The organism is Pseudomonas sp. NFX1 (genome assembly GCF_051123555.1).
GTDB classification, from domain to species: domain Bacteria; phylum Pseudomonadota; class Gammaproteobacteria; order Pseudomonadales; family Pseudomonadaceae; genus Aquipseudomonas; species Aquipseudomonas capeferrum.
Window position 1 is genome coordinate 2399148 of the sequence record NZ_CP169366.1, and the last position, 215910, is coordinate 2615057.

General features: G+C 60.6%; 250 protein-coding genes, 3 tRNA genes and 12 pseudogenes (2 of these 265 running past the window's edge). 119 read left to right on the forward strand and 146 right to left on the reverse strand.

The genetic code is table 11. The annotated features are described in order from the left end of the window. Nucleotides 1–196: the beginning of an MFS transporter gene (locus DJ563_RS10370; RefSeq protein ID WP_434519441.1), read on the reverse strand. Its footprint begins 1109 nt before the window's first position; only the first 196 of its 1305 coding nucleotides appear in the window; the start codon lies at nucleotides 194–196; its stop codon lies beyond the left edge, outside the window. 167 nt (nucleotides 197–363) lie between these two features. On the opposite strand from DJ563_RS10370, the gene DJ563_RS10375 reads away from it, so the two are divergent. Continuing rightward, on the forward strand, nucleotides 364–1284 hold the full coding sequence (locus tag DJ563_RS10375) for a LysR family transcriptional regulator (protein WP_186659734.1): 921 nt from the start codon (nucleotides 364–366) through the stop codon (nucleotides 1282–1284). 57 nt (nucleotides 1285–1341) lie between these two features. On the opposite strand, the gene DJ563_RS10380 is transcribed toward DJ563_RS10375, so the two are convergent. Together DJ563_RS10380 and DJ563_RS10385 are read right to left on the reverse strand one after the other, a co-directional pair. Beyond that, nucleotides 1342–1623: a type II toxin-antitoxin system RelE family toxin gene (locus DJ563_RS10380; RefSeq protein WP_274098693.1), complete on the reverse strand. Its 282-nt coding sequence runs from the start codon at nucleotides 1621–1623 to the stop codon at nucleotides 1342–1344. Further along, nucleotides 1613–1858 (reverse strand): type II toxin-antitoxin system Phd/YefM family antitoxin, encoded by a 246-nt coding sequence (locus DJ563_RS10385; RefSeq protein WP_274098692.1) that lies wholly within the window; start codon nucleotides 1856–1858, stop codon nucleotides 1613–1615. The genes DJ563_RS10380 and DJ563_RS10385 overlap by 11 nt, the downstream gene beginning before the upstream one ends. A 170-nt stretch (nucleotides 1859–2028) precedes the next feature. On the opposite strand from DJ563_RS10385, the gene DJ563_RS10390 reads away from it, so the two are divergent. Beyond that, on the forward strand, nucleotides 2029–2571 hold the full coding sequence (locus tag DJ563_RS10390; RefSeq protein WP_274098700.1) for a WYL domain-containing protein: 543 nt from the start codon (nucleotides 2029–2031) through the stop codon (nucleotides 2569–2571). Nucleotides 2572–2584: 13 nt separating this feature from the next. Here the strand turns inward: DJ563_RS10390 and DJ563_RS10395 are convergent, their stop codons facing one another. After that, nucleotides 2585–3319 carry a hypothetical protein gene (locus tag DJ563_RS10395; RefSeq protein WP_274098691.1) on the reverse strand — a complete coding sequence of 245 codons (735 nt, stop codon included), beginning with the start codon at nucleotides 3317–3319 and terminating at the stop codon, nucleotides 2585–2587. 201 nt (nucleotides 3320–3520) lie between these two features. Between DJ563_RS10395 and DJ563_RS10400 the strand changes: the two genes are divergently transcribed. After that, nucleotides 3521–4144: a glutathione S-transferase family protein gene (locus DJ563_RS10400; protein WP_434519442.1), complete on the forward strand. Its 624-nt coding sequence runs from the start codon at nucleotides 3521–3523 to the stop codon at nucleotides 4142–4144. 56 nt (nucleotides 4145–4200) lie between these two features. Here DJ563_RS10400 and DJ563_RS10405 read toward each other — a convergent pair whose 3' ends face one another. Beyond that, nucleotides 4201–4965 (reverse strand): hypothetical protein, encoded by a 765-nt coding sequence (locus tag DJ563_RS10405; RefSeq protein WP_274098689.1) that lies wholly within the window; start codon nucleotides 4963–4965, stop codon nucleotides 4201–4203. 187 nt (nucleotides 4966–5152) lie between these two features. Further along, the gene (locus DJ563_RS10410) at nucleotides 5153–6328 is read right to left on the reverse strand and encodes an MFS transporter (RefSeq protein ID WP_434519443.1); all 1176 of its coding nucleotides are present in this window, start codon (nucleotides 6326–6328) and stop codon (nucleotides 5153–5155) included. A gap of 94 nt (nucleotides 6329–6422) precedes the next feature. Here DJ563_RS10410 and DJ563_RS10415 point away from each other — a divergent pair, with 94 nt between their 5' ends. The 5 genes from DJ563_RS10415 to DJ563_RS10435 all read left to right on the forward strand — a co-directional run bounded on the left by DJ563_RS10415 (nucleotide 6423) and on the right by DJ563_RS10435 (nucleotide 12456). Beyond that, nucleotides 6423–7352 (forward strand): LysR family transcriptional regulator, encoded by a 930-nt coding sequence (locus DJ563_RS10415; protein WP_274098687.1) that lies wholly within the window; start codon nucleotides 6423–6425, stop codon nucleotides 7350–7352. A 115-nt stretch (nucleotides 7353–7467) separates the two neighbouring features. After that, nucleotides 7468–8199 (forward strand): AraC family transcriptional regulator, encoded by a 732-nt coding sequence (locus tag DJ563_RS10420; protein ID WP_033697094.1) that lies wholly within the window; start codon nucleotides 7468–7470, stop codon nucleotides 8197–8199. A gap of 246 nt (nucleotides 8200–8445) precedes the next feature. Continuing rightward, nucleotides 8446–9801 carry an efflux transporter outer membrane subunit gene (locus DJ563_RS10425; RefSeq protein ID WP_274098699.1) on the forward strand — a complete coding sequence of 452 codons (1356 nt, stop codon included), beginning with the start codon at nucleotides 8446–8448 and terminating at the stop codon, nucleotides 9799–9801. Beyond that, a complete protein-coding gene (locus tag DJ563_RS10430) occupies nucleotides 9798–10952 on the forward strand; it encodes an HlyD family secretion protein (RefSeq protein ID WP_434519444.1) in 1155 nt (384 codons plus the stop codon). The genes DJ563_RS10425 and DJ563_RS10430 overlap by 4 nt, the downstream gene beginning before the upstream one ends. Beyond that, nucleotides 10942–12456, forward strand: coding sequence for a DHA2 family efflux MFS transporter permease subunit (locus tag DJ563_RS10435; RefSeq protein WP_434519445.1), 1515 nt, complete (start codon nucleotides 10942–10944; stop codon nucleotides 12454–12456). Before DJ563_RS10430 ends, DJ563_RS10435 begins: the two co-directional genes overlap by 11 nt. A gap of 61 nt (nucleotides 12457–12517) precedes the next feature. Here DJ563_RS10435 and adhP read toward each other — a convergent pair whose 3' ends face one another. The 7 genes from adhP to DJ563_RS10470 form a co-directional block, all read right to left on the reverse strand. Then, nucleotides 12518–13528, reverse strand: coding sequence for an alcohol dehydrogenase AdhP (gene adhP / locus DJ563_RS10440; protein ID WP_033697090.1), 1011 nt, complete (start codon nucleotides 13526–13528; stop codon nucleotides 12518–12520). Between the two features lie 470 nt (nucleotides 13529–13998). Then, nucleotides 13999–15000 carry a hypothetical protein gene (locus DJ563_RS10445; RefSeq protein WP_434519446.1) on the reverse strand — a complete coding sequence of 334 codons (1002 nt, stop codon included), beginning with the start codon at nucleotides 14998–15000 and terminating at the stop codon, nucleotides 13999–14001. A gap of 3 nt (nucleotides 15001–15003) precedes the next feature. Next, entirely contained in the window at nucleotides 15004–16485 is a 1482-nt protein-coding gene (locus DJ563_RS10450; protein WP_434519447.1) for a GIY-YIG nuclease family protein, read from the reverse strand. Nucleotides 16486–16616: 131 nt separating this feature from the next. Continuing rightward, nucleotides 16617–16946 carry a hypothetical protein gene (locus DJ563_RS10455; protein ID WP_033697085.1) on the reverse strand — a complete coding sequence of 110 codons (330 nt, stop codon included), beginning with the start codon at nucleotides 16944–16946 and terminating at the stop codon, nucleotides 16617–16619. 85 nt (nucleotides 16947–17031) lie between these two features. After that, on the reverse strand, nucleotides 17032–18702 hold the full coding sequence (locus DJ563_RS10460) for a hypothetical protein (protein WP_033697082.1): 1671 nt from the start codon (nucleotides 18700–18702) through the stop codon (nucleotides 17032–17034). Between the two features lie 275 nt (nucleotides 18703–18977). Next, a complete protein-coding gene (locus tag DJ563_RS10465) occupies nucleotides 18978–20465 on the reverse strand; it encodes a hypothetical protein (RefSeq protein ID WP_434519448.1) in 1488 nt (495 codons plus the stop codon). Between the two features lie 52 nt (nucleotides 20466–20517). Further along, nucleotides 20518–21396 (reverse strand): helix-turn-helix transcriptional regulator, encoded by an 879-nt coding sequence (locus tag DJ563_RS10470; protein ID WP_274098680.1) that lies wholly within the window; start codon nucleotides 21394–21396, stop codon nucleotides 20518–20520. A gap of 358 nt (nucleotides 21397–21754) precedes the next feature. Between DJ563_RS10470 and DJ563_RS10475 the strand changes: the two genes are divergently transcribed. Both DJ563_RS10475 and DJ563_RS10480 read left to right on the forward strand, forming a co-directional pair. Then, nucleotides 21755–22000, forward strand: a complete 246-nt coding sequence (locus DJ563_RS10475) for a hypothetical protein (RefSeq protein ID WP_274098679.1) — start codon at nucleotides 21755–21757, stop codon at nucleotides 21998–22000. Between the two features lie 60 nt (nucleotides 22001–22060). Next, nucleotides 22061–23068, forward strand: a complete 1008-nt coding sequence (locus DJ563_RS10480) for a 5'-nucleotidase (RefSeq protein WP_274098678.1) — start codon at nucleotides 22061–22063, stop codon at nucleotides 23066–23068. Here DJ563_RS10480 and DJ563_RS10485 read toward each other — a convergent pair. Genes DJ563_RS10485 through DJ563_RS10495 form a run of 3 tightly spaced genes read right to left on the reverse strand, consistent with a single transcriptional unit; the run spans nucleotide 23055 to nucleotide 28818 of the window. Next, nucleotides 23055–24098 carry a hypothetical protein gene (locus DJ563_RS10485; RefSeq protein WP_434519449.1) on the reverse strand — a complete coding sequence of 348 codons (1044 nt, stop codon included), beginning with the start codon at nucleotides 24096–24098 and terminating at the stop codon, nucleotides 23055–23057. The two genes, DJ563_RS10480 and DJ563_RS10485, sit on opposite strands and share 14 nt — an antisense overlap. Nucleotides 24099–24120: 22 nt before the next feature. Then, nucleotides 24121–25284 (reverse strand): hypothetical protein, encoded by a 1164-nt coding sequence (locus DJ563_RS10490; RefSeq protein ID WP_434519450.1) that lies wholly within the window; start codon nucleotides 25282–25284, stop codon nucleotides 24121–24123. 18 nt (nucleotides 25285–25302) lie between these two features. Then, nucleotides 25303–28818, reverse strand: a complete 3516-nt coding sequence (locus DJ563_RS10495; protein WP_434519451.1) for a hypothetical protein — start codon at nucleotides 28816–28818, stop codon at nucleotides 25303–25305. A gap of 241 nt (nucleotides 28819–29059) precedes the next feature. Between DJ563_RS10495 and DJ563_RS10500 the strand changes: the two genes are divergently transcribed. After that, nucleotides 29060–29518 (forward strand): GNAT family N-acetyltransferase, encoded by a 459-nt coding sequence (locus tag DJ563_RS10500; RefSeq protein ID WP_434519452.1) that lies wholly within the window; start codon nucleotides 29060–29062, stop codon nucleotides 29516–29518. Between the two features lie 540 nt (nucleotides 29519–30058). Here DJ563_RS10500 and DJ563_RS10505 read toward each other — a convergent pair. Beyond that, nucleotides 30059–30532, reverse strand: coding sequence for an anti-virulence regulator CigR family protein (locus DJ563_RS10505; protein WP_274099469.1), 474 nt, complete (start codon nucleotides 30530–30532; stop codon nucleotides 30059–30061). Between the two features lie 110 nt (nucleotides 30533–30642). Here DJ563_RS10505 and DJ563_RS10510 point away from each other — a divergent pair, with 110 nt between their 5' ends. Next, complete coding sequence (locus tag DJ563_RS10510) at nucleotides 30643–31206, forward strand: DUF1003 domain-containing protein (RefSeq protein WP_434519453.1); 564 nt, start codon at nucleotides 30643–30645, stop codon at nucleotides 31204–31206. Nucleotides 31207–31286: 80 nt separating this feature from the next. Here DJ563_RS10510 and DJ563_RS10515 read toward each other — a convergent pair whose 3' ends face one another. The 4 genes from DJ563_RS10515 to DJ563_RS10530 all read right to left on the reverse strand — a co-directional run bounded on the left by DJ563_RS10515 (nucleotide 31287) and on the right by DJ563_RS10530 (nucleotide 34102). Further along, nucleotides 31287–32360 carry an aldo/keto reductase gene (locus tag DJ563_RS10515; RefSeq protein ID WP_434519454.1) on the reverse strand — a complete coding sequence of 358 codons (1074 nt, stop codon included), beginning with the start codon at nucleotides 32358–32360 and terminating at the stop codon, nucleotides 31287–31289. A gap of 60 nt (nucleotides 32361–32420) precedes the next feature. Continuing rightward, on the reverse strand, nucleotides 32421–32648 hold the full coding sequence (locus tag DJ563_RS10520) for a hypothetical protein (protein WP_186659777.1): 228 nt from the start codon (nucleotides 32646–32648) through the stop codon (nucleotides 32421–32423). 41 nt (nucleotides 32649–32689) lie between these two features. Continuing rightward, nucleotides 32690–33019, reverse strand: a complete 330-nt coding sequence (locus DJ563_RS10525) for a hypothetical protein (protein WP_434519455.1) — start codon at nucleotides 33017–33019, stop codon at nucleotides 32690–32692. 366 nt (nucleotides 33020–33385) lie between these two features. Further along, entirely contained in the window at nucleotides 33386–34102 is a 717-nt protein-coding gene (locus DJ563_RS10530; protein ID WP_434519456.1) for a hypothetical protein, read from the reverse strand. 154 nt (nucleotides 34103–34256) lie between these two features. On the opposite strand from DJ563_RS10530, the gene DJ563_RS10535 reads away from it, so the two are divergent. The 3 genes and pseudogenes from DJ563_RS10535 (at nucleotide 34257) to DJ563_RS10545 (ending at nucleotide 36889) form a co-directional block, all read left to right on the forward strand. Further along, complete coding sequence (locus tag DJ563_RS10535) at nucleotides 34257–34433, forward strand: hypothetical protein (protein ID WP_434519457.1); 177 nt, start codon at nucleotides 34257–34259, stop codon at nucleotides 34431–34433. 7 nt (nucleotides 34434–34440) lie between these two features. After that, nucleotides 34441–34575, forward strand: a pseudogene (locus tag DJ563_RS10540) (DUF3077 domain-containing protein); the annotation flags it as partial. A gap of 268 nt (nucleotides 34576–34843) precedes the next feature. Further along, the gene (locus DJ563_RS10545; RefSeq protein WP_434519458.1) at nucleotides 34844–36889 is read left to right on the forward strand and encodes a TonB-dependent receptor domain-containing protein; all 2046 of its coding nucleotides are present in this window, start codon (nucleotides 34844–34846) and stop codon (nucleotides 36887–36889) included. Nucleotides 36890–36961: 72 nt separating this feature from the next. Here the strand turns inward: DJ563_RS10545 and DJ563_RS10550 are convergent, their stop codons facing one another. Beyond that, nucleotides 36962–39139, reverse strand: coding sequence for a methyl-accepting chemotaxis protein (locus DJ563_RS10550; protein WP_434519459.1), 2178 nt, complete (start codon nucleotides 39137–39139; stop codon nucleotides 36962–36964). A 448-nt stretch (nucleotides 39140–39587) separates the two neighbouring features. On the opposite strand from DJ563_RS10550, the gene DJ563_RS10555 reads away from it, so the two are divergent. The 3 genes from DJ563_RS10555 to DJ563_RS10565 all read left to right on the forward strand — a co-directional run bounded on the left by DJ563_RS10555 (nucleotide 39588) and on the right by DJ563_RS10565 (nucleotide 41246). Further along, on the forward strand, nucleotides 39588–40412 hold the full coding sequence (locus DJ563_RS10555; protein WP_434519460.1) for an AraC family transcriptional regulator: 825 nt from the start codon (nucleotides 39588–39590) through the stop codon (nucleotides 40410–40412). A 72-nt stretch (nucleotides 40413–40484) separates the two neighbouring features. Then, nucleotides 40485–40871: a cupin domain-containing protein gene (locus tag DJ563_RS10560; protein ID WP_434519461.1), complete on the forward strand. Its 387-nt coding sequence runs from the start codon at nucleotides 40485–40487 to the stop codon at nucleotides 40869–40871. A 138-nt stretch (nucleotides 40872–41009) separates the two neighbouring features. Then, nucleotides 41010–41246, forward strand: coding sequence for a hypothetical protein (locus tag DJ563_RS10565; protein WP_274099457.1), 237 nt, complete (start codon nucleotides 41010–41012; stop codon nucleotides 41244–41246). 138 nt (nucleotides 41247–41384) lie between these two features. On the opposite strand, the gene catA is transcribed toward DJ563_RS10565, so the two are convergent. Further along, entirely contained in the window at nucleotides 41385–42044 is a 660-nt protein-coding gene (catA, locus tag DJ563_RS10570) for a type A chloramphenicol O-acetyltransferase (RefSeq protein WP_434519462.1), read from the reverse strand. Nucleotides 42045–42177: 133 nt separating this feature from the next. Here catA and DJ563_RS10575 point away from each other — a divergent pair. After that, nucleotides 42178–42484: pseudogene (locus tag DJ563_RS10575) on the forward strand (tyrosine-type recombinase/integrase); the annotation flags it as partial. A gap of 291 nt (nucleotides 42485–42775) precedes the next feature. Here the strand turns inward: DJ563_RS10575 and DJ563_RS10580 are convergent. The 4 genes and pseudogenes from DJ563_RS10580 to DJ563_RS10595 all read right to left on the reverse strand — a co-directional run bounded on the left by DJ563_RS10580 (nucleotide 42776) and on the right by DJ563_RS10595 (nucleotide 43990). Next, complete coding sequence (locus DJ563_RS10580) at nucleotides 42776–43078, reverse strand: hypothetical protein (protein ID WP_064492736.1); 303 nt, start codon at nucleotides 43076–43078, stop codon at nucleotides 42776–42778. Beyond that, nucleotides 43075–43367: pseudogene (locus tag DJ563_RS10585) on the reverse strand (hypothetical protein). The gene DJ563_RS10580 and the pseudogene DJ563_RS10585 overlap by 4 nt, the downstream one beginning before the upstream one ends. Before the next feature lie 73 nt (nucleotides 43368–43440). Further along, the gene (locus DJ563_RS10590) at nucleotides 43441–43665 is read right to left on the reverse strand and encodes a hypothetical protein (RefSeq protein WP_434519463.1); all 225 of its coding nucleotides are present in this window, start codon (nucleotides 43663–43665) and stop codon (nucleotides 43441–43443) included. Between the two features lie 91 nt (nucleotides 43666–43756). Continuing rightward, complete coding sequence (locus tag DJ563_RS10595) at nucleotides 43757–43990, reverse strand: PLDc N-terminal domain-containing protein (protein WP_064492737.1); 234 nt, start codon at nucleotides 43988–43990, stop codon at nucleotides 43757–43759. Between the two features lie 180 nt (nucleotides 43991–44170). On the opposite strand from DJ563_RS10595, the gene DJ563_RS10600 reads away from it, so the two are divergent. The 3 genes from DJ563_RS10600 to DJ563_RS10610 all read left to right on the forward strand — a co-directional run bounded on the left by DJ563_RS10600 (nucleotide 44171) and on the right by DJ563_RS10610 (nucleotide 45645). Beyond that, entirely contained in the window at nucleotides 44171–44674 is a 504-nt protein-coding gene (locus tag DJ563_RS10600) for a CinA family protein (RefSeq protein ID WP_434519716.1), read from the forward strand. A gap of 65 nt (nucleotides 44675–44739) precedes the next feature. Then, nucleotides 44740–45192 (forward strand): hypothetical protein, encoded by a 453-nt coding sequence (locus tag DJ563_RS10605; protein ID WP_434519717.1) that lies wholly within the window; start codon nucleotides 44740–44742, stop codon nucleotides 45190–45192. Between the two features lie 9 nt (nucleotides 45193–45201). Then, the gene (locus tag DJ563_RS10610; protein ID WP_064492739.1) at nucleotides 45202–45645 is read left to right on the forward strand and encodes a DUF421 domain-containing protein; all 444 of its coding nucleotides are present in this window, start codon (nucleotides 45202–45204) and stop codon (nucleotides 45643–45645) included. Here DJ563_RS10610 and DJ563_RS10615 read toward each other — a convergent pair. The 3 genes from DJ563_RS10615 to DJ563_RS10625 all read right to left on the reverse strand — a co-directional run bounded on the left by DJ563_RS10615 (nucleotide 45629) and on the right by DJ563_RS10625 (nucleotide 47454). Continuing rightward, on the reverse strand, nucleotides 45629–46696 hold the full coding sequence (locus tag DJ563_RS10615; RefSeq protein WP_064492740.1) for a peptidase M42: 1068 nt from the start codon (nucleotides 46694–46696) through the stop codon (nucleotides 45629–45631). The two genes, DJ563_RS10610 and DJ563_RS10615, sit on opposite strands and share 17 nt — an antisense overlap. 68 nt (nucleotides 46697–46764) lie before the next feature. Beyond that, on the reverse strand, nucleotides 46765–47061 hold the full coding sequence (locus DJ563_RS10620) for a DUF6555 family protein (RefSeq protein ID WP_064492741.1): 297 nt from the start codon (nucleotides 47059–47061) through the stop codon (nucleotides 46765–46767). Between the two features lie 168 nt (nucleotides 47062–47229). Beyond that, a complete protein-coding gene (locus DJ563_RS10625; protein ID WP_064492742.1) occupies nucleotides 47230–47454 on the reverse strand; it encodes a hypothetical protein in 225 nt (74 codons plus the stop codon). A 124-nt stretch (nucleotides 47455–47578) separates the two neighbouring features. On the opposite strand from DJ563_RS10625, the pseudogene DJ563_RS10630 reads away from it, so the two are divergent. Next, nucleotides 47579–47692: pseudogene (locus tag DJ563_RS10630) on the forward strand (cytochrome o ubiquinol oxidase subunit IV); the annotation flags it as partial. Nucleotides 47693–47777: 85 nt separating this feature from the next. After that, nucleotides 47778–48902 carry a mechanosensitive ion channel family protein gene (locus DJ563_RS10635; protein WP_434519464.1) on the forward strand — a complete coding sequence of 375 codons (1125 nt, stop codon included), beginning with the start codon at nucleotides 47778–47780 and terminating at the stop codon, nucleotides 48900–48902. Between the two features lie 131 nt (nucleotides 48903–49033). Here DJ563_RS10635 and DJ563_RS10640 read toward each other — a convergent pair whose 3' ends face one another. After that, a complete protein-coding gene (locus DJ563_RS10640; RefSeq protein ID WP_434519465.1) occupies nucleotides 49034–51601 on the reverse strand; it encodes a bifunctional diguanylate cyclase/phosphodiesterase in 2568 nt (855 codons plus the stop codon). A gap of 400 nt (nucleotides 51602–52001) precedes the next feature. Between DJ563_RS10640 and DJ563_RS10645 the strand changes: the two genes are divergently transcribed. Beyond that, complete coding sequence (locus tag DJ563_RS10645; protein ID WP_434519466.1) at nucleotides 52002–53333, forward strand: SDR family oxidoreductase; 1332 nt, start codon at nucleotides 52002–52004, stop codon at nucleotides 53331–53333. Nucleotides 53334–53394: 61 nt separating this feature from the next. Next, entirely contained in the window at nucleotides 53395–54198 is an 804-nt protein-coding gene (locus DJ563_RS10650; RefSeq protein ID WP_172286880.1) for an OBAP family protein, read from the forward strand. Nucleotides 54199–54204: 6 nt separating this feature from the next. Here DJ563_RS10650 and DJ563_RS10655 read toward each other — a convergent pair whose 3' ends face one another. Continuing rightward, complete coding sequence (locus DJ563_RS10655) at nucleotides 54205–54591, reverse strand: NUDIX domain-containing protein (protein WP_172286879.1); 387 nt, start codon at nucleotides 54589–54591, stop codon at nucleotides 54205–54207. 267 nt (nucleotides 54592–54858) lie between these two features. Here DJ563_RS10655 and DJ563_RS10660 point away from each other — a divergent pair. Beyond that, nucleotides 54859–55047: pseudogene (locus DJ563_RS10660) on the forward strand (general stress protein); the annotation flags it as partial. A gap of 307 nt (nucleotides 55048–55354) precedes the next feature. Here the strand turns inward: DJ563_RS10660 and DJ563_RS10665 are convergent. After that, the gene (locus tag DJ563_RS10665; RefSeq protein ID WP_172286878.1) at nucleotides 55355–55735 is read right to left on the reverse strand and encodes a termination factor Rho; all 381 of its coding nucleotides are present in this window, start codon (nucleotides 55733–55735) and stop codon (nucleotides 55355–55357) included. 290 nt (nucleotides 55736–56025) lie between these two features. On the opposite strand from DJ563_RS10665, the gene DJ563_RS10670 reads away from it, so the two are divergent. Beyond that, nucleotides 56026–56358: a hypothetical protein gene (locus tag DJ563_RS10670; RefSeq protein WP_172288889.1), complete on the forward strand. Its 333-nt coding sequence runs from the start codon at nucleotides 56026–56028 to the stop codon at nucleotides 56356–56358. Nucleotides 56359–56444: 86 nt separating this feature from the next. Next, nucleotides 56445–60548: a CheR family methyltransferase gene (locus DJ563_RS10675; RefSeq protein WP_434519467.1), complete on the forward strand. Its 4104-nt coding sequence runs from the start codon at nucleotides 56445–56447 to the stop codon at nucleotides 60546–60548. 73 nt (nucleotides 60549–60621) lie between these two features. On the opposite strand, the gene DJ563_RS10680 is transcribed toward DJ563_RS10675, so the two are convergent. After that, a complete protein-coding gene (locus DJ563_RS10680) occupies nucleotides 60622–61014 on the reverse strand; it encodes a DUF1652 domain-containing protein (protein ID WP_434519468.1) in 393 nt (130 codons plus the stop codon). A 767-nt stretch (nucleotides 61015–61781) separates the two neighbouring features. Between DJ563_RS10680 and DJ563_RS10685 the strand changes: the two are divergent. Beyond that, nucleotides 61782–62136, forward strand: a pseudogene (locus DJ563_RS10685) (termination factor Rho). 42 nt (nucleotides 62137–62178) lie between these two features. Here DJ563_RS10685 and DJ563_RS10690 read toward each other — a convergent pair. Continuing rightward, entirely contained in the window at nucleotides 62179–62703 is a 525-nt protein-coding gene (locus tag DJ563_RS10690; RefSeq protein ID WP_434519469.1) for a cupin domain-containing protein, read from the reverse strand. Between DJ563_RS10690 and DJ563_RS10695 the strand changes: the two are divergent. Next, nucleotides 62693–63080: pseudogene (locus tag DJ563_RS10695) on the forward strand (thiamine pyrophosphate-binding protein); the annotation flags it as partial. The gene DJ563_RS10690 and the pseudogene DJ563_RS10695 sit on opposite strands and share 11 nt — an antisense overlap. Before the next feature lie 283 nt (nucleotides 63081–63363). Here the strand turns inward: DJ563_RS10695 and DJ563_RS10700 are convergent. Further along, nucleotides 63364–63635: pseudogene (locus DJ563_RS10700) on the reverse strand (hypothetical protein); the annotation flags it as partial. A 318-nt stretch (nucleotides 63636–63953) separates the two neighbouring features. Between DJ563_RS10700 and DJ563_RS10705 the strand changes: the two are divergent. Then, a complete protein-coding gene (locus DJ563_RS10705) occupies nucleotides 63954–64178 on the forward strand; it encodes a general stress protein (protein ID WP_434519470.1) in 225 nt (74 codons plus the stop codon). A 583-nt stretch (nucleotides 64179–64761) separates the two neighbouring features. Then, nucleotides 64762–64914, forward strand: a complete 153-nt coding sequence (locus DJ563_RS10710; RefSeq protein WP_275966772.1) for a YHYH domain-containing protein — start codon at nucleotides 64762–64764, stop codon at nucleotides 64912–64914. 300 nt (nucleotides 64915–65214) lie between these two features. Here DJ563_RS10710 and DJ563_RS10715 read toward each other — a convergent pair whose 3' ends face one another. The 3 genes from DJ563_RS10715 to DJ563_RS10725 are packed head-to-tail and all read right to left on the reverse strand — an operon-like array spanning nucleotide 65215 to nucleotide 66451. Then, entirely contained in the window at nucleotides 65215–65667 is a 453-nt protein-coding gene (locus DJ563_RS10715) for a TraX family protein (protein WP_434519471.1), read from the reverse strand. After that, nucleotides 65664–66104: a YqaA family protein gene (locus DJ563_RS10720; RefSeq protein ID WP_172228019.1), complete on the reverse strand. Its 441-nt coding sequence runs from the start codon at nucleotides 66102–66104 to the stop codon at nucleotides 65664–65666. Before DJ563_RS10720 ends, DJ563_RS10715 begins: the two co-directional genes overlap by 4 nt. A gap of 29 nt (nucleotides 66105–66133) precedes the next feature. Continuing rightward, nucleotides 66134–66451, reverse strand: coding sequence for a metal-sensing transcriptional repressor (locus tag DJ563_RS10725; protein WP_434519472.1), 318 nt, complete (start codon nucleotides 66449–66451; stop codon nucleotides 66134–66136). 511 nt (nucleotides 66452–66962) lie between these two features. Between DJ563_RS10725 and DJ563_RS10730 the strand changes: the two genes are divergently transcribed. Together DJ563_RS10730 and DJ563_RS10735 are read left to right on the forward strand one after the other, a co-directional pair. Beyond that, a complete protein-coding gene (locus DJ563_RS10730) occupies nucleotides 66963–67700 on the forward strand; it encodes a HupE/UreJ family protein (protein ID WP_410936736.1) in 738 nt (245 codons plus the stop codon). A gap of 11 nt (nucleotides 67701–67711) precedes the next feature. Further along, nucleotides 67712–68368, forward strand: a complete 657-nt coding sequence (locus DJ563_RS10735; protein WP_434519473.1) for a hypothetical protein — start codon at nucleotides 67712–67714, stop codon at nucleotides 68366–68368. Nucleotides 68369–68600: 232 nt separating this feature from the next. Here DJ563_RS10735 and DJ563_RS10740 read toward each other — a convergent pair whose 3' ends face one another. Then, nucleotides 68601–69572: a zinc ABC transporter substrate-binding protein gene (locus DJ563_RS10740; protein WP_434519474.1), complete on the reverse strand. Its 972-nt coding sequence runs from the start codon at nucleotides 69570–69572 to the stop codon at nucleotides 68601–68603. Nucleotides 69573–69624: 52 nt separating this feature from the next. After that, nucleotides 69625–70929: an MFS transporter gene (locus DJ563_RS10745; RefSeq protein ID WP_434519475.1), complete on the reverse strand. Its 1305-nt coding sequence runs from the start codon at nucleotides 70927–70929 to the stop codon at nucleotides 69625–69627. A 156-nt stretch (nucleotides 70930–71085) separates the two neighbouring features. On the opposite strand from DJ563_RS10745, the gene DJ563_RS10750 reads away from it, so the two are divergent. Both DJ563_RS10750 and chrA read left to right on the forward strand, forming a co-directional pair. Beyond that, entirely contained in the window at nucleotides 71086–72027 is a 942-nt protein-coding gene (locus DJ563_RS10750) for a chromate resistance protein ChrB domain-containing protein (protein WP_434519476.1), read from the forward strand. Continuing rightward, the gene (gene chrA, locus DJ563_RS10755) at nucleotides 72020–73381 is read left to right on the forward strand and encodes a chromate efflux transporter (protein ID WP_434519477.1); all 1362 of its coding nucleotides are present in this window, start codon (nucleotides 72020–72022) and stop codon (nucleotides 73379–73381) included. The genes DJ563_RS10750 and chrA overlap by 8 nt, the downstream gene beginning before the upstream one ends. Before the next feature lie 97 nt (nucleotides 73382–73478). On the opposite strand, the gene DJ563_RS10760 is transcribed toward chrA, so the two are convergent. Further along, nucleotides 73479–74084, reverse strand: coding sequence for a DUF2076 domain-containing protein (locus DJ563_RS10760; protein WP_434519478.1), 606 nt, complete (start codon nucleotides 74082–74084; stop codon nucleotides 73479–73481). A 121-nt stretch (nucleotides 74085–74205) separates the two neighbouring features. On the opposite strand from DJ563_RS10760, the gene DJ563_RS10765 reads away from it, so the two are divergent. Then, nucleotides 74206–74559, forward strand: coding sequence for a hypothetical protein (locus tag DJ563_RS10765; RefSeq protein ID WP_172229079.1), 354 nt, complete (start codon nucleotides 74206–74208; stop codon nucleotides 74557–74559). Nucleotides 74560–74607: 48 nt separating this feature from the next. Here DJ563_RS10765 and DJ563_RS10770 read toward each other — a convergent pair. Next, nucleotides 74608–74739, reverse strand: a pseudogene (locus DJ563_RS10770) (transposase); the annotation flags it as partial. Nucleotides 74740–74859: 120 nt separating this feature from the next. Next, nucleotides 74860–75239 (reverse strand): annotated as a pseudogene (locus tag DJ563_RS10775) (IS66 family transposase); the annotation flags it as partial. 60 nt (nucleotides 75240–75299) lie between these two features. On the opposite strand from DJ563_RS10775, the gene DJ563_RS10780 reads away from it, so the two are divergent. Then, a complete protein-coding gene (locus tag DJ563_RS10780; protein ID WP_434519479.1) occupies nucleotides 75300–75659 on the forward strand; it encodes a hypothetical protein in 360 nt (119 codons plus the stop codon). Here DJ563_RS10780 and DJ563_RS10785 read toward each other — a convergent pair. Beyond that, the gene (locus DJ563_RS10785) at nucleotides 75651–75866 is read right to left on the reverse strand and encodes a hypothetical protein (protein ID WP_086975761.1); all 216 of its coding nucleotides are present in this window, start codon (nucleotides 75864–75866) and stop codon (nucleotides 75651–75653) included. The two genes, DJ563_RS10780 and DJ563_RS10785, sit on opposite strands and share 9 nt — an antisense overlap. Nucleotides 75867–75892: 26 nt before the next feature. Next, nucleotides 75893–76198, reverse strand: coding sequence for a hypothetical protein (locus tag DJ563_RS10790; RefSeq protein WP_405124557.1), 306 nt, complete (start codon nucleotides 76196–76198; stop codon nucleotides 75893–75895). Between the two features lie 479 nt (nucleotides 76199–76677). On the opposite strand from DJ563_RS10790, the gene DJ563_RS10795 reads away from it, so the two are divergent. After that, nucleotides 76678–76860: a hypothetical protein gene (locus tag DJ563_RS10795; protein WP_434519480.1), complete on the forward strand. Its 183-nt coding sequence runs from the start codon at nucleotides 76678–76680 to the stop codon at nucleotides 76858–76860. A 510-nt stretch (nucleotides 76861–77370) separates the two neighbouring features. Here the strand turns inward: DJ563_RS10795 and DJ563_RS10800 are convergent. The 4 genes from DJ563_RS10800 to DJ563_RS10815 form a co-directional block, all read right to left on the reverse strand. Then, nucleotides 77371–77673, reverse strand: a complete 303-nt coding sequence (locus DJ563_RS10800; RefSeq protein WP_434519481.1) for a hypothetical protein — start codon at nucleotides 77671–77673, stop codon at nucleotides 77371–77373. Next, nucleotides 77670–77963: a hypothetical protein gene (locus DJ563_RS10805; RefSeq protein WP_434519482.1), complete on the reverse strand. Its 294-nt coding sequence runs from the start codon at nucleotides 77961–77963 to the stop codon at nucleotides 77670–77672. The genes DJ563_RS10800 and DJ563_RS10805 overlap by 4 nt, the downstream gene beginning before the upstream one ends. Before the next feature lie 73 nt (nucleotides 77964–78036). Then, entirely contained in the window at nucleotides 78037–78261 is a 225-nt protein-coding gene (locus DJ563_RS10810) for a hypothetical protein (RefSeq protein WP_186661293.1), read from the reverse strand. Nucleotides 78262–78352: 91 nt separating this feature from the next. Then, on the reverse strand, nucleotides 78353–78586 hold the full coding sequence (locus tag DJ563_RS10815) for a PLDc N-terminal domain-containing protein (RefSeq protein ID WP_064492737.1): 234 nt from the start codon (nucleotides 78584–78586) through the stop codon (nucleotides 78353–78355). A 180-nt stretch (nucleotides 78587–78766) separates the two neighbouring features. Here DJ563_RS10815 and DJ563_RS10820 point away from each other — a divergent pair, with 180 nt between their 5' ends. The 3 genes from DJ563_RS10820 (at nucleotide 78767) to DJ563_RS10830 (ending at nucleotide 80241) form a co-directional block, all read left to right on the forward strand. After that, on the forward strand, nucleotides 78767–79270 hold the full coding sequence (locus DJ563_RS10820) for a CinA family protein (protein WP_258714915.1): 504 nt from the start codon (nucleotides 78767–78769) through the stop codon (nucleotides 79268–79270). A 65-nt stretch (nucleotides 79271–79335) separates the two neighbouring features. Continuing rightward, nucleotides 79336–79788: a hypothetical protein gene (locus DJ563_RS10825; protein ID WP_186655241.1), complete on the forward strand. Its 453-nt coding sequence runs from the start codon at nucleotides 79336–79338 to the stop codon at nucleotides 79786–79788. 9 nt (nucleotides 79789–79797) lie between these two features. Continuing rightward, nucleotides 79798–80241 (forward strand): DUF421 domain-containing protein, encoded by a 444-nt coding sequence (locus DJ563_RS10830; protein ID WP_186654692.1) that lies wholly within the window; start codon nucleotides 79798–79800, stop codon nucleotides 80239–80241. 263 nt (nucleotides 80242–80504) lie between these two features. Here DJ563_RS10830 and DJ563_RS10835 read toward each other — a convergent pair whose 3' ends face one another. From DJ563_RS10835 to DJ563_RS10905, 15 genes are all read right to left on the reverse strand, one after another. After that, complete coding sequence (locus tag DJ563_RS10835) at nucleotides 80505–80918, reverse strand: response regulator (protein ID WP_186654704.1); 414 nt, start codon at nucleotides 80916–80918, stop codon at nucleotides 80505–80507. 134 nt (nucleotides 80919–81052) lie between these two features. Then, nucleotides 81053–81337 (reverse strand): DUF6555 family protein, encoded by a 285-nt coding sequence (locus tag DJ563_RS10840; RefSeq protein WP_186654706.1) that lies wholly within the window; start codon nucleotides 81335–81337, stop codon nucleotides 81053–81055. Nucleotides 81338–81454: 117 nt separating this feature from the next. After that, nucleotides 81455–81946: a DUF2514 domain-containing protein gene (locus DJ563_RS10845; protein WP_186654708.1), complete on the reverse strand. Its 492-nt coding sequence runs from the start codon at nucleotides 81944–81946 to the stop codon at nucleotides 81455–81457. Further along, nucleotides 81943–82389 (reverse strand): structural protein P5, encoded by a 447-nt coding sequence (locus tag DJ563_RS10850; protein ID WP_434519483.1) that lies wholly within the window; start codon nucleotides 82387–82389, stop codon nucleotides 81943–81945. Before DJ563_RS10850 ends, DJ563_RS10845 begins: the two co-directional genes overlap by 4 nt. Nucleotides 82390–82444: 55 nt before the next feature. Continuing rightward, the gene (locus DJ563_RS10855) at nucleotides 82445–82675 is read right to left on the reverse strand and encodes a hypothetical protein (protein ID WP_434519484.1); all 231 of its coding nucleotides are present in this window, start codon (nucleotides 82673–82675) and stop codon (nucleotides 82445–82447) included. 58 nt (nucleotides 82676–82733) lie between these two features. Further along, entirely contained in the window at nucleotides 82734–83189 is a 456-nt protein-coding gene (locus DJ563_RS10860; protein WP_434519485.1) for a hypothetical protein, read from the reverse strand. A gap of 11 nt (nucleotides 83190–83200) precedes the next feature. After that, on the reverse strand, nucleotides 83201–84250 hold the full coding sequence (locus tag DJ563_RS10865; RefSeq protein WP_434519486.1) for a hypothetical protein: 1050 nt from the start codon (nucleotides 84248–84250) through the stop codon (nucleotides 83201–83203). Continuing rightward, the gene (gene gpJ / locus DJ563_RS10870; protein ID WP_434519487.1) at nucleotides 84250–89913 is read right to left on the reverse strand and encodes a TipJ family phage tail tip protein; all 5664 of its coding nucleotides are present in this window, start codon (nucleotides 89911–89913) and stop codon (nucleotides 84250–84252) included. The genes DJ563_RS10865 and gpJ overlap by 1 nt, the downstream gene beginning before the upstream one ends. A 55-nt stretch (nucleotides 89914–89968) precedes the next feature. Then, on the reverse strand, nucleotides 89969–90556 hold the full coding sequence (locus tag DJ563_RS10875; protein WP_434519488.1) for a tail assembly protein: 588 nt from the start codon (nucleotides 90554–90556) through the stop codon (nucleotides 89969–89971). A gap of 51 nt (nucleotides 90557–90607) precedes the next feature. Next, on the reverse strand, nucleotides 90608–90952 hold the full coding sequence (locus DJ563_RS10880; RefSeq protein ID WP_434519489.1) for a hypothetical protein: 345 nt from the start codon (nucleotides 90950–90952) through the stop codon (nucleotides 90608–90610). Between the two features lie 27 nt (nucleotides 90953–90979). Next, nucleotides 90980–91333: a superinfection immunity protein gene (locus DJ563_RS10885; RefSeq protein WP_434519490.1), complete on the reverse strand. Its 354-nt coding sequence runs from the start codon at nucleotides 91331–91333 to the stop codon at nucleotides 90980–90982. Between the two features lie 372 nt (nucleotides 91334–91705). Continuing rightward, entirely contained in the window at nucleotides 91706–92164 is a 459-nt protein-coding gene (locus DJ563_RS10890) for a hypothetical protein (RefSeq protein WP_434519491.1), read from the reverse strand. Further along, nucleotides 92157–92732, reverse strand: a complete 576-nt coding sequence (locus DJ563_RS10895; protein ID WP_434519492.1) for a hypothetical protein — start codon at nucleotides 92730–92732, stop codon at nucleotides 92157–92159. Before DJ563_RS10895 ends, DJ563_RS10890 begins: the two co-directional genes overlap by 8 nt. Then, the gene (locus DJ563_RS10900; protein WP_434519493.1) at nucleotides 92729–93616 is read right to left on the reverse strand and encodes an ORF6N domain-containing protein; all 888 of its coding nucleotides are present in this window, start codon (nucleotides 93614–93616) and stop codon (nucleotides 92729–92731) included. Before DJ563_RS10900 ends, DJ563_RS10895 begins: the two co-directional genes overlap by 4 nt. A gap of 74 nt (nucleotides 93617–93690) precedes the next feature. Continuing rightward, complete coding sequence (locus DJ563_RS10905; RefSeq protein ID WP_238211115.1) at nucleotides 93691–93846, reverse strand: Arc family DNA-binding protein; 156 nt, start codon at nucleotides 93844–93846, stop codon at nucleotides 93691–93693. A gap of 117 nt (nucleotides 93847–93963) precedes the next feature. Here DJ563_RS10905 and DJ563_RS10910 point away from each other — a divergent pair, with 117 nt between their 5' ends. Next, nucleotides 93964–94392 (forward strand): Arc family DNA-binding protein, encoded by a 429-nt coding sequence (locus DJ563_RS10910; protein ID WP_434519494.1) that lies wholly within the window; start codon nucleotides 93964–93966, stop codon nucleotides 94390–94392. Nucleotides 94393–94567: 175 nt separating this feature from the next. Further along, the gene (locus DJ563_RS10915; RefSeq protein ID WP_434519495.1) at nucleotides 94568–95077 is read left to right on the forward strand and encodes a hypothetical protein; all 510 of its coding nucleotides are present in this window, start codon (nucleotides 94568–94570) and stop codon (nucleotides 95075–95077) included. A 52-nt stretch (nucleotides 95078–95129) separates the two neighbouring features. Here the strand turns inward: DJ563_RS10915 and DJ563_RS10920 are convergent, their stop codons facing one another. Next, on the reverse strand, nucleotides 95130–95762 hold the full coding sequence (locus DJ563_RS10920) for a hypothetical protein (RefSeq protein ID WP_434519496.1): 633 nt from the start codon (nucleotides 95760–95762) through the stop codon (nucleotides 95130–95132). Between the two features lie 175 nt (nucleotides 95763–95937). Between DJ563_RS10920 and DJ563_RS10925 the strand changes: the two genes are divergently transcribed. Both DJ563_RS10925 and DJ563_RS10930 read left to right on the forward strand, forming a co-directional pair. Beyond that, nucleotides 95938–96357 (forward strand): hypothetical protein, encoded by a 420-nt coding sequence (locus tag DJ563_RS10925; protein WP_434519497.1) that lies wholly within the window; start codon nucleotides 95938–95940, stop codon nucleotides 96355–96357. A 65-nt stretch (nucleotides 96358–96422) separates the two neighbouring features. Then, nucleotides 96423–96608: a hypothetical protein gene (locus tag DJ563_RS10930; protein ID WP_274097703.1), complete on the forward strand. Its 186-nt coding sequence runs from the start codon at nucleotides 96423–96425 to the stop codon at nucleotides 96606–96608. Here the strand turns inward: DJ563_RS10930 and DJ563_RS10935 are convergent. From DJ563_RS10935 to DJ563_RS11035, 21 genes and pseudogenes are all read right to left on the reverse strand, one after another. Continuing rightward, nucleotides 96605–96772: a hypothetical protein gene (locus DJ563_RS10935; protein ID WP_274097704.1), complete on the reverse strand. Its 168-nt coding sequence runs from the start codon at nucleotides 96770–96772 to the stop codon at nucleotides 96605–96607. The genes DJ563_RS10930 and DJ563_RS10935 overlap by 4 nt on opposite strands. A 27-nt stretch (nucleotides 96773–96799) precedes the next feature. Continuing rightward, nucleotides 96800–97555: a C40 family peptidase gene (locus DJ563_RS10940; protein ID WP_434519498.1), complete on the reverse strand. Its 756-nt coding sequence runs from the start codon at nucleotides 97553–97555 to the stop codon at nucleotides 96800–96802. Between the two features lie 2 nt (nucleotides 97556–97557). After that, complete coding sequence (locus DJ563_RS10945) at nucleotides 97558–98307, reverse strand: phage minor tail protein L (RefSeq protein ID WP_434519499.1); 750 nt, start codon at nucleotides 98305–98307, stop codon at nucleotides 97558–97560. 9 nt (nucleotides 98308–98316) lie between these two features. Then, nucleotides 98317–98655: a phage tail protein gene (locus DJ563_RS10950; protein WP_434519500.1), complete on the reverse strand. Its 339-nt coding sequence runs from the start codon at nucleotides 98653–98655 to the stop codon at nucleotides 98317–98319. After that, a complete protein-coding gene (locus DJ563_RS10955; protein ID WP_434519501.1) occupies nucleotides 98655–102137 on the reverse strand; it encodes a phage tail tape measure protein in 3483 nt (1160 codons plus the stop codon). The genes DJ563_RS10950 and DJ563_RS10955 overlap by 1 nt, the downstream gene beginning before the upstream one ends. A gap of 3 nt (nucleotides 102138–102140) precedes the next feature. Further along, nucleotides 102141–102527 (reverse strand): DUF1799 domain-containing protein, encoded by a 387-nt coding sequence (locus DJ563_RS10960; RefSeq protein WP_434519718.1) that lies wholly within the window; start codon nucleotides 102525–102527, stop codon nucleotides 102141–102143. Continuing rightward, nucleotides 102455–102838, reverse strand: a complete 384-nt coding sequence (locus DJ563_RS10965; protein WP_434519502.1) for a phage tail assembly chaperone — start codon at nucleotides 102836–102838, stop codon at nucleotides 102455–102457. Before DJ563_RS10965 ends, DJ563_RS10960 begins: the two co-directional genes overlap by 73 nt. A gap of 9 nt (nucleotides 102839–102847) precedes the next feature. Then, entirely contained in the window at nucleotides 102848–103507 is a 660-nt protein-coding gene (locus tag DJ563_RS10970) for a phage tail protein (protein ID WP_186663756.1), read from the reverse strand. Between the two features lie 39 nt (nucleotides 103508–103546). Further along, nucleotides 103547–103975: a phage tail terminator-like protein gene (locus DJ563_RS10975; protein ID WP_434519503.1), complete on the reverse strand. Its 429-nt coding sequence runs from the start codon at nucleotides 103973–103975 to the stop codon at nucleotides 103547–103549. Beyond that, a complete protein-coding gene (locus tag DJ563_RS10980; RefSeq protein WP_434519504.1) occupies nucleotides 103972–104646 on the reverse strand; it encodes a hypothetical protein in 675 nt (224 codons plus the stop codon). The genes DJ563_RS10975 and DJ563_RS10980 overlap by 4 nt, the downstream gene beginning before the upstream one ends. 1 nt (nucleotide 104647) lies before the next feature. Continuing rightward, complete coding sequence (locus DJ563_RS10985; protein WP_238211082.1) at nucleotides 104648–105040, reverse strand: hypothetical protein; 393 nt, start codon at nucleotides 105038–105040, stop codon at nucleotides 104648–104650. Between the two features lie 2 nt (nucleotides 105041–105042). After that, nucleotides 105043–105435, reverse strand: coding sequence for a protein singed (locus DJ563_RS10990; RefSeq protein WP_238211081.1), 393 nt, complete (start codon nucleotides 105433–105435; stop codon nucleotides 105043–105045). Nucleotides 105436–105474: 39 nt separating this feature from the next. Next, entirely contained in the window at nucleotides 105475–106071 is a 597-nt protein-coding gene (locus DJ563_RS10995; protein ID WP_434519505.1) for a hypothetical protein, read from the reverse strand. 48 nt (nucleotides 106072–106119) lie between these two features. Then, the gene (locus tag DJ563_RS11000; RefSeq protein WP_186663763.1) at nucleotides 106120–107064 is read right to left on the reverse strand and encodes a major capsid protein; all 945 of its coding nucleotides are present in this window, start codon (nucleotides 107062–107064) and stop codon (nucleotides 106120–106122) included. 10 nt (nucleotides 107065–107074) lie between these two features. Next, the gene (locus tag DJ563_RS11005; protein WP_186663764.1) at nucleotides 107075–107794 is read right to left on the reverse strand and encodes a hypothetical protein; all 720 of its coding nucleotides are present in this window, start codon (nucleotides 107792–107794) and stop codon (nucleotides 107075–107077) included. Nucleotides 107795–107965: 171 nt separating this feature from the next. After that, nucleotides 107966–108142 carry a hypothetical protein gene (locus tag DJ563_RS11010; RefSeq protein WP_156056733.1) on the reverse strand — a complete coding sequence of 59 codons (177 nt, stop codon included), beginning with the start codon at nucleotides 108140–108142 and terminating at the stop codon, nucleotides 107966–107968. A gap of 539 nt (nucleotides 108143–108681) precedes the next feature. Beyond that, nucleotides 108682–109713, reverse strand: a pseudogene (locus DJ563_RS11015) (phage head morphogenesis protein); the annotation flags it as partial. Further along, nucleotides 109703–111127, reverse strand: a complete 1425-nt coding sequence (locus DJ563_RS11020) for a DUF4055 domain-containing protein (protein ID WP_434519506.1) — start codon at nucleotides 111125–111127, stop codon at nucleotides 109703–109705. The pseudogene DJ563_RS11015 and the gene DJ563_RS11020, both read right to left, overlap by 11 nt. 8 nt (nucleotides 111128–111135) lie before the next feature. Beyond that, the gene (locus DJ563_RS11025) at nucleotides 111136–112437 is read right to left on the reverse strand and encodes a terminase large subunit domain-containing protein (RefSeq protein ID WP_186663766.1); all 1302 of its coding nucleotides are present in this window, start codon (nucleotides 112435–112437) and stop codon (nucleotides 111136–111138) included. Further along, the gene (locus DJ563_RS11030; protein WP_274097647.1) at nucleotides 112409–112885 is read right to left on the reverse strand and encodes a DUF2280 domain-containing protein; all 477 of its coding nucleotides are present in this window, start codon (nucleotides 112883–112885) and stop codon (nucleotides 112409–112411) included. The genes DJ563_RS11025 and DJ563_RS11030 overlap by 29 nt, the downstream gene beginning before the upstream one ends. 31 nt (nucleotides 112886–112916) lie before the next feature. After that, nucleotides 112917–113525: a putative metallopeptidase gene (locus DJ563_RS11035; RefSeq protein ID WP_274097648.1), complete on the reverse strand. Its 609-nt coding sequence runs from the start codon at nucleotides 113523–113525 to the stop codon at nucleotides 112917–112919. 72 nt (nucleotides 113526–113597) lie between these two features. On the opposite strand from DJ563_RS11035, the gene DJ563_RS11040 reads away from it, so the two are divergent. After that, complete coding sequence (locus tag DJ563_RS11040; RefSeq protein ID WP_186663769.1) at nucleotides 113598–114083, forward strand: GNAT family N-acetyltransferase; 486 nt, start codon at nucleotides 113598–113600, stop codon at nucleotides 114081–114083. 238 nt (nucleotides 114084–114321) lie between these two features. Here the strand turns inward: DJ563_RS11040 and DJ563_RS11045 are convergent, their stop codons facing one another. From DJ563_RS11045 to DJ563_RS11060, 4 genes are all read right to left on the reverse strand, one after another. Beyond that, nucleotides 114322–114792 carry a lysozyme inhibitor LprI family protein gene (locus DJ563_RS11045; RefSeq protein WP_434519507.1) on the reverse strand — a complete coding sequence of 157 codons (471 nt, stop codon included), beginning with the start codon at nucleotides 114790–114792 and terminating at the stop codon, nucleotides 114322–114324. A 40-nt stretch (nucleotides 114793–114832) separates the two neighbouring features. Beyond that, nucleotides 114833–115237, reverse strand: coding sequence for a lysozyme inhibitor LprI family protein (locus DJ563_RS11050; RefSeq protein WP_274151519.1), 405 nt, complete (start codon nucleotides 115235–115237; stop codon nucleotides 114833–114835). Nucleotides 115238–115428: 191 nt separating this feature from the next. After that, nucleotides 115429–115776, reverse strand: coding sequence for a hypothetical protein (locus DJ563_RS11055; protein ID WP_434519508.1), 348 nt, complete (start codon nucleotides 115774–115776; stop codon nucleotides 115429–115431). Then, nucleotides 115773–116102, reverse strand: a complete 330-nt coding sequence (locus tag DJ563_RS11060; protein WP_274151523.1) for an MFS transporter — start codon at nucleotides 116100–116102, stop codon at nucleotides 115773–115775. The genes DJ563_RS11055 and DJ563_RS11060 overlap by 4 nt, the downstream gene beginning before the upstream one ends. Nucleotides 116103–116200: 98 nt before the next feature. Here DJ563_RS11060 and DJ563_RS11065 point away from each other — a divergent pair, with 98 nt between their 5' ends. Both DJ563_RS11065 and DJ563_RS11070 read left to right on the forward strand, forming a co-directional pair. Continuing rightward, nucleotides 116201–116383, forward strand: a complete 183-nt coding sequence (locus tag DJ563_RS11065; RefSeq protein ID WP_186663778.1) for a type II toxin-antitoxin system HicA family toxin — start codon at nucleotides 116201–116203, stop codon at nucleotides 116381–116383. 79 nt (nucleotides 116384–116462) lie between these two features. Continuing rightward, complete coding sequence (locus DJ563_RS11070) at nucleotides 116463–116888, forward strand: type II toxin-antitoxin system HicB family antitoxin (protein ID WP_434519509.1); 426 nt, start codon at nucleotides 116463–116465, stop codon at nucleotides 116886–116888. A gap of 112 nt (nucleotides 116889–117000) precedes the next feature. Here the strand turns inward: DJ563_RS11070 and DJ563_RS11075 are convergent, their stop codons facing one another. The 16 genes from DJ563_RS11075 to DJ563_RS11150 form a co-directional block, all read right to left on the reverse strand. Then, the gene (locus tag DJ563_RS11075) at nucleotides 117001–118170 is read right to left on the reverse strand and encodes a hypothetical protein (protein ID WP_434519510.1); all 1170 of its coding nucleotides are present in this window, start codon (nucleotides 118168–118170) and stop codon (nucleotides 117001–117003) included. A gap of 17 nt (nucleotides 118171–118187) precedes the next feature. Further along, nucleotides 118188–118364, reverse strand: coding sequence for a Com family DNA-binding transcriptional regulator (locus DJ563_RS11080; protein WP_434519511.1), 177 nt, complete (start codon nucleotides 118362–118364; stop codon nucleotides 118188–118190). 304 nt (nucleotides 118365–118668) lie between these two features. Next, a complete protein-coding gene (locus tag DJ563_RS11085) occupies nucleotides 118669–119259 on the reverse strand; it encodes a hypothetical protein (protein WP_428632839.1) in 591 nt (196 codons plus the stop codon). Then, nucleotides 119250–119378 (reverse strand): hypothetical protein, encoded by a 129-nt coding sequence (locus tag DJ563_RS11090; protein ID WP_434519512.1) that lies wholly within the window; start codon nucleotides 119376–119378, stop codon nucleotides 119250–119252. Before DJ563_RS11090 ends, DJ563_RS11085 begins: the two co-directional genes overlap by 10 nt. After that, nucleotides 119375–119971, reverse strand: a complete 597-nt coding sequence (locus tag DJ563_RS11095) for a recombination protein NinG (protein ID WP_434519513.1) — start codon at nucleotides 119969–119971, stop codon at nucleotides 119375–119377. The genes DJ563_RS11090 and DJ563_RS11095 overlap by 4 nt, the downstream gene beginning before the upstream one ends. After that, entirely contained in the window at nucleotides 119962–120246 is a 285-nt protein-coding gene (locus DJ563_RS11100; protein ID WP_434519514.1) for a hypothetical protein, read from the reverse strand. Before DJ563_RS11100 ends, DJ563_RS11095 begins: the two co-directional genes overlap by 10 nt. Next, nucleotides 120246–120662 carry a recombination protein NinB gene (locus tag DJ563_RS11105; protein ID WP_434519515.1) on the reverse strand — a complete coding sequence of 139 codons (417 nt, stop codon included), beginning with the start codon at nucleotides 120660–120662 and terminating at the stop codon, nucleotides 120246–120248. The genes DJ563_RS11100 and DJ563_RS11105 overlap by 1 nt, the downstream gene beginning before the upstream one ends. Next, nucleotides 120659–120949, reverse strand: coding sequence for a hypothetical protein (locus DJ563_RS11110; RefSeq protein ID WP_434519516.1), 291 nt, complete (start codon nucleotides 120947–120949; stop codon nucleotides 120659–120661). The genes DJ563_RS11105 and DJ563_RS11110 overlap by 4 nt, the downstream gene beginning before the upstream one ends. Further along, entirely contained in the window at nucleotides 120946–121239 is a 294-nt protein-coding gene (locus tag DJ563_RS11115) for a hypothetical protein (RefSeq protein WP_434519517.1), read from the reverse strand. The genes DJ563_RS11110 and DJ563_RS11115 overlap by 4 nt, the downstream gene beginning before the upstream one ends. Further along, complete coding sequence (locus DJ563_RS11120; RefSeq protein WP_434519518.1) at nucleotides 121239–121433, reverse strand: hypothetical protein; 195 nt, start codon at nucleotides 121431–121433, stop codon at nucleotides 121239–121241. The genes DJ563_RS11115 and DJ563_RS11120 overlap by 1 nt, the downstream gene beginning before the upstream one ends. After that, entirely contained in the window at nucleotides 121433–122158 is a 726-nt protein-coding gene (locus DJ563_RS11125) for a replication protein P (RefSeq protein WP_434519519.1), read from the reverse strand. Before DJ563_RS11125 ends, DJ563_RS11120 begins: the two co-directional genes overlap by 1 nt. After that, a complete protein-coding gene (locus DJ563_RS11130; RefSeq protein ID WP_434519520.1) occupies nucleotides 122155–122907 on the reverse strand; it encodes a DnaT-like ssDNA-binding domain-containing protein in 753 nt (250 codons plus the stop codon). The genes DJ563_RS11125 and DJ563_RS11130 overlap by 4 nt, the downstream gene beginning before the upstream one ends. After that, nucleotides 122907–123656 carry a GIY-YIG nuclease family protein gene (locus tag DJ563_RS11135; RefSeq protein WP_434519521.1) on the reverse strand — a complete coding sequence of 250 codons (750 nt, stop codon included), beginning with the start codon at nucleotides 123654–123656 and terminating at the stop codon, nucleotides 122907–122909. The genes DJ563_RS11130 and DJ563_RS11135 overlap by 1 nt, the downstream gene beginning before the upstream one ends. Nucleotides 123657–123827: 171 nt before the next feature. Continuing rightward, nucleotides 123828–124007: a hypothetical protein gene (locus DJ563_RS11140; protein WP_434519522.1), complete on the reverse strand. Its 180-nt coding sequence runs from the start codon at nucleotides 124005–124007 to the stop codon at nucleotides 123828–123830. Nucleotides 124008–124026: 19 nt separating this feature from the next. Next, nucleotides 124027–124221, reverse strand: coding sequence for a hypothetical protein (locus DJ563_RS11145; RefSeq protein ID WP_085598710.1), 195 nt, complete (start codon nucleotides 124219–124221; stop codon nucleotides 124027–124029). 31 nt (nucleotides 124222–124252) lie between these two features. Further along, a complete protein-coding gene (locus tag DJ563_RS11150; protein ID WP_434519523.1) occupies nucleotides 124253–124489 on the reverse strand; it encodes a hypothetical protein in 237 nt (78 codons plus the stop codon). 113 nt (nucleotides 124490–124602) lie between these two features. On the opposite strand from DJ563_RS11150, the gene DJ563_RS11155 reads away from it, so the two are divergent. From DJ563_RS11155 to DJ563_RS11170, 4 genes are all read left to right on the forward strand, one after another. Beyond that, nucleotides 124603–125445, forward strand: coding sequence for a S24 family peptidase (locus DJ563_RS11155; protein ID WP_434519524.1), 843 nt, complete (start codon nucleotides 124603–124605; stop codon nucleotides 125443–125445). 89 nt (nucleotides 125446–125534) lie between these two features. Further along, entirely contained in the window at nucleotides 125535–126605 is a 1071-nt protein-coding gene (locus DJ563_RS11160) for an ATP-binding protein (RefSeq protein ID WP_252824922.1), read from the forward strand. A 2-nt stretch (nucleotides 126606–126607) separates the two neighbouring features. After that, nucleotides 126608–126922 (forward strand): STAS-like domain-containing protein, encoded by a 315-nt coding sequence (locus DJ563_RS11165; protein ID WP_434519525.1) that lies wholly within the window; start codon nucleotides 126608–126610, stop codon nucleotides 126920–126922. After that, nucleotides 126909–127385: a hypothetical protein gene (locus tag DJ563_RS11170; RefSeq protein ID WP_252824924.1), complete on the forward strand. Its 477-nt coding sequence runs from the start codon at nucleotides 126909–126911 to the stop codon at nucleotides 127383–127385. The genes DJ563_RS11165 and DJ563_RS11170 overlap by 14 nt, the downstream gene beginning before the upstream one ends. Before the next feature lie 56 nt (nucleotides 127386–127441). Here the strand turns inward: DJ563_RS11170 and DJ563_RS11175 are convergent, their stop codons facing one another. After that, nucleotides 127442–127765, reverse strand: a complete 324-nt coding sequence (locus DJ563_RS11175; RefSeq protein ID WP_434519526.1) for a DUF1654 domain-containing protein — start codon at nucleotides 127763–127765, stop codon at nucleotides 127442–127444. 634 nt (nucleotides 127766–128399) lie between these two features. Here DJ563_RS11175 and DJ563_RS11180 point away from each other — a divergent pair. From DJ563_RS11180 to DJ563_RS11235, 12 genes and pseudogenes are all read left to right on the forward strand, one after another. Continuing rightward, entirely contained in the window at nucleotides 128400–129074 is a 675-nt protein-coding gene (locus DJ563_RS11180) for a polysaccharide lyase family 7 protein (RefSeq protein ID WP_434519527.1), read from the forward strand. 426 nt (nucleotides 129075–129500) lie between these two features. Beyond that, nucleotides 129501–129914: a hypothetical protein gene (locus DJ563_RS11185; protein ID WP_070095204.1), complete on the forward strand. Its 414-nt coding sequence runs from the start codon at nucleotides 129501–129503 to the stop codon at nucleotides 129912–129914. A 21-nt stretch (nucleotides 129915–129935) separates the two neighbouring features. Further along, entirely contained in the window at nucleotides 129936–130352 is a 417-nt protein-coding gene (locus DJ563_RS11190; RefSeq protein ID WP_434519528.1) for a hypothetical protein, read from the forward strand. Then, the gene (locus DJ563_RS11195) at nucleotides 130349–130543 is read left to right on the forward strand and encodes a hypothetical protein (protein WP_104882759.1); all 195 of its coding nucleotides are present in this window, start codon (nucleotides 130349–130351) and stop codon (nucleotides 130541–130543) included. The genes DJ563_RS11190 and DJ563_RS11195 overlap by 4 nt, the downstream gene beginning before the upstream one ends. Continuing rightward, nucleotides 130540–130761, forward strand: coding sequence for a hypothetical protein (locus DJ563_RS11200; RefSeq protein ID WP_434519529.1), 222 nt, complete (start codon nucleotides 130540–130542; stop codon nucleotides 130759–130761). Before DJ563_RS11195 ends, DJ563_RS11200 begins: the two co-directional genes overlap by 4 nt. Nucleotides 130762–131071: 310 nt before the next feature. Then, nucleotides 131072–132202 (forward strand): hypothetical protein, encoded by a 1131-nt coding sequence (locus DJ563_RS11205; protein ID WP_434519530.1) that lies wholly within the window; start codon nucleotides 131072–131074, stop codon nucleotides 132200–132202. Between the two features lie 10 nt (nucleotides 132203–132212). Continuing rightward, the gene (locus DJ563_RS11210) at nucleotides 132213–132974 is read left to right on the forward strand and encodes an ERF family protein (RefSeq protein WP_434519531.1); all 762 of its coding nucleotides are present in this window, start codon (nucleotides 132213–132215) and stop codon (nucleotides 132972–132974) included. Then, nucleotides 132971–133738, forward strand: a complete 768-nt coding sequence (locus DJ563_RS11215; RefSeq protein WP_434519532.1) for a lambda exonuclease family protein — start codon at nucleotides 132971–132973, stop codon at nucleotides 133736–133738. The genes DJ563_RS11210 and DJ563_RS11215 overlap by 4 nt, the downstream gene beginning before the upstream one ends. Further along, on the forward strand, nucleotides 133735–134241 hold the full coding sequence (locus tag DJ563_RS11220; RefSeq protein ID WP_434519533.1) for a single-stranded DNA-binding protein: 507 nt from the start codon (nucleotides 133735–133737) through the stop codon (nucleotides 134239–134241). The genes DJ563_RS11215 and DJ563_RS11220 overlap by 4 nt, the downstream gene beginning before the upstream one ends. A gap of 2 nt (nucleotides 134242–134243) precedes the next feature. Next, nucleotides 134244–134432, forward strand: a complete 189-nt coding sequence (locus DJ563_RS11225; protein WP_434519534.1) for a hypothetical protein — start codon at nucleotides 134244–134246, stop codon at nucleotides 134430–134432. An 81-nt stretch (nucleotides 134433–134513) separates the two neighbouring features. Further along, nucleotides 134514–134879: a DUF7740 domain-containing protein gene (locus tag DJ563_RS11230; protein ID WP_434519535.1), complete on the forward strand. Its 366-nt coding sequence runs from the start codon at nucleotides 134514–134516 to the stop codon at nucleotides 134877–134879. Continuing rightward, nucleotides 134854–135362, forward strand: a pseudogene (locus DJ563_RS11235) (hypothetical protein). Before DJ563_RS11230 ends, DJ563_RS11235 begins: the two are co-directional and overlap by 26 nt. A gap of 131 nt (nucleotides 135363–135493) precedes the next feature. Here DJ563_RS11235 and DJ563_RS11240 read toward each other — a convergent pair. Further along, nucleotides 135494–136003, reverse strand: coding sequence for a hypothetical protein (locus DJ563_RS11240; RefSeq protein WP_434519536.1), 510 nt, complete (start codon nucleotides 136001–136003; stop codon nucleotides 135494–135496). A 128-nt stretch (nucleotides 136004–136131) separates the two neighbouring features. On the opposite strand from DJ563_RS11240, the gene DJ563_RS11245 reads away from it, so the two are divergent. Further along, a complete protein-coding gene (locus DJ563_RS11245) occupies nucleotides 136132–137670 on the forward strand; it encodes a DNA cytosine methyltransferase (protein WP_434519537.1) in 1539 nt (512 codons plus the stop codon). 299 nt (nucleotides 137671–137969) lie between these two features. Further along, on the forward strand, nucleotides 137970–139013 hold the full coding sequence (locus tag DJ563_RS11250; RefSeq protein ID WP_434519538.1) for a hypothetical protein: 1044 nt from the start codon (nucleotides 137970–137972) through the stop codon (nucleotides 139011–139013). A gap of 44 nt (nucleotides 139014–139057) precedes the next feature. Here DJ563_RS11250 and DJ563_RS11255 read toward each other — a convergent pair whose 3' ends face one another. Then, the gene (locus DJ563_RS11255; RefSeq protein WP_434519539.1) at nucleotides 139058–139357 is read right to left on the reverse strand and encodes a hypothetical protein; all 300 of its coding nucleotides are present in this window, start codon (nucleotides 139355–139357) and stop codon (nucleotides 139058–139060) included. Between the two features lie 173 nt (nucleotides 139358–139530). Here DJ563_RS11255 and DJ563_RS11260 point away from each other — a divergent pair, with 173 nt between their 5' ends. Genes DJ563_RS11260 through DJ563_RS11295 form a run of 8 tightly spaced genes read left to right on the forward strand, consistent with a single transcriptional unit; the run spans nucleotide 139531 to nucleotide 143157 of the window. Continuing rightward, on the forward strand, nucleotides 139531–139953 hold the full coding sequence (locus tag DJ563_RS11260; protein ID WP_434519540.1) for a hypothetical protein: 423 nt from the start codon (nucleotides 139531–139533) through the stop codon (nucleotides 139951–139953). Then, entirely contained in the window at nucleotides 139953–140225 is a 273-nt protein-coding gene (locus DJ563_RS11265; RefSeq protein WP_434519541.1) for a hypothetical protein, read from the forward strand. The genes DJ563_RS11260 and DJ563_RS11265 overlap by 1 nt, the downstream gene beginning before the upstream one ends. Beyond that, nucleotides 140222–140464 (forward strand): hypothetical protein, encoded by a 243-nt coding sequence (locus DJ563_RS11270; RefSeq protein WP_047583051.1) that lies wholly within the window; start codon nucleotides 140222–140224, stop codon nucleotides 140462–140464. The genes DJ563_RS11265 and DJ563_RS11270 overlap by 4 nt, the downstream gene beginning before the upstream one ends. Continuing rightward, complete coding sequence (locus DJ563_RS11275; protein WP_434519542.1) at nucleotides 140461–140847, forward strand: DUF2591 domain-containing protein; 387 nt, start codon at nucleotides 140461–140463, stop codon at nucleotides 140845–140847. Before DJ563_RS11270 ends, DJ563_RS11275 begins: the two co-directional genes overlap by 4 nt. Before the next feature lie 43 nt (nucleotides 140848–140890). Further along, a complete protein-coding gene (locus DJ563_RS11280) occupies nucleotides 140891–141121 on the forward strand; it encodes a hypothetical protein (RefSeq protein WP_019471584.1) in 231 nt (76 codons plus the stop codon). A gap of 56 nt (nucleotides 141122–141177) precedes the next feature. Then, nucleotides 141178–141669 (forward strand): HNH endonuclease, encoded by a 492-nt coding sequence (locus tag DJ563_RS11285; RefSeq protein ID WP_434519543.1) that lies wholly within the window; start codon nucleotides 141178–141180, stop codon nucleotides 141667–141669. 37 nt (nucleotides 141670–141706) lie between these two features. After that, nucleotides 141707–142108, forward strand: coding sequence for a hypothetical protein (locus DJ563_RS11290; protein WP_238347530.1), 402 nt, complete (start codon nucleotides 141707–141709; stop codon nucleotides 142106–142108). Further along, nucleotides 142030–143157 (forward strand): tyrosine-type recombinase/integrase, encoded by a 1128-nt coding sequence (locus DJ563_RS11295; protein ID WP_434519719.1) that lies wholly within the window; start codon nucleotides 142030–142032, stop codon nucleotides 143155–143157. Before DJ563_RS11290 ends, DJ563_RS11295 begins: the two co-directional genes overlap by 79 nt. 69 nt (nucleotides 143158–143226) lie before the next feature. Here DJ563_RS11295 and DJ563_RS11300 read toward each other — a convergent pair. The 9 genes from DJ563_RS11300 to thrS form a co-directional block, all read right to left on the reverse strand. Then, a tRNA-Pro gene (locus tag DJ563_RS11300) sits at nucleotides 143227–143303 on the reverse strand. A 99-nt stretch (nucleotides 143304–143402) separates the two neighbouring features. Beyond that, nucleotides 143403–143759, reverse strand: coding sequence for a MerR family transcriptional regulator (locus DJ563_RS11305; protein ID WP_008100384.1), 357 nt, complete (start codon nucleotides 143757–143759; stop codon nucleotides 143403–143405). Then, entirely contained in the window at nucleotides 143740–144042 is a 303-nt protein-coding gene (ihfA, locus tag DJ563_RS11310) for an integration host factor subunit alpha (protein ID WP_003250679.1), read from the reverse strand. Before ihfA ends, DJ563_RS11305 begins: the two co-directional genes overlap by 20 nt. A 4-nt stretch (nucleotides 144043–144046) precedes the next feature. Further along, a complete protein-coding gene (gene pheT, locus DJ563_RS11315) occupies nucleotides 144047–146428 on the reverse strand; it encodes a phenylalanine--tRNA ligase subunit beta (RefSeq protein WP_434519544.1) in 2382 nt (793 codons plus the stop codon). Nucleotides 146429–146461: 33 nt separating this feature from the next. Further along, nucleotides 146462–147478 carry a phenylalanine--tRNA ligase subunit alpha gene (gene pheS, locus DJ563_RS11320; protein ID WP_047581971.1) on the reverse strand — a complete coding sequence of 339 codons (1017 nt, stop codon included), beginning with the start codon at nucleotides 147476–147478 and terminating at the stop codon, nucleotides 146462–146464. 109 nt (nucleotides 147479–147587) lie between these two features. Continuing rightward, complete coding sequence (rplT, locus tag DJ563_RS11325; RefSeq protein WP_009394046.1) at nucleotides 147588–147944, reverse strand: 50S ribosomal protein L20; 357 nt, start codon at nucleotides 147942–147944, stop codon at nucleotides 147588–147590. Between the two features lie 28 nt (nucleotides 147945–147972). Next, complete coding sequence (rpmI, locus tag DJ563_RS11330; RefSeq protein ID WP_028696462.1) at nucleotides 147973–148167, reverse strand: 50S ribosomal protein L35; 195 nt, start codon at nucleotides 148165–148167, stop codon at nucleotides 147973–147975. Between the two features lie 60 nt (nucleotides 148168–148227). After that, nucleotides 148228–148779: a translation initiation factor IF-3 gene (gene infC, locus DJ563_RS11335; RefSeq protein WP_177326478.1), complete on the reverse strand. Its 552-nt coding sequence runs from the start codon at nucleotides 148777–148779 to the stop codon at nucleotides 148228–148230. Then, complete coding sequence (thrS, locus tag DJ563_RS11340; RefSeq protein ID WP_033696945.1) at nucleotides 148779–150701, reverse strand: threonine--tRNA ligase; 1923 nt, start codon at nucleotides 150699–150701, stop codon at nucleotides 148779–148781. The genes infC and thrS overlap by 1 nt, the downstream gene beginning before the upstream one ends. Nucleotides 150702–151037: 336 nt before the next feature. On the opposite strand from thrS, the gene DJ563_RS11345 reads away from it, so the two are divergent. Further along, nucleotides 151038–151340 (forward strand): hypothetical protein, encoded by a 303-nt coding sequence (locus DJ563_RS11345; protein WP_033696944.1) that lies wholly within the window; start codon nucleotides 151038–151040, stop codon nucleotides 151338–151340. Between the two features lie 162 nt (nucleotides 151341–151502). Further along, nucleotides 151503–151715: a cold-shock protein gene (locus DJ563_RS11350; RefSeq protein ID WP_003179963.1), complete on the forward strand. Its 213-nt coding sequence runs from the start codon at nucleotides 151503–151505 to the stop codon at nucleotides 151713–151715. A gap of 61 nt (nucleotides 151716–151776) precedes the next feature. Here DJ563_RS11350 and DJ563_RS11355 read toward each other — a convergent pair whose 3' ends face one another. Further along, nucleotides 151777–152094 (reverse strand): I78 family peptidase inhibitor, encoded by a 318-nt coding sequence (locus DJ563_RS11355; protein WP_033696942.1) that lies wholly within the window; start codon nucleotides 152092–152094, stop codon nucleotides 151777–151779. 288 nt (nucleotides 152095–152382) lie between these two features. Here DJ563_RS11355 and DJ563_RS11360 point away from each other — a divergent pair, with 288 nt between their 5' ends. After that, entirely contained in the window at nucleotides 152383–152595 is a 213-nt protein-coding gene (locus DJ563_RS11360; RefSeq protein WP_033696941.1) for a hypothetical protein, read from the forward strand. Here the strand turns inward: DJ563_RS11360 and DJ563_RS11365 are convergent. Genes DJ563_RS11365 through DJ563_RS11395 form a run of 7 tightly spaced genes read right to left on the reverse strand, consistent with a single transcriptional unit; the run spans nucleotide 152567 to nucleotide 159494 of the window. Further along, entirely contained in the window at nucleotides 152567–153574 is a 1008-nt protein-coding gene (locus DJ563_RS11365; protein WP_274099161.1) for a nucleoside hydrolase, read from the reverse strand. The genes DJ563_RS11360 and DJ563_RS11365 overlap by 29 nt on opposite strands. A gap of 56 nt (nucleotides 153575–153630) precedes the next feature. Then, on the reverse strand, nucleotides 153631–154029 hold the full coding sequence (rbsD, locus tag DJ563_RS11370; protein ID WP_434519545.1) for a D-ribose pyranase: 399 nt from the start codon (nucleotides 154027–154029) through the stop codon (nucleotides 153631–153633). Further along, nucleotides 154026–154934 (reverse strand): ribokinase, encoded by a 909-nt coding sequence (rbsK, locus tag DJ563_RS11375; RefSeq protein ID WP_274099160.1) that lies wholly within the window; start codon nucleotides 154932–154934, stop codon nucleotides 154026–154028. The genes rbsD and rbsK overlap by 4 nt, the downstream gene beginning before the upstream one ends. A gap of 9 nt (nucleotides 154935–154943) precedes the next feature. Beyond that, entirely contained in the window at nucleotides 154944–155966 is a 1023-nt protein-coding gene (locus DJ563_RS11380; protein ID WP_274099159.1) for a LacI family DNA-binding transcriptional regulator, read from the reverse strand. Nucleotides 155967–155970: 4 nt separating this feature from the next. After that, entirely contained in the window at nucleotides 155971–156966 is a 996-nt protein-coding gene (locus DJ563_RS11385) for an ABC transporter permease (RefSeq protein WP_274099158.1), read from the reverse strand. Continuing rightward, nucleotides 156963–158516: a sugar ABC transporter ATP-binding protein gene (locus DJ563_RS11390; RefSeq protein ID WP_274099157.1), complete on the reverse strand. Its 1554-nt coding sequence runs from the start codon at nucleotides 158514–158516 to the stop codon at nucleotides 156963–156965. The genes DJ563_RS11385 and DJ563_RS11390 overlap by 4 nt, the downstream gene beginning before the upstream one ends. 21 nt (nucleotides 158517–158537) lie before the next feature. Next, a complete protein-coding gene (locus tag DJ563_RS11395) occupies nucleotides 158538–159494 on the reverse strand; it encodes a sugar ABC transporter substrate-binding protein (protein WP_274099156.1) in 957 nt (318 codons plus the stop codon). A gap of 403 nt (nucleotides 159495–159897) precedes the next feature. On the opposite strand from DJ563_RS11395, the gene DJ563_RS11400 reads away from it, so the two are divergent. Next, nucleotides 159898–160986, forward strand: a complete 1089-nt coding sequence (locus tag DJ563_RS11400) for an asparaginase (RefSeq protein WP_434519546.1) — start codon at nucleotides 159898–159900, stop codon at nucleotides 160984–160986. 57 nt (nucleotides 160987–161043) lie between these two features. On the opposite strand, the gene hpaR (DJ563_RS11405) is transcribed toward DJ563_RS11400, so the two are convergent. Further along, nucleotides 161044–161466, reverse strand: a complete 423-nt coding sequence (gene hpaR / locus DJ563_RS11405; protein WP_033696931.1) for a homoprotocatechuate degradation operon regulator HpaR — start codon at nucleotides 161464–161466, stop codon at nucleotides 161044–161046. A 175-nt stretch (nucleotides 161467–161641) separates the two neighbouring features. Next, on the reverse strand, nucleotides 161642–162547 hold the full coding sequence (gene hpaA / locus DJ563_RS11410; RefSeq protein ID WP_186659824.1) for a 4-hydroxyphenylacetate catabolism regulatory protein HpaA: 906 nt from the start codon (nucleotides 162545–162547) through the stop codon (nucleotides 161642–161644). A 172-nt stretch (nucleotides 162548–162719) separates the two neighbouring features. Between hpaA and DJ563_RS11415 the strand changes: the two genes are divergently transcribed. The 8 genes from DJ563_RS11415 to hpaI all read left to right on the forward strand — a co-directional run bounded on the left by DJ563_RS11415 (nucleotide 162720) and on the right by hpaI (nucleotide 170076). Beyond that, entirely contained in the window at nucleotides 162720–163379 is a 660-nt protein-coding gene (locus DJ563_RS11415) for a fumarylacetoacetate hydrolase family protein (RefSeq protein WP_274099154.1), read from the forward strand. Nucleotides 163380–163390: 11 nt separating this feature from the next. After that, complete coding sequence (locus tag DJ563_RS11420; RefSeq protein WP_033696925.1) at nucleotides 163391–164164, forward strand: fumarylacetoacetate hydrolase family protein; 774 nt, start codon at nucleotides 163391–163393, stop codon at nucleotides 164162–164164. Then, complete coding sequence (hpaE, locus tag DJ563_RS11425; RefSeq protein ID WP_434519547.1) at nucleotides 164161–165621, forward strand: 5-carboxymethyl-2-hydroxymuconate semialdehyde dehydrogenase; 1461 nt, start codon at nucleotides 164161–164163, stop codon at nucleotides 165619–165621. Before DJ563_RS11420 ends, hpaE begins: the two co-directional genes overlap by 4 nt. Before the next feature lie 69 nt (nucleotides 165622–165690). Continuing rightward, nucleotides 165691–166614 carry a 3,4-dihydroxyphenylacetate 2,3-dioxygenase gene (gene hpaD, locus DJ563_RS11430; protein ID WP_033696920.1) on the forward strand — a complete coding sequence of 308 codons (924 nt, stop codon included), beginning with the start codon at nucleotides 165691–165693 and terminating at the stop codon, nucleotides 166612–166614. Between the two features lie 59 nt (nucleotides 166615–166673). Continuing rightward, complete coding sequence (locus tag DJ563_RS11435; protein WP_274099152.1) at nucleotides 166674–167084, forward strand: 5-carboxymethyl-2-hydroxymuconate isomerase; 411 nt, start codon at nucleotides 166674–166676, stop codon at nucleotides 167082–167084. Nucleotides 167085–167133: 49 nt separating this feature from the next. Continuing rightward, nucleotides 167134–168441 (forward strand): MFS transporter, encoded by a 1308-nt coding sequence (locus tag DJ563_RS11440; RefSeq protein WP_274099151.1) that lies wholly within the window; start codon nucleotides 167134–167136, stop codon nucleotides 168439–168441. Nucleotides 168442–168458: 17 nt separating this feature from the next. After that, nucleotides 168459–169262, forward strand: a complete 804-nt coding sequence (hpaH, locus tag DJ563_RS11445) for a 2-oxo-hept-4-ene-1,7-dioate hydratase (RefSeq protein WP_274099150.1) — start codon at nucleotides 168459–168461, stop codon at nucleotides 169260–169262. A 10-nt stretch (nucleotides 169263–169272) separates the two neighbouring features. Next, nucleotides 169273–170076 carry a 4-hydroxy-2-oxoheptanedioate aldolase gene (hpaI, locus tag DJ563_RS11450; RefSeq protein ID WP_434519548.1) on the forward strand — a complete coding sequence of 268 codons (804 nt, stop codon included), beginning with the start codon at nucleotides 169273–169275 and terminating at the stop codon, nucleotides 170074–170076. A gap of 131 nt (nucleotides 170077–170207) precedes the next feature. Here the strand turns inward: hpaI and DJ563_RS11455 are convergent, their stop codons facing one another. The 3 genes from DJ563_RS11455 to hpaR (DJ563_RS11465) all read right to left on the reverse strand — a co-directional run bounded on the left by DJ563_RS11455 (nucleotide 170208) and on the right by hpaR (DJ563_RS11465) (nucleotide 173021). Next, nucleotides 170208–171152, reverse strand: coding sequence for a p-hydroxyphenylacetate 3-hydroxylase reductase component (locus tag DJ563_RS11455; protein WP_434519549.1), 945 nt, complete (start codon nucleotides 171150–171152; stop codon nucleotides 170208–170210). 74 nt (nucleotides 171153–171226) lie between these two features. Further along, nucleotides 171227–172396, reverse strand: coding sequence for a p-hydroxyphenylacetate 3-hydroxylase oxygenase component (locus DJ563_RS11460; RefSeq protein WP_274100106.1), 1170 nt, complete (start codon nucleotides 172394–172396; stop codon nucleotides 171227–171229). A 202-nt stretch (nucleotides 172397–172598) separates the two neighbouring features. After that, a complete protein-coding gene (gene hpaR / locus DJ563_RS11465; protein WP_186659845.1) occupies nucleotides 172599–173021 on the reverse strand; it encodes a homoprotocatechuate degradation operon regulator HpaR in 423 nt (140 codons plus the stop codon). Between the two features lie 231 nt (nucleotides 173022–173252). Here hpaR (DJ563_RS11465) and DJ563_RS11470 point away from each other — a divergent pair, with 231 nt between their 5' ends. Then, the gene (locus DJ563_RS11470) at nucleotides 173253–174551 is read left to right on the forward strand and encodes an NAD(P)/FAD-dependent oxidoreductase (protein WP_047581948.1); all 1299 of its coding nucleotides are present in this window, start codon (nucleotides 173253–173255) and stop codon (nucleotides 174549–174551) included. Nucleotides 174552–174631: 80 nt separating this feature from the next. Here DJ563_RS11470 and feaR read toward each other — a convergent pair whose 3' ends face one another. From feaR to DJ563_RS11485, 3 genes are all read right to left on the reverse strand, one after another. Then, on the reverse strand, nucleotides 174632–175576 hold the full coding sequence (gene feaR / locus DJ563_RS11475) for a transcriptional regulator FeaR (protein WP_434519550.1): 945 nt from the start codon (nucleotides 175574–175576) through the stop codon (nucleotides 174632–174634). A 114-nt stretch (nucleotides 175577–175690) separates the two neighbouring features. Beyond that, nucleotides 175691–176275, reverse strand: coding sequence for a DUF3156 family protein (locus tag DJ563_RS11480; RefSeq protein ID WP_434519551.1), 585 nt, complete (start codon nucleotides 176273–176275; stop codon nucleotides 175691–175693). Further along, a complete protein-coding gene (locus DJ563_RS11485) occupies nucleotides 176256–177752 on the reverse strand; it encodes an APC family permease (RefSeq protein WP_434519552.1) in 1497 nt (498 codons plus the stop codon). The genes DJ563_RS11480 and DJ563_RS11485 overlap by 20 nt, the downstream gene beginning before the upstream one ends. A gap of 275 nt (nucleotides 177753–178027) precedes the next feature. Between DJ563_RS11485 and DJ563_RS11490 the strand changes: the two genes are divergently transcribed. From DJ563_RS11490 to DJ563_RS11510, 5 genes are all read left to right on the forward strand, one after another. Then, a complete protein-coding gene (locus DJ563_RS11490; RefSeq protein WP_434519553.1) occupies nucleotides 178028–179515 on the forward strand; it encodes an aldehyde dehydrogenase family protein in 1488 nt (495 codons plus the stop codon). 187 nt (nucleotides 179516–179702) lie between these two features. Continuing rightward, nucleotides 179703–181013, forward strand: a complete 1311-nt coding sequence (locus tag DJ563_RS11495) for an alginate export family protein (protein WP_258714624.1) — start codon at nucleotides 179703–179705, stop codon at nucleotides 181011–181013. 185 nt (nucleotides 181014–181198) lie between these two features. Then, entirely contained in the window at nucleotides 181199–182338 is a 1140-nt protein-coding gene (locus tag DJ563_RS11500; RefSeq protein ID WP_033696889.1) for a tyramine oxidase subunit B, read from the forward strand. Between the two features lie 26 nt (nucleotides 182339–182364). Further along, the gene (locus tag DJ563_RS11505; RefSeq protein ID WP_156310101.1) at nucleotides 182365–182787 is read left to right on the forward strand and encodes a RidA family protein; all 423 of its coding nucleotides are present in this window, start codon (nucleotides 182365–182367) and stop codon (nucleotides 182785–182787) included. A 53-nt stretch (nucleotides 182788–182840) separates the two neighbouring features. Beyond that, on the forward strand, nucleotides 182841–184136 hold the full coding sequence (locus tag DJ563_RS11510; RefSeq protein ID WP_434519554.1) for an NAD(P)/FAD-dependent oxidoreductase: 1296 nt from the start codon (nucleotides 182841–182843) through the stop codon (nucleotides 184134–184136). A gap of 4 nt (nucleotides 184137–184140) precedes the next feature. On the opposite strand, the gene DJ563_RS11515 is transcribed toward DJ563_RS11510, so the two are convergent. Both DJ563_RS11515 and DJ563_RS11520 read right to left on the reverse strand, forming a co-directional pair. Beyond that, on the reverse strand, nucleotides 184141–184911 hold the full coding sequence (locus DJ563_RS11515; RefSeq protein WP_434519555.1) for an SDR family NAD(P)-dependent oxidoreductase: 771 nt from the start codon (nucleotides 184909–184911) through the stop codon (nucleotides 184141–184143). A 74-nt stretch (nucleotides 184912–184985) separates the two neighbouring features. Continuing rightward, on the reverse strand, nucleotides 184986–185753 hold the full coding sequence (locus DJ563_RS11520) for a transporter substrate-binding domain-containing protein (protein WP_434519556.1): 768 nt from the start codon (nucleotides 185751–185753) through the stop codon (nucleotides 184986–184988). A 391-nt stretch (nucleotides 185754–186144) separates the two neighbouring features. Between DJ563_RS11520 and DJ563_RS11525 the strand changes: the two genes are divergently transcribed. The 9 genes from DJ563_RS11525 (at nucleotide 186145) to DJ563_RS11565 (ending at nucleotide 194816) form a co-directional block, all read left to right on the forward strand. Beyond that, nucleotides 186145–186972, forward strand: a complete 828-nt coding sequence (locus DJ563_RS11525; protein ID WP_434519557.1) for an amino acid ABC transporter ATP-binding protein — start codon at nucleotides 186145–186147, stop codon at nucleotides 186970–186972. 10 nt (nucleotides 186973–186982) lie between these two features. Next, complete coding sequence (locus tag DJ563_RS11530; RefSeq protein ID WP_434519558.1) at nucleotides 186983–187654, forward strand: amino acid ABC transporter permease; 672 nt, start codon at nucleotides 186983–186985, stop codon at nucleotides 187652–187654. Between the two features lie 10 nt (nucleotides 187655–187664). Beyond that, nucleotides 187665–188330 carry an amino acid ABC transporter permease gene (locus DJ563_RS11535; RefSeq protein WP_434519559.1) on the forward strand — a complete coding sequence of 222 codons (666 nt, stop codon included), beginning with the start codon at nucleotides 187665–187667 and terminating at the stop codon, nucleotides 188328–188330. Between the two features lie 36 nt (nucleotides 188331–188366). After that, nucleotides 188367–189242 (forward strand): dihydrodipicolinate synthase family protein, encoded by an 876-nt coding sequence (locus DJ563_RS11540; protein ID WP_434519560.1) that lies wholly within the window; start codon nucleotides 188367–188369, stop codon nucleotides 189240–189242. 90 nt (nucleotides 189243–189332) lie between these two features. After that, nucleotides 189333–190613, forward strand: coding sequence for an NAD(P)/FAD-dependent oxidoreductase (locus DJ563_RS11545; RefSeq protein ID WP_434519561.1), 1281 nt, complete (start codon nucleotides 189333–189335; stop codon nucleotides 190611–190613). Further along, entirely contained in the window at nucleotides 190610–192091 is a 1482-nt protein-coding gene (locus DJ563_RS11550) for an aldehyde dehydrogenase family protein (protein WP_434519562.1), read from the forward strand. The genes DJ563_RS11545 and DJ563_RS11550 overlap by 4 nt, the downstream gene beginning before the upstream one ends. A 9-nt stretch (nucleotides 192092–192100) precedes the next feature. After that, a complete protein-coding gene (locus DJ563_RS11555; protein ID WP_434519563.1) occupies nucleotides 192101–193126 on the forward strand; it encodes a proline racemase family protein in 1026 nt (341 codons plus the stop codon). Between the two features lie 57 nt (nucleotides 193127–193183). Next, nucleotides 193184–193945 carry a GntR family transcriptional regulator gene (locus tag DJ563_RS11560; RefSeq protein ID WP_434519564.1) on the forward strand — a complete coding sequence of 254 codons (762 nt, stop codon included), beginning with the start codon at nucleotides 193184–193186 and terminating at the stop codon, nucleotides 193943–193945. Nucleotides 193946–194060: 115 nt separating this feature from the next. After that, nucleotides 194061–194816: an SDR family NAD(P)-dependent oxidoreductase gene (locus tag DJ563_RS11565; protein WP_434519565.1), complete on the forward strand. Its 756-nt coding sequence runs from the start codon at nucleotides 194061–194063 to the stop codon at nucleotides 194814–194816. 59 nt (nucleotides 194817–194875) lie between these two features. Here the strand turns inward: DJ563_RS11565 and DJ563_RS11570 are convergent, their stop codons facing one another. Further along, nucleotides 194876–196999, reverse strand: coding sequence for a TonB-dependent receptor family protein (locus DJ563_RS11570; protein ID WP_434519566.1), 2124 nt, complete (start codon nucleotides 196997–196999; stop codon nucleotides 194876–194878). 219 nt (nucleotides 197000–197218) lie between these two features. Between DJ563_RS11570 and DJ563_RS11575 the strand changes: the two genes are divergently transcribed. Together DJ563_RS11575 and DJ563_RS11580 are read left to right on the forward strand one after the other, a co-directional pair. Continuing rightward, the gene (locus DJ563_RS11575) at nucleotides 197219–197461 is read left to right on the forward strand and encodes a DUF1654 domain-containing protein (protein WP_033696884.1); all 243 of its coding nucleotides are present in this window, start codon (nucleotides 197219–197221) and stop codon (nucleotides 197459–197461) included. Nucleotides 197462–197467: 6 nt separating this feature from the next. Continuing rightward, nucleotides 197468–198160, forward strand: coding sequence for an endonuclease (locus DJ563_RS11580; protein ID WP_033696883.1), 693 nt, complete (start codon nucleotides 197468–197470; stop codon nucleotides 198158–198160). Between the two features lie 3 nt (nucleotides 198161–198163). Here the strand turns inward: DJ563_RS11580 and DJ563_RS11585 are convergent, their stop codons facing one another. Together DJ563_RS11585 and DJ563_RS11590 are read right to left on the reverse strand one after the other, a co-directional pair. Next, nucleotides 198164–198589 carry a GTP pyrophosphokinase gene (locus tag DJ563_RS11585; protein ID WP_274099203.1) on the reverse strand — a complete coding sequence of 142 codons (426 nt, stop codon included), beginning with the start codon at nucleotides 198587–198589 and terminating at the stop codon, nucleotides 198164–198166. A gap of 115 nt (nucleotides 198590–198704) precedes the next feature. Further along, complete coding sequence (locus tag DJ563_RS11590; protein ID WP_186659864.1) at nucleotides 198705–199274, reverse strand: SPOR domain-containing protein; 570 nt, start codon at nucleotides 199272–199274, stop codon at nucleotides 198705–198707. A 341-nt stretch (nucleotides 199275–199615) separates the two neighbouring features. Between DJ563_RS11590 and DJ563_RS11595 the strand changes: the two genes are divergently transcribed. The 5 genes from DJ563_RS11595 to DJ563_RS11615 are packed head-to-tail and all read left to right on the forward strand — an operon-like array spanning nucleotide 199616 to nucleotide 204123. Then, on the forward strand, nucleotides 199616–200134 hold the full coding sequence (locus DJ563_RS11595; RefSeq protein WP_274099202.1) for a TRAP transporter small permease: 519 nt from the start codon (nucleotides 199616–199618) through the stop codon (nucleotides 200132–200134). Beyond that, complete coding sequence (locus DJ563_RS11600) at nucleotides 200134–201417, forward strand: TRAP transporter large permease subunit (protein ID WP_339467197.1); 1284 nt, start codon at nucleotides 200134–200136, stop codon at nucleotides 201415–201417. The genes DJ563_RS11595 and DJ563_RS11600 overlap by 1 nt, the downstream gene beginning before the upstream one ends. 29 nt (nucleotides 201418–201446) lie before the next feature. Further along, entirely contained in the window at nucleotides 201447–202442 is a 996-nt protein-coding gene (locus tag DJ563_RS11605) for a TRAP transporter substrate-binding protein (protein ID WP_033696877.1), read from the forward strand. Between the two features lie 51 nt (nucleotides 202443–202493). After that, nucleotides 202494–203297 (forward strand): carbon-nitrogen hydrolase family protein, encoded by an 804-nt coding sequence (locus tag DJ563_RS11610; RefSeq protein WP_033696876.1) that lies wholly within the window; start codon nucleotides 202494–202496, stop codon nucleotides 203295–203297. A 25-nt stretch (nucleotides 203298–203322) separates the two neighbouring features. Next, nucleotides 203323–204123, forward strand: a complete 801-nt coding sequence (locus DJ563_RS11615; RefSeq protein WP_434519567.1) for an HpcH/HpaI aldolase family protein — start codon at nucleotides 203323–203325, stop codon at nucleotides 204121–204123. A gap of 51 nt (nucleotides 204124–204174) precedes the next feature. Here DJ563_RS11615 and DJ563_RS11620 read toward each other — a convergent pair whose 3' ends face one another. After that, nucleotides 204175–205074 carry a LysR family transcriptional regulator gene (locus DJ563_RS11620; RefSeq protein ID WP_186659873.1) on the reverse strand — a complete coding sequence of 300 codons (900 nt, stop codon included), beginning with the start codon at nucleotides 205072–205074 and terminating at the stop codon, nucleotides 204175–204177. A gap of 112 nt (nucleotides 205075–205186) precedes the next feature. Between DJ563_RS11620 and DJ563_RS11625 the strand changes: the two genes are divergently transcribed. Genes DJ563_RS11625 through DJ563_RS11640 form a run of 4 tightly spaced genes read left to right on the forward strand, consistent with a single transcriptional unit; the run spans nucleotide 205187 to nucleotide 208862 of the window. Further along, nucleotides 205187–205855: an RraA family protein gene (locus DJ563_RS11625; RefSeq protein WP_186663828.1), complete on the forward strand. Its 669-nt coding sequence runs from the start codon at nucleotides 205187–205189 to the stop codon at nucleotides 205853–205855. A 48-nt stretch (nucleotides 205856–205903) separates the two neighbouring features. Then, nucleotides 205904–206953: a TRAP transporter substrate-binding protein gene (locus DJ563_RS11630; protein ID WP_274099199.1), complete on the forward strand. Its 1050-nt coding sequence runs from the start codon at nucleotides 205904–205906 to the stop codon at nucleotides 206951–206953. A gap of 26 nt (nucleotides 206954–206979) precedes the next feature. Beyond that, nucleotides 206980–207588 carry a TRAP transporter small permease subunit gene (locus DJ563_RS11635; protein WP_434519568.1) on the forward strand — a complete coding sequence of 203 codons (609 nt, stop codon included), beginning with the start codon at nucleotides 206980–206982 and terminating at the stop codon, nucleotides 207586–207588. Further along, nucleotides 207582–208862, forward strand: a complete 1281-nt coding sequence (locus DJ563_RS11640; RefSeq protein WP_434519569.1) for a TRAP transporter large permease — start codon at nucleotides 207582–207584, stop codon at nucleotides 208860–208862. Before DJ563_RS11635 ends, DJ563_RS11640 begins: the two co-directional genes overlap by 7 nt. A 46-nt stretch (nucleotides 208863–208908) precedes the next feature. Here DJ563_RS11640 and DJ563_RS11645 read toward each other — a convergent pair. Further along, nucleotides 208909–208985: transfer RNA gene (locus tag DJ563_RS11645), tRNA-Val, on the reverse strand. 183 nt (nucleotides 208986–209168) lie between these two features. Continuing rightward, nucleotides 209169–209245 (reverse strand) — tRNA-Val (locus DJ563_RS11650). A 201-nt stretch (nucleotides 209246–209446) separates the two neighbouring features. Between DJ563_RS11650 and DJ563_RS11655 the strand changes: the two genes are divergently transcribed. Next, nucleotides 209447–210730: an NAD(P)/FAD-dependent oxidoreductase gene (locus tag DJ563_RS11655; protein ID WP_033696870.1), complete on the forward strand. Its 1284-nt coding sequence runs from the start codon at nucleotides 209447–209449 to the stop codon at nucleotides 210728–210730. A gap of 50 nt (nucleotides 210731–210780) precedes the next feature. Here the strand turns inward: DJ563_RS11655 and DJ563_RS11660 are convergent, their stop codons facing one another. Continuing rightward, the gene (locus tag DJ563_RS11660; RefSeq protein WP_434519570.1) at nucleotides 210781–211467 is read right to left on the reverse strand and encodes a peptidase C39 family protein; all 687 of its coding nucleotides are present in this window, start codon (nucleotides 211465–211467) and stop codon (nucleotides 210781–210783) included. Between the two features lie 223 nt (nucleotides 211468–211690). On the opposite strand from DJ563_RS11660, the gene DJ563_RS11665 reads away from it, so the two are divergent. Next, nucleotides 211691–211870 (forward strand): hypothetical protein, encoded by a 180-nt coding sequence (locus tag DJ563_RS11665; protein WP_274099196.1) that lies wholly within the window; start codon nucleotides 211691–211693, stop codon nucleotides 211868–211870. Nucleotides 211871–211947: 77 nt separating this feature from the next. On the opposite strand, the gene DJ563_RS11670 is transcribed toward DJ563_RS11665, so the two are convergent. Both DJ563_RS11670 and DJ563_RS11675 read right to left on the reverse strand, forming a co-directional pair. Then, on the reverse strand, nucleotides 211948–212700 hold the full coding sequence (locus tag DJ563_RS11670) for a TerC family protein (protein ID WP_033696865.1): 753 nt from the start codon (nucleotides 212698–212700) through the stop codon (nucleotides 211948–211950). A 28-nt stretch (nucleotides 212701–212728) separates the two neighbouring features. Continuing rightward, entirely contained in the window at nucleotides 212729–212968 is a 240-nt protein-coding gene (locus DJ563_RS11675) for a hypothetical protein (protein ID WP_033696863.1), read from the reverse strand. A gap of 135 nt (nucleotides 212969–213103) precedes the next feature. Here DJ563_RS11675 and nhaR point away from each other — a divergent pair, with 135 nt between their 5' ends. The 3 genes from nhaR to DJ563_RS11690 form a co-directional block, all read left to right on the forward strand. After that, nucleotides 213104–213997, forward strand: a complete 894-nt coding sequence (nhaR, locus tag DJ563_RS11680) for a transcriptional activator NhaR (RefSeq protein ID WP_033696862.1) — start codon at nucleotides 213104–213106, stop codon at nucleotides 213995–213997. 105 nt (nucleotides 213998–214102) lie between these two features. Continuing rightward, on the forward strand, nucleotides 214103–215314 hold the full coding sequence (sstT, locus tag DJ563_RS11685) for a serine/threonine transporter SstT (protein ID WP_434519571.1): 1212 nt from the start codon (nucleotides 214103–214105) through the stop codon (nucleotides 215312–215314). 88 nt (nucleotides 215315–215402) lie between these two features. Continuing rightward, on the forward strand, nucleotides 215403–215910 hold the 5' portion of the coding sequence (locus DJ563_RS11690) for a YceH family protein (protein WP_033696859.1). Its footprint extends 140 nt past the window's final position; only the first 508 of its 648 coding nucleotides appear in the window; its start codon is at nucleotides 215403–215405; the stop codon falls past the right edge of the window.

Genomic DNA, 215910 nt, shown 5'->3' on the forward strand with positions numbered 1-215910 from the left:
GGGCAAAGAAACCGACGGCAAAGGTGCCAAAGGCGGCCATGGTGCTGAACAGGCTGTTGTCGGAGGGGAAGAACAACGCACCGAACACCAGTGCAGCGGCGGTGGCGTAGATGTAGAAGTCGTACCACTCGATCATGGTGCCGATGAACGCGGCGGCGGCGGCACGGCGCGGCTGGGGCGAAGCGGTGGGCTTCATGCTGGGCTCCTTTGCTTGTTTTTTTGGCAGGAGTTATCGGGAATCACGGGGCGCTCTGGTGGCGCCTGGTCGGTGCATGGCTGCGATTTATCGTCCCAGGGCTATGATTAGTCAATTTTCTATTTATTATTCGCACTATTAGCCATGCTTATCATTCGAGCCCGACCATGTCTGACCGCTTGCTCAACGACCGCCTCGACTGGAACCTGCTGCGCACCTTCCGGGTCATCGGCCAGGAGCTGTCCATCAGCCGCGCCGCCGCCCGCCTGCACCTCACCCAGCCGGCAGTGAGCCAGGCGCTCAAACGCCTGGAGGAGCAGCTTGGCCGGCAACTCATCGCCCGCCGCGGACCGCGCTTCGTGCTGACCGAAATGGGCGAGCAGTTGTTCTTGCTGGCTGGCGAGGTGTACGGGCAGATGTCGCAGATCGGCGGGTTGCTGGAGCAACCGGCTGACGAACTGGTGGGCAAAGTGCGCCTGCTGATCATCAGCCGCATCGTCAGCGAACGCTTTGACGACTTTCTCGCCGACTTCCACCGCCAGCACCCCCGGGTAGAGCTGGAAATCGACGTGATGCGCAGCTCCGACATTGTCGCCGCCTTGCAGGAGAAGACCGCCACCGCAGGCCTGAGCCTCAACCGAAGGCCTCAACCGCGGCTGGAGCAGCGGCTGTTTCTGCGCCAGCGCTATGCGTTTTTCTGCGGCAAGCACCATGCCTTGTTCGGCCAGCTTGAAGGCGACCTGCAGCGTGAGAACTTCGTCAGTTTTACCAGCGACCAGATTGGCGGGATGCTCTCGCCGCTGACCATCTTCCGTGACCAGCAAGGGTTTTCCGGACGCATCGTGGCGTCCTCGCCCAGCCTTGAAGAGGTGCGCCGCCTGGTGATTGCTGGGTTCGGCATCGGCTGCCTGCCAGAACATGTGGTGGCGCCGGATGTGGCCGCCGGGCTGTTATGGAAGCTGCCGCCGCAGGAGGGGATCGCGGATGTGGATATACACCTGTTGTGGAATAGGGAGCAGCGGCTGAGTCGGGCGGAAGAGGTGTTTATCCAGGCGTTGCAACAGTGTTTGGAGAAAGGGCATCTGTAGATTTGGGTTGGTTGATCATCCGCGCACTATGAAGCTGTGCTTGCGACGAGCCTTCCTCTACCGCTTTTTGGCTGATTCATAGACTTCGCTGCGCTCGCGCTTGCCAACCGAAACTACCACTACCACGACGCGTTCATCTTCGATTCGGTAGATGAGGCGATACCCAGAAGCCTTGAGCTTGATTTTGAAGTGATTCGGCAGCTCCCGCAGTGCATCGGCCTGCACCCTGGGAACCTGCAAGCGCTCTCGAAGCTTTTTCTTGGCCTGTTCACGCACTGTATGGCCGAGTTTGCCCCATTCCTTCAACGCCGAAGGGAGAAACTCAAGCTCATAGGTCATCCAAAGACACCGATACGCCTTTTTCACCCAGTCGAGACTTTGCCAGTTCGCTTAGCTCGATATCTTCGAGCCGCTCCATCATGGCTTCATAAAGCTCAGCCGGCACCATGTACCCCATCACCCGATTGTGATTGAGCACGGCGATGGGCATCCCTGCGGCACCGGACATGACCGCAGTTGGGTTCTTTTTCAGTTCCGACACGCTTACCGCTACATCGGCGAAAATATTCTGCATATTTATCGACCTCAATTAAGACCTATATTTTGGTCAATGCCTCGGGCAATGACAAGCCATGGCCTGCTAAAAGTTTGGATCCCATCCACGGGGCAAGGTATGCTCTGCGAGATAGCCAAATGCCACCACCCAGGAGCGCCAAGCGCCTGGCATTCATGGACGAGCCTCCTTTGCCGAGCCACCCTACCCGCCACACCATCGCCCGCCAGTGGCAGTTGCTCAAGCTACTGCCAGGCCGCCACCCCGGCATGAGCTCCACGCAGTTGCAGGCTGCTCTGTCATCCGTGGGCCACAGCACCAGCAAGCGCACCGTCGAGCGCGACCTGGTCGAGCTGTCGGCGCTGTTCCCACTGCATTGCAACAGCAAAGGCATGCCCTACGGCTGGTACTGGCAACCTGGCTTGAGCCTGGGCGAGGCGCGGCACCTGCAACCGGATGCCCTCAGCCCGGTACGCCAGGTCGTGCTACGTGCCTGGGTCGACGATGCACTTGCCCGTCGTCTTGAACACCAGCCGCTGTCCACAGACATGCAACTCACCCCGCAGCAGGACGGCGGCGCCTCGCTGCAAGCGACCGTCGACGACGGCCGGGCGTTGATGGGCTGGTTGCTTTCACAGGCAGGGTCGATACGCGTGCAGGCCCCGCAAGCGCTGCGCGAGGCCTTGCTGGAACACATGCGCCAAAGCCTGGCGCTGCACGATGACTGTCAGTAATTGGGCATGTATGTCAGGACGGCAACACCGGCACGCGGCGGCGTGACAGGCAGGCGTAGGCCAACGCCAGCACGCCGAACCCCAACACCCCCAACAGCACCATCAGCTCACGGCTGTAGCGCGCCACCAGTGCGGGAAAACCGCTGAACTCGCGGTACACCTGCACATCGGCCACGCCGTCGGCGTGACGGATGCTGACGCCGCCCTGGCGGATCTGCGAGTAGTCCGCATCGAAGTACACCCACACCTTACAGGCGCCACCCGGCTCAATGGCTGGTATTTCGACCACGGGCGTGGCGGCCTCGATGATGGTGTCGTTACCCGCGGCATCGCGCACTTGCACCAGGCCCTTGACCGGCAGGCGGATGGTTACCTGGCGCACCGGCGCATCACCCGTGTTGCGCAGGTCGATGAGCAGACCGGTGCGGTGGTCCACCAACCCCGCCTCGAACGGCTTGGCGAACAGCTGGGCATAAGGCGCCTGGGCCAGTTCGATCAACCGGTCGACCTGCTCATGGCTCAACTCGCCCTGGCCGATACTGTTGATGCGCCCTTGCAACTGCTCGTACTTCAGCAGCTCGCTGGCCTTGCTGATCCGCTCGCTGAACTGGCTCGGGTAGGTGAGGTAGGCATAGGTCAGGGAGGCTTCCAGGCGAGGGCGGCCTTTGATCACCACATAGGCCACCAGTATGACCATCAGGCCAATCAGCAGCGCTACGAGGCATTTCCCGACTTTGTCCCAGCTCAACACAAACTTCCTTCTGTCGTGGTACTGACGATTCAAGCGGCCCAAGGGTGCCAATTTCGTGGCGCCCAGGCAAGCATTCAACGCCCCAGCAGTGCGGGCAGTGACGCTACCAGCATAGGCCTGATCACGGTATTCGCTTTGTCCTTGACCGTGGTCATGCCGTGAACGAGGATCAGGCTTCCACAGACAAGGACGCAAACCATGTTACGGATACTGGGCAGAGCTTCTTCCATCAATGTGCGAAAAGTCCTTTGGGCCTGTGCCGAGTTCGATATCCCCTTCGAGCGGGAAGACTGGGGTTCGGGCTTCCAACCCACCAACACGCCCGAATTTCTGGCATTGAACCCCAACGCCATGATCCCGGTGATCCAGGACGGCGATTTCACCCTGTGGGAATCCAACACCATCATCCGCTACCTGGCAACGCGCCATGACCAGGGCGCCACCTACCCGACCGAGTCACAAGCGCGGGCGCGCATCGATCAATGGATCGACTGGCAGGCATCGGACCTCAACCGGTCGTGGAGCTACGCGTTCATGTCGCTGGTCAGGCACTCCCCTGCCCACCAGGACCCTCAAGCACTGGCCGCCGGTTGCGCGGAATGGGGCCGCTACATGCAGATTCTGGAGCGCCAGCTCGCCGCTACCGGCGCTTATGTGGCCGGTAGCCGGTTCACGCTGGCCGACATCCCTATCGGCCTGTCGGTCAACCGCTGGTTCGAGACCCCGTTCGAGCACCCTCACCTGCCGGCAGTCAGGGCCTACTACGAGCGGCTGAGCCAGCGCCGCGCGTTTTGCCTGCATGGCAGAAACGGCACGCCTTAAACACAGGCCTTTAACGCTGGGGCGGCCGGAGGCGCTGACTGAAGCCGCCCCCCTGCTCAGCGTGCCTCCAGCACCTTCGCCAACACGAAGGTCACCACCACTGCCAGCAACACGCCAACGGCGATCGACATGACCGCGCCCCACTGCAACAGCGTGTGTTGCAGGGTCAGGTAAAAGCCGACCACGCCCACGGCGCCAATGCCGTTGCCGCGTATGATCGCAGCCAGCTCCTGGCGCCCGCCCTGAACGTGGGCGAACACCGCCAGCGGCCAGGCGATGACCGGGACCGGCGCCAGCATCCCGCTGACCACAGGGCCGAGCAAGGTCGCGCTGGCCGTGATCACCAGCAGCAGCAAGGTGGCGGTCATCATGCGCATCGGGATGACCCAACGAGGCGTCGGCACGTAACGTGCGGCACTAACTTCTGCCGGCTTGGCGGTGGCCACGACGATGGCGATGACCAGTAGCAGCGTGGCAATGACCGACAACGCCACCCCGCCCAGGTGGCTGGTTGCCAACGCCGCCAACACAAAGAACGCCAGCGCCGCGATGCAGCCGACCAAGGCGCCTACACGCCGGGTCACCCCGTAGTAGAACAAGCAGGTTGCCTGCACGGCAGCCACCCCGGCCAATGCCCCTGGTACGGCCAATGAGGCGAACGCCTCGCCTTGTTCAAGGCTGAGAAACAGCATGACCAGCGCCGAGGTAACGGGTAGCCCTGAAAGCAGCCCGCCAATTTGCGTGCCCCAGCGTTTGCCAGCCAGCGAAATGGCCAGCATCAGGGTGGGGGTCATGAAGAGTTTGAGGTAGAAGACAGTCATGCAGAGGTTCAGGTCTGAGGCGGGGGATAGCGCATGCTAGCTGAAGCGCGCTCCGGGGCACAGTGACGATGGCCGTTGCGGGCAAGAGCCATCCGCCTATCCAGGTTCAGACCATGGTTTGGAACGCCTGAGCTGCGCCCCAAATGTTGGACACCCGCCCATCATTTGGGGCGCAGCTCAGGCCGAGTTACACCAAGGCGGCCTTCGACGCTGTCACGCCCCGCGCGCGCCAGGCAAACACCAGCACCATCAGCAACCCCAACCCCGCCATCAACGCACCCGCCAGGGAAATCGCCGGGTACCCCAGCCCCGCATTGATCACCGCCCCACCCAGCGCGGCGCCTATCGCGTTGCCAAGGTTGAACGCGCCGATATTCACCGCAGACGCCAGGTTAGGCGCGTCCTTGGCCGCTTCCATCACGCGCATCTGCAGCGGCGGCACCAAGGCAAAACTGGCCGCACCCCACACCAGCACCGTCAGTGCCGTGGGCAGCGACCAGGGCATCAGCAGCGGAAACACCAGCAGCACAGCGATCAACACCGCCAGCGAGACGATCAGCGTACGATCGACCGAGCGGTCCGCCGCCTTGCCGCCCCACACGTTGCCCAAGGTCAGGCCGATACCGAACAACACCAGCATGACCGTGATGAACGTGGTGGAGGCCTGGGCCTCGCTGTGCAGAATGGGCGCAATGTAGGTGAACACGGTAAACATCGCGCTGGAGCCGACCACGGTCAGCGCCAATGCCGCCAGTACCGGCCCACGGCCGAGCACGCGGATTTCGGCCATTACCCCGTCACTTTTGGGCAGCGGCACATTGGGCAGCGCGTACCACAGCGCCGACATGGCCACCAAGCCCAGGCCCGCGATCCCCCAGAACGAAGTGCGCCACCCCAGCAACTCACCGAACCAGGTCGCCAACGGCACACCGCCAATGGTCGCCAGCGTCAACCCCATGAACATCGCGGCCACGGCGCCTGCGCGTTTTTCCGGCGGCACCACACTGGCTGCCACGATCGAGCCGATGCCAAAGAACGCACCATGGTTGAGCGAGGTCACCACGCGGGCCACGAGCAGGCTGGCGTAATCGCTCGCCAGCGCCGACATCAGGTTACCCAGGGTGAAAATGGCCATCAGCCCGATAAGCAGGTAACGCCGCGGCACCTTGCCGGTGGCCAGGGTCATCAACGGGGCACCGATCAGCACGCCCACCGCGTAAGCGCTGACCAGCAGCCCGGCGGCAGGTATCGAGACCCCGAGGTCTGTGGCAATACTGGGCAACATGCCCATGGGGGCGAACTCGGTGACACCGATGCCAAAGGCACCGATGGCGAGTGCGACGAGGGGTGGATTGATGCGCATAACGGGCTCCTTATCTGTGCCGCAAATGCTACGATCCACTCCGTTAATGCACTAGACTGCATTTTTGCCAATCACCTTTGCGCATGAGGCACAAATGGACTTCAACGGCAGGTCCGGCGAGATGGAGATTTTTGCCAAGGTCGCGCACGCGGGCAGCTTGTCTGCGGCGGCGCGGGCGCTGGGGCTGACGCCATCGGCGGTCAGCCGGATCATCGCGCGCACCGAACAGCGCCTGGGCACCCGCCTGCTGTTGCGCACCACACGGGCCATTTCGCTTACCCCGGAGGGCGAAGCCTACTTGCGTGGCGCCCGGCGCATCCTCGCCGACATGGATGAAGTCGAGGATGCCATCACCGACCAGGGCGTACCGCGCGGGCGCCTGCGGGTCAGCGCCGCGCTGGGGCATGCCCGGCTCACGGTGGTGCCCTTGCTGGCGCAGTTCAGCGCCCTGTACCCGCAGATATTGGTCGACCTGACGCTAGGCGACGAACTGGTCGACATTGCCGGCGGCCAGGCCGATGTCGCGCTGCGTTTCGGCCACCTGCCGGACAGTTCCCTGAGTGCCCGTTACATTGGCGACACCGGCCAGGTGATCGTCGCCTCGCCCGACTATCTGCAACGCTGCGGCACCCCGAACGAACCTGAAGACCTGGCCCGCCACAACTGTTTGCGCTTCAACTTCCGACGTGCCGAGCCCGACTGGCCGTTTCGCCGTGATGGGCAGGCGTTTGCCCTTAAAGTCAGCGGCAACCTGGAGTGCAGCAGCGGCGAGGCGCTGGCGCAATTGGCCAGGCTGGGGGCCGGCATCGCACGCATCGGTACCTTCACGGTGGCCGATGACCTCACCAGCGGGCAACTGGTGCCGCTGCTGGAGGCCTACAACCCCGGCGACCGTGAGCCGATTCATGCGGTGTTCGTCGGCGGCCCGGCGATGCCGGCACGGGTTCGGGTGTTCGTGGATTTTCTGGTCGAGCATCATCAGGGTTGGCCGCAGCGCCACGCACAGCCAACATCGCAACCCTGAGCGCAATTAAAACGCATAACTCGCCCTCGCCCCTGCGCACTTAGCAACCACAGCCGAATGCCTTGCGATACTATTGGATCCAATCGCGCGCCACGCAGGGCCTGGGGAGATCGGCATGCAAGCTTTGGGAATGGACTATCGGCACGGTGAGGTGGTTGCCAGCCACTGCCACGCCGAGGATCAGCTGATCTATGCCGCCAACGGTGTGATGCGGGTGTGCAGCGATGGCGGTAACTGGGTGATCCCCCGTGGGCAGGCACTGTGGATACCTGCTGGGGTCGGCCACGAAATCCGCATGCAAGGTGAAGTGTCGATGCGCACCTTGCTGCTGGGTTCGCACGTCACGCGCTGCCATGTCATCGCGGTGTCCGGTTTGCTGCGCGAGCTGATCCTGGCCGGGTCACGGATGTTGCAGCGCGACGAGCCGCTGGGCGAGCACGCCCGGGCGCTGATCCAGCGTGAGCTGGAAACAGCAGAGCGCATCGATGCCTACGTGCCGGTGCCGCAGCATGCACGGCTGCGCGCCTGGTGCGAGGGCTTTCTCGAAGACCCGGCCCAGGACCTGACGCTGGAGCAGTGCGGCGCGCAACTGAACATGAGCGCGCGCACCCTGGCGCGGCTGTTCCAGCGTGAGGTGGGCATGTCGTATGGCGAGTGGCGAGCACGCACGCGCATGGTCCTCAGCCAGCAGTGCCTGGCCGATGGCAAGCCGATCCTGAACGTGGCACTGGACCACGGTTACCAGAGCGCCAGCGCCTTTGCCGCGATGTTCAAGCGCATCCTTGGCTACAACCCCAGCGACTGGCAGGTCAACGTGCTGGGCACGGGCGCCGCGCCAACGCCCTGAGCGTCAAGGCTGAGGTTGTCCCAGTTGCGCGCAGGGTTGTCCCGCTTGCGGCAGCGGGGCTACCCCAGCCCTCGTTAATCTGGCCTCACGATCCCTCATACGGCTTGCGTGATGCCAATACGACCCCTTTCCAGCCCCGCCAGGCGGGCTGCCGCCATCGGCGTGTTCAGCGTGCTGTCGGCGTGCACCGGGCAACCCACAGGCGCCCTCCCCCCCAACCCCTTCCAAACGCCGCCCGGGCTGCACCTGCCTGCCGGGGTCAGCGACCAGGCGCTGCCCGCGCGCTGGTGGGCGTTGTATCACGACCCGCAGCTCAACGCCTGGGTGCAGCAGGCCCTGGAGCACAACCAGGACCTGGCGCAGGCCGAAGCCAATGTGCAGGCCATGCTGGCCGGCATTGGCGAGTTCGATGCCAAGCGCTGGCCCTCCACTTCCCTCGGGTTCGCCGCCAGCTATGGCAAGAGCGCCGATGACCAGACCCTGGCGGAGGCCACCGACAGCCATGCGCCATCGCAATGGGCGTTCAACCCGGCCATCGAGCTGGCCTACCAGGTAGACGTCTGGGGCCAGGTGCGCGCGGCCATCGAACGGGCACGGGTACAGGCCGAGGCCAGCCGCGAGGCCTTGGAGCTGGTGCACCTGCAGGTGGTCAGCCAGACCACCCGCGCCTACATCGACCAATGCGTCTATGGCGCCCGCATCGCGGCAGCCAGCCAGTCCCTGGACACGTTGCAGCGCAGTGTGCAGCTCAGCGAGCGCCAGCGTCAGGCTGGCGTCGCCACCGAACTCGATGCTGTGCGCCTGCTGGGTTTACGCGAACAGGTACAGGCGCAACTGCCGATGCTGGAGGCACGCCGGCGCATGGCCCTGTACGAACTGAGCATGCTCAGTGGCCAGGAACCGGTGGCGCTGATCGACAATAGCGCCCCCTGCCAGACCATCCCGACCCTCGCCGCGCCGCTGCCAGCTGGCGACGCCTGGCGCCTGCTCGAACGCCGGCCAGATGTGCGCAAGGCCGAACGCGAGCTGCAGGCTGCCGCTTTGGAAGTCGACATCGTCAAGGCTGACCTGTATCCGAAGGTCAGTTTCGGCGCCTCGTTGACCTCGTCGGATCACCACCTGGCCAACCTGGGCGACAGCCGTGCGCTGATGTTTGCCATCGGCCCGTTGATCCGCTGGGAGTTCCCCAATATCAAGGCCAACCGCGCACGGGTGAGCAAGGCCCAGGCCTTGCAACAGGCGCAAATCGCCCATTACCGCGGGGTGGCGTTGGCGGCACTCAAGGATGTGCGCCAGGCCCTGGCCCGCTTCGACGGTGAACGGCAACGGACCCAGGCCCTGGCAGCAGCCCTGGAGCAGGGCCAACGCGGCTTTGCCCTGGCGCAAAGCAGCTACCGCGCCGGCACCCTCGACGCACTGGCGCTGCTGGACAGCGAGCGCGACCTGATCGCAGTCAGGGCCAGCCATGTCGAGGCCCAAGGCCGCCTGGCACGTGCCCAGATCAACCTGTTCCGCGCCCTGGGCGGGCGCTGGCAATCATCACCGGCACCGGCCCCAAGCCGGGTGCGTCGCTCCACTCCCGCTACTGGAAGCCAATCATGAATGTTGCCGTTACAAAGAACGCGCTGGCGGATGACCAGCCCCAGGCGGCTGTCACTGCCCGCAGGCCTCGTCGCCGCCTGGCACTGTACGCCGGTGGTGGCCTGACGCTGCTGGCAGCGCTGGCCTTCGGCGGGTACTGGTTCACTACCGGGCGCTACCTGGAGACCACCGATGATGCCTATGTACGCGCCGACTGGGTGGCCCTGAGCGCACGCGTGGCCGGCTATGTGGCCAAGGTTGAAGTGGAGGACGACCAGCCCGTCAAGGCAGGCGATGTGCTGGTGCGCATGCACAACCGCGACTACCGTGCACGCCTCGACCTGGCCACTGCCGGGGTGGCCGAAGCACAGGCCGCGCTGGCGGCGGCGCAGGCCAGCCAGCAAGTGGCTGGCGAGCGTATCAACCAGCAACAGCAGGCCATCTTCCAGGCCGAATCGGCCGTGCACAGTGCCAGCGCCGAGCGCCAGCGCAGCGAGCTGGACATGCAGCGCTACCGGGGCCTGGTGCGTGACAACGCAGCCACCGTGCAGCGCTTGGAAGCGGCCAATGCCAGTGCTGTGCAAGCAGGTGCCGCGCTGCAGGGCGCGCAGGCACGCTTACGAGAACAGCGTTCGCAACTGACGATGGCCAAGGCCCTGGCGCTGGCGGCCGATGCCGACATCAAGCAACGCACGGCGGCCTTGAGCCGTGCCCAGGCCCGCCAGGCGCTGGCCGAACAGGATGAACAGGACACCGTCATCCGCGCGCCCATCGATGGCGTGGTCGGCCAGCGCCGCGTTCGCGCCGGGCAGTATGTGGTGCCAGGCCAGCCGCTGCTGGCGGTGGTGCCGTTACAGCAGACCTACGTGGTCGCCAACTACAAGGAAACCCAGCTGGCACACATGCGCCCAGGGCAACCGGTGCAGGTGCGTATCGACAGCTTCGCCAGCCAGCCTGTGCAAGGCCGCGTGGCGAGCTTCTCGCCGGCGTCCGGCAATGTTTTTGCGCTGCTGCCTTCGGACAACGCCACCGGCAACTTCACCAAGATCGTCCAGCGTTTTCCGGTGCGCATCGTGCTCGACCAACCCGTAGACGGCGTGCAGATACTGCCCGGCATGTCGGTGGTGACCACGGTCGACACGCGCCCCGTGGAGCCGGCCGATGAGCACTGAGCAAAGGGTACCGTTGCGGGCCTGGGTGGCGGTGTTCGGCGGCTTGCTTGGGTGCTTCATGGCCGGCATGAACGTGCACGTCACCAGTGCGGCGCTACCTGAAATCCGCGGTTCGCTGGGTGCCAGCTTCGAAGAGGGCTCGTGGATTTCCACCGCGTACCTGGTGGCGGAAATCGTCATGATTCCGCTGACGGCCTGGCTGGTCGAGGTGTTTTCCATGCGCCGGGTGATGTGGACGGGGTCGTTCATCTTCCTGCTGGCATCGATCGCCTGCTCGTGGGCGCCCAACCTGGAAGCAATGATCACCCTCAGGGTGATCCAGGGCGCAGCCGGCGCAGTGCTCATCCCCCTCTCCTTTCAGTTGATCATCACCGAACTGCCCGCCAGCAAGATGGCCATGGGTATGGCGCTGTTCAGCCTGGCCAACAGCGTGGCCCAGGCGGCGGGGCCTTCCATTGGCGGCTGGTTGACCGATGTCTATTCGTGGCGCTGGATTTTCTACCTGCAGCTGTTTCCCGGCGTCGCACTGCTGCTGGCCATCGCCTGGTCGATCGACGCCAAACCCATGCAACTGGCCCTGTTGCGTCGGGGCGACTGGGTGGGTATAGCGGCCATGGTCCTGGGTTTGGGCGGCTTGCAGATCGTGCTGGAGGAAGGCGGCCGGCTGGACTGGTTCGGCTCGACGTTCATCGTCGGCATGTCGATCATCGCAGGCTTGGCGTTGGCGGTCTTCGTGTTCACCCAGTTGTACGGCCAGCGCGCATTCATCAACTTGCGCTTGCTGGGGCGCTACAACTTCGGGGTTGCCAGCATCGCCATGTTCATCTTTGGCGCCGCCACCTTTGGCCTGGTGTTCCTGGTGCCCAACTACCTCTCCCAACTGCAGGGCTACAGCGCCCGGGATGTGGGGGTCGCGTTGATCGCCTATGGCGTGGTGCAACTGCTGCTGGCGCCGTTGATGCCAAAACTGATGGCCTGGACCAGCGCCAAGTTCATGGTGGCCAGTGGCTTTCTGATCATGGCAGCAGGCTGCTGGCTGGGCGCGAGCCTGAACATCGACAGCGCCGATAACGTCATCATCCCGTCCACGGTGGTGCGCGGCATTGGCCAGCCGTTCATCATGGTCGCGCTGTCGGTACTGGCGGTGGCAGGGTTGGAAAAACGTGAAGCGGGCTCGGCCTCGGCGGTGTTTTCGATGCTGCGCAACCTGGGTGGCGCCATCGGCACCGCCACGCTGACGCAGATCGTGGCAACACGCGAGCGCTATCACAGTGAGCGCATTCACGAACATGTCACGGTGTTCGCACCCAGTGTGCAGGAGCGCATCAATCAGACCGTGCAGAGCTGGCTGCCGGCCCAGCAACAGGCGCTGGAAGGGTTGGCCGCGACCATCAGGCGCGAGGCCTACCTGATGGCCTACAGCGATGCGTTCTACCTGGCGTGCCTGGCATTGATCGGCTGCGCAGTGGCGGCACTGTTACTGCGCACCCGGCAACCGGCATGAGCATGTTTGTAACCCGCTGCGCCGGTGTAAAAACGGCCCGCGAACGCGGGCCGGCTTTGGGTTAATCGGCGAAGTGGATCACCATGCGGCCTTTGATCTTGCCTTCCTGCATCTCTTCGAAGATGTCATTGATGTCTTCGATCGGGCGCAACGTCACCTTCGGCACCACCTTGCCTTGTGCGGCAAATTCGAAGGCTTCTTGCAGGTCTTGGCGGGTGCCGACCAGCGAACCCACCACCTCGATACCGTCGAGCACCAGGCGTGGAATGTCCAGGCTCATGGCTTCGGGGGGCAGCCCGACCGCGACCAGCCGCCCGCCAGCACGCAGCGCATCGACCGCCGAGTTGAAGGCGCTTTTCGCCACGGCCGTGACCACCGCCGCATGGGCGCCGCCGGTCTTGGCCTGGATGACTTTGGCTGCGTCCTCATCACGCGGGTTGACCACCAGGTCGGCGCCCATTTCGCGGGCGAAGGCCAATTGCTCATCATTGACGTCGATGGCGATGACCCGGGCATTGAAGACGTTCTTGGCGTACTGCAGGGCAAGGTTGCCCAGGCCACCGAGGCCGTAGATGGCAAGCCATTGCCCAGGGCGGATATTCGACGACTTCACCGCCTTGTAGGTGGTCACACCGGCGCAGGTGATGCTGCTGGCGGCCGCCGAGTCCAGCCCGTCCGGCACTTTTACCGCATAGTCCGCCACCACGATGCACGCCTCGGCCATGCCGCCATCGACCGTGTAACCAGAGTTCTTCACCGCGCGGCACAGCGTCTCGTTGCCGCTGTTGCAGTATTCACAGTGCCCGCAGCCCTGGAAGAACCAAGCAACGCTGGCCCGGTCACCTGGCTTGAGCGAGGTCACGCCCGGCCCCACTTCCACGACCACGCCAATCCCTTCGTGGCCCAGGATCACACCCGTCTTGTCGCCGAAATCGCCATTCTTGACATGCAGGTCGGTATGGCAAACGCCACAACACTGCATCTTCAGCAACGCTTCCCCGTGCGCCAGCGGCCGCAGTGTTTTTTCCACCACGTCCACGCGACGCCCTTTGGCAACAACAGCAGCTTTCATAAATACCTCCGTGTCTGGCTGAGTGAGCTTGAGAGAGTGCCCGGGTCAGCATAGTGGCGGATTGATGAAGAGGCGTTGCTGCAGGTCAGGTTTTGAACAGTGGGTCAAGGAAGGAGGTGGGGCGGAGATCGAGCGCCGCCCGCGCGGCGCATCGCGAGCTGCGCTCGCTCCTACGTTTGTTTCGGGCCAGTCATGCCGGTGACAGGCGCGCGCGACCGCCTTGTTTGTACGACACGATGTAGCGCCATGCGCCAAGGCGTACGCGCGCAAATCCCACAGGAATAATTGGCCCGAACAAACGTAAGAGCGAGCGCAGCTCGCGATGCGCCGCGCGGGCGGCGCTCGACCTGATAGGCGCTGCAAATGCCAAGCCAGGCACCTGGTGGCCCCAAATGCCGCAACGCAGCAGCAGAGCCTGAATTCGCGGCGTCTTTGGTACTATTTGATATCGGATACAGGAGCGCTTCGCCTCACCCCCGCAGGTTCAGCCCCAAGGCAAACACCGCCGCAGCCAGTGCAACCAGCGACACGGCATTGCGGCCTAGGTAGGCAACCCAACCCGGTGCGGCCAGTTGCGCCAGCTGGGCCTGGCATTGGCGCTGGTTGTCCAGCAGCGTGGCCAGCTGCGCCTCCATGCGGTCCACGCGTTGAGCCTGGGTGCTGGTGGCCAGGGCGAGCTTCTTCAATGCCGTGGTCACGGTGGTCGACAGGCTTTCCCGGGCCAGGTTGCTGGCGGTCAGGTTTTTCTTCAGCTCTTCAAGTTGCCCTTCCTGGGCAGCGAGCTTGTGCTGATGGTGCTCCAGGTTCTTCCTGATCACGGCCTCTTTCTGCACCCGGGCCAGGGTACTGGTCACCAGCTTCTGGTGTTGCGCATCGATCTTGGCATCCAGGGCCGTCAGTTCGGTCTCCTGCTTGCCTTGGGCCCAGGCCAGCCGCTCCACCTCCTGGGTGCAATAGGCGTAGCCATCGGCCATCGCCAGCAGGTCGTCGATCTGCTGCTTGAATTCGCACAGCACCACCAGGGCCCCTTCCTGGTTGCCCTCCAGCGTCACCGCGTCGGCCTGCAGGCGTTCGATTTCACGCACCAGGGCGTCATTGAAGCCGCGCAGTACCTTGTTGTTGGCCGTGTGCAACTGGGTCAACAACTGCACCACGCTCTGGGTCACGGCCAGGCTCTCACCCACCTGCCTGACCATGTCGGCCAGGTCTTTGTCGTTTTTGCCCGTCAGGCCGCCCCAGAACGAATCCCAGGTGCCTTGCTGCTTGAACGCCTCGAGCTGCTCACGCGCCCCCTTGTTGTTGACGATGGCCTCGTGCAGCTTGCGCAGCCCGTGCTCGAAGTCCTTGAGCTGGTCGTGCTCCTCGCGGGGCGCCGGCAGCGACGCAGGTGCAGGGGCGGGTACGGGCAGCGACTCGGCCAGCCTGACTTGGCCAAAGAGCTTGGCGGCGAGGTCGGTTGTAGTGTTGAACACCTGTCAGGACTCCTGGGTAATACGGTTTTTGTTCGATTGCAGCAGTGCCGAGTAGTCGATCGCCCGCACTGCCCGATGCTGCGCCAGGCGCTCGCGGTGGGCGCCGGCCTCACGGGCCAGGGTGTCGACCGACTGAGCGTATTCCATCAGGCCCTCGGCCATCAGCCATTCGTTCTCTTGTACCTGGATCAGTTGCAACGCCGCCGCGCGCTTGGCCTCCAGCGCTTCGTGCCAGCCGCTCTTGAAGTCCACCAGGAAGGCCACGATGGGTGGCACGACCTTTTGCAGGTGGTAACTGCACAGCCCGAAACCGATGGCCGCGATCACGCAGGAAATGTACGGCGCAGCCACGCCAACCAAGGGCAGCAACTGCGCCTCGATGACCGGCTCGATGCCGTCCCAGAAAATCAGCGTGCCACTGACCACCACGGTTTCGACGATCTTCTGAATGAGTTCTTCCCTTGGCATGGACTGGGCCCCCTTGTAGAGCTGCCAGGCGCCATGGGCGAGGTCGAACAGGTTGCGGCTCAGGTTGTAGACCTGGCGGACCGCCTTGGACAGGGCGTTGACGATGAACTCGACCACGCCGTTGAGCAGCTTCAGGGGCGCGGCGACGATACGCTCGACCACGGCCCAGATCTTTTGCAGAAAGCGCTCGACGCGGGCCTTGAGGCGCGCAGTGCCGCCCATGAAAAGGTCGACGAGTTCATCCTTGATGGCGATGATCGCGGCAGCGGTCAGTTGCTCGAATACCTGCCACCCCGAGTTCTTCAGCGCCTCCTTGCCAGCGCCCATGGCCACCTCGCCGGCACTGCCCATCGCGTCCTTCAATTTCTTGGCTTCGATGTTGCTGCGGATGCCCTGCTCTTCCTTCAGCTCTTGCTTGCGGTTGACCGGCGGCTTTTCGTTCTTGATCAGGAACGCTTCCAGGGCGGCGGCGGTTTCGGCCGAGTCCATGACCACGAACTTCACGGTGCACCCGGCCTCAAGCTGGTCCGCCAGCTTGTAGGGCTTGCGGGTTTCGCTGTTGGCCCGGCCGCGGTATTCGTTCATGTGGCCGTCCTGCCAGCGCTGACGCATGTTGGTGCTGTCACCGATGTAGGCCAGCTGGCCGCTGGCGTCGTACACCACGTACACGCCGGGCTTGTCGGGCAAGTCGTTGAGGCTGGAGGCGTCGTTGGCGCTTACCGAGAGCGCGCCGTCGAATTGCAGCGTGGCCAGCGAACCGATACCGGCCGACAGGCTTTTGAAGAGGATTTCTTTCCAGGCGACACCCCGGTTGGCAACCTGCATGGCGCTTTGCGCCGAGGTGGCAACGAGGGTGTCATTGCCGGCCTGTAGCGGGTCCGGTGACTTGGCGTTGGGCTGGGAATTCTTTTTGTTGCGAAAACCGGCCACGAGCTTGCGGTTGGTGTTCTCGATCGCACGGTCGACAATCAGGTTGGCGAGCGGCGACAGCGTCCTGTGTTGGTATGGCTGGTTCATCATCCCTATCCGGATAGCTCGATCATGGGCGGCAAGCTATCAAAATGACATCATCGGATCCACTGCCGGGATGCTTGAAATGTCGAAAACTGGCGTTTTGGAGCTGCATGGCAGCCCCAAGACGCGGGCGATCAATCCACCCGCACGAACACCTGCTTGGCCATGTTGTTGCCGCCAATCGACTCCAGCCGCTTGCCGCCATCCAGCACGCGCACGTTGATCAGAGCGACGCCGTTGGCATCACGGGCCACAACCACATCGTCCTTGCGCTCCCACTCGTCGACCTTGATCTTGTTGCCCGCAGAGACGATGTAGTCACTGGAGAACTCGACCGTCTGCTTGCCAGCGCTGAAGCCCATCACGGTGGTCTCGGCCTCGTAAGTGCCATCCAGTGCATCGTTGCCGCAGCCAGCCAGTACACAGAATGGCAATGCTGCCAGCACGTATTTGAAGCGACGCATAGGTATTCCTTGTCAGTCATTCATCTAAAGAGGCGGCGGCACACCTCGCGCCCTGAGCGAAAGCCGCGTGCCGCCAGAACGGCAATCAACCCTTGGCGGTACCCACCAGGGAGTCGATCAACATCGCCGAGGCGGTATCGCCGTTTTCCAGCACCAGCTGGCGAATGGACTTGCCGAACCCTGCCAGCGGCGTGTCGAAGGTGAAGTCGGACTTGCCCTGGTAGCTGGCAGCGAAGCGAATCACGTTGTCCGACCAGCTCACGCGGTGCCCGCCTGCAGCCAGGTTGTAACCGTCGAAGAAGGCTGCGGCCACGGGCGTGGTGCCATCGACATCCGCCGCATTCAAGTTCGCGCCAGCCGCGATCAACGCCTCGGCGTAGCTATGGTCGCGCTGGGCCATGCAGGCGTGCAGGGCCGTCTCGCCACCGTAGGCCTTGGCGTTCACGTCACTGCCCTTGAGCAGTGCCTGGAACAGCGCTTCTGGTTGTTGACCCGCGCCACGGCGACGTTGCAGCTCGCCGGCTTTTTTGCAGAAGGTCGACAGCGCGGTGTCGCCATAGACGTTGTGGGCCTTGAGGTCTTCCTTGCCGGCCAGGGTGATCATGTGGGCGAAGCTGCAGCTGTTGTAGTCGCTACCTGCCAGGCAGTCGATCAGGCGGGTGTTGCCGTTGACATCCCGGCCCATCGGGTCGGCGCCTATCGATACCAGGTAGTCATAGGCGTTATCGGCGGCCCCGACGATCAGCGGCTTGTTCTCATGATGAATACGTTGGTTGACGTTGATGCCGGAGCTTTTGAGCAGGTAGGCAAAGGCGTCCAGGTCCTTGATCTCTTTCGCCCAGTCCGAATTGCGCGCCTGGCCTTGTGCGGCATCCCATACGCGCATGGCCATGGGCGAGGTGTCTGGCGGGCTGTCGATATCACGCACCTGGGCATACCCAGGCTGATAACTGACCCACACGCCCACTTGCTTGTCGTCCTTGTAGCTGCCCTTCTCCGCCACCGTGCCGGCCGGCCAGCCGCGGACAAAGTACATCTCGGACAGGCCGTTCCTGTTACCTGCGCTGTAGGTGACCTTGCTGGCCGGTACCGACGTGCCATCGGTGAACGCCGTCCAGGTCTCACGCACGCCTTCGAGCTCGCCGGCCTTGTAGGTGGCGCGGTCTTTCAGGTTGCCCTTGTAGTCATAGTGCTCCACCGGGCCATCGAGTTTGCCGGTACCGTCACTGGCAAAGGTTTCCAGCAGGGTGAGCTTCTGCTCGCCGTCGATGACCCGCCACTCCCGCTGGGTGCCGACACGGATGGAGGGCTTGCGGAAATCAACGGTCGGAAGCACCGTGCTGTCAGCGACCTGCAGGCCGGTGGCGCAGTCGTAGCTTTGCTCGCTGCGGCGGCCGCCTTCGAGGGTCAGGACGTTTTCCAGATGGTCGGCGAATTCACCCTTGCACCAGGTTTTCTTGGGGCCGACGAAGGCACCGTCCTGCAACTGGCCTTCGACCAGCAGCTTGCCATCCTGGTCGAACTCCTTCCATTCCCCGACCGCCTTGCCGTCTTCCACCTTGAACGACTGCAGTACCCGGTCACCTACCTTGTGCACCACGGTGCCATTGAGCCGCTCGCCGGACTTGCGCTCCAGGTACAGCGCATGTGGCGAACCGACAGTGCCGGTGTAGCTGGTGACTTCGTCGAAGTTGTATTCGGAGTTGCAGCCTGCCAAGGCGGACGCCAGGGCACAGAGAACGAAACGCTTTTTCATGAATATCCTTGTAGAAATGCGTGCGGGCTGGTGCTGGGCATGGCTTCGCCAACGCTCAGTACTGGCCGGGGTGTAACGGGGTTATGCAGTGGCGGGCAGTGCGGCTGGAGGGGCCTCTATTAGAAGCGCATCAAGAATGCTGACCATCCCTGTAAAAACGCTCTGGGATGCGGGTTTTGGCGAGATTATACATAGCGGCCTAATAATGGCAAAGCTAATGGTCTATTCGCTGCTGGCTTTGAAACCTGTGGGGCCGCTTCGCGGCCCCAGTTGGCTCAGACAGCCAACAACTGATCGTCCAGATCCGTCAAGGCTTCGCCAAAAAAGGCCTTGAACAAGTCCGTCGGCCGCTGGTTTTCCAGTAACCCAAAATGCTCTCCCAGTGCACGGCCCGTGCGCAGGATCAACTTCGCGGTTTCAGGCTTCGCAGTATCAGGGTTGCCTGCAAACCCTGAGCGCACCAGCAACTCGGCAGGCGATACCGAATGCTCAAGCGCCAGCTCGGCAACCTTGCCACTCAGGTACACGTTGGTCAGATACACCTGCTCGTACTCGTCACCTGCAATGAACTGCGCAACGCCGCCACTGAGCACTTCCAACCCTCGCGCGCCCCCCTGCGCGATGCACGCGAGCTGCTCGAGGTTGAAACTGACCAGGTCGAACTCGCGTGCCTGCAAAGGTGCACAGTACGCTTGTGCAGTGTTGGCCGTGCGCCCCTTGACCTCGACCTGCCACTGCCGGAAGTCCTTCAGGCTTACGCTGTGCCCGGCAGCCTGGCTGCAGTGCAGATAGTCGATGAACACCTGCGGGAAGGTCACGCTGGTCGGCACCCAGGTCGAGCGGGTGCTGCCGCCCCCGGCGCCTTCACTGGCTGCAGGCGCATAGGCAGCCTCTGGAAGCAGGCAGCGCAGGTCATAACCCAGCATGAACAACGCCGCTTCGAAGCTGTGGCTACGCGCCTGCAGCGAACCATCGAACAGCTGCCCGGCGCCCGCCAGTGTGGCCTGGATGATCCACCCCAGTTCGACCTGGCTGCGCGCCCACGCATACCCCGGCACCGCCTTGGTGAAGAACTGCGGTGCTTTTGCAAAGCCCAGCGCCCCCGGGTCACGGACTTGGTCACCGCGTGCCCCGCCAGACGGGAAACGCAATTGCGCAGGGGTGGTTTTGCCTTGGCGGTACAGCGCATAGAGCATGGCAATGGCGGCGCCGACCCGGCTGTCGTAGATGGGCGAGCCGGTGGTGTCGATCAGCGAGTGGATCTTGGTCAGCCCCGCATCGAAGCGCTGGATGCTGCCAGCATTCAGCGCAGAGAGCGTTTGGCCTGAGCCCAGGTCGAACAACGGTATGCACGCCTTGAGGTAACTCACCAGTTGCTGTTGCTGGCGTAGCGCCCCCAGGAACGGGATGGCCCCGCGTACACCGCCCCACTTCAGTACGGCGCAGCAGGCATTGTAGGCCGCATCATCGCAGCCTGACGCCAACGCTGCCGCCAACCGGCTGCGCAAAAGCTGCAACGAGGCGGTGGTGCTGGCCCAGTCCATGGACGTAACCCACTGCCCGGTTTGTGCATCCTGCCAGGCACTGCCCCAGCGATACAGCGCGAGCACCTGTTCGATACCCACCACCCGCTGGTTCAGGCCGCCCTTGACCTGATGGCTGGGCTTGAAGCGCAGGTGCACAGCCAGTGTCGGCAAGTTGACCTGAAGCCATTCGATGAAGCCACGCACATCCGGCTGCGCAAGAAACGTGTTTCGATCCATCTGTTCACTACACCCTACAAGAAGATTTTCTGCTGTCTGCGGCACTGTGCATTCAGTCCAGGTTCAACCACGGCTTGAGCTCCGCCCTGTTCGCCAGCACCAACTGCTGCGCCTCGGGCCTTGCATCATGCACGTTGGGGTTCACCTGGAAGCGCTTGACCACATACTTCACCAGGGCCTGCGAGCTGCGCACCAGCAACTGGCCGTCGGCCATGCCGAAGTCCACCTCGATGATGGCCCGCTGCGCCTGTGTCAGGCGCTCGTCCGGCTTGAAGATCACATCGACCGGGGTGTTCCACTCAAGGTCATGCTCGATGCCGTTTTCCGTTTCGGCGTCGTGCAGCTCTGGTACACCGCGCAAACGGCTGAGGACGAAGTCGCGGTACATGCGGTTTTTTTCGCAGTAGGCCCGCACATGCCAGCGCATCCCGGTGTACACCAGGGTATGCGGCGCGATGGTACGGCCTTCCGGTTCCGGGCTTTTGAACGAGACGTACTCGATATCCAGGCGCCGCTTCTCGCGGCAGGCCTTGAGCAGCGGCCGCAGCACCTCGGGCTTGACCGAGCGGTCCGGAACCTTGAGCACCTCGGTGTGGGCGTAGGCCAAGGCCAGGCCTTCGATGTGTGGTGCGCGCTCGTTGTTCTGGTTGAGCAGGTCGAGGTAGGCGCTGGCACTGTCGTCGATGAACAACGGCTTGAACTGCCGCGTCGGCACGTAGCCTTTGATCTGCTTGTCGTACACCAGGTTCTTCGACGCGTAGTCGTTGATGTAGGTGTTGATGTCCTTCGAGGCCTGCTGACGGCTGATGCCGAAGCTCTGCATCAGGTGATTGGTGGTCAGGCGGCCTTCCCACCAGACCACCGTTTCAATCAGACGGTAGCGCAGGGCCAGGTCCCAACGGGTTTGCTCCATGCGATGCGTGCGTTTCATACGGGTTCCTGCGTGAGGAGCAGCAGTGCATGCTCAGCCAACTTACGTGTCGCTAAATATTACGTGTCCACCCAGTTTTAATGCAAGGCTGGCTGGATATGTAAACTAACCAGGCATATGCAGCCCAGGCCACCCTGGCGACTCGCACACCCCCTGGTACCGCGCCCACGCCCCGCAAGCTGCGCCCATGCGGGCAAAACAGCTGCCATGTCGCCTTTCATCCCCCTTCAACTGCCCTGAATAAACCAGCAAAACCTGCACCATTCCTTTACCTGTACAAGTCTCCAATATGGACATGTAGACAAACTAGACATATCTTCTCGCTACAGGCAAACCGCCACTACTCAAGGAAGCAACCATGGATGCCCTCGAAATCACCCTGCTTGGCACAACCGGCATCACCCTGCTGATGGCCTGCCTGACGCATGCCCGCCAGGGTGAGATGTGGAACCTGCTGCAAGGCGATCGCGAACTGGAGCGAACCGCGCGCATTCACAAGCAGGAGAACAACGAGTTGCGGTCTGCCCTGCGCGCCGAGCGCGAGCATGTGAGCCAGTTGCGCCGCCAGGTGCAGCTGCTGCTGGGGCTGGTGCCGGAAGGTTGAGGCCTGCCCCCGCCTGCATGCCCGTATACTCGTTACCAGCACCCTTCACGGAGCACGTTCATGCCCTACCCCATCGAACACAAACTGGTCATCGGCGTGGCCTCCAGCGCTCTCTTCGACCTCACCGTGTCTGACGACATCTACAAGACCGAAGGCGTCGAGGCTTACCGCCAGCACCAGGAGCAGAACCTGGATGAACCGTTCCCGAAAGGGGTCGCCTTCCCTTTCATCCGCCGCTTCCTCAGCATCAACCAGGCATTCCCCGATCAACTGCCGGTGGAAGTGGTGCTGCTCTCGCGCAATTCGCCAGAAACCGGCTTGCGGGTGTTTCGCTCCATCAGCCACTACGCACTGGACATCACCCGCGCCGCGTTCATGTCCGGCCGCTCGCCCCACGAGTACATCCCGGCGTTCAACGCCTCATTGTTTCTCAGCGCCAACGAGGACGATGTGCAGCGCGCCATCGACGCCAGCTACCCGGCCGGCCTGGTGCTGCCGACGCGCATCTATGACGACGAGATCGATACCGAACTGCGCGTGGCCTTCGACTTTGACGGGGTAATTGCCGATGACGAGGCAGAGAGTGTGTACAAGCAGAATGACAACCTGGACGACTTCCAGGCCCATGAGCGAGCACGCAAAGCCATCCCCCACCAGCCTGGGCCGTTGGCCGACCTTTACCGCAAGCTTTCACACATTCGCACGCTCGAAGACCAGAAGCTGGCACAAGACCCGGACTACAAACGCATCCTGCGCATTGCCATCGTCACCGCGCGCAACGCACCGTCGCACGAGCGGGTGGTAACCACGCTGAAGGATTGGGGGGTGTCGCCGGATGAATGCTTCTTCCTTGGCGGGATGGAAAAACCCCGGGTGTTGTCGATTCTCAAACCCCACGTGTTTTTTGATGACCAGCGTAGCCACCTGCAATCGCCGGCGGGGGATTTGCCGATGGTGCACGTGCCGTTTGGGGTGGCGAACAGGGCGCCGGGCAAAACCAGTGGTGTCCGCTTGGTGGAAACACGGGCACCACTGGCTGAACGCTTACCGGCACCTAAACAAAGGTGAACGTCAGCTGGCTCACAATCGCCATGGCCTTGGGCTGGATCGACGCACTGACCTTGTCATCCAGCGCACCGTGAAGGTGAAGGTTGACCAGGTTGTCGGCAATCGCCCGCTCCAGTTCCGCACCTGGGTTGATCGGGTAGCCAAAGGTCACCGACAAGCTCGCGCCCGGCTCGACCTTCTGCTTGTCCGGGTTCCAGAACTGCACGGCCAGGTTGGCCGAATAGCCGGCTGGCAGAATGAACACCGCACCGGTTTGCGTGCCATCGCTGCCAAGCGTCAGTGGCCCCAGCAGCACTGGGGTCTGTAACGGGGTCACGGTGTCACACAACACGCTCACCCGGGTACCGGCCAGCCCCCTTGCGGACAGGGTGATGGTGATTGGCGCGGTGGTGAAGTTCGCCGGCACGTTCAGTTGCTGACGGCGTACCCACGGGTCGTCACTGACCAGCGCCTGGGAGCGAATGCCGAAGGTCGGGGTCTGGCCAATGAACTTGGCCAGGTCGAGCCAGTCCCGCACCTGCGGGAGCGGGTCAGGATGGGCACCCGCGCTCACTTGGGCAATCAGGTTGAAGTAGCTGTCAGCCGGCAAGGCCGGCGGCTTCCAGAGGAAGGCCTGCTCACCTACACCGATATGCCCTGGTGGTGCACTGGCCTGCGTGCAGTCCAGGCCATCGACCGTGGTCAGCGCGTTGCCCCTGAACGTTGCCGGCAGCAACAACACCTGGGCCGGCGCGAAGTACAGGGAAAGCGCATTGCTCTCAGTCTCGCTGCCGCCGTTCATGCCACGCAGGTAGTAGTAGTTGCGCGCGGCGGCGACCGGCTGCACGTTGTAGGCCTGCTCCCAACTGCTGACCGTGCTGAACACGCTTTGCGCGTTGTCCACCGGCTGGTCGCTCTGGATGATGTCCGGGCACAGGCCCAGCGGCCCCTTGAACGGCACACTGCCGGTGGAAGCCAGGTTGTTGCGCAGGTAGAGCGTCTGGCTGGCGGGCTGGCTGCTGCTGAACAAATTGACGACTGTTTCGCTCATGACGTTTAACTCCCTGTAATCATCAAATGACGTGCAAGCCGTCAGCACCCAGCGGCACCACCGGGCGTGGACGAATATCGGCGACCTCGGTGCCGGCGTAGGCCCGGTGCAGGGCATGCGACATGGCGAAGTCCACCAGGCCCCGGTCCAGTGCCTCTTGCAGCTCCTGCGGCGAGCCGTCGGAGAAGTACGTCGGGGTGATGTCGATCGAGGCACCCGGCTGCGAGTCGGGCCCGTTGTTCTTGTACAGGTTGAGGGTGAGCAGCGCGCTGAAGCCCGGCACTAGTGTGCAGCGCACGCCAACGAACTGCCCCAGGGCAGGCATGGCGACGTTGTCGATGGCGATCTTGTTGCCCTTCGAGTCCAGCTGGCTGCAACTCATCGACAGGGTCCAGCCCGTGGTCGGGAAGCCCATGTTGGTGACCTGCAACGAGTATTCGCGGCTGCCTGCGGTCACGTCGCTGGGGATGATCAGCTGCGAGGCCATTTGCCGGGTGGGCGAACGCCCGGACTGCATCGACACGTTGCGCCAGCCGAACTGCAGGTTGTTGGTGATCAGCGCAGCCATGTCCAGTTGCGAGAACACATCCGGGAACGGGTTACCGGCGTTGTTCATCCAGGTGATGAAGCAATAGTGGTCACTGCCCCCGGTTGGCGGTTGCGGGTTGCTCCAGACAAAGGTGTCGGCCGTCACCCCGATACTCGACGATGCCAGGTTGACGATCGATGAGTCGTAATGCGGGTTCGTGCCGTCCGGGTGGTCGCGGTCCGTGGGGATGCCGTATTTGGCCCACTCGCTGGGCCACTGAATGGAGGCGCAAGGGACCCCGTACAGCAGCACCTTGGTCGAGCTGCTGACGGCAGCGCCATTGCGCCCGCGTACATAGATGTAATTGGGTGTGCCTTGGGTAATGGTGCCAGGCGACTGTTGCGCATAGCTGTTCGGCGTGGCCAACGCGGTCAGGAAGTTGGCCACTGGCTGGGTGCCCGCGATCCAGATATCGGGCGATGCCGACAAGGGCGAACTGGCCGGCACCGTGCCCTCGCTGCTCAGGTTGGGACGCAGGTAGATGCCTTTGTCGTAGGCACCTTGCAAGGCGGCTATCCGGCTGGGTGCCTGCACGGACGGCCCGCGCAACACCTGGCCATGGCCGACCACGGGTGGGTTCTTGGTTACGATCAACATTGCCAAACTCCTTTTTGACTACATCGAACGAGTACCGGTGCGCAGCGCACTGGCATCGACGAGGGTGGGTTGGGTTGCAGCAGACACCGACACCACATTGAGCACCGTGGTCGAGGTGTAACAGATCACATCGAGGGCCGCCTGGCCCGCCAGCGAAAGGCCTTCGGTGGCCAGTACCACTCGCTTCAGACGCAAGGGTTTGCACACTTCCGGCAGGCAAGGGACGATGTTCAGCGCCACGACCGAGGCGCTTTGCCCAAGCGATGCGGGGATGGCCGCGCCGAGGTGGCCCAGGCCATACAGGAAGGTTGCGACCACACCCATGTCGTCGCGGTTTTCGGGCATCTTGTTGGCGCCCAGCACAAAGATCCCGTCCAGCAGCACGCCTACGCAGGTGTAGATCCACAGCGTGCGGCTGGCGCCGTCGGCGGTGGCGCAGCCAGGCACGCCGCTGGAGAAGATCCACGGGCAACTGCACAATTGCGCAGCGGTCTCCAGGGTGAGCGCGACGTAGGCGACGATCGCTGGCGGCCCTGCCTCCGGTGGCATGATGTCGCCCAGGGCAGTGAGGCTGCCGTAGAAGAAGTAGGCCACCGAGCCCAATACCCCGGTCAGCAGCGCGAGGTCGCGCGGCAGGCAACCGCTCCAGCCATCCTCGGCCTGCGCCAGCACTTGTCGGCCAGCCGGCTTGAGCCCGGTGGCGGTGAGCAGCGTGTCGGCATTGAACGCGGCCTTGAAGCGCAGCACGCTCGCCTGGTCCGGGAACGGCGCCTTGTTTTGCAGGATCTTGAACAGCACCGTGCCCGGCACCGCCAGCACCAACGACATCAAGTCCAGGGTGGTGAGGTCCGAGCCGTTGGTGATCAGCCGGTACAGGTCACTGACAAACGGAATGTTCCACTTGGCGTTCATCAGCGTTTTGAGGCCCGCGATCAGCGTCGCGACCGTTTTCAGCATCGCATCGATCACTGCCTGCACGCCCGACAGCACCGCCTGCAGCACCCCTTCGACCACGCTCATCAACGCTGCCAGCAGCTTGCGGAAGATCTCGTCCGGCGCCGTGCCCAGGTCTTGCAGGTACACCAGCGCCTGGGCGAACGCCTGGGACGACTCGGTAAAGTCGACCAAGTTCGCCAGCGCCTCCATGAACTGGGTGAACGGGCCGTCGGCCTCCTGGATCAGCGCCGCGGCAGCCATGCTCGACTGCGCGGCCGGCGCGTTGTTGATCAGGCCGTTGTAGACGATGTTGTTGGCCACCGCCTTGGACGTGGCCGGGTCATCCGGCGTATTGGCCTGCTCGTACCCACCCAGGCTGTAGCTGCCGGCCAAGGTGTTGCGGGCCTCGGCGAACCACTGCTGCAACTGGCTTTGCAAGGTGTTGATGCTGCCATCGACGATGCGCTGGATACCCCCGGTGGCGCCGACCAGGAAGTCGAAGCCGGTGTTGACGATGTGGGCAATGGCGTCATGTGTGCGCAGAATGTCGCCCCAGTTGAACAGAAATGCCAGCCATTCGTAGAGCTGCTGGAAGAACACCTTCACCGCCGAGAACACCGCCTCGGCCAGGTCGAACGCTTTCTCGACCGTGTCCACCAGGGTTTCGAACAGGTAGGTGACGCCGTCGACCACAAAGTGAAACGCCGCCTGTATCCCGGCACTGACCGTGGTCACCACGAAATCGACCACCTTGATGATGCCCTGGGCGACCCCGGCAATAAAATCACCGATGTCGGTCAACCAACTGAACCACCCGCCCGACAGCGAACTGCTGCGCAAGGCCATCAGCAGCCCCGACGCCGCATCGGCGGACAAATCGGTAAAGCGCACCTCGCCATCCTGAACACTCAAATGCCAGTGCTGCTCCGGCACCAGCGCCAGGTCGAGCAAGCGCGCGCCTGCAAGCGCATCGCTACGCAACGAAACCCCAGCGCGAGGCCGGCGCGGGTCTACATACGGCGTTGCCGCCGAAGCCTTGCGGTACAGCGGGCTTGCCAACTGCATGCTGCGGCTGACCGCCTCGGCCACCGCGTTGGCGGTTTCCTGCTTGTGGTACTGATCGCGCAGCAACGGCGCACCACCGGCCAGCTTGGCGTTCATCAACTCCTCGCCCGTGGTGACGCTGAGCCTGTCCTGCACCTCGGCATCCTGACGGATCTCGATGCGCTCGCCGGGTGACATCAACGACGGCACCGCCACCAGAATCGCCGGAGCCGCCAACGCACTGACCTGCTGGGCAATCGACAGCACCCCGGCGCTGTTGGTCAGCAACCGCACCGGCCGGCGCGGCGTGGCGTAGTAGACCCCACCATTGATGGCCAGCCGCGACGGCTCCTCGGTCCATACTTCGACCGGCGTATCGGCCAGTGGCGTGCCCACTTCACTGAACAACGTGACATCCGTGCTGTACGAAGCGAAGTCCTCGATCTTGCCGCCCGCCTGCACCTGCAGCGCCGCAATATTCCAGTTACCGCTGAGGGTTTCGCGGGTGAGTTGAGTGACGGTGTTTTGCTGCGCCTGAATCGCGAACACCGCCAGCCCGCCGTCTTCCACCGTGGCCTGAAACGACTGCACGCCGTTGTATATCGGCGTCGGCTGCGACCAGCCGGTGGCTGAAGGGGCGCTTTGGCTGGCGTGGTACAGCGTATTGTCCACACCCAGCAAAAGCGCATTCAGCGCCGGGCGCGAAGGCAGCACAGCCACCTGCTTGAACGACGACGCCACCGTCAACTGCGCCCAGCTGTACGGCTGCTTGCCACCCCCGACCAGGCAATAGGCATTGCCATCGGAAAGAACGGCCAGCACCTGGGTATTGCCCACCTCATCGGTCGCCGCCGCCACATCCAGGCTGCGGAAGTTGGCGGCAATCGCCGGCCGGTCGAGCTGCCCGGTGCTGAGGGTGTATTCGAGGATGACCGTATCGAACACCGAGAACGCCACATTGGCGTCGCTGTTGCCCGTCCACACCGCATTGAGGGTCTGCAACTGCAAGGTGGTGCCATTAAGCGAGGCCGGTGCACGCCCAGCCCACACGCCCCAGCTGAAGTTGTACAGCGTGCCGACCAGGCCCTTGGCTTCGATCAGCACCCCGATGTACAGCTTGTTGTTGATGCGCGTGGTGGTGATACGCGCAATGCGGATGGCATTGGAAGGCAACGGCACATCGATCATTTTCACCGCCGACCAGCGCGACGCCGATGTGGGCTGCTCGACGCAGTACAGCAGGTTGGTGCCTTGGGCGGCGAACAGCACGATGTCGCCGCTCGGGGTCAGGCCGGTGGCGATCACCTCACCGGTCAGCCCGGTGGCTGTCGCGCTGTTGGCCGTGGTGCTTTGCGGGTCGGGGTAGATGTTCCAGACCTCGGTATTGCTGCCGCTGGTGAACAGCTCCACATCGCCACGGCCATTGACGATGGCCGATGCCGAACTGCCACCGTGCACCGCACTGGCCACGCGGTAGTTCTGCATGAAGCGCGATTCTGGGACGACGGTGACGGGGGTACGGGCGTGCGGGGGCGACGACGCTAATCTTTCCATGATTTGCTCCGGGGGGCAGGTTGGTCCATCGACGGAGAGAGTAGGAGCGTTTTGACAGGGGGCTTCGTTTATTTTGGAATACAGAGGGTAGCGATTTGCTATCAGCTTCTTCTATGACGCTTCCACACTGCCTGTAGGAGCGGGTTTACCCCGCGAACACCGGCAACGCCGGTGCCATACCCCGCCAGTGCAAAAAATATGTTCTGATCTGCAAAGCAGGCACTACACAAGGAACCGAGTGATGAACTGCCATATCCGCTTGGCGAAACCAGAAGATGCCGAGGACATAAGCCGCGTCGTGATAGCTGCATTACGCCGGTCGAACGCAGCTGACTACGATGACGGCACGATATTGCGCGTGGAAGGGTCCTTCAGCGCAAGTGCCATTCTTGAACTGCTCACGCGACGCCTGGTATTCGTGGCATTGAATGAGGGCCAAGTGATTGCCACCGCCAGCCTTGACGCAGATGTGGTCAGGAGTGTGTTCGTTGACCCTGAATTTCAGGGGCATGGGGTCGGCAAGCAGATGATGGAGGTGATCGAAAATGAAGCGATTGCCCGAGGGCTGGAAGGGTTGCGAGTGCCCTCTTCCGTTACTGCTGAAGGGTTCTATGCAGGGTTGGGGTTCTGCAAGGTGCGGGATGCGTTTTATGGCGAGGAACGTACGATTGTGATGCAGAAGCGGGTGATAGGGCAGTGATTTAAATGCATGTTCTCAATCTGAAAAATCACGATATTAACATCAGTAGTCGTGGCTCTTCCGAGCCACGCCAGAGCACTTAGCCACTTGAGCCAAGTCCTATTACTTTGCATCCTAAGCTCGATGCCGAGCTACGGCCTTGCCCAAATGCTCGAGATTAATAAGCGGTGTATGCATGCGTTGCTCTTTCACACGTTCTTCCGCACAGCCAACCCTTACATAATTAACCAATGAATTGACTGCCAAGGTACCAAAAATGGGCACGGTCACTGTCAAAAGCATCAGATATTCAAGATCATAGCGAAAAACGCCAACCACAAGGAACGAGCAAGCGCAATCGCGGCGAGCACAGCATACTTCAGGCACTCCCAAAATTTACGCCACCGTCTGGAGAACGCGGCCCTGTATCCTTGCTTGAACTCCATCTAATTGAACCTTCAAATCCATGTGCAATAATTCTCCCTTCTCATTTAAATTCAGCAACGCTATGGGGGCGCCAATCAAGCCAGATGCGTCGCTGGCCGCTTTAACTGCGGCAACTCAATCAAACGCCCCGTTCACAACCTCATAAATGATCCCGGTCGCGACCGCCACGAGCAGCAAGTCCACCCCCGCCTGCATCCACTCGTAGCCATCATAATGAGGCAGTTGCCCCAGCAACCGGCCATCCAGCTTCTTGGCGATACCCGGCGGCAACGGCTTGCCGCGCGCCAGGTTCTTTTGAATGCCAGGCGGCAATGCAGGGCCTGGGCTCCAATAGCTGCGATGGCCACTCAAGATGCCCAGCACATCGCCTCGGTCGATTGCTGGCCCGCCGTGCCAGTCACCGCCACCCGAGCTCGACTTTTTACCGCCAGGATTGCCCTGCCCTTGGGAATGCTGGCCCTGCCCCTTACCTTGCCCGTGCCCTTTGTTATTGCCGTTACCGTTTCCCGGGTCGGCGTACGAAGCGCCAGGGGCCACTAACAGCGCCATTGAGGTTACTGCGGCAATCAACACGTGCAACTTGGCCATTACGACACCCTTTTTCAGTGAAGCGGTTTACTGAACTTTAGGCCATGCGGCCATCGCGTAGCTGCGGGCTAAGCTAGTTTGGACATGCCCCAGCCATCCGGAGCCCGCCGATGGACCCTTCCAAACCTGCACAGCCCTCTGTCTCCGAGCCTTCCGAACACGTCGACCATCTCAGGTTTCACCGCGCCCATGCGCACATGCAACCAGTGTTTGGCAACGACGCGTTCGCCCGCAAGGCAGAAGCCTTCGCTCGCTTCTTTGGCACGCCCTTGTTTCTAGGGTCACAGTCACTCGTGGTATTGATCTGGGTGGGCATCAGCCTGTCAGGGCTGTCCGATTTCGACCCCTACCCGTTCATTCTGCTCAACCTGGCGTTCAGCTTACAGGCGGCCTATGCGGCGCCCCTGATTCTGCTCGCTCAAACCCGCCAGGCCGATCGTGACAAGGCCTCTTCCGAGGCAGATGCCCGCCACCGCGAAGCCATTGCCATGGCCAACCAACGCCGCCAGCGCGATGCTGAGACGCACAGTAAACAATTGCAGCAGCTATTGGAGGTGAATACCCATTTGACCGAAGCCACCAAGCAGATGAGCGAGAGGATTGAAATGCTGACCTCGCAATTGCACGCGCACTTATTGAGCGCAGGAGGGCCAGTAGCCGACCACAACGACTAACCGTCAGGGAGCCCCACGGGCATCGTGACCTGAAAGAGGTGGCACCTGTACGCCCAGGCACCGCCTCATGGCGCAAGCTATTACTGTTTCTGCTGCTTCATGGTCTGCCGATGCAACTCAATGAATGGCGCCTCGGCCGGGTCGATTCGGTCCATGCCAGCCGCAATCCGGTGCCAGTACGGATACTGCGGCGCAATCCGCGTCACCCGTTCGAGCAATTGCTGGTCTTCGGCGGTCAGCAGCAGCTCCACCGCCTGCAAGTTATCGTGCAACTGCTCGGCCGTGCGCGCCGCCGTGATCACGCTGGTGATACCGGGCCGGCCTTTGAGCCAGGCCAGGCACACCCGCGCCGGCGAGCAGCCATGGCGCTGCCCCACCTCGATGAGTGCCTCGATGATGTCGTACGCGCGCTCTTGGTCGTGCACGTAGGGCTCTGGCCAACCATTGCCCTGGCGCGTGCCGCTCGGCGTCTTGTGCCCGCGCCGTACCTTGCCGGTCAACAACCCCTCCCCCAGCGGCCCCCACACCAGTGTGGCGATGCCCTGGTCGAGCGCCATCGGCAGCAGCTCATACTCGGCCTCGCGCGCCTCGGGGGTGTAGTAGATCTGCTGGGCGACCGGCTGCTGCCAGCCCTTGAGCTGGGCGGTGCCGAGGGTTTTCATCATCTGCCACGCGGTGTAATTGGAGGTACCGAAATAACGCACCTTGCCGCTTTGCACCAATTGCTCCAGCGCCGACAGCGTCTCTTCAACTGGCGTGAGTCCATCCCAATTGTGAATCTGGTAGAGGTCGATATGGTCGGTGCCCAGGCGCTTGAGGCTCGCCTCGCAAGCGCGGATCAGGTGATAGCGCGAAGCCCCGCTGTCGTTGGGGTTGTCGCCCATCGGGCTGCGCGCTTTGGTGGCCAGTATGATCGACTGGCGCCGCTGCCCCAGCGCCTGGCCGACGATTTCTTCGGCCAGACCGTGGGAGTAAAGGTCCGCTGTGTCGACCAGGTTGACCCCAACGTCGAAGGCCATGTCGAACATGCGCCTGGCCAGCGCTACATCCACGCTGCCGGTTTTTTCGAATGCGCCCCGGCCGCCGAACGGGACTGTGCCGATGACCAGTTCCGAAACCAGCAGGCCGGTATTGCCAAGTGCGCGGTATTTCATGGTGAGTACCTCCAAATGCAAACGACTTGGAAGTACCGACGGTACAGCGTGCTGAAACGTTCAATCCGATCGTTTACGAGGGGCTTGATACTCATACGGCTGTTCAACGCTCTGCCGTTCCTCGTCCGTGGCGTCATCACGCGCTGGCCAATCTGCGCCCTCTTGCTCATTCATCAGCGGGTCGTCATCAGGGTTCGGGACTGTAGGGCTGTCCGGGTTCACGGCAGGGTCGGGCGAAGTGGGCAGGTCACGGTTGCTGCCGCCTTGCGCGGTGTGGTCACTGTTCATCGCTGTACGCCTCGGAAGAAACGCTGGGTCACCCAGCGAGCTTACGGATGCTCGCTGGACACTGAATTGTTGGCGTCGACATCCCTCATCTCTTCCTCAATCGGCGACTCATCGTCCGCCGGCAATGGTACTTCGCCTTCATCAGGGCCAGCCTTTTGCGCCGCGTCATCCTGGGCGTCCTGACCCGAGCCTGGGTCGCCGGGTGGAGGGTTCCAGTCTTCCGGTCGTTTCTCGGACCATTTTTCGCCCGCGCCCTGTTTGGGTTCAGACTCAGTCTGCTCCAGCCCTGACCCATGGGCCGCGCCGACGTCAGGTGCTTTTTCTTCTGGGCCTGGATAGGGCGCATCGGGGCCGTTGTGATCAATTGCCATGATAGTTCTCCAGTTTGCGTGCCAACGCCTCAATAGAGAGAGCGTGCCCCCGCAGCGCCTATTGGCGCTTCAAACCGGGGTGCACGACTACACCGAACGCCCCGGCCTCATTCAGCGCCCGGGGGGATACCGTCCTTGTTCTTGTCCTTGAGCTTGGCCTTTTCCTCTTCCGTGGAATGCGCCGGTACCTGGCTTTGTTGCGTATCGTCTTTGCGCTCAGTCATCGTACTGCCCTCAGGTTGATGAACGTTAGGCACCCCTGCAGTTGGGCAGTTCAAGCGAATGTGCGACGCTGGCCGCTCACGCCTGCGCGGTGAAGACCGGCTCGCAGTACACAGGCTTTGCATTGTCGGTCAATGCATTACTTCATGGCCGCATCAAAGGCTCGATACCGATCCACTTCTTCACGGGGTGGTAGCAGAGCTCGATGGGTGGGATCGGCAGTTTTCGGCCTTGGGCCTCTAATGCGCCCAGGTGAATGGTCCACTTGGCATCGGCGTTGAACTTGTCCGTCTGGAAAATCACATAGGCGGAGCCGTAGCGTTTGTTGTTGGTGATTTTAGGGATGTTGCGGTGCACTTCGTCGCTGTTGATGTCGTAGGGCGACGGGCGTGCTGAGGACGGGTACACGAGCGGAAAGTCGTAGGTCTTGTCGATGCCCAGGTAGACCTCTGGCCGCGCATTCAGACGCGAGCCGTCTTCGAAAGTGATATAGGCCTGGCGGCTGTCGTACAGGATCGGGATCGGCGGCTCGCCACGGTTGGAGGTGGACGAGGGGCGCTGGCGGTTTTTGTTGTAGGCGATGAGCTGTACGTAGAACTCCGGCCGCGAGTATTTCTCGCCGGGGTAGTTGACGTGCAGGCCTTGCGAAAATGGCCGGTCGCTCCACTGGGCGGCGTGGTCGTAGAGGTACGTTTCCAGGTAGAGGGTGGTCTCGCCTTGCGGGCCAGGTACTTTGAACTGGAACTCGGATTGGCAGAGGTCCGCGTAGGCGGCGCGTTCGCGCTTCCAGGGGACGCACGCGGCCAGGGTGGTCATGGCCAGCAACAACAAGAGGGAGCTTGCGGATTTTAAGTTAGTCATGACCTTCCTTGGTTTGAATGCCTGTCACGGGTTAGTTTCGAAGCCCGAGCGTTGCAAGTTGTTGCGGCGAACGGCCTAAAAATCAGATTTAAACCCTTGTAGTCCATTTCCCAAAGATACTCGCTGCGCCTGTTTTTCGTTGCGGTCGTTTTTGATGCTGAAGATAGTCCCTGCCGAAGCCGTTGCCCAGCAGGCGATGTTGATGCAACCCAAGTCGCCCTCCTCCTTGTTGATCATGACCTCGATGCACGAGCTTGAAACCTTGCGCAGACTGCTTGAGGTGGCATTGGCGCAGGTGCAAATGCCGACTGAGCCGGGAACGCGGCACTAAAGGCATCTACGCCCGCGACCTGTCCATCGACGGCCTGACGGAAGACAAACCCCAGTTGCTTTGGGCCTCGCACTACCTCTGCGCCCTGGCCAAGGCCCTGCTCGACGATGCCGAACTGGGCATGATGACAACTCAAAAGTAACCACTTGTGGGAGCGGGCTTGCCCCGCGAAGGGCCGCAAAAGCGGCCCAGCAACTCAATTACCACCACGGACTCATACAGCGCCCAGGAATACAGGTACCCGCCTGGCCATCCCCTGTCTGCAAGCCCCCTCCCCACAGTCAATTTTTGTAAATTCTAGGTAAATTATTTTTCACATTTTCTTTTAAATGATTCTCGTTTGCGTTAATGTCCCGCCCCGATTGCATTCTGCCCCTGGAATCCAACCGCTCGACAAGGACAGTTACACGATGCCATTCCCACCTTTTTCCCGTGCCCTGCTCACCGTCGCACTGCTCGCCGCGACTGCGGTGCAGGCCGAGGAAATTCACGAGCTTGAACCGCTCCCCGCCACAGAACTGCAAGCCTCGTTCGTCACCGCCACGGGCGGCGGCACGGATGTGCGAGATGCACCGGCTAGCGTCAGCGTTATCACCCGGGAAGAGATCGAGCGCCAGCCGGTCTACGACCTGAACACCCTGCTACGCCGCATCCCCGGCGTCACAGGGGGTTACGGCCCCGTGGGCGAGCAGTCGAAGATCAAGCTGCGCGGCCTTGACGACAAATACACCTTGATCCTGGTGGACGGTAAACGCATCGGCAGCTCCGCCGACACTAACTACCGCCGTGATCTGGGTCGCCAGGACATCAACTGGATCTCGCCGAACATGATTGAGCGGATCGAGATCGTGCGCGGGCCGATGTCGTCGTTGTATGGCTCGGACGCCATGGGTGGTGTGATCAACATCATCACCCGCAAGGTATCCCGTGAGTGGAGCGGCTCGCTCAACGTCAATACCACGATCCCAGAAGACTCCGACCGCGGTCAGACCAACCAGACCAGCGTTAACCTCTCTGGCCCTGTCACCGACTCCCTGGGGCTGCGCCTGGGCGCCAACCTTACTCGGCGCGCTGCCGACGAAGCCGAGCCGCGCCTCGATGCACTAGGTGACTTCGTTTACAACGACGGCGCCGGCGGTTCCAAAGACCACAGCGTCAATGCCTTGCTTAATTGGCAGATCAACGACAACCATGAGTTGTCCTTCGAGGCTATCCAAGGCGTGGAGCGCTCGTGGTCGTCGAAGAAAACCTTTGGCGACTGGGGTGATACGGTCGGTGAGGGCTTCGGTGCCGGGCGCCTGACCCGTGATAGCTTCGTGGTCTCTCACCACGGCGACTGGGGCTTTGGTACCTCGCGTATCGACGCTTACCTGAACAAGTTCAACAACGAACTCAGCGAGGGCAAGGCCAACTCCGAAGAAAAAATCGTCGAGGGTAGCCTTAACATCCCGTTTGACCTGCTGGTAAACCAGCGCCTCACCGTAGGCGGCCAGTGGAAACGTGAGCAACTGACCAACACCGACACCCTGGGCACCGTACCGGTTGATTACCAAGGGGCAGTGGTGGGCGGCGCGGAGCTTGAGGGCGACTATTCTGCGCTGTTCATCGAGGACGAGCTGTTTCTGCTCGACAACCTATCGCTGACGTTGGGCAACCGCTTCGACCACAGCGACGAGTACGGCAACCACAACAGCCCACGTGCTTACGTGGTGTATCACCCTCACCCTGACTGGACCGTACGCGGTGGCGTGTCACGCGGCTTCCGTGCCCCCAGCCTGAAAGAAGGCAGTGCTGGCGCGGCGACCAACTCTGGCGGCCGCGGTTGTACATCATTGCGCCCGCTGGGTTATGTGACCGGCAGTTGCTGGATGGCAGGCAACCCGAACCTGCGTCCGGAAATCAGCACCAACAAAGAGATTGGCGTCTCCTTCGACCACGACGGTTGGGAAGCCAGCCTCACTTACTTCCACACCGACTTCAAAGACAAAATCGAGTATGCGCCGCTGGGGTACTTCCAGGGCCGCTGGTGGACCATGCTGGAAAATGCTGACAAAGCCCGCACCCGTGGCTGGGAAGGCAGCACCAAAGTGCCGTTGTGGGAAAGCGCCAGCTGGCGCACCAACGCCACCTACATGCTCGAAAGCCGCAACCTGTCGACCGGTAAAGACCTGATCAGCTCGCCGAAGCTGTCGTTGTACAGCGCCATCGACTGGCAGATCACCGAACGGTTCGGTACCGAATTGTCAGCTCAGCACGTGGGCAAGCAACGCGGCCTGGGTACCGACTTCGTCAAGCCGTACACCACGTACGATCTGACCGCCAACTGGGCAGCCACCCACTGGCTTACCCTGAATGTCGGCGTGCAGAACCTGCTGGATGAAGACCCGCGTGATGACTCGACCAGCTATTACGTGCCTGGCCGGGCGTACTTTGCTGGGGTAACTACCTACTTCTAATTGGCAGCGCACAACCCGGAATTCGCGCTTTTACGCGAATTCTGGGTTACTTGTGTGAGGCGCCATCAGCGCTCAAGCAGCAGCGACCCGTTCGCCATCACCGCTGACCTCGAATTGCCCCACCAGCTTCTGCAGCTTGCCGGCATCCACCTTTACCTTCTGCGCGCTGTTTTGCAGCACCACTGCGGTCTGGCGCATCTCGCTGGAGGAGTGGTTAACCTGTTCGATGGTCTTGCCGTACTCGATGCTGCGGCGATTGAGCTGCTGAATGATGGCGAACATGCCCTCCACCGCCTGATGAAGTTGCACGTTCTCCGACGACGCATCCTCGGCCAGGCGCAAACTATCATCGACATTCTGCACCCCCTCCTCCATAAAACTCACCGCCTGCTGCGTTTCGTTCTGCAGGCCTTCGACCATGTGCCGGATATCGTCGGCCGCCCGCGCGGTGCGGGCCGCCAGACTGCGCACTTCATCTGCCACCACCGCGAACCCACGGCCATGCTCGCCCGCCCGTGCCGCCTCAATGGCGGCATTTAACGCCAGTAGGTTGGTCTGGTTGGTAATGTCGCTGATCAGCCCGGTGATATTGCCAATCTGCGCCATGCGGCTGTCGAGCAGTTGCACACTGGAGGCCGAGCGGGCCACCACATCGCGAATCGATTGGGTGCCCGCCTGCACTGCCAGGTACTGCTCGCGGGCGCGGCTGACCACCTCGTCCATGGCCTGCTTCATGTGTTCGGCGCTGACCGAAGCCTGCTGCAGCTCACCGAGCTGTTCCTCCATGATGATCATCATCTGGTGCACCGCATCGGCCACCTCGACAGAGCTCACGCTCGCTTCCTGGCTGCGCCCGAGCATCATCTGGTTGGTGCTGCCAACCGTGCGGCTGGCCTTGACCACCTGCCCCACCACGGCGTCCAGGCGGTCGATGAAACTGTTGATCCAGCGCGCCATGTCGCCACTCTCGTCATTGGCCAGGGCGCCAGTGTCCAGGCGCTGGCGCAGGTTGCCCTCACCCTCGGCGATGGTACGCAGCACACCGCTCATGCCGTTCAACCTGGCCGCCAGGCGCCTTGGCCCGAGCACGCCGAACAGCAGCGTAGCACCGACCATGCTGAGGGCCTGGATGGCGTCGTTCACCCCCTGTGGCAATCCGGCGTAATGCTGCACCAGGTAATTACAGCCGAACAGCCCAACCATGGTCGCCACGTAGGGTTTCATCAGCCGGTAGCTCAGCGAACGGCGGCGATAGACCTCCTCCAAGTCGGCCTCGCACATCATGCCCCAACGGTCGAGCGACCCTGGCAACTGGAAGGTCACGCCCTTGCCGACCACCGGCACATGGCGGTAGTCCGAATAACCAGGGTAAGTCACGAACAGGTTGGCGCCACGCCGGATGGTTTCCCGCACGCCGGGGTGCAGCTCACGCGTCGCGGGGTCGGTGAAGCGCAGCTCCAGCTCGGTATGGCGCTGCACCTGCACAGTGCTCCAGGGCGTACGCACGCCACTCTTGAGGTTTTCGCCATGAGTAAACGTCCCGTCCTCAAAGCGCGAACGGGACAAGGCGGTGCCTGGTTGCACGGTCGGGTCGAAACGCGATTGCACCATAAACAGATAGTTGTCGCCCGACTCGGCATAAATATGCCCGGCCTCGCGCTGGATCAGGTCGCCCAGCACATCATTGGGGACCCGGCCACACAGGCAGCCCAGGACGTTGCCCGCGTGCCTGATCGGCTGGTAGAACATCAGCGTCACCTCATCGTGAAAACGCGACGAGGATGGGCCGATCTGCAAGGTCATCGGGTCGCTGTAGGGCCCGTGAAGAAATGGCGATTTCAGGCCATGGGCCAACGCCGCGAGCTGCTCGCTCTGCGTACTGCCACGCTTTGGCCAGGTGGATACCCTGACGTTGCCCGTGCAGTCAATCACACTCAGTTCCGAAAAATCTTCGGCCTGTGCCAGCTTGTCGAGTAATGCCGAGGGCTGAATATGAGCGAAGTCTACTGCCAGGCATTCCGCCAACTCTGCCAGGTGATCCCATTGTTCGCGCGCCCAGTTGTGCAGCAACTGCACCCGCGTCTGGGCAATGGCTTCGAACGTCTGCTCGATTTCTACATAGTTCGAACGATTGAGGCGGCACGCCCACCTCATGCTGAACTTGCCGGCTTTGCCGAACCAGGGCAGCCAGCCCCGCTCGCTCGATGACAACTGCATGGAACTACTTGAAAGCGACATTAAGTTCACCATAAGCGACACAGATATCAAAATGCCAGCAACTTCCAGGCCAACTGTAATCCAAGCTTAATACCGGGTAGTGGCTACCACTAGACGCTCACTACTGGTGCATGAGGGATGTATTCCAGGCCACTTCGCACCCTGAAGGGGCGCGGAGAGAATGAAGCGATCTTACGTGGGCGGCCAGGCTGGATCGGTGGGATGTTGACCCAAGCGCATGTTCGGCTGGCTGAAAGAAAGCCTCCGAAATGTCACGTGCTTCGACAAGCTTGCATAAAGCTACGCCGCCATGGTCTCGTTGGCGTGTTCCATGCGCTGTCTGCGACACCTCGTTTCAGACAGCACATGGGAACGCCGATCTGCTTTAGAGGTTCAGGGCCTCTGGCTGAGAGCGGCCTTACAGAAAGGCGACCGTTTTCATGTGACCATCACGCGAGGTAACTCGCAGGAAAGACCCTTCATGGTACGAAAAGCAAGCCCCGCTGCCACCTCGGACTGGGTCATACGTAGCGCTCAACCTGGCAGCGTAGAACGGATCGAAGCATGGTTCGGCAGCCATGGCTACGACCCGCATCGTCACGACACCTACTCGATCGGCCGCACCCTCGCCGGCGTGCAGAGCTTTCACTACAAGGGGGCGCTGTGCCACGGCGTACCAGGTAATACGCTCGTCCTCCACCCTGACGAAGTCCATGATGGTATGGCCGGTACGGATGCGGGCTTTCGCTACCGGATGGCCTACATCGACCCGGCGCTGATTCAAAACGTGCTCAGCGGTGAGCCATTGCCCTTCATTGCCGGCGGGCTGACCCGCGACCCGCGCCTGTACCGCGCCAGTGAAGCCTTCGTGCAGGCACTGGATCACCCACTGGAAACGCTGGAGGAGCAGGACGCCGTCTATGACCTGGCCATGGCGCTGCGTGCGGTCGGCAGCAAGCCACGCGGCCGCAAACGCCTGGACTACCGCTCGGCCGAGCGCGCCCGGGCGTTCATCATGGAACACCTTCAACAGGGCATCACCCTGGAGATGCTCGAACAGGCCAGCGGCCGCGAGCAATGGAGCTTGTCACGCGACTTCCGCGCCCTTTATGGCACCAGCCCCTACCGCTTTGTCACGCTGCGGCGCCTGGACACTGCTCGGCGGCTGATGCTGGATGGCTTCACGCTGGTCGATGCAGCACTGGCTGCGGGCTTTCACGATCAGAGCCACATGACACGGCACTTCACCCGCAGCTATGGCGTGTCGCCATTGCGCTGGCTGGAACGCTTGCGGCCTGCCCGCTGACTTGCAGGATCGTACAAGAGCGGCGTGCGTTGGGTTGGGTAGGCTGATCACCTCAACTACAGAGGATCCGTCATGTCCGACGCCAACGCGCAACGCGCATCATGCCCTGTGAACCTGACCCAGAAGGCTTCACTGATTGAACAGCAGTGGAGCCCCAGGGTGGTCGCGGAAATGAACGACTACCAGTTCAAGGTCGTGCGAATCGAAGGTGAATTCATCTGGCATTCGCACCCGGAGACCGATGAAGCGTTTCTTGTGCTTGAAGGCACCTTGCGCATCGATCTGCCAGAGGGCTGCGTTTATGTGAACCCCGGCGAATTGTATGTCGTGCCACGTGGGGTGGAACACAGGACAGCGGCGCAGGGGGAAGCGAAACTGATGATGATCGAGCCACGCGGCGTGGTGAATACCGGCCATGAAGGCGGTGAGCGGACGGCTTTGAACGACGTCTGGATTTGAGTTGATCGTCTCAATAGACGATACCGGGATGCGCGTAGAACCGCGAGCACACTATGCGTATATGGAACTAAGATCCTCAATGCTGTAGAAAATCGTGAATCCGGCGCTTTAATAGCTATCGCTTCAGAGGACCGCTATATGGGCATCCGCAGCTTAGCGAAAAACCTGCCTCCAGACCCCGCCAAAGAAGGCTGGGTGCTTGGGTGGGGCGTCCTTCGGGATAGGCATCCATGGCATTTTGTCGACGTCTATGCAGACCAGAAGACAGCCAAGGCGGAGGCGGAGCGCCTTGGTGATGGCTACGTCGTTGAGTACGGGTCACACCGCCTTGGCTCGAAGGAATTCGTATGCGGTACCACCCTGCCTGAAGGCTAACGGCAGCGGATCTGTCCGCCTGGCCAAGCATCCAGCGTGGATGGAGCGCCCGCAAAGGTGCCGCTGTGGAAATGGCACATATTCAGAAAGCCCAGCGTGGGCGTGGGCTTGTTTGGCATACGTAATCAATTTCCTTTATCAGTTCCCACTTAACGCGTTGCACGACTTCTGGATCTCATTGATTATTCTACCCACATGAAAGCCGTCACAAACAGCATGATGCACTTGAACTGCTAATGGCATGAAAATGCTCTCACCTTGCGAGTAATACTTACCAATCGTAAACATTGGCGCAAAAAAATTACTTGCATCTGCCACGTTGAAATTAAAGCTGGTAAAGCTTACCCATGGGTTCGCTGAGACGTAAAAAACGTTCTCAGCGTATTCGTGCCTAGGAAAATAGGAATGATCGCGCCCATACTTTTCTCGATCACTTGAAAACCCTTGCAGAAAGGCACCCAGATCGTCTGCATAGCAGGTCCATAGCGACGAAAAGGTCTCTGTACTTTGATGGAAAATGGTGTAACTCGGATGAACCACATCCCATAAAACCAGCTCACCGTTTTTCATTGCCATTCGAAACTCAGGAAACCTGTTCACCAGCTTGGCAATAACGTGAATCATCACCGGATAAAACTTTAGCTCTGCAGCTTTTGTGTAGGCTAGTAACGCTGTTACGTCTAGCTGCGCAGTCTGACTAAAGGTACACGCGCCCACCGTACTTAATATTTCGAAATGCTCTTTACGGGCCCAAGTCGCCACATCAACTTTCGAGTACCCAAGGGTGTTGTTTACCATTTGACACTACCCAAACATCTAAAAGGCAAACCATAACATTCCTGGATTTAGCATGCCATTCAAAGCAGCAGTAGCGTTGTGCCTTCAACGAACCGCCCCGGTCCGTTGCAGGAGCCCATGGATCGGGTCCAAAAACGACTCGGCCTGGAAGAAGGCACGGGTGAGAGCGGCGTGATTCTGGCAGGAGGCAAACCTTCGCCCCACTCACCCTGGGTACGCCCCAGTCAGGATTCACGATGTGAAACACACCTTCGGTGGCCGACTGCGGGCCGCAGGTGTAACGGAAGGGTATTGGAAGCGCTGCTCAGGCACAAGAACGGCAGCATCACCAGGCACTACTCAGGCGCGGAGATCGGGCAACTGATCGAGGCGGCCAACAAGGTGTCCGCAACAGATTCCCGTGGACCGTACTCACGATGCTGACCAGGAGGAAGGCATGAGTAAGAGGGAGTCACGCAAAAGTCACGCAAATGAAAAAGGCCAATGCTCTGAACATTGGCCTTTCCCATTGGGATTATTGGTCGGGACGGAGTGATTCGAACACTCGACCCCTTGCACCCCATGCATGACAAGCCACGGTAATGGCTTGATAACACAGGACTTCCGGCCCTGCTTTCGCTGCAACGAAGCTTCACCCGTACGGACGCATCCTGGCAAACGTCACTTCAAAAGTCATGGCCCTGGCCAGGCCTCCCCGGCACTCTGACGACCGATTCCCTTCCTTTGTATAGCTATCCACAGAGAGGCGGCTCCCTGCACTGCCCCTTGATCACCTCGACACCCCATTCCGGCAGAGGATCGTGGTAGCCGAGCAGGCCGCAGGCGTACATGTCTTCGTGCTCGTTCAGGCCATAGAGCCGAGCCGCCTCGGCAAACTCGAGCATCTCGCACAGCTGGTCGGCGTCCACTTCCCCCCGCCGGTGGGCGGCCATGGCCATCTCAGCCAGGACGGCAGCTCGGTTATCTGGATCGGTGGTCAGGGCGAACTGGTCGTTGAGCTCGTCCAGCCAGGCCCGCGGTAGTCGGCTCATCATTCTGCCTTGCACCACCACGACTGCGCGTACACCACGCCGCCGATCTCCTCGATGCCGTTTATGTTCATGCCGAGTTGGGCCATGCCGTTGACCTTGGCATCGTGCAGCCGGGGTATCACGTCAGGCCCAGGGGTCGGGTTGAATACCCAGGCCTGAGTAGCGACCCGGCCCAGTGGCTCACTGTGATTGTCGCCGAGTGGATGTCTGCCCGGAGCGGCGTGATCTTCCTGAGCTGACTGGTGGGGATGGCCACGCCATTCACGCGGCGGCGAACGAGGAGGAAATACATAGGGCACCGACACTGTACAAAAATACAGTATCTTATAGGCGAAACCTGGTACGGGGAATTGCCGATCAGCAGGTCAGTGCAATGGTGGCAAATCCTTGCCACGAGCCTTGGCTAAGACCCGGAACTGGTGGTCTGAGACCGCCTGGAACAGAGATGCAGCCAGCAGGCGGAGCCGTTCAACCTCCTCTGGTGGAGCGCTACAATCCTGAGCCTCGTGGTAGGCACGGAATGCGTCCACTGCCTGCTGGATCAGCGGCTCGCCGGCCTCAACCATTCCTACGAAAGTACGCTTGTCCATTACCATCCCCAGGCTAGTTTCCCTGCGAATATTAGCCTCTTTCGTGAAATTTGGCTGAGACACAACGCATTGCGAAGCCGTCTGTTTGGCTTCACCCCTTACTATGTTCGGGGGATGACGGTCCCGTCCCGCGCTTGATGCCACGCGGCCCCATGATGCCCCAGATAGCCAGGCCGACGATGGGCAGTGCCAGTAGTAACAGCGCCCACAGCGCTTTGGTCGCATCGGCTTTGTCACTGCGAAAGACACTGACAATGGCCCACAGATCGACAAGTAGAATGATCACCGCCACGGCGATCCAGAAATACGTCACAGGCTCGGTCATGACCGCCTCTCCTATTCCAAATGACAGGCCACGAAAATCATGGCCTCGTATAAAAGGGAAGCCTGCGTGCCGTTCAAAGTTCAGGCAGCTTTATCCGGCGTAGATGAATGGACGCCACGCACACTGAACCAACTTTGCCCGCAACACGTCCATCGCAAAACAGCACTCGGATGGCCCGCTATGTCTAAAGATCCAGTATTCGAGGCGCTTTACTACCTAAGGACTCACAATCTGGTCCTGACGACTGCCGAATCATGCACAGCTGGCGCCATGGTCTCATTGCTGGCGGCAGTACCGGGTACCGGCGAAGTACTTGAAAGCGGTTACGTCGTTTATTCGCCCAGCGCCAAAAGAAGGCTTTTAGGCGTTAGCCAACAAACCATTGAACGCTACGGGCTTACTAGCGAGGCTGTGGCCTGGGAAATGGCATTGGGTGCGTTGAAGGACAGCGACGCCACAGTTGCCATCGCCAGCACCGGTGTCGCAGGGCCGGAGCCGCAAGACGGCATTGCACCGGGCACTGTCTGCTTTGCCTGGGCCTTCGCCGGCGAGCCACATGCCGTTTTCACCCGGAGGCAGCGTTTCTTTGGTGACCGCGCAGACATCATCCGCCAGGGGGCATTGTTCGGGTTGTCACACCTGGAGCATTACCATCAACGCTGGCTGCGCGGTGAGCGCGCCTGAGGGCTAAGGCCGTGAGCGAAGACGAGCTGATCTCAAGGCATCACCCGGTCGAGGAAGACATGCCCATGCAGCGCCGTGTATGGCGCTTCGAGCGGGTTGGATGGTACTCGCTGGTGATGATCGTGTTGCTTGCCCTGGCCGGATTGTTTGGCAATGGTCCGCTCAGTGACGCCCAGGCCGTGAGTAGCGACGGCCGTGTACGGATCGAGTATCAGCGGCTCAGCCGTACAGGCAGTACCGATAAAATGCGAATCACAGTTCGCGGCCCCCCCGGGAAGCCGGTCATACTGCTGCTGGGCGGAACCTTGCTGCAGGAGGCCAGTATCGAGACCCTGCAGCCCGAGCCGCAGGTGTCGCGGTCTCATGGCGAGGCACTGCTGCTGGAACTTGGCACCAGCGAAGACGGTGTGGCCACCCTCTACCTGACGCTGCGCAGCGAGTATGTCGGCACCCTTGAAGGCAGTGTCAGAGCAGACCCGAGCAGCGCGGTAAATTTCACTACCTTCCTGTACCCCTAGGAGCGTGACATGGATTCCATCCTTCGTGCGGCAGGCATGTACGTTGTCCTGATGTTGCTGTTTCGTGTGGCTGGCAGGCGCTCGTTGGCCGACCTGACCACGTTCGACTTCGTGCTGTTGTTGATCATTGGCGAAGCGACTCAGCAGGCGTTGCTGGGTGAGGACTTTTCCTTTACCAATGCTGTTCTGGTGATTGCCACGCTGATTGTGCTGGATGTAGGTCTGTCGTTGGCCAAGTTGAATTCCAGACCTTTGGCACGTCTGCTCGACGGCCATGCAACGCTGGTGGTCGAACAGGGACGCTTTCTTCACCAACGCATGCGCCGAGCACGGCTGACCGAGGACGATATCCTCGAATCTGCACGCGACAGCCAAGGCATCGAAACCGTCGAGCAAATCAAATTCGCCATCGTCGAGCGCAATGGCAAGATCTCGATCATACCTCAGGAATGATCTGCTCTGGTTGCAGCAGGTATTCCAGCAGGCTGCTTGCACAGGCGTTAATGCCTTCCTGCACCACCATCTCGAAACCATGGGTGTTTTCTGTGGGTATGGCGATGCAGCCGGCTCGGGCGTCCGTACCGGTACTGAGCACCGCGCTTGCATCGGACGCAAAATCAACCAGCAGTGCGACTTGGGGGGTGTAACCAGCCCGGTGCGTGGCCGCGATCAGGGCCTGTACCACTTGGCGGGAGTAATAGCCCTTCTGGTCACCCGTGTTGATGATCGGGTCGGCAGACAGCCTGGTTCCGTACTCCTCCAGCACCGGACCGACCTCGACGGCAATGGTGGTATCGCCCGGCAGCCTGGACGCCGCATACATAGCGCCCGCGTTGGATTCTTCCTCCAACGTCGTCAATACGAACCACACATCCTGGCGCAATTCGCTGCGCCTTAGCTGTAGCTGATGAGCACAATGGATCACCGCAGCCAAGGGCGCGCGATCGTCAAGAAAATGCGCCGCAATGCTGTCGTGGACCTTGAACGGTTGCCGCCAATGGCGGCTCAGCACCACCCGCGTACCTGGCCGTACGCCGACTGCCTCCAACGCCTTCTTGGGTTTGCGCGTGACCACATGGAGGTCAGACCACTGCACCGCTCCAGCCAACACGTCACGCCCGCTGGCGGTCTGCCCACTGCTGTGCATCGACCCGAAAGACAGGACGCCGGGAAGCATCTGTCGATCACCCAGGATGTCCACAGGGCAGACGCCAAAGCTGATTGGCTGCGCGCCGCCGAGTGCCAGCACTTCGAGCGTGCCGTCCGGCCTGACGTTCTTTACGATCATGGCAATTTCGTCCAGGTGAGCCATGACCTTGATCGACGCGTCGGGCTTGGCATCGCCAGCGGCGCGGATCACCCCGAGCAGGTTGCCGGCGTTGTCGGTATGCACATCGTCGCAGTACGCCCCAAGCGCATCGCGACATACCGCCCGCACTTCATCTTCTTGGCCGCCTGGGCCGCGGGCCAGTAACAAGGCTTCTAGCAGCGGCATGATTTCCATGGGGCTACCTCTGTCTTTTGAAATAGCCAGGGCGACGACCCTGGCCTTGCCTGCCAGCAAGCAACGCCTCAGGCGCTGCTTGTGCCGCTGTTAGAGAATTTCTTGACATCGATAGGCAGCGCGACAAATTCGGGCCCTTGCCCTGATGGCCGCCAACGTACATTGGCAATACCGTAACGCTCCGCCATGGGCCGGCTGACCTTCTTTATCTTGTGCTGACCAAACCTGGGAATGATACCTACCCCCGCATCGCAGCTCGCCCAGTGCCAGGCTTCAGCGTTGTCCATACACTCAAGCCGGATGATGAAGGTGCGGAATTCTCCATGTAGCTCATATTCGATTACATACAGTTGCGGTCCTGCCATGGGACTCTCCTCCATTGTTCAGGCTAATGGAGCGGGCGAAAGCAAAAAAAATTCAGAAATTTTGACTGACTGGTCATTACGCGTTTCGCATTGCGATCGCGAAGGCGCTATGCCTTCGCGAAGCTCGCCATGAAGCCGGGCTAGACACCCGGTCCCAGGTCGTGGCGATCAGGACTGTTTCTTTTCCTCGACCTCAGCCAGACGCTGTTTGATGTGCTGGGTCTGTTGCGCCTGCTCCTTGATCGAGGTAGGCGTTATGACTTTGTCCACCGCCTCGGTTTCCGGCTCCGGCTGTTTGAGCACCGGGCCTGGCACCTGTTCGCCGCGTTGCGCCTGTTCAGAAGCAAGCGGCTGAGGGACCTTGTCGCCTGTGTTGTCATCGGTGCGCTTCATTGGGATTTCCTCATACTGTTGAAGTCATTTCAGAAGAACCCGAAGGCAGGCAAAAAGTTTGTTCCGTTTGCCTCAACGGCCAACTCGCCCGACGCGTCAGCGGGTTGGCCAACGCCGCACCGTGGAGCAACGCTGGAGCTTGGTAGCCCTGGTGTTTACGGTCGTGATCATCGTGCTGCTGGTGGGGCTCTCGCTGTGGATCATGTACTACGTGCATTACAACATGCAGGGTTTGTGAAATCCGATCGACCTGCGGCGCCTCATTGACGTCCAAGCACATGACCTGCTTATCACTCCAGGGCAACCAAGGAGGCTAACCGCCAATGAATGATCGACTCATCGCATTGTTCACCGACACCACCGTATTCGGTATCTCCATTCTCAATGTACTTGTAGCACTGTGCGTGGCACTGCTTACGTTTCTGGTAGCCCGCGCTGCCATCAGTTTTCTGTTGCGCCGGGTCCGGCACTGGTCCGAGCACGATGGCGCGTTGAGCCAGGTACTGGCCAAGGTGTTGTCAGGCACCAGCAACTTTTTGCTGTTCCTCGCCTCGTTGCTGGTGGGCCTGAGCATGCTCGACCTGCCGGAGCGCTGGCTGACTCGGGTCAGCAGCCTGTGGTTCGTGGTTGCCGCCTTGCAGATCGGCCTGTGGGCCAACCGCGCCATTGGCCTGGGGTTGAGCCGCTATTTCGCCCGCCACAATGCCACCGGCCTGAACCAAGGCAGTGCGTTGGCCACCCTTTCGGCCTGGGGCGCGCGGGTGCTGCTATGGTCCGTGGTGCTGCTGGCAATGCTGTCGAACCTGGGGGTGAACATCACCGCCTTTGTCGCCAGCCTGGGCGTGGGCGGCATCGCGGTAGCCTTGGCCGTGCAAAACATCCTCGGCGATCTGTTCGCCTCGCTGTCGATTGCGGTGGACAAGCCCTTCGAGGTCGGGGACTTCATCGTCATCGGCCCGCTGGCTGGCACCGTCGAGCACGTCGGCCTTAAAACCACGCGCATCCGCAGCCTCGGTGGCGAGCAGATCGTGATGGCCAACGCCAGCATGATCAGCAGCACGATCCAGAACTACAAGCGCCTGCAAGAACGGCGGATCGTGTTCGAGTTCGGCCTGTCTTATGACACGCCTACCGAGGCAGTGAAAAAGGCGCCTGCCATCGTCGAAGAAGCCATCAAGGACCAAGAGCAGGTACGCTTCGACCGCGCACATCTGCGCGGCTTCGGCAAGGAAGCGCTGGAGTTCGAATGTGTCTATATCGTCAAGGACCCAGGCTACAACCTTTACATGGACATTCAGCAAGCCATCAACTTTCGGCTGCTGGAGCGCTTCTCCGCGATAGGGGCCAAATTCGCCGTGCCGGTACGCGCAATCAAAGTTACCGCATTGCCAGAGGAAGCCAGCCGGCTGGAGCAAAGCCGCGAAGGGCGCGGCCTCAGTGGCGCTTGAAAGATGGTGTGAGGGGGTATCCGGCCCCCTCCCCGCCGGCCTGATTCAAACCGCGCCAGCATACAGATCCATCCTCAGATAAGAAGCAATGGCTCAGTGGCTGAAGGCCCCCCTGCCGGAAGGTTTTACGTTCAACCTGAGCGGGGCATTTCGGCGCTCGGCTGTCGAGCGAGCATGAGCCGTATCACGTCGTCGTTGTCGACCGGTTTGCTGAGCAGAAAACCTTGCACTTCATGGCACTGATCATCGCTGAGCAGGGCCAGTTGCTCGGCGGTTTCAACGCCCTCGGCGGTTACCGTCATGCCCATGGCATTGCCCAGATTGATGATGGCCTGAACCACGCTGCGGTCACTCGCGCTCTTGCCTAAGGATTGAACGAAACGTTTGTCGATCTTGATACTGTCGAACGGGTAAGTTCGCAGATAGCCCAGCGAAGAGTAACCGGTGCCGAAGTCATCCATGTTCAACCGAACGCCCAACTCCTTCAGCGCGTTCATGGTCTGCAAGGCCCCCTCGACGTCATTGAGCATCACGTTTTCGGTGATCTCCAGTTCCAGGCGATGGGCAGGTAACCCTGTCTGGCGCAGTGCCTCGGCGACATCGCGTACCACGTCACTACGGCTGAACTGCGCGGGTGACATGTTGACCGAGACCATGATTGCCACTGGCCAGGCCTTGGCCTTGGCGCATGCGTCGTGGATCACCCAGTTGCCCAACTGCACGATCAGGTCCGATTCTTCGGCCATAGCAATAAAGCGATCAGGGCGTAACAAACCTTGACGCGGATGCTGCCAACGCACCAGCGCTTCTACCGAGGCGACCGTTGTGCCATCGACCTTGTAGCGCGGCTGGAAATGCAACACGAGCTCATCACGGCCGATGCCTTCGCGCAATTCGCGTTCAAGCACGCGCTTTTCCAGCAGCGCCTCGTTCATCTGCGCAGAGAAGTAACGCCAGGTGTGTTTGCCAGCAGACTTGGCGCTGTACAGCGCAATGTCTGCGTATCGGATCAGGTCACTGGGGGTGCCCGGGTACTCCGCTGACAGTGCCAGCCCCAGGCTGACCCCGACCTGCACCGAATGGCCATCAGCCAGTATGGGTTGTTGCAACGACTCCACGACGCGAGCACAAAAGCGGTCCATGTCGACGCGCTGCCCGGGGCGCGAGAGCACGATGATGAATTCGTCTCCCCCCAAGCGTGCTACCAAGTCAGTGTCGCGCGTTATCTCACCCAGGCGCCTCGCCACCTCGATCAGCACAGCATCACCGGCCGGGTGGCCCAAGCTGTCATTGATGGGCTTGAAATTGTCGAGGTCCAGCAAGATCAGCGCGATGGCTTGGGGCACAGCGCCTTGCCCCGCTTGCTCCAGGAATCGAAAGAGCTTGTTGCGGTTTGGCAACCCCGTGAGGGCGTCGTGAAGCGACAGGTGTTGTATCTGTGCATGGGCGGCAACCTCGTCGGTGATATCGCTGCTGGTGCCACGAAACCCTTTGCAGACACCACGATCGAAACTTGCCCGTGCCGCAATGCGGCAAATACGCTGCTGCCCCAGGTGATCATGATACTGGCAGCGCAAGCTGCCCGTAGCGTGGCTGGCAGCCAGGCCGTGCAGCCAGTTTTCAAGCTGCGCGGTATCGCAATCGAGCAGCTCGGTAATCGGTCGATGCAGCCAAGCGTCTGCCTTGTGCCCGGTGAGTTCAGCGAACCGCGCCGACAGATAGCTCAGGTGCAAGTCGGCATCGGTTTCCCAGATCCAGTCGGATGACGCTTCGGCCACAGCCCGAAACCGCTCCTCGCTGGTCTCGAGCGCCGCTTTGGACGCCGCGAGTTGTTCATGGCTGCGGTCCATGCCCGTGCTGGCGCGGATGGCATAACGGGCAAACAGCGTCATCAATAAGCCAATGAGCACTCCCGCCAAGGTCAGCGCAGGCACCACGGTGGAAACCAGCTCACTGCCCGGGCGTTCGATGTGCCATGTCAGCGTATGACCACTGCCCTCAAGCGGCAGCGTACCCTTTGCCCCGTCCGCAGCCATGCGATCCGCGACGGCGAAGCCAGACAGGCCAGCAGCACGGCCCAAAGGCTCGAGCAGGCTGGTATCGAGACGCCGGACAAATACCAGTACCGCACGGGGCGCCGGTAGATGATGCGGCATCGAGGGTGGCTGGATTACCGCAGCCGTGTACAGTGCCGGCTGCCCACCAAATTGGAAATAGCCTGAAGTGGCTTGTTGCTTGGCAGCAACCTGCCGCGCCTGGCTGAGGATCAGGTCAGCCTGGGGGCTGTAGTGGGCGAATGATGCATCGCTCAATTGGCCATCGACCATGGCGTAGCGGCTGCCGTCATCATCGAGTACGAACACGCCCACATAACCGTCAGCGGTAAACAGCGTGGGGCCAACGTTATCTTCATCAAAAGCCCACTGCACATCCACCCCGCGGCCTAGATGGTCAAATGCAGATTGCCAGATGGCGTGGGTAAGGACATAGCTGCGCTCATTTTTTTGTAGCTGGGCCATTGCAGACTCAGCATGAAAACGGCTTTGCGCCATTTCGCGTTGATCAAGTGACCCGGCAATCCGGTAGAGAGCCCCCAACCCGACAATCAGTACCACCATCAACAGGCCGGTAAACACGACGATCAGTTGCCGGACCACGTGGCTGCGCGTCGACAGATCATTGTCAGAAATCGGGTCCATTCAGTCACCATCACCAGGGATTCTTTCCATTGACTGCCCGACCAAGAAGAACGATCGGTAAAAATGACAACCGGTGGCCTGCGCGTTGCACATGCCCACCGCGGAGGTCGGCAACCGTTGAATTGCCGAACAATCAGATGGAACAGCCAGGGCATAACGGCTGCCTAATGGAAGGCAAACCTACTGCATAGGAGCCACCCCATGGCAGCCCCCAACGAACACGACCCGTATGTCGATGTGTCCCTGAGAACCCAGGTGAACCCGCGCCCAAGCCCGACCCTGGCCAACAGGCTCCCGATTGGCCTGACGATCAGGTGCCCCCCGAAGAGCAATCCGATGGCTGATGCGCTTGGGCAATGCCCACGCCATAACCCATTGAAACCAGGCAGAGGTGTCAGCCATGATCGATAAAGCAACGGGTATGAAGCCAGGGGACCGCTATTGCGTCGAGAACGTTGAACGTGCGCATCAATTTGCAGGCTTTTTTCTGGACGGCAAGTATTATCTGGGGCCCGAGCTGCTGACCGCCGTTGGCTGGCTCGACGGTCAGCGGTTCATTTATGACAGCCTGGATGCCGAGGGCGAACCGGTTTTCCCCGATCGGGTTGCCGGTCACATTGAAAACCTCACGTTGAAGTTGGTCGACGGGACGTCACTCGAACTGTCGCGAATCGAGGCTGATGTGTCTGCTTCCAGTGTGGACGATGAATTGCCAGAGGCTGATCAAGCCTTGAGCGAGCCAAATGGCAAAACGTTCACTGGACCACTGCGTGGCAAAGTGGTGGTTATCACCGGCGCATCCAGTGGCATTGGCCGCGCTGCAGCGCATGCGTTTGCCTGCAAAGGGGCACGCCTGGTCCTCGCTGCACGCGATGAAAACGCCCTGTTCGAAGTGCTCGATGAATGCACCGAGTGCGGTACCGATGCCGTTGCGGTGACCACCGACGTTACCCAAAGCGCGGATATGCAGGCGTTGGCAGCGCGCGCCGTCGAATTCGGCAAAGGCCGCATCGATATATGGATCAACAATGCAGGGGTGGGTGCCGTGGGGCGTTTCGACCAAATACCCCTTGAAGCCCATGAGCAAGTGATTCAAACCGATCTGATCGGCTACTTGCGCGGCGCCTATGTTGCCTTGCCTTACTTCAAGGCGCAGCGAAGCGGCATCTTGATCAATACCTTGTCGCTGGGAAGCTGGGTCGCTCAACCTTATGCGGCTGCTTATTCCGCCAGCAAGTTTGGCTTGCGTGGCCTGACCGAAGCCCTGCGCGGCGAGCTCGCCGAGTTTGCAGATATTCATGTCTGCGATATCTACCCCGCCGTGATGGATACCCCAGGGTTTCGTGACGGTGGCAACTACACCGGGCATGCACTCAAGCCGCCAGGGCCAATCTATGACCCCGAGCGCGTAGCCAAGGCGATGGTGAACTGTGCGATCACACCGAGGGCATCCACGACGGTGGGGAGCGCAGCCCGCGTAGCGCACCTGGCCAGCTATATCGTTCCACGGCTTGGCCATATGGCAGGCTGGCTGGCGCGTCTCGGATTGAGCCGCAGCCCCGCCGCCGATGTTTCATCGGGAAACCTGTTCGCCCCGCCAAGCGGCGAGCGCCAGGTACATGGCGGATGGCGCGAAGGCCAGCAAAAAGCCCGCGTATTAATGGGTGTTGCCGTGTCGTTGCTGGTGGGCGCCTGCGCCTACGCGCTGCTGCGCAACCGCACTGAACGATAACGCCCATTGACCCTCGCGCGTCTTGGCCCGGCGAGACGCGTATTGCCCTGGAAAACGCCCCATGCACGCAATCCAAACCTTCCGCGCTGTCCTTCCTGTTGCCTGCAGCCTGTTTGTCTGGGGCTGCAGCAGTGTTGCCACGCAGTCCCCCGTAGAGGCACCTGGAAGGCCGGAAACCGCTGGCACCCAGCTGCTTGAAGCAGGCGCGGCGGTGCTTCAGGCCAAGCCCCCGATAGATGCCCTTAATGCCTACCTCAACGGGTTTCATTTCTATAATGGCCAGCCAGACGCACAAATGGAGGCTCATCATTACTGCGCTGTCCTCAACGAGGATGTCATTCAATGCGTGATCTACGATGGCACCACCAAAGACGCGAAGATCATGGGCGTGGAGTACATCATCGATGCCAACCTGTTCGCCAAACTGCCTGCCGCTGAAAAGCCCCTGTGGCATAGCCATGGTTATGAAGTGTCATCCGGGCAGTTGAGCGCACCCAACATCCCTGCAAGCGCCGAACACGCGTTGATGACCCGGCTGGCCCATACGTATGGCAAGACGTGGCATACATGGCATACCGATCAGGACAAGCGCCTGCCCTTGGGTGTGCCGCAATTGATGATGGGGTTCACCGCAGATGGGCAGGCCGACCCAGCCATGGTTCGGCAACGCAATCAGCGATTGCAGCTGGATACTCGCAAAAGCAAGGTCCAACGTGCGGATATACCGATCCCCCCTCTCGACCCCGCAGCCAACGGTTGGGAGCAGGGCAATATCATTCAGCTCACGGACCCGACCGGCCAGCATGTGCATAGCCCTGCAGCGTCCCCGACGCCAAACGATGCCAACAGCCGCTCAAGCCCTTGAGCCGTGTCAGGCGATCAGGGCCGGTAGCTCGCGTGCCAGCAGTGCGGCTGCAGCGGGCTTGAGCAGGGACGGTGCCAATTTGTCGCGCTGTACCCATTTACACGCCACGATCTCGTTTTGCGGCTCAGGGTGGTCTCGCTCATCGATCTGCATCGTGAAGATGTGATGAACAATATCGCCCGCACGAAGGGTACACAGCGGGACCAGGCGCTCCCTGCAAATGCCAGTTTCCTCTTGGAGTTCGCGAATGGCTGCATTCAACGGGGCCTCGTGCGGCTTGAGGCCGCCCCCTGGAAAATTCCATTTGCGCGATTTGCGGCGCACCAGCAATACCCTGGCCCCGAGAAAGCACAACACTGTTGCTCTTGATCTGAGCTTGCCTGGCTTGGACATGCCCACCTCCTTTAACCATTCTCATATTACGATGGACTGGTTCCTCACCGCGCAGGTTCAAGCCAATAGCGTGTTGACGTTGTCTAATACCTTGATGCCACAGCATTTGAGCGCAACACATTGCCGACTTTATCTTTAGTGCAACTCATCGGCAAATGTCCACATCACCCGAGACAATCGCGCCGCGCCTACCGTCCTAGTTGAACACAGACTTTCCTGTGTGCTGACATGAGGTGAAAGATCATGGCTAACAATCAAAGTAACCGTGGCAATCAAGGCGGCACTGCTCAAAACAACCCAGGCAATTTCGCAAATGATCGGGAGAAGGCGTCCGAGGCCGGGCGCAAAGGGGGGAAAGCTTCAGGCGGCAATTTCGCCAATGACCGTGAACGTGCATCCGAAGCCGGCCGCGTTGGCGGCCAGCACAGCCACGGTGGTGGTCGCAAGAGTGAATGACCTCGCGTGACCGAGGCCAGGTCAGCATGCTGACCTGGCTTCACGCTGGCATGGCTGATCAGCTCGGCTCGTTGGCGTGGGCTGATCAGTGCCCTCTCTCATCGACGCGCTGGAGCCTTGTAATTAAATAGGCACGCTCTTCTTTCCTGCGCTGCTAGATCGCAAGCTGGCACGGGACGCTTGGACCGGGCAAATGGAAGGCCCCGCGCAACAACCCGTTCAAGCAGGCAATTTACTGCATGCTTTCACCACGGTGAGCGAACGGCGCCCGTCATGCAAACTCCTTGCAGCAATCCCTGCTGGCGATTCAGCCGTGTTTTTGCAGCGCGTCTATCAATTGCGCCTTGGACATGCTCGAGCGCCCCTTGATGTTTTTGCTGCGGGCTTCCTTCATCAGGCTTTCCTTGGTCTGGGTTTGCAGCGAAGATCCCGATGTGCGTGGGTGGCCCTCTCGGGTTTTAGCTGCGCGCCTGGCCGAATCGGAGCGCGCTGTTTTCTTCTCGCTCGCCGGCGTCTGCTTGCCCGAACCGCCCTTTTTCTCTCCGCCACCGGAGTGTTTGTTGACAGTGGCCCAAGCGCGGGACTCTGCTTCATCTTTGGAAACGCCTTTGTGCTCATAGCTTTCTTCGATGTGTTCAGCTTTGCGTTTTTGCTTCTCGGTGTATTTGTCTTTGTCTCCACGGGGCATGACCGTCACTCCTGAAAGGCTCTAAGTGAACGGTTGAACACCTGCCCTTCGGCAGAGTGCCGAAAAATGGACAAACGGCTGCAGCAGGTACCTGATCCGTCGGCATCCGATTCGAGGGATATTCCGTCGCCTGTTCGCTCACTTGCATGCTCAAGCCATAGGCGGCTTATCGGTTGAAAAAATCGATGCATTAAGCGCTCACACGTAGCAGATTTTCGAACACATTCCATAGCACCCCACTGATGCGTACCAAGTCACAAGTTAAAGGGTATTCTGTGGAGAACGCCGCGATGCAGTCTGATGAAGCGAATGAACTGAAACGATGCCGAGCCCTTGCTCTTGAACAGAATCAACGGCTGCTCGGCGAGGCGCATCGACGCCTCCAGCAAGCGGAGCAAATTTTGACTCACCCCCAATTGGATGCGGAGCAGTTCGAACGCTATATACGACTGAAAGCCTCAGCGCTGCGCTGCTATGCCGACGCATCAGAACACCTCGCTGTAATCGACAGGGACTTCCCTGAGCCCCCGGCCAGCAACGACGTTGCGCACACCCTGGCGCCGGCATCGGCCGCCACGAACGACGAGCATTATCACGTGCGTACGCTCGCGTTCACCGACTGAACAAGGGCCTTCCTTACACGCCTGTTTTTTTGAGCGTCGGGCTGAACTAGACTGGCCGCTTTTGTCCTTCCGATGAGAATCCTGCTATGAGCGCTGACGATAACAAAACCGCATTACCGCAGCGCAAAGAGATAGTGCCGAGCGAGCTGCCATTTCCGGTGGTTGGCATCGGTGCGTCGGCGGGGGGCATTCAGGCGCTCAAAAAATTTCTCGAGAACATGCCAGCCGATAACGGTATGGCATTCGTGGTGGTGCTACATCTCTCGCCCGATCACGAAAGCGTCATTGACAGAATTCTCGCCTCAAGCACCAAAATGCCCGTTCAACAGGTGACCGGGCGTTGCGAGATCAAGCCTAATCACGTGTACGTGTTGTCGCCTGCCAGGCAATTGGCGATGAACGATGGCTACCTGCAGGCCAATGTTGCAACCCGGCCTCAGGGGACTCATGTCGCCATCGATTTGTTCTTTCGAGACCTGGCAGACGTTCACAAGCACCGCGCATTTTGCCTGGTGCTATCGGGAACCGGTTCGGACGGCGCGGTGGGTTTGTCGCGAATCAAAGAGCAAGGCGGCGTGACGCTTGTGCAGAACCCGGAGGATGCGGAATTTGATGGCATGCCACGGGCTGCAATCGAAACGCAGTTGGTGGATGTCATATTGCCAGTTGCCGAGATGCCGCAAAAACTGCTCGATCTGTGGCGCAACGCTCAAACGATTCGACTCCCCGCCTCCAATGCCTTCCAGCCTTGCGACGCCGTCGCGGTTTCCCCCGAATATGACGATGAACACCTGCTGGGGCAAATACTCGCTGTGCTGCGTAACCGTACCGGGCATGATTTCAAACACTACAAGCGCGCTACAGTGCTGAGGCGACTCGAGCGTCGCCTGCAGGTGACGACGCAAGCTGACCTGACCGCCTACCTCACCTACATTGAAACCCATGCCGAAGAAGCCAAGGCGCTATTAGGTGACATGTTGATTGGCGTCACCAATTTCTTCCGCGATCGTGAAGCGTTTGAAGCGTTGGAACGAAGCGTTCTCGGCGAAATTTTCGCACGAAAGCCTCAGAACCCTTCCCAGCGAGAAGAGATTCGCATCTGGTCGGCAGGTTGTTCGAGCGGTGAAGAAGCCTATAGCCTCGCGATCTTGGCAATGGAGCATCAGTCGCTGGAAAACAGCGAGCGCAAAATTCAGCTGTTCGCCACCGATGTGGATGAGCGCGCCATTGCCAAAGGCCGCGCCGGGCAGTTCTCCGAAGCCATTTTGACCGACGTCCCACCTACCCGTTTACGCCACTACTTCGTCAAGGAAGGATCGCACTACCGGATCAACAAGGAAGTGCGCGATGTCGTATTGTTTGCCAAGCACAACATCCTGGCGGATCCGCCGTTCTCGCAAATCGACTTGATTGTCTGCCGCAACTTGATGATTTACCTCGACCGCGAAGTTCAACGTGAAATTCTGCAAATGTTCCATTTCGCGCTTCGCACCGGTGGCTACCTGTTTCTGGGCTCATCCGAGTCCGCCGATGTGTGTCCAGAACTGTTTGTCGCCATTGACAAGCGCAATCGTATTTATCGCGCGAAGCTCAGCAGTACGGAACGGCGTTCGCCTACGATTCCACGCGCAGGCTATGTGCGCAGCGGCACCGATGAGTCTGTACCCGTAGTGCCCAAACGTGCCGGGAAAATCTCCTTCGCCGACATCCATCGGCGTGCACTGGAAAGCATCCAGCCGCCCAGCCTGGTGGTCGACGGCAATTTGGATATCCTGCACTTGGACAACGGGGTGGGGCGCTTTCTGCGTTATGTCGCCGGTGAAGTTAACCGTAATCTGGTCAATTTGATCGATCCTGCGCTGCGTCTGGAGTTACGCACAACGCTGTACCAGGCCCAGCAAAGCGGTAAGCGGGCGAGTTCGCGCGTGGCGACACTCGGCGACGAACGTGTACGCGTGCTCATTGAGCCATACCGCGACGAAGCCACCGATCATGACGTGTTCCTGGTCGTCTTTCAGGTTGGCCCGCCGTCTTCGCCTGAGCGGCAAGAGGCATCGTCGAGCGCGGACGACCCGGCCTTGGCCGTGCTGGAAAAGGAACTACATCAAACCAAACTTCAGCTTCAGGAGACCATTGAACAGTCGGAAGTCTCGAGTGAGGAACTCAAAGCCTCGAACGAGGAAGCCCAAGCCATCAACGAAGAGCTGCGCTCAGCCACGGAGGAATTGGAAACCAGCAAGGAAGAGCTGCAGTCGATCAATGAAGAACTCTTGACCGTCAACTACGAGCTGAAGACCAAAGTCGAAGAAACCGACAAAGTCAACGACTACCTTAGCAATTTGATAGCGTCCACCGACATCGCGACCATCTTTGTCGATAAAAGTATGCGCATTCGTTGGTTCACGCCTCGTACTACCGATATTTTCAACATGTTGACCAGCGACACGGGCCGCTCCTTGCTAGACATTACCCACCGGCTGGATTATCCGCAGCTGACCGACGATGCGGCGGCTGTATTTGAAACGTTGAATATCATCGAACGCGAAGTCCCCAGCAACAACCAGCGCTGGTATATCGCCCGCTTGCTGCCGTACCGGTCAAACGAAAACCTGATCAATGGGACGGTCCTGACGTTCATCGACATTACCAAGCGCCGCGCCGCTGAAGAAAGCCTGCGACTGGGGCAGGAACGCATGCGCTTGGTAGCGGAAAGTACTCACGATTTCGCCATCATTGTCATGGACGAACACGGCATGATCAGCGACTGGAACACGGGCGCAGAGATGATTTTTGGTTATGTCAAAGAGGAAGTTATCGGCAAATACTTCGAGCTGATCTTCTCCGCCGAAGACCGCGCCAGCGGCGTACCGGCAGAGGAGCTGCGCAAGGCTCACCTGGAGGGCCGCTGCCTAGACGAACGTTGGCATGTGCGTAAAGGGGGCGAACGCTTCTACTGCAGTGGCGAAGTCGCCACTTTGACAAGTGACTCACTCACCGGTTATGTAAAAATCGCCCGCGACCTCACTGGGCACAAGCGCATGCAAGAGCAGCAAAGCCGTATCCTTAAAGAAACCCAGACCAGCAGTCACATGAAAGACGAGTTTTTCGCCGTGATGTCTCATGAGCTGAAGCACCCGTTAAACTTGATACAGCTCAATGCTGAAATCTTGCGACGCGTACCCGCAGTTCGGGCAGCGGAGCGCGCCAGCAAGGCCGTGGATACCATCAGTGATGCGGTTGCCAGCCAAGCGCGAATCATTGACGACTTGCTGGACGTCGCCCGTATTCGCACAGGCAAACTGAAACTCAAAAAGCAGCCGGTTGAAATCACGGCCATCCTGGAAGAAATCTTTGCCGTCGCCTCCAGCGAATGTCCTGAAGGCCACATCACGCTCGAGATCGAGCCTGAGGCCAGGGGTGACTGCTGGGTGAACGGCGATGTCACGCGCCTTGAACAAGTGATTTGGAATCTACTCAACAATGCCCTGAAATTCAGCGCAGCGCATCCCGTCATCCAAATTATTGTCAAGCAAGTGAACGACACGGTGAAACTGCAGTTTGTCGATAACGGGGTCGGGCTGACGAAACAGGATCTGGATCGTGTATTCAACCTGTTCAGTCAAGCCACGCATCAGCATTCCACGCACAAGCGGGAAGGCCTTGGTATTGGCTTGTCTTTGGTTCGTCAGCTGGTTGAAGCCCATGGTGGAAGCGTTGCGGCCTCTTCCGCAGGTATCGGCCTTGGCTGTACCTTCACCGTCACTTTGCCGCTTTGTGCTCAGTCATCGGTCAATGGGCCTTCCCAGGATCCGGTGCAAGCTGCGCGGTTGCATGGCATCAAGATTTTGCTCGTCGACGACTCGACCGAAATATTGGACGTCATGCAACAGTTACTTGAGATGGAAGAAGCTGTGGTGACGGCATTTCATGATCCCTTGCAAGTGGTCGAGCACGCCAAAGTTACCCACTACGATGTCATTATCTCGGACATTGGCATGCCGGGTATGGATGGACATCAACTGGTTGGTGAACTGCGCAAGATCAACCATTTGCAGAAGACGCCTGCCATCGCTCTTTCGGGCTATGGTGACAAGGTATCCTCTACTCTATCCGGATTTGATCAGCACCTGACCAAGCCTGTGCAGTATGAGGTACTGATAGAAACTATCGAAGGATTACGCATTTCGTAAATTCATATGTTATTCCACTGAGGCTCAGCCGTGAGCACCGCCGAACCGCAACGTACTCTATAGCCAGGGCGGCCTACGGGTCGCGCCGTGGCCCCACTTCTACAGAAACAGCTACGTGCACCACGTCTACTGCCGTCAGTCCTGCGAGTTGAATCCGTGCATCTGCAATCAAACCGACAATTTCACGGGCGGAATTAAGGACCTGTGAATCAACCGCCTGCAGCACAACACTTTTTTTGGGGTCGCGATAGCTCGTAAGGCTCAAGCTCAGGAGGTCTCCAGCTAACGTGCACCTGCAGACATCTGGTAGAAACGCGCGCTCTATCAGCTGGAGAATTTCTAGATTAGATAGCCCATACAGATCCATGATCATTCCCTCAGGCGTTTTAATTTTGAGGTTGAACTCCCATGCCTGTTCAAAAATTCTGCCCTGCTGCGATACCTTACCGGGAGCGTTTTTCTTCAATGACCATGTCCTTTATCCGTTCGGAGGCAGATGGTATCTGCACCTAAACTTGGGAAGCGGGCGAGGCTCAGGAGTGCCTGCAGCTAGACAAGTGGCGTACGAGCTCGTCGAAGTCGGGCCTTTTCAGTTGAACGCCTTTCATCAGAATGGGGCGTCTGTTCACCCGCTTCGGGAGGTAAGCGCTCTTGATCCTCCCAATCCGTCGATCGCGATCGGCCTTACCCTGACCCGGCCTTTCTGCATCAGAAGCTTCCGTCGCTCTGCGGGCACCCTTCGGTAAACAGCAGGCCGAACACAAGGTGAACGACCAGAGAGTTTCACATGAAAGCAGAAAAAACGTACGCGTTGCTGCTCGCAATGTGCGTGGGTTGCGCGGCGCCACTTGCCCTGGCCGCCACAGACCTGAACGATCAGCGCGCCCCGGGAACGCAACCGCACAGCAATGGGCACATGAACGGCCAAGGCGGTGCGACAGGCTCAGGAACATTAGCCGTTGGCATGGGCACGGGTAATGGCGGTACCCATGACAATGGAACGGACAACTCGGGAGGTACGGTACCGATGCTGACTCGGGCTCCGGCGTCAACGGGGGGATAGTAGCGGTGCAGATCCGGCGAGTGGCTCAACCGGCAGTGGATCATGTGCAGGATCGGGCAGCTAGGTGGATGGCCAAATGGCGGTGGATCTCCCGTTCTTGCGTTTCTGCTTGTCCGTATATTTTGTCACCGCGTGGCATGGCATTCACTCCTGAGTGAGTTGCTTGATCAATGGCGAAACTGAAACGCCGGGCCATGCACATCGAGCAATTTTATGAGGACAAGGGCGTGGGCAAGGACGAAGCCGAAGCGCGCGCCTGGGCCACCGTGGACAAACAATTCGGTGGCGGTGAAAAGCCGGGAAACTCGGGGAGCAGGACCTCCGTCGCGCGAGAAGAAGACCGCATGCATGGATTCAGCCAAGCGCGCCGCTGAGTCTCGCCAGGGGCATTCACGCTCTTCGCGCGCGTCGCTGGAATCGCAAAGCAAGGAAAGCCTTATGAAGGAGGCGCGCAGCAAAGGCATCAAGGGGCGCTCGAGCATGAGCAAGGCCCAGTTGGTCGAAGTCCTGCGAAAACAGGGGTGATCGGAGAAGGTCGCCGTAGCGTAAGGCTCACTAGCCCCACACTCAACTCCATTGCGTCATCAACATGCCCCGAATACCGAAGACGGGGTCTTGTTCAGGGCATGGCACCTGGGCGATGCGCGCTAGATTGCGCGGGTGTGCTGCTCTGTCGGGCCGCTGAATGTCGTAGTCTTCCTGCCCATGGGGATAGGCGCCGACCACCAGGAAGCTATCGCTGCACTCGATACAGCGATGGCCCGTGCCTGCTGGCAGCACCAGCACATCACCCCGCTCCACGCTCACGCTCTGCCCGTATTCTCCGCCAAGCGTCAATCGGGCCCGCCCATAGGCAATCCCGAGTGCTTCATGAGCGTTCGGGTGAAAGTGGTGATAATCGAAAATCCCGAAGCGCCAGAGCGGGGTCCATTGATGAGCGGCAAACATCGCTTCGAATTCGCTGGCAGTGTCCCCCATCGGATCGAGCTTCAACCGGTAGAACAGCACGGGAAAACGGCTGTTTGGCGTCGCGCCGTCGTCTTCGAAATACAAGACCTGCACGCTTGCATCTTCCGTATTCATGAGCGTCATGATGCATATCCTGATGGGGTTATCGGTACACCTTCGAACCCGTCGGCTGTTGCCAGGTTCCAGCCGGCAGACGGGTGCACGTACCGTTGAAAATTTCCCGCCACGTGCCAAGTCCAGACACCCATCGATAACAGAACGGGAGCAGGCAATGACCGGCACGGTAGGCGACTTTCTGGTGGGACCGTTGTAATCAATGGGGCGTACGGCGCATCTTCGGTTACCCCGGCGACGGCATCAATGGCGTGTTCGGCGCGCTGAGCCGGGCCAACGGCAAGATCGAATTCATCCAGGCCCGCCATGAGGAAATGGCCGCCTTCATGGCCAGCGCTCATGCCAAGTTCACCGGCGAGCTACGTGTTTGCATGGCTACATCCGGCCGCTTGATACCGCGTGGGCCAGCAACGCCCCAGACACCCAGGCCAACCAGCGGCAGCGCGACGATCAGCTGGGCCCAGGCCGCTTTGCCTCCAAGTGGCAGGAGGGGTATCGACGGAGGTTGGAGAAAGCCGAAAGACAATACGCCGCTGCTGATCGGCGCAGCGGCGCTGGGAATCCTTGTGGGTTTTTCAATCACGCATTCACGACGCAGGGATACAAGAGACGGTCTGCGTACCGAGAAATGAGCGTGGTCTCATGCGAGAGCACGTTCGATCCCAACCCTGCTGTCGAATTCGTGGGATTTACCGGACGATAATCCTCCCCTGCTACCGCTCTCAGGTAAGCAGCGTCGGCCTCCAGACGAAGATCGCGCCATTCCTGCCAGGAGATAATCCCCCGACGATCCATCTCATCGCCTGGCGAAGCAATTCGTCGTGATAGTCGTCCGGCGAGTCCATTCGTAAAGCCCTACTTTCCAGCACGCGGTACCACGCTGCCAAACAGTTGAGCTTCAGCAATTGGGTAGCACAAAGGTTTTTCTCGAACGTTCGCATCAGGAAGCCTCACACGCTGATGAAAGGTTGAGTCACGAACATTCAAGAGGTTCAGTAGAGCGGTGTCAGCGGCGTAGAAGCGTCCAGAGGGTCGCTTGACCACGCCGGCGTGGCTGAAGGTTCGGCGTCTGCAGACTGGATGCAAGCTTGATCCTTCCCAAACGTTCGCGAACAAAGCTTAAGGACGCCACACACGCCTGCACCGGTTCTTTCGCGCAACCCGTCGGCCTTGGCCAAAACCCAAGGAGCAAACACCCCGCGCCGCGATGTCCGAGTTGAACACAGACTTACTTGTGTGACGACATGAGGTGAAAGATCATGGCTAACAACCCAACCAATCGTGGCCATCAAGGTGGTACTGCTCAGACCAATCCTGGCAATTTTGCCAATGATCGCGAGAAAGCGTCGGAGGCAGGTCACAAAGGCGGGCAGAGCTCAGGAGGCAATTTTGCCAACGACCGTGAGCGTGCCTCCGAGGCAGGCCGTAAAGGCGGGCAAAACAGCCACGGCGGCGGTGGCGGTGGCGGTAGAGAGAACCGCTAACTGGCGGTGATTCAGTGCCAGGGCAATTGCTGCCCTCGCACTTTTTCTGTTGAATAGCCATCAGGAGACCCTCTCCTTCCACGCTTCGTATCTGGCAAGGAGCGGCTGGACACTCAACCCATGCAGCAGAATGCTCAACGCCACCATCGACAGCACCAGGTTGATGCTCTGTTCGGCCAAGGTGGGAGGGCATAGAACAGGTACTAGTGGATTTTGAGAATTACAACTGTCGCAACCGGGCCCGAAATTCGCGGGCTCCAGCGTCACGTTGAGAAAGGGAAAAACTGTCGCTAGCTCCTGAAACACTGATTCTGGCCCAAGTGTCTGAGAATTAAAACTGTCGCAGCCTGCAACGGCGCGGCCTAGCGCGCTTTCTCCCCAAGCAAAGGATGGTTCTCGGTCTACGTCCCGTCGCCCTCAACCCTGCGCGGCTGGATAGTCCCAAGCGAGTAGATCCAAAACCTGGACAACGCCAGAATCTGCAGGCGCATGGTGTCCAGATCCATCTCGACATTCGCTACCCCAACGAGTCCAACCAAGCGGCTGCTCTCCACTGCGCTCCGATCGGTCGCGAACGGATGCCCTGCATTTCCAATGCCCCCAAGCGAGGTCAGGAACTGCACCAGCACGTCTTGCGGAGTCGTTCTCCTCAGTTGCTGCCTTCGCCCACAGCGGTGGTACCGACTCCAAGGGTTGCCATACCAATCACAAAACTGGTGAGCGCCACTGCCACTAAGGCAGTCAGCAGGCCCGGTGAGTGCTGGCGTTCTTGACCTTGAGGATGCCAGCCGCAACGACTACAGCAGGTTGCGAATGCCCAGTAGCTCCACTGCGTAACGGGTAAGACCCTAAACGGCAATCGGGCCCAGAACAGGGCCAAACCGAGCAGAGGCGCCAAAGCGGCGATGAGCAGCGAAAGGATGGCGAATGGCTCAAGCTGCGCCGCCCGTTCAAAAAGCCCCGTCCTCGTATTGATCGCCACACACAACGCAACCGGCAATAACGCAAATAGCTCTGGCCGCCTGATGGCTAGGACTTAGGCGGCCGGTACCAATACTCCATAAAAGCCATACATCAGCGGCTCACTCAACAAATAAGCTGCCGCGTTAGCTCCAACCGCTAGCACCAGACTTTCAAACGTCTGATGCTGAACACCCCAAGCTACTAGCAGGCCAAGCGCCAAGGTCACCAGCACGTTAAACGTCCCCGAAGTCCCAACCATTCGGTAAGGCACTTCCGAGAGAGCAGCGAACAGCACCAACAGTGCGAGATATCGGCCATTGCTGCGGGTAAACAGCTCCCCTGGCTGATTGCGCGAAACGTTGATGGCCAAGGCCAAGCAAAAAAAGGGAAACGACAGACGGCCCAGCACAAATAAGTCGCTGGTTGCAGGCCAAGCCAGGCGCATGTGATCAAGCACCATCGTGACCAAAGCGATCCATTTGATGAGGTCCTGACCGGCATGCCGCTCCGCCGATACGTGGCTCATGGCATGCTCCCGAGCACCAAGAGCGTCAAGAGTAGGTATCGACCGCCTTTGGCGAGGCTAACCAGGAGTAGAAAACGCCAAAACGGTTCACGCATCACGCCGGCCACCAACGTGATTGGGTCCCCTATGATCGGAACCCAGCTCAGTAACAAGGACCAGTAGCCATACCTTTGATAGAAAGACTGAGCCTTTTCCAGCTTCGCCTCACTGACCGGGAACCAACGTTTGTGCTTGAAGTGCTCAACCCCTATGCCCAATGCCCAATTGGCTACCGAGCCAAGCACATTGCCTGCGGTGGCCACCGCCAGAAGGACGAGAGGAACGTAATGCTCCGATACGAGCATCGTGGCGAGCACAGCTTCTGACTGCATGGGAAACAGCGTTGCCGCCGCAAAAGCCGCCAGGAACAGGCCCAAATAGCTGGTGAATTCAAACATCGTCCGGGCTACTCATGAGCGAGCGAGTTCTACAGGTATTTGGTGATCTGCTTGAACTCTTCAATCGCCGACCGATCCCCTTTGCTCAAGGCTGTTACCGAGTCTTCAAGGCAGTGGTCGATATGATCCTGGATCAGCGTGCGTTTAGCCTGGCACACCGCCTTCTCAACAGCATGAAGCTGCTGGGCAATGTCTACACATTCACGTCCTTCCTCGATCATGGCGATGATACTGCGCAAATGACCATCAGCACGCTTTAAACGCTTGATAATCGCGTCATGGCTTTGGTGTGTATGAGTGTGGTCATGAGGGGCATCGTGCGGATGATCATGTGAGTGATCGGACATATCTTGAGTCTCTGTCGGTGATACATTACGCTTGAGATGCTATCCCCCCCTGGGGGTTAGGTCAAGCGTGCGGCTTTCTGTTGAATCATCTAGAAAGGCTTCTTGATGTCTCGTCGTTTCCTGTCACCGAGCATGATCGTAGCTCTGGCTCTGGCCTTTATGCTGGCCTGGACAGGACACGCCTATTCGTCGTCGGTACCGATTCAAGCCTCAGGTCAAGATGCAGTGGCATCGAAGCACGGACATGACCACAGCGACGCCTCTGCCAGCTGCGGGCACTGCACCGACCATTACCACTCTCCCCTGACGCCCGACCATCAACACGAGACGCCGCAACTCTCCTCCGCACGCCATCTGGCACCGATCTTTGGCCCTTCTACTTCCGTGGCTTGGTCAGGTGACTCGGTACCTCACCCGCCAATTTTCCGGATCGAACGCCCACCTCGTCCTGTTTTTGCCGCCTGACCCTGGCCGCTCTGCGGCTCTCGATCACTGCAAAAAGGATTGATCCATGCATCTACACTCGATACCGGGTGGAGGCGTGTTCGCTTCGCGTGCTCGCCATCCCATCTTCCTCTTGTTCCTGTTCGTCGCGTCATTGCTCATCGGCATGCCAGAAGCCTTGGCACACGCCGTAGCGGAAGGCGACAAGGGCTTCATCCAGGAAAGTTCTGGGGTCATGTTGATACCGTTCATCTATATGGGCGCAAAGCACATGATGACGGGGTATGACCATTTGCTTTTCCTCTTCGGCGTCATCTTCTTCCTTTACCGCCTCAAGGACGTTGGCCTCTACGTCACGCTGTTCGCTGTCGGTCACTCGGTGACGTTGCTGTTCGGCGTGCTGACGGAGATCAGCATCAGTTCCTACATCATCGACGCCATTATCGGTTTCTCCGTGGTTTACAAAGCCATGGATAACCTGGGGGCGTTCAAGCGCTGGTTTGGTATTCAGCCCAACACCAAGGCCGCGACGCTGATCTTCGGCCTGCTGCATGGCTTCGGCTTGGCCACGAAGATCCAGGAGTATGAGATCTCCTCAGATGGCCTGATCCCGAACCTTCTCGCCTTCAACGTCGGCGTGGAGATCGGTCAGTTGCTCGCGCTGAGCGCCATTCTGATCGTGATGGGCTTCTGGAGGAGAACCGGTGGATTTTGGCGTCATGCCTATACCGCCAACGTTGCCATGATGAGCGCCGGCTTCCTGCTGATGGGTTATCAGCTGACTGGCCTGTTTGTTACTGCTTGAGGATCTTCAGAATGTTCAACTCCCCACTTCCTTCGGCAAATGAACTGCCGAGCGGCCGTCAACTCGTGCGCTCCACTGCAATCGCCTTAGCTCTGGCCATGGGCTTGCTGGTTACTGTCGTCATGCCATCCGAGTATGCGGTTGACCCAACCGGGCTGGGCCGTGCCATGGGTCTGACCCAGATGGGCGAAATCAAGATAACCCTTGCCCAGGAAGCTCTGGCCGACGAAGCTGCCGCGAAGAATGCTGCCCCTGCACCTGCTGCTGCGTCAGCAATCATTCCCGCGACAGTGCCAGCACCCGTTCAGCAAGTCGCGGTCGCGCAGCCTGCCAAACCTGCAGCGCCGGCAGCAAAGTCGGATGAAGTCAGCCTCACGCTCAAGCCTGGTGAAGGCCGTGAGATCAAACTGGAAATGCTCAAAGGCAGCGTAGTCGCTTATGAATGGAGCGCCTCCGGACCGGTCAACCATGACACCCACGCAGAGACCTACAACGCCGCTCAGGGTGACTTCCACAGCTACAGCAAAGGTCGGCAGATCAAAGGTGACAAGGGCGAACTGACAGCCTTGTTTGATGGTACCCATGGCTGGTTCTGGCGTAACCGCACAACAGGCAACGTTACCATCGTGCTGAATACCACTGGCGACTACCTGAACGTCAAGAAGTGAAACCCTGTGCTGCCTGCAGCGTGGGCACCAGCCATACCTTTATCCATTTGGAGTCCTACGATGATCATCAAATTGTTGCGCTCTGTTCTACTGATCGGCTTCCTTAGCCTGCTTGGTGCTTGCAGCGAAGAGCCACAGGTAAAGAATGACAGTGCCGGACATGGACATTCCCACGATTGAGCATTGTAAAGAGCCAAGGATGGCTCTATTTCAGCCGGCTTCGGGGCAATCCCTAGGACCCCGCCTTGTCCAGGCTCTCCAGACACTTGGCGAGCTCATCTCCGATTCGAGTTATTAGCTCTCCATATCCACCGGCTCTGACCGTTACCCCGTAGCCCAAGGCATCGAGCTCAGCGAAGCGTACTGGAAGGCCAGATGTCAGCGTATCACTGAGCTTTGGGCGTACCGGTGGTTCGCTGAAGAGGCAGCTAGGGCCTGCGGCCTCAAGCTTGGCCCGCATTTCTGCGATATGACGTGCACCTGGCCGAACGTCACCGCCGATAGCCAGCACACCCGTGTGGTTCAGGCCGTAAGCCGCCTCGAAGTAATCGAAGGTCTGATGAAATACGAAAAACGGCTTGGCCGCGAGCGGTGCCAATCGTTTTTTTAATCGTCGATCTTGTTCGCCGAGCCGCGCACTGAAGGCTTCGAAGTTCGCCTGGTAGCGAGCGGAATTCTGAGGATCAGCGGCAGAAAGGTCGGTGGCCATCTGCTTGGCGATCACCAACGCGTTGCTCGGGCGAAGCCACAGATGAGCATCAATAGAACCGGGGCGGTGCTGATCGTCATGATCATCTCCCACAGCGGTGGACCTTACCGGCTCTTCGTGACCATGTTCAGCATGCTCATGCTCCTCGCCAAAATGGCGAATGTGTAGCCCCGGCAGTTTTTGAATTACTACCGTCTTGCCGCTGCGAGCGGTGATGCTTTTGGCCAGGTAATTCTCAAGGTCGGGGCCGATCCAGTACAGGATGTCAGCAGCCTGAATATCTCGAACGGTCGATGGTTTGAGCGAAAAGCTGTGTGCGGATGAACCGGCAGGTACCAGCACTTCTGGCTCGCCAACGCCATCCTGGATTTCCGCCGCAATGAGCTGCAGTGGTTTGATGCTGGTGACAACCCTGACCTCGGCAAATGCACTACAACTGGCAATGGCCAAGAGCAAAGACCCGCCGAACAACGACGCGGTTTGACACTTTTTCATGGGTATTCCTGTGTGTGCTCAGAGCTGAACGGATGGGTCTGAGTGTTAGTGATCAATGGCCGGGCCACTTTCGATGCTCGTCATCGATCACGAATGGGTGAGCATGTTGTTTTCCCCCTTGGACGTGAGGGTGATCCGCAGGTAAATCATCATGGCGATGGGCAACGACCTCGTCTTCAAACCGAGGATCCCAAATGCTTTTGCTGAGTACCCAGGCTGCACCTGCGATTACCGCTAGGCCGCCAAACGCCGCTGTGGTACTGAACGTCGCCCCCAGCCAACCCGCTACCGGATAGGTAATCAACCAACAGGCGTGTGATAGGGCGAACTGAGCAGCAAACAATGCGGGCCTATCTTGAGCGCTGGACGATCTTCGCAAAATGCGACCAGAAGGCGTCTGCGCAAGCGAGTAACCTGCCCCGACCACGACCCAGAGCACAATCAGCGCTTCATAGTTTGGGAGCCACACACCCAAGGCCAGGCCGACAACCAGGATAGCGCCGCCAGCGAGCATTACCCTTCGATCATCGAGCCGCTCAAGCAGCCTCGGCAGCGCTAACGCCACGGCCATCGACCCCGCTCCGAATGCCATAAGTGCCAAAGCCATCGAGCGTTGATCTAACCCGAACCTTACCTGCACCAGCACCACGGTGTTCACAATGACCATCGCGCTGGCTGCAGCAACTGCCAGGTTCAACGCCAACAGGCCTCGTAGGCGTGGCGTACGCATGAAAATTCGCACGCCTTTGGTAGTCCGTTCGTACACGCTGCGCTTAGGCCCTGGGGTGGGGCGTGGAAGAACAGCGGTAGTCACCATGGCTGCTGAAACCAGAAAACCGATAACAGTGCCGCCGAATAGGCTATGGAAGCTCACAACTGTCAGCAAAGCTGCTGCGAGCATGGGACTGATCACACTTTCCAGGTCATAGGCTAAACGGGAAAGCGACAGTGCACGGGTGTACTCACCTTCGTCCGGAAGAGTATCCGGAATGGTGGCCTGGAATGTCGGTGTAAAGGCGGCGGAAGCGGCCTGCAGCAGGAAGATCAGCAGATAGACCTGCCAGATTTCGGTGACAAAGGGCAGCATCACCGCTACGCCAGCCCGGACTAAATCAAGGCTCACCAGCATCGCTTTGCGGGGTAGATACTCGGCAAAAGCTCCGGCCACCGGCGCGACGCTAATATACGCCACCATCTTGATAGCCAGAGCGGTACCCAGCACTGCGCCTGCATCCGGGCCCGCCAAGTCATATGCCAGTAGACCGAGTGCGACCGTAGCCAGCCCTGTACCCACCAAGGCGATTACCTGGGCAAAGAACAAATGCCGGTAGGTAGGGTTTTTCAGGACTGAAAGCATCGAGCTCTCCGAAGCGGTAGAAGTCGCCATTCCTTGAATCGTATCCCCCCCAGGGGGATATGGTCAACGCGATGGCTTACCCATCACGTTAGCGATTGACTTCAACAGCGAAAGGGATAATGTAGAATTGATAACAAAACATGTTGAGTACGCAACATGATTGGATGGGCGTTGTTGATTCTGGGCCTTCCGACGGCCAACACCACCGAGCGAATGCGCGCATGGCGCACACTGAAGGCCTGCGGCGCTGCTGCCCTGCGCGACGGTGTGTATTTGTTACCCGACTTGACCGATGCCAGAGAAGCATTTGAGACGGTCGAGCGTGACGTACTGAGCATCAACGGTACGGCCTACGTACTGAGATTCTCCGATCAAGAAGATCGCTTCAGCGCGTTGTTCGACCGAAGTGACGATTACGCAAAGTTGATAATGGAGATCAGCTCTGCCCAAGCAGAGCTGGCCCAGGACAATACGCATAAGGTTGCGCGCCAGGTTCGAAAGCTTCGCAAATCCTATGGGCAGCTGGCCGCCATCGACTTCTTTCCCGGTCCGGCCAAGGTTCGGGCCGACTCCGCACTTCGAGAACTGGAGACGGCCATTAGCAGAGCGCTGTCCTCAGACGAGCCAATAGCGTATGAGGAACAGATATGCGTTCTGGATCGACTTCACTATCGGGGTCGTACGTGGGCAACACGACAGCGCCCATGGGTCGATAGGCTTGCGTGCGCTTGGTTGATCAACCGCTTCATCGATCCCGAGGCACAGTTTATCTGGTTGGAAAAACCTCAAGACTGCCCCGCTGATGCACTAGGTTTTGATTTTGGTGGCGCGCAATTCAGTCATACCGGGCTGTTGGTTTCGTTCGAAACGCTCATCGCCAGCTTTGCGCTAGAGGAGCCGGGTCTCCAAAGGCTCGCCTCAGTCGTTCATTACCTGGACGTCGGTGGAAGCCAGCCCGCTGAAGCCGCCGGCATAGAACGGGTTCTCGCAGGGCTACGGGAAAGCATCCCTGATGACAACCAACTGAGCCAAGTTGCCGGAGGCATCTTTGATGGCCTGCTGACGGCGTTTGCCAGCGAGGACATTGCTAATGGTTGATACCAGCACTCCCGTCAGCGACCCGCAGCAGGGCGAACGACAATCCGTGGGGCTTTTTGAGGCTTTCCTGTTCTGGCTGAAACTGGGTTTCATCAGTTTTGGAGGTCCAGCCGGGCAGATTTCAATCATGCATCAGGAGCTGGTTGAGCGCCGACGCTGGATCAGTGAAAAACGTTTCCTGCACGCGCTTAACTACTGCATGTTGTTGCCTGGGCCAGAAGCGCAACAATTGGCGACCTACATCGGCTGGTTGATGCATCGCTCGTGGGGTGGGGTTATCGCAGGAGCGCTATTCGTCCTACCGTCGCTGTTTATCCTGATTTGTTTGTCTTGGGTGTACATCGCTTTTGGTGAAGTGCCGGTAGTGGTCGGCATCTTCTATGGCATCAAACCGGCGGTGACCGCAATCGTGGTGCATGCCGCGCACCGGATCGGCTCCCGAGCCCTCAAGAATTCTTGGCTCTGGGCGATCGCTGCGGCTTCTTTCGTTGCGATCTTTGCGCTGAACGTACCTTTCCCTCTAATCGTGCTAGGGGCAGGCGTCATTGGTTATATCGGCGGTCGGCTGGTGCCGGAGAAGTTCATGACTGGCGGCGGGCACGGTGCAACCAAGGCGACTTACGGGCCTGCTTTGATTGATGACAACACGCCAACACCGGAGCATGCGCGGTTCCGCTGGACACTTCTGCTGCGCCTGGCTGTGATTGGCGCTGTCCTGTGGATGCTTCCAATGGGGATATTGGTAGGGGCTTTCGGCTGGGACGGTACGCTGACCCAGATGGGCTGGTTCTTTACCAAGGCCGCTCTGCTCACCTTTGGTGGGGCATATGCCGTACTGCCTTACGTGTACCAGGGTGCCGTAGGCCATTACGGCTGGCTCACGCCAACCCAAATGATCGATGGTCTTGCCTTGGGCGAAACCACGCCTGGACCGTTGATTATGGTAGTAGCATTCGTAGGGTTTGTTGGAGGCTATGTCCATCCGATGTTCGGAGCCAGCCACCCATTTGTTGCCGGCGCGATAGCAGCGAGCCTGGTCACCTGGTTCACGTTCCTGCCATCCTTCATCTTCATCTTGGCCGGGGGTCCTCTGGTTGAGTCGACCCACAACGAGTTGAAGTACACCGCCCCTTTAACCGGAATCACAGCGGCTGTAGTTGGCGTGATCCTTAACTTGGCGCTGTTCTTCGGCTATCACGTGCTTTGGCCGAACGGCTTTGAAGGCGCTTTTGACTGGCCATCTGCGCTGATTGCAGCCGGTGCCGCGGTAGCGCTCTTCTGCTTCAAGCGAGGCGTAATCCAAGTACTGTGCGCCTCTGCATTGGCCGGACTCGTTATCCAGATCATTCTGTAATGCTGGACACCCTCCCTGCTTTGGCGGGAGGTGGGACTCGCCAGCCAGCACAACGTGCCGGTCTTGACGGCCGGCATGTTGTGCTCATTCTGGGCAGTTAAACGAAATCTTCGTCGTCTCCTCCATCGAAGAAGCCCTCGTCAGCGTAGTGCTCATCTGATGCAGGCTCTTCCTGTGCTACTGGTGGTTTTTCTGCTGGTGTTTGACCGGCAATTTGCTCAGCACCATCGTCTTGGAACATATCCATCAGCATGTTACCAAGCACCATGCCACCCGCCACACCGGCGGCCGTTTGCAGGGCGCCCGAAAGGAAGCCGCCACCTTGCGCCGGCGCCCCGCGCTGGACAAATCCTGGCTGCTGTCCTGCAGCTGGTTGTTGACCAAAACGCCCACCAGCCAGAGAGTGTCGTGCGCCGGTATTGCCAGCCAGGGAACTGGCTGGGCGACTCTCAACGGGTTGAGCCTGGCTACGACCGCCAAACAGGCCAGCCAGGAAACCACCACTGTTCTGCTGCGAGGCGTTCTGGGCACGCTTGAGCGCTTCAATCTCTGCGGCCTGCTCTTTGATGCGAGCGTCCAACTGCTCGATCGCGTTTTCCTGCAGCTGGTTTTCAGTGGAGTACTGCTGATGTTCCGTCGACATGCGGACGTAGGCAGCGGCTCTATTGTTGCCCTCTGCCAGGGATAGATGTGCTTGTCTCATTTATTGATCGATGCCCCCTTAGCGGCTGGGGTTTACACCCATACCGAGCCGTAGACCGCGCCACGCCTACGGGCCTTCGTCAGATGCGCCACACACGAATATATAGAGGAGACACAGAAAAATGATCGCGAAAATGGGCAATCCATTTCCAATCAATGCAGAAATCTACGCCAGTGCCGTAGCCGCTGCCCTATGCACCGAATTAGGCACATCACATCGAGCAATCAAGACGCTGCGCCATTGGACCGATGCCAGTGAACGCACCGCTAAGCACTGGCTGGCGGGCAACCATGGTCCCAGCGGCCTTCATTTGGTTGAATTAATGCGGCATTCAGAGCATGCGCTTCAGGCAGTGCTTGAATTGGCACAGCGGAACTCGTCCGTGGCAGTGGTCTGGCTTCCCGCTTTGCGCGAGCGTTTACTTGACGTTGCGGAAATGATCGAGGTTTGCCTGGGTCCTGGCAGCGCTCACTGACAGCCCTTGGCGCGGTCTCCCGGTCTGCCGTCTGAAAGCGCGCCACGGCAGCGCATCGAAGAAAATGACTGGATGCATTGGCTCAAGCGGTCGCTGTTGCCACGCCCAAATTTCCTCCATCACTTCGTCAGTGACGGAGCTGATAAAGTCATGGGAAACGTCCGTCCTGTATTGCTCAGCGCCATTCGATCACCTAAAGCTATGAAACGCCTGAATCGTACTTCTGCGGGTGTCATGACTGGATGCGCCGGGTGGATGGCGATAGCGCGGTAATCGTCTGGAAAAAGTATTTTGCGCTGGTCAGGCAGGAAGCCACTGATGGGGTAGCAGTTGACCGATTTCACTGGCTCGCTGCGTCGGCAGGCGCGTCAGCACATCTTTGAGATAGGCATAGGGATCGTGCCCGTTCATTCGCGCCGATTGGATCAGGCTCATGATTGCAGCCGCCCGTTTCCCGCTGCGTAGCGACCCGGCAAATAACCAGTTCGAGCGTCCGAGCGCCCATGGCCGTATCTGGTTCTCAACCTGGTTGTTGTCGATGGGCACAGCCCCATCGCCCAGGTAGCGCGTCAGCGCTACCCAGCGATTCAGGCTGTAATTGAGGGCTTTGGCCGTGGCTGATCCGTCGGCACTAGGTGGCGCTGGGCCAACATCCACTCATGTAATGTTTTGCTGATCGGCACCGCCAGGCAGAGAGGGATGCGGCGGCTACTGGGCTGCCGGACGTGGGTCTTGGCCCGATGACGGAATCGAGCGCGCCGGCTGCATTGATTCCTGAAGGGTACTGCATCATGCCCAGGCGGCTCACCGCCGAGAATGGAGCCGAAGCCCTATTGCTTGGCGAGTTCAAGCTGAAGGTAACCCGCGAATGCCCTGAATGCCTCGAACTGGACGAGCCAAGAGAGGGGTGCGAGATCTGCGATGGCGAGGGTGAATATGCTCAGCGCCAGACGATCCCTTTGGGACAATATCAAATTCATTTACCGCGAGGCAGTAAAGGGTCTCGCTCTACAGCCGGACGCTATCCTGTAGCGAAAATGCAGGCAGGAGCACATCTGTTCTCCTGCCATGAAATGGAATCTATGCGCCACCTAATGTAACTCCAAAGTCTCCGCAGCACGATTCAGGACTGCAACGGTACCTAGCGCCTGGTCATTATCCACCCAGCTCCACGAGCCGTGTCCCAAGATGCCGCCGATGGCTACGAGTCGCAGGTCTTCCGGGTCCACCCCCAACTGGTCCGCTGCCGCAAGTACTGAGAGCAACGCTTGCTCAAGCTGAATTTCCACTTCGTTGGCTGATGACATTGGTCTGTCCTCCGAACGTCCTGTCGCTACCTTACACTTGCCAAAGCTGACGTAGATTTGGTTGAAGATGGCTCACAAGCGAATACGCGAGCACGTCCCACGCCCCAAGCCAGCGCTTTGGTCATTGACTCTCCGGGCCGGGAATCGAAAGCCTGTTCGTACAATGCAATACCTGATTGAGCATAGACACCGATGAACATCTGCGTGTTGCCTGTGCGAGATAACCTGACTTGCACATCAATCTGAGTGCCATCGTCAAGGATCTCGTCATGGGAGCGGTGGTGAAGACTCGGGTCTGCCCAATCCCAATACGCTTGTCCTCGAGTTCTCATAATTCCTCCGTTAAATTTGATCTGTATTCCTTACTAGAAACCAAAAATAACGAATATATCCTGACAGACAAGCGGAAATTGCAACATTGAGAACTGAAACTGACAATCGGCCAAAAGCTGAACATCTTAATATTATTGTACAATTTCTCCGAAAATCTTTACAGATCGTCGCTGATAGTTCTAGCGAAAATGCATCCAGTCCTCAAAGGCTTTGCGTTGAGACTCGAGATCTTCACTCCAGCAAAGCTTTGCGCCATGGCTGTACGCCACACGATTCATGAGCAACGAAGTCGTCTTATCAAGCTCCTTTAGGAGCTGATATGCACGATATTTCTGGTCGGCATTAAGCATTTAATTTTTTCTCATAACGCGCGCAGCCTGCTCGTTTAAGTAGGCTTGCTGGCCGTCTGCCATCTAGACCATCAAATACCCTGTTTTATTTCCAAAGAAAGCTGAATTCAGCAGCTTAAGGAAACATCATGCCGGAAGAAAACAAGCTGCTCCAACGTGTGGCAGTCGAGCGCGACAAAGACGGCTGGTGGAGCCACCCCGACGACGAGCCAGATTTCGACGAGGACTACGCCGCCTTCAAAACCTGGCTTGTTCAGCAGGGCCTGGAGCTGAAGCAGTGGCACATGGACTCGGATACTCGGACTGGATAAGCCAGCCTTGTTGTCGCCCTAAAAACTGCATTGATCAGACCGCCACGCGGTCATTGTCAGCAGCCGATAGGCGCATCCTGAAAGGCGTACACCACCTGGTAACACCTGATTTTCACGCGAAACCCTGAGTAAGCACTTGGCTGAAGGTCAGACAATCTAAGAGGAACCAATAACAAGCCAACAAACTCAAGAGATTTCACGGTGGGGCAAAAAGTGGGGCAAAAATGAATTCACCGCAAAAAACCATAGCCATAAAAAAATCCAGTCACCGTTAAGTGACTGGATTCTTTGGAGTTTATTGGTCGGGACGGAGTGATTCGAACACTCGACCCCTTGCACCCCATGCGTGCGGGATGTACGAAACGCCTTTAAATCCAAGGCATTGAGCGGGCGCTCGCTGCAAACGGTGCCGCACTGTGCAGAACCAATTTTCACCATCCCCCGAAAAACTCCCCACGGGCTCCGGCCCGCATCCGGCGTTCTGCCGACCGACTCACTTCCTTTATATAGCTACCCACAGACAGGCGGCTCCTTGCCCTGCCCCTTGATCACCTCGATACCCCATTCCGACATAGGGTCGTGGTAGCCGAACAGGCCGCAGGCGTACATGTCATCGTGCTCGTTCAGGCCGTAGAGCCGCGCCGCCTCGGCAAACTCCAGCATCTCGCACAGTTGGTCGGCGTCCACTTCCCCGCGCCGGTGTGCGGCCATGGCCATCTCGCTGAGCACGGCGGCCCGGCCATCAGGGTCGGTGGCAAGGGCGCATTGGTCGTTCAGCTCGTCGAGCCAAGCGCGCGGTATCCCGGCCATCATTCCGCCCTGCACCACCACGACTGCGCGTACATCACGCCGTCGATCTCCTCGATGCCGTTGATGTTCATGCCTAGTTGGGCCATGCCGTTGACCCTGGCATCGTGAAGACGGGGTATCACGTCAGGCCCAGGGGTCGGATTGAACACCCAGGCCTGGGTCGCGACCCGGCCCAGTGGCTCACTGTGATTGTCGCCGATGTGGATGTCTGCCCGGAGCGGCGTGATCTTCCCGAGCTGACTGGTGGGGATAGCCACGCCATTCACGCGGCGGCGAACGAGGAGGAAATACATAGGGCACCGATACTGTACAAAAACACAGTATCCTATAGGCGAAACCTGGTACGGGGAATTGCCGATCAGCGGGTCAGTGCAATGGTGGTAGATCCTTTCCACGAGCCTTGGCTATGACCCGAAGCTGGTAGTCGGACACCGCCTGGAACAGAGATTCAGCCAGCAGGCGGAGACGCTCAACCTCCTCTGGTGGAGCGCTAGAATCCTGAGCCTTGTGGTAGGCACGGAATGCGTCCACTGCCTGCTGGATCAGCGGCTCGCCGGCCTCAACCATTCCTACGAAAGTACGCTTGTCCATTACCATGCCCAGGCTAGTTTCCCTGCGAATATTAGCCTCTTTCGTGAAATTTGGCTGAGACACAACGCATTGCGTAGCCGTCTGTTTGGCTTCACCCCTTACTATGTTCGGGGGATGACGGTCCCGTCCCGCGCTTGATGCCACGCGGCCCCATGATGCCCCAGATAGCCAGGCCGACGATGGGCAGTGCCAGTAGTAACAGCGCCCACAGCGCTTTGGTCGCATCGGCTTTGTCGCTGCGAAAGACACTGACAATGGCCCACAGATCGACAAGTAGAATGATCACCGCCACGGCGATCCAGAAATACGTCACAGGCTCGGTCATGACCGCCTCTCCTATTCCAAATGACAGGCCACGAAAACCATGGCCTCGTATAAAAGGGAAGCCTGCGTGCCGTTCAAAGTTCAGGCAGCTTTATCCGGCGTAGATGAATGGACGCCACGCACACTGAACCAACTTTGCCCGCCACACGTCCATCGCAAAACAGCACTCGGATGGCCCACTATGTCTAAAGATCCAGTATTCGAGGCGCTTGACTACCTAAGGACCCACAATCTGGTCCTGACCACTGCCGAATCATGCACAGCTGGCGCCATGGTCTCATTGCTGGCGGCAGTACCGGGTACCGGCGAAGTACTTGAAAGCGGTTACGTCGTTTATTCGCCCAGCGCCAAAAGAAGGCTCCTAGGCGTTAGCCAACAAACCATTGAACGCTACGGGCTCACCAGCGAGGCAGTGGCCTGGGAAATGGCATTGGGTGCGTTGAAGGACAGCGACGCCACGGTTGCCATCGCCAGCACCGGTGTCGCAGGGCCAGAGCCGCAAGACGGCATTGCACCGGGCACTGTCTGCTTTGCCTGGGCATTCGCCGGCGAACCGCTTGCCGTTTTCACCCGGACGCAGCGTTTCTTTGGTGACCGCGCAGACACCATCCGCCAGGGAGCATTGTTCGGGTTGTCACACCTGGTGCACTACCACCAACGCTGGCTGCGCGGAGAGCGCGCCTGAGGGCTAAGGCCGTGCGCGAAGACGAGCTGATCTCAAGGCACCACCCGGTCGAGGAAGACATGCCCATGCAGCGCCGTGTATGGCGCTTCGAGCGGGTTGGATGGTACACGCTGGTGCTGATCGTGTTGCTTGCCCTGGCCGGATTGTTTGGCAATGGTCCGCTCAGTGACGCCCAGGCCGTGAGTAGCGACGGCCGTGTAAGGGTCGAGTATCAGCGGCTCAGCCGTACAGGCAGTACCGATAACATGCGAATCACAGTTCGCGGCGCCCCCGGGAAGCCGGTCATACTGCTGCTGGGCGGAACCTTGCTGCAGGAGGCCAGTATCGAGACCCTGCAGCCAGAGCCGCAGGTGTCGCGATCTCATGGCGAGGCACTGCTGCTGGAACTTGGCACCAGCGAAGACGGTGTGGCCACCCTCTACCTGACGCTGCGCAGCGACTATGTCGGCACCCTTGAAGGCAGTGTCAGGGCAGGCCCGAGCAGCGCGGTACATTTCACTACCTTCCTGTACCCCTAGGAGCGTGACATGGACTCCATCCTTCGTGCGGCAGGCATGTACGTTGTCCTGATGTTGCTGTTTCGTGTGGCTGGCAGGCGCTCGTTGGCCGACCTGACCACGTTCGACTTCGTGCTGTTATTGATCATTGGCGAAGCGACTCAGCAGGCTTTGTTGGGTGAAGACTTTTCCTTTACCAACGCTGTTCTGGTGATTGCCACGCTGATAGTGCTGGATGTTGGTCTGTCGTTGGCCAAGTTGAATTCCAGACCTTTGGCACGTCTGCTCGACGGCCATGCAACGCTGGTGGTGGAACACGGACGCTTTCTTCACCAACGCATGCGCCGGGCACGGCTGACCGAGGACGATATCCTCGAATCTGCACGCGACAGCCAAGGCATCGAGACCGTCGAGCAAATCAAATTTGCTATCGTCGAGCGAAACGGCAAGATCTCGATTATCCCCCAGAACTGACATCAGCTTTCGGCCGTAGCAGATATTTCGTCAGACAGCGGGGACAGGCTGTGATCCCCTCCACCAGCACCATCTCGAAACCATGGAAGTGTTCGGTCGGGATATCAATACAACGAGACCTGGTAACGGTACCGGCGCTCGCACTAGGAATATCAGGCAATGGGAGGCGAGAGCGAGCGGAAGCCATCTTCACTCGAACATCCTCGAACGGCCGGCAGAGAAACGGCCTTCCGCGATAGTGGGATTTGAGATCCTGATGCAGCTTAGTCGGCCGAATGAACATAGGTCGCTGACGCTAGCGTCCGGCCAATAGTGGCAACAAGCTCGTCGATCGACCAAGGCTTGAAAAGGTAGCTGAAAGGGGGAGCGACTGTTGACGTATCAAGTTGAAAACCGGAAGTCAGGATGGCCGGCAGCCCTGGCCATTTTTCATGAACCATGGAGATAAACTCCATGCCCTTGATGCAGCCGGGCACACCATGGTCGACGATCATCAAGGAGCAGGCACCCTTTGATTCAAGAAGTCGAATCAGGGCGTCTTCGGCGTTGCCGAATGCAACACAGGTGGCCCCCATCTCAGCCAGGATTGCTACCAGCACTGTTCGAAGAGTCTCATCATCCTCGACAACTACTACAGTCATTCCTGACAAAGACGGACGATCCATGTCGAGTTTCATCAGACTCTCCAGCCACGATCAGGCCATGAGTGTTTCAGCTTCAGAACAATGAGTCGATGGCGGCATTAGGCCACATCAAATTGTGGACGCCAGGGCAGATGTCGCCCTGGCAAACCACGTGCCGACTACGCACTTTAAGGAGAGGCGGAAAACTTCTTCATATCAACTGCAGGCGCCACAAATTCAGGGCCCTGCCCTGTAGGGCGCCACCGCACTTTGGAGATGCCATAGCGCTCAGCCATTGGGCGACTGACCTTCTTGATCTTGTGCTGACCGAACCTGGGAATGATGCCCACCCCAGCATCGCAGCTCGCCCAATGCCAAGCCTCAACGTTGTCCATTCGTTCCTGCCGGATGATGAAAGTTCGGTAATCACCGTGAAGTTCATACTCAATCACGTAAAGTTTATGTTCTGCCATTGGACTCTCCTCCATAGAATCACCGTCAATGGAGCTACACAGTGGGTAAAAAATTCCGTTTTTTTGACCGTACGGTCACGCTCCTCCGCTCAACAGCTAAGATGGCGGTCGATGCCTTTACAGCGAGTCGTGCTCTCGCTCGCACTGCTGGCCAGCTATTTGGGCTCGGTCATAAGCTTTCGCCAATTCTCCCGCTCGAGCATCAGCCCGTGCGAACAGGTCGGAGAGCACCATGGCGGCGCGGGTGGCTGCCTGGCCTCGGGCGATAGCGGCGGTATCCGTGCCGGGGCAACTGACGGTGGCAGCGAGCTTGGCACCTTCGTCGCGCAGCCGCTGGCCAGCAGCATCGGCGCCAGCAGCGCCAGCATCAGCAATCGTTCTTTCTTCATGCGCTTTTACCCTCGCCTCTTGCTGCGCGTCTGCGCTCCGGTGTTCTTCCTGGCGTGCGGATCGTTCGCCGATTACCGCGGCCAAGCGGTCGCCACTGTCCCGTTGCGCTGATACCTGAGCGCCCTTCGCCCGCTCTACCGATATGCCGTGCTGGTACGCGCCCCAGTGGGACGCCAGAAGCACAAGCACAATGGCAGCCGTAGCAGGCCAAGCACTCATGACAGAGCCCGCCGAATACCCTCATCAATGATCATCGACGGGTAAGGGTTACCGCCGTTCTCGTGGATGATGATGCCTAGCACCATCTCGCGCAGCGTGGTCGGGTCTTTGATGTCGATCGGGTCCGTGGCCCGAACGCCAAGGCGCTTGGCCACGGCAGCGGCGTAGGCCCGGGTGTCGTTCTCGTTGCTCGGTGCCCAACGGTTGACGGTTTCGAGCACAGTGTCGATCCCCTTCCCGCCTACTCCCGGCATCCCGTCCTTGCCGCGGTAGTTGATCAGCAGCTTGCCCAGGGCGCGAATGCCGTTCTCGGGATGGTCAAATCGGGCGAAGCGCGGCTTGGCGACTCCCTCTTCCAACCCGAGCTGGCCCTGCCAGGCGTTGCGAGGGTTGTAATCGATGTTGCCGGGGTTCTTGTTGCGGACTCCGCGTGGTGTGGCCATGTTTTCTCCAGGCACAAAAAACCCGCACTGGGCGGGCTTGGGATGTTGTAGGGGATTAGGCGGCGGGCTCTTCAGGCGCCGGGGCGGTCTCGGGCTCGGCCGGCTCTTTCGCGGTGATCGAAACCTTGGCGCTGTACTCCTTCAGCACCTGGGCTGTGAACACCTGCGCGGTCGGGAACTGGTTCAGGATCGCGCGAGCGCGGGCGTCGGCTTCCTCGGCAGTGGCAAAGCGGGTGTTGTTCTCAGCGTCGTAGGCGTTGCTGAGGTTGATGGCGATGTAAGGCATGGGGTTTCTCCAGGCAAAAAAATACCCGCCGAAGCAGGTGTATTGAGGTTTGGGTCAGTTACTTCCACCGCCCCGTTGCGGTGAAAGACCAGCGCGTGGCATTGGCCGTTGCACTGCGATAGGAGTAGGAGTTGAGCGTGAACTGACTGGCGGTGACGTTTGTGTACGTACCGTTCATGCTCACCAAACCGACGTCGTTCTGCGCGCCGGTACCGGAGGCGCCATCGCAGGAATACACCACGGTAGGCGGCGTAACGAATGGCGCGGCAAAGGGCCTGGTGTTTGATACGCCAATGCTCAGGGCTTGAGCCGGAAGCGTGACGAAACCTGTGACCACCATCGTGCCATCTGGATATTTGACGTAGGAGCCGTTGGCATTCGCTCCACTTTGAAACCCATCGACAAACTGATAAAGCTCGTCGAAATTCGCATTGGCTTTGAGCCAGGCACTGCGGCGGTCATCGCCACCGGCGCCGGTTGGCGCGGTACCGAGGTTGATTGCTTGTTTGGCCATGTGAGTCCTTGCTAAAGATTGGGTCGTGCTGCGAAGAGCGTTCGACCGTTTGGATCAACAGGATTGATGCCGTCATTGTTTTCCGTATATGCCTGCAGCACATCCCGGCGACCGTTTAAGAAACCTCCAATTGTTGCTCGCCAGGGCCAAGCTGTGCCTGCGCCAGGAACATAGGTCGGTGTCAATAAGGCATTGCCTAAAAAATAGTCTGACGCATTGTTTGTCCAAGGCATCTGGCAACTTGTGGCGTAGTAGCCCACGTTGACAATCGGGGTGCCAGCGACAACAAAGGAATTGCTTGCCGGCTGATTATTCAGCTGAACAATGTTATTGGTTGACGTGAAGATCCTCACATTCGCTGAGTCACTCACCGTTGCGCCGTAGGAACCCGCAGGCACAGGGCTTGCGGAGTAACTTGCTACAAACCAATCTACCTTCATGGCCTCCATCCACACGGGGCCTAGATCAGGATGCGCGTACTTCGCCACTCGCCACCCGGTCCAATTTCCAGGCGTTCCCTGCACATAGAAATTCTGCAGCAGCAAATGCCCGGGGCCATTGAAGAACACCAGGGGGCGCTCAACGCTCGTGATCGGCGCTGGGAAGTTAAACCCATTCAAGTACGGCTGATCGTCCCTCCAGGCAGGAAAAGTAAACGACCCCTGGTACATCACATTCAGGACTCGGTTGACCGAATCAATCTGTGATTGAAAGCTGTTAGTCACCGAGCGAATGCCGTACTCACCCGACGCTGAGAATGGCGCACCACCACTGGATAGCACCAGCACCTGCCAGGTCTCATTGAAGCCGCGTCGAATGGTTAGCTGGCCAGCTGAATACCAGGCCTGGGGTGACCAATTGGTGGTGGGATCGGTCACTGGTGCCAACCGATCCACCACCACGAAAGAATCACTCTTGATCTCCGGAATCGAAAAGGTTTGCTCGAAGCCGCCATTGCATGTCACCTGCAGCATTTTCAGCGACCGGATCGGCGTGGTGCCGGTATCGAGAGTAATCCTTGCGGACGCATCCTTGGTCCGCAGCCCATAGATCGTCGCCATCAGGTCAACCTCCCCACTGCCACACGCTCGATCCCATTCACGTCATACACATACAGGCCGCCGTTATTCAGCAGCGTTGAACCAGCTGCATCTTGGCCGCGCAGCGTGAACGTCCCGGCGGCGAAGTTGATCTCCAGCAGCGGCAACCCTTGGGCGTTCAATGCCGAAGAGCGAATGCTCATCCCAGCGACAATCTCCTGGATGAATGCCTTGTTGATCACCGCCTGATTGATGAACACTTGCCCGTTCTGCACCACGAAAGGCAGGATCGTCTGACCGTTCACGCCATCGATGATCGCCAGCCGCTGAGCCATCAGCAGGATCTCGCCCTCCTCCCCGTTGCTGCCGATCGCGATGCCCGAGACGACCTTGCGGCCGTCCTGGTTCGTCTCGACCTTCAGCGTGGTCTGAGCCGACACCTTGCCGTCAACTCCTGCAAGGACCTCACTGACCTGCTGCACTGACGCATTGGTTTGGCCTACTTGGGCCTGCACCGTATCGACGCGCCTGCCCTGAGCGATATCACCCTCAACGCGAGCGGACTGCTCTGTCCAGACACCGACTAGGCTGCCCGTTGCGCCAGCTAGGCCGGATGCATCGCCCTCAAGCTCGGGATTCACCTGGACATAGAGCCCGTCCAGGCGGGTGGCCTGAGCCGTGAGCGCCGTACCCTGCTGCTTCACCGTGGTATCCATCTGGCTGATGGCCGATGCCTGGGCGCTGTTCACGCCTTCGGCACCAGTGACTCGGTTGGTCAGGCTGAGCAGGGATTGTCCCTGGCTGGTCAACGCCGCGCCCTGCTGAGTAACGGTGCTGCTGAGGCTGCTGATCGCACTTGCGTTGGCAGCGTCGGCAGCCGTTACTCTGCGGGCCACCATGTTGCACCAGAGTGCCCGGCCCGTACCGTCAGCTGGCTGAATCCGAGTCAGGAAACGCGCTGATACCGCGGTGACCGGGGCGGTAATGCGACCAGAAAAGCTCTGGAAACCGCCACCGGCCGAGAACGTGAAGGCGTTGTAGTACCCGATAGACGCCCCCGCCTTGTCGAAGAACTGCATCTGGAAGTTGCCGGTCTGCCCGGCAGTCATGTACCCCCGATAGATGTCGGCAGAGAGGTCGAACTGCTCGCCACCGGTGGTCAGCACGTTGGCAGTGATGCCGCAGAAGCTGTTCGCCGTAAAGGAAATCGCCTTACCCGCCGAGGCATGGCCAGTCACACCAGCAATCGTCGGGGCCGCCGTCCATGGATCGGTCACACCGTCTTCGAAGCTACCACGCAACAGCAGATTGTCAGTTTGCTGCCCGATGGAGGCCTTTAGTTGGGTTAGCGCGACGCTTTGACTGATCAGGTTGGAACCCTGATTGGTCACGGTAGACTCCAGCGCTTGCAGCGCAGAAGCATCGGCCTTGCTCGCTACCTGGGCCAATGCACTCGCCGCAGCTGCAGCGGCATCAGTCGCCACCTTATCGGTGACGGCCACCCAGGTACTGCCATTCCAGCGCTTGGGCGTGTTGGCTGCACCGGTGGTATCGATCCACAGGTTCTCGGCCTGGCGATCAGCCAGCGCCGGCGCCGCCGACTGATACAGCACCTTGCCCTTGCTACCGGCCAGACTGGCCGCTGCCTGCGCCGCCTGCTGAGCCGTGGCAACGTTACCGTTGGTGGTCTGCAGGCTGTTATTGAGCTCGGTGATGCTGCTGCCCTGGCTCGACAGCGTATTGCCGTGGTTGCTGACGGTCGTGCTGAGCGCCTGCAGTGCCGAAGCGTCGGCCTTCCCGGCCAGCTGCGACAGTGCTGACTGTGCAGCCGCGGCGGCGTCCGTGGCCACCTTGTCCGTCACAGCCACCCAGGCGGTCCCGTTCCACCGTTTCGGGGTATTGGCGTTGCCGGTGGTATCGATCCAGAGGTTCTGCGGAAGACGGTCGGAAGCGACCGGGGCAGTCGCCTGCACCAGCACCTTGCCTTTGCCACCCGCCAGCGCGGCCGCGTCCTGGGCGGCCTGCTGGGCGGCGGTGACGTTCTGGTTGGTAGTGGTCAGGCTGCTGCCCAGCGCGGTGACAGCCGAGGCGTTCGCCTCATCGCCACTGATCCGCGCGGTACGCTCATCCACGACCGAAGCCACCGAGGCCGACGGCGCGATCTGGCCGACGGCAATCCAGTCGATCTCGAAAACATCCCCTGCGGTGCCGCTGATCCACAGGTAGAACCGGGTGATCGTGCTGTCCGACCAGTCGCTGCCACCATTGGTGAGCTGCGACATGTCCCACTCGAGCACCATGGTCTGCCCGACAGCCAGACCAGGGTTCGGAATGATCTTGTTGTACGCGGTCGACGAGCCGTGCCCGACCGTGGCGTAGGACACCTGGCCAGTCCAGCCGCTACCCGCGCGTCGGGTGATCCGGCAACGGATACGATCGTGATCCCGCCCTTTGATCGAGACAACCGGAGCGTTGAGGTATGCGCCAGCGCCGTCGTTCGTGACGATCAAGCGGCCGTTTTCAACCACCAGCGTGCAGCGAGTACCAGACCAGCCCTCAGTGGTGGAGGCAAAACCGTAGTTCAACGTCGAGTCAAACCCTCCGGATTCGGCGCGCAGCGTGGCGATCTGCGAAGCCAGGGCCGAGTCAGCATTGGTACGTGCCGTGGTCTCGTTGCCGATCGCGGCCGAGTTCGACGCAGTGCTGGCCGCCACGGTGTCGATGCGTTGGCCGAGCGCATTGTCCGCATTGGTACGAGCAGTGATCTCGGTCTGAATGGCCGAGGCGTTGTTGCCAGTCGATGCGGTAACTGTATCGATACGCTGGCCCAATGCGTTGTCGGCCGACTGCCGAGTCTGCGCCTCACTCGTGATCGCCGCACCGCGAGCCTGGGCTTCAGACAGCAGGCCCTGTGCACGGGCTGTGGCTTCGTCGCCGATCGCCTTAGTGCGCGCTTGGGTTTCTACGGCAATCGCCTTGTTGCGGTCCACGACCTCAGCCGCGATGGCCTGGGTTCGAGCTGCCGTCTCTGCGGCAATGGCCTGGCCCCGGGCGGTGGCCTCGGCCGCGATTGCTTGTCCGCGAGCTGTTGCCTCAGCAGCAAGGCGCTGAGCAACCGAACCGGCCTGAGTGGGCGGACCAGAGATCAGCGAGATCTCTTCACGCAGCGCAGGGTAAAGCGCGCCATTGGTGATCTTGTCCTTAAAGTACTCCTCATATTCGGCCTGGTTACTGCTGGATGCCCCGCTCACGCCGGCACCTGTCGGATACCACGGGCCGACGTTGCCAGAACGATCGACCAGGCGCGCCCAGAAGAAGAACTGCAGGCCCGCCGCGCCAAGCTGCAGGGTGTGGTCCTTCTGCGGGTAAGCGAAATCGCCCAGCTTGGTCGCGCCCTCGCGGGAGTTGGTCTTGCTGTACCAGATTTCGGTCCGCTGGGTGTCTTCGGCGCCAGCCGGGAAACCCCAAGCCAGGCCAATGGCGTAGACCAATGCCGAGGTATTGAGGAACGCCACGGCAGGTGGCAGACCTTCCTTACCCTTCAATTGGGTAAGCGTCGAGTCGCGCCAGATCGACGTGATATCGAACGAGCTGACCGCCCGCACGCGGGCCAGGTAGGCACCCGCATAGATGCCCACCACATCTACAGACGCCGCACCGGTGCGCTGCACGCGAACCCAGTTGCCGTTGTCCTTGCGCCACTCCACGTCATAGGCGACCGCGCCCTGCACTGCGGGCCAGGAAATGGTCATGGTGTTCACGCCGATACCTTGATCTACCGCGTAGGCAGAGGTCAGGGTCACGCTGGCCGGCGGCAGGACAGTGGTCACCGGAATGACACTGATCGGGCGCTCGTCCAGTTTCGCGCCGGTGTCGATCGCCGCGAACTTGCTCGGGTTGAATTCGAGAGCGGTGATTTCGTAGTCGCCTTCCTGGGTGCGCGTAGTCTTCAGCACCCGGAACAGCTGGACCGCCAAATCGTCGTAATCAATCGCCCACTGAAGCTCTGGCTCCGGCTGCACGCCATAGGCGGTGGTCACAGTCACTGCGCGTCCAGAAACCGACTGGACAGTGCGCGCCTGGGCGCTACCGTTCGGCAGGTTCAGGATCAGCCGGTCACCAGCCTTGATCGGCGTGTCACGGTCCAAAGTGACCACACGGCCGGCGGCGGACGAGATCCGGCCACCATTCGGGCGTCCTGCCACCAGCTCGTCAGCCACAGGGATTACATAGCCAGGCAGCGGAATACGGCCTTCCATACCGGTTTTGAAGGTGACGGTGCGGTCCTGGCTGTTGCTCAGCAGCGCCCACTTGCCACGGCGCTGGGCCTCGGACGCGCGGGTGCAGCCAATGGCCGAGATTTCTACCGGACGGTCCCGGTACCGGCGTTGCAGCGCCAGGTCAGTCACCGGAATCACGTCGGTGTCGTAGTTGTTCGCCGGGTTGTCGTAGCTGACCAGGGCGCGGCTGTAGTGAGTGTTGCGCTCGGCGCCGCCATATACGAAGTCACCGTCGATGACGTTTGCCCGGGTGAAGACATAGTCAATGTCCTGGGCGCGCGGCATGTCCGCCTGCATGAACAGCGAACCATGCGCCCAATACACCATGCCTCGATAGATGGCCGACAGATCGCGCAGCAGCGTCCAGGCCTCAGCACGGCCCTGCAGGTTCATGTCGCAAAGGAATCGCGGCTCTTGGCCGCCCTGCCCGTTCGGTACCTGCTGGTCGCAGTACTGGGCGATGCGGTACATCTCCCACTTGTCGACCATCCAAGACTTGATACGCTTGCCCAGGCCGAAACGGTCCTCGACGCACAAGCCATAAGTCACGAATGCCGGGTTGTTGGTCCAGGCCTGCTTGAAGGTACCGTCCCACACACCGGTGTAGGTGCGAGTCACTGGGTCATAGTTAGTCGGCACCGGCCAACGCTTGGCCTTGCACTTCACGGTGACCGCTGGAATGTTCTGGAACTGCTGGGCGTCGAACTCTATGTACAGCAGCGCGGTGTTCGGATAGCGCAACTTCTCGTCGATGATTTCCGTGTAGCCCGCGATGGTCATCGTGTCAGCAATGGTGCCTTTGTTGGCGTTCGGCGTGATACGGCGGACGCGAAGCATCCAACCAGAAGTGGCCTTGGGCAGGTTGATACGCACGGACCGCTGGTAACCGTTGGTAGTCTTGCCATCCGCCGCGCCAAGGTGGGCCTCGACGTAGGCGCCGCCATCGGTGGCAATGTCGATGGCGTACTCAATGCGGTACCCGTTGGTGTTGCCGTTTTCATCTTGGCTGACAAGGCGCGGCCACGACATCCGGACACGCACAGCGGAAAGCTTGGTGTCGCTAAGGGCACGACTGAACGGGTTATCGCTGCGCAACTCGACACCGACGGTGGTCTCGTTCTCGACTGCCGGAATGCCTTGAATGTAGTCCTGCTCAATCGTGCCGCGGCGCCACTCCCACTTCACGCCTGGGAAATTCACGTTGCCGCTGGCATCCATGATTGGCGTGTTGTCCAAGTAGATATCACGGTCGGTTGGAGTACCGTCGAATTCACCTTCACCCACGGCCAGCAGAAGCTTGGCAATGTTGGTCGACTGCAAACTATCCGGTGCCTCGACGGGCGATTTTGGCTTGCTCTCACCACCCTTCGCGCCGGTGATATCGAAGTGAGCTGCTGAGCCCATACTTTCCTCCAGGCATAAAAAAACCGCCCGGAGGCGGCTGTTCGCTGAGTTGGCCCTAGGCCTTATCTTGCGCCTCGATCGAGGCAGATATGATCGCTCCGCCCCAGCGGCGTTCGCCGATGCAGATCGGGACAGGGTTGCCGCTGGCAGTGGTGTTCTTGGCTGAGCCAAATGCGTACGAAGGCAAATTTTCCGGCGCTGCGCTCTGTGACAGGCCCTTGGCCTGGGGGCTGAGCATCTGAACCACTCCGCCAAGCGTCATGGAAAGGCCGGCATAAAATGCGGATGGACCCAGCCATATGGCAGATACCATCAAAGCAATGCCAATAATGGTTTGAAGAACTCCGCCGCGCTTGCTGCCATGGACAACCGGAACTACACGAACCTCCTGAGTGCCGCGCAGATTCATTTCGTCCAGGCCAATGTTCTTTCGGTTACGAAAGATGGCGAAGCGCAATCCCATCCCATCAAGCCGCCTGATTTCCTCCTCGAATCCCTGTAACGTAGTTTTCAGAGCCTTGAAGGCCTCCCAGACTTCACCGCTGTCAAGCTGTCGAAGATGAGTTCGCCCGAACTTCTGCGCCAAGGATCCCGATAGCTTGATAATGGTCATTGGTTGATGACTGGCCGCTGTGGCTGACATGCTTTCCTCCAGGCATGAAAAAACCGCCCTGGGGCGGTTTGTGGTGATTGATCAAAGACATGACCTGACGGCCCTTTCCACAGCGGAACGACCCGGCATGGCCGACCAAGGCATGCGCTGCCGAAGAGCTATTGAACTGCCGGTCGACGTTCTGGTGATATCAAGAAGCTCGTCTGCCATGCTGCTATTCGACACCCATAGGCGGTAGCCGTTTTCGGTCTCCACCATCGAGGATTCTGTCCTGGCAGCCTGCCACTTAGGGAAAACGCACAATGCATACTGCTTTGGGTCTTTCTTCGTTACCGCGCTAATCGAAGGATCGTTGCCTTCCAAATCTGCGGTCGTCACGCACCCCGCCAGCAAGGCAAATGCCAAAGCACTGATCAAAATTCGCATGAGATCCCTCCTTGTTGAAGGCGAAGTTCAAGTGTTGAGGATTTTTGCCTTCTCGGCCTCAAACTCTTCTGCAGTCAGATGTCCGCGCTCCTTCAGATCAGCGAGCTTTTCAAGCTTCCGGTACGGATCTTCATCCTTGGCTTCAGTGGCAGCTGTAAAAGGCGTAGGAGCCGGAACAGCGTAGTCACTGATGGCAGAGGCCGACCAGATCAAAGCGGCAAGCCAGCCTATAGCAGTCCACCCAAGGAAAAGATTAAGCAGGAAGATGGATGTTCCGTTGGGGTGTCCTCTCTTTCCAGCAACGATGGTTGGAAGGAAGTACACCAGCACCGCCAGTGCGAGGAGAATGAACCCGAGCATCGGGCTTGAAGCATTGGACATGACAGGGCACTCCTTGTGAATGGTGCCAATTTACATTACCAGAGCACCAGTAACAAAAACGCACAGGCGGGAAAAAGAAAAGGCACCCGAAGGTGCCCTCTCGATGCCGTTTACGGCCCATGCCCTACCAAATCGAACCCAGGCTAACCAAGCCTTTGCCTGGCACACAGCAGCTCAGCGTACCTAACCGAACCCAGCCATGCCGAACGATGGCCTATGCCACCGCAATACCCCCTCACTGAAGGAGCATTACGCTGTTTTCAGCCCAAACTTAACCAAACCTTACCCTGCCATGGTCCGCCGAATCATGCCGAGCCGTGTCGGATGATGCTCCGACCGCAATGCCCTCTCATAGAAAGGGCATGACGCTACTCAACTCAAGGCCTTTTTTGCCATCCCGTGCAGCGCGGAAAGCTTCGCGACCTGGTCTAGGTTGTCCCGGCGCTGATCGTCAGTCAGCTCCGTGATCCGCAGGTGCCGCAGCTTCTGCCCAGCACCACGGAATACCTTTCGCACGTTGCGCCCCAGCTCCTCCATAGCCACCCCCGTCTGCTCATGTGGTGGCACCCAGCGGTAACCGCGCCCTCGCACCGACTGCAGGCAGACCTGGTGATCGCGAAGAAGATCGGCCTTGAACGCTTCGACGTTTGCCAGCCATTCGAACTGCCGGTCACGGAACTGCTCGACCGTGAGCGACTTGGAGTCGCCCACGGAGGGCATGCCGAAACGAGTCTCAAGCCATTCGTGCCCCACAAGGTCGCCGTACTTGAACTCCTTGAGGAAGTCCTCGACCGCCTGTTTGTGGCCTGGATACTTGGTGACCTCAGACATAGGCCACCTCGAAGCGCCCGAAGCGTGGGCGGTACTCGCAGACGCCGATCAGCTTCCCGGAGTCTTCGATAGCCTTCTTCACCTCCTGCAGGTCCAGCACATCGGTGTTGATCGCCACCTCAAGCTGGCAGGCCCAGTCGAGGAATATCGGCCGGTACCGCATGATCTTGGCCTGACCAACCTTCACGCCACGGCAGTCGACGAAACGCTGATCCTCCCAAAGCGACTCCGGCGTCGATGGTCCGGCGAATTCAAGCTCAGCCTTGTCAGTCATTACCAGGGCACCGCGCTTCCAGTGCGTACCCAGCTTCTGAAGCTTGGCGCCTGCAAGGAATGTCGCGTCGAAGTTCGCGCCAGGTATGAAGAACCCGGACGAGGAATCGAAATAGGCGCCGGCGATGAACTCCGACCGGGCAATGGCCAGGTGATCATCATCAGTTTTTTTGCGCTTCGCGGTAAGCTCCTTGTGAGCTTTCGTCGCAGGGTGCAGCGGGTTAGCCAGCTTGTCGCTGTGCATCATCAGAGGCGAGGTCCCCTTGATGCTCAGGATCAGAAGCTCCATGCTCATTTCCCAGCCCTCCGGGTCATGTACTCGCACCGGCTTTTCAGGTTCACGACTGCTGCCATCAAAAACTGGAACATGTCAGGAATCGAGACTGGGATATCGCCTGGGGTCGCGACCATGCCCGCCATCAGCTCGCGCTGAGAAAGCACGTAAGCGTCATTCGGAATCTCTTCAACCGTTTGCTCGCCTTTGTGGTTGAAGGCAACCAAGTAGCGCTGTTGCGGACTTCCTACGATCTCGACCTGTTCACGCTTTGGCATCAGATCGCCCTCGAAGACGTAGGCTGCGACGAAGTTACAGGCGTTTGCCAGTTCCTCTGCTGGAATCAGCGCAGTCTTCTGAACGCTGAACCGGGTGCGCAGCCGGCTCTTCATGGTGTGCTTGAAGCTACGGCGAAGCGCAGGCGGGAGAGCGCTGGCCTTCTGATCGATGACCTGATCCAGAACGTGCTCGCCATCACTGCCGATCACAGTACCAATAAGAGTCTGCATAGCTGAAATCGGTAGCTGTTGCGCACCATTGCTGCGACCGAAGTAGCTGTCTTCCAGGGCTTCGAACATCTCCCAGGCTTTGTCTGTATCCAGCATCTTGGCGTGCCTAGCGGCGCCGCGCTCAGTCCAAAGCATCACGCTGCGGGCTTGCTTGTGGATGATTTCGACAGAGTAGCTTTGGGATACGCTGTTCTTCAGGTCTTTGAGTTCAGCGCCTTCTACCTTGATGAAATGCTTCCCTGGGACAAAGCGATCAGCATTCCTGTCATAGTTCTGGCGAATCCGGACATCATCCGTTCCGTAGACGTGTGCCAAGACAGAGGTAGTAACTACCAGCTTTCCAGAGTACATAATGCGCGGCAGGTTGCCCGCCGTCACCTCTGTGCTATTATTCATCTCGACGTTTTTCCTAAGCTGATTGACGTTTCTCGAAGCCCTGACGACTCTCACCTCGTCGGGGCTTCTTCGTTTCAGGCTGCTGCCTGCTCCTGCCGCTTTTTTTCCTCCGCTATCAGATAAACCAACTCCGCTGTTTGAGAGCGGTGGTTCTTCTGCGCTTGAGCTTCCACCCACTGCTTCAACTCCTCTGGCAATCGCAGGTTGAACTGCGGATCTTTCCTAGCCATCACGCATCTCCTGATGCATCACCGTTGTTTACACGACTAAATGTAGAACGGTGATGCATTGCTGTCAATACCACCGTGATGCATCCTTCCGTTCTGTTTAATAGAACTGGATTCGTCATGAGCCGCACCGACCCCCAATTCAACCTGCGCATACCTGAGGTGCTTAGAGATCAGGTGATGGCGGCTGCAAAGGAGAACGGACGATCTGCTACAGCCGAAATTCTCGCGAGGCTGGAGCTGAGTTTTTTGGGTGAAGCATCTGCGGAAGAGCTGATACCAGCCGGGAAGGCTAAGCAGATGTCTGCCATTGCTCGACAAAGCATCCCGGCAACGGTCAAAAAAAGGATCGTGGACAGTGTCAACCAGGCTGTCTCAATGGGGCATGCCAGCGCCAGTGTGGATTTCAGTGATTTGAATCTGGAAGCTATCCCTGAAGAAGATTCGAGCGCTCTAATAGATGCGTTCAGTGAGATGCTTTCCGATGCTGGTTACGAGTTCGAATGGGATGGTCCGGATTCGGTCTGGATCGGGTTCGATGCGGCCTGAAACAAGCCCAACCATTCATCGCTCACTTCTTAACCAGCGAGTTTTCGCGGGCTAAATATCGAACTGACCAGGTATTGCCAATGGCTATACCCCAGCCCGCCCAAGCGCCGGGCCGCCCCACTCCATGATGTCAACGCCCGCCAGCACTTCCAAGTCAGCAAAGGATCGCACAAAAATGCATCGCTTTTACCATGCCGATCGCTACCTGAATCTCGTGGAAGGCCAAACCATTGAACTCGACAGCAATGGGCTAACTCGATTCGGTGCAGTGTATTGGGAAGCCATTTCCACGAAGCCTTTTGAGCTACTCAGCGAAGCAGAACAAAGGGAATGGCTTTTAGAGCGAGAGAGGCAGGATCCAAAATTCGCGGCATATCCGTCCCGAATGCAAGTTTTCTTCGCGGCGAACACGGTTGATGATGCCCGTCGTTTCGTTGAGAAAAGCAAAGAGAAGCCTAACGCTAAGGTTCCAATCTTCGAGGTTTTTGCGTCGACCTTCTGGTCACTTGATATGAACTGGCTCGACTACGCCACTGACCCACAAACTCGATTGGGCTACATTCGAGAATACTGGTACGCAGCGATATCGAACCATTGCCCCGCTGAGGGAGAGCGCAGGCCCCCGCTTCTTGAGGTCTTGATGAAACCACCAGTTCGGATCGGCAAGGTCGTAGCCTGGGCCTGACGACAACTCTAGCCAAGATGCAAAAAGCCCAGCGCTGGGCTGGGCTCATAAACTACCCTATCGACTCGCAGTCTTGATGTTTCAGACCATCCTCCAAGAGGCGAATCACGCTTCCGGCGCCCCCATCATAGATGAGATCGTCGTATAGCATTACCGACTGCCGGTAATGGCCATTGAGAATTTCCAGTACTGCACAGATCGAATCCAGTCCCGCTTTGATCTTATTACGGCTCGCAGGTGGGAGTGGTTTAGCGGCACGCCCCTGAATATGCAAAAGGTCAGTGTGCGCAATACGCTTGTTGCGATGATCGCGTGCGAATTTCGTGTCTGCCAGCGCTGCCTTGACCGCGTCTTCCACCTGAATACGTACAGTCAAATCACTGATATTTGGAGGAATAGCTCGAATGGAAAGGTTTTGCTGGGATTTGTTCTCGGGCGAGTCAGTAAGCCTTGATATCCCGAGCATCACTGCATCCCATAGCTGCGCTTGCACGACACCAAAAAACGTAGGGGCCGAGCGGTTCAGGATCTGTACAGTATCCTGGTCAACACCGAAGAGCTGCTCATATTGCTTCCATAGCAGCAGCATATCGAGTAGGTGATCGTTGAGGTCGCAGTACATTGCACCAAGCTCCGCGCCCATGACTTGGATGCATAAAATCCTCTTTTCCGCAGCAGTGATCACGCCCAGCTCCTTCCGAGCCCTATAAAGCCGTCCAGCGTGCCATGCCGGTGTTTCGTTCTCAATTCCTGTCCACCCATCCAGCGTGGATGGAAAGCCAGTACCCGGCTACGTAGCCTGCGTAGTAGCGTTGTGCCTCCACTAATTACTTAAACCCAACAACACGCAGGAAAAAGGTATGCAGTACCACAGCACCGAACATCTGGAGAGGCAAGAAGAATTCCGCCGCATGCTGATTTTGGCGGCTCAAGGCACTAGCCAGCTCCTTATCGTATCCCCAGACAAAATCGACACGCTTGAGGACTATCTGAAGGCTTTTTTCCAAGACGCTCCTGCCAGAAAGCTCAGGAAAGAGAAGTCTCTAAAAATCAATGACAGTCTTACGGTTTTTCTTGAAGCCAAAGATCCTAACTCGGGCTTCTCCAGAGGGCACGTTTTCATCCCTTGGGCTTCCATGCATACAGTGGACCGCGCCGTTAACGATAGTCGGTCGATCAGTACCTTCTACATTCCGCACTCAGGTCCAGATTCCGGCCCCGGGACCGTGGATGAGCTTGCTCTGTATAAGACGAAATACCCGAGCTCAAAAGAGCTGTAAAGAACCGCCCCGGTCCGTTGCCGGAAAGCCCATGGACTGGGGCAAGCTCAACAAGGAGTTACCGAATGTCTTTCAAGCTTTACACCTTGGTGACAAGCGCTGATGGCCGCATCAACGTCACTCTGAGGAACATATCCGCCGACACTACTACCACCGTTTGGGTGACGCCAGGCCAGCCAATCGACAACCTGACAATCGCCCAGATCGAAGAACTTGCGCGCCAGGAAGCCGCCAAACAGCACGCCCGCTAGCGCTGCTGAGTCTTCTCAAGCAAGCTAACTCGCTGCGCTAAATCACTGTCGGAAGCAATCCGTTGGCTCGCTTCGCTACCGAGGCGAGCCTCAAGACTTACCAATATGGTGAGCGCCTGGTCCAGGCCTTTTTCCAGCTCGTCAATTCGTTTTGCTTCACTCATTACGCACTCTCCCGCGGCCTTGCCGCTTTACTTCGCGTCCCGATGACGCAACACAAGACGGGTCCGGTCGAGCCATGGCCCGCCGAACACGATGATTTCTGATGGCCTGCCGAGCAGGTGGTGCAGCATGTAGGGGCCGGGGCCGAAGACCTGGGAATGCTCCTCGGGCAACTGCGCATCGGCGCCCAGGTAAATACCGGCGTGGTTCGGGTGGGCGGTGCGCCCCACTGCCATGACGATCATGTCGCCGCGCTGCGGCTGGCTGACCTCGTAGAACCCAGCGGCTTCATAGGTCTGCTCATACAGACTCGGGCCGTCCGCCTGCTCCCACCAACCCTCATCCCGGGCGTACGCCGGAAACTCCAGATCCCACTCCCGCTTGTACCAGTCCGCACAGACCTGCCAGCAGTCCCAAGCACCGTGCACGAAAGGTCGATCTAGCAGCGGAGTGTGACCGGTTGGCATGACGGTGCGGAGGTCGCCCTCCGGCCACGACAGGATGTACCAGGGCAAGCCAGTGGCTTCACACATGGCCAAGTCGCGGGGCGATGGCCGACTGGTAGCGTCCGGGTGCGAGTGGACGATACCGATCACCTGGCCCTGATCCTCGGCGGCCGCATACTGCTCCGGTGAGATGCGGAACTCCTCGGCCGGATCGGTCGCGGTGTTGTCGCATGGCACGTACTTCTGCGAGCGGCCTGCAGCGATGATCAGCCCGCAGCACTCCCGCGGGTACTCTGCCGCAGCGTGCGATTGCACGGCGGCGAAGATGTGTTTGCGCATTGTCAGCTCCGTGAGATCAGAGAAACAGCAGGGAAGCCGCCGAAGGGCAACTGGTTGCCCCGGCCAAAGCGAACTGTGCAGCCAGTGTCCAGGCAGCCATTGCACTGGTCCCTTGCAGGATCGTCCGTGGCTTTTCCGTCGAGGTCGAAGTAGGGGCCGGTGTATCCGCAGTTCGGGCCGCGGTAGCCGGCGGTCATCGCCCAGTGGCACAGCTGGGTCATCTGCCGGCCAAGCGTCTCGCCTCCTACATCGCCAGGGCTGGCCAGCTCCCAAGCTACCGTGGAGCCGTTCTCGGACACCTTCTGGTCGATGTACCAGACCTCGACAGCTTCCTCTGCGGGGTCGGCCTCAGAGTTGCCAGCGGGAAAGTTCGCTGCGTCCAAGTACCGCGCCATGGTGTGCCGCATGGTCAGCTTGAACTCCAGAAGGTTATCGAACGCGAGGCACAGCGCGGTGATCCTGCCGTTGACGTTACCGACCGTGAGCGTGGGCCGCACGGCGGTGCCGTCCGAGTTCGCCTCAATGCCATCGATCTGCATTGGCCAGGCACCGTACTCGTTGCCCTGCCACCAAATGGACTTGGCCGGCAGTTGGTCCGCGTTAGTGCCGGCGGCAGCCAGTTCCTCTGGGGTGTGCGGGATCGCGTACCCATGGAACCGCAGAGTGTCCGCGCCGAAGTCCGAGCCATCCAGCTCGAATAGCAACACCTCGCTGCCAGGCTCTAGGGTCTGGATGTCCTTGATCAGTGACATGGTGAATCCTTACGGGTGAAATGCCCGCTCGAAGGTAGCGGTGACTTTGAATCGGCCACCGCCGACGGGCGTGGGCTTGGGGTCAGTGCAAGTGAAGAGCCCGAGATCCCCGAGAGGCGTCGACCAGAGAAATGCCTTGGCGCCACCGTGCCGGTCGAAGAACTCCATGACCTTGCGGACCTGGGCCTTCGTTCCCGTCACGGTGATTGGGTAGCTGTCTTCCTTGTTGTTGGGGCCATCACCCACCGTTTGCCGGTAGCCTCCGCCGAAGCGGGACTCGCGGACCCGGTAGTTGATATCCGGCGTTTCACCGCGCTGCGTCGGCCAGCTGAACTTCTCGATCGCCATCAGCGCCTCCCTTGAGTGTTTCGATGGCTAATCCCGCCAGGGCGCCAAGAGTCAGCGACCGCCTTTTCGGCAGCCATTTGCACCTGTTTCTGCATGTTCTGCTGCAGCAGTGCCTGATCGAGCTGCAAGCCTTCGCTGCTCCTGTCCTCCATAACCAGGCTGACAGGGGCCGAGAGGCTGATTGAGGTTCCACCGTCTCCACCCACTGCCCTCACGCCAAGCTGGCCGCCAGCTGTTCGAGTCAATGGCATCACCGCCTCGTCTCCAGCCTCGCCCATGACCCCCATCCTGCCGCCGGCCATGCCGAAGGCCGTGGGTGTGCTGACGATGGAGTTGGTAAATGCCCCCCCATTGGCGAACAACTGAACGCCGTTCGACCAAGCACCGCCAAGCGCTTGGGGAAAGTAGGCGCTGCCATAGCCTGCCTGCGATGCGCCGAGGTTAGAGGAAACAGCACCTGCTGACCCGGGCTGCATACCATTGCCGCTGCCCCCGCCAAAGTAGGCAGAAGCCGCAGTGGTCCCCCAGCTCACCAAGCCGCCTAGCAACCCTGACGCGGCACGCTGGGTCTCGATCCGAACCATGTCAGCGAGAATCGACTTGGTGAAGTCCGTGAAGGAGAACTTGCCGGTCATGGCAAAGTTGACGATCGCATCCTCCATCGAACTAAACGCGTTTGTGAACAGCGCTTTCGTTTGCCCGGCAACATCACGTGCCTGCTCCAGGTAGTTCTGAAAGGCAGATGATGCTCCCTTGCGCCAATCACCCTGCGCGACCGTCATCTGGTCGTAGTTGGTGATGGTTGTTTCCTGCAGCTCTCGCTCGGTTTTGCTCAGCGCGGCCAGCTTCTGGTTGTACTCATCAAGACTCATGCCGCGGGAGCCGTCGCCATATTGGTTGGCCAGGTCGAGGCGCTGCTGGTTCATCCGATCGGTGATGTCGTTCTGCTGATCCTGTAAGCCGCGCTGGCGATCACCGAGTCCAAGGCTATTGGCGGAGCGCTGCCCCTGCTGCCTCAGTGCCAGGACTTGCTGGTCGAGGGCGTCCGTGTAGGTCTGCACAGCCCTGGCTTGCTTGGCCAAGCGTCCTTGCTCATTGGTCGCCAGCACCGAAAGCTCAGTATCGGCGTCCTTTTGCGCCTTCACCATGGCGGCCTGGGCATCAGCGATCTTCTGGTCCAGTTGGATACGCTGCTGCGCGCTGGTACTACTTCGCCCTTTGGCTTCCTCCAGCGCCTTGATCTCCGCCTCGTAGGCGTTTGTGACCTCGACCTTCTGCTGCTCGATGATTGCCGACCGCTGGGCTGCATAAGACTCCCGTGAGATCAGGCCGGCCTTCTGCGCCGCGTCCAGTTCCTTCTGGTTGTTCTTGTACTCGGCCAGGATGGCGGCCAGGGCGTTCTTCTGGTCGTTGAACCCGGTTAGGTCGACCGCTGAAGTCTTGCCGACCTTGTTCCGGTCAGCGATAGTCTTCGCCAAGGTGTCAAATGCACCTCCGGAAATCTTGTCACCATCAAAGGAAACCCCGGTCAATAAGGCGCTCTGTTTGCCTGTTTCCTTCGCGGCATCGCGCAGGTCGAAGAATCGCTGCTTGAGATCTTGTAACGCCTTGCTTCTCTTCCGCTCCGGACTGGCATTGTCCAGCTGGTCATTCAGCTTCTTCTGGAGGTCGGCTTGCTTCTGAATCGCGGCTTCTCCGTCCGCGCGATCCTGACGCTCCTTGGCGCCAGCATCCATTCGCTTCTGGATCAAAGCAATTTCGTCGGTGTACTGCTTTTTCAGAGCGTCTCGGGAGCTATCGCTGAACCAGAACTGCTTGTCGATATCAGCAACCTGCTGCTGCAACACTTGCATCCGAAACTGGTCTGGATCAGCCGCTACCCCCTGCTTCAACTCATGCCAGTACCTACGCACAGCACTGGTCGCGTCATTCCAAAGCTTGGCAATACCGCGTGTAGACTCGGCTATCTCCTGATTGCGGCGAGTCATTTCCTCTGACACTTCGCCCGCGAGCAACTTCAAGGCGTCCATGTGGCGCCCTTGATCTTCAAGAGCCTGAATCTGGTCAAAGGTGGCCAGGGTCACCGTGTGATATTTGGAGTTGAACTCCAACGCGAAGGCTGTGACGTCGTTTTTCGCATCGACAAACATTTTTGCGAAATTACCAGCGCTCTCGCCTGTAGCCGCGGAGAGCTGGGTTGCGGCTCCTGCAACGGCGTCGAATGTCTCACCTGTAAGCTTTCCCGATCCGACCAGCGCGAGCAATGCTTCGTTCGCCTGGCTGAAGTACTTCCCGTTGGCCAGCTTGTTTTGCAGATCAACGAGCTGTGATGAAGATTTCCCTGCGACACCGCCCGTAGACGCAAGAGCCTTGTTGAATTCATTGAGGTCACTCAATCCAGCGCCGACTGCCACCGCCAGCCCAGTAACGGCTGCTGCGGACAAGGTCAGCGGACTGATCAGGCCGGCAACGTAGCCCCCCATCGCTTTTGCCGCAGCGCCGATTCCGCCAAACGAATCTTTAACCTGACTACCTTGCTGCAGAAAAACACTGAGCGGCGATTGGCCGGCCTGCAAACTGATCACAACGTCTGAAAATTGCGCTGGCAGCATGCGCATAGCCGCAGCCGTCTGCCTAGCGCTCATCCCAGTCTTGCCAAGCGCGACATCCATCCCTCCCAGTGATGCACGCGCCTGGTCGATCTTCGCCTGGTACTCGCCGAAGGTCTCAGCATCGAGCGCGCCACTGGTGCGAAAGCCTTTCAGCCTCTGCTCCATCTGGTCCAGCCGGCTCATAGCCGCGACGGTTGGGTCGATCTTGCCCAGCAGCTCTTCCAGCGCCTGGCCTTCTTCCCGATGTGCGCCGGCGGCCTTCTTTGCCGCCTCCGCCTGGCGCTCCTCCGTGGCAATAAGGGCCTGGGCCCGGCTATTGATGGACGCCTGACGGCTGGCACTGTCCGACAGCACGGCGTTCGCCTGAGCGGTAACCTCGGCGCTTTGCTCTGTCGCCCGGTTTAGCGACTGGACGTACTGGCTTGCCTCAAGCGAGGCCTTGGCCACGGCCAGAATTCTGGCTTGCTGCTCGTCAGCAGATTCGGCAGCGCGCCGGCCGGCCTGGGCTCCGGCATCCGTGGCACTGGTAAGCGCCTCCTGCACCTTGCCCGCCTGCGCGGTCTCAGTCCGAAATGCCCCCATGTTAGCGGCGGCGCTGCTGAACGCCGTGGAGGCACTGGTAACGGCGCGCCCCACGGTGGCCATCTGCTGCGCCAGCTCGGCCTGCTTGGCGTTGAGCGCCTGCAGCTCTTGCACAATCTGCCGGGTGTCACCCTGCAGGCTGCCCAGGGCAGTCTCCCAGGCGCGCCCGGTTCGCCCGGCCGACTCCTCGCTGCGCTTGCCGGCGTCCGTCAGCTGATCGAGATTGTCTTTTGCCTCGACGGCATCTCCGGAGTCGATCTGAAGACCGAGAGAGGCAATGGTGGTCATGATCTACTCCATCGATTCGGCCATGACGGCCAGGGCCTCAACCTCCATGACGCGGAGATCGGGAAAAATGTCGGTGAGGTCGCGGCGCTGGATGCCGAGCATTGCAGCCGTTGCGGGAATGGCGCTGTAGTCCAGGCCGGACGGGCCGCCTGACGCCACCCGCCACTGCGTGCCCAAAGCATCGAACAGTCGGAAGGCTGGCCATGCATCAGGCCAGACCTCCAGTACCTCCTCCTCGATGTCATCAAGGGTCAGCCCGAGCGCCGCTAGTTGCTCGGCGGACGGGCCCCGCTCGTAACAGGCCCGGGCCGCCGCTCTCAGTTTCCCAAGCGGGCCGGGCTGTAAGCAGCCTGGAAAGCATCGACGACCGCCTTCGGTGCACCGGTGCAGGTGCGCACCAGGTCTACAATAGCCTCGCCGCCGAACTCGTCCTCAAGGTCCCAGCCGGTGACGATCTCGCCCAACTGCTCAGCCTGCAGGGTGATCTCGCCGGCGGTGACCTCCTCCCAAGTTGCGCCGTCATTCTTGGCCTTCTCCGTCCAGGCGTCGCGCGCCTTATTCCAACGGTCAAACATCCCGGCTAGGGTCATGCGGTCCATGTAGCGAAACTGGAATTCCACGGGCACTGACTCGCCGCCAATTCGCGGCACCTGCACTACGGCGGTGAATGTGGGGTTCTGCGCAATTTTGATCTTCGCCATGAGGAGTCCTTAAGCACCGGCCAAGTAACGGGTGGGTCGGCCCGAGAGCGCGATGCTGATGGTGCGGGTCATGAGGTTGTTCCGCTCCATCGTCGGGGTGGACGTGATACTCACGTACCCTGGATAGACGATCTGGTCGCCACCTGGCAGCTTCAGCCGCACCACTGTCAGCTCTTTACTGTCGCCATAGCCTTCCACCAGAGGCACATAGGCGGCGCTCGGCTGGTCTTCAACAGTGATCGAAAGGGTGATCGGGTTGCGGTTTGTCGGGAATTGACGATCGTCGTCATCTTCCAGATAGCCCACGGTCAGATACTGCTGCTCCCCACCCGAGGAGGTGAAGGCCGTAACCTTGGAGATCTGGGCCCAGTTGGTTACCGGGACTACGGAGCCAATACCCGCGCCAGCGGTGAATTTCTCGACGTTGCTGGTGTTCATGCCGCCAAGCGAAAACTTGTCGGCCGCTACACTCGCAGCGCGCACAGCACGGTCGGTGATGAGCGCCCAACCTGAGTTGACCAGCAGAACGTCTCCGTTCTTGATGGTGTGGCCTGCGGCGGTGGCCACCGGTGGCGCCGCGTTGGTCAGGGCGGTGAAGGCGACTGAGGCGCCGAGTACGCTGGCAATTTCCAGCACGGAGCCGTTCGGCAGCGGGAAGCGTGCGGCCATGGGTTGTTTCCTCTTGATAGCCCGCCAGGCGGCGGTTGGTTATGCCCCAGCGGGCGGTTGGTCCGCGACACCGCGGTAGGTGAAGCTGGCCGGGACCGTGTAGGTCGCCGACTCGGGAATGGTTGGGCCCTGCTCGACCGGCTCGACAACCATGCCCTCGAAGCCGTTGCGGCTGAGCTCCGAATCTAACCGGAAGAGGGTCGAAATCTCTCCGACCAGGGTCTCGGCGGTTGCCAAAGGCTGGCCCGCCGGGCAAACGATGCTCACCTGGTAGACACCGGTGTATTCGTAGGCCTCACCGCCTAGGTAGCGGCAGGTGGTCGCACCAGGTAGCTGAAACGCGTGCAGGTATGTTTCACCCTGCTGAGCCACGAACTCCTGTTCGAAGTTCGCAACACGGATCGGGCGCGCAGCGGCCCAAGCCATCAGCTTGATTTCGATAGCTTGGCGGGCCTTTGCTTGGCTCATACGCGGTTTTTCCTGATGGCTTCGTCGACGATGCGCTGGAAGTTTGCGAGCGTGACCCGGACCATGCCGGCCGGAGCCTGCGACGAATGCCCGTATTCCAGCGGGATGGCATACGGCAAGTTGTTCACGATGAACGCGGTCTGGCCGATGGTCAGCGCCTGCACCTGGCCCATGAGCTCGGCAATAGCTTGACTGCCCGACGGGTCGATGCGGTCGAGCTCTTCTGCCGCCGGAGAATCGATGGAGAACTGCCAGTTGCCCCGGAACCGTCCGCCCACATAGCCTTGGCCCGCCACCAGTCCGTTCACAGCAAAGTTTTGCTCGCGCTCGGTCTTGGTGAGGGGCTTGGCGTATTTCACGCCCTTGCGCAACCTGCCGGCCTTGGTGAAGTTGTCATGGTTTAGGTTGATCAGCGTATTGCGCACCGAGACCTTGAAGTCGTAGTCGTCGGCAGCCTTGTTGGCCTTGGCCCGGTGGGCCACGTTGGCCGCCCATAGTTCCGGGGTGCCCACCGGCGACATGAGGATGACGCTGCTGCCGATCTCAATCACAATTGTCCTGAAGGTGGAGTCCAACGCCTGCTGAGCTTGCTCCGTAAATGCTCGAATGCTGTCAGCAAAACCACCTTCAAGCCCTCCGTATCGTTGAACCATATGCGAGCCGCGCGGCATGTCACTTCCTCAATTGGATGGTCCAGGTAGCCCTAGCCGGGTCCTCAGATACGTTGAGCGCCCGGTAACCACTGACTTGATCGCCAATCTTGGGAACCGCCGGGGTTTCCCCAACCACCCCGGCCTGCTGCTCAAACAGCTCGTTCTGCAGTACCAGCAGCTTCACATCCTCAGTCTGGATGCGTGATCCGTCGATCTCCTTGGCCAGGTAACTGCCAAACACCCCGCGGCCAGAGTATTGGATGGTCTTGGCTGGGGCAGCACCTCCTAAACCTGGGTCGTAGATCCCTTTCACCGTGCGAACGCCGGCGACTGGCCTTACAGCATCAGCCAATCCGTCGGGATCATCGAATGACTCGGCCAAGTCGGACTGAATATCTTCACGCAAGCCCATGGCTATCCCCTTTTCACCGCAAAGGCAAATGGGTTACTGCGCCAGGGTGCCAGAATGGCCAGCGCAAGCTGTACGGCGGCTGGCTGGGCGAGAGAGCCTGCCTTATCGATCGAGCCAAATGTCTTGCTTGTCGATACCGAGTCAGCCTTGACCGTTTTCGATTCGAGCGAACCCTCGGTCTGCTGCTGGTACAGCTTGCCTTGAGAGGCGCATTTGGCCAGCCTGGCGCCCGCCTGCTTCACATCGTCAGGGATGTTGCCCATGTCGATGCCGGCTAGGTTGAGCGCGGTTAGGTAGGCGTTCGCCTCGAAGACCGCCTCTTCCTTCAGCCCCGCAGCTGCCCAGTCAGGCCCGAGGATGGTGTCCACGTCGGCCACGGTGATGTAGGTAGCCATCCAGCCTCCGCTTAAATGAGTGGGGCCAAGGCCCCGGGATTACTGCTGGCCGAGTTCAGCGACCTGCTTCTGCAGCGCCTCTTTCGAGGCGTTGGCGCGGTAGGTGACGTTCGCAGCGTCCAACGTGGCCTTGAGCTCGGCGACCTCTTTGGCCTCGCGGCTTTCGTCGGTCTCGAGCTCCCGCTTGGCTGCTTGGGCCAGCAGATCGTCCACTTGCTTCTGCAGCACTCTGGCCTTCTCGACTTCGCCGTCGCGCTCGCGCTGAAGGCTGGCGATACCGGCGTTGACCGCTTCCAACACCTGGAACAGGTGGCCAGCAGTTTCGCCAAGCTCGCCGTCGGGGCGCTCCAGGCGCTGCGCGGCGAACGACTCGACGATCACGCCGATGGATGCAAGCTCGGTGATCAGGCGATCGAGCGCTGCATGATCGGGACCTTCGACAAGAGCCACACGTGTAGGTACCTCAACCACTGACACATCAGCGCCAGCGGCTTCGTAAGCATCGACCACCTTGGGCCAATCGCCGATCACCACAACCGATTCAACGCCAGGTTCGGCCTGATCAAAATGTCGTGGGTTGCGATAGGTCCGGCCTTGCTCGAAGCCGTCACGCTGGGTGGTGTAAATCAGTTCCATGGATTATCTCCAAGGCAGGCCCGCTGGACCCGCCTTTGCTGTAGCCGATTAAGGCGCGGACAGGTCGATCAGGACACCGGCAGTAGCCTTATCGCTGGTCGCATGCTTGCGCCAATTCGCGCCCGCGCCGAGGGCTGCGAGATTGGGGTTTACGCCCGCAGTGTCCTTCCAGGAGTACCCCATGATGTCGACGTTGAAAGCGCCTTCCGCGCGATAGCCGATTGCCAAGTTTTCCTGGTTGTTCACCGGGTAAGAGCGCACGCCTGGAGCCTGGGATTCAGTTACCGAAACGGCGCCCACCTGAAGGCCGAAGATTCGCTCTTCGGTGACTTTGTCAGAGACGAGGACCGGTTTGCCCATCGTGCCAGGCGAGCCGCCGTAGATGACCACGCCCGCCTCTTCGTAGATCTTCTGATCGATGGCGTCATCAACCAAGTCGAAGTAGGTTGCGGAGTCCATGGCGAAGAGAGCGATGCGGTTGAAGCGATCGCCGAACTTGCGCATGCCCTTGGTCAGCACCTTCTTGTGGTCGACCGCGAAGGAGCCACTGGCAACCATGTTGGCGTTTGCGCCAATGGCAGCGCCCAGGGACGCGAAGGCAGTTTGGATGTAGTAGTCCAGGGCGGCGTCGGCCATGTCCTGGCCAACCAACATGGAGAACTCTTCCGGGCTTCGCGCACGACGCTTGAAGGCTTCCTCAGTGGTCTCGTATGGACCGTACTTCCAAGGGGTTTTGACGCCGACCGCTTCATCAGCACCGATCTTGATGCCGGTTACAGCGGCGTCGGAGTTCACGTTACGGTGACCCAGAGTGCCACCGATCTTGTAGAACGAACGCTTGCGTAGGTCGCCCTCGATCAGTTCGTTGCGCAGAATCAGCGCGCCACCTGACGAGGCGTTGAACACCTCCAGAACGTCTTGCAGGCGCTCCAGATAGGCAGTTTGGGCAAGATCGTTATAGATGATCATGTCCGAGTTGAGGGTGGTAGGCATCTGCTACTTCCTATTTTGGCAATTTGAGGTATGCCTCTTGTCCGTGCGCTTCGATGTACTCGCGCTTCTGGACAGAGGTCATTTCGGAGCGTTTCTGTGCGGCCCCGCCGCCTTTTCCAGCACCGCCGGCCCCGCCGCCAGATGCCTTGCTACCTGCGATAAGCGGCGCGAAGGCCGGATCGTTGGTGAATTCTGCTTTCAGCTCATCCAGCGTCGCTGCGGAGAGCTTGCCGGCGGCGTCCAGCACGACAACGGTGGGTTTACCGTCGCGCTGCTCGACGCTCAGCCGGCGTTCGATGTGGGGGAGCAATGCCTTTGCTGTGCCTGGGACAGCGAGAGTGGTAGCCAGCTCGGTAGCCGTGCGGCCCACCGTCAGGTCCCGGATCTGGCCCAGCAGGGTGCTGTTGGTACTTTCGAGCTGGCCGGTCAGCTCTGCTTCGCGGCGGGCGTACTTCTCGGACCAGGACTTCTCGAGCTCTTCCACGTTGCCCGACTTCCGGGCCGCCTCTTCGCGCTCAAGACGAGCGGCTTCCTCAGCCTCTTTGCGCGCCTTCTCGGCCGCCTTCTTCTCGCCGAGCAGCTCGTCCACCTTGGCCTTTAGGCCGGAGACGTCTTCCTGCTGCGGCAAGCCTTCGATGCCAAGGATGAACTTGCCGTCTTTCTCGACGTACAGGCTCTGGATGGATTCTTCGACGCCTTCGAGGCTGTCCAGTTGGAATTTCAAGGTCATTGCTGTCTCCCAGAGACTTGGTGCAGGCCCTGCCTGCGGGCATAAAAAAGCCCCGCACTGGGCGAGGCCTTGGAATTGCGCGCCACGTTCAACGAGGCAGCGTTTTGTGGCGCGGCAGCTCATAACGAAAAAGCCCCGGCGGATGCCAGGGCTTTCGTTGATGTCTGCAGCTCAGGGTTTGTCGAAGTCGTCTTCGAGCTTTTGCAGTACTGCATCTGCCATTTTCTTGCTGAATTCTTTCCAGGCTTTTCCGCCGTCAAAAACGCCAACGCCTTGGGCAAGATTTGCCTGATGCTCACGCCGAGCCTCTTGAATCAACTCCTTCGCGCTTTTTTCGTTGGTCGTCATGATCGCTCCCGACTGTATTTCAAGCCCACCCTACCGCTCAGAATACTCCAGAACTGGTGTTCAGCTTCTGACTGAGTGTGCTCGCGTTCAAGCTCGCCTCGATTGACCAAATCATACACACGTTTGATGGCTTCTTGCTCGACCTGGTCTGACAGCTTGTCGACGACCTCGCCACTTGGCCATCCCTTTTCAGCAACCATGGTATAGCGCAGGGTTGGGCCAACAGCTCGCAGCTCATGAAGACCAATGTAGGATGCCAGCTCAACATCCTCAATCGAGAACGGGCTATTGCCCGGGTGATTGTGCGTGAATGTCGTCCCCCTCAGCTTGCCAAACTCGCTCTCTGGGAAGCCAACACGATCAGGCTGGCCCTGGCGCTGAAGCAGGATCGAGCCGTCGTCACCAATGAACGCCCCCGTTTCCAGTGCGTCCCCACGAATCCGATTTTCGATCTCGACTGCGGCACGCCGCGCAGGCGTGGAGACATCCGGTTTTCTGATGGGATAACCAATGTCATACACCGTGAACTCGCCGGTCGGTTGCCTGAAGGTAACCGCTTCGCGTTGCCGCAGCTGCTGTAGGGTGAGCGTCTTTCCGTTGTCGTCTACGAACTTGTCCAGCGTCAGCTCGCCCTTGCTGAACAACTCATAGCGGGCCGGGCCGAGCACGTCCTTTTGGAACGATGCAGGCTGCCGCGCCAGCCATTCGCCGTAGCTCGTCTTGCTGCTCACCTGCTCGACGCCATTCGGGCCAATAGCCGGCCTGGTGGAGCCGGGGACTTCGCGGGCGAACTCGTCTTTCAGCACCGGGATGAGCGTGGTCCGGCATCGCCAGTGATACGGCGGCTTAGGCCCATCCAGCGGAATGATCGTCTGGTCGATGCTCATGCAGAACAGCGTTGTGCGGCTATCCAGGGTGGCAATCCGGCGCATCCCTTTGAGGATGTCGTCGTTGTCCTTGAGCACTTCCACGCGCGCCGTGGTGGCGATGTGGTTGGTCATGGTGTTGACGAGGGCATGCGCCTGATCGCGCTGCTGGACGCCCAATGAGGTCAAGCGGCGACTGATTTGGCCGGACGTCTCGCCCAGCGCGGAACCCATGCGGATCTCGCTGATGATCTCAGCGCTCTTCTTGGTGCCGTATTGGTCGAGCGCGCCGTTGATGCTGATGCGCTGGCGGCCTTTGCCGACCTCCAGGTCGAGTGGATCAGCCAGTGCAGCCGCGGCGACCTGCTCGATGCTCGGCCTGTTCAGCTGGACGACTGTCTTCACGACCTTGCCCAGCAGGGTCATGTTGAACTCGGCCTCGTAGCCGCCGAATTCGGTCAGGTCGAGCACGGCCTGCTGCTTCATCTCGCCGTATACGCCCGCCAGCTCGCCCTGTAGCTCTTGAATCTGCTTCTCGTACCGTTGGGTGCCGTAACGGCTCAATCCTTCTGATACGCGCGATTTGGCGGTGCTGATGGCCTTGGTGATGAACTTGGCCAGGCGCTTGAGGCTTCCCCCGGCGTAGCGCTGCACGTGCACCTGGTGGCGAGTCGCCGCGTCGGACAGGTAGCCGTCACTGCTCATCGCCGCCCTCTCCGGTGTCGTTGCCGATCACCGGCGGTTGCTGGGCCAAGTCCTCGTCGATCAGCTCGTCAGTGCGGTCTGCTTCAAGCACGCCGCCCTGGCGCAGGTTGACCCGCACATCCTTCTTGGCGATGAAGCCCTGCTGCCAAAGCTGGATCTGCGCCAAGATGTCCTGGGCAGTCATCGTCTCGTCGAAGAACGATTGGTTGAGCCAGAAAACGGTACCGGCCTCGTCCGGCTCACCCAGCATGAAGCGCTCGGCGTCGAGGATGGCCCGCTTCAGGGCCTCGGACACGTTGCCAGCAATGGTGCCCAGCACGCTGTTGTCCGAGCTGTAGCGGATGCGCACCGCCTCAGCAGTCTCGGCGCCGCCCGCTTTCTGCACGATGCGGGCGCCGATCATGAGCATCTGCTCTTCCTTATCCTTCATCAGCGTGCGGGCCAGTTGACTCTCGGTTGCCTGGACAAGCTTTGCGTCACCGGACTTTCCCAGGTTGTAGCCCCGAGTCGATCCGATGTGCATGCCGTTCGGGTTCACCTTGGCGAACTCGTCGGCGCTGATGTCGGTGGTGATGAATAGCGTGGGCTGGCTGCTGATGAAGCCGCTCTCCTCCACCGTGGCGCTGTTGCCGTAGTGCAGGATGTTCACGTCGGCCAGGTCTTCCAATGGCGACTTATCGACGCCCGCGTCGTTGTTCTGGGCGCCGTAGAAGCTGAACAGGATGTGGTCGAAGGGGCGGCCATTCTTGTCGAGCGGTGCGACCTCGCTGTAGCTGTTGCCGTCTTCGGCGTAGATGCGCTGGACGTAGCGGCCATCAACCAGCAGCAGCACGCGATACTGGGTGCTAGTTGTGCGCTCAAGGCTGTCCGGGCTGAACACGGACACGCACTCCAGCAGGCAGACATAGACCAGGCGCTTCACGCCATCGATCACCTGCTCATCCCAGTCGATGATCGACTCGGCGCCGTAGTGGTGAATCAGCGCGCTGCGACCCTGCATGTCGGCCATTGAGGACACGCCCTCAACCGCAGGGAAGTCAACGAGGAACCCGCCCCGGCCAGCGTCCAGGCATTCGCCCACGGCGTCCTTGGACAGCTGCTCCAGGCTGGTGCCGTCACCGCTGGCGTTCTCCTTGAGGTACTCGACCCCGGCGGGCAACTCCAGCTCTGCAGTCTTGCGAAACACCGCACCCAGCAGGCCGGTGCGCGTGCGCCCGGTGATGTTCAGGAACATCGCCCGCTTCTTGTACTGTTTGTACCGCGCCAGGTTCTCGGGAGATTTGTTCTCCGGGTCCGGCATCGGCAGGTAGATATCGTGCTTGCGCACCTCGCGGGCGCCCGCCACGCAGCGCTTGACCAGCTGCCAGCCGGGCAAGGCCTCCGAGTACTCTGCCCGGGGGTGGAAATTAGGCATGGATGGCCTCAGAAAGTGAACGAGATTGGAACGTGAGTGACCGGCCTGCTGATCGGGTAGTCGTGGTGGATGAAGTAGCCCCCCGCGTCGTTCGCGTGGTCCACGCCGGATTTCTTGTCAGGCTCGCCATTGGGCGCCCACACCTGCTGCTCCAGGCCGTCTGCATAGGTCGGGCATCGCAGCGGGTTGATCAGGTAGCGGCGTTCGCCATTCGCATTGCAGAACATCGCGTTCATGGCGTTGATACGGTCTTTCACTGGCGGGTTGGCGTCTGGCGCGATCACGGAAAAGCCTGCCTGGCGCAGGATAGCGATGTCCGTCTCGCTGGCATTAACCGACTTGCGCGACCCGCCAGAGGCGTCGGGATAGATCCTGATCTCGCAGGTCTTCTCGTAATCTCTGCCGTTGTGCCGCCAGTAGCGCTCCTTGATGCGCCGGATCATGTCCGGGGTATCGAAGCCATCGATCAGCTCATCCACCGCCCTCGGCTTGCCGTCTGGCCGCTTTACGTGCGTGATAGCCGCCATCTTGCCGACGTTGAAGTCCATGCCGATGAAAAGCGGCTCGCCCGCCTCGACCGTGTCGAAGCAGGAGTTCAGCTTGCGGTCGTAGGCGTGGTAGATCGAGCCGGCGTTCAGGTTGACGAACTGGCCATTCAGGTACGCCAGGATCAACTGGGCCGGGTACGATTCCATCAGCGACGGGATGTAGTCCGGGGGCAGGTTCAGCTCGTTGTCGAACGTACTGGCCTGCACCAGGCCATACATGCCCTGCAGCGCTGGCTTCTCGCGCAGTTGCTTCACGAACTGCTGATAGACGAACTTGAACCCCTCAGGGGTCGTGGTCACGTCCACGCCGTTCTTCAACCCGGGCACGTTGTAGCGCATCCGGGCAATGATCTTGCGCCAGGCGTGCTCAGCCTTCAGCGCGGGCAGAACATCGAGCTCATCGACCAGGGCGTGCCCGATCTTGAAGCCGACGATGGTCTGCGGCTTCTCCATCGATCGGCAGATGGTCGTGCTGCGGTACTGGCCGCCGCTGTAGAATTCGACCTCCTTGTCGCTCTCCTTCGTCTTGACCTTCAGGCCCCAATCGAAGGCCACTTCCTCGATCGTCGGGAAGAAGATGTCGCGGATCTGCGGGTACGTCGGGGCGAAGTAGCCGGAGTCGATCCGGGGCCATTCCCACACGTGCTTGCACAGTGCCGCGCAACCTACCCAGGTCTTGCCTGAGCCGAACCCGGCCACGAAGCCACGGAACTTGTTCTCCATCCGCAGGAAGTTAGCCTGTGGAACGTTCAACGACGGCATCAGGCTTCCTCGCGTCCACCACGTCGACCTGCACACGGGTTGGCGGCACGTTGTCGTGGGGATTTTCGTTCTTGGTCTGGCGATTCACGTACACGTCGCCGACTTCCTTGGCGGCCTGCTCAAGGATTTGGAGGGTCAGCCCGTAGTTGCGCATCCCTTCGACCTTTTCGGCCAGCCTGCCCAGCGTACGGAGCCGATAGGCCCGGTTCGCTATGGGTATCTCGGCTGTCTCTTCGCGGAATCGCGCTCGAGTGTCTTCGAAGAGGGTCACCCAGCGCTTTGCCAGGTTGCGCCCCTGCCGCTTGGTTGGGTCATGGCTTTCCGCCGTCTGGCGACTGATCTCAATGCCGAATTCTTTGTTGACGGCCTCGGCCACCTGAGACGGTGTATCGAAGCAGGCCAACGCCTGAACGATGAAGGCCTTCACCTCGTTGCTCAGGGCTGCCATAAATTGGATTCCGTCAATTGCCTGTCAAACATCAAGCCGACTTAAGCAGGCAGGTTCCACAGGCCCTCGCAATGTTGATCTTGGCCACCTCAGGCGGCCGGCTTGCAGCGTCGATCAGCTGCTGTACGTCGTGGCTCGGACCATACCGGCGGACCACTCCGACGAACTCCTCGACGTCATGTCCACGCATCTCAAGCTTGGGCATGCCGTCATCGCCGAATGCCGGGGCACCGTACTTATCGAGCTTGTGGCCGATGTGATAGAGCTCGTGCTCGACCAGGGCGCAGAACTCGGCCTCGGTGCACTGGGCGCAGTAGTCACCCGCCAGGGTGATGAGGAACTGGGGCTCTTCGCCGAACCAGTCACGCATTTGCTGCTCTTGGCGAGCCTTCTGCCATCCGCCAGCTCGGAACATCAACTGCTCGGCCTGGCCAAGCACCACCCGCCCCTGCTTACCGAATCCGCTCGACGCCCACAGGACGCCGATGTTGGCGTCTATCAGGTGGGCGTGATCTGGGTTGTGGATGCTGCCGATGTCGGCGAGGATCTCGCTCTGTATCCAATCCCAAACACCGGTAGCCGGGCGTAGGGTTAGCCACAGTGATTCGAGCAGGTCAGCCGGCGGCATTGGTCTGCTCATAGATCACCTGCACCTTGAAATGGTGGCGCGTTGAAGGTATTGGTTGAGATCAGCTCACCCGAAAGGCCAATCATGCAGCTTCATTTCAGGCATCTCAGCGACGTTTCCACCGAGGACATCATCGCGCTCAACAATAACCCAGATGTCTTACGCCAAATGCCCTTGGGGCGTCCCGACTTTGACGAAAGCAAGTGCAAGGCATGGGTCGCTCAAAAAGAGGCCCAATGGGCTCTTAATGGATACGGTCCCTGGGCTTTTTTCGTGGAAGATGAATTCGCCGGCTGGGGTGGCCTGCAGCATGAAGACGGTGACGCTGATCTTGCTTTAGTGCTTCACCCGGATTACTGGGGGCTGGGTAGAGTAATTTTCGATGAAATAGTGCGGCGCGCTTTCCAAGAGTTGGGCCTGGACTCGATTACCATACTGCTCCCACCAACCAGAACTCGTATCAAAGGTGTACTTCGCCTAGGTTTTGTTCACGACGGAGACGTTGATATCGACGGTACGCCCTTCGCACGCTATCGACTCCTGGCAAGCACTAGCGCAAAAATCTCGTAACCTTTTTTCCTGGCGACCATCCTGTGCGTCTCGGCATGTGCATGCCCGTGCAGGATGGCGACGAGCAGCCCCTGAGTATCAATCGCCTTGATATGCGCCGTGCCTGACGCCCTGGTAGCGGCCACCACGTCGGCCGGAAGCGGCAAGACGTGGCGCAGTCGCGTCACGTTGCTCATGCTGGATCTTCGAGGAACGCTACTAACGACCCATTATTTTGACCGCCAGAAGCTCAAGTGGATCAGTACCACCCATCAAGCGCACGAAGGCGCTGAAGCGCATGCTTGTACTGGCACATGAGGGCGTAGCCAGACCGGGCGGTTCCTGCCACGCTCTCCTCGTAAATTCCGTCACAATCCGATTTTACGTACCCTTTCCATTGGGACTGGGAGGCCTTGAGTAGGATGGGAACCTGCTCATAAGACGAGTACCTGTCGGGATGCTCAGTCATCTGCCGGGCCTTTGACATTTTTTCTTGGTACTTCGTCTCTACTTTCTCGTTTGCAGCGCGCACCATCTCGAATAGACACGAATCGCTGTCGTTTGTTGTACGAACCTCTGGGCTCCGTAGGCATTCTTGCCAGACAGCCTCTACCTTGGCAGCGAACTGACGAACTGCTTCGTCCAATTCTTCCTCGCGCCCTACATCAGCATGGGTAGCACCCATTACCAGCAGAGATCCAACACAAACTGTTTTAAACAAACGCTTCACAGGCCTCGCTCCTTGAGTTGACAAAACTACTGACGCTGATTCACCACTCATCCAAGGCGTGCAGACGCTGTATCTGGTGCTTGTACTCGCACACAGTCTGATAGTTAGCGCTCGCGGTCCCAGTTACCAGCGCCCCGACCACACCGCAATCCATCTTCACGTACTGTTCCCACGCCGCCTGTGCCTGCGGCAGCATCGCGGGTACGTCTTTCGGAAGCCAGCTCTTGTCGGCGTCTTCCTGAACGCGAGCAAGAGTCTTTAGATACTTCTCGTTTACTGCGTCCTTCGCGGCCTCTCGCATCGCATATGCGCACAAGCCGGAGTCATGTGTGGTTTTCGTCTCCGGCTTCTTCAAGCACTGCTGCCAATCGGCCTCCAGCTTCTCTGCAAGCTGACGCACCGCCGCGTCGAGTGCTGCCTCCCGGCCAACATCAGCATGGGCCATGCCCGTCGCCATCAATGCCGCTACGCAAACCGCCCTGACCCCACTTCCCATGCATCTCATTCCTTGAGTTGATTAGTAGCCGACGGCATCGTGCCGGAGAAGCAGGCGGCGCACAATCGCTACCTCGTTAACCTAGGGGGAGTTCAGGTCGACGCACCACGAAACAGCGCATATCGATTTTGTGGCGCGGCCTACTGCTTGCGCCGCTCAATACCGCCAGGGCCATACCGGCAGTCCTTCAGGCAGTGCTCGCAATTTAGCGTGCGGCAGAGCCAGGCCTTCACACGCTGCCACCAGGTGACCATGAAGATGTGCCGCGCCCCAGCCATGGCCAGCGTGACGTGCAAGGTGAGCACCGCAGTGGTCTGGCCGAAGAACAGGCTTTGGTTGCGGGCCGTCACGACAAACCCGCTGATAGCGATCGCTGAATAGATCAGCTTTCCGATCACCCCGTCGCGCACCCTGCCGCTCAGCACGCACCAGGTTGCCCAGAAGGCGATCAGGCCGCAGGCGATGGTGTTGATGGTTTCAAGGTTCATGGCTGGTTGCCTCCCCCGAACCTCTGGCGGATGAGCGCCCACAGGTCAGCGGCTTTGATTGCCCGGTTGATGGCGGCAAGTAGGGAGCCGCCGAAGGTGCCGAGCAGGAAGCCAACGCCAGCTACGGTGTTCGGCTCGGTGACGCCCAAGTAGGCGCTGACCATGCCCGTCAGGTACAGGGCGCAGGCAACGCCGGTGATCAGGAAGATCATCCAGGCGCGCCAGTCGGTCAGGTCGTCTTTGTGCCACCAACTGGCGACTATGACCCCGAATAGGCCTGCAATCAGCAGATCAAGCCTGTCGAGCAGGCGATGAAAACTCTCCATGCACTCGACTCCAGGCGGCACGAAATAAATATCCCAAATTTGCTATACACAAAGCAAATTTGCTGTATACTGAACTCACACAACAACGAGGCGAGGTGATGAGTTACAACGAGTTCAAACGGTGGCTTAAAGCCAGAGGAGTAAGGTTCGAATCGTTAAACGGAACGAGCCATTTCAAAATCTACTTCGAAGGCAAACAAACGATCTTTCCGGATCACGGTGCAAAGGAAATGAAAGAAGGAACCCGGAAAGGAATCATCAAGCAACTGGGGCTCAAATGAGCCCCTACCACCGTTTAAACCGATTCATCGCCTCGCCTGGCGAACATCACTCAGAGAGCCGCCCGAGGGAGGGCTAGAAATGTTTGACTACCCGGTAACAGTGCACACCGAAGACACCCCGGGTGTTGCGCTTACCTGCGACACCATCCCGGAGTTCAACGCCGCCGGGGATGACCTGGGCGAAGCCTTGGCAGAGGCCGGCATCCTGATGCCTGCCGCACTTTCGATTTACGTGGATCAACGTCGAGCAATCCCTAGAGCGCCAGCACCTGAAGAGGGTCAGCCAGTAGTAGCGCTGTCCGCACTCACAGTGGCAAAAATCGAACTGTGGAACTCGATGGTTGAGAAAGGCATGCGCAAGGCTGATCTGTGTCGCCTGCTCGGCGTAAGCCAGAGCCAGGGTGACCGACTAGTTGACTTCATGCACGGCACGAAGCTTGAGGCCCTGGAAAGCGCCCTGGCCGCGCTCGGCAAACGCCTGGTGGTGTCTGTCGAGTCGACATAACCTCCGAGGCACTGCTCTACAGAGGCAATACGCAATATACTTCGGAATCAGCCGCAATATTGAACATAGCCGTGCTGGTGCACGGCTATGCTTTTTCAGTAACGCACGAACATCAGAGACCCGAGCCTGCAGCTTTCAAGAACAGATCGCGCACAGCGTTGTTTCTGTCTTCATTGGGGCCCTTCCGATGAGACTCAGCTGCCGCAGTTACCCAATCTTGGCGTTTAACTGCCGCATTGAGATTTGGGAAATTTTCGTTGAGTTTCGTCATGCCCAAGTTGTAAATCATGTCTTGGAGAGCGACGCGTGCAGCCGAAGGATATTTACCGAAATCTGGATAAATCCTGGTGAGCTCATTAAAGCTCTCTGCGACCAGTGATTGTAGATGCGACTCAATGAAATCATCCGACAAATATAGGTTGGTACTATCTTCGTACCAGCCTGCCGAATGTCCCGTGGCAAGCGCATGGACAGTCCTCCACTCCTCCCGCTTTTGCTCATCGCTGGCAGGATTATCGTCAAAGTCGAGGAATGGAAGCGCCAGTGCAGAGCTCTCATCCGGAAGCATAAAGCCTACACCTACTGTAACCTTGCCCTCGCTATCCAGATAGAGGAAATCGGTGTTACCTTCAAATACTTTAAGCGATTTTTCAATCGCTTCCTGCTCTCGTGTGGTGAAGCCGCCCGACTTGTCTTCCAGCGGGAATAACAGTTTTACCGACGCGGTAATTGAGCTCTTGGAAGCAGTGATGCGAATCGCCGCGGAGTGGATGTCTAAACGCTGCAATGCAGCTACGTACGGGGCCCCCATAACGGCAGGCATGCTAATCGAGAAGCCGCCCCCGGAGTAAACACCAGACTCACTTGTATTGACCCAGTTACCTTCCGCATCTTCTTCTTTAAGGTTATACCCCTTACTGAACAGGACTTCACTGTCACGAATTACCACCAAGCTAACATTGACATTATCTTGATAGACAATTTCACTCGACGTCTCGCCCGATTCCGGATCCGGCTTCTTAATCGTGGCCTGTTTAAATTCACGAACAGAAAACTGAGCAGCAAGTTTATAATCGAGTTGAATCGTAGCATTGGCTGTGTCGCTAGCAAAAACGAACACCCCAGATGCAGAACTCCCGCTATCATCGCCTGAGAAGGCGTTAAATGTCAGCTCCTGACTGGCTGTACCGTAGTCCAGGTTGCTTCCATTACCTACAACCGAGAACTCAGCTCCGCAGATATTCTCATCTGCACTTTTGATTGGCTTAGTGACAATGTTCATGTAATTACCTTGTTCGATTAGAGAGTGTGGCGATCAAGGTCGCTCTCTTTGTCGTCCAATGACGATTGCTCGAGACTCAAGGTCTTCACATGGTTCAGCGCCCCGCAACGGGAACATTTGATCTGGAGATGGGTAACCCCCGCCGATCGGGCGAGCAGTCGGTTGCATTTTCCGCAACGAATGTCTCTAAGCATCTGCAAAGCCTTAAGTTTTTCTGCTAGGCTCCGCCCCGCTCGCGCGAGCAGTGAGGGCCTTGGCTGGCTTGCAGGTACAGTCTGCGATCTGGCGTCTCCCTTGGGTGTTACAGCACCCGCTGGAGTCGCCCTCTCTTTTTTCTCGCCGCACAAATGACAAAGCCCCCGATTAGTTCGGGGCTTTTGCGTTTCTGCGGGCACAAAAAAACCGGCGCCAAGGCCGGTTTCTGGATGAGCTTGCCAGAGGCAAAACTCTAACAATGGACAAATAGTGCCATCACGCGTGCGGGAACGCAATAGGCCCTCAAGCGGCCTCCTTCATTTCGTAGATTGCGGCTGCCACCGGCGAGAGTGCGCGCTTGTCCAGATCCTCGCAGACCTCGAAGCAGATCTTCACGAATGGCTCCCAGTCCCTGGCCCAGGCACATGAGGGAAGCGTCACGCCGTACACATCGTCAATCCAGCGCTTGAACCACTCCGGGCTTTCGAACGGGTCCTGCGCTGACGATTGCCCGCCCTGGTGCATGCGCCGGTACCGGAACATTACGCCCTTGGCCACGTACTCGCAGCGCTCGCGCTTGGCCGCGGTCATCCGCCCGGACCTGGCCATGGCCAACGAAAACACGCACTCCTCGGCTACCTCGCGCTCGTTATCCCCGCTCTCCGGGGCGTACATGAAGTTGCCGAAGGCGCGCAGACTGCCGGGCAGTTTGAAGATGGCCGCCTGCACACCGCCGGCGAGGGCCTGGTGCACAGCATGGCTCGCCTTCCGCTGCTTCTCCGTGGTCTGGACCATGGTGCCCAACAGGCCCAGCTGTTCGATGAAAGCGCCCTGGCTATCCCACGCCGTATAGAGGCAGTCGTGCCAGGCCTGACGCGCGCTGTTCAGTTGCATGGGCCGTTCTCCTTCTTGCGGCGTGTCTCGATGCTTTTGGCGCGCACTACGCACCAGGTGGAAGCGATGGTCATGTGCATCAGCAGCGCGCCCGCGGTATCTGCAATAGTCCAGGTCATGCCGCCGCACTCCTCAGATCTTTGAGTTTCTGCCTGTACAGGGCCTTGATGGCCTGCAGGTCTTCGATTGTGTAGCGCCGGACTGATTGGTCCCTTTCCAGGGTCTCTACAGCTTCCAGGCCGATGCGCTTGATGAGTCCGATCCGGTAGTCCGCCACGTTCCCGGACAGGTATCGGTTGTCGTGCTTACTTTGGGCGTGGCAATTGTTCTCGTCGAAGCGGAGGTGTGGCGCGGCACCTGTGCTGCGATAGTGGCCAGCGTCGACCGCGTTGCCGTTCCAGTCCAGGGGTCGACCGCTGGAGATGCAGCGATACCCCGCCAAACGGTCCCGCTCGCGGATATACGCGTTGAACGCCTGTTGGGCCTCCCGTAGGTGGTCACCCTTTGTCTTCAGCTTCTCCCGGCGCTCCTGGAGCTCTTGGCGCGCCTGCTTGGTGATGGCCCTGGCCGCGACCTTCTGCACCTTCGAATCCTTCGACACGGCCAGCGCACAGGTGATGCTGCACACCTTCTGCGTGGTCATGGACGGCTTGAAGCGCTGGCCGCAACCTGGTGCCTTGCACTTCTTCGGCTTGATCTCGGCTACGCGCATGGCTCGGCCTCCTTGGCTTTCTGCTGCTCGGGATCGAAGTCGCCGCGTAAGGGCATGAGTTGGCTTGGGCGGCACCAATTGGTGCGTACTGGGAATGCAGCGCCACAGCCTGCTAGCTGACCAACCATTCCTTCGCCGATAACGCAGACCGGGTGATCATCCAGCGGCGGGCACTCAACCTCGATCACCTCGACTATTTTCCCGATGTTCTGCTCACAGCGAGGGCCCGTGGAGACAATGAGCGCCAGGTCACCAGGCTTGAATTGATGATTCATCAATACCGCCCCTCCCACAGATCCTTCTGGCTCCAGCGAACCTGGTGTTCAGCGCCAAACGCCTGAATCCACTCCAGCAAGCTTGCGCACTGCTTCACGCTGAGCTGGCTTGTGCGCTCGTACACGACGTCAAAGCCGTTGCCGTCGAGCGCAGGTATCAGCTGAGGCTGTTCGCCCGCCTCACGAAGCCAGGCGGCCGTCAAGAGGCGCTTCCAGATCAGGACATCCCACTTCTTCCCAGCGTGCTCGACCTGCTTGGCGATATCGCTCAGGCAGGCGTGGAGCTTCTTGTTCTGCTCTCCGCTGCGGTCCTGGTCCTTGATCACGATCTTCTTCGGCCGGGTGAAGTCCTGGGCCTGGAGCAGGCCGAACAAGCGGCTGGCGTCGGCCATGCTGTGCATCACGAAGTCAGTCATGGCTCGCCTCCTTGGACTAAGGCCGCCTCGATTTGCGCGATGGCTTGCTGCCGCCGAGGATGGCGATGTGAAACCTGACCCCTGTCATCCAGCAGCCCGCGCACCTCGGCTTCATGCATGATGAACTCACCCGCAGCCAAGGCCGCCGAGCGCAGTGCCTCGTTCTCGGCCTTGAGCTGGTCATAGGCTTCTGCCATCACCACCTCCGGTCCGTGTGGGCCGTAGGTGATCCGGCTGCCGCCCTCGGAAAGCATCTTGACGACTTTGTAGCGATGAACTTCGGTCATGGCTTCCCCCTGAGAGCGCAGATCTGTTTGTTCTGGCGGCGCAGCATTTCCTTCAGCCCGTCTTCCTGGCGCTTCGCCTCGCTGCGGATGTGCTCGATCTCCACCACCACAGCCTCGCGGCTGGCCTGCCAGGCTTGCCACATACCCTCGACGATCCGGTTGCCGTAGGTCTCGCCATTCCAGCTGGCCAAGGTCCGCTCTTCTGGATCGCGTGCATCGTCGTGCAGGTGCCAGCTGTATCGATCCTTGGCCCACTGCTCGAACTGCTCGCGCATCTTGTTGGTGTCCATCAGTGCTTCTCCCAAGGCAGGAAAATCGCTTCGCAGGCGCGGGCAATCTCTGAAAAGTCGCGACGGTTCTGCCAGAGCACTGCCCCGGCAAACAAAACCGGCATAACTGGCAGCAGCACCAGCAGGTAGATTCGGGCCAGCCATGGGCGGCGGATCATCCACGGCTTGATGCCGCGAGGTTTGAACTTGCGCATCACACCCCCTCCCCGGCCGGCTGCCCGGCGCGCTTGATGTTCAACTTGGCCATCAGCTGCGCACGGCAGGCTGCGGCTGTGGTTGGGATCTGCTGGATCTCCAGCAGGCGGTCCTGCTTCTGCTTGGCGTGCTCGTCTGCGAGCTCCAGCAGGCTTTTTTGGCTGTCGTGGCCGATGCCCCTGGCGATCCTCCCTTCGAGCGGCTCGCCTTCCTGAGCGCGCCGCAGGACGATCTGGTAGGCACGATCGAAGCGAGCTTGCAGGCCCTTGTCGTTCTGCTGGGCTGAGCGCAGGTCGAAAAGGCCGGTGGCCACCGCGGCGATCTTCACGCCCTCGTGGCTGCACACGCCCATCAGGGCCTCGATCCAAGCATCGGCCGGCGCCGGCATCCCGAAGTCCTCAGGCGTCGGCTGGCACATGGCGATGAACTCGCCCACGCTCGGCGCGAAAGGCTTCTTGAGCTTGCGGCACTTCTCGATACCGAACTCGATCTGCTCGAGCGTGCGGATGCCCTCGGAGGCGAACTCCTTGATCCACTCCTCCTTGGCTGCGGCCAGGGCCTCGGTGGATGGCCAGGCCTGGCGCCAGGCCGGGAAGATGCCGCGCAGACGGCGGAACAGGTCGTTGACCACCTCGGCAGTCTCCAGGGAAACCACCACCGGCCCGCCGTGAAGCTCTGGCGGGCGATTCTGCATCGCAGCCATCAGTTGGTTTGCTGATTTCATGGGCGCACCACCAGGTTCTCCGCCCATGCAGTGCTGTTGAAGTCAGGCTCGCTACTCTGCCGTGGCGGGAACTGCTTCACGTTCGAGGCAGCGGCGCGGTTGCGGTCGTTAAGCACCCACTTGACCAGCATCTGTGCCCATTCGGCCTGGGTGTTCACTTGGCCACGGGGCTCGTAGTGGGCAGTGAATGCGCGGCGCGCCTCCTCGGTAAACAGGTCAAGCGCTACGCCTGAGTGCACCGCATAGGTTTTCAGGAGCTTCGGGCCTGGCTGCCAGTCGAGGGTCATCTCGCTGGGCATGCGAGGGTCGACAGCCTCCCGCGCAGAGAGAGGGTTTTGATCTTCTCTTCTCTTCTCTTCTCTAGGTAACGCACCTTTAACGCTGGCGGCGTTACCTTCTGCGTTAGCGGTTTTGTGATTTGCTACGCGGCGAGCCGTTAGGGCCCGGTTTTTAGCGGTCTTGCCGTTATGTCGCTCAAAGTGAGGAAGAGAGATAAGGCCATCGGCCTCAGCCATCCATCCAACCGATTTCATGTGCTCGCAGAAGCCCGCAACGCCAACCAATCGGTCGAGTAATTTTTTGCTAACGCTTGGAGCGTTACCTTCTTCGGTTTGCTGGTCAAACCAGCCCCATACACGCATGAGCTTGCCCACCACCGCGTCAGGGTCGATGCCGGCAAGATCCGCAATCTGGCAGACCTCGGGCTTGTCCATGGTGGTGAGTTCAAACTTGATCCAGTCTCCGGCCATTACGCGCCTCCGCTTTTAACGTGCGCATCAATGATTTCTCGTGCGGCCCAGGTGACTTGCTCAATGGCCTCGCTAGGGTTCCTCCCAGCCCGGACAAAGAGGTCTGCTACTTCATCTTCCGGGAGCTCGTGGATCACAAGAGACGCGTAGTTTCCGAAGTTCGACATGCCAGAGTCGGAAGGCTCAAAGAGCCAGCCTGAGTACCCGTCATCCAGGAAAATCCTATCAAGCAGGCGCGCATAGGCCAGTGACTCGATCCACTTCTTCTGCTCGGCAGGATCAGGCTCAGCGGCCTTTTTATGGCCACCGAAGACAGAGGAGAGTGTCTGCTCGGTTCTATCGGATTGGGCTCGCCTTGCTGCCTCGATGCTCGCTGGAGAGTCACCCCGGAATCGAGTTCCAATCAGGGCAACTAGCTGCTCATAATCCACCCCCACGAACCATTCACGACCATGCACTGTCCGCCCCCGATCGGAGCAGAACTTGATAAGTTCAGCCTCTGCATAGGTGGAGTCGATAAGGCTGCCGGACACCGTCGTTTTCACGAGGGTCGCGCTTCGCATGCTTGAGGCAGATGAGTGGGCAAGAATCCGATCTTCAGGATTACGCCCACGGCCAACCTTGATCCAGCCGTCAGAGAAAAGAAGGGCGTAAACCTTGCCTTCTCGAAAGCGCGCCATGAACTCGTGGTTCGCATGTTGTGGCGCGGCCCTGGACAGGGCCTGTACATGATGGAAGGAGGTATGCATAATCGTCCTCGAAGCAGTAGTTGAAGAACCGCCCCGCCAGGCGGTTTTTTTGTGCCTGGGGTTCGTACCTTGATAGTGCGAAGCCCATGGGCATCGATCCGCGCATGCGCGGAAAAATGAAGCCATTCCGGTTGCGCTGCCCGTAGCCAGGCGCTCCCTTTTCAGGGCCTTTTAAGGCCGAGGCAGGTGCCGGAGCTTGCCGGCGCCTTTAGGCCTCGTTTTCTCGAGGAGGCTTTCCCGTACTAACTGGACGGCGTACTGCTCGGGGGTCATCCCGGCTTTCATCGCCATCTCTTCAAGCTTTCGGTAGAAGCGCTCCTCGAGGCCGTGACAAATCATCGTTTCGGCCATGAGTCCCCCTTGCGGGCCTTCAGGCCGTGTGCGCAGTCTCGTTATCATCCTGAGCAATCAGCAGAGCGAGCTTCTCCTCTACACACATGCGCACGAACACCGCTGGCTGCAGGCGGTGAAGCTTTGCAACCGCCCTGACAGCCTCGTAGGTGTCCTCGTCGTAACGGGACTTAATTTCCCGGTCTTTCAAATGGCGGCTATCGTCGTAGCTCATTGGGTGGTGGCTCCTTGCTTGAAGAATTCGATTACGCGGCGCCCTTGAGCGCTTTGCGGGCAAACGGGATCAGATCAGGCCGCAGGCCGGCAATCGTGATTTCGCCGCCAGAGGCGTCCTGCAAACGTTCGGCAAGATCGACAGAGGCCTTCCGATGACCACCTGCGAGCTGCCAGAGGTGGCCGACTGTGGTCTTTGCTGCAGCTGCTACGTCCCGCCGGCGATCGTTGGTGGCGGTGGCTAACCATTCACGGAGGTGGTCATTCATGTGGGATCTCCTTACACACACGAGCAAATTTAGCTCATGGCTAATTTTCGAGCAAGGATAATTTAGCTTTGCGCACATTTAGCATCAAGCTAAACGCTGGCATTCTGCGCAGCATGGATATCTACGAGATTCGCAAGCACAACCTGGTGAAGCTGATTGGCAGCCAGAGAAAAGGATCCTGCGCGGAGCGCTGGGGGATGGCTCCTGCACATCTGAGCCAGATCCTTTCCGACAAAACGGCAAAAAACCTGGGTGATGATGTAGCCAGGCGAATCGAAGGTATTGAAGGCTTACCGCGCGGCTGGTTTGACTCATTGCTGGCGGAGGGTGAGCCCTTGCCGGAGGCTGATACTGCAGACTCCAAGCTCTCGGCTGCCGATTTGGTTAAGCAGATGCTGGCCAAAAGTGGGAAAGGCATTCCCGAGGAAGTCCGCCAGAGGTTGCTGGCTGCTGCGGAAGAGCCCGCTGCGACCGCCGGCGCTGCCGATAGAGTGTTGGTGAAAGCCGATTTGACCCGCCCCGGCCTGGTTGGTGACGAGGTATGGATTGCTCACTACGACGTGCGCGGGGCCATGGGTGATGGGGAAACTACCCACGATTTCCCAGAGATGCTGCAGGACGTGAGGGTTAGCCCCACTCATCTGCGCGAGCTGGGCATCGAGTTCAAAGAGCACTTCCATCTGAAGCTGGTCACCGGTCGAGGCCAGTCGATGGCCCCCACGATCAAGAACCGCGATCCGCTCATCGTCGACGTCAGCATCCGCGATTTCGTAGGGGATGGGATCTACTACTTCTCCTGGGGCGGCCACGAGTACATCAAGCGGCTGCAGATCGCGGACGAAGAGTACTTCGAGATGATCTCTGACAACCCGAAGCACAAGGATCGGATGATCCGCCGGGAGGAGACTTACATCCAGGCCCGGGTGCTGCTGGTGTGGAACGCGCTTTTAGTTTGATGGAAATGATAAGGGGCCGGTAAATCTCTCGTAGTCCACCGGACAAGACGTCCCTAAGGCACCCAACAATCACACATGAAGTAGGCGCCATGAAAAGGATTAGCTACACACAGCGCGTCAGAATGAGGCGGACTAGACAGCGTAGGGAGCTGCGGCGACTGGCGAGCGCTCGCCCGCTTAAACGCATAAGGCCAAAAAGCAAGCTGACAGCGAGTAAGCCGCTGTCGCTGACTGCTCCCAAACGCATTCAGCTCCTCAATCAAGAATGCCGGCATGAGCTTGTAAGGTTTTTGAAGGAGCTTCGGAAGGCAGCCTCGCGCGGTGGGCGTGTCCAGATCGATTTCAAAAATACTGAAGCAGTCCACAGCTGTGGCACGCTCTTGTTGGTTGCCGAAATCGATCGTGTCAGCAGGTCTCTTGAAAACAGCAAGCTGTCATGCACCTACCCTGGCGATGAAAAGGTAGAAAAGGTCTTCCAACAGATTGGATTGCTGAAACTGCTAGGAAAGGATCATCGTCTGGAGATCACGGAGGAGGACCGTGATGTCTTCCATTGGAAATACGCCAGCGGGATTGATGTATCTCCGCTGCAGGCAGATCCGATTCTGAAAGCCATCAAAGCACAAATCCCCAAAAATTACCGACGCGTGGTAGTCGGAGTCGAGGAAGCTATGGACAACTCAGTCCATCATGCTTACATCGAATTGCGCGGCGATCGACTCAGTGGAGGCAGTGAGGAAGCAGATGCTAGGAGATGGTGGCTATTCGCAGAGGTGCTTGATGACTGGCTCCATGTCAACTTTTGCGACCTGGGCATAGGCATTCCTCGTAGCCTTCCCAAGAGCTGGTCAGAGGAAGCTGGGGATATCGTCACTCTGGCCCTCTCCAGCGCCAAAAAGGATGTCCGGATGATCAAGCGCGCATTCGAGGTAGGCAGAACCCGCACAGAGCTCGGCCACCGAGGAAAAGGCCTGAAAAACATAGCCATGGCATCTCAGGAACTCGGCGGACTCCTCACGATCCACAGCAATGCAGGCTGCATAAGGAAAGATTTCCGGTTTGGTCAGGTTTCATCGAAAAGCTATACGTACAAGCGGTCAATAATGGGTACAGTGATTCAGTGGTCGATTCCACTCACAGAAGCAGGTATGGAGAAATGAACGTGGGCTCCATCAGTGTCACCAAGCAATTTAGCGAGTACCCTGCGGGGCGCTACCGTCAAGACGGAAAATTTTCCGGCGAAGTCTTCAGAGACGATCTCTTAGCTCCGTCTCTCAAGCGGCATGACGTCGTTGAAATCGATCTTGACGGAGCTATGGGTTATGGCTCGTCCTTTCTCGAAGAGGCATTCGGAGGTTTGGTCCGGAAACACCATATGGATCCAAAATCCCTGAGAAAGAAACTGAGATTTAAGTCGAATGATGAGCCTTCACTGGTAGACGAAATCTGGGTATACATCGACGATGCCCGCGCCTGAAGCTGCTGCTGTTGAAATTGGGGATTGGCCCACTTGGGGGGCGTTTGTCTTAGCCGGTATTAGCTTGCTCTGGCAGTTCGTCAACGAATGGCGGAGTTCAAAGAAACAGAAGCTCAGCTACCAGTTGAGTCGTATTGAATCCCTGGAAGCGAGCGTGGCTGAGGTTCGAAGCTATGCCATGAGCTATTGGCTTCAGCCTGAGCAGGCCAGCGCACGTGATGGGATCATGCTCATTCATCATTTACGAGAGCTGTCTGTTTCAGCTTCTAGATATGAATCTTTTCTTTGGCACAGCGTTAAAACCGACGTACTGCAGCTGAAGGTCGAGACTACTGGCAGTAAATTTCAGGAAGCGAATCGCCCACAGATGCAGCCAGGAGATCCGTTTGTTAAAGCATTCATGGCGACGGCTGCCGATCTCAGCCGAAGGCTTAAGGATCGTAAGGATCAGCTGGAAAAATAGCTTCCCTATGTTTCCGAAAGCATAGAAGCCCGCTCCCAAAAGCGGGCTTTTTTGTGTCAAAAAGGCGCCTCCTCCAGCTTTTCCTCCTCCCAATCCTTCTCTACGACCAAGTCGTCGCGATCCCCGGCGCTCTGCAGCTCCCATCGCACCGTCACGCTCTCATCGTCATTGAAGGTCAGGTCAAGCTCTGGCGTCTCGGCCAAAAGCCCCATCACCTCCTCCCACTCCATGTCGCCATCCGTGTCCAGGCGATGGATCGTCACCCAGCGCTGTGTCTGCGCCAGAGGGTGATTAATCATCGACGATACGCGGAGCCCTAGCCGCTCAACTCCGCTCATTTCCTGGCGCGGCTTGGGGGTGGACTTCTTCTGCTTGGACATTCTCCCTCCTTGATTGCTGTATATTCGTACAGTGCTTTAGGAAAGCTTATCTCACTGCTAAATCCAGCGTAAAGCCCTAGACGGAAAATTTTCGCTCCGAGGTAATTTGTCGCCCAGCGAAAATAATTTAGCTCTGAGCTATTGACGTAATTTTAGCGTAAGGCTAAATTTCACCTCAAGCAGTCACCGAACAGGGACTGCGGAGGCCCTCAAGCCTCACCGCTCTTTCACATTGATGGGAACCTCGCGGATCGATCCCGGCAACGGCACAGCGCGAGCAATAAATTCGATCCCCATGCCAGCTCTGGAACTGGCCAGCTCAAAGCCATGCGGCGCGCTCCCTCACTGAAAGCGTCAAGCGGGCCTAGGGTTGAGCTGCAAACGCTCCCTGCCGGGTAGCCCTCAGAACGGGCTGATGCACTGGTAAAGCGGGCCACCCCGGGGAGCCGGTGGAGGCTGCAGCAAGCAAGACAACGATTTCACTGGCTGGCCTTGGCGACAGGGCCAGACGGGAAATCACCTGCATGAGCCAACCAAACTCGCAACCGACAAAGCTGAACGGTTCGACGGCAACCGAGCCGCAGTCCGTACTGGGCTGACACCCTTCCCCCTATCACCATCAGGAGAAGTGCCAATGACCGCAAACATCAACAACCTGACGATAACCACTCCCGTAGCTACTTCCTTCACCAATCCTGTAGCACTTGAGCTCAGCGGCGCCGAGGCGATCGCTCAGCTCCCCAGCGTCGTCACTGTCCTGTCCGACGGATCAGTACAGTTTTCAGCCCCAACGAAAGGTGCATCGAGCAAGAGCACACACCGCACGCGGTGCGAGTGGAAAGAGCCGGTGTACTGGGCTCTGGCAAGCGCGGCCGAGCACATCAACATGCAGGAAATGACGCTCACAAAGGTCAACTCAGCGAAGAAGGTGGTGATCTCGCAGTTGCACGTGAAGGACGACGACAGTCCACCGGTGAAGGTCTTCTGGAGCAAAGGGAACATCACCCTAGGGTTCCGGCAGACGTTCAATCAGGCCACCCCAATCAACACGACGCTGCTCAAAGGCGTGCCCCTCGGTGCAAAGTTCAAAATCACTATCCGCGTGCTGGCCTCGGGCGCTTTGACCGTGACAGCTGAGTGCAATGGCGATGCAGAGTCGTCTGGTCGGCTGGAGCTGGATGACTCATGGCGCTCATCGCTGTTGAACTTCCACGGTGGCGTTTACAACCAGGTCGATTACACGGATGCCACACCGGCTGAAGATGGGTCGATCTGCATTATCAGCATCCTCTCGTTGACACATCGCTGACCCATTACAGCCGGAAAGACGGCCCGATGCCCTGCTCCCCATCGCAGGCTGCATCGGTGATCCACATTGAACGCGAGTTGATCGCCGCGAATTGTGAGCCTGGGTAGCGTCTCGCCCTTTGGTGAGGCGTCCGGTCACCCGGTTTGCCCCGGAATGTGGATCACCGATGCAGTTTTCATCGATTTAAAGCGCATCAGAGTGAGCCTTATGCCACTTAAGGCGCACCACAGTAAACCTTAATCGACGTACACGCAGGCGAATCCGGGGCCTACCCGGCCAGACCAGATGCATGTGAGGTAGCGCTCACCGCCTGCACCCTTCCCTTCACATCGACCGCATTGGCGGGTGTCAGGCTGGCTTTTCACGCCCAGTTTGGTCACTGCGCCTGGCGCCCGACCAATGCGGTTGCCACGCGAGCAAACGAACATGAGCGAACTCGGATATTGCGAGGGCGATACCTGCGGCCGTGACGGCTGCGAGGGCGTCATCGAATCGCACGATGTGCAGAACTGCAGCTGCCATATCAACCCACCCTGCGGGGCATGCACCGCGCCACGCGGCTACTGCGAGGCTTGTGGCTGGGAAGAGTCGGAAGACCCGCCGCCAGCGCCTGAGGCATACAAGGGCAAGCCATGGCAGCCGCCAGAGCCGCGCCCGCTGGACCCTAGCAAGGTCGATTGGCGGTTCGTGCCTCACACCCACTTCTCGATGATCAAGGAAGGGGTATATCCACCGCACATGACCCGCGAGGAGGTTGAGCGCGAGGTCATTGGCACCTTCGGCGGCCGCTTCGAGCAATTCGGCAATGGCCGCTTCAAGTACATCGCATACACCGACTGAACCCACCACCTGGAGGCGACCATGGGCGCACTTCGATCAGCACAGTTTGAGTACGACAACCGGATGCCGCCGGCGGTGAGCGAAGCAGCCGACGCGGAATCCACTTGGATCGACGACGGCATCGCTGAGCTGATGGCTCGCCGCGACGTGGTCTTCCAGCGCCGGATGCGCCCGAAGCAGGGCGTCACCTACGAGCGCTTCGCCCAGGCGGTGGATGAGTTTGTGATGGGCCAGCTGGGCCTATCGGGGATCAGCAGCTCGGTACTGGGCCGCCTGGTTCTGGCAGCCCGCTCCAAGATCACCAGCGACGCAAAGGCAGCGGCCGACGAGATCATGAGCGTCGCCAACCCCGAGGCAGCGCTTGAAGAGATCGCCCGCCAGCTGCTCACCCCCTTCGCCAAGGAAGGGGTTCTGGCCCAGGCCGAGGAGGCGCAATGAGAAGCCCGCACGTTCTGATCGACGAAGAGCTCGACGCCATGGCGCACCCCGGCACGGATCTGAGCTGGAGCGTCATGGTGCAGAAGCTACTCACCGAAATGCTGGCCGACCAGCGCATCACCATCGAAGAGTTCAACCACTACTGCGGGCGCCTCAACAAGATCGTTGATGGGCGCAAGGAGGTTGCATGACCACGCCACTCATCACCACGCTCATCGACGAGCAGATAGCCGAACTGCCCGAGGCCCAGGCTATGCCGGCCGACCGGGTGCTGATGCTGTTCAAAGGGCCGACGCTGTTCGATGCCAAGAGAGCCGCAGCTGAGGCTTTCATCGAGAACCCCGAGGCAATCACCCGCAGCTGGTGGATGTGCGGCGAGTGGACGGTTGGGTATGAGGTTCGGGCATGAGGAACCGATTCCCTGGCACCTGCTACCGCTGCGGCGGCCATGTTGCCAAAGGTGCAGGCCACTTCGAACGCTACCAAGGCGGGTGGCGGACCCAGCACGCCGACTGCGCAATCAAGGCGCGGGAGGAAAAGCTGAGGAGCCTTCAGCCATGACGAGCTACCAGCGTGCCGCGCCGATTCGCCACCTGGCGCGGCAGCTTCATCGCCCTCACCTTCTGCACCGGCTGGCTCCTCCTGAGCGCCCTGGCCGGCAACATCACCCAGTAACCACATAATCAGCGCCCACCGCATGGATGGCGCGGGAGAAACGCATGTCCGCAGAAAAAGAACTGATCGTCGCTCCTCCGCAGGAAACAGCCCTGGCGGTGTATAGCGCTGAAAAGGGCCTTGAGCCTTGGCTGCAGCAGATCCGCGTCAAGATCGACGAGTTCTTGGCAGTTGTGCCGGACCTGAAAACGGTCAAAGGCCGCAAAGAAATTGCGTCGATGGCCTATGAGGTTGCACGCACCAAGACTGCAATCGAAAACAAGGGCAAGGAGCTGTCTGCCGAGCAGAAGAAGGTGCCAGCCCGCATCGATGCTGAGCGCAAGCGGGTTTGGGACATTCTTGAATCCTGGCAGAAGGAGGTGCGCAAACCTCTGGATGACTGGCAGGCCGCCGAGGATGCGCGGATCGACCGCCACAACGACCGCCTGAACTGGCTGAAGACGCTGGCAGACGACCTGGGCGAACTATCCTCGCTGCACATCAAAGGCCTGATCGCTGAGGCTGAGGGCATGCAGCTCGGAGCCCACTGGGAAGAGTTCGAAGCTGAGGCAGCGAACACCAAGGACAAGGTGCTGACCACGTTGCGCGCTGCCCTCCTCAAGCGAGAGCAGTTCGAGACTGAACAGGCCGAGTTGGCCCGCCTGCGCCGCGAGGCTGAAGAGCGCGCCGAGCAGGACCGCATCCGTCTGACACAAGAGGCCGCAGTCGAGGCTGAGCGCCGGCGCGTGGCTCAGGAGCAGCAAGCCGAGCGCGACGCAGCTGCCAAGCGCGAGCAGGATCTTATCGACCAGGCGGCCGCGCAAGAGCGCGAAGCCGAGAACCAACGGCTGCAGCTCAAGTTGCAGGCCGAGCAAGCCGAGCGCGCCCGGATTCAGGCCGAGGCCGACCGCGTTGCCACCGAGCAGCGGATGGAGCTAGAGCGTCAGGCCGCAGTACGCAGGCAAGAGGAAGCAGCAGAGCAGGCGCGCCAGGATGAACGCCGCCGCGCTGATGCAGCCGCTGCCGAGATCGTTCGCCAGCAGCAGGCCCGTGAGCGCGATCAGGCGCACAAGATAAAGATCATGGGCGAGGCCAAAGAGGCCCTGATGTCGATGAATATCACCGAGGAGCTGGCCAAGGCCATCGTACTCAAGATCGCCCGCCGCGAAGTCCCGAACATCACCATCAATTTCTGAGGTAGCCGCCATGAGCAGCACCATCATTGTGCCGGAGCAGCGCCGCCAAGCAGTGGCGGCAGCCGGCCCGGTCGATAACAGCATCATGGCAGTGATCAGCCGAGCCGCTGCCGACCCGACTTGCGACATCGAGAAGATGGAGCGCCTTCTGGCCATGCACGAACGAATGCAGGCCAAGACCGCCGAAGCGGCATTCAACGCCGGCATGGCTCAAATGCAGTGCGAGATCCCGACAGTGTTCGAAGCCGCGGTGAACCTGCACACGGGAAACGCCTACGCAACGCTGGATGACATCACCCGGATCATCAAGCCGATCATGCAGCGGCACGGCTTCGCCATCACCTTCAAAGTGGAGAACCTCGACAAGGCGATCAGCGTAACCGGCATCCTGATGCACCGCGACGGGCACCGTGAGCAAACCACGATGACCCTGCCGGCCGACATCGGCAAAGGCCGGAACGAGGTCCAGGCGGTTGGCTCCTCCACCACCTACGGCAAGCGATACGTCATGTGCGCCTTGCTGAACATCACTACCAGCGACGTTCGCGACGATGACGCGCAGTCGTCGGATGGCTCCGACACCGCTGAAATGCGCGCCCAGGCGGTGAACGAGATCCTCGCCAAAGTCGAAGCAGCAGCCACACCTGACGAGCTGAAGGATGTCTGGCAGGCATCGCTGAAGGTTCTGCAAGCCAGCGGAGACAAGGCCGGTTACGACACGGTGAAGATCGCCGTGACCAAGCGGAAGACAGTACTGGAGGCCAATCCATGATTATCGTCAATTGCACCCAGGGCTCGCCAGAGTGGCTGCAGGCCCGCGCTGGAGTGATCACTGCCAGCATGTTCAGCGCCGCCAGATCCAAGGTGAATGGTCTGACTGCCCAGCAGCGCACCTATGTTGACGCCATCAACGCCGGCCATAGCGAAGCCAAGGCCCGCGACCTCGCCGGCTACAAGGCCGCACCGAAGGCAGAAGTGGTTCAGAGGGCGCTGGAAGGGGAAAAGATCGGAGAGCCATCCAATGCCGCCCTCACCTATGCCTTTGAGCTGGCCGTCGAGCGAATCGGTGGTGCACCGCTCGATGGCGGATTCGAGACCTGGCAGATGCGCCGCGGCCACGAGCTAGAACCTGAGGCCAGGATGGAACACGAGATCCAGACCGGCCTGATCGTTACGCAGGTCGGCCTGGTCAAAACCGACGACGGCGCGTTCGGCGCAAGCGCTGACGGCTTCATCGGCGAGGATGGAGGCAGCGAGTACAAGTGCTTCCTGGCCCCGGACAAGCTGCGAGCCTTCCACATCAACAACGACGCCAGCGAAGTCATCGACCAGGTGCAGGGCTGCATGTGGATCACCGGCCGCAAGTGGTGGCACATCGGGATGTACTGCCCTCTTCTCAAGCCAGTAGGTCGCCAGCTCTGGTGGCGCGAGTTCAAGCGCGACGACGACTACATCGAGCAGCTCGAGCAGGACCTGTGGGAGTTCAAGCTACTGGTCGATGGATACGAGAAACAGCTTAGGAGTGAGGCGGCATGAGAGGCATCAACAAAGTCATCCTGGTCGGCACCTGCGGCCAGGACCCGGAGGTCCGCTACCTGCCCAATGGCAATGCGGTCACCAACCTCAGTCTGGCCACCAGCGAGGCCTGGACCGATAAGCAGACCGGACAGAAGGTCGAGAAGACCGAATGGCACCGCGTGGTGCTGTTCGGCAAAGTCGCAGAGATTGCCGGCGAGTACCTGCGCAAGGGTTCACAGTGCTACATCGAAGGCAAGCTCAAGACTCGCGAGTGGGAAAAGGACGGAATTAAGCGGTACAGCACCGAGGTGCATGTCGATATCAACGGAACCATGCAGTTGCTGGGCGGCAGGCCTGACAATCAGGGCGGCGGACAGCAGCAACAGCAGCGCCCGCCTCAACAGCAGCAACAGCAACGGCAACAGCGCCAGGCGCCCCAGCAAAACCAGCAGGCCGCGCCACCGGATGACTTCGATGACGACATCCCGTTCGCCCCGCTCCATCACCTCGCAGGTGCTTAGCCATGCCTATTTCAATTATCCCAGATCTGGTTCGGCGCCAGAAGGAGCTGGAGCATCACCTGCGGCTGTTGTTCAACCGGAGTTGCCAGTGGAGTCGCGCCGAACGTGTGCGCGGCGCTGCCACCATCGAGAACTTGACCCAGCAGCTGGTCGAGATAACCGACCAGATCGAAACGGCACGCGGCACATGAGGCACATCAAAACTCTGGTCCGCCAGCGCCGGCGGCAAGAACAGTTCCACCTGCCGCCCAGCGGCCTCACGGAGCACAGACATGCAGAAAGCACCCTCTGGAGTCGTAACCCTGCCGGCCTGGATGAATCGGCCAGTGAAGAAGCTGTACAACACCCGCAGCGGCGGACAGTACCGGCCTGACGATGTGGCCCTGGCCTTTGCGCTCAGCCTGCGCGAGCACGACAGCGCCGATGAACTGCGCCGCCTGGCCCGGCGCCTGGTCGACAAGGTCTGCCTCGAGCACCAGCCAAACATGAAGCGCCTGGCCCGCGAGCCGGACGACGCCAAGGTGTTCGACGCAGCGCTCAAGATCATCAACCGGGTGTGCGACCTGCTCGACATCGGGCCGGGTACCACCTTCGTGCGCAATGGAGGCGATGATGGCTCTGACGCAGCAGCAGCGTGATGAGAAGCGCAGGGCCAAGGCCGAGCGCCTGCAGGAAGAAGACCTGCGTTTGAAGGTTAGACCAGGGACTAAACAGGCCCTATTGGAGCTGATGGAGTGGGCCGGGATCGAGGAACAGGGCGAGGCGATGACGTTGATGATTCATCACATCGAAGCGCTCGGGCATCACGCACTGTTCCGGATCGCGCGCCACGAAATCGAAGCTCACCGAACCGTGGCGCGGACCGAGCCGCTACGCTGTCAGCCAGGAAACGAACCGGCCAGCACCTGCGGGCAATCTGCGGCTGGGCTGATGCCACCTACAGCCAGATGATCGAGGCGCTGATCTACGGTATCCACGCCCTGGGCCGGCTGCACGCGGCGAAGTTCCTCACCCCGCCGCGGCACGAGATCAGTATTTCACCCCGCCTGGCCCTGGCCTTCGACCGGAAGAGCATGCTGATGATTCAGCAGGACCCTGGCGACGAAATACTGTCTCCGTGATTCACTTATCCTTTTTGGTTGGCTTCACTTTAGGCATTGGTGCGACGCCCCCGACCGTGGCCGGAAGATTTTTGTCACTTACCTGTGGCTTACCGCCCTGATGCTTCCCGCTCGGCGTAGGCCTGATAACCTTATTCGACATCTTCAGTTTCCCCGTGATAATTCTTGAAATACAGCTTTGCTTCACGCTCTGCCTTTTCCATCAGGTCAGCATCATGAGGGATGACCAAGACACCGATCGTGTCCGACATGATTTTTGTTTTCGCTTTTCTGATTTTGTACCTTGCATCGTTCACTTCGGCGTCGGTCAGCTTCCCTTCCGCAACCGCAAACCACCCATGTTCAGCCTGATCGAACAGCACAGTCAATGACGTCACAGCCAGGCTGATTGGCTTAATCCTTGATTTGAAGGGAAGAAATGCATAGATAGCCGTCACTACCTGAGACGCAGCGATGAGTGTCGCCCAGAGTGGCGCAAGATCTTTCCACAGCGCCCAACCACCAATACTGGTGCTGGAAACGATTGCCATGAAAACCTTGATCCGACGCTCCCAATTTTCAGCACTCTCCTGATGGAGAGCCAAGTACTTCTGATGGCATTTGAGCTCGTACAGCTCCGTCCAATACTGCTTCTGGTACATCGTTTTACCCTTGCCTAGAGCTGAGCCGGCAACAGCAATACCTCACTTCCGTGGATTACGCCACCTCGGCGCTGCCCGCCAGCGCCTTCCCCTATTCAACGATAACGCCACCCCGGCGAGGATCACCGATGCCCATCACCTACGGAAGCGTCTGCAGCGGCATTGAAGCTGCGACCGTGGCCTGGCACCCGCTGGGCTGGCAAGCGTCCTGGTACGCCGAGATCGAGCCATTCCCCAGCGCAGTGCTGGCTAACCACTACCCGGAGACGCCGAACCACGGCGACATGACCCGCCTGGCTGCCATGGTGCTGGCCGGCAAGATCCCGGCGCCTGAGGTGCTGGTCGGCGGCACTCCCTGCCAGGCCTTTAGCGTGGCCGGCATGCGCGAAGGCTTAGCTGATCCCCGCGGTGCCCTGACCATCAAATACGTGGAACTCCTCGATGCAATTGACCATGTTCGAATCAAGCGCGGTGATCCCGAGGCCGCCTGCCTCTGGGAAAACGTCCCCGGCGTCCTCTCCGACAAAGGCAACGCGTTTGGCTGCTTCCTCGGCGCCCTGGTGGGCGAATCCGAAGAACTCCAACCGCCAGGGGGCAAATGGAAGGACGCTGGTTGTGTGTATGGACCCACGCGAACAGCCGCATGGCGGATTCTGGATGCCCAATATTTCGGCCTGGCCCAACGACGCCGCCGTGTGTTCGTTGTCGCAAGTGCTCGAGCAGGGTTCGATCCACTCGAAGTACTTTTTGAGCGCGAAGGCCTGCGCCGGGATACTCCGCCGCGCCGAGGCGAGGGGCAAGCAACTGCCGGCACAATTACAGCAAGCACTGGAGGCGTCGACGAAAACGACGCAGCAGACGGACGCTTGACCGTATTCGGCGGGAACAATACAGCGGGACCGATCGATATAGCACCTGCGCGCAACGCATGCGCCAGCGCCAGCGGAAGGCTGGATTTCGAATCCGAGGCTTTTGTTGTGAGCGGCACGCTCCAGGCCAATGGGAAAGCGGCCGGCAGCGCTACCCAGCAGGATGCTGAGAATGGAATGCTGGTGGTGCACGGCACGCAGGATTCCGACGTGCTGAATGACCTTGTCCACCCGCTGGGCAGGAACAGCGGACGAGAAAACGCCCTACTCGCTTTCAGCTGCAAGGACCACGGAGCCGATGCAGGCGACTTGACCCCGACGCTTCGGGCCATGGGTCACGGCGCCAGCCACCCCAACGCCGGCGGACAGGTCGCGGTGTGCATCACCGGCGATATCACGCACACACTGAAGGCCGAGGGCTTCGACGCCAGCGAGGACGGCACGGGCCGTGGGCAGCCAATCGTTGCTCACGCCATCCAGGCCGGCGCTTTGCGCGAAAACCCAGCGAGCGGCCCAGATGGCGTTGGGGTGCAGGCCGATCACGCATACACATTGGAAGCACGGGCAGAAGTCCAAGCCATTCAGACCAATGCGCAGGTGCGCCGCCTCACTCCACGGGAGTGCGAGTGGCTCCAAGGCTTTCCCGGCGATCACACCCGCATCCCATATCGCGGTAAGCCAGCAGAGGAATGCCCTGACGGGCCGCGCTACAAGGCGATCGGCAACAGCAAGGCCGTCTTCGTCGTCCGCTGGATCGGCCAGCGCATACAACGTCAACTAGAGATACTCAAAAATTGAGCCAGACCGCGCTGTGCATCGTGATTCTTGGCTCCGGCGTGCCTGCTTGGCGCTCTGTGCCAAGCCAGGTGGTCATAGCTGCCCCGTTCAGCTTTCTACCATCCCTGATCGCCAACAAGACCGGTGCGGCAATACTGAACTTGTCACATCCAGCGCAGACGACCTTCCAGTGGTCGTGAGCCTCCTCCAGAGCCTGAATGTAGTCGCCGCAGATCCAGCATCTCGGAAAGTCCATGACGGTCCCCTTCGACTTGAGCACTGCAATTCTAGACCTGTTTTTGCAGGCAGGAGCTATCCCCATGCCCACAGAAAACCGATCCAGCAACACAGAGATGGTCAGCTTCCCTCGCGAACTCTCAGATGACCTGACAGAACTGATCGCTGCCCGAGCCCGTGTATGCGGCGGCGGCGCCTTCGAGATCTGGGAAGAAATCTGCAACGGGTTCGGCAAGCCAGCCGAGCAACACAAGGGCGAGCCGGTGGCCTACGCAGACCCCAGGTCATTTGAGAACTTGAAGTCTTTTGGGCGTCTTGGCGGTATCTATCTGCATGAATGGATGTGGGCCGAACCAGAGCCTGGCATGGTTCCGCTCTACACCCGCCCTGCGCAAGGTGAGCCGGTGGCGTTGCCGAAGCGCCTTCCTGTGCGGATGCCAGAAGGCCGAAACCTACCCAAGGGTTATGCCGAAGCATGGAACGCCTGCCTAGCCGAAGTTGAAAAGCTCGGGCCGCTCTACGCCCACGCCGATACTGGCGAGGTTGAGCGGCTGCGCGAAGACTTGGCCAGCGCCGTTGCCGACAAAGAGGCATATGCGCAGAACGCTATCGACCTGCGCCGCAGGGTTGAGAATGCCGACCTTGCCCTGAAGGTCCAGACGCAGAACTGCGACGCCCTGCGCGCCCAGCTTGCAGCTCCTCTTGCGGCAGTCAGCAAACATCGCGAAGCGCTCAAGCCCCTCGGCCTCCCTCTCGGTGACGGTCTGGAGGAAGCCGCCCTATCCGCCAGCGTAGAGCCGAGCGAAGAGTGCGCGCACAGCTACGCCAACAAACTCGGCTGTCCGGAATGCGGCGAGGCGTTTTCAGGATCAGAGTCGAGCGGTCTGGTTGAGCGCGGGCCATGGCAGCCGCTCACCGCTCCTGGCCAAATCCAAGAAGGCGACTGGCTCAGTTTCACTGTGTCCGGCAGTCTCATCTGTGCTCAGACCCGCTTGGTTATCGACCCCGGCACGGCACGCGAAGAGATCGTCTACAACCGCCAGAAGAATCACTACTTCGTGACCTCGATGGCCGTCGACGGCACCAGCACCCACAAGGGCGTGCTCGTCGCAAAGGCCAAATCCTGATCGGAGTACATCCGTACTCCTTTCGCTGTAACCCCTCTCCCCCTCTATTTCGAGGCGACGAGAAGGTCGGCAACTGGTACGCCTTCAGTGGCAGCGCGGCGGGCCCGGCCCACGCCCCACGCCAACGCCCTAGTCATCGACTCGCCAGGCCGAGAATCGAAGGCCTCCTCATGGATGGCCATGCCGCTAGGGGCATAAACGCCGATGAACATCTGCGTACTGCCTGTTCGCGACAATCTCACCTGGACGTCGATGAAAGTCCCGTCATCGAGAGTTTCTTCATGGTCCCGGTGATGCAGGGTCGGGTCCGCCCACTGCCAATAAACGTCTCCGCGAATACGCATGTCGTACTCCACGACTTTAGTTGAATGCTATCAAGCCACCATAGCCAAAGCGAAGCGGTTCGCAACTGCACCAGCCTGATTTGTGATTTGAATCAGACAATTGGCTAGCACGGCTTTTGCTAACCCCTCTCCCCTCTATTCACTGCCGCGATATGGCGGCCAAGGACGAAGTCATGCCCGTAGAAACGAAACCGGCTTGGCCGGACCACTTCCGCTACATCGATTCCATCGGCCCCGAAGGCGTCACGATCGTGTGCCGGCGCTACGTGGTGATCCGCGAGAGCGAGCACTGCTACTGGCTTGTTCCCGAAGGCAGCGAGAGTTACGCCATGGCCCGCCAGGAAGCCACCGGGAAAGTCTGGGGCAACGCCAAGCGAGTATCGAAAAACTCCTGGCGCCGGTTCGCCTACCCCGGCAAAGAGGAGGCGCTCAGTAGCTACAAGGCCAGAAAACGCCACCAGCTAAGCCATGCCGAGCTGGCTCTAGAGCGGGCCAAGGCCGCCCTGGCCGACATCAAGGACATGGAAGCGATCAACGACCAGCACGTGTGTGCCGGCGGCGATTACATCAAACAGCTCAACTGGGTGGACTGCTGATGACCCGCCTCGCCCTCTGCCTCCTGCTGCTGGCCACCGGCGCCAGCGCGGAGCGACTGACCGAAGACATCGAGGTCGTGCACGACCAGAAGCGCGGCGTGACCTGCTGGGTGCCGCGAAACGGTTACAACACCCCGCAAGCAATCTTCTGCATCCCCGACAGCCAGCTGCAGGCCGGCAACCAGCGCCAGCTCTCCCCGCACGAAACCCAACCAGAACCTACACCCGCTCTGGCGCCTGGGCGCTGGATTGATGAGAGGTATCAGCTGTGAGCGCAGTAACTGATCAAGATGTTGAATTTGCGCAGGCTGTGGTCGCCCTGGCGCGCCAGCACGGCATGACCGGTATTTCCATGGAGTTTCGGCAGAACTTCGACCTGGCCCAGGTGACCGGCTGCTACTGCGGCAAGCGAATCACCTGGTCGGAAGGTCGCCACGGTGACTCCAGCGATATCAAGTTTCGCACCGAAGCTGAAGCCTCATTCCCAGAGCTTCCCGAGGTGCAGCCATGACCGACCTGATCGAAGTGAAGACGGCAGACCTGGCCGGCGAGGCGCTGGGGTGGGCCGTGGGCAAGGCGGAAGGGCTGGACGTGTTCCTGGCCCCGCCAGAGTACGGCAACCCTTGGCGCGTGTTTGCCCGGTACCAGGGCCAGGCCATCGAGCACACCAAGCGCTTCAACCCGTGGGAAGACTGGGCGCTGGGCGGGCCGCTGATCGATAAGTACGAGGCTGACTTTCAATGGGCGCGCCCTGGATTGCTGAGGGCCGTTGTTTCGGTAGGTCAGTCTGTCGGAATGGCTCGCGCAGAAACCCACTTGCTTGCCTCTGGCCGCGCAATCGTCGCCGCCACGCTCGGCGGTACCGTCCAGGTGCCCAAGGAGCTGATGCCATGATCGCCCTCGCCTACATGGCCTACCTAGTATGGAAGGCGCCGCGATGAGCAAGCCGCATGCACGAACCCGCACCGGTGCGAAGGTTACCCTCACCGTCGAACTGACGAACCTAGGATCTTGGGGACCGGACTGCACACTGGACCAGGTCTACCGGCAGGCCCGAGAGGCGGCGATCGGTCGCCTGAACAAGGTATTCAAGGACCACCTTGATACCACCCGTATTCTCGGCCCGATCGTCGTCGAAGCCGTAACCACCGATCTCGAAAAGCGTTAACCCCTCCCCCTACAACTCAAGCCCGCCGACATGCGCGGGCGAGGACGTTTGCACTCATGAAAACACGAGAGCTCACGTACGAGCGCCTGAAAGAGAAGATCCACTACGACCCCGAAACCGGAAAATTCACACGGACTTGGCCCGATCACAACCGCAAGGTTGGTCGACTCGACAAGGATGGGTACCTGGCCATCGCAATCGACCGAGTAAAGCACCGTGCTGGGCGCCTGGCATGGCTTTACATGACGGGAGAGCATCCAGACGAAAGCATGCACGTCGACCACATCAATCGCATACGCGATGACAACCGGTGGAAAAACCTGCGGCTGCTTACACCGGAAGACAACCGAGCGCATCGAGTTGTTACCAGGAAGCCGCCAGCGAGCGGTGTTACAGGCGTGTACTGGGATGGCCGCAAGAACAAGTGGGTCGTTCAGATATTTCGAAACCGCAAGGTTCACTACGGCGGTTACCACAGCACCATAGATGCCGCCGCAGTAGCTGCGGACGAACTTCGCACCACGCTTGATCAGCAAGCCGCAGCCTAACCACCAACCTGCCGCCACCGGCGGCGTGGAGACCCACATGGCGAATGCCACAGCAGCAAAGCCTTCAAGCATTCAGCCGCGGTTCATCCGGTTTGGCGATGCGCCTGGGTATCTCGGCATGTGTCGGGATGAGTTCAACAAGACGGTCAGGCCGAACGTGCGTGAATTCCCTATCGGAAAACAGGGCGTAGCCTTCGACCGTCAGGAGCTCGACGAGTGGGCTGACGCCTACATCGAAGCCAGGGCAATTGAAAAAGCCACCGGACAGGACAACAATCGGCCCCGCAGCGAGCGCCGAGGAGATGATACATGGCGCGAAAAACGATCACCGGCCTCTACGAGAAGGGCGGTGTCTGGCAAATCGACAAAGTCTACAAAGGGGAGCGAATTCGAGAAAGTACTGGAACTGGTGACCGGGAAGAGGCAGAGCAGTACCTGATCCATAAGCTGGAAAAGCTGCGACAGCAGAAGGTGTACGGCGTACGGCAGATACGGACATTCGAGGAAGCGGCAATGCGCTACCTCCTTGAGGTCAAGGATCAGCCCTCCATTCACCTGACTGCCTTGTGCATGAAGCAGCTTCACCCTTACCTGGGCCACCTGCCGCTGACGCACATCGATGACCAGGCGCTGGAGCCGTTTATCAGGGATCGGCAGACAGAAAAGGTTCTGCCGGATGGGGCCATTGAAAAGGCCGTGAGCAACCGGACGATCAACATCGCCATCGAGCGCGCGGTCCGGGTTTTGACGCTCTGCGCCAGGAAGTGGCGAGACGATGACCGCCGGCCATGGCTGGACAGTGTGCCCATGCTGAGGAAGCTCGAAGAGAAGAAGTCGAGCCGTAAGCCCTACCCAATGTCATGGGAAGAGCAGTCGATCCTCTTCAACGAGTTACCGGGCCACCTGCAAACGATGGCCCTGTTCAAGGTAAACACGGGCTGCCGGGAGCAAGAAGTGTGCAAGCTGAGGTGGGATTGGGAGATATCGGTGCCGGAACTGGGAACCAGTGTTTTCCTGATCCCTGCTGACTTCGGCGGGAGACACGCCCGGTCGGGCGTAAAAAATGGCGACGAGCGTCTGGTGGTGCTGAACAACGTGGCCAAGTCGATTATTGAAAGGCAGCGCGGGATCAGCAAGGAATGGGTATTCCCATACAACGGCACCGCGATGCACCGGATGAACGACTCGGCATGGAAGAAGGCGCGGGTGAGAGCGGCGAAACTCTGGCAGGAGGAAAACCTTCGCCCCGCTCACCCTGGATATGCCTCGATCAGGATTCACGACTTGAAGCACACCTTCGGTCGACGACTGCGGGCAGCAGGCGTTACTGAAGAGGATCGGAAGTCACTGCTCGGGCACAAGAACGGCAGCATCACCAGCCACTACTCCGGCGCTGAGCTGGGAAAGCTGATTGAGGCTGCGAACATGGTATCAACAACGGACTCGCGTGGGCCGGTGCTGACAATACTGAAGAGGAAAATCGGATGATGTCCCGAAAAAGTCCCCACACGCAGAAATGAAAAAGCCACCCGTAGGTGGCTAAGTCATTGGGATTATTGGTCGGGACGGAGTGATTCGAACACTCGACCCCTTGCACCCCATGCAAGTGCGCTACCGGGCTGCGCTACGCCCCGACTCTATTCTCGATACTGCTGAGAACGATGAAGAATCTACCCTAACCTTTTGATAAATGAAAGCTTTTTCTCAAAAAAATTTCCATTCGTCGGAGCAGATCACTTCTTCAACACCACCAACACATCCTCCAACTCAACAATCATCTGCCGAATCAGTTGCTTGTACTGGCTTGACTCATCCTTCACCTCATCACTGGAGAGCCTTAACCGCGCCCCGCCAATGGTGAACCCCTGATCATAAAGCAGCGCCCGAATCTGGCGGATCATCAGCACATCCTGGCGCTGGTAATACCGCCGATTCCCCCGCCGCTTCACAGGGTTCAGCTGAGGGAACTCCTGCTCCCAATACCGCAGCACGTGCGGCTTTACCGCACAAAGCTCACTCACTTCACCAATGGTGAAGTAGCGTTTGCCCGGTATGGGGGGCAGTTCGTCGTTATGGCTTGGTTCCAGCATAGGCCTCAACCCGGGCCTTCAACTTCTGCCCTGGACGAAAGGTGACGACGCGGCGAGCGGTGATCGGGATCTCTTCCCCAGTCTTGGGGTTGCGGCCCGGCCGCTGGCGTTTGTCGCGAAGGTCAAAGTTGCCGAAACCGGACAGCTTGACCTGCTCGTTCTCTTCAAGTGCGTGCCGAATTTCTTCGAAAAACAGCTCGACCAACTCCTTGGCCTCACGCTTGTTAAGCCCCAGCTCCTCGTACAGCCTTTCGGCCATCTCAGCTTTCGTCAGAGCACCCATGCCGTTATTTCCTTAACGTGGTGTTCAACCTTTGTTCAAGCGAGGTGAGGATGTTTTGCAGGGTAGTGTTCACCTCATCGTCGTTAAGAGTGCGCGATGGATGCTGCCAGGTCAAGCCGACGGCCAGGCTTTTTCTATCAGGATCAATGCCTTTACCTTGGTAGACATCAAACAGCCTGAGGTCTGTGAGCCATTCGCCTGCATTGTCACGAATTAATTCAAGCACCGCGCTAGAAGCTACATCACGTCCTGCGATCAAGGCCAGGTCACGACGGGTTTCTGGGAACTTGGACAGTTCGCTGAACTTTGGCAGGCGGCCTTCGACCACGTCGCCCAACACCAGCTCGAACAGGAACACTGGGCGGTCCAGGTCCAGGGCTTTGGCAAGCTCCGGGTGGATGGCGCCGAGGTAGCCGACTGGCTTGCCGTCGCGCTCGATGAGGGCGGTCTGGCCTGGGTGCAGGGCGGGGTGTTTGCCGGCGCTGAAGGTGAAGTCGCTCAGGGCGCCGGAATAGCCCAGCAGGGCTTCGACGTCGGCTTTGACGTCGAAGAAGTCGATGCCGTCGCGGCCGTTCGCCCAGCCTTCTGGCAGGCGGCTGCCGGTGACGACGCCGGCGATCATCGGCTGCTGCTCGAGGTTACCGAGCTGGCCGACGAAGCGCAGGCCGCTTTCGAACAGGCGGACGCGGTCTTGCTGGCGATTGAGGTTGTGCTGCAGCGCCTTGACCAGGCCCGGCCACAGGGACGCGCGCATGGCGGCCATGTCGCTGGAGATCGGGTTGGCCAGCAGCAGTGGCTCGACGCCAGGGCTGAACAGCTCGAACAGTTTCGGGTCGATGAAGCTGTAGGTGATGGCTTCCTGGTAGCCACGGGCAACCAGCAGGCGGCGCAGGTTCGGCAGGTCACCGCGGGTTTCCGGCTTGCCCTGGGGCGCGAGGCGCGCTTGTGGGTAGCGGACCGGCAGGTTGTTGTAGCCGTACAGGCGGGCCAGCTCTTCGATCAGGTCGACTTCCAGGCTGATGTCAAAGCGGTGGCTTGGGACGTTGACGGTCCACTGCCCTGCCCCATTGGCCGTGGTGGTCAGCTCCAAGGCGTTGAGCAGTTGCTCGACCTGGGCTGGGTCCATCTGCATGCCGAGCATCTGGGTGATGCGTTCGGCGCGCAGGGTCACCGGGGCGACCTGCGGCAGGTGCTGTTCGCTGACGGCCTCGACGATCGGGCCGGCTTCGCCGCCGACGGTTTCCAGGATCAGCGCGGTGGCGCGCTCCATGGCTTCGCGGGCCAGCTGCGAGTCGACGCCGCGCTCGTAGCGGTGCGAGGCGTCGGTGTGCAGGCCGTAGGAACGGGCCTTGCCGGCAACGGAGATCGGCTCGAAGAAGGCGCTTTCGAGGAACAGGTCGCGGGTTTTCTCGGTATTGACGCCGCTGTGCTCGCCACCCATGACGCCGGCAATGGCCAAAGCGCGGGTGTGATCGGCGATAACCAGGGTGTCGGCGCGCAGGGCAACTTCCTGGCCGTCGAGCAGGACGAGCTTCTCGCCCTCTTCGGCCATGCGCACGCGGATGCCGCCGTTGATTTCGGCAAGGTCGAAGGCGTGCATCGGCTGACCGAGCTCGAGCATCACGTAGTTGGTGATGTCGACGGCGGCATCGATGCTGCGCACGTCACTGCGGCGCAGGCGTTCGACCATCCACAGTGGGGTCGGCCTGGACAGGTCGACGTTGCGGATGACGCGGCCCAGGTAGCGTGGGCAGGCAGCCGGGGCGGACACTTCGACCGGGCGCACTTCGTCGTGGGCAGCCGGCACGGCTGGCACTACCGGGCGGGTGACCGGGACGTTGTACAGCGCGCTGACGTCGCGGGCCAGGCCGGCCAGGGACAGGCAGTCACCGCGGTTCGGGGTCAGGCCGATTTCGATGCTGGCATCGTCCAGGCTCAGGTACTGGCGAATGTCCTGGCCAACCGGGGCATCGGCAGCCAGTTCGAGCAGGCCGTCGTTTTCTTCGCTGATCTGCAGCTCAGCCGCCGAGCACAGCATGCCGAACGACTCGACGCCGCGCAGCTTGGCCTTCTTGATCTTGAAGTCGCCTGGCAGTTCGGCGCCGATCATGGCGAACGGGATCTTGATGCCCGGGCGCGCATTGGGGGCGCCGCACACCACCTGGAAGGTTTCCTGGCCGTTGCTGACCTGGCAGACGCGCAGCTTGTCGGCGTCCGGGTGTTGTTCGGTGGCGAGGATTTCGCCCACGACGATGCCGCTGAACTGGCCGGCAGCGGGGGTCACGCTGTCGACTTCAAGGCCGGCCATGGACAGGCGGGCGACCAGTTCGTCACGGGAGACTTGCGGGTTTACCCAACCGCGCAGCCACTGTTCACTGAATTTCATGCTGTTCTCCTGAAAGTTGCGTCGGGCATTGACCTAGCGGAATTGCGCGAGGAAGCGCAGGTCGTTGTCGAAGAACAGACGCAAATCGTTGACGCCATAGCGCAGCATGGCCAGGCGCTCGGCGCCCATGCCGAAGGCGAAGCCCTGGAACTCTTCAGGGTCGATGCCGGACATGCGCAGCACGTTCGGGTGGACCATGCCGCAGCCCATGACTTCGAGCCAGCCGGTCTGCTTGCACACGCGGCAGCCGTTGCCGGAACACATCACGCACTGGATATCGACTTCGGCGGACGGCTCGGTGAAGGGGAAGAACGACGGGCGGAAGCGCACGGCCAGTTCTTTTTCGAAGAACACGCGCAGGAATTCTTCGATGGTGCCCTTGAGGTCGGCAAAGTTGATATCGCGATCGATCAGCAGGCCTTCGACCTGGTGGAACATCGGCGAGTGGGTGATATCCGAGTCGCAGCGGTAGACGCGGCCAGGGCAGACAATGCGGATGGGCGGCTGGGTGGACTCCATGGTCCGCACCTGCACCGGCGAGGTGTGGGTGCGCAGCAGCATGTTGGCATTGAAATAGAAGGTGTCGTGCATCGCCCGGGCCGGGTGGTGGCCGGGGATATTGAGCGCCTCGAAGTTGTGGTAGTCGTCTTCGACCTCTGGGCCTTCGGCGATGCCGTAGCCGATGTGGGTGAAGAACTGCTCGATGCGCTCGAGTGTACGGGTAATCGGGTGCAGGCCACCGGTGGTCTGGCCACGGCCTGGCAGGGTGACGTCAATGCATTCGGCAGCCAGGCGAGCGCTGAGCTCGGCTTCTTCAAAGGCGGCCTTGCGTGCGTTGAGCACCACGGTGACGCGTTCCTTGGCGTCGTTGATCAGCGCGCCGACTTTCGGCCGCTCTTCGGCTGGCAGGTTGCCCAGGGTCTTCATCACCTGGGTCAGCTCGCCTTTCTTGCCGAGATATTGAACCCGGATCTGTTCCAGGGCATTGATGTCTTCAGCGCGCTCTACGGCCTCAAGGGCTTGGGAGACCAGCGCATCCAGGTTTTCCATGTACAGACTCCAGATACGAAAATAGGGGAAGAGCTTTGAAGGCTCTTCCCCTATCGATGACGTTCAATGCCCGACGGCGCAAGCGCCGCCGGGTGATTGTCGCGGGTACTTAAGCCAGAACGGCTTTAGCTTTCTCGACAATCGCAGCAAACGCCGCTTTTTCGTTCACTGCCAGATCGGCCAGAACCTTACGGTCGATTTCGATCGACGCTTTTTTCAGGCCAGCAATCAGACGGCTGTAAGACAGACCGTTGTTGCGTGCACCAGCGTTGATACGAGCGATCCACAGTGCGCGGAACTGACGCTTCTTCTGGCGACGGTCACGGTAGGCGTATTGACCGGCCTTGATGACAGCCTGCTTGGCAACACGGAATACGCGCGAACGTGCACCGTAGTAACCTTTAGCCAGTTTCAGAATTTTTTTGTGACGCTTACGAGCGATAACGCCGCGCTTTACACGAGCCATGAGTAACTTCCTCTATCTTTGACCAGAATTAACGAACGCGCAGCATGCGCGCGACTTTCGCGACGTCAGACGGGTGCAGCATGCTGCTACCACGCAGTTGACGCTTACGCTTGGTCGACATTTTGGTCAGGATGTGGCTCTTGAAAGCGTGCTTGTGCTTGAAGCCGGTAGCCGTTTTCAGGAAACGCTTCGCAGCACCGCTTTTGGTTTTCATTTTTGGCATGTTGGAACTCCGCATTCGATAAAATTACACATAATCATCAGGCCTGCCGTGCCCGGGAGATTACTTCTTTTTCTTGGGGGCGATGACCATCATAAGCTGGCGTCCTTCCATCTTAGGATGCTGCTCAACGGTGCCGTATTCGGCGAGGTCAGCTTCGACCCGCTTCAACAGCTCCATGCCCAGCTCCTGGTGGGCCATCTCACGACCACGGAATCTCAGAGAGATTTTGGCCTTGTCCCCATCGGTAAGGAAACGTACCAGGTTGCGTAGTTTTACCTGGTAATCCCCATCCTCCGTCCCTGGACGAAACTTGATTTCTTTGATCTGGATGATCTTCTGGTTCTTCTTCGCCGCAGCCTGCTGCTTTTTCTTCTCGAAGAGGCTTTTGCCGTAGTCGAGGACCTTGCAGACAGGAGGTACGGCGTCGGCAGAAATTTCTACCAGATCCAGCTTCGCTTCTTCAGCGATACGAAGCGCTTCGTGGATCGAGACGATGCCCAGCTGCTCACCGTCAGCACCGATTAAGCGAACCTCTTGAGCCGAGATATTCTCGTTGATCGGGGCCTTCGGTGCAGCACGTTTATCGTTTCTCATTTCACGCTTAATAGTCATTACTCCGATTCTTGGCGACCACGCCGGGAAACCGCTTGTGTCAGCAGCTCAGCAAATTGCGCGACGGGCATGGAGCCCAGGTCTGCGCCTTCGCGAGTACGCACAGCGACGGTTTGCGTTTCGACTTCGCGATCCCCTATAACCAAAAGGTACGGGACCTTGAGCAAAGTATGCTCGCGGATTTTAAAGCCGATCTTCTCATTTCTCAAGTCCGACTTGGCACGGAAACCGCTACCGTTCAGAGATTTCTCTACCTGAAGGGCGAAATCGGCCTGTTTGTCGGTGATGTTCATGATCACCGCCTGGGTCGGCGCCAGCCAAGCCGGGAACACGCCAGCATAGTGCTCGATGAGCATGCCGATGAAGCGTTCGAACGAGCCGAGAATGGCGCGGTGCAGCATGACCGGGCGCTTACGGCTGTTATCTTCGGCGATGTAGCTGGCATCCAGACGCTCTGGGAGGTTCGGATCGTACTGCAGGGTACCACACTGCCAGTTACGGCCGAGGCAGTCGCGCAGGGTAAATTCGATTTTCGGGCCGTAGAAGGCGCCCTCGCCCGGTTGATATTCCCACTCCAGGCCCGATTCATTCAAGGCATCGGCCAGTGCACCTTCGGCACGGTCCCACAGCTCTTCAGAGCCCACACGCTTGGCTGGGCGGGTCGACAGCTTCATGGCGATGTCGCTGAAACCGAAGTCTTTGTAGACGTCCAGGGTCAGCTTGATGAAGTCGGCGGCTTCTTTCTTCACCTGGTCTTCGGTGCAGAAGATGTGCGCGTCGTCCTGGGTAAAGCCACGCACACGCATGATGCCGTGCAGGGCGCCGGACGGCTCGTTACGGTGGCAGGCACCGAACTCGGCCAGGCGCATCGGCAGGTCGCGGTACGACTTCAGGCCCTGGTTGAACACCTGCACGTGGCACGGGCAGTTCATCGGCTTGACCGCGTAGTCGCGGTTTTCCGACGAAGTGGTGAACATGTTCTCGGCGTAGTTGGACCAGTGGCCGGAACGCTCCCAGAGAATACGGTCAACGACCTGCGGGGTCTTGATCTCGAGGTAGTTGTTGTCGCGCTGGACCTTGCGCATGTACTGCTCGAGCACCTGATAGACGGTCCAGCCGTCCGGGTGCCAGAACACCATGCCCGGGGCTTCTTCCTGCAGGTGGAAGAGGTCGAGCTGCTTGCCGATCTTGCGGTGGTCGCGTTTTTCGGCTTCTTCGATGCGCTGGATGTAAGCAGCCAGCTGCTTCTTGTCAGCCCAGGCGGTGCCGTAGACGCGTTGCAGCTGCTCGTTCTTGGCATCGCCGCGCCAGTAGGCGCCGGACAGCTTGGTCAGCTTGAATGCCTTGAGGAAGCGCGTATTCGGCACGTGCGGGCCGCGGCACATGTCGACGTATTCTTCGTGGTAGTACAGGCCCATGGCCTGTTCGTCCGGCATGTCTTCGACCAGGCGCAGCTTGTAGTCTTCGCCACGGGCCTTGAACACGTCGATGACTTCGGCGCGCGGGGTCATCTTCTTGACGACGTCGTAGTCCTTCTCGATCAGCTGCAGCATGCGCTTTTCGATGGCGGCCATGTCTTCTGGGGTGAAGGGGCGCTCATAGGCGATGTCGTAATAGAAGCCTTCGTCGATTACCGGGCCGATCACCATCTTGGCGGTCGGGTACAGCTGCTTCACTGCGTGGCCGATCAGGTGGGCGCACGAGTGACGGATGATCTCCAGTCCCTCTTCATCTTTAGGGGTGATGATCTGCAGGGTGGCGTCGTGAGTGATCAGGTCGCTAGCGTCGACCAGCTTGCCGTCAACCTTGCCGGCCAGGGTGGCCTTGGCCAGGCCTGCACCAATGGAGGCTGCGACTTCGGCTACGGATACGGCGTGATCAAACGAGCGTTGACTGCCATCGGGAAGAGTAATAGTGGGCATGGCGCCTCCTCTCCTAGTGGTGACCCCTACCAAAGGTCACGTGGGTTGGGATGAGCCAGTACAAGATCCGCGCTGTCTTTCTCAAGAGAAAGCCTGCCTCACAGTGGCAGAAGCCTTTCGGCTTACCAGGGGCGAACCAGAGTGACTGGAAAGTAAGAAATAGCTGCAGGCCGCGGCTGCGGGACTGCAAGCCGAGCATGCTAGCACGCGGGGTTGGGCGCTATGCAGAAATATTTGGAAATTACACCGCGGAGGTGAACTTCCGCGGAAAATTCCCTATCAGACTTTGGGAAGCATCCTACTCTTGATGAGACCTAAACCAAGGAGTGTCTGGTTATGAGATTTCCGTCTCTTCTGGCCCTGAGCGTTGCTGGCGCCCTGCTACTACCTGTGGCCGCCAATGCGGGTGAATTCCCGGCTGGCGCGAAGCAAAACTACATGACCCAGTGCACCGAGGCCGCCACCGGCCAGGGCCTGGACGCCAAATCGGCGCAGCAGCACTGCACCTGCGGCGCAACCGCTATCGAAAAGAATTTCAGCACTGAGGAAATCAAGGACCTGGACAGCAAGGATGGCGTTGACGCTGCACTGATGCAGAAGGCACAGAAGGTCGTACAGCAAGCGTGCATGAAGGGCTGAAACCATAAAGCCGGGGGTTCGCCACCCAGCGTTTGCGCTGGATCAACATTTGGCGAAGGTAAAAGGCGCTAGATGCGCAGAATTAGACTATGATGTGTCCGGTGCATCGAAGCCTCGGCAACATCGCACTACTGAAAAATATCAAATCTGGAGATTCACCCCATGTCCAATCGCCAAACCGGCACCGTTAAATGGTTCAATGATGAGAAAGGCTTCGGCTTCATCACCCCACAAGGCGGCGGCGACGACCTGTTCGTACACTTCAAGGCCATCGAATCTGACGGCTTCAAGAGCCTGAAAGAAGGCCAGACTGTTTCCTTCGTAGCCGAAAAAGGCCAGAAGGGCATGCAGGCTGCACAGGTTCGTCCGGAGTAATTCGGGTAGCTGTAAAAAAACCCGCCCTGGTGGCGGGTTTTTTTATGGGGTTTGCAAAGGCTCAACCACAGTTGACGCGCGTGACCACACCTTGCTCGTCCACATTCAGGTTCAGGCGTTCGGAGCGGTACTCCAGCGTCACCACGTCATGCGGCTTGAGGATACGTGCCATCTGCGAGCCACTGGCCTTGCGCGCCTGCTCCAGAAGCTCTGCACTGCCCGGCTTGCCGATGGCGAAATCGGCGCCGCTGGCCTCACAACGGCCGTCGTTGCCTGCTGGCGCGGCAGGGGCGCCACCACCAGAGTTGCCACCTGTACTGCAACCAGCCAGGACAGCAGCCACCGCCAGGGTTGCCAGGTAAGCACGGGTACGGAACATGAATCCTCCTAAAATCGATCTGGGCACTGTCTGATCCGACAGCTGCACGCATAGTTTGTTGCAGAACCGCACAAGTCTGCCTGAACACGCCCAAGGAGGCGAAATGCAATCGTGACCGGATTTTGCACAATGGGCTTGGTTTGCTGCGCAAAGCTTTTTATTCTTAAGTCGCAGAGTCATTGACGCAACGGCATGATTTACTGCAAAAAGTGGAGCGCACCGTGCCTCCGCCGAACACCAGGGTCCGGTGTTCGCCCTTCCGTCCCAGGCCCCCAGTGAGAGCCTTTCATGAGCAGCCACAGCATCGACGCCGATATAAAGGTCAAATGGGCCGAGGGCCAGAGCGCCTACAGCCCCAGCACACCGGAAGAGTTGCTACTGATTGCCATCGACCTGCTGGTACGCGATCGCGGCAGTGAAGCGGCGCGCAGCTTCATCGACCAGGTGCTCGAACGCTTCGCACCGCATCCGGCTATTGCAATCGAGCCAGGCGCACGCTGAGCAGGTCGAACACGCCCTGGGCGTCACCCTCCTCCACCCACATCACGTTGGCGGGCTGTTTGAGCACGCCATACCAGTCGGCGATGGTCTGCCCGAAGGTCGGGCCTTCGCGGCTGTCGATGGCCAGGTGAATGCGCCGGCCACTGAACAGTTCGGGCTTCAGCAGGTAGGCAATGACGCTGGCGTCGTGCACCGGCCCGCCGGGCATGCCGTACAGGTCCATGTCATGGGTAATGTAGGCGTTGAGAATGTCCACCACACGCTGGCTGGCCCGGTTGTTCACCGCTGCAAGCTGTTTGAGGCGTGCCTCGCTGGTGAGCAGTTTGTGGGTGACGTCCAGCGGCAGGTAGGTCAGCGGCACGCCACTGGCCAGCACCACCTCGGCGGCATGCGGGTCGGCGTAGAGGTTGAATTCTGCGGCGGGGGTGATATTGCCGCCATTGAAGTGGGCGCCGCCCATGACCACCACCTCTTTGATGCCTTTGGCGATTTCCGGGCGCTGGATGAGTGCCAGGGCCAGGTTGGTCTGCGGGCCGAGCATGGCGATGGTAATGCTGTTGGGCTTGGCGGCGCCGAGGGTGTCGACCAGGTACTGCACGGCATTGCCCTGGGCCAGGGGCTTTTTCGGCTCATGCACCGGAACGCCGGTCAGGCCTTCTTCGCCATGGACCTCGGCGGCGTAAATGGGGGCGCGCACCAGCGGGCGCCCTGCCCCGGCGTAGACGGGGATGTCTTCGCGGCCAGCCCATTCGCGGGCCAGGCGGGCGTTGCGTGAGGTTTTGTCGAGGCGCACGTTGCCGGCCACCGTGGTAATGGCGCGGATGTTCAGCTCATCGGGCGAGGCCATGGCCAGGAACAGCGCGACCACGTCGTCAGCGCCGGGGTCGGTGTCGATGATCAGGTCGCGTGGTGCGGCCTGGAGGGTGGTGGTGGCAGCTACAGCCATGAAAGTGAGTCCTTGTAGCAGGGGTTTGAGCATGAGGCACTCCTGTTGCCTTGGGGTATTTACCGGGTTTTGTAGGCGCGGCGATGCGCTCAGAACGTAACGCCTGAGATCAAAGCAATGTTGCTGTACGGCTGGCACTCCCCCGTGCGCACCACGGCCCGCGCGCTGCGTGAGAGCACTTTGAAATCTTCATGGGGCATCCATTCCCGTTTGCCCAACTTGGCGCGCAAGCGCTCGATTTCCACCAGCCCGGGCGGCACCACTTTCTGCATTTCCTCGGCCAGCACATGCCGCTCCACCTGCAACTCGCTCAGCACCACGCGCAAGACACTGGCGAAATCCGGTATGCCCGGGGTCAACGCCAGGTCGATCAGCTCAACGCCCGGCGGCACCGGCAACCCGGCATCGCCGATCACCAGAATGTCGCCATGCCCCAACCCCGCAATGACCCGTGACAGGGCGACATTCAGCAGCGCGGTCTTCTTCATGGCTGCAGCTGCGCAAGGTAAGGGATCGACGGCTGCGCCCCGGCGCGAGTGACCGACAAGGCCGCGGCGCGCTGGCCGAGCGCGATTGCCTCGCCCTCCTCCAGCCCGCACACCAGGGCGGCAGCAAAGCCACCGATGAAGGTGTCGCCTGCCGCCGTGGTGTCCAGCGGTTGCACGGTGGGCGCGGGAAAGTGCCGATGGCCCTGTTCGGTCACCAGCAAGGCGCCTTGGGCGCCGAGGGTGATGATCACTTTGCCAGCCCCCAGTTGCAGCAGCCGTTCGCCGGCGCGCCGGGCACTGGCCTGGTCGCTGACGGCGATCCCGGTCAGGGCTTCGGCCTCGCTTTCGTTGGGCGCCAGGTAATCGATATGAGCGAACCATGCCGGTGGCAACGGCCCGGTGGCGGGTGCCGGGTTAAGAATGACCTGCTTACCCAGCTCACGCCCCCTCGCCAACGTCCAGGCTACGGTGTCGTAGGGCACCTCCAGCTGGCAGATGATAACCTCGGCCGCTTGCAGCAGCGCGTCGAAGCGCTGCACCGCCTGCGGTGTCAGCAAACCATTGCCGCCAGGGATGATGACAATGCAATTCTGGCTGGCGGCATCGACGGTGATCAGCGCCACACCACTGGAAACCCCTTCGCACACGCTCACTGCCTGGCAGTCGATACCTTCTACTTCCAGCGCCTTGCGCAGTTGCTGGCCGTAGGCGTCGTCGCCCACGTTGCCGATCATCGCCACGCTGCCGCCCAGCCGCGCCACCGCCACCGCCTGGTTGGCACCCTTGCCGCCGGGCACGGTGAAAAAGGCCTCGCCGGGCAGGGTCTCACCGGCCCGTGGCAGGCGCTGGGCGCGGGCCACCAGGTCCATGTTGAGGCTACCGACCACCACTACCTTGGCATGCATGGGAATTCCTTAGCGGTAATCATTGAACAGGTCCGGGCGTGGCCCGGTGGACTCGCGCTGCACGATGCGCGGGGCGACGATGCGCTGCTCCGCCGAGCCTTGCCGAGGCGTGGCGATGCGTGAAAGCAGCAACGCAGCAGCGTTTTCGCCCAGCTCGCGGATCGACTGGCCCACGGTAGTCAGCGGCGGGTACACGTAGCGGCTAAGCTCGATGTCATCGAAGCCGATCACCGACAGCTCGCCCGGTACGTTGATATTGCGCTCGGCCGCAGCGCGCAGCACGCCAAAGCCGATCATGTCGTTGCCGGCAAAAATCGCCGTAGGCCGGTTGCCATCCAGCAACTGTGCAGCCGCCCCGTGGCCGCCCGGGCTGGTGAAGTCGCAATGCAGCACGCGGCTCGCCCCCACCGCTGCGCCCGCCTCGCCCATGGCGCGACGGAAACCGGCCAGGCGCAGTTGGCTGACGCCGGTTTCGGCCGGGCCGCCGATGTAGGCGATGTCGCGATGGCCAAGCTCAAGCAGGTGGCGGGTGGCGAGGTAGGCGCCGTGCTCGTGGTCGATGCGTACCAGGTCGGCGTCGACGCCATCCAGCTCACGGTCGACGATGACCATCGGCGTGCGCACGCAGGCCAGGCTGTGCAGCAGATCGCTGTCCTCGCCCACGGACGCCACCACCAGGCCGTCGATACGTTTTTCCAGCAGCACACGCAGGTAGCTGCGCTGCTTTTGCGGGTTGTCGTCGGAGTTGCACAGGATCACGCAGTAGCCGTTACGCTCGCAGGCGTCTTCGATGCCTCGTGCCAGTTCGGCGAAATACGGGTTCACGCTGTTGGGCACCAGCAAACCGATGGTGGCGGTGCTGCGCGCCTTGAGCGAACGCGCCACGGCACTGGGCACGTAGTCGAGTTCGACGATGGCGGCCTCGACCTTCAGGCGCACCTGTTCACTGACGGGACGAGTCTTGTTCAGTACATGGGACACGGTGGTGTAGGAAATACCCGCCAGTGCCGCGACGTCTTTAATGGTTGCCATGTTTTCAGTTCCGCCGGCCTGCACGCCGGCTACGGTAAGTGTCGAGCACCACGGCGATGACGATCACCGCCCCGGTGATGATGCGTTTGGTGGGTTCCGATGCGCCGATCTGCGCAAGCCCTGCGGCCAGCACCGAGATGATCAGCACGCCAAAGAAGGTACTGATCACCGAGCCGCGCCCGCCCATCAGGCTGGTGCCACCGATTACCACGGCGGCGATCACCTGCAGCTCCAGGCCCGACCCGGCGTTGGGGTCGGCGGCTTCCAGGCGCGAGATCTGGAACAGCGCTGCCAGGCCGGCGAGCAGGCCCATCAGGGCGAACACCAGCACTTTGTAGGGGCGCGGGTCGATGCCGGCCAAGCGCACGGCCTCTTCATTGGTGCCGATACCGATCAGGTAGCGGCCGAACACTGTGCGGGTCAGCACCAGGTGCGCCAGCACGATCACCAGCAAGGCGATGATAAAGGCCGGCGAGATGCCGAACGCGACCGGTTCGGAGAACCAGGCGTAGGCGTCGCCGATATAGGCGGTACGCGAGTCGGTGAACTGATAGGCCAGGCCGCGCGCCATCTCCAGTACGCCGAGCGAGACAATGAACGAGGGGATGCGCCAGGCCACGGTGACACCACCGGTGATGCTGCCAGCCAGGGCGGCCACGGCCATGCCGAGCAGCGCCGAGGGCAGCACGCCCCAGCCCCAGCCGAGAATGGCCACGCTGACCGTGGAGGCCGCCAGCGCCAGCACCGAACCGACCGACAGGTCGATGCCGCCGATGATCAGCACGAAGGTCATGCCGACCGCGAGCACCATCAGGTCGGGGATCTGGTTGGCCAGGGTGCTGAAGGTGGCGTACGACCAGAAGTGGCTGCTGAGAAACGAGAACAGCACGATCATCGCCAATAAGGCGCCGGCCAGGCCCAGGTAGGTGCCCAGGCCGAAATACGTGCCAGTGCGGCGCACGGGGGCGGCGCTTTGGCTGTCGAGAGGGGTGGTTTTCATGCATCCATCCTGGGCGCTGCGTCATGCAGCAGTGCGTCACGTTTCTGATAGCCGGCAAAAGCGGCGGCAAGTAGCTGGTCCTGGCTCCAGTGGTCACGCTCGAACGTGTCGATCAGGCGGCCTGCCGACAGCACGGCAATGCGGTCGCAGATCAGCATCAGCTCGCGCAGGTCGCTGGACACCACCACCAGGGCCTTGCCCTGGCGCGCCAGTTCAGCCAGCAGGCCGTAGATGTCGAATTTGGCGCCGACGTCGATGCCACGGGTCGGCTCGTCAAACAGCAGCACCTGGCAATCACGCTCCAGCCAGCGGCCGATCACCACCTTCTGCTGGTTGCCGCCCGACAATTCACCCACGGCCTGGTGCGGGCCGGCGCTGCGGATGCGCATGGCCTGGATCTGGCGCTCGGCCAGGGCCCTTTCTGCCGCGCCGTCGAGCACACCGGCACGCGATACCGCGCCAAGGTTGCCCAAGGCGATATTGGCGCTGATCGACTGGGTCAACAGCAGGCCTTCGCCTTTGCGGTCTTCGGTAATCAGGGCGATGCCGGCTTTTACCGCCGCCTTGGGTGAGTCGATCGTCACGGCCTGTGGCGGCTGGCCCAGCGCGATGCTGCCGCTGTCGGCGCGGTCGGCACCGTAGATCAGGCGCAGCAGCTCGGTGCGGCCGGCGCCGATCAGGCCGGAGATACCGAAGATCTCCCCTGCCCTGACCTGGAATGACACGTCGCGCACCTTGTCGCCGCGGCTGAGCCGATCGACCTGCAGCAAGGGCGCGCCAATCTCGCGGCGGCCCAGATCGATGTGTTCGCCCAGCTCGCGGCCGACCATCAGGTTGACCAACTCGGTGCTGCTGTAGCGCTGGATCGGTTCGTCGCACACCAGCTTGCCGTCGCGCAGCACCACAATCCGCTGCGCCACGCGCTGCAGTTCTTCAAGGCGATGGGAGATATAGACGATGGCCACGCCGCGCTGGCGCAGGCGCTCGATCTGGGTGAACAACAGCTCCACCTCGCGGGCGGTTAGCATGGCAGTGGGTTCGTCGAAGATCAGCACGTGGCAATCGCCGATCAGGTTGCGGGCAATCTCGACCATCTGCTGATGGCCGATGCCCAGCTCGCCGACTGGCGTGTCCGGGTCGATGGCGTCCAGGCCGACCTGGGCCATGGCCGCCGTGGCCAGTTGGCGCAGGCGCTTGTGGCTGATCCAGCCGAAGCGGCTAGGTAGGTTGTCGAGGAACAGGTTTTCGGCCACGGTCAACGTCGCCAGCAGGTTGAGCTCCTGCATGACCATGCGCACACCGAGGCGCTCGGCCTCGCTGCGGCTGCCGGGTGCGTAGGCCTGACCGCGGTAGGTCATGTGCCCGGTGGTGGGCACTTCCAGGCCACTGATGAGCTTGGACAAGGTGCTCTTGCCGGCGCCGTTCTCGCCCGTCAGGGCCAGCACTTCACCGGCCCGCAGGCTCAGGCAGACATCACCAAGCACGGGCTGGGCGTAGGTCTTGCCCAGCCCGCTGGCGGCGAGCACCACTTGATTTGCCGTAGCAGGCATGGCCCTCTCTCCTGGCGGGTATCAGGGCTGGGTGATGAGTTCGACCGGGGTCTGGATGACGTTGTCGGCATCCACACCCGGCTTCTCGCCGTTGATCATCTTCAGCGCCGCCTGGATACCGAACACCGCCTGCTGGCTGGCGGCCTGGTCGAGGGTGGCGAGCACGCGGCCGTCCTTGAGCATTGGCTTGATGGCATTGATGTTGTCGTAACCGACCACTTGTACCTTGCCGGCCTTGCCTGCCGCACGCACCGCCGACACTGCGCCCAGGGCCATGCTGTCGTTGCCGGCCAGCAGAGCCTTGAGCTCGGGGTATTCGTTGAGCATGGCGGCGGCGACGGCGTTGCCTTTGTCGATTTCCCAGTTGCCGGATTGCACCGCGACGATCTTCATCTGCGCAGCGTCCATGGCATCTTTGAAGCCTGCCGTGCGCTGCTGGGCGTTGGTGGTGGTCGACACGCCTTCGATGATGCCAACTTGGTCACCGGCCTTGAGCTTTTGCTGGGCCAGGTAGTCACCGACCATGCGTGCGCCCTTGCGGTTGTCGGGGCCGACGAAGGGCACGCTGATGCCTTTGCTCTTGAGCAACTCAGGGTCGAGGCGGTTGTCGATGTTGATCACCACCACGCCTTTGTCCATGGCTTTTTTAACCGCAGAAACCAGGGCCTTGGAGTCCGCTGGCGCAATCACCAGCGCCTTGACCCCCGAGTTGACCATGTTCTCGACGATGCGGATCTGCTCGCCGGTGTCGGTTTCGTTCTTGATGCCGTTGGCGACCAGCTCGAAATCATTGGCGTGGGCTTTTTGATAATCCTTGGCGCCGTCTTCCATGGTGCGGAAGAATTCGTTGGCCAGGGACTTCATCACCAGGGCGACTTTGGGCTTTTCTTCGGCATGGGCCGCAGACAGCGGCAGGGCCAGGGAAAGGGTGGAGACGACAGCGAGGGCCAGCAGACGACCGGGGAACGGCAGTTTCATGGACGATGACTCCGAATCTTGTGTTTTTTATCGGATCGCAAACGTTTGCGTTGACTCACTATGGAAACAGGACCTGGTTTTGTCAAATCCGTTTGGCTGGCTGGGCCTGAGTCACGCCTGGGGCAGAGTATCCGGAATTTATCCGAAAAACCGAACAGGTTTTCCTATGCTTGTTCGGGATCCCGAATTAAACCTGATGTTTGTAGGAGCGGCCTTGCGTCGCGAAAGGGCCGCATAGCGGCCCCGGGATATCTGCAGCGACGCATAAATCCGGGGGCCGCCTTGCGGTCCTTTCGCGACGCAAGGCCGCTCCTACCACGAGCCACATCTGGGCTGGTACGAAACATGCCTGGCGTTAGTTGCACTTCAGCAATCGCCTCATTAGGAAGAGAGAACAATAACTATGAATGCTGCACTTAAAACCTTTGCCCCCAGCGCACTCGCTCTGCTGCTGATCCTGCCGGCCACGGCTTCGGCCAAGGAAGCCGAAACCCAACAGAAACTGGCCAACGTGGTCATCCTCGCCACCGGCGGCACCATTGCCGGCGCGGGCGCCAGCGCGGCCAACAGCGCCACCTACCAGGCCGCCAAGCTTGGCGTCGACAAGCTGATCGCCGGCGTGCCGGAGCTGGCAGACCTGGCCAATGTGCGCGGCGAACAGGTGATGCAGATCGCCTCCGAGAGCATCACCAACGAAGACCTGCTGAAACTGGGCAAACGCGTCGCCGAACTGGCCGAGAGCAACGACGTCGACGGCATCGTCATCACCCACGGCACCGACACCCTGGAAGAGACCGCCTACTTCCTCAACCTGGTAGAGAAGACCGACAAGCCCATCGTGGTGGTCGGCTCGATGCGCCCCGGTACCGCCATGTCGGCAGACGGCATGCTCAACCTGTACAACGCCGTGGCCGTGGCCAGCGACAAGCAGTCGCGCGGCAAAGGCGTACTGGTGACCATGAACGATGAAATCCAGTCCGGCCGCGATGTCAGCAAGTCGGTCAACATCAAGACCGAAGCGTTCAAGAGCGCCTGGGGCCCGATGGGCATGGTGGTGGAAGGCAAATCCTACTGGTTCCGCCTGCCGGCCAAGCGCCACACGGTCAATTCGGAATTCGACATCAAGCAGATCAGCAGCCTGCCTGCCGTCGACATCGCCTACGGCTACGGCAACGTGACCGACACCGCCTACAAGGCGCTGGCGCAGAACGGCGCCAAGGCGATCATCCATGCCGGCACCGGCAATGGCTCGGTGTCGTCGCGGGTAGTGCCGGCGCTGCAAGAGCTGCGCAAGAACGGCGTGCAGATCATCCGTTCGTCCCACGTCAACCAAGGCGGTTTCGTGCTGCGTAACGCCGAGCAGCCTGACGACAAGAACGACTGGGTCGTGGCCCACGACCTCAACCCGCAAAAAGCCCGCATCCTGGCCATGGTGGCAATGACCAAGACCCAGGACAGCAAAGAGCTGCAGCGTATCTTCTGGGAATACTGAGTGCTGTAGCAGCAAGGCCGGTGCGCTGCCTGCGCCGGCCCTTCCCTTCAGCCAAGCCTACGGCGCAACGCGCTTGAGCTCATTCAGCAAGCCCATCAGTTGCTCCAGCTTGTCTTCGCCGAACTGCTGCTGGATCTTGCGGTAGTTGGCCTCCATACCCTCGCGCATCGACTCGAAGCAGGCCTCGCCACGCTCGGTCAGGCTCACGAACATGCGCCGCTGGTCCTGGGCGGCCTTTTGCCGGCGCACCAGGCCGTCGCGTTCAAGCCGGCTCAATACACCGGTCATGCTCGGCTTGAGAATGCAAGCCAGGTGCGCAAGCTGGTAGCTTTCCAGCTCGCCCTGCTGGCTGAGGATACGGATGACTCGCCACTGTTGTTCGGTCAGGTCATGTTCGTTGAGCAACGGCCTGAAAAATGCCATCGCAGCCTCCCTGGCCTGCAGCAGGCTCAGCGTCAGCGAGGGTTGAGTCTTGGTCATGTTGGCGCCTGTAATAGGAGTACAGCGGGCAAGATTAGGGGCATAGACGAAAAGGGACAAGGCACCTGGAAAGTGCAATCTGTTCCATGGAAAACCCATTCAAGGCCAAGGGGCAAGCTGCGACCATCCGGATCAAACACTCACAACCCGATCCGGGCGTACCGACGTGGCCATATCACTGCAACTGGGCTTGCCGCTGGCGGTATTCGCCGGGCGTGAGCTTGGCGTAACGGTTGAAGAACCGGCTGAAATAGGCCGGGTCCTTGAAGCCCAGCTGGTAGCAGATTTCGTTTGCCGTGCTGCCGGAAAACAACAGCAGGCGCTTGGCCTCCTGCATCAGCCGCTCAAGCACCAGGCGTTTGGACGGCAAGTCGGCAATGCGTCGGCACACATCGTTAAGGCGTGCTTCGGTCACGCCGATCTGTTGTGCGTATTGCGCCAGCGGCCAATGCTCAAGGTAGTGCGCCTCGATCAGCGCATTGAAGCGGTGGAAGATTTTCAGGTCTTCATGCCGGGCCGGCGTCGACTCCAGCGAGTTGGGGCACAGCCGCAGCAAGCTGACCATGATCAGCCGGGTCAGCGACTGCAGCGCCGCCTCCCGCCCCGGGTGGGGGCTGGCAAACTCATCGCTGAGCGCATCCAGCCAGCGCTCCAGCCGGCGCGCTTCGGCCGTGTACGCGGCCGGCACGTTGCCCAGGGCAACGCAGGCAGGCTGCACCTGCACCCCCGCCGGCAGCAGGCTGGCGTCCGCTTCGATCAATTGCCAGACCAGCTGCTGACGCACCGTCAGCACATGGCCGTCGCTGTCTGCCTCAGTGACGAAGGCGTGCGCCACCGTCGGCGGCGTCAGGAAAAACATCGGCCCCGACTCGATGTACTGCTGATCGTCCAGGTACACCCGCACCGTGCCGGACTTCACGTAATGCACCTGGAAAAACCGGTCGTGACGGTGCACGGGCATGTTGCGCCCGAAGAACCCGGCAAGGTTGCCCAGCCGGTCGTAATGCACCTCGCTGTCACTGTAGCGCTGGTCGTAGACCTGGCCGATGTTGATGTTCGGAATCGGATGCCGATCGCTCATGCCTGCTTACCCGCAAATCGCTTGACCGTGTTGACGTTCACCCATGGTGCCCCGGCTGCCCAGCAGATACCACTGACGGATGTGTTGACCTTCGTTAACATATTAACTATAACATTAACACGTTAACAATCTCGGCAGAGCGACCACCGCCCTGCACCGCCTGGAGAAAAGCATGAGCCATGCCCTGCATGACGTTGCGACCGGCACCCTGTTCGGCGTTGCGCTGAACTACCAGGGTCTGCTGCAGCAGCACGAAGCGGCGTTTCACGAAGCGCCCTACAAACAACCGCCCGTCAAGCCGGTGCTGTTCATCAAGACGCCCAACACCCGCAATCACCATGAGGGCAATGTGCTGTACCCGGCCGGTGTCGAACGCCTGCAACCGGGCCCTGCGCTGGGCGTGGTAATTGGCAAGGACGCCAGCCGGGTCAGCGCCGAAGACGCGCTGGGCTATGTGGCGGGCTATACCATCGTCAACGAAATCAGCCTGCCTGAAACCAGCTACTACCGCCCTGCGGTCAAGGCCAAGTGCCGCGATGGCTTCTGCCCGGTCGGCCCCGAGCTGGTGCCTGCGGCCCAGGTCGCCAACCCGGACGCCCTCGGCCTGCGCCTGTGGGTCAACGGTGAACTGCGCCAGCACAACACCACCGCCAACTGCGTGCGCACAGTGGCCCAGTTGATCGCCGAGCTCAGCGAATTCATGACCCTGCATGCAGGCGACATCCTGATCACCGGCACCCCCGAAGGCCGCGTCGATGTGCAGCCAGGCGATCGCGTCGAGGTCGAGATCGACGGCCTGGGCAAGCTCACCAACCACATCGTCGCCGAATGAGGACTCACCCTGTGAAACACGCCCGTATCCAGTTCGACGGCCAAGCCCACACCGTCACCGTCGAAGACGAGCACCTGCGCCTGGCCGACGGCCGCCTGGTGCATGAAGACCAGGTGACCTGGTTGCCGCCGGCCACCGGCAGCATGTTCGCCCTTGGCCTGAACTACGCCGACCACGCTGCCGAGCTTGCCTTCTCGCCGCCCACCGAGCCATTGGCGTTCATCAAGTCGCCCGGCACCTACACCGGCCACAAGCAGGTCACCTGGCGCCCGGACAACGTCGCCTACATGCACTACGAGTGCGAGTTGGTCGCGGTCATCGGTAAAGCGGCGAAGAACGTCAAGCGCGAGGACGCCCTGGGCTACGTTGCCGGCTACACCGTTTGCAACGACTACGCCATCCGCGACTACCTGGAGAACTACTACCGCCCCAACCTGCGGGTGAAGAACCGCGACGCCACCACCCCGGTCGGCCCGTGGATCGTCGACGCCGCCGACGTGCCGGATGTAAGCAACCTGAAACTGCGCACCTGGATCAACGGCGAGCTGAAGCAGGAAGGCAGCACCTCGGACATGATCTTCGACATCCCCTACCTGATCGAATACTTCTCCAGCTTCATGACCCTGCAACCTGGCGACATGATCGCCACCGGCACCCCAGAGGGCCTGGCCGACGTGGTGCCGGGCGATGAAGTGGTGGTGGAGGTAGAAGGCGTCGGCCGCCTGGTCAACCGTATCGTCAGCGAAGCTGACTTCTTCAAGAACAACAAGGCATCAGCAGCATGATCAAGCACTGGATCAACGGCCGTGAGGTCGAGAGCAAAGACACCTTCGTCAACTACAACCCGGCCACCGGCGATGCCATCTGCGAAGTCGCCAGCGGCGGTGCCGAGGAAGTGGCCCAGGCGGTTGCTGCGGCCAAGGAAGCCTTCCCCAAATGGGCCAACACCCCAGCCAAGGAACGCGCCCGCCTGATGCGCAGGCTGGGTGAGCTGATCGAGCAGAACGTGCCGAAACTGGCCGAGCTGGAAACCCTCGATACCGGCCTGCCGATCCACCAGACCAAGAACGTGCTGATCCCGCGTGCCTCGCACAACTTCGACTTCTTCGCCGAAGTGTGCACGCGCATGGACGGCCACAGCTACCCGGTCGACGACCAGATGCTCAACTACACCCTGTACCAGCCGGTGGGTGTCTGCGCCCTGGTGTCGCCGTGGAACGTGCCGTTCATGACCGCCACCTGGAAGACCGCGCCGTGCCTGGCGCTGGGCAATACCGCGGTGCTGAAGATGAGCGAACTGTCGCCGCTGACCGCCAACGAACTCGGCCGCCTGGCCGTTGAAGCCGGCATCCCCAACGGCGTGCTCAACGTGATCCAGGGCTATGGCGCCACTGCCGGCGATGCGCTGGTGCGTCACCCGGACGTGCGGGCGATTTCGTTCACCGGCGGCACCGCCACCGGCAAGAAGATCATGCAGACCGCAGGCCTGAAGAAGTACTCGATGGAGCTGGGCGGCAAGTCGCCGGTGCTGATCTTCGAGGATGCCGACCTAGAGCGCGCCCTGGACGCGGCCCTGTTCACCATCTTCTCGCTGAACGGCGAACGCTGCACCGCCGGCAGCCGCATCTTCATCCAGGAAAGCGTGTACCCGCAGTTCGTGGCCGAGTTCGCTGCCCGCGCCAAGCGCCTGATCGTCGGTGACCCGACCGACCCGAAAACCCAAGTCGGCTCGATGATCACCCAGCAGCACTACGACAAGGTCACCGGCTACATCCGCATCGGTATCGAGGAAGGTGCACGCCTGGTCGCAGGCGGCCTGGAACGCCCGGCCAACCTGCCAGCGCACCTGGCCAAGGGGCAGTTCATCCAGCCGACCGTGTTCGCCGACGTGAACAACAGCATGCGCATAGCCCAGGAAGAAATCTTCGGCCCGGTGGTGTGCCTGATCCCGTTCAAGGACGAGGCCCAAGCGCTGCAGCTGGCCAACGACACCGAGTACGGCCTGGCCTCCTACATCTGGACCCAGGACATCGGCAAGGCCCACCGCCTGGCGCGCGGCATCGAAGCCGGCATGGTGTTCATCAACAGCCAGAACGTACGTGACCTGCGCCAACCGTTCGGTGGCGTGAAAGGCTCCGGCACCGGTCGCGAAGGCGGGCAATACAGCTTCGAAGTGTTCGCCGAGATCAAGAACGTGTGCATTTCCATGGGCAGCCACCACATCCCGCGCTGGGGCGTGTGATCATCCTCCTGCAGCGCCGAGCAAACCCGCCCCGGCGCTGCGGGACTTACAAGAATAAGGAGTCTGATCATGGGTAAAGTGGCGCTCGCAGCCAAAATCACTCACGTGCCCAGCATGTACCTGTCCGAGCTGCCTGGCCCGCGTCAGGGCTTTCGGCAAGCCGCCATCGACGGGCACTACGAGATCAGCCGACGCTGCCGTGAGCTGGGGGTCGACACGATTGTGGTGTTCGACACCCACTGGCTGGTCAATGCCAACTACCACATCCTCTGTGGTGAGCACTTCAAGGGGGTCTACACCTCCAACGAACTGCCGCACTTCATCAGCAACATGGCGTACGAGTTCCCGGGCAACAAGGACCTGGGGCTGATCCTGGCCGAAGCGTGCAACCGCTTCAACGTCGAGACCATGGCCCACCACGCCACCACCCTGGGCCCGGAGTACGGCACCCTGGTACCGATGCGCTACATGAACCAGGACCAGCACTTCAAGGTGGTCTCGGTCTCGGCGCTGTGCACCTCCCACTACCTGGCCGACAGTGCCCGCCTCGGCTGGGCCATGCGCAAGGCCGTGGAAGACCACTACGACGGCACCGTGGCCTTCCTGGCCAGCGGTTCGCTGTCCCACCGCTTCGCGCAGAACGGCCAGGCGCCGGACTTCGCCACCAAGGTGTGGAGCCCATTCCTGGAAACCCTGGACCACCGCGTGGTGAAGATGTGGGAAAACGCCGAATGGGAGGACTTCTGCGGCATGCTCCCCGAATACGCTGCCAAGGGCCACGGCGAAGGGTTCATGCATGACACCGCGATGCTGCTCGGTGCATTGGGCTGGTCGAAGTACGACGGCAAGGCGGACGTGGTAACGCCCTACTTCGGCTCGTCGGGCACCGGCCAGATCAACGCGATCTTCCCTGTCACGCCTCAGGATGGTTCGGCCATTCCCGCCGCACAGGCCGCCAACCCGGCCGCTGTGCTTTCCACCAGCCGCCTGTGACCCCGCTGCCTGGCCGCCCTGCCCGGCGGCCAGGCATTTCTGCCCTGAGGATGCCCTTCATGCCACACCTGGTTCTGCTCTACACCCCCGACCTGGAAGCCGACGCCGACATCCCGGCCCTGTGCCGCGCCCTGGCCGACACCATGCTTGAACAGCGCGATGCCGCCGGCAAGGCGGTATTCCCCACCGGCGGTACGCGCGTGCTGGCCTACCCCGCCGCCCACTGCGCGGTGGCCGATGGCAACGGCGACTATGGCTTCCTGTACGCCAACCTGCGGATGGGCAGCGGCCGCGCTGCCGAGGTTCACAAAACGGTGGGCGACAGCCTGCTGCAAGTGCTCAAACAACGCCTGGACAGGCTGCTGCAGCAACGCCCGATCGGCATCACCGTGCAGATCGACGAGAGCACCGCGCAGGTCTACGACGCCAAGCACAGCACCCTGCACCCGCTGTTCAACAGGCCGGCCTGAAGCCACCGCCAGCCCCTCTCAACGTCTCCTCCACTACAAGTACAAGAATATGAGCACACTGGAGCACGCCTCGCGCAGCACGGCGCAAGCCACACTCATCGACAGTACACACCGGGCCATCACCTGGCGGCTGATGCCGCTGCTGCTGGTGTGTTACCTGTTCGCCCACCTGGACCGCATCAACATCGGCTTCGCCAAGATGCAGATGAGCCAGGACCTGCACCTGTCCGACACGGTCTACGGGCTGGGCGCCGGGCTGTTTTTCATTGCCTACGCGCTGTTCGCCGTGCCCAGCAACCTGATGCTCGAACGCTTCGGCCCACGGCGCTGGATCGCCAGCCTGATGGTGGTGTGGGGCGCGCTGTCGACCTGCATGCTGCTGATCGAGAGCAGCAGCGCGTTCTACCTGCTGCGCTTCGCCCTGGGCGCGGCCGAAGCCGGGTTCTTCCCAGGCATTCTAGTGTACCTCAACCGTTGGTACCCGGCCGGCCGCCGGGCGCAGATCACCGCGCTGTTCGCCATCGCCGTGCCGCTGGCGGGGGTGGTCGGCGGGCCGCTGTCTGGCGGTATTCTGGCGTTCATGCATGACGCTGCGGGCCTGCGTGGCTGGCAGTGGATGTTCCTGCTCGAAGGCGCACCGGTCATCCTGCTTGGCCTGGTGGTGCTGGCCACCCTGCCGGAACGCTTCGAGCAGGTGAGCTGGCTCGACGCGCAGCAAAAAGCCGCCCTGCGCGCCCAGTTCGGCCAGGAAGAACAGCGCAAGCCGGTTACCTCGTTCGCCGGCATCCTCGCCAGCCCTGCGCTGTGGTTGCTAGTGGCGGTGTACAGCGCGGTGATGCTGGCGGTGAACACCCTGGCATTCTGGATGCCCAGCCTGATCCACACCGCCGGCATCGCCAGCGACGCCAGTGTCGGCCTGCTCAGCGCCGTGCCGTACCTGGCCGGCTGCGTATTCATGCTGGCCTGCGGGCGCTCGTCCGACCGCCACCGCGAGCGCCGCTGGCACTTGTCCATCCCGCTGTTGATGGCCGCTGCCGGTATCGCGATCGCCGCCCTTGCGCCCTCTCAGCCGCTGCCGGTATTGGCCGGCCTGGTACTGGCAGGCATGGGTGCGAGCGCCGCCCTGCCGATGTTCTGGCAACTGCCACCGGCGTTTCTCAATGACCGCACCCAGGCGGCTGGTATTGCCCTGATCAGCTCGCTGGGCAGCATCGCCTCGTTCGCTACACCGTACTTCATCGGCTGGGTCCGCGACACCACGCAAAGCGCCAGCCTTGCGCTGTATGTGCTCGCCACTTTCATCACCCTCGGCGGCCTGCTGGTGCTGCGCACCCGCGCCGCCATCGTCAACCCTTGAACGCAGAGACTCTGACCATGCTTGATAACGCTTTTATCCAACAGGCGGCCGAGCGCCTCGACCAGGCCGAGCGCACGCGCGAACAGGTGCGCCAGTTCTCGCTCGACCAACCCGCTATCACTATCGAAGATGCCTACGCCATCCAGCGCGCCTGGGTCGCCAAGAAGATCGCGGCCGGGCGCAAGCTGGTCGGCCACAAGATCGGCCTGACCTCACGCGCCATGCAGGTGTCGTCGAACATCACCGAGCCTGACTACGGCGCCCTGCTGGACGACATGCTGTTCGATGAAGGCACCGACATCCCCTTCGAGCGGTTCATCGTGCCGCGCGTCGAAGTGGAGCTGGCCTTCATTCTCGGCAAGCCGCTCAAGGGCCCGAATGTCACGGTGTTCGATGTACTGGACGCCACCGAGTGGGTGATCCCTGCGCTTGAGATCATCGACGCCCGTATCCAGCAGGTCGACCCGCAGACCCAGGCCACACGCAAGGTGTTCGACACCATTTCCGACAACGCCGCCAATGCGGGCGTGGTAATGGGCGGGCGCGCCGTGCGCCCCACCGAGATCGACCTGCGCAAGGTGCCGGCCGTGCTGTACCGCAACGGCGTGATCGAGGAGTCCGGGGTCAGCGCTGCGGTGCTCAATCACCCGGCCAAGGGCGTCGCCTGGCTGGCCAACAAGCTGGCCGCGTATGACGTCACGCTGCAACCGGGGCAGATCATCCTGGGTGGCTCCTTCACGCGCCCGGTGGCCGCACGGCCGGGCGACACCTTCCACGTCGACTACGACCTGCTCGGCTCGATTGCCTGCCGTTTCGTCTGAGGACTTGCCCATGGACATGCCCGTCAACCGTTTCAAACAACGCCTGCGCAGTGGCGAGGCGCAGATCGGCCTGTGGCTCGGCCTGGCCGATGCATACTGCGCGGAGCTTGCCGCCAACGCCGGTTTCGACTGGCTGTTGATCGACGGTGAGCACGCACCCAACGACCTGCGCGGCATGCTCGCCCAGTTGCAGGCGGTGGCGCCTTACGCCAGCCAGGCGGTGATCCGCCCGGTGATTGGCGATACCGCGCTGATCAAGCAAGTGCTGGATATCGGCGCACAGACTTTGCTGGTGCCAATGGTGGAAAGCGCCGCGCAGGCGCGCCAGCTGGTGCAGGCCATGCATTACCCGCCCAAGGGCATACGCGGCGTGGGCAGCGCGCTGGCGCGGGCATCACGCTGGAACAGCATCCCCGGCTACCTCGACCAGGCTGATGCGCAAATGTGTTTGCTGGTGCAGATCGAGAACAAGGAAGGGCTGGCCAACCTGGATGAGATCGTGGCGGTCGAGGGTGTCGATGGCGTATTCATCGGCCCGGCCGACCTGAGCGCCGCCATGGGCCATCGGGGTAACCCTGGGCATCCTGAAGTGCAAGCGGCCATCGAGGGCGCGATCGTGCGTATCGGCCAGGCGGGCAAGGCGGCGGGGATTCTCAGCGCGGATCAGACGCTGGCACGGCGCTATATTGCGTTGGGCGCGGCGTTTGTGGCGGTGGGGGTGGATACCACGGTACTGATGCGTGGGCTCACGGCGTTGGCGGGGGCGTTCAAGGGGGGGGCGGCTGCGGTCGGTGATGGGGGCGGCGTTTACTGACAACCTTTGGGGGCGCTTTGCGCCCCTTTCGCGACGCAAGGCCGCTCCTACAGGCACAGCGCATGGCTCTGACGGTAGGAGCGGCCTTGCGTCGCGAACGGGGCCGCAACGCGGCCCCAGTTTGCAATGCCCTACCCCTGGATGATCGCCCTCAACACCGTCTTGAAGGTGTCCATCTGCTCATCGCTGAACTGCCCAAACACCTTGTCCTGTTGCTCCCTGGCAATGGTCCAGAGCATCTCGGTCTCGTCCACACCTTTGACCGAAAGCCGCACACGGCCCTCCTCATCAGCAATCAACCCCTTGCGTTTGAGGTTGGCGACCGCTTCCTCGATTTCCCGGGCCGGCATAGCCACTTCACGCTGCAGGTCGTTCAGGCCTAGCCCGGCATCGTTCTCCAGCACCATCAGCATCCGCGCTTCGCTGGTACGCAGGCCGGTGCTCAGTTGGCGTGGCTGATAGTCACTCTGGTAAGCCCGCAACGCCTGGGTCATCAGGTAGTACAGGTTGTGCTGCAGGCGGCCCTGGAAGTGGCTGCTCGGCGCCTGGCCCTCGGCACGCTGGGTCATGCGGGTATGGGGCAGCACCATCGAGTAGGCCCCTTGGTGGTACAGCAACGGTGAGCGGCCGAAGTCATCGAACGCCACCACCTTGCCGATCAGTATCCAGTGGTCACCACCGTCCAGTTGCTGAAACTTCTCACACTGAAAACGCGCCGAGCAGTCGGCCAGCAGCGGTGCGCCGCCCGCCCCTTGCTCGCATTCGACACCGGCAAAACGGTCGTCCCTGGGCCGTGCGAAGTTGTTGGAAAGCTCGATCTGGTCCGCCGCCAGAATGTTCACGGCAAAGTGCGACGCTTGCACGAACACCTCGTGGCTGGTGGAGCGTTTGTCGATGCTCCACAAGATCAACGCCGGCTCCAGCGATACCGAGTTGAAGCTGTTGGCGGTGACGCCGACCGTGCGCCCGTCGGGGGCTGCGGCGGTGACAACGGTCACGCCGGTGGCGAAGTTGCCCAGCGCGCGGCGGAAGGCACGGCTATCGAAGCCAGTGGCAGTTGCGGTTTCATTGGACATGCAAGACTCCCGGGCAGACCAAGACCTGCCCTGTTCGTTGTTGTATTTGTAAGGGGGATCGGCCAGCCGGCGGCTCAGACCATCGCCGGGTCAGGCTCCAGGCCCATCAGCTCGCGGCCGAGGATTTGCGCGCACACGTCGTAATCGGTGTAGGCATGGGCACCGGTCAGGTGCGCATCGCGGAACAGGCGCTGCATCTCGTTGCTTTCGAACCAGGCGCCGCCACCGGCAGCTTCCATCAGCCGGTCTACCGCCTGGATGCACATCTTCACGGCATAGCCCTGGTTGGTGCGCCAGAACGCCAGGGTGGTGCGGGTCGGGTATTGGTGGCGCTCGCTGTGTTCGGCGATCTCTTCCCAGCTTTTTTCCAGCAGGGCCCGTGCGGCGGCGACTTGATGCGTGGACTCGGCCAGGCGCATGAGTGCCGGCGTTGCCGCGCCCACCGCAGCACCGGTGTAGGCGCGCACGCGGTTGCGGGTTTTCTCGCGGAACACCGCCAGCATGCGCTCGGCGACACCGAGGCTGACGGTGGAGAAACCACTGGCAAAATAGGGGCGGTACGGGGCGAAGAAGATCTTGCTGTCCGGGTACAGGCCAAAGCCTGCCGACTTGCCCTCCATCATGTCCTTGGCCTTCTGGATGCGGTGTTCCGGCACGAAGGCGTCACGCACGATCAAGGTCTTGCTGCCGCTGCCACGCATGCCGACGGCATACCAATCATCACGGATCTCATAATCGCTGCGCGGCAGAATGGCGAAGCAGTAGTCCTGGGTGCCCTCTGCATTCTGCCGGCGGAACCCCATGATCGCCCACTCGGCATGGTCGCAACCCGAACTCCAGCCCATTTCACCGCTGAAGGTCACGCCGCCTTCGACCTCTTCGGTACGGCCAAAGGGCGCGATGCTGCTGCTGGCCGTTGCATCCGGGTTGGCTTGCCACACCTCCTGCTGCAGCTTGGGCGAGAACATCGCCATCTGGTGGCTGTGGGTGCACAGCAGGCTCATGGCCCAGGCGGTGCTGGCGCAGGCGCCTGCCAGCGTGGCGATGCACTGGGCAAACTGCGGCAGCGAAATCTCCATGCCGCCGTAATGCTTTGGCAAGAAGGCGCGGTGCATGCCGATGCTTTTGAGCAGCGCGATATTCTCTGCCGGGACACTGCGATCTTGCTCCGCGCGCACAGCATTGGCGGCAATCGTCGGCAAGATCGACGTGAGGTCTTCCAGCAGGGAGTTTGGCTTTTTCATGAACGGTCTCTTGTTATTGGATAGTCGACAGCGGCTGCGCCAAGCCCGTCGTTGCGGGCGTTTGGGTGCGAAGGAACAGCCGGGAAGTCTGCAATGACACGTTCAGTATGTGAGGTAAGGCCAAACCTCGGAATGCACGTTACGGCGGGAAAATTGTACTTTCCATGGCGCCGTCAGCCCGTGAATCGAGGCCGTTGGCGTATCACGGTCTGATCTTTTTCATCTCGTTGAGCAGTTGCATCAGTTGCTCGAGTTTTGCCTCGCCGAACTGGCTGAGGATCCTGTCGTAGTTGCGGGCCATTTCTTCGCTCATGGCCAGAAACGCCTGCTGCCCCTTGTCGGTCAGCGTGATGAACACACGCCGCTGGTCTTCCGGCGACTTTCGCCGGGCAACCACCCCGTCGCGTTCGAGCCGCTTGAGCACGCCGCTCATGCTGGGCTTGAGGATGCAGGCAAGCTCGGCAAGCTGATGGCTTTCCAGCTCGCCTTGCTGGCGCAGAATGCGAATGACCCGCCATTGCTGTTCGGTCAGGTCATGGGCATTCAATGCCGGTCGAAAGAACGCCATCGTGGCTTCACGCGCCTGTAGCAGGGTCAGGGTCAAAGAGGGTCTTGGTGTGGTCATGCGTGCCCGAGCATCATGGAAAGTGGCGAGCAGGCCAGTATGCCATCGCGGGCTCATTAATACATTAACCAATCTGCCGATGACGGGCCCGTACACCGCGCTGGCAGGCTGGTTACACTCGGGGGGCAGGCAAGGACAAGACCCCCGGCGATAGCCAGGCGTTCAATGGCCGCATGTGCCAGTGCGCTTGCGAAACAGCCCTATCACAACTCCCATTCGGCAGGCTGCGTCATGATCACCCTCGAAAGCCCGACCTATTACGGCGCGACCAAAAAGTACAATCTGAACTACCCCACTTTGGAACATGACATCGAGGCGGATGTGGTGGTCATCGGTGGTGGGTTTTCCGGCATCAACACGGCGCTGGAACTGGCCGAAAAAGGTGTGACCAACATCGTCGTGCTCGAAGCCCGCTACCTGGGTTTCGGCGGCACCGGGCGCAACGGCGGGCAGATCATGGCGGGCATCGGCCATGACCTGGAGAAGATCAGAAGCAGTGTCGGCGACCAGGGCCTGCAGGAAATCTTCGCGCTCAGCGAACTGGGCGCCGGCATCATCAAGGCGCGCATCGCCCGCTACGCCATCGACGCCGACTTCTGCCATGGTTACGGCTACATGGGCTTCAATCGCCGCCAGGCGAACACCCTGCGCGCGTGGGAAAAGCAGTTCAAGGCCATCAATTCGCAAGACGAAATCCGCTACCTGGAAGGCTCGGACGTGCGCCAGATCATCGGCAGCGACGCCTACAGCAGTGCCCTGCTGCACATGGGCGGTGGCCACGTGCATTCGCTCAACCTGCTGCTTGGCGAGGCCCAGGCCCTGGTCGGCCACGGTGCGCGCATTTTCGAGCACAGCCCGGCGCTCGAAGTGACCTACGGCGAGCGTATCAAGGTGCGCACCGGCCGCGGCTCGGTACGTGCAAGCAAACTGCTGTGGGCGTGCGACAGCTTTCTCAACAAGCTGGAGCCGGAGCTGCACGCGCGCACCGTCAACACCTATGCCTTCCAGATGATGACCGAGCCGCTGCCGGATCAACTGATCGCGCGCATCAGCCCGATCCGTGGCGCCTACAGCGATATCCGCCCGGTGATCGACTACTACCGCGTCACCCGCGAGAACCGCCTGCTTTTCGGCGCCGCCACCTCCTGCATCGAGCACATCCCACTGGACCTCAAGGCGTGGAACCGCGCCCTGATGCTGAAGATTTTCCCGTACCTCAAGGACGTGCGCATCGACCTGGCCTGGGGCGGCCCGATGGCCACCAGCGCCAACTTGTTCCCCCAGATCGGTACGCTGAGCAATCGCCCCAACGCGTTCTATGTCCAGGGCTATTCGGGTTTCGGCGTCACCCCCAGCCACATCATTTGCAAACTCCTCGCTGAAGGCATGCACGAAGGGTCGGCACGCTATGAGCTGGTCAGCTCGGTGAAGCATGCGCGGATCTTCGGCAAGGACCATTTCCGCCCGCTACTGCTTACCGCCGGCAAAGCCGTGCACCAGCTTTCGGGCTATTTCAACGGCCGCCGCTGAACCTTTGCTTTCATTACTGAAGCACCGTCATGACCCTCACCGCCACCCGGCAGGGCGTACAATGGGCGGTGAGCTGAGGCCTACATGACCATGGCCTGTGCGCGGAAGTCCTTGGGCGATTGCTCGAACTGCTTCTTGAACGAGCGGCTGAAATGCGCCGAGTCGGTAAAGCCCCACTTGTAGGCAATCGAGGTAATCGACTCGCGCTTGAAGAATGGGTTGGCCAGGTCGTCCGCGCTGCGCTTCAAGCGCGCTCGCTGGATGTAGCGGCAGACGCTGTCGCCCTCCTCCTCGAACAACCGGTACAGGTGGCGAACCGAAATATTCAGCCGGCCCGCCAGGTTGGCCGGTGTCAGCCCCGGCTGCGACAGGGACTCATCAATCACCTGCTGCACGTAGCTGCGCAGGTTGCCACCACTGAGCGGCCCCAGGTTGCAAGCGCCGTCGCCATTACGCTCGAAGCCCGGGTCGAGCAGCGCAATGAATGCAGTCTGCAGCGCATCGCCTTGTGCACCATCACCGCTGACATGGTCGTCCTTGCACAGTTGGTCCATCAGCACATGCAGCATGCGCCCACAGGCATTGGTCGAGGAGATCTTGCCAAACATTGCCCCCGCGCCTTGTACATGCTTGCGCACCTGCTCGCGGGAAAGGGCCAGCGACACATGTTCGATCAAGCCGTTGGGGGTGATTTCGCAACGCCCGACCGAATCCATCAGCAACAATTCACCCGGCGCCAGGCTGACGCTCATGCCGCCTTGCGCCACCGTCGAATGCCCCATGCGCTGGCTGACCAGGAAGCAATGCTGGTCATCGTCAAGGGTCGGGTTTTCGCCCAGCCGGCGGATGTTGCCGGCGTTAGTGCGCAGGTTGGCCAGCGGCAGGCCCGCACGGGAAAACGTGGAGACTTCGCCGATGAACAAGGAATGGTTGGAGGCCAGCGCTGTCTCGAAACGGCCGCAGATCTGCTGCATGGCCGTGGTCCAGCTTTCCAGCCCCTGACGATTGGGTTGTTGAGTGTGCATGGATGCCCTCGACGCAGAATTTGTTGTTATGCGGCCATTGTTAACATGTTATCAATGGCCGCACAACTGTGATCTCTCGTCTGAAACAGGAGCAAGGCACGTGCCAGAAAAAGGTCAGAGGCGGGGTAGCGACTCCCCGAACAGGGCGAGGCAAGCCACCAGGTGCGCCCGTTGCGGCGGGCTGATCTGGATGTAGCGCCGGAACGCCGGCATGCGGTTGACCACTTCGCTGCCGCCCATGTGCTCCAGCGTCAGCCACCAGTGGCCATCGCGGCATTCCAGGGCCAGGCGCTTGAAATCCAGCGGCATGAGCGCGGCGGTCAGTTGTGCATTGCTCAGCAGCAGGTCACGTGCCTGGATGAAGCGCGCCTTGTCACCGCCGCGGTACACGCAGGCCAGGCCCGTACGGCGGATTGCACCCGCGTGACGCAATTCAAGCTTCACCTCGCCCCCTTGCAGGGCAGGCAGGCACAGCTGGAATTCGCAGGTCACCACGTGCATCAGCAAGTGCGCCTCGACGCACTCGCGCACCTCGGCACGCCAGCCTTGGGCGGGGTTGTCGAGCACCGCGCAGGCGGGTTCCAGCAGGCGCATCTGTACCTGCCCCAGGTTACGCGACAACAGCCCCAGCGTGGCCCCTGGCCGGTAACCGGCTGGGGCACGCGGCGCCAGCAGGCGCTCACGCAAATGTCTGATCATGCTGCATATGCTCCACTGCATGGCCCGGCTCTGCCGCGAATTCTTGCGCCAGCACATCCTCGACCCGCGCCGGCTTGAACGGGTTGACCTTCTGTACGCACAGCGTCCAGAACAGCGCATAGGTCGCGGTGCCGGCCAGCATGATGGCGAACGGCACGTAGATATCGGCCGGGTTCATGCCCGGTGGGGTGATGAATGCCATGCCGATGACGATGCCGCTGCTGGAGAGGATCTGCGGCAGCGGGAACAACGGCGAGCGGTAGGCACGTGGCAGGTCCGGGCGGCGGATGCGCAGGATCACCACCGACAACGTCACCAGCAGGTAAGCGGTGCTCCAGGCACACACCGCCGCCAGTACCAGGTGCAGGATGTTGTCCGGGTTGCCCCCCAGGTACCAGGCGTGCAGGCACGGAATCAAGGCAACCACCAGAATGCACAGCAAAGGCGTCTTGAAGCGCGGATGCAGGTAGCTGAAAGCCTTGGGCAGTGCACCATCCACCGCCATGCCGTAGAGGATGCGCGGCACCCCGGCCATCAAGGTGTTGATGGTGGCAGCGCCGGCAAACAGAAAGCCGATACCCAGCCACACCGGGCCGATATCGCCCATCACCTGCTCGGCGAAACGCGGGATGGCCATGGGCGTGTCGAGCAGGTGCACACCGCTGGCGGCATCGAGCACGACGTTTTCCACCTGGCGCTTCATCGCCGCGCCGTAGATGAACATGCAGCTGGCCACGCCAAACAAGCCCAACGCCATGGCCCGCGGCAACACCCAGGCCGAACGGCGCAGCTCCGGCGCCAGCGGGGTGACGAACTCACACCCGACGAACATGAACATGGCCATACCGATCAGCGAGAGGATGGTCATCAGGTCGGTGCCGACCAGCGAAGCGCCGAACGGCCCTTCCAGCTCAACCGCCGGCGCAGCGATCAGGCCGAGCACGCCAAACACCATCAGCGTGGTCCACATGCCGAAGGTCAGGATCACCTCGGCGCGGCTGAAGGCACTGACGCCAAAGGCATTGAGCACCGCGAACGCCAACACGAAGAACACGCCGAGCAGCCACGAGCCACCTGCGGATTCGGCCAGGGTATTGAGGTGCTCGAAGTTCACCAGGGCCATGACACCAGACAGAATGGTCTCGGCGGTACCGGCGAACACGTGCACGATCAGGTAGGCCGACAAGGTGCCGGTGATGGCGAAGAACCGGCCCATGCCGCAGTTGATGTAGTCGTACACCGACCCTGTGGTCGGCAGTATCGCCGCCGCCTCGGCGAAGGTGGTCGACTGCGCCAGCATCATCAATGCCGCGATGACCATGGCCATGGCGAAAGCACTGCCGCCAATGCCAAAGCCCATGGTTGCGGTGAGGATCACCGGGCTGGCCATGATCAGCCCGACGGTGCTGGCCAGCGCCGTGGGGAACCCGACAGTGCCCCGGTTGAGATGCTCGGTGAGCTTATTGTTGAGTGACATCGTTATGCCCCAGCTTGTTTTTGTGGCGTTGAACGCGGCAAGCGAACCTGCACGCACGGCTGTTGTTTGCCTCCCTGCGCCGCCACTGTGCGCCGCAGCTGGCAGGGCGTCTTGCCCATGGCTGCCGTCGCCCTTGTTGCTGCCTGCCAATGCCATCACGCCTGGCAGGCAGCGTCATGCCGGCGTCAGGGAGATGCAAGATCAACACCGTGCCCGCTCACTATGCTCGACGCTTTGGCGGCCTGCCGGGCCGCGTCTCTGCCTCAGGAGCCTGCATGAGCGACATTACCCTTCTTCCCGCGGTCACCGCATTCATGGCCCGACAACATGGCGTGTTCATTCACGGCCAACACCTGGCCAGCCAATCGTCTGCGACCCTTGCGGTGGTCAACCCGGCCGATGGCAAAACCATCGCCCGCATCGCCGACGCCAACCAGGCCGATGTGGAGCATGCCGTGAGCTCGGCCCGCCAGGGCTTCACCACGTGGTCGCGCACCAGCCCCGCCGCCCGCGCCGCCGTGCTGTTCAAGCTGGCCGACCTGCTGGAAGCCAACCGAGAGGAGCTGGCCCAGCTCGAAACCTTGCAGTCGGGCAAGCTGATCGGTATCGCGCGCGCTTTCGAAGTCGAGCAGGCCGCGCACTTCTTGCGCTATTACGCAGGCTGGGCCACCAAGATCACCGGCCAGACCATCACCCCGTCCCTGCCCTCGTTCGCCGGTGAGCGCTACAGTGCATTCACCCTGCGCGAACCGATCGGCGTGGTCGTGGGCATCGTGCCGTGGAACTTCGCCACCATGATCGCCATCTGGAAACTGGCCTCGGCCCTGACCACCGGCTGCAGTATCGTCCTCAAGCCCAGCGAGTTCACGCCCCTGACACTGCTGCGCATCGCCGAGCTGGCCAGCCAGGCCGGCCTGCCGCCGGGCGCGCTCAACGTGCTGACCGGCGGCGGCCTGGTGGGCAAGGCATTGATCGAGCACCCCGGCACCGACAAGGTCTCGTTCACAGGCTCGGTGCCTACCGGCATCGCCGTCGGCCAGGCCGCCATGGGCGCCAAGCTGACCCGGGCGACTCTGGAGCTGGGTGGCAAGAACTCAGTGGCATTCCTGCCTGACGTGGCACTCGACAAGGCCGTCGATGGCATCATCGAGGCAGGCTTCCTGCACTCAGGGCAAATCTGCGCAGCGGGTGAGCGCTTCTTCGTCCACCGCTCGCGCATCGACCCGCTGCTCGATGCGCTGTCCCAGCGCCTGAGCCAGCTGAAGGTCGGCTCACCGCTGGATGAGGCCACCCAGTTCGGCCCAGTGGCCAACAAGCCGCACCAGCAGAAACTGGCCGAGCTGTTCGCCACCGCGCGCGCCGAGGGCAGCCAGATCATCCACGGCGGGCAGATTGGCGAGGGCCCGGGCTGCTTCGTCGAACCGACGGTGATCCTCGCCAAGGCCGCCAGCGACACCTTGCTGAACCAGGAAACCTTCGGCCCGGTGGCGACCTTCCTGCCTTACGACGACGAAGACGAACTGCTGCACCTGATGAACGCGACGCCTTATGGCCTGAGCGCCAGCCTGTGGACCAACGACCTGGGCAAGGCCATGCGCCTGGTGCCAGAAATCCAGGCCGGCACCTTGTGGGTCAACATGCACACCCTGCTCGACCCAGCCGTGCCGTTTGGCGGTATCAAGGCGTCCGGCATCGGCCGCGAGTTCGGCTCGGCGTTCATCGATGACTTCACCGAGCTCAAGTCGGTGATGATCCGTTACTGAATAGGCCAATCGAACAGGCCTGGCCAAGGCGTGCAAACGCCTTGGCAGCCACGAACAAGACCCCACCCTGCCATCCACGCGCTAATAGGCCGTCGCAGCCAACCGCGACGGCGCCTCGTGCCACACGGGTGCCCCCGAAAAACAAAGGACGCCTTGCAAGGTGCCGAGAACAATCGAGGGAAGTGCAATGTTCAAACCGCAACGGCTGTCCGCCCTGGCCCTGGCCACCTTACTGGCCAGCCAGGCCGCGCCGGCCTACGAGCTTTACGCCGACGACGACAGCCACTTGAATGCCGACATGCTCGCGGTGTGGGGCATGTTCAACAGCCGCAAGAACTATGACGGCACCCCCGGTGGCTCGACCTGGCGCGAGGGCTTCATCAAGTATGGCGTTAGCGGCGATCAGGGCCTGGCCGGCAACGGCAGCCTTTATGGCGCCTTGAACTGGGTCAGTTCCGCCACCTGGGGCGATGGCGATGCCGCAGGCAATACCGATGGCTCCGAACGCACCACCAAGATCGAAGACGCCTACCTCGGTTGGCGTTCGGGCGATCTGCTGCCCTGGCTGGGCAAGGATGGCGTGGATATCTCCGGAGGGCGCCAGGTGGTCCGCCTGGGCAGCGGCTTCTTGATCAACGACGACGGGCCCAACCTGGGCAACGGTGTGGCGGATGGCACCCTGGACCGCGGCGGTGCCTACTACCTGGCGGCGCGCCATGCCTTCGACCGCACCGCCGTGCTGCGCCTGGGCGGGCAGGATGGCCTGCATGGCAGCCTGCTGTGGCTCAAGTCCGACAACCGCGCGCAGGCCGAGACCGAACTGGCCGCAGGCACACTGGACTACACCCATGCCCTGGGCACCTTGGGGCTGACCTGGGTGCACGGCATCGGCGTCACCGACCAATGGGCCAGCGACTTCCAGAAGGCGCGTGAGGGCATGGATGTCTACAGCCTGCGTGGCGAAGGCAGCGCCGGCATCGACAACGCCAGCTTCGCCTTCGAATACGCGTGGCAAGACAAGCAAGGCGGCGCGGAAAAAGCCTGGTACCTGCAGGCCGGCTACACCTTCGCCGACCTGCCCTGGGCACCCCAGGTGACCTACCGTTACACGCGCTATTCGGCAGGCTGGGATTCGCTGTTCAGTGGCCTGTCCAGTGGCTATGGCACCTGGTTCCAAGGTGAGGTCGCCGCCAACTACGCCGGCCCGTTCAACAGCAACACCGGCATTCACCATGTTGGCGTAAAGGCTACGCCGCTGGAAAACCTCACGGTCGGTGCGCTGTATTTCGACTTCGATACCGTGCGCACCCGCGACAGCCTCAACCTTGATGCCAGGGAGCTCGACCTGTACCTGGAATGGGCGGTCAACGAGCACTTGGTCATCAGCCCGCTGGTCGGCCTGTATCAGCCACGCAAGGGCGAAAGCAACGGCGGCAACCAGGTGGGTGGCAACGGCACCAACGTCTACAGCCAGCTGACCATCGCGGTGCCCTTCTAGGCCCTGATGGCAGTCACCGTCTTGCCAATACGCCGATGGCACGGCAGGTCAAAACGGCTGGCACGCAGGCACAAGACGCCCTGCCAGCCGTTAGCGAAACTGGCCGCACGTGTTAGCGCCAGCCCACAACAACAAAACCCGATGACGCCGTCGTCCCTGACAACGGCCGCCCTGCGAGACCCGCCATGACCCTCGATACCCGAATTGACTTCATCTACTTGTCCGAGCAGGACATGATCCGCGCCGGCGTGACCGACATGCCCGCTTGTGTCGACACCATGGAGGCGATGTTCAACCTGCTCTACCAGGGCGACTACCGCATGGCCGGCCCGAACAACGATTCCCACGGCGCGATGATCACGTTCCCCGAACAGTCGCCCTTCCCGCACATGCCCAAGCCCACCGCAGACCGTCGTATGATGGCCATGCCCGCCTACCTGGGCGGCAGCTTCCGCACCGCAGGCGCCAAATGGTATGGCTCGAACATCGCCAACCGGGAAAAGGGCCTGCCGCGCTCCATCCTGATGTTCACCCTCAACGACGCCGACACTGGCGCGCCCCTGGCGCACATGTCGGCCAACCTGCTGTCGGCGTACCGCACCGGCGCCATCCCCGGTGTTGGCGCGCGCCACTTGGCCCGCAAGGACGCCAAGGTCATCGGCCTGGCCGGGCCAGGTGTGATGGGCAAGACCACGGTCGCCGCGTTCATGGCCGTGTGCCCGCTGATCGACACGATCAAGATCAAAGGCCGTGGCCAGAAGAACCTCGATGAGTTCGTGGCCTGGGTCAAGGCCACCTTCCCGCAGATCACGCGGATCCAGGTCGTGCAAACCCTGGAAGAGGTGGTGCGTGATGCCGACCTGGTCAGCTATTGCAGCTCGGGCGAAGTCGGCGACCCCAGCACCTACCCGCTGGTACGCCGCGAATGGGTCAAGCCCGGCGCGTTTCTGGCGATGCCCGCCCCCTGCAGCATCGATGCAGGCATGGAGCGTTCGGACGTGCGCAAGGTGGTGGACAACACCGGGCTGTACGAAGCGTGGTTCGACGAACTGCCCAAGCCTGCGCACAACCACGTGCCGCTGGTAGGCGTGCGCTTCATGGACATGATCGCCGAAGGCACGCTCGACGCCGCGCAGGTCGAAGACATCGGCAAGATCATCAGCGGTGATGCGCCAGGGCGTCTGAACGACGATGAAATCATCATCATGTCGGTGGGCGGCATGCCCGTGGAAGACGTCGCCTGGGGCACCGTGGTGTACCGCAATGCTGTCGAGAAAGGCATCGGCGTAAAGCTCAACCTCTGGGAAAAACCTGTCCTCAGCTGACCCTCCTCACCTCAAAAGGCTCCCCCATGACGCAAATCACCAAACTGAAAACCGGCTCCAAATTCGAAGACATGGCCAGCTACTCCCGCCTGGTGGCGGTAGACAACTGGATCTACGTGTCCAACACCGCCGGCCGCAACCCGCAGACCCAGATCATCCCCGAAGACGTGATCGAACAGACTCATCAGGTGTTCGCCAACATCGAAGCCGCACTGGCGGCCGTCGACGCTGGGCTGGGCGATGTGATCAGCTCGCGCGTGTTCATCCAGGACCCGAACGATGTACCCAAGGTCATGGACGTGATCGGCGAGAAATTCAGGGGCGTCGACCCGGCCACCACCGTCACCTGCCCGCCGCTGGGGTCGACCGTGTACAAGGTCGAGCTGGAAGTGACGGCGTACCGGGGTGCCTCCCGCGCGCAGGTCACGTTGATCCGGCTGGGCCAGTGACCTGCCCGCCTTGAACCCGCCACGTTCTGTTCACACTGCCGCCGAGTGAAGCCATGTCCCCCGTCATCGATCCTGTGCACACCAGTACCACCCACCCTCAGGCCACCAGCGTGGTGATCATCGGCGCAGGCATCATCGGCCTGACCGCAGCCCTGACCCTGGCCGAGCGCAACATCCCGGTGGTGGTGCTGGAGAAGGGCCGCCTGGCGGGCGAGCAGTCGTCGCGCAACCTTGGCTGGGTGCGCAAGACCAACCGCCATGCGCACGACATTCCGCTGGCCCTGGCCGCCGATCGGCTGTGGGCGAAGATGGCAGAGCGGGTTGGTTGCGATGTCGGCTACCGGCAAGCCGGCATCATGTTCATCGGCCGTAACGACACGCAGATGGGCATGCACGAGAGCTGGCTGAAGAGCATCGAGCACCTTGGCCTGGACTCTCGCCTGCTCAGCAGCAAAGAGATTGCCAACCGGGTGCCCGGTGGCCGTGCCGAATGGGCCGGGGGCATCTACACCGCCTCCGACGCCCGCGCGGAGCCGACCCTGGCAGCCAGCGCCATTGCCCGGGCGGCGATCGCCAAAGGCGCAGTGATCGTGGAAAACTGCGCCGTGCGCACGCTGGTCACCGCCGCTGGCAGGGTCAGCGGCGTGGTCACCGAACAAGGCGAGATCCGCTGCGAGCAGGTGCTGCTGGCCGGGGGCATGTGGTCACGCAAGTTTCTCGGCAACCTCGATATCGGCCTGCCCACCTTGCCGCTGACCTGTTCCGTGCTGCGGACACACCCGCTGCAAGGCCCGACTGACATCGCCGTGGGCGCACCGGACTTTTCGTTTCGCAAACACAAGGATGGCGGCTACATCATCACCCAACGCGGCGCGCTCGATGCGTTCCTGACCTGGGACCATGTGCTGCTGGGCAGGCGCTACCTGCCGCAATTGCGGGCGCAACGTGATTTTTTGCGCATCAGTTTCGGCAAGTATTTCTTCAAGGACCTGGCCCTGGCCCGGCACTGGAAGGCCTCGCAAGTCACGCCCTTCGAACGCGTCAGGGTTCAGGACCCACAGGCCAACACCGCACTCAATGACGAAGCCCTGCGTAACCTCAAGGCGGCCTGGCCGGTCTTCGAGCAAGCACAAATCGCCGCAGCCTGGGCCGGCACCATCGACGTCACCCCCGACTCCAACCCGGTCATCGGGCCGGTGCCGGCCCTACCCGGCCTGACCCTGGCCACCGGCTTTTCCGGCCATGGCTTCGGCACCTCGCCGGCTGCCGGCCAACTGGCGGCAGACCTGGTGTCGCAAGCGCCACCGCTGATCGATCCAAGCCCTTATCGGTTCGAACGCTTCGCCTGAACCCTCAGCGGATATAGCTGGCGCCGTTGACATCCAGCGTCGCGCCGTTGAGCGAGGCCTGGGACGGTCGCAGGGTGAAGGCGACCAGCTCGGCGATTTCAGCCGGGCTGGCCATCCGCCCAAGAGGGATGTCCGCCACCGCGGCCGCTTCACCGTGCTGGGCGACGAACTGCTCTGCCATGTCTGTACGGACCCACCCCGGGGCAATCGCCACCGCCACCACGCCCTCGCCTGCCACACTCCGCGCCAAGGACTTGGTCAGGTTGATCAGCGCGGCCTTGCTGCTGCCATAGGGCAAGGCGTCGGCCGCATAGCCGCGCTGAGCGGCGCGGCTGGCCATGTTGACAATGCGCCCACCGCCCTGGGTGCGAAAATGCGCTACCGCCTCACGGCACAGGTCGGCTGCCGCGAAGAAATTGACCTGAAACTCGCGACGCCATGCCGCCCGCCATTGCACCGAAGGCGCATCCAGCGGGACCTCGGTACGGATGCCTGCATTGTTGACCAGGCCATGGATTCGACCACCGGCCAGTTCCAGCGCCGCATGCCACAGCGCCTCGGGGCCGGTGTCTTCGCTCAGGTCGCCCTGCACGATCCAGCCTTGGCCTGCGACCCGCTCAAGCAGGCGCTGGGCACCTTTGGCATCACGGCTGTAATGGATCAACGGCCTGGCGCCTTCGGCCACCAGTTGCTCGACAATCGCCGCACCAATGCCACCCGATGCCCCCGTTACCAGAATGACCTGCCCTTCGAGGGGCCGCGTGAATTGGCTCATGAGGCTCATCTTCCATCGACTGAAGTCAGAGAAAAACCGCCTGCCTGGCTACAGGCAAGCGGCACGGCGATGCCCTACTTCGCAGCGTTGGCTGCCAGCGAAGCGTTATCTACCAGTTGCTGGATTTCACCGGTGTCGCGGCGCTGCCGCAGGTAGATGTTCAGTACTTCCAGGTCTGCCGAGCTGATGTCGCGGCGCACACCAAACGAAACCCCCTGCTTGGCCAATGCAGGCTTGGGCAATATCTCACGGGTCCAGTCAGGGTTGGCCAGGGCGAACAGGTGGTTGGTATCACTGGCATCGACCAGCACATCGGCGCGTTTGGACATGACCGCCAGACGCGCTTCGTCCATGCCCGGCAAACGCATGATCTTGCTGTTGCGCACCACTGAGGAAATGGCCTTGTCCTGCGCCGTGCCAGACATCACTGCAAAGGTGACATCCGGTTTGTCGAGGGCGGCGATGTCGTCCTTCACGTCGGTGAGCTTGGGGTTGTTCTTGTTGACCAGCAGCGACACCTGATAGTCGGTGGCCGGTACGGTAAACGCGACAGCCAGTGCCCGTTCCGGTGTCTGGTTCAACGCCATGGCCAGGTCCCATTTGCTGCTTTGCAACCCGGCCACCAGGTTGTCCCAGCTGGTATCGACGAACTCCACCTTGACCTTGAGCACCTTCTCGCCAAAGTCGCGGCACAGGTCGACGAAGTAGCCACTGTAGGCGCTGGTGCTGGCGTCTCGCATTACATACGGCGCTGCCACGGCGGCACCACAGCGCAACACCCCGGCTTTCTGCACGTCTTGCCACAGCGAAGCCTGCGCAGCCTGGGCCGTGGATTGGGCCATCAGCGCGCCGAAAAGGCTGGCACTTGCCAACAGTACGTTGAGAGAGGAGCGAACCGAAACAACCATTTTTTGACCTCACTGATCATCATTGTTTTTGGCAGGAAGGTAAGGCGAACATCTGCATGCTTGCATGTATGCAATGCTGTATTCACAGTAGAAAGGGTTGTGCAGGCCTGTCAATAGCCGGTCGCGAGGGTGATGGAAATTATTTGCCTACGCTGGCCCAGGACCCGATCGCCGTGCCAGGAATTTTTTAGTTCGATGTGTTGACAGCTTCAGCGAAAGCGAAATAGCCTGAATACATCGCTGCATACAACGCAGCACTCATAACAACTACTGCGATTTTTGCTTGCTCTTCTGCCTACAAGAACAATCACCGGAGAGATTCAAAATGCCACGGTCCCTTTCCCCTGTGGTGGCTGCCCAGCCACTGGCTTCGCTCATCCCAGATTCGGTCAACGGCGGTGATTTCATCCAGCTGCGTGACGTCCGCAAGGCCTATGGCGAGCAATTGGTGGTGATGGACCAGATGAACCTGGACATGCGCGCCGACGACCGTCTGGTGATCATCGGCCCTTCCGGCAGCGGTAAGAGCTCGCTGCTGCGGGTGCTGATGGGCCTTGAAGGCATCCAGGGCGGCACCATCCGCTTCCAGGGCCAGCCCTACATCGATGGCAGTCGCAAACAGGGCAAGCCCCTGGATGAAACCCTGCACAAGCAGATCGGCATGGTGTTCCAGCACTACACCTTGTTCCCGCACTTGTCGGTGCTGGGCAACCTGATCCTTGCCCCGGTCAAGGTGCATGGCCTGAGCAAGGCCGACGCCACCGAAAAAGCCCGCGCCTATCTCGCCCGGCTGGGCCTGGAAAGCAAGCTGCACGCCTACCCCAGCCAGCTCTCTGGCGGCCAGAAGCAACGCGTGGCCATCGCCCGCGCCCTGATGCTCGAACCACGGCTGATGCTGTTCGACGAAGTCACCTCGGCGCTCGACCCGGAAATGGTCATCGAGGTGCAGAACGTGATGATGCAGCTGGCTGAACAGAAGATGGCGATGGTCATTGTCACCCACGATATGCACTTCGCCCGCCACATCGCCACCCGCGTGGTGTTCTGCGCCAACGGCAAGGTCGTCGAGCAGGGCCACCCGGACCAGCTCTTCACCTCCCCTCGCGAGCCTCGTACCCGCGAGTTTCTGGAAAAAGTCCTGCACCTGGATTGAGGGCGCCGCGATGAACTACCAATTCGACTTTCACTTCCTCAACGGCAGCCTGCCGGCACTGCTGGACGGCCTCAAGGTCACCCTGCAGCTGGCCCTGGTGTCCAACCTGATCGGCCTGGTGTGCGGTTTCGTGTTGTGCCTGATGGCGCTCAGCCGCTGGTTCTTCATTCGCTGGCCGGCGCAGCTGTTCATCGAGTTCTTCCGCTGCACCCCGGCGCTGTTGCAGATCGTCTGGTTCTTCTACTGCGTGCCCATGCTGTTCGACGTGTTCATCGACCCGATTGCCATGGGCTTTCTGGCGCTGGGCCTGAACCTCACCGCATTCAATGCCGAAGCCTACCGCGCCGGTGTGCAAGCGGTACCGCGCGAACACCTCGATGCCTGTGTGGCGCTGGGCCTGAAACCCTGGCAGCGCACGCTGTACGTGGTGCTGCCGCAATCGCTGCGTAGCGCCCTGCCGGTACTGATCACCAACGGCATCGGCACCCTGCAGCAGAGCGCGCTGGTGGCGATCGTCGCCGTCGCCGACCTGATGTACGTCGGCAAGAGCCTGGCCACCGAAGCCTATCGCCCACTGGAAACCTACACCTTGATCGCCCTGGTCTATTTCGCCCTGTCGCTGCCGATCGCACAGCTGGTGCAGTGGTACGAGCGACGTCAAGACCTGGCCGGCCAGCGCTGAGGAGATAACCATGCCACTCGATTTCTCGGTTGTTCTGCACTACTGGCCAGTGCTGCTCAAAGGCCTGGCCCTGACCTTGGCCTTCACCGGCATCTGTGCCCTGCTAGGCAGCCTGCTGGGCTTTGTGGTCAGCATGCTGCGCCAGGTCAAGTCTCCGCTGCTGCGCCTGCCGCTGACCCTGTACGTAGAGTTTTTCCGCGGCACGCCCCTGCTGATCCAGCTGTTCTGGGTGTTCTTCTGCTTCCCCGTGGTATTTGGCCTGAACATCCCGCCCTATGCCTCGGTACTGATCGCCCTGACCTTGTTCATGGGGGCAATCACCAGCGAGACTTTCCGCGGCGCGCTCAAGTCCATTGCCAGCGAGCAGCACGATGCCTGTACAGCCCTGGGCCTGACTTCGAAGGTCAAGGTGCTGTACGTGATCTTCCCCCAGGCCCTGCTGCGTGCCGTCCCGCCGCTGCTGTCGAACGTGATCAGCCTGTTCAAGGAGAGTGCGTTGATCTCTTCGGTCGGGGTCGCCGACCTGATGTTCGTCGGTCAGAACATCTCCAACAGCACCGCACGCCCGGTCGAGTTCCTCTCGGCGGTGGCCGTCATCTACTTCCTTGTGGCCTTCCCGCTGACCCGCCTGGTGGGCGTTGTCGAAGGGCGCCTGCTGCGTCGCTACGCCTACTGACCCGACCGATCTGCAACCAACCCCGGAAACTACACCATGAAACTGAACGGTATCCTGCCCGCCCTGGTCACCCCTTTCGACGCCGCCGGCAAGGTCGACCACGACACCCTGGCCGCCATCCTCGAACACCAGCTGGCCGCTGGCGTCAGCGGGTTCGTGCCACTGGGTTCGACTGGCGAATACTATGCCTTGGCCAATGACGAGCGGCGCCAGATCCTGGCCACCGTCAAGGAAGTGGTCGGTGACCGCGGCACGCTGATCGCCGGTGCCAACGGCTCGTGCACCCGCGAAGTGCTGGAGCAGATCAAGCAGACCGTCGACGCCGGCTACACCAACCTGCTGATTGCCCCGCCCTACTATGCGCTGCCGTCCCAGGAGGAGCTGCTGGCCCACTACAACACTATCCTGCAGACCTTCCCCGAGATCAACGTGGTGCTCTACAACTACCCGATCCGCACCAACGTCGAAGTGGGCCTGGAGGTGATTGCAGCGCTGCACGAACACCCGCGTGTGATCGGCATCAAGGAAAGCAGCGGCAACCTGTTGCGCGCCATCGAAATCGGTGAGAAATACAAAGGCCTGCAGTTGTCCTGTGGGTCGGACGACCAGGCGCTGGACTTCTACCTGTGGGGCGCCGACAGCTGGATCTGTGGCCCGGCCAACATCTTCCCGGAGAAGGTCGTGGCCTTCCACAATGCCTTCAGCCGTGGCGACATCCGCGGTGCCCAGCAGGTAATGCGCAGTCTGTTCCCGGCCATGGCCAACCTTGAAAGCGGCAAGTTCGTGCAAAAGGTCAAATACGGGGCGGAGCTTGCGGGCTTCAAGGTCGGTAACGCGCGCGCCCCGTTGCTGCCGCTGACCGATACGGAAAAGGCCGAGTTCCGCAACGTGTTCGAAGCTTCGCAGCAGTAACGGCAACGGGCAGGTGAACCCTGTTGGCGCGGGTTCACCTGCAAACGAGGGCAACGCCTTCGCATCGATCTCGCACAAAAGAGCCACCCCATGAACAACCCGCACCCTGCACCGCAACAGGCCATCGTCATCGGTGGCGGTATCGTCGGCGTCTGCTGCGCGCTGTACCTGCAGCGCGACGGCCACCGGGTCACCCTCATCGACCCCGCCGCCCCGGGCGACAGCACCGCCAAGTGGAGCTGCGGCCAGATGGCGGTCAGTGAAGTCATCCCGCTGTCCAAGCCCGGCATTCTGATGAAAGTCCCTGGCTGGCTGCTCGACCAGCAAGGCCCCCTGGCCCTGCGCCCCAGCGCACTGCCAGGGATCCTGCCGTGGTTTCTGCGTTTTCTGGCCTGCGCACGCGCCTCGAAGATCAACCAGATTGCCCAGGACATGGCCCGCCTGACCCAGCATGTCTACGACGACTATGCCCCTTTACTGAACGCTTGCCCGGACAAGACCCTGCTGGGCGACCGCCCCATCCTTGAAGTGTTTGGCTCCCCGGCCGGGCTGGCCCATGAGCGCCCGCACCTTGAGTTGCGCAAGCAGCTGGGCTTCAAGTCGCAAGAGCTGGATGGCGCGGCCATCGCCGACCTTGAGCCGGCTCTGGCGGGCAAGTTCCACCACGGTCTGCTGTTCCCCGACTGGCGCGCCGTCAATGACACCGAAGGCTTCATCGCGGCCCTCACCGCAAGTTTCATTGCCCAAGGGGGCGTGCGCGTGCGCCAAACCGCAGTGAAGGTCGACCAGCACCACGACCGTGCCACCGGCGTGACCTTGGCCGACGGCACGCGCTTGCCGGCCGAGCAGGTGGTGGTGGCCGCCGGTACCGGTGCCCGCCCGTTCTTCGACACCCTTGGGGTGAGCATCCCGCTGGCTGGCATCGCCGGTTACCAGGCCGTGCTGCCCCAGCCTGGGGTCCAGATCCGCCATTCGGTGATCTATGCCGACGGTGGCTTCTGCTTTGCGCCCATGACCCGAGGCCTGCAGATAGGCGGCACCCTCGAGTTCGCCGCGCCAGGCGCCGAGCCGAACTTCAGGCGCGCCGAAATCATCATGGAAAAGGCCCGCCGGGTATTGCCGCAACTCAACACGCAAGGCATGGAGTTCGGTGTCGGCTACCGGCCCTTCTTGCCAGACACCAAGCCTGTCATCGACCGCGCGCCACGCCTGCACAACGTAGTCATGGCCTTCGGCCATGGCCAGCTCGGCCTCACCCTCGGCGCCACCACCGGCCGCCTGATTGCCGACCTGGTCGCCCAGCGTACGCCAGCACAAGACCTGCGCGCATTCAGCGCCCGACGTTTCGCGCTCATTGGAGGAACCGCATGAACCGCTACGACCAGCTCTACATCAATGGCCAATGGGTCAGCCCCATTCAGGGCGGTGCCTTTGAATCGTTCGACCCCAGTGATGAAAGCCTGATCGCCCGCGTGGCCTCGGGTACCGCCGAAGACGTCGATGCCGCCGTCAAGGCCGCCCGCGCCGCCTTCGACGAAGGCCCATGGCCACGCCTGAGCGGTGCCGAGCGTGGCGCCTACCTGCGCAAGATCGCCGAGGGCATCCGTGCCCGCCAGGAACAACTGGCCACCCTTGAAGTACGCGACAACGGCAAACCCTTCCCGGAAGCGATGTGGGACATCGGCGACACGGCCGGCTGTTTCGAGTTCTACGCCAACCTGGCCGAAGAACTGGATGAAAAACGCGAAAAACCGGTAGCGCTGTCCGACGACCGATTCAGCTGCGTGGCGCGCAAGGAACCCATCGGCGTAGCCGGTGCCATCGTGCCGTGGAATTTCCCGATGCTGATGGCTTCGTGGAAGATCGCGCCCGCCCTGGCAGCCGGCAGCTGCTGCATCCTCAAACCTGCCGAGCAAACGTCGCTGACCGCGCTTGAGCTGGCCCGCATTGCCGATGAAGCCGGCGTGCCCGCCGGTGTCCTGAACATCGTGACCGGCCCAGGCACCACCGTCGGCGCAGCCCTGACCGCACACCCCGGCGTGGACAAACTGGCCTTCACTGGCAGCGTGCCGGTCGGCAGCCGCATCATGCAAGCGGCCGCTCAGGACATCAAGAACGTCACCCTGGAACTGGGCGGCAAGTCGCCGTTCGTGATCTTTGCCGACAGCGATATCGAAGCCGCCGTCGAATGGATCATGTTCGGCATCTTCTGGAACAAAGGCGAAGTCTGCTCTGCGACTTCACGGGTGCTGGTAGAGCGTTCGGTGTATGAGCCGCTGCTGGCTCGCCTTGCCGAAGAAGCGCGCAAGATCAAGATCGGCAACGGTATGGAAGCAGGCGTGCTGCTCGGCCCATTGGTCAACCGCAGCCAGTACGAGGGCACCCTGCGCGCCATCGCGCGCGGCCTGGAGGAAGGTGCCCGCCTGGTCGCGGGTGGCGAACGCCCAGCGCACTTGGACAAAGGCTTCTACTTGCAGCCAACGGTGTTCGCCGACGTACCGGAACACAGCTGGATCTGGAACGAAGAAATTTTCGGCCCGGTCGTGTGCATCCGCCCATTCGACAGCGAAGACGAAGCAATACGCGCCGCCAACAATTCACGCTTCGGCCTCGGCGCCGCAGTGATGTCCAAGGACCTGGAACGTTGCGAGCGCGTGGCCCGCAAGTTCCGCGCGGGTATCGTCTGGGTCAACTGCTCGCAGCCGACCTTTACCGAGGCACCCTGGGGCGGTTACAAGCAAAGCGGGATCGGCCGCGAACTGGGTGAATGGGGCCTGAACAACTACCTCGAAACCAAGCAGATCACCCGCTACGACACCGAGCAGCCTTGGGGCTGGTATATCAAGTGAGGTAACGCCATGCGTTGGAAACAGACCCTGCAGCTGGCCGAAGTGCACTGCGAGGGCGAAATCGGCAAGGTCATCACCGGTGGCGTGCTGGGCATCCCAGGCGCCAGCATGCTCGACAAGATGAACTACATCAACGAAGTCGACGACAGCCTGCGGCGCCTGGTGACGCTGGAGCCACGCGGCTGCCTGCAGATGTCGGTCAACCTGTTGCTGCCGCCGACCCGCCCCGAAGCACACGCAGGCTTCATCGTGCTGCAGGCCGACAAGGCGCACCCGATGTCCGGCAGCAACTGCATCTGCGTCGTCACTGCGCTGCTCGAACTGGGCATGGTACCGATGCAGGAACCAGAAACCACGGTGGTGCTCGACACCCCGGCAGGCCTGGTCACCGCCCGAGCACAGTGCGCGGACGGACGCTGCCTCAGCGTGTCGCTGGACATGGTACCGGCGTTCGTCGAGCACCTGGACCTGGCCATCGAGACGCCCGACTTCGGCACCCTCAACATCGATGTGGCATTCGGCGGTGTGTACTACGCGTTGATCGACGTGGAGCAGACCGGGCTGGCCATTGCGCCTGAAAATGCCCGTGTGCTGGCCGACGCCGGCGTCGCCTTGAAAGCGGTGATCAACCGCCAGCTGAGCATCCAGCACCCGCTGCTGCCTTCGGTCAACGAAGTGGCCTATGTGATGTTCCGCAAGCGTGTGGACAACCGCACCTACCAGACCTGCACCACCCTGCCACCGGGGCGTGTCGACCGCTCGCCCTGCGGTACCGGCAGCTCGGCCAACCTTGCCACCTTGGCGGCTCGCGGCCTGGTGCAGGCGGGTGATGAGCTGGTGTCGCGCTCGACCATTGGTGGGCAGTTCCAGGTCACCCTGCTCGGCCACACCGATGTTGCCGGCAAACCTGCGGTACTGCCGCGGGTAACCGGGCGGGCCTGGCTGTATGGGCTGCAGCAATTGGGGGTGGACCCGGATGACCCGCTGGCGGCTGGGTTCATGCTCAGCGATACGTGGGGGGCGGGGCTTTCCTGAGCCGGTGGATGGCCCCGTGGCTGGTTTGCCAGGGATGGGGCCCGCCGTGCACTGCAGATGAAAACAACAAACACCGGCCTGTATGATACCCGCGAGCCCAACCGAGACCTGATGATGGCCAAAGACACCGAAACCGAAGGCGCCCCGCGTCGCCATAGCGGTCGCTACATATACGAGGAGCTGCGCAAGCAGATCCTGACCCTCAAGCTGAAACCGGGCGTACAACTGGACGAAGTCTCGCTGGCCGCGCAGTTCGGGTTGTCCCGCTCACCGGTACGCGACGCACTTGCACGGCTTATCACCGAGGGCCTCGTGGTCATCCTGCCTAACCGCACCACCTTGGTCACTCCTTTCGAGATCGAGGAGTTTCCCAACTACATCTCTGCCCTGGACCTGATCCAGCGCGCCGTCACCCGCCTGGCCGCCACCCAGCACCGGGCAGAAGACCTGGAAGCCATCCGCAAGGCCGACGCGGCTTACCTAGAGGCCGTGACCAGCGGCGACTTCCAGGCCATGTCCGAACTGAACAAGGCGTTCCATATGGCCATCGCGCAGGCCGGGCGCAACCCCTACTTCATCAACTACTACGAACGCCTGTTGAGTGAAGGCCAACGGTTGCTGCACCTGCACTTCGACCACGTTGTCAGTTCTGCCACAGCGCACCGCCTTGGCCGTGACCACGATGAAATGATCGAGGCCATTGCCGCCCGCGATGCCGATGCCGCAGAAGCTGCGGCTCATGAACATACGATGCTGTTCCAGCGCCGGTTCCTGGATTACCTGCAACAGAACCTGACAGCGCGCATGTCCATCGCCTGACGCTAATCAGCCCCGCTGACACTGCCAGGACTGAGACCGCTCAGCCCTGTTGACACACTCACACCCCCTTACTAGATTGCATGCAGCTCTGCATACAATAATTCAGGAGTCGAGAATGCACAGGTTCATGAACAAAGTGGCGATGGTGACCGGTGGCGCTGGCGGCATCGGCTCTGCCATTGCCGGCCGGCTGGCAAGCGAAGGCGCAACGGTGGTGGTGACTGACGTCAACCTCGAAGCGGCGCAGACAGTGGCCCACGCCATCGAGCAGGCGGGGGGCAAAGCCAAAGCGATTGCCGCAGACATCGCTTCGGGTGAGGCCTGCCGTGACTTGGTGCTGGAGGTGGCAGCAACGTTCGGGCGCATTGATGTGTTGGTGAACAACGCCGGCATCAACCGTCGCGGCAACCTGTTGGCACTGAGCGAAGAGGACTGGCACAGCAGCTTTGCGATCAACCTGGACGCCATGTTCCACCTGTGCCGGGCCGTGCTGCCAGGCATGATCGAAGCGGGCGGTGGCGCGATCGTCAACACCGCCTCGCAATGGGGCCTCTACCCCGCGCCCGGGCATATTGCCTACAACGTCACCAAGGCGGCGGTGGCTTCGTTTACGCAAAACCTGGCGCGCGACTATGCGCCGCACAAGATTCGGGTCAATGCGGTTTGCCCCGGGGAGATCCATACGCCGATGCTTGAAGCCGGCGTGCTGCGTTCGGGTCGAACCCTTGCCGACCTGGACCGCATGGTACCGTTCGGGCGTATTGGCAAACCCGAGGAGGTCGCAGCGCTGGTGGCCTTCCTGGCCTCGGACGAGGCCGCGTTCATGTGCGGGTCACTGGTCGAGATCACGGGTGCGCAAGCGGTAGCTTGAGAAGACCTTGGGGCTGCGAATCAGCCCCAAACATCTCGAACACAGCACAGACCACCCCATCAGCGGAACTGATACTCCAGCCCCGCCCCGGCATACCACGAGCGCCCAGGCGCTGCTTCGTAATAACGCGAGTTGCTGTCGCCGACGATCACCGACCCCACGTACTGCCGGTCAAGCAGGTTATCCAAGCGGATCAGCTGATGAAACGTCCAAGGCCCGACGTGCTGCTCAAAGCGCGTTCGCCAGTTGAACACGGCATAGGCAGGCGCCGGCTTGGCGTTGTTGCTGTCCTCCACATACACCTTGCTGCGGTATTGCCCTTCCACCCCCATGCTGACGAACGTCGCAGGCTTCCATACCAGCTCGCCATACAGGTTGTTCAGCGGTACCCCAGGCAGCCGGTTACCGCTGTCGATGGTCTGCATGCCTTGGGCAAAATCTTCGGCATAGCGGGCATCGGTGCGGGTGTACACCACGGTGGTTTGCCACTGATCGCTCAGGTCACTGTGCAGGCTCGCCTCGAAACCGCGGCGCAAGGTTCGCCCAGCGTTTCGATAGCTGGTGCGGCCTTCGGTGGAGCGGTCCACGACGATTTCATCATCGGTGTGGATTTCGTAGACCGCTGCGTTGATCCGGGTGCGCTCACCGAGCCGGTATTTAACGCCCAGTTCATACTGGGTACTGGTGGCAGGCTTGAGCCCGAAATTGAAGCTTTCGACCAGGCCGGGCGCGTAAGCCATCTCGGCCTGGGTCGGGGTCTCGAAACCCTTGCCGACACTCACGTAACCACGCAAGTCGGCAGTGAATGCGTACATCACCGACAGCGATGGCGTGTTCTGCTGATATTTCTTCTTGCCACTGGCGTCGCCATTGGCCAGGTAGTGGTCATCGACGCGCATTTGCAGGGTGCTGTGGCGCACGCCGAGCTGGGTGGTCCAGTCGCCGATTTCCCAATGCGCCTGGATGTATGGGTCCAGGCTGGTGGCGGTGTCTTGCTCGTCACGGCGTAACTCGCCTTTGACGCCTAGCGTGTCGCCGCTGAAATTCTGGTAGCCGCGGCGGTCATCCTTGCTCTGGTCGTAGTCCGCGCCCACCGTGACGGTCAGGTTGCCGGGTGCGGCGGTAACCGGCTGTATCCAGCGCAAGGTGCCACCGTGGAACTCACGGTCGAAGTCGACGACCCCACCGCCACGCTGGCTGTTGGAGGCCACCGTCTTGGGGATGGACAGGTACTGAATAACGCTGCGCTGCCCCGCATAGAGATTGAACTGCAACGTGGCATCGCCAAAATAGCGCTCGTAGTTCATGCCCAACTGCTGGTGGTCGATGCTTTTGCGGGTGTTGTAGGTTTCAGCCACTGTCGCGGTGGAGCGCGGGTCGTGCTGGTAAGCGCTCCAGGTCTGCCCCAACGGGTCTTGCGTGTTGTTTTGCTCAAGGCTGCTGTAGATCAGTGCCAGGCGTGAATCGGCGTCTGGCCTGACGTGCACCTTGGCGAAGGTCTGGTCGCGGCGGGCAGCGCTGTGGTCACGGTAACCGTCGGTGTCCATGCGCGAGGCATCGAGCACAAAGCCGGCCGTCTCGTTACCGCCCTCGGCCGACAGGTGATTCTTGTTGAAACCGTCGCTGCCGAAGGTGGTTTCGGCCCCGACCCTGGCAGGCCCCTGCCCGTCCCGGCTGAACATCTGGATGACGCCGCCGGCGTTGCTCCCGTAAAGGGTCGCGGCCGGGCCACGCAGTACTTCGATACGGTCGGCCACATCCAGGTTCAGCGAGGCCGCCTGCCCCTGCCCGTCCGGGGTACTGGCCGGAATGCCGTCGCTGAGCAGCTTCAGGCCACGAATGCCGAAGGCCGAGCGTGCGCCGTAACCCCGCGAAGACACCTGCAGGTCTTGCGCGTAGTTCTGCCGGTTCTGCACCACCAGGCCAGGCACCTTGGTCAGCACTTCCGACAGGTTGACGCCCAACTGGCCGTCGTTGCCCTGTGAAAGGTCGACGGTATCGATCGAAAAAGGCAAGTCGAAACTACCGGTTGGCGCATAGGCGCCGGTGACCACCACAGGGTCGGTGATCAGCACATCGGTTACCTCGCTGCCGGCATGGCTCAAGGGGCTCATGCTACCGGTCAGCAACAGGGCCAGGCCTGTGCGCAAGTGGGCAGGTCGATGCAAAGGGAGTGGGTACATGTGAAGCTTCCTGAAACTTGCGCCTGACCCGTTGCGGGCCACGCCCAAGGCGTCGCTGCTGTGGCCATGCACAGCGCGCGCGAATGATGGCGGAGGGGTGATGGGCTGAATGGTATCAATCCTTCACCTCAGTCACACACTCTTTCGCCTCACAGGCAGTTGCGAATTTACTTACAGTGAAATACTGTATGCACATACAGCAAAAACAAGGAAATGCCTGTGGCCAGCACCTCCTCAGCAACGCCGAGCAGCTATGAACAACTGGGTGTCCGTATCCAGAAGATCATCAACAGCCAATCCGCCCAGCGCAACCGCGCCGCGCTGATCTTCCGCCTGGAGCAGGAGTCCCCGGACGACTGGGAAACCCTGCTTGAGGAAATCGCCGAAAACGACAACGTCACACTCGCCCATCGCGACGACGGTGGCGTGCAGATTTTCTGGACCGTGCCCAAGGAAGACTGACCGCGCATGAGAGTTTCGCTTTTCGCTGCAACCTGCCTGCTGTTGGCCACCCCGCTCGCCCAAGCCGATGCCCCGCGCACCTTCCAGGAGGCCAAGAAGGTCGCCTGGAAGCTGTACGCGCCCCAGTCGACGGAGTTTTATTGCGGCTGCAAATATAAAGGCAACAAGGTCGACCTGGCCTCTTGCGGTTATGCGCCGCGCAAGAATGCGCAACGGGCTTCGCGCATCGAATGGGAGCACATCGTGCCGGCCTGGCACATTGGGCACCAGCGCCAGTGCTGGCAGGCCGGAGGGCGCAAACAATGCTCGCAACAGGATGAAGTGTACAAGCGCGCCGAGGCTGACCTGCACAACCTGGTGCCCAGCATTGGCGAGGTCAACGGCGACCGCAGCAACTTCAGTTTCGGTTGGCTGCCCGAACAGCGGGGCCAGTACGGCAGTTGCCTGACCCAGGTCGATTTCAAGGCCAAGAAGGTCATGCCGCGCCCCTCGATCCGCGGCATGATCGCGCGTACCTACTTCTACATGAGCAAGCAGTACAACCTGCGCCTGTCGAAGCAGGACCGCCAGTTGTTCGAAGCCTGGAACAAGACGTACCCACCGCAGGCCTGGGAGCTGCAACGCAACCAGCAGGTGGCCTGCGTGATGGGGCGTGGTAACGCATTCGTCGGGCCGGTGAACCTCAAGGCCTGCGGCTGAGGGTCAGGCCAGTGTCTGCAGGTAGGCGCTGGCCTCCCGGTAACGGGCCAGCCGCGCCAGGTCGGCAGGGCCTGGGCAGGCGATGCGCGAGAGGTCGCTGTTGTCGGCCAGATCGGCCAGTTTGACGGTACGCGCCAGCGGATCGACGCCCAGCCGTATGACGAAGTCCTGATAGGCCTCGCCGTCACGTCGGCTCAGCGCCAGCAAGGCGGCGAGAATTTTCAGTGCAAAACCTTCACGTGCCAGGTCAGACAGGGTCAGCGGGGTATCTTCGATCACATCATGAAGCACCGCGACGATCCGCTGCTCGGGCGTGGATACCCGCATCATCACGCGCAATGGGTGGAGGATGTACGCCGCCCCACCCTTGTCGTATTGCCCTTCATGTGCTTTGGCTGCCACGGCAATGGCCCGCTCTAGTGTAGACATGAGGCCCCTCCCCGTTCAGCTCTCCCAGTGCAAGCATAGCCCGCACTGGTCGCAGATGACAGGTCGGCTGCCGGCAATAGAGCCCTTGCAGCCTGCGTTGCAGACTAGGAAGCCCTCAGCGCTGGGCGCCGTGCTGGATCACCACCGAATCGGTCCCCAGCTTGGCCATCACCTCGGCCTTGCGCGCCTCGGCTTCTTCCTTGGTGGGGAACGGCCCCATCAGCACGACCGGCTTGCCGTTGCGGTATTCGACAGAAGAGGGGATGCCCTTCTCGATCAGGCGCGCTGTCATGTCGCTCAATGCGCCCATGTTCGCCCCCTGCACCACTTCGACATCCCAGCCTTCAGGGGCAGGCTCACCGGCAAGCGCCTCGGCGCGGCGCTGCAGGTCGGCTCCGCCACACAGTTCGCGGATGCGCAGGTTGTTGCCGCTGTCGTCAACGATGATCTCATACTGGCCATCACGCTTGATCGCCACATAGCTGCGGTAGGCTTCGTACTGCCCGGCATCGTCCTTGCCGCGGACCTGGCCGCAGAGGGTGCCATTCGTGTCGATCCGCACGTTGCCGAACTTGGCCGTCTTGGGGTTGTGCAGGTGCTCGGCCACCTGCTTGTGCACGCCTTCGACCTCGTTCTCACAGCCCGCCAGGGCGAGCACTGCCATTACCACAGCCAGTTTGCGCACGCGTGTACCTCCAGATTCGAAGGGGCGGAGTCTAGCATGCCGACCCAGGGCAAGGACCGCGACCATACGTTACACCCTGCTACCGCGACGCTGCGACGACCGTCCCTTGCACGCGCGGCGCCAGCCCACTGATCGCTATTTCTTATCCCCCTGATAAAAAACTTGAGGCAGCAGAAACCAGGCGTTTCGTAGAACAATCCACACAGTCGTACGACGACGTACGTCCAATAATAAAAAGGTGACTCCATGCCCCGCTCACACCTACAGGTGGATGTTCCTGTCCGCGTTCTCGCACCAAGCGCTTTCGGCGCTCCCTGGGCAGTGATGCTCCAGGAGGCGCCATGAAAACACTGATCGATAGTTACTTCCTGGTTCTGAAGGCGTTGGTGATCGGGTGCCTTGTCGCCATCACCTGCCTGATTTTCACCAATGTCGTGCTGCGCTACGGCTTCAACTCGGGCCTGTTCTTCAGCGAGGAGATTTCGCGCCTGGCCTTCGTCTGGCTGGTGTTCGCCGGCGCACAACTGATGCTTCACGAACATGGCCACATCGGCGTGGACATCGTTACACGGCGAGTCTCCCCCGGCGTGGCCAGGTGCCTGCTGGCGCTCACTCAAGTGCTGATGCTCTACGTGACCTGGCTGTTCCTTGACGGCAGCTGGAAACAGACCGTGATCAACCTGCATGTAGGCGCCCCCTCCACAGGCATTTCCATGGCCTTGTTCCATGGTGCAGGCCTGGTCTTTTGCATACTCAGCGGCCTGCTGATCTTTACCCAGCTGGTCAGAAACCTCACGGGCACCCTGCCCGCGCACACCCCGGCCGAACCCTCGGCAGCCGAACACGGAGCAGTCGAATAATGGCCCTGTCTGTCTTCGTCGGCGTGCTGATGGCCGCCATCCTGATCGGCGCCCCCATCGCCTACGCCCTGATCCTCTGCGGCGTTGCCTTGATGTGGCTGCTGGGCCTGTTCGATGGCCAGATCATCGCGCAGAACATCATCAACTCTGCAGGCAGCTTCCCCCTGCTGGCCATTCCGCTGTTCATCATCGCTGGCGAGGTCATGAACAGCGGTGGCTTGTCCAAGCGCATCATCAACCTGGCCATCACCTTGGTCGGCCACCTGCGCGGCGGGCTCGGCTACGTCACCATCATCGCCGGCGTGCTGCTGTCCAGCCTGTCCGGTTCGGCACTGGCGGACGCGGCCTCGCTGACCGCGCTGCTGCTGCCGATGATGGTCATCGCCGGCTACAACCGCGACCGCTCCGGCGGCTTGATCGCCTCGGTCTCGGTACTCGGTTCGATCATCCCGCCCAGTATCGGCTTCGTCGTGCTGGGGGTGGCTTCCGGCCTGTCGATCACCAAGCTGTTCCTTGCCGGCATCGCCCCGGGGCTGATGATCGCCACCGCCCTGGTCGTGGCCTGGTGGCTGATGTCGCGGCGCAATACCGAGGTCGAGCTGAGCCCAAAGGCCAGTGCCAAGGAGCGCCTCAAGGCCTTGGTCGACAGCTTCTGGGCATTGATGCTGCCGGTCATCATCGTGGTAGGCCTGCGCTTTGGCGTGGTCACCCCCACCGAGGCCGGTGCGGTTGCCAGCGTCTATGCCCTGCTGGTGTCGTCGTTGATCTACCGCGAACTCAGCCTCAAGTCGCTCAATGACCTGCTGCTGCGCGCCGGCAAGACCACCGCCGCCGTGATGTTCCTGGTCGCCGCTGCCTCGATACCCGCCTGGATGATCACCATTGCCGACATCCCGGGGCAGATCATCGACCTGATCCAGCCAGTGATGGACAACCCACGCCTGCTGATCGTGGTGCTGATGCTGTTGATCCTGGTGATCTCCATGGTCATGGACTTGACGCCGACGATACTGCTGCTTGCGCCCATCCTGGTGCCGGTAGTGACCGCCGCCAACATCGACCCGATCTATTTCGGCGTGCTGTTCATGATCAATTGCTCGATCGGCCTGATCACCCCACCCGTGGGCACGGTGCTGAACGTCGTGTGCGGCATCGGCAGGATGCGCTACGAGGCGCTGCTCAAGGGCACGTTCCCGTTCCTGATCGCCGAAATCATCGTGCTGTTCCTGCTGGTCATCTTCCCCGAACTGGTCACCGTCCCCGCTCAGTGGTTCGGCCACTGATCCCCCTACAACAATAAAAGGCACACACCATGAAGAAGCTCGCCGTCATCGCCGCCCTGTTGCTCTCCAGCAGCCTGAGCATGGCCGCCGATTACAATCCGCGCGTGATCAAATTCGCCGCCACCAGCCCCAAGGGCACACCACCGGCCATCGGCATGGAGCTGTTCGCCAAGAAAGTGCAAGAGCGCAGCGATGGCAAGATCAAGGTACGCACCTTCCCCAATGGCGTCCTGGGTGGCGACGTGCAAGTGCTGTCGTCGCTGCAAGGCGGCGTGGTTGAAATGATGACCTGGAACGCCGGGCTGATGATCAACCACGTCACCGACTTCGGCATCCTCGACTTCCCGTTCCTGTACACCGACACCGCCAAGGTCGATGCCATGCTCGATGGCGAAGTGGGCAAGATGCTCACCGACCAGTTGCCCGAAAAGAACCTGGTCGGCCTGGCGTTCTGGGAGCTGGGCGTACGCAACCTGACCAACAATGCGCGCCCGGTGCAAAGCCTTGAAGACATTGCCGGCCTGAAGATCCGCGCGCAGCAATCGCCGCTGTTCCTCGACGTGTGGGCTGCGCTGGGTGCCAACCCCACCCCTCTGCCTTTCACCGAGGTGCACACGGCACTGGAGACCGGCACCGTGGATGGCCAGGAAAACCCGGCGGCGCTGATCCTGGCCTCGCGCTTCAACGAGGTCCAGAAGTACCTGAGCCTGACCCGGCATAACTACAACCCGCAGATTGTGCTGATCAGCAAGACCTTCTGGGACACCCTCAACCGCGATGAGCAGCAACTGCTGACCGAGGTGGCCCAGGAAGTGCGCCTGGAGCAGCGCAGGATCTCCCGCGAGGCCGACAGCAAGGCCATCGCCGAACTGCGCAGCGACGGCATGCAGGTCAACGACATGCCAGCCGAAGAGGTCGCGCGGATCCAGGCCAGGATCCGCCCCGTGGTCGACAAGTACGCCGCCCAGATCAACCCCGAACTGGTCAGCAAGGTCTACCAGGCCATGGGCTACCAGGCGCAGTGACATTACCCGCGCCGCCCGTGGCGGCGCCCTTCAATTGCCACAAGGACCCGCATGAAAATCTCCGTTGCCCAGATTCATCCCGTGGCCGGCAACCCGGCCCTCACCCTGGAAAAGGTTGCCGAACTGGCACGTCAGACTGCGGCTGAAGGCTCGCGCCTGATCGCCTTTGCCGAATGCCTGATTACCGGTGGCGCCTTCGACAGCCGCGAAGACCTCGAACGCGGCGCCATTACCCTCGATGCCTTGGCACCGCTGCTGCAGGTATCGGCGCAGAGCGGCATCCTGATCGTGGTCGGTTTCTACGAACGGCATGAAGCCTCGGTGTACAACACCGCCGCGCTGATCGGCGCACAGGGCATCATCGGCCTGCACCGCAAACGCCATCTGCCGTTCATGATCGGCGACCGTTTCACCGACCGCCCGAGCGAGTGGGCGCCGCCGGTGTTCGACACCGAGATCGGCCGAATCGGCCTGGCCATCTGCTATGAAATCCGTTTCCCGGAGGTCGTCCGCACGCTGGCGCTCGAAGGCGCCGATATTGTCGTGCTGCCTGCCGCCTGGCCCGAGCAGGCGCGCATGTTGCCAGACATTTTCAGCACCGTGCGCGCGGCCGAGAACATGGTCTATTTCGTCGCTCCCAACCGCAACGACATGGATGAAGGCATGCAGTTCATCGGCACCAGCCACATCATCGAACCCTCCGGCAAGACCTTGGTACGCGCAGGGCTGGAAGACGGTGTGTACAGCGTCGAAATCGACCTGGCCAAGGCCCGCAACAAGTCGCTGATACGTGACCCGGGCGTGTTCGAGGTGCACCCGTTCCGCGACCGCCTGCCCGAAACCTATCGCCTCTGATATCAGCCCAAGGCAGACCTTGATCATGAACCCAAACATCACACACACAACGCTGAAGGCGCGCATGACACGCGGTGCTACCTTCGGCATGAACATTTACAGTACGGCCTGCATGCCCATAGAGGTGGCCGGCAACTGGGGACTGGACTTCGTCTTCATCGATGCCGAGCACACTGCGCTGGGTGTCGACAGCCACATGGAGAAGCTCTTGCTGGCCGCCAACAGCACGGCCATCCCCTGCCTTGTACGGGTGCGTGGCACGCTGGAGTGGGACATCCGCAAGGCGCTGGAGATGGGCGCTTCGGGCGTGATCGTGCCGCAGGTCCACACGGCGGCGCAGATGCGCGAAATCATCCGCTACAGCAAGTTCCCCCCGCTGGGGCGCCGCGGCGGTGACAGTTCGGTGCGCTCGGCAGGGTTCGCCGGGCCCGGCTTCGACTGGGCCACCTACACCCAGGCCGAAAATACCCGCAGCGTGATCGTGCCGATGGCCGAAAGTTACGAGTTCTTTGACAACATCGATGAAATACTCGACGTGGAGGGCATCGACGCCGTGCACTTCGGCCCTGCCGATTATTCATTGTCGCGACATTTGCCGGTCGACTACCGCCTTGGCAACCCCGAAGTGCTGCAACGCCTTGAGCTGCTGATCGAGAAGTGCCATGCCCGCGCGATCCAGGTCATGGTGCCGTGCTTCCCCGCAGACCAGGCCACCGCGCAGCGCCTCATCGAAATGGGCAGCGAAATGCTGTTGATGGGCAGCGACCTGTCCTGGCTCAACCAGGCCGGGCAACAGATCTCGGCCGTTAAACGCGCACTGGCCTGAACGCCGGCCCGGCCAAGGCGCCTGCGCCGCGGCCGGGCACACCCGGTTTGATCAATCGACCAGAAAATTCTGTTTGACCAAGGTCGCCCGGATAATCGAAACCAAGGTATCAAGTTGCATATCCGGGCGTTCGGTCAAATAAGACAGGCAGAACTTGGCCGGCGGGATCGGCGGATCGCACGGTAATGTCTTCAACAAATCGACAGCCAGCAGGTCGCGAATCAAGGGTACCGGCAAAATACCAATGGCATGCCCTGCCGCTACCATCTTGGCAATAAAGGCCAGCGAGTTGCTCGAATGAAAGGCATGGCTGACCGAGCCACTTTCCTTCAGCCAGCGGTCCACCACTGAATACAGTGTCGAGGGCGCACTGTGGGTGACAATCGAATATTGCCGGGCCTGCTGCGCCAGAAAAGGCCCCGGGGCCACGTCCAGGTGCCGCGCCGCCACCCACTGGAAGGTCATCCACCCAAGGAATACATCGGTTACATCCTCACGCGTGGCCGGGTTGGTCAGCAGCGCGATGTCGAGTTCGTGGTCGTTCAGCTTGCGGTTGAGCACCGCACCGACATCGATGGATATCTCCAGGGTGATCTCGGGGAAGTGCGCCTTTATATCGCTGATTACCGCCGTCAGCCCGACCATCGCCGAACATTCGTCCGCGCCCAGGCGCAAGCGCCGGTGCTTTTTCTGCTGCGCGGCAAACTGCTCGAGTTGCGTGCTGTTGTTGAGCACCTGTTCGGCGTGGCGCAAAGCGGTATGGCCATCTGCGGTAAGGCTCATGCGTTGCTTGCTGCGGTCGAACAACTTGACGCTGAGCAGCGATTCCATTTCCTTGATCCGCGCCGACACTGCAGGTTGCGTCAGGTGAAGATGACGGGAGGCGGCATGAACGCCCCCGAGGCGGGCGGTCCAGTAGAACGCCTCGATCTGCATCAGCGTGATACGCATGATAAAAACTGCTCCGGTTACTGCTTACGGATTTTTATTATCGACCGTTAAGCGTGCTTGTTAGGATGACCGAAACCCTTCGAAAAAGCATCCGGCCTAATAACAACACCCTATGTATATTATCGAAGCACTGCCCGCCCCGATCAGCGCCGCTGAACTTGAAGTCTTGATCAACGCCGAACCGGCGACCATCGGCCACTTCATTACCCACGGTATTGCCAACCCGCACATCAAGGCACACTTTCAGAATGTCAGGGCCGTGGGTACTGCGGTGACCGTGAGGATGCCAGGCAACGATGGCGGGATTCTGCATTACGCCATGGGCTGCGTGCGCCCAGGCGACTTTCTGGTAGTGGACCGCTGCGGTGAACGCATCACCGCCGCCCTGGGCGGCGCCATGGCCTACGCCGCCAAGCAGGCTGGCGTGGCGGGGATCATCGTCGACGGCTACGTCACCGACCTGGGCGAAATACGCGAGCATGGTGTGCCAGTGTGGTCACGCGGTGCCAGCGCGATTACCACCCGCGTGATGGGCCTGGAAGGCGAGTTCTGTACCGCCATCCAATGTGGCGGGGTGATTGTCCACCCCGGCGATGCGGTGGTGGCAGACGAAAACGGCATGGTGTTTCTGCGCCCCGGCCAGGTGATCGAAATGGCTCAGCGTGCCATCGACTTCCAGCACAACGAAAAGCACACGCTGGCGCGGCTGGCCAAGGGTGAGAAATTCCCTGATATCGTCGGTTCGCGAACCACCATCGAGGCCGCACGCCGCCCTCGTTGATCGTGAACAGCCCCGAAGTAGCTCCCGAACAAGCACAAGAGGACTGCCGTGAAACTCAGCTCGCTGCTCATCCCCCTGGCGTTCGGCGCGCTGCTCGGTACCTCGCTGGCGCGCGCGCAGGACTACCCCGTGATGCGCTTCAACGTGGTGGGCGGTGGCAGCCACAACTACACGTTCCGGGCGGTTGAACAGCCGTTCTGGAATCAGACGTTGCCCGCGCGCTCGCAAGGCAGGGTCACCGCGCAACTGCTGGGGTTGTCGGAGAGTGGCCTGAAAGGCCCGGAGATCATTCGCCTGATGCGCTTTGGCGCAGTCGATATCGGCATGGGCGTGTTCGCCTTCGTCGCCGGCGACGATGCCACCTTCGAAGGTGTGGACCTGCCCGGCCTGGCCGATACCATCGACACCGCCCACAGGGTCGCCAATGCCTACAAGCCGGTGCTCGAACAACGCATGGCCGAGCGTCACGGCATCAAGTTGCTGGCCACCGTCCCCTATACCGCGCAGGTCTTCTTTTGCCGCGATGCCGTGCACTCGCTGGCTGACTTGAAGGGCAGGAAAGTGCGCACTCGCGGGCGCAACATGGCCGAGCTGGTCAAGGCCATGGGCGCGGCCCCCGTCACCCTGCCCTTTGCCGAGGTGGTAACCGCCATGCAAACCGGTGTCATCGACTGCGCCATCACCGGCATTGGCTCGGGCAACGCCGCCAAGTGGTACGACGTTGCAGGCTACCTTTACAACCTGCCCGTGGATTGGTCGATCGGCTTCTATGGCATCGGCCTGAAGCGCTGGCAGCAACTGCCGCCCGAGGTGCAGCAATTGCTGCAGGTGCAATCGCAAGTGCTGGAGCAGGCCCTGTGGCAAGCGACCGCCAACGAGAACCGTTATGCCCAGGCCTGCAATGTCGGCGGCCCTGACTGCCAGATTCATCACCCCGCACACATGACCGCCTCGGCCCCGACCGCAACAGAGAAGCAGACCCTGCGCCAGGCCGCACTGACCATTGCCAACGACTGGGGCAAACGCTGCGGCGGCCCCTGCGTGGCACGCTGGAATGCCACCGTGGGCGATGCCATCGGCATGCGCCTGGCCCCATGAGTTACCCTGCTTCGGAGACTACCCACATGCACACCGCCCGCTCAGGCATGGGAGCCATCAGCGCCATTGCCAAGGCCAGTACCTGGGTCGGCGGCTTCGCGCTGCTCACCTGCGCCCTTCTGATCGGCATCGACCTGATCTTGCGCAAGGCCCTGGGTATCTCCATGGGCGGCGCCGACGAAATAGCCGGTTACGTGCTGGCGATCACCAGCGCCTGGGCGTTCCCGGTCACCTTGCTGAAGCGCGCACATATCCGCGTGGACATCCTCTACACCCGCCTTGGCCTGCGCCCCAGGGTCGCGCTCGACCTGTTCGCCCTCGCCTGCATGCTGGTGCTTGCCAGCACATTGGCCTACCACGCGTGGAACGTGCTGTGGGACTCCATCGAATACCGTTCAGTGTCAAACACGCCACTGCAGGTACCACAATGGCTGCCCCAATCACTCTGGTTCGCCGGCTACGTGTTCTTTGCCCTGACCTTGTCGAGCTTGATGGTCACCTGCACCCGCCACTTGCTGCACGGCCGCTGGCACGCTGTCAGCAAACTGATCGGCATCAACTCGGTCGAGGAGGACATTCAGCAGGAGCGCTACCACGGTAGCCCCGCTGCTGGCACGGAGCAAAAGCCATGCTGAGCCTCACCCTGATCGTGCTGCTCGCACTGCTGGCGCTTAGCGTGGCCGCTGCAGTCAGCGTCGGCCTGCTGGGCATGTCCCTGTCGCAGCTGTTCTCGACATTGCCGTTAAGCAGCGCCATGGGTGAAATTGCCTGGAATACCAGTAGCGAATTCCTTCTGGTAGCGATCCCTTTGTACATCCTGATGGGTGAACTGCTGGTGTGCTCAGGCGTGGCCGGGCGGATGTACCAGGCCGTCGAAAAGTGGCTGTCGTGGCTGCCAGGTGGCTTGATGAATTCGAACATCGGCGCCAGCGCGCTGTTCGCCACCACCAGCGGCTCCAGCGTGGCGACTGCGGCCACCATCTCGACCCTGGCCATCCCCGAGCAGGAACGCAAAGGCTACAACGCGCCACTGTTTCTCGGCTCGATTGCCGCCGGTGGCACACTGGGCATCCTGATTCCGCCTTCGATCAACATGATCCTGTTTGCCCTGATCGCCAACGTGTCAGTGCCCAAGCTGTACCTGGCCGCGACCGTTCCCAGCATCATCCTGAGCGTGCTGTTTATCGCGTTGATCGTGTTGGCCTGCCTGATTCGGCCACAGCTGGACGGCCGCAAGGCGCCTACGCGCTGGGCCGAGCGCCTGGCCTGCCTCCCTGACCTGTTGCCGCCACTGGCGATTTTCGCCCTGGTGATAGGTTCGATCTACAGCGGCTTCGCCACCGCCAGCGAGTCGGCCGCGCTGGGTGTGCTCAGCGCCTTCGGCCTGGGCCTGTGGCGCCGGGCGTTCACCTGGCAGAGCCTGGGTCAGGCGTTCGAGGCAACCCTGCGCACCACCGGCATGATCATGTTCATCACCTTGTCGGCGTTCTTTCTCAACTTTGTGCTGGCCTCCATTGGCCTGACCACCACGCTGGTCCATTTTGTCACTGACCTGAACCTTTCCCCCACGGCCACACTGCTGGCGATCATCTTGTTCTACATCGTGCTGGGTTGCTTCATGGACACGCTGGCCATGTTGATCACCACCGCGCCGCTGATCGTGCCGATCATCGTCGCACTGGGCTTCGATCCGTTGTGGTTTGGGGTGGTGTTGATCGTGCTGTGCGAGATGGGCCAGATTACGCCACCGTTCGGCATGAACCTGTTCGTGGTGCAGAGCATTCGTGGCCGGGGCAACTTCATGGACGTGGTGTACGGCGCGCTGCCGTTCTGCCTGGCGTTGCTGGTGCTGATCGCGCTGTTGATCGCCTTTCCACAACTGGCGTTGTGGTTGCCGGCAGCCGTTTAGCGGGCAATAAAAAAGGGCGATCCGTGTGGATCGCCCTTTTTCGATTTGGTAGGCACAATTGGACTCGAACCAACGACCCCCACCATGTCAAGGTGGTGCTCTAACCAACTGAGCTATGTGCCTGTCGTGTGGTGCGCATATTAGGGATCGAATGCGTACCTGTAAAGCTTTTTTTTCAGAAAAATCAAAAACTTTCGGTTTTGACCGGAGGGGCTGCTTCATGCCCCTTTTCGACCGGATCGACGCCCTCGCAAGGCCGCCCAATGAAAAAAGGGGCAACCCTTTCGGATTGCCCCTTCTTCGATTTGGTAGGCACAATTGGACTCGAACCAACGACCCCCACCATGTCAAGGTGGTGCTCTAACCAACTGAGCTATGTGCCTGTCGTGTGGTGCGCATTCTACGCATTCCGAAAACCATGTCAACACTTTTTTTCGCGCTAACTTACTGAATCTTAACCTCTTTATAGGAAGGCTTCGGCGACGGCCGGGTAAAGGATTTTCAACGGACGACTAGCGGGTGTTTATTATTATTGATAGCATCGCTACATTCGTTAAAAATATAACACACGAGGTTTCTCGAGCATGGCCAACACCCCCTACCCCCAGTCCTACTACGCCGCCTCGGCTAACCCGGTGCCGCCACGTCCGGCGCTGCAGGGTGAGGTGGAAACCGATGTGTGCATCATCGGTGCCGGCTACACCGGCCTGTCCAGCGCCCTGTTCCTGCTGGAAAACGGCTTCAAGGTCAGCATCGTCGAAGCCGCCAAGGTTGGTTTTGGCGCGTCCGGCCGCAACGGCGGCCAGATCGTCAACAGCTACAGCCGTGACATCGACGTGATCGAGCGCACCGTTGGCCCCAAGCAGGCACAACTGCTGGGCCAGATGGCATTCGAAGGTGGCCGCATCATTCGTGAGCGTGTCGCCAAGTACAATATCCAGTGCGACCTGAAAGACGGTGGCGTGTTCGCAGCCATCACCCCTAAACAGATGGGCCACCTGGAGTCGCAGAAGCGCCTGTGGGAACGCTTCGGCCACAACCAGCTCGAGCTGATGGACCAGAAGCGCATCCGTGAAGTAGTCGCATGCGACAGCTATATCGGCGGCATGCTGGACATGAGCGGCGGCCACATCCACCCGCTGAACCTGGCCTTGGGCGAAGCGGCCGCGGTCGAGTCGCTGGGCGGCATCATCTATGAGCAGACCCCAGCCATCCGTATCGAGCGTGGCGCCAACCCGGTCGTGCACACACCGCAAGGCAAGGTGCGCGCCAAGTTCATCATCGTCGCCGGTAACGCCTACCTGGGCAACCTGGTGCCAGAGCTGGCCGCCAAGTCCATGCCGTGCGGCACCCAGGTGATCACCACCGAGCCCCTGAGCGATGACCTGGCACGTACCCTGCTGCCGCAGGATTACTGTGTCGAAGACTGCAACTACCTGCTCGACTACTACCGCCTGACCAGCGACAAGCGCCTGATCTTCGGCGGCGGCGTGGTCTACGGCGCGCGTGACCCAGCGAACATCGAGGCGATCATCCGTCCGAAGATGCTCAAGGCCTTCCCGCAGCTGCAGAACGTGAAGATCGATTACGCCTGGACCGGCAACTTCCTGCTGACCCTGTCGCGCCTGCCACAGGTTGGCCGCATCGGCGACAACATCTATTACTCCCAGGGCTGCTCGGGCCACGGCGTCACCTACACGCACCTGGCAGGCAAGGTGCTGGCCGAGGCGCTGCGTGGCCAGGCCGAGCGTTTCGATGCATTCGCCGGCCTGCCGCACTACCCGTTCCCGGGTGGCCAGATGCTGCGTGTGCCATTCAGCGCCATCGGTGCCTGGTACTACAGCCTGCGTGACCGCCTGGGCTTCTGATTGATACCTCGGTAACCTGGCACCGGCCTCTTCACGAGGCCGGTGTACGTTTACCGCCCCAGGCTGTTCACGGCCTGCTTCGCGGCGATTTCCTGCCCTGCCCGGGCCAGTTCGTCAGCCGCCTGCAACCAGCGTTGCCGGTCTACCTGGGCGGGCAGTTGCCGCGGCGGTTGCACCAGCACCGCCCAACTGCCCTGCTTGGCCCAGGCCGAAGCAAAATCATCGAAGGCCATCAGTTGCCTGCGGTGCATGCCTGAGCGCAACAGTACCCGCTGCTTGTAGCGGTCATAACCGATCAGCACCGCGTAGCGTGGTTCGCTCCACCAGGCTGAACCCTCCTCGTAACGCAGCAAAACCGGGTTGCCCGCCGCCACCTGCGTCAGCAAAGCGTCCATCTGCTTGTCCAGTGCGTACACCACCATGCCGTAGTCACGCGCCACGCGGGGGATGCTGGTGTCCAGCGTTTCAGCGCCTTGGGGCAGGTTCAATGGTTTGTCCAGCAGGCCTGGCGTGATCGGCGCGCCCTGCTGCGAAAGCAGCGCTGCCAGGGCCATCGCGCCGCTGTGGTTGGCATTGCCGCGGTAGAACGGCACGCTGCTGATCTCGACCCGCTGCGGCAGGCCTTTCAGGTTCGCGGGCGGTGCGCTGGCACAACCGGCCAAGGTGGCCGCCATCAGGCAGGCCAGCAACAGCCGGCGCGGGGCTGAGGCCAGCGGTTTGAAGGAAACTTGCTCCATGGGCACTCGCTTGTTCCGATGCCAGGCAGGCAGCGCCCGGCTCTGGGCTCAGATCATAGGGCCCACAGGTGCGCGGGTATAGTCCGACACAGGCTTGTAGCCAATCGGACCAAGCAATAGACCTTTGATCAATGGAACGTCACACGGGTCGAGCTAGACTAATGCAGTGTCTGTAAGGCGAGCCCTGGCTGACAGCGCGCTTGCCCGAGAGAAGGAGGCACACATGAGCCTGACCCTGGCAATCCTCATGCTGGTAGGTATGTGGCTGAGCGTCGCAGCCGCCATGCTGTGGGGTGTACTGCGTATCGTACGGCGTCATTCCCATCATCACTCCCTGCCACCGCAGGGCCTGGCCAAACCTCAGGTTGGGCGCAGGGTACGGCGGCAAGTGGAGGCGCATTAAACTCACGCTTTTGTGATGGTCCTTTCGCGAGACCCACCCCTGGCTTCAAGGCCAGCGGTGGGCCTGCGCCTTTTACATCAACCTTCTGCCGCTTCGCGCTTGAGCCGCGCCCGACGGGCCATGATGTTGAGGACCTCGATCAAGGTCGAGAAGGCCATCGCTGCGTACACATACCCTTTCGGTACATGAGCCCCCATGCCTTCGGCGATCAGGGTCATGCCGATCATGATCAGGAAGCCCAGGGCCAGCATCACCACGGTCGGGTTGTCATTGATGAACTTGGCCAGCGGGTCGGCCGCCACCAGCATCACGATGACGGCAGCGATCACGGCAATGATCATGATCGGCAGGTGCTCGGTCATACCCACGGCGGTAATGATGCTGTCGATCGAGAAGACGATATCCAACAGCAGGATCTGGCCGATGGCTGCGGCAAAGCCCAAGGTGATGGTGGAACCGGCCTTGGACTCTTCCTTGGCACCATGCGGGTCGACGTTCTCGTGGATTTCCTTGGTGGCCTTCCACAGCAGGAACAAGCCACCTGCGATCAGAATCATGTCCTTCCACGAGAAACTGTGGCCGAACACATCGATCACCGGCTCGGTCAGCTGCACGATCCAGGCCACGGTGCTGAGCAGCGCCAGGCGCATGACCAGGGCCATGCTGATACCAATGCGCCGCGCCTTGGAACGGTATTCCATGGGTAGCTTGTTGGTCAGGATGGAGATGAAGATCAGGTTGTCGATGCCGAGCACGATCTCCATGGCCACCAAGGTGGCGAGGGCGACCCAGGCGGTCGGGCTTGCGGCGAGTTCCAGCAAATATTCCATTTAATCAATCCTGCATCGGGTCTTGGGGTCAGATGTCCTGGGTCTTTTCGTGCTTTTCAGCATCTTTGGGCGGCTGGCCTTCGCTGCCGATGGCATCGCTCAGGGCCTGCTGGGCCGCTTCGTTGGTCTTGTCGATGGCCTGCTTGGCCGACTGGGCGGCTTGGTCGAGCATCTGCTGGGCAGATTTTTCGGCCTGATCGCAGCCGGCCAGGGTGAACAGGGCCAGGGCCAGCACCAAAGGCGTGCCAATGGATTTAAGCTGCAACATGGGTTCCTCGCTTGTCGATATTCCGGCGGCGCGCAACGCGCCTAATGGAGTCGCATTCTAGAGAGGCGAATACATCAGGAAAATTCGTATTTTCAGCGGTTATACTTCGGTTTTTACGAATCGAGAAATACACCGATGCTCAACTATCGCCAGTTGCACTACTTCTGGGCCGTGGCCAAGACCGGCAGCATCGCGCGTGCCAGCGAGCAGTTGAACCTCACCCCGCAGACCATCAGCGGGCAGATCAGCTTGTTCGAGCAGACGTATGGCCTTGAATTGTTCCAGCGGGTCGGTCGGCAGCTGGAGCTGACCGAGACCGGCCGCCAGACGTTGGTGTATGCCGAGCAGATGTTCCAGCTCGGCGGCGAGCTGGAAGCCATGCTGCGCGCCGGCCCGCAAGAGCAGATTCTGTTTCGCGTGGGGGTGGCCGACGTGGTCCCCAAATCCATCGTCTATCGCCTGCTGGCGCCGACCATGGAGCTGGACGAGGTGCTGCGCATCAATTGCCGAGAAGACAAACTCGAGCGGCTGCTGGCGGACCTGGCGATCCAGCGCCTGGACCTGGTCATTTCCGACAGCCCGATGCCCAACCATCTGGATATCAAGGGCTACAGCCAGAAGCTCGGCGAGTGTGGCCTGAGCTTCTTCGCCACCCAGGCGTTGGCGCAACGCCTTGCCGGCCCCTTCCCTGCCTGCCTGGACGATGCACCGCTGTTGATTCCGGGCCAGGAGACCGTGGTGCGCAGCCGTTTGCTGCGCTGGCTAGGGGAACAGCAGGTGCAGCCGCGGATCGTTGGCGAGTTCGACGACAGCGCCTTGATGCAGGCGTTTGGGCAATCGGGCAGCGGCATATTCGTGGCGCCCAGCGTGATTGCCGAGGAGGTGTGCCGCCAGTATGGCGTGCAGTTGATCGGGCAGACCGAAGCGGTGCATGAGTCGTTCTATGCCATTTCGGTGGAGCGCAAGGTCAAGCACCCGGGGATCGTCGCCATTACCGAGGGGGCGCGGCGAGAGTTGTTCCACTGGTGATGTGCTGGCCGCTTCGCGCGTGCCCCCTCGAAGACCGCGAACCTGCCCGACAAAGGTCTATGGTAAAGTTTCGCCCTTTTTGAACATGCTGGGATATCGCTGCATATGACCCCCTTCTTCCGCCTTCTCAACCGCACCAGCCTTGTGACGCAGATCGTCATCGGCCTGCTGGCCGGTATCGCCCTGGCGCTGCTCGCACCCGACGTCGCCCGCGACCTGGCCTTCCTTGGCAAGGTATTCGTCAGCGCCCTCAAGGCGGTGGCACCAGTGTTGGTGTTCATTCTGGTCATGGCCTCGATCGCCAACCACCGCCACGGCCAGGAAACCCACATACGCCCGATCCTGTGGCTGTACCTGCTGGGCACCTTCGCCGCAGCGGTGGTGGCCGTGGTGGCCAGTATGCTGTTCCCGTCCAACCTGGTCCTGAGCACCGGCGAGGCAACCCTGAGTGCACCGGGCGGCATCAGCGAAGTCCTGCAGAACCTGCTGCTGAGCGCAGTCGACAACCCGGTCAACGCCTTGCTCAATGCCAACTTCATTGGCGTGCTGACCTGGGCCATCGGCCTGGGCGTGGCCCTGCGCCATGCCGGCGAAACCACCCGCACCGTGGTCGAGGACCTGTCCAACGGGGTGACCTTGATCGTGCGCGTGGTCATTCGCTTCGCCCCGCTGGGCATCTTCGGCCTGGTCAGCGCCACCCTCGCCCAGTCGGGCCTCGAAGCCCTGCTCGGCTACCTGCACCTGCTGGCCGTGCTGATTGGCTGCATGCTGTTTGTGGCCCTGGTGATGAACCCGCTGATCGTGTACTGGAAAATTCGCCGCAACCCGTATCCGCTGACCCTGCTGTGCCTGCGCGAGAGCGGTATCACGGCGTTCTTCACCCGCAGTTCGGCGGCCAACATCCCGGTCAACCTGGCCCTGTCGGAGCGCCTTGGCCTGCATGAAGACACCTATTCGGTGTCGATCCCGCTGGGCGCGACCATCAACATGGCGGGCGCAGCGATCACCATCACCGTACTGACACTGGCCGCAGTGCATACTCTGGGTATCCCGGTCGACCTGCCGACTGCCGTGCTGCTCAGCGTGGTGGCGGCTGTCTGTGCGTGCGGCGCCTCGGGCGTGGCAGGTGGTTCGCTGTTGTTGATCCCGCTGGCGTGCAGCCTGTTCGGCATCCCCAGCGAGATTGCCATGCAGGTGGTTGCGGTGGGCTTCATCATTGGTGTGCTGCAGGACTCGGCGGAAACTGCGCTGAATTCGTCGACCGACGTGCTGTTCACGGCGGCGGCGTGCCAGGCTGAGGAACGACGCGGGGCGTGAGGCTGTCGGGGCCGTGTTGCGGCCCCAATTGCCTTAATCAACGGCTTTACCTACGCTAGTGGCCTTTTCCTCGCAATGAGACAGGGCCATGTCAGAACACGAAACCGTAGGTGAAGGCCGTTTCAACAGCACCGAGATCCGCATTCTCGGCTCGCTGATCGAAAAGCAGGCCACCAGCCCGGAAAGCTACCCACTGACCCTCAATGCCCTGGTTTTGGCCTGCAACCAGAAGACCAGCCGGGAACCTGTGATGAACCTCACCCAAGGCCAGGTCGGCCAAGCCCTGCGGGCGCTCGAAGGCCAAGGCATGACCCGCTTGCAGATGGGCAGCCGTGCCGACCGCTGGGAGCAGCGGGTGGACAAGGCTCTGGAATTGGTGCCGGCGCAACTGGTGCTGATGGGCCTGATGTTCTTGCGCGGCCCGCAAACCCTCAACGAGTTGCTCAGCCGCAGCAACCGCCTGCATGAATTCGATGACACCGAGCAGATCCAGCACCAGCTGGAACGCCTGATTTCTCGTGACCTTGCCCTGCACCTGCCGCGCCAGGCAGGCCAGCGCGAAGACCGCTACACCCATGCATTGGGCGACCCGGCAG

Bases quoted from the DNA above. Each gene is read 5' to 3' on its own strand.
- DJ563_RS10375 (WP_186659734.1), top strand. From the start codon at position 364: ATGTCTGACCGCTTGCTCAACGACCGCCTCGACTGGAACCTGCTGCGC.
- DJ563_RS10380 (WP_274098693.1), bottom strand. From the start codon at position 1,623: ATGACCTATGAGCTTGAGTTTCTCCCTTCGGCGTTGAAGGAATGGGGC.
- DJ563_RS10385 (WP_274098692.1), bottom strand. From the start codon at position 1,858: ATGCAGAATATTTTCGCCGATGTAGCGGTAAGCGTGTCGGAACTGAAA.
- DJ563_RS10400 (WP_434519442.1), top strand. From the start codon at position 3,521: ATGTTACGGATACTGGGCAGAGCTTCTTCCATCAATGTGCGAAAAGTC.
- DJ563_RS10405 (WP_274098689.1), bottom strand. From the start codon at position 4,965: ATGACTGTCTTCTACCTCAAACTCTTCATGACCCCCACCCTGATGCTG.
- DJ563_RS10410 (WP_434519443.1), bottom strand. From the start codon at position 6,328: ATGCGCATCAATCCACCCCTCGTCGCACTCGCCATCGGTGCCTTTGGC.
- DJ563_RS10415 (WP_274098687.1), top strand. From the start codon at position 6,423: ATGGACTTCAACGGCAGGTCCGGCGAGATGGAGATTTTTGCCAAGGTC.
- DJ563_RS10420 (WP_033697094.1), top strand. From the start codon at position 7,468: ATGCAAGCTTTGGGAATGGACTATCGGCACGGTGAGGTGGTTGCCAGC.
- DJ563_RS10430 (WP_434519444.1), top strand. From the start codon at position 9,798: ATGAATGTTGCCGTTACAAAGAACGCGCTGGCGGATGACCAGCCCCAG.
- DJ563_RS10435 (WP_434519445.1), top strand. From the start codon at position 10,942: ATGAGCACTGAGCAAAGGGTACCGTTGCGGGCCTGGGTGGCGGTGTTC.
- adhP (WP_033697090.1), bottom strand. From the start codon at position 13,528: ATGAAAGCTGCTGTTGTTGCCAAAGGGCGTCGCGTGGACGTGGTGGAA.
- DJ563_RS10450 (WP_434519447.1), bottom strand. From the start codon at position 16,485: ATGAACCAGCCATACCAACACAGGACGCTGTCGCCGCTCGCCAACCTG.
- DJ563_RS10455 (WP_033697085.1), bottom strand. From the start codon at position 16,946: ATGCGTCGCTTCAAATACGTGCTGGCAGCATTGCCATTCTGTGTACTG.
- DJ563_RS10460 (WP_033697082.1), bottom strand. From the start codon at position 18,702: ATGAAAAAGCGTTTCGTTCTCTGTGCCCTGGCGTCCGCCTTGGCAGGC.
- DJ563_RS10465 (WP_434519448.1), bottom strand. From the start codon at position 20,465: ATGGATCGAAACACGTTTCTTGCGCAGCCGGATGTGCGTGGCTTCATC.
- DJ563_RS10470 (WP_274098680.1), bottom strand. From the start codon at position 21,396: ATGAAACGCACGCATCGCATGGAGCAAACCCGTTGGGACCTGGCCCTG.
- DJ563_RS10475 (WP_274098679.1), top strand. From the start codon at position 21,755: ATGGATGCCCTCGAAATCACCCTGCTTGGCACAACCGGCATCACCCTG.
- DJ563_RS10480 (WP_274098678.1), top strand. From the start codon at position 22,061: ATGCCCTACCCCATCGAACACAAACTGGTCATCGGCGTGGCCTCCAGC.
- DJ563_RS10485 (WP_434519449.1), bottom strand. From the start codon at position 24,098: ATGAGCGAAACAGTCGTCAATTTGTTCAGCAGCAGCCAGCCCGCCAGC.
- DJ563_RS10490 (WP_434519450.1), bottom strand. From the start codon at position 25,284: ATGTTGATCGTAACCAAGAACCCACCCGTGGTCGGCCATGGCCAGGTG.
- DJ563_RS10495 (WP_434519451.1), bottom strand. From the start codon at position 28,818: ATGGAAAGATTAGCGTCGTCGCCCCCGCACGCCCGTACCCCCGTCACC.
- DJ563_RS10500 (WP_434519452.1), top strand. From the start codon at position 29,060: ATGAACTGCCATATCCGCTTGGCGAAACCAGAAGATGCCGAGGACATA.
- DJ563_RS10505 (WP_274099469.1), bottom strand. From the start codon at position 30,532: ATGGCCAAGTTGCACGTGTTGATTGCCGCAGTAACCTCAATGGCGCTG.
- DJ563_RS10510 (WP_434519453.1), top strand. From the start codon at position 30,643: ATGGACCCTTCCAAACCTGCACAGCCCTCTGTCTCCGAGCCTTCCGAA.
- DJ563_RS10515 (WP_434519454.1), bottom strand. From the start codon at position 32,360: ATGAAATACCGCGCACTTGGCAATACCGGCCTGCTGGTTTCGGAACTG.
- DJ563_RS10520 (WP_186659777.1), bottom strand. From the start codon at position 32,648: ATGAACAGTGACCACACCGCGCAAGGCGGCAGCAACCGTGACCTGCCC.
- DJ563_RS10525 (WP_434519455.1), bottom strand. From the start codon at position 33,019: ATGGCAATTGATCACAACGGCCCCGATGCGCCCTATCCAGGCCCAGAA.
- DJ563_RS10530 (WP_434519456.1), bottom strand. From the start codon at position 34,102: ATGACTAACTTAAAATCCGCAAGCTCCCTCTTGTTGTTGCTGGCCATG.
- DJ563_RS10535 (WP_434519457.1), top strand. From the start codon at position 34,257: ATGCTGAAGATAGTCCCTGCCGAAGCCGTTGCCCAGCAGGCGATGTTG.
- DJ563_RS10545 (WP_434519458.1), top strand. From the start codon at position 34,844: ATGCCATTCCCACCTTTTTCCCGTGCCCTGCTCACCGTCGCACTGCTC.
- DJ563_RS10550 (WP_434519459.1), bottom strand. From the start codon at position 39,139: ATGGTGAACTTAATGTCGCTTTCAAGTAGTTCCATGCAGTTGTCATCG.
- DJ563_RS10555 (WP_434519460.1), top strand. From the start codon at position 39,588: ATGGTACGAAAAGCAAGCCCCGCTGCCACCTCGGACTGGGTCATACGT.
- DJ563_RS10560 (WP_434519461.1), top strand. From the start codon at position 40,485: ATGTCCGACGCCAACGCGCAACGCGCATCATGCCCTGTGAACCTGACC.
- DJ563_RS10565 (WP_274099457.1), top strand. From the start codon at position 41,010: ATGGGCATCCGCAGCTTAGCGAAAAACCTGCCTCCAGACCCCGCCAAA.
- catA (WP_434519462.1), bottom strand. From the start codon at position 42,044: ATGGTAAACAACACCCTTGGGTACTCGAAAGTTGATGTGGCGACTTGG.
- DJ563_RS10580 (WP_064492736.1), bottom strand. From the start codon at position 43,078: ATGATGAGCCGACTACCGCGGGCCTGGCTGGACGAGCTCAACGACCAG.
- DJ563_RS10590 (WP_434519463.1), bottom strand. From the start codon at position 43,665: ATGGACAAGCGTACTTTCGTAGGAATGGTTGAGGCCGGCGAGCCGCTG.
- DJ563_RS10595 (WP_064492737.1), bottom strand. From the start codon at position 43,990: ATGACCGAGCCTGTGACGTATTTCTGGATCGCCGTGGCGGTGATCATT.
- DJ563_RS10600 (WP_434519716.1), top strand. From the start codon at position 44,171: ATGTCTAAAGATCCAGTATTCGAGGCGCTTTACTACCTAAGGACTCAC.
- DJ563_RS10605 (WP_434519717.1), top strand. From the start codon at position 44,740: ATGCAGCGCCGTGTATGGCGCTTCGAGCGGGTTGGATGGTACTCGCTG.
- DJ563_RS10610 (WP_064492739.1), top strand. From the start codon at position 45,202: ATGGATTCCATCCTTCGTGCGGCAGGCATGTACGTTGTCCTGATGTTG.
- DJ563_RS10615 (WP_064492740.1), bottom strand. From the start codon at position 46,696: ATGGAAATCATGCCGCTGCTAGAAGCCTTGTTACTGGCCCGCGGCCCA.
- DJ563_RS10620 (WP_064492741.1), bottom strand. From the start codon at position 47,061: ATGGCAGGACCGCAACTGTATGTAATCGAATATGAGCTACATGGAGAA.
- DJ563_RS10625 (WP_064492742.1), bottom strand. From the start codon at position 47,454: ATGAAGCGCACCGATGACAACACAGGCGACAAGGTCCCTCAGCCGCTT.
- DJ563_RS10635 (WP_434519464.1), top strand. From the start codon at position 47,778: ATGAATGATCGACTCATCGCATTGTTCACCGACACCACCGTATTCGGT.
- DJ563_RS10640 (WP_434519465.1), bottom strand. From the start codon at position 51,601: ATGGACCCGATTTCTGACAATGATCTGTCGACGCGCAGCCACGTGGTC.
- DJ563_RS10645 (WP_434519466.1), top strand. From the start codon at position 52,002: ATGATCGATAAAGCAACGGGTATGAAGCCAGGGGACCGCTATTGCGTC.
- DJ563_RS10650 (WP_172286880.1), top strand. From the start codon at position 53,395: ATGCACGCAATCCAAACCTTCCGCGCTGTCCTTCCTGTTGCCTGCAGC.
- DJ563_RS10655 (WP_172286879.1), bottom strand. From the start codon at position 54,591: ATGTCCAAGCCAGGCAAGCTCAGATCAAGAGCAACAGTGTTGTGCTTT.
- DJ563_RS10665 (WP_172286878.1), bottom strand. From the start codon at position 55,735: ATGCCCCGTGGAGACAAAGACAAATACACCGAGAAGCAAAAACGCAAA.
- DJ563_RS10670 (WP_172288889.1), top strand. From the start codon at position 56,026: ATGCAGTCTGATGAAGCGAATGAACTGAAACGATGCCGAGCCCTTGCT.
- DJ563_RS10675 (WP_434519467.1), top strand. From the start codon at position 56,445: ATGAGCGCTGACGATAACAAAACCGCATTACCGCAGCGCAAAGAGATA.
- DJ563_RS10690 (WP_434519469.1), bottom strand. From the start codon at position 62,703: ATGACGCTCATGAATACGGAAGATGCAAGCGTGCAGGTCTTGTATTTC.
- DJ563_RS10705 (WP_434519470.1), top strand. From the start codon at position 63,954: ATGGCTAACAACCCAACCAATCGTGGCCATCAAGGTGGTACTGCTCAG.
- DJ563_RS10715 (WP_434519471.1), bottom strand. From the start codon at position 65,667: ATGAGCCACGTATCGGCGGAGCGGCATGCCGGTCAGGACCTCATCAAA.
- DJ563_RS10720 (WP_172228019.1), bottom strand. From the start codon at position 66,104: ATGTTTGAATTCACCAGCTATTTGGGCCTGTTCCTGGCGGCTTTTGCG.
- DJ563_RS10725 (WP_434519472.1), bottom strand. From the start codon at position 66,451: ATGTCCGATCACTCACATGATCATCCGCACGATGCCCCTCATGACCAC.
- DJ563_RS10730 (WP_410936736.1), top strand. From the start codon at position 66,963: ATGCATCTACACTCGATACCGGGTGGAGGCGTGTTCGCTTCGCGTGCT.
- DJ563_RS10735 (WP_434519473.1), top strand. From the start codon at position 67,712: ATGTTCAACTCCCCACTTCCTTCGGCAAATGAACTGCCGAGCGGCCGT.
- DJ563_RS10740 (WP_434519474.1), bottom strand. From the start codon at position 69,572: ATGAAAAAGTGTCAAACCGCGTCGTTGTTCGGCGGGTCTTTGCTCTTG.
- DJ563_RS10745 (WP_434519475.1), bottom strand. From the start codon at position 70,929: ATGCTTTCAGTCCTGAAAAACCCTACCTACCGGCATTTGTTCTTTGCC.
- DJ563_RS10750 (WP_434519476.1), top strand. From the start codon at position 71,086: ATGATTGGATGGGCGTTGTTGATTCTGGGCCTTCCGACGGCCAACACC.
- chrA (WP_434519477.1), top strand. From the start codon at position 72,020: ATGGTTGATACCAGCACTCCCGTCAGCGACCCGCAGCAGGGCGAACGA.
- DJ563_RS10760 (WP_434519478.1), bottom strand. From the start codon at position 74,084: ATGAGACAAGCACATCTATCCCTGGCAGAGGGCAACAATAGAGCCGCT.
- DJ563_RS10765 (WP_172229079.1), top strand. From the start codon at position 74,206: ATGATCGCGAAAATGGGCAATCCATTTCCAATCAATGCAGAAATCTAC.
- DJ563_RS10780 (WP_434519479.1), top strand. From the start codon at position 75,300: ATGACGGAATCGAGCGCGCCGGCTGCATTGATTCCTGAAGGGTACTGC.
- DJ563_RS10785 (WP_086975761.1), bottom strand. From the start codon at position 75,866: ATGTCATCAGCCAACGAAGTGGAAATTCAGCTTGAGCAAGCGTTGCTC.
- DJ563_RS10790 (WP_405124557.1), bottom strand. From the start codon at position 76,198: ATGAGAACTCGAGGACAAGCGTATTGGGATTGGGCAGACCCGAGTCTT.
- DJ563_RS10795 (WP_434519480.1), top strand. From the start codon at position 76,678: ATGCCGGAAGAAAACAAGCTGCTCCAACGTGTGGCAGTCGAGCGCGAC.
- DJ563_RS10800 (WP_434519481.1), bottom strand. From the start codon at position 77,673: ATGATGGCCGGGATACCGCGCGCTTGGCTCGACGAGCTGAACGACCAA.
- DJ563_RS10805 (WP_434519482.1), bottom strand. From the start codon at position 77,963: ATGTATTTCCTCCTCGTTCGCCGCCGCGTGAATGGCGTGGCTATCCCC.
- DJ563_RS10810 (WP_186661293.1), bottom strand. From the start codon at position 78,261: ATGGACAAGCGTACTTTCGTAGGAATGGTTGAGGCCGGCGAGCCGCTG.
- DJ563_RS10815 (WP_064492737.1), bottom strand. From the start codon at position 78,586: ATGACCGAGCCTGTGACGTATTTCTGGATCGCCGTGGCGGTGATCATT.
- DJ563_RS10820 (WP_258714915.1), top strand. From the start codon at position 78,767: ATGTCTAAAGATCCAGTATTCGAGGCGCTTGACTACCTAAGGACCCAC.
- DJ563_RS10825 (WP_186655241.1), top strand. From the start codon at position 79,336: ATGCAGCGCCGTGTATGGCGCTTCGAGCGGGTTGGATGGTACACGCTG.
- DJ563_RS10830 (WP_186654692.1), top strand. From the start codon at position 79,798: ATGGACTCCATCCTTCGTGCGGCAGGCATGTACGTTGTCCTGATGTTG.
- DJ563_RS10835 (WP_186654704.1), bottom strand. From the start codon at position 80,918: ATGAAACTCGACATGGATCGTCCGTCTTTGTCAGGAATGACTGTAGTA.
- DJ563_RS10840 (WP_186654706.1), bottom strand. From the start codon at position 81,337: ATGGCAGAACATAAACTTTACGTGATTGAGTATGAACTTCACGGTGAT.
- DJ563_RS10845 (WP_186654708.1), bottom strand. From the start codon at position 81,946: ATGAGTGCTTGGCCTGCTACGGCTGCCATTGTGCTTGTGCTTCTGGCG.
- DJ563_RS10850 (WP_434519483.1), bottom strand. From the start codon at position 82,389: ATGGCCACACCACGCGGAGTCCGCAACAAGAACCCCGGCAACATCGAT.
- DJ563_RS10855 (WP_434519484.1), bottom strand. From the start codon at position 82,675: ATGCCTTACATCGCCATCAACCTCAGCAACGCCTACGACGCTGAGAAC.
- DJ563_RS10860 (WP_434519485.1), bottom strand. From the start codon at position 83,189: ATGGCCAAACAAGCAATCAACCTCGGTACCGCGCCAACCGGCGCCGGT.
- DJ563_RS10865 (WP_434519486.1), bottom strand. From the start codon at position 84,250: ATGGCGACGATCTATGGGCTGCGGACCAAGGATGCGTCCGCAAGGATT.
- gpJ (WP_434519487.1), bottom strand. From the start codon at position 89,913: ATGGGCTCAGCAGCTCACTTCGATATCACCGGCGCGAAGGGTGGTGAG.
- DJ563_RS10875 (WP_434519488.1), bottom strand. From the start codon at position 90,556: ATGTCAGCCACAGCGGCCAGTCATCAACCAATGACCATTATCAAGCTA.
- DJ563_RS10880 (WP_434519489.1), bottom strand. From the start codon at position 90,952: ATGCGAATTTTGATCAGTGCTTTGGCATTTGCCTTGCTGGCGGGGTGC.
- DJ563_RS10885 (WP_434519490.1), bottom strand. From the start codon at position 91,333: ATGTCCAATGCTTCAAGCCCGATGCTCGGGTTCATTCTCCTCGCACTG.
- DJ563_RS10890 (WP_434519491.1), bottom strand. From the start codon at position 92,164: ATGTCTGAGGTCACCAAGTATCCAGGCCACAAACAGGCGGTCGAGGAC.
- DJ563_RS10895 (WP_434519492.1), bottom strand. From the start codon at position 92,732: ATGAGCATGGAGCTTCTGATCCTGAGCATCAAGGGGACCTCGCCTCTG.
- DJ563_RS10900 (WP_434519493.1), bottom strand. From the start codon at position 93,616: ATGAATAATAGCACAGAGGTGACGGCGGGCAACCTGCCGCGCATTATG.
- DJ563_RS10905 (WP_238211115.1), bottom strand. From the start codon at position 93,846: ATGGCTAGGAAAGATCCGCAGTTCAACCTGCGATTGCCAGAGGAGTTG.
- DJ563_RS10910 (WP_434519494.1), top strand. From the start codon at position 93,964: ATGAGCCGCACCGACCCCCAATTCAACCTGCGCATACCTGAGGTGCTT.
- DJ563_RS10915 (WP_434519495.1), top strand. From the start codon at position 94,568: ATGCATCGCTTTTACCATGCCGATCGCTACCTGAATCTCGTGGAAGGC.
- DJ563_RS10925 (WP_434519497.1), top strand. From the start codon at position 95,938: ATGCAGTACCACAGCACCGAACATCTGGAGAGGCAAGAAGAATTCCGC.
- DJ563_RS10930 (WP_274097703.1), top strand. From the start codon at position 96,423: ATGTCTTTCAAGCTTTACACCTTGGTGACAAGCGCTGATGGCCGCATC.
- DJ563_RS10935 (WP_274097704.1), bottom strand. From the start codon at position 96,772: ATGAGTGAAGCAAAACGAATTGACGAGCTGGAAAAAGGCCTGGACCAG.
- DJ563_RS10940 (WP_434519498.1), bottom strand. From the start codon at position 97,555: ATGCGCAAACACATCTTCGCCGCCGTGCAATCGCACGCTGCGGCAGAG.
- DJ563_RS10945 (WP_434519499.1), bottom strand. From the start codon at position 98,307: ATGTCACTGATCAAGGACATCCAGACCCTAGAGCCTGGCAGCGAGGTG.
- DJ563_RS10950 (WP_434519500.1), bottom strand. From the start codon at position 98,655: ATGGCGATCGAGAAGTTCAGCTGGCCGACGCAGCGCGGTGAAACGCCG.
- DJ563_RS10955 (WP_434519501.1), bottom strand. From the start codon at position 102,137: ATGACCACCATTGCCTCTCTCGGTCTTCAGATCGACTCCGGAGATGCC.
- DJ563_RS10965 (WP_434519502.1), bottom strand. From the start codon at position 102,838: ATGGCGAAGATCAAAATTGCGCAGAACCCCACATTCACCGCCGTAGTG.
- DJ563_RS10970 (WP_186663756.1), bottom strand. From the start codon at position 103,507: ATGGCCGCACGCTTCCCGCTGCCGAACGGCTCCGTGCTGGAAATTGCC.
- DJ563_RS10975 (WP_434519503.1), bottom strand. From the start codon at position 103,975: ATGAGCCAAGCAAAGGCCCGCCAAGCTATCGAAATCAAGCTGATGGCT.
- DJ563_RS10980 (WP_434519504.1), bottom strand. From the start codon at position 104,646: ATGCCGCGCGGCTCGCATATGGTTCAACGATACGGAGGGCTTGAAGGT.
- DJ563_RS10985 (WP_238211082.1), bottom strand. From the start codon at position 105,040: ATGGGCTTGCGTGAAGATATTCAGTCCGACTTGGCCGAGTCATTCGAT.
- DJ563_RS10990 (WP_238211081.1), bottom strand. From the start codon at position 105,435: ATGGCTACCTACATCACCGTGGCCGACGTGGACACCATCCTCGGGCCT.
- DJ563_RS10995 (WP_434519505.1), bottom strand. From the start codon at position 106,071: ATGGAACTGATTTACACCACCCAGCGTGACGGCTTCGAGCAAGGCCGG.
- DJ563_RS11000 (WP_186663763.1), bottom strand. From the start codon at position 107,064: ATGCCTACCACCCTCAACTCGGACATGATCATCTATAACGATCTTGCC.
- DJ563_RS11005 (WP_186663764.1), bottom strand. From the start codon at position 107,794: ATGACCTTGAAATTCCAACTGGACAGCCTCGAAGGCGTCGAAGAATCC.
- DJ563_RS11010 (WP_156056733.1), bottom strand. From the start codon at position 108,142: ATGACGACCAACGAAAAAAGCGCGAAGGAGTTGATTCAAGAGGCTCGG.
- DJ563_RS11020 (WP_434519506.1), bottom strand. From the start codon at position 111,127: ATGCCTAATTTCCACCCCCGGGCAGAGTACTCGGAGGCCTTGCCCGGC.
- DJ563_RS11025 (WP_186663766.1), bottom strand. From the start codon at position 112,437: ATGCCGTCGTTGAACGTTCCACAGGCTAACTTCCTGCGGATGGAGAAC.
- DJ563_RS11030 (WP_274097647.1), bottom strand. From the start codon at position 112,885: ATGGCAGCCCTGAGCAACGAGGTGAAGGCCTTCATCGTTCAGGCGTTG.
- DJ563_RS11035 (WP_274097648.1), bottom strand. From the start codon at position 113,525: ATGAGCAGACCAATGCCGCCGGCTGACCTGCTCGAATCACTGTGGCTA.
- DJ563_RS11040 (WP_186663769.1), top strand. From the start codon at position 113,598: ATGCAGCTTCATTTCAGGCATCTCAGCGACGTTTCCACCGAGGACATC.
- DJ563_RS11050 (WP_274151519.1), bottom strand. From the start codon at position 115,237: ATGGCCCATGCTGATGTTGGCCGGGAGGCAGCACTCGACGCGGCGGTG.
- DJ563_RS11055 (WP_434519508.1), bottom strand. From the start codon at position 115,776: ATGAACCTTGAAACCATCAACACCATCGCCTGCGGCCTGATCGCCTTC.
- DJ563_RS11060 (WP_274151523.1), bottom strand. From the start codon at position 116,102: ATGGAGAGTTTTCATCGCCTGCTCGACAGGCTTGATCTGCTGATTGCA.
- DJ563_RS11065 (WP_186663778.1), top strand. From the start codon at position 116,201: ATGAGTTACAACGAGTTCAAACGGTGGCTTAAAGCCAGAGGAGTAAGG.
- DJ563_RS11070 (WP_434519509.1), top strand. From the start codon at position 116,463: ATGTTTGACTACCCGGTAACAGTGCACACCGAAGACACCCCGGGTGTT.
- DJ563_RS11075 (WP_434519510.1), bottom strand. From the start codon at position 118,170: ATGAACATTGTCACTAAGCCAATCAAAAGTGCAGATGAGAATATCTGC.
- DJ563_RS11080 (WP_434519511.1), bottom strand. From the start codon at position 118,364: ATGCTTAGAGACATTCGTTGCGGAAAATGCAACCGACTGCTCGCCCGA.
- DJ563_RS11085 (WP_428632839.1), bottom strand. From the start codon at position 119,259: ATGCAACTGAACAGCGCGCGTCAGGCCTGGCACGACTGCCTCTATACG.
- DJ563_RS11090 (WP_434519512.1), bottom strand. From the start codon at position 119,378: ATGACCTGGACTATTGCAGATACCGCGGGCGCGCTGCTGATGCACATG.
- DJ563_RS11095 (WP_434519513.1), bottom strand. From the start codon at position 119,971: ATGCGCGTAGCCGAGATCAAGCCGAAGAAGTGCAAGGCACCAGGTTGC.
- DJ563_RS11100 (WP_434519514.1), bottom strand. From the start codon at position 120,246: ATGAATCATCAATTCAAGCCTGGTGACCTGGCGCTCATTGTCTCCACG.
- DJ563_RS11105 (WP_434519515.1), bottom strand. From the start codon at position 120,662: ATGACTGACTTCGTGATGCACAGCATGGCCGACGCCAGCCGCTTGTTC.
- DJ563_RS11110 (WP_434519516.1), bottom strand. From the start codon at position 120,949: ATGACCGAAGTTCATCGCTACAAAGTCGTCAAGATGCTTTCCGAGGGC.
- DJ563_RS11115 (WP_434519517.1), bottom strand. From the start codon at position 121,239: ATGGACACCAACAAGATGCGCGAGCAGTTCGAGCAGTGGGCCAAGGAT.
- DJ563_RS11120 (WP_434519518.1), bottom strand. From the start codon at position 121,433: ATGCGCAAGTTCAAACCTCGCGGCATCAAGCCGTGGATGATCCGCCGC.
- DJ563_RS11125 (WP_434519519.1), bottom strand. From the start codon at position 122,158: ATGAAATCAGCAAACCAACTGATGGCTGCGATGCAGAATCGCCCGCCA.
- DJ563_RS11130 (WP_434519520.1), bottom strand. From the start codon at position 122,907: ATGGCCGGAGACTGGATCAAGTTTGAACTCACCACCATGGACAAGCCC.
- DJ563_RS11135 (WP_434519521.1), bottom strand. From the start codon at position 123,656: ATGCATACCTCCTTCCATCATGTACAGGCCCTGTCCAGGGCCGCGCCA.
- DJ563_RS11140 (WP_434519522.1), bottom strand. From the start codon at position 124,007: ATGGCCGAAACGATGATTTGTCACGGCCTCGAGGAGCGCTTCTACCGA.
- DJ563_RS11145 (WP_085598710.1), bottom strand. From the start codon at position 124,221: ATGAGCTACGACGATAGCCGCCATTTGAAAGACCGGGAAATTAAGTCC.
- DJ563_RS11150 (WP_434519523.1), bottom strand. From the start codon at position 124,489: ATGAATGACCACCTCCGTGAATGGTTAGCCACCGCCACCAACGATCGC.
- DJ563_RS11155 (WP_434519524.1), top strand. From the start codon at position 124,603: ATGGATATCTACGAGATTCGCAAGCACAACCTGGTGAAGCTGATTGGC.
- DJ563_RS11160 (WP_252824922.1), top strand. From the start codon at position 125,535: ATGAAAAGGATTAGCTACACACAGCGCGTCAGAATGAGGCGGACTAGA.
- DJ563_RS11170 (WP_252824924.1), top strand. From the start codon at position 126,909: ATGCCCGCGCCTGAAGCTGCTGCTGTTGAAATTGGGGATTGGCCCACT.
- DJ563_RS11175 (WP_434519526.1), bottom strand. From the start codon at position 127,765: ATGTCCAAGCAGAAGAAGTCCACCCCCAAGCCGCGCCAGGAAATGAGC.
- DJ563_RS11180 (WP_434519527.1), top strand. From the start codon at position 128,400: ATGACCGCAAACATCAACAACCTGACGATAACCACTCCCGTAGCTACT.
- DJ563_RS11185 (WP_070095204.1), top strand. From the start codon at position 129,501: ATGAGCGAACTCGGATATTGCGAGGGCGATACCTGCGGCCGTGACGGC.
- DJ563_RS11190 (WP_434519528.1), top strand. From the start codon at position 129,936: ATGGGCGCACTTCGATCAGCACAGTTTGAGTACGACAACCGGATGCCG.
- DJ563_RS11195 (WP_104882759.1), top strand. From the start codon at position 130,349: ATGAGAAGCCCGCACGTTCTGATCGACGAAGAGCTCGACGCCATGGCG.
- DJ563_RS11200 (WP_434519529.1), top strand. From the start codon at position 130,540: ATGACCACGCCACTCATCACCACGCTCATCGACGAGCAGATAGCCGAA.
- DJ563_RS11205 (WP_434519530.1), top strand. From the start codon at position 131,072: ATGTCCGCAGAAAAAGAACTGATCGTCGCTCCTCCGCAGGAAACAGCC.
- DJ563_RS11210 (WP_434519531.1), top strand. From the start codon at position 132,213: ATGAGCAGCACCATCATTGTGCCGGAGCAGCGCCGCCAAGCAGTGGCG.
- DJ563_RS11215 (WP_434519532.1), top strand. From the start codon at position 132,971: ATGATTATCGTCAATTGCACCCAGGGCTCGCCAGAGTGGCTGCAGGCC.
- DJ563_RS11220 (WP_434519533.1), top strand. From the start codon at position 133,735: ATGAGAGGCATCAACAAAGTCATCCTGGTCGGCACCTGCGGCCAGGAC.
- DJ563_RS11225 (WP_434519534.1), top strand. From the start codon at position 134,244: ATGCCTATTTCAATTATCCCAGATCTGGTTCGGCGCCAGAAGGAGCTG.
- DJ563_RS11230 (WP_434519535.1), top strand. From the start codon at position 134,514: ATGCAGAAAGCACCCTCTGGAGTCGTAACCCTGCCGGCCTGGATGAAT.
- DJ563_RS11240 (WP_434519536.1), bottom strand. From the start codon at position 136,003: ATGTACCAGAAGCAGTATTGGACGGAGCTGTACGAGCTCAAATGCCAT.
- DJ563_RS11245 (WP_434519537.1), top strand. From the start codon at position 136,132: ATGCCCATCACCTACGGAAGCGTCTGCAGCGGCATTGAAGCTGCGACC.
- DJ563_RS11250 (WP_434519538.1), top strand. From the start codon at position 137,970: ATGCCCACAGAAAACCGATCCAGCAACACAGAGATGGTCAGCTTCCCT.
- DJ563_RS11255 (WP_434519539.1), bottom strand. From the start codon at position 139,357: ATGCGTATTCGCGGAGACGTTTATTGGCAGTGGGCGGACCCGACCCTG.
- DJ563_RS11260 (WP_434519540.1), top strand. From the start codon at position 139,531: ATGCCCGTAGAAACGAAACCGGCTTGGCCGGACCACTTCCGCTACATC.
- DJ563_RS11265 (WP_434519541.1), top strand. From the start codon at position 139,953: ATGACCCGCCTCGCCCTCTGCCTCCTGCTGCTGGCCACCGGCGCCAGC.
- DJ563_RS11275 (WP_434519542.1), top strand. From the start codon at position 140,461: ATGACCGACCTGATCGAAGTGAAGACGGCAGACCTGGCCGGCGAGGCG.
- DJ563_RS11280 (WP_019471584.1), top strand. From the start codon at position 140,891: ATGAGCAAGCCGCATGCACGAACCCGCACCGGTGCGAAGGTTACCCTC.
- DJ563_RS11285 (WP_434519543.1), top strand. From the start codon at position 141,178: ATGAAAACACGAGAGCTCACGTACGAGCGCCTGAAAGAGAAGATCCAC.
- DJ563_RS11290 (WP_238347530.1), top strand. From the start codon at position 141,707: ATGGCGAATGCCACAGCAGCAAAGCCTTCAAGCATTCAGCCGCGGTTC.
- DJ563_RS11305 (WP_008100384.1), bottom strand. From the start codon at position 143,759: ATGCTGGAACCAAGCCATAACGACGAACTGCCCCCCATACCGGGCAAA.
- ihfA (WP_003250679.1), bottom strand. From the start codon at position 144,042: ATGGGTGCTCTGACGAAAGCTGAGATGGCCGAAAGGCTGTACGAGGAG.
- pheT (WP_434519544.1), bottom strand. From the start codon at position 146,428: ATGAAATTCAGTGAACAGTGGCTGCGCGGTTGGGTAAACCCGCAAGTC.
- pheS (WP_047581971.1), bottom strand. From the start codon at position 147,478: ATGGAAAACCTGGATGCGCTGGTCTCCCAAGCCCTTGAGGCCGTAGAG.
- rplT (WP_009394046.1), bottom strand. From the start codon at position 147,944: ATGGCTCGTGTAAAGCGCGGCGTTATCGCTCGTAAGCGTCACAAAAAA.
- rpmI (WP_028696462.1), bottom strand. From the start codon at position 148,167: ATGCCAAAAATGAAAACCAAAAGCGGTGCTGCGAAGCGTTTCCTGAAA.
- infC (WP_177326478.1), bottom strand. From the start codon at position 148,779: ATGACTATTAAGCGTGAAATGAGAAACGATAAACGTGCTGCACCGAAG.
- thrS (WP_033696945.1), bottom strand. From the start codon at position 150,701: ATGCCCACTATTACTCTTCCCGATGGCAGTCAACGCTCGTTTGATCAC.
- DJ563_RS11345 (WP_033696944.1), top strand. From the start codon at position 151,038: ATGAGATTTCCGTCTCTTCTGGCCCTGAGCGTTGCTGGCGCCCTGCTA.
- DJ563_RS11350 (WP_003179963.1), top strand. From the start codon at position 151,503: ATGTCCAATCGCCAAACCGGCACCGTTAAATGGTTCAATGATGAGAAA.
- DJ563_RS11355 (WP_033696942.1), bottom strand. From the start codon at position 152,094: ATGTTCCGTACCCGTGCTTACCTGGCAACCCTGGCGGTGGCTGCTGTC.
- DJ563_RS11360 (WP_033696941.1), top strand. From the start codon at position 152,383: ATGAGCAGCCACAGCATCGACGCCGATATAAAGGTCAAATGGGCCGAG.
- DJ563_RS11365 (WP_274099161.1), bottom strand. From the start codon at position 153,574: ATGCTCAAACCCCTGCTACAAGGACTCACTTTCATGGCTGTAGCTGCC.
- rbsD (WP_434519545.1), bottom strand. From the start codon at position 154,029: ATGAAGAAGACCGCGCTGCTGAATGTCGCCCTGTCACGGGTCATTGCG.
- rbsK (WP_274099160.1), bottom strand. From the start codon at position 154,934: ATGCATGCCAAGGTAGTGGTGGTCGGTAGCCTCAACATGGACCTGGTG.
- DJ563_RS11380 (WP_274099159.1), bottom strand. From the start codon at position 155,966: ATGGCAACCATTAAAGACGTCGCGGCACTGGCGGGTATTTCCTACACC.
- DJ563_RS11385 (WP_274099158.1), bottom strand. From the start codon at position 156,966: ATGAAAACCACCCCTCTCGACAGCCAAAGCGCCGCCCCCGTGCGCCGC.
- DJ563_RS11390 (WP_274099157.1), bottom strand. From the start codon at position 158,516: ATGCCTGCTACGGCAAATCAAGTGGTGCTCGCCGCCAGCGGGCTGGGC.
- DJ563_RS11395 (WP_274099156.1), bottom strand. From the start codon at position 159,494: ATGAAACTGCCGTTCCCCGGTCGTCTGCTGGCCCTCGCTGTCGTCTCC.
- DJ563_RS11400 (WP_434519546.1), top strand. From the start codon at position 159,898: ATGAATGCTGCACTTAAAACCTTTGCCCCCAGCGCACTCGCTCTGCTG.
- hpaR (WP_033696931.1), bottom strand. From the start codon at position 161,466: ATGACCAAGACTCAACCCTCGCTGACGCTGAGCCTGCTGCAGGCCAGG.
- hpaA (WP_186659824.1), bottom strand. From the start codon at position 162,547: ATGAGCGATCGGCATCCGATTCCGAACATCAACATCGGCCAGGTCTAC.
- DJ563_RS11415 (WP_274099154.1), top strand. From the start codon at position 162,720: ATGAGCCATGCCCTGCATGACGTTGCGACCGGCACCCTGTTCGGCGTT.
- hpaE (WP_434519547.1), top strand. From the start codon at position 164,161: ATGATCAAGCACTGGATCAACGGCCGTGAGGTCGAGAGCAAAGACACC.
- hpaD (WP_033696920.1), top strand. From the start codon at position 165,691: ATGGGTAAAGTGGCGCTCGCAGCCAAAATCACTCACGTGCCCAGCATG.
- DJ563_RS11435 (WP_274099152.1), top strand. From the start codon at position 166,674: ATGCCACACCTGGTTCTGCTCTACACCCCCGACCTGGAAGCCGACGCC.
- DJ563_RS11440 (WP_274099151.1), top strand. From the start codon at position 167,134: ATGAGCACACTGGAGCACGCCTCGCGCAGCACGGCGCAAGCCACACTC.
- hpaH (WP_274099150.1), top strand. From the start codon at position 168,459: ATGCTTGATAACGCTTTTATCCAACAGGCGGCCGAGCGCCTCGACCAG.
- hpaI (WP_434519548.1), top strand. From the start codon at position 169,273: ATGGACATGCCCGTCAACCGTTTCAAACAACGCCTGCGCAGTGGCGAG.
- DJ563_RS11455 (WP_434519549.1), bottom strand. From the start codon at position 171,152: ATGTCCAATGAAACCGCAACTGCCACTGGCTTCGATAGCCGTGCCTTC.
- DJ563_RS11460 (WP_274100106.1), bottom strand. From the start codon at position 172,396: ATGAAAAAGCCAAACTCCCTGCTGGAAGACCTCACGTCGATCTTGCCG.
- hpaR (WP_186659845.1), bottom strand. From the start codon at position 173,021: ATGACCACACCAAGACCCTCTTTGACCCTGACCCTGCTACAGGCGCGT.
- DJ563_RS11470 (WP_047581948.1), top strand. From the start codon at position 173,253: ATGATCACCCTCGAAAGCCCGACCTATTACGGCGCGACCAAAAAGTAC.
- feaR (WP_434519550.1), bottom strand. From the start codon at position 175,576: ATGCACACTCAACAACCCAATCGTCAGGGGCTGGAAAGCTGGACCACG.
- DJ563_RS11480 (WP_434519551.1), bottom strand. From the start codon at position 176,275: ATGATCAGACATTTGCGTGAGCGCCTGCTGGCGCCGCGTGCCCCAGCC.
- DJ563_RS11485 (WP_434519552.1), bottom strand. From the start codon at position 177,752: ATGTCACTCAACAATAAGCTCACCGAGCATCTCAACCGGGGCACTGTC.
- DJ563_RS11490 (WP_434519553.1), top strand. From the start codon at position 178,028: ATGAGCGACATTACCCTTCTTCCCGCGGTCACCGCATTCATGGCCCGA.
- DJ563_RS11495 (WP_258714624.1), top strand. From the start codon at position 179,703: ATGTTCAAACCGCAACGGCTGTCCGCCCTGGCCCTGGCCACCTTACTG.
- DJ563_RS11500 (WP_033696889.1), top strand. From the start codon at position 181,199: ATGACCCTCGATACCCGAATTGACTTCATCTACTTGTCCGAGCAGGAC.
- DJ563_RS11505 (WP_156310101.1), top strand. From the start codon at position 182,365: ATGACGCAAATCACCAAACTGAAAACCGGCTCCAAATTCGAAGACATG.
- DJ563_RS11510 (WP_434519554.1), top strand. From the start codon at position 182,841: ATGTCCCCCGTCATCGATCCTGTGCACACCAGTACCACCCACCCTCAG.
- DJ563_RS11515 (WP_434519555.1), bottom strand. From the start codon at position 184,911: ATGAGCCAATTCACGCGGCCCCTCGAAGGGCAGGTCATTCTGGTAACG.
- DJ563_RS11520 (WP_434519556.1), bottom strand. From the start codon at position 185,753: ATGGCCCAATCCACGGCCCAGGCTGCGCAGGCTTCGCTGTGGCAAGAC.
- DJ563_RS11525 (WP_434519557.1), top strand. From the start codon at position 186,145: ATGCCACGGTCCCTTTCCCCTGTGGTGGCTGCCCAGCCACTGGCTTCG.
- DJ563_RS11530 (WP_434519558.1), top strand. From the start codon at position 186,983: ATGAACTACCAATTCGACTTTCACTTCCTCAACGGCAGCCTGCCGGCA.
- DJ563_RS11535 (WP_434519559.1), top strand. From the start codon at position 187,665: ATGCCACTCGATTTCTCGGTTGTTCTGCACTACTGGCCAGTGCTGCTC.
- DJ563_RS11540 (WP_434519560.1), top strand. From the start codon at position 188,367: ATGAAACTGAACGGTATCCTGCCCGCCCTGGTCACCCCTTTCGACGCC.
- DJ563_RS11545 (WP_434519561.1), top strand. From the start codon at position 189,333: ATGAACAACCCGCACCCTGCACCGCAACAGGCCATCGTCATCGGTGGC.
- DJ563_RS11550 (WP_434519562.1), top strand. From the start codon at position 190,610: ATGAACCGCTACGACCAGCTCTACATCAATGGCCAATGGGTCAGCCCC.
- DJ563_RS11555 (WP_434519563.1), top strand. From the start codon at position 192,101: ATGCGTTGGAAACAGACCCTGCAGCTGGCCGAAGTGCACTGCGAGGGC.
- DJ563_RS11560 (WP_434519564.1), top strand. From the start codon at position 193,184: ATGAAAACAACAAACACCGGCCTGTATGATACCCGCGAGCCCAACCGA.
- DJ563_RS11565 (WP_434519565.1), top strand. From the start codon at position 194,061: ATGCACAGGTTCATGAACAAAGTGGCGATGGTGACCGGTGGCGCTGGC.
- DJ563_RS11570 (WP_434519566.1), bottom strand. From the start codon at position 196,999: ATGTACCCACTCCCTTTGCATCGACCTGCCCACTTGCGCACAGGCCTG.
- DJ563_RS11580 (WP_033696883.1), top strand. From the start codon at position 197,468: ATGAGAGTTTCGCTTTTCGCTGCAACCTGCCTGCTGTTGGCCACCCCG.
- DJ563_RS11585 (WP_274099203.1), bottom strand. From the start codon at position 198,589: ATGTCTACACTAGAGCGGGCCATTGCCGTGGCAGCCAAAGCACATGAA.
- DJ563_RS11595 (WP_274099202.1), top strand. From the start codon at position 199,616: ATGAAAACACTGATCGATAGTTACTTCCTGGTTCTGAAGGCGTTGGTG.
- DJ563_RS11600 (WP_339467197.1), top strand. From the start codon at position 200,134: ATGGCCCTGTCTGTCTTCGTCGGCGTGCTGATGGCCGCCATCCTGATC.
- DJ563_RS11605 (WP_033696877.1), top strand. From the start codon at position 201,447: ATGAAGAAGCTCGCCGTCATCGCCGCCCTGTTGCTCTCCAGCAGCCTG.
- DJ563_RS11610 (WP_033696876.1), top strand. From the start codon at position 202,494: ATGAAAATCTCCGTTGCCCAGATTCATCCCGTGGCCGGCAACCCGGCC.
- DJ563_RS11615 (WP_434519567.1), top strand. From the start codon at position 203,323: ATGAACCCAAACATCACACACACAACGCTGAAGGCGCGCATGACACGC.
- DJ563_RS11620 (WP_186659873.1), bottom strand. From the start codon at position 205,074: ATGCGTATCACGCTGATGCAGATCGAGGCGTTCTACTGGACCGCCCGC.
- DJ563_RS11625 (WP_186663828.1), top strand. From the start codon at position 205,187: ATGTATATTATCGAAGCACTGCCCGCCCCGATCAGCGCCGCTGAACTT.
- DJ563_RS11635 (WP_434519568.1), top strand. From the start codon at position 206,980: ATGCACACCGCCCGCTCAGGCATGGGAGCCATCAGCGCCATTGCCAAG.
- DJ563_RS11640 (WP_434519569.1), top strand. From the start codon at position 207,582: ATGCTGAGCCTCACCCTGATCGTGCTGCTCGCACTGCTGGCGCTTAGC.
- DJ563_RS11655 (WP_033696870.1), top strand. From the start codon at position 209,447: ATGGCCAACACCCCCTACCCCCAGTCCTACTACGCCGCCTCGGCTAAC.
- DJ563_RS11660 (WP_434519570.1), bottom strand. From the start codon at position 211,467: ATGGAGCAAGTTTCCTTCAAACCGCTGGCCTCAGCCCCGCGCCGGCTG.
- DJ563_RS11665 (WP_274099196.1), top strand. From the start codon at position 211,691: ATGAGCCTGACCCTGGCAATCCTCATGCTGGTAGGTATGTGGCTGAGC.
- DJ563_RS11670 (WP_033696865.1), bottom strand. From the start codon at position 212,700: ATGGAATATTTGCTGGAACTCGCCGCAAGCCCGACCGCCTGGGTCGCC.
- DJ563_RS11675 (WP_033696863.1), bottom strand. From the start codon at position 212,968: ATGTTGCAGCTTAAATCCATTGGCACGCCTTTGGTGCTGGCCCTGGCC.
- nhaR (WP_033696862.1), top strand. From the start codon at position 213,104: ATGCTCAACTATCGCCAGTTGCACTACTTCTGGGCCGTGGCCAAGACC.
- sstT (WP_434519571.1), top strand. From the start codon at position 214,103: ATGACCCCCTTCTTCCGCCTTCTCAACCGCACCAGCCTTGTGACGCAG.